The organism is Corynebacterium haematomassiliense, from assembly GCF_013978595.1.
Classification (GTDB): Bacteria; Actinomycetota; Actinomycetes; order Mycobacteriales; family Mycobacteriaceae; genus Corynebacterium; species Corynebacterium lehmanniae.
The window spans coordinates 1,710,590-1,941,275 of sequence record NZ_JACDTZ010000001.1; the positions used below are offsets into that span (position 1 = coordinate 1,710,590).

184 protein-coding genes, 3 tRNA genes and 4 pseudogenes (2 of these 191 cut by a window edge) are annotated in these 230,686 nt (G+C 64.8%); 87 read left to right on the forward strand and 104 right to left on the reverse strand.

What is annotated here, in order from left to right; translation table 11 throughout:
• Nucleotides 1-264: the 3' portion of a hypothetical protein gene (locus H0193_RS12225; RefSeq protein WP_202032106.1), read on the forward strand. It extends 213 nt beyond the left edge of the window; the window shows 264 of its 477 coding nt (coding positions 214-477); its start codon lies off the left edge, out of view; it ends in the stop codon at nucleotides 262-264.
• On the opposite strand, the pseudogene H0193_RS08105 reads toward H0193_RS12225, so the two are convergent.
• Nucleotides 251-499, reverse strand: a pseudogene (locus H0193_RS08105) (integrase core domain-containing protein); the annotation flags it as partial. The gene H0193_RS12225 and the pseudogene H0193_RS08105 overlap by 14 nt on opposite strands.
• Nucleotides 500-673: 174 nt before the next feature.
• Here H0193_RS08105 and H0193_RS08110 point away from each other — a divergent pair.
• Complete coding sequence (locus H0193_RS08110; protein WP_181889334.1) at nucleotides 674-1,072, forward strand: SHOCT domain-containing protein; 399 nt, start codon at nucleotides 674-676, stop codon at nucleotides 1,070-1,072.
• A 345-nt stretch (nucleotides 1,073-1,417) separates the two neighbouring features.
• Here the strand turns inward: H0193_RS08110 and H0193_RS08115 are convergent, their stop codons facing one another.
• Entirely contained in the window at nucleotides 1,418-1,702 is a 285-nt protein-coding gene (locus tag H0193_RS08115; protein ID WP_070472274.1) for a hypothetical protein, read from the reverse strand.
• Between the two features lie 54 nt (nucleotides 1,703-1,756).
• Between H0193_RS08115 and H0193_RS08120 the strand changes: the two genes are divergently transcribed.
• Nucleotides 1,757-2,695 carry an acrylyl-CoA reductase family protein gene (locus H0193_RS08120; protein WP_181889335.1) on the forward strand — a complete coding sequence of 313 codons (939 nt, stop codon included), beginning with the start codon at nucleotides 1,757-1,759 and terminating at the stop codon, nucleotides 2,693-2,695.
• On the opposite strand, the gene H0193_RS08125 is transcribed toward H0193_RS08120, so the two are convergent.
• Both H0193_RS08125 and leuS read right to left on the reverse strand, forming a co-directional pair.
• A complete protein-coding gene (locus tag H0193_RS08125) occupies nucleotides 2,685-3,707 on the reverse strand; it encodes a hypothetical protein (protein ID WP_181889336.1) in 1,023 nt (340 codons plus the stop codon). The genes H0193_RS08120 and H0193_RS08125 overlap by 11 nt on opposite strands.
• A 400-nt stretch (nucleotides 3,708-4,107) precedes the next feature.
• Nucleotides 4,108-6,936: a leucine--tRNA ligase gene (gene leuS / locus H0193_RS08130; protein ID WP_181889337.1), complete on the reverse strand. Its 2,829-nt coding sequence runs from the start codon at nucleotides 6,934-6,936 to the stop codon at nucleotides 4,108-4,110.
• 341 nt (nucleotides 6,937-7,277) lie between these two features.
• Here leuS and H0193_RS08135 point away from each other — a divergent pair, with 341 nt between their 5' ends.
• A complete protein-coding gene (locus H0193_RS08135; protein WP_236883437.1) occupies nucleotides 7,278-7,694 on the forward strand; it encodes a DUF488 domain-containing protein in 417 nt (138 codons plus the stop codon).
• Nucleotides 7,695-7,698: 4 nt separating this feature from the next.
• On the opposite strand, the gene H0193_RS08140 is transcribed toward H0193_RS08135, so the two are convergent.
• A complete protein-coding gene (locus H0193_RS08140) occupies nucleotides 7,699-9,018 on the reverse strand; it encodes an amino acid permease (RefSeq protein WP_181889339.1) in 1,320 nt (439 codons plus the stop codon).
• Between the two features lie 171 nt (nucleotides 9,019-9,189).
• Here H0193_RS08140 and H0193_RS08145 point away from each other — a divergent pair, with 171 nt between their 5' ends.
• Nucleotides 9,190-9,642, forward strand: coding sequence for a hypothetical protein (locus H0193_RS08145; protein ID WP_181889340.1), 453 nt, complete (start codon nucleotides 9,190-9,192; stop codon nucleotides 9,640-9,642).
• Nucleotides 9,643-9,709: 67 nt separating this feature from the next.
• On the opposite strand, the gene H0193_RS08150 is transcribed toward H0193_RS08145, so the two are convergent.
• The 4 genes from H0193_RS08150 to H0193_RS08165 all read right to left on the reverse strand — a co-directional run bounded on the left by H0193_RS08150 (nucleotide 9,710) and on the right by H0193_RS08165 (nucleotide 15,097).
• Complete coding sequence (locus H0193_RS08150; RefSeq protein WP_181889341.1) at nucleotides 9,710-10,747, reverse strand: histidinol-phosphate transaminase; 1,038 nt, start codon at nucleotides 10,745-10,747, stop codon at nucleotides 9,710-9,712.
• Nucleotides 10,748-10,760: 13 nt separating this feature from the next.
• The gene (locus tag H0193_RS08155; RefSeq protein WP_181889342.1) at nucleotides 10,761-12,152 is read right to left on the reverse strand and encodes an aromatic amino acid transport family protein; all 1,392 of its coding nucleotides are present in this window, start codon (nucleotides 12,150-12,152) and stop codon (nucleotides 10,761-10,763) included.
• A gap of 64 nt (nucleotides 12,153-12,216) precedes the next feature.
• On the reverse strand, nucleotides 12,217-13,476 hold the full coding sequence (locus tag H0193_RS08160) for a M20 family metallo-hydrolase (RefSeq protein ID WP_181889343.1): 1,260 nt from the start codon (nucleotides 13,474-13,476) through the stop codon (nucleotides 12,217-12,219).
• 16 nt (nucleotides 13,477-13,492) lie between these two features.
• Nucleotides 13,493-15,097: an amidohydrolase gene (locus tag H0193_RS08165; protein WP_181889344.1), complete on the reverse strand. Its 1,605-nt coding sequence runs from the start codon at nucleotides 15,095-15,097 to the stop codon at nucleotides 13,493-13,495.
• 123 nt (nucleotides 15,098-15,220) lie between these two features.
• Here H0193_RS08165 and H0193_RS08170 point away from each other — a divergent pair, with 123 nt between their 5' ends.
• Nucleotides 15,221-16,396 carry a helix-turn-helix domain-containing protein gene (locus H0193_RS08170; protein WP_181889345.1) on the forward strand — a complete coding sequence of 392 codons (1,176 nt, stop codon included), beginning with the start codon at nucleotides 15,221-15,223 and terminating at the stop codon, nucleotides 16,394-16,396.
• On the opposite strand, the gene H0193_RS08175 is transcribed toward H0193_RS08170, so the two are convergent.
• The 4 genes from H0193_RS08175 to gabT form a co-directional block, all read right to left on the reverse strand.
• Nucleotides 16,356-17,993, reverse strand: coding sequence for a thiamine pyrophosphate-dependent enzyme (locus tag H0193_RS08175; RefSeq protein WP_181889346.1), 1,638 nt, complete (start codon nucleotides 17,991-17,993; stop codon nucleotides 16,356-16,358). The genes H0193_RS08170 and H0193_RS08175 overlap by 41 nt on opposite strands.
• 160 nt (nucleotides 17,994-18,153) lie before the next feature.
• Nucleotides 18,154-19,524: an aldehyde dehydrogenase family protein gene (locus tag H0193_RS08180; RefSeq protein WP_181889347.1), complete on the reverse strand. Its 1,371-nt coding sequence runs from the start codon at nucleotides 19,522-19,524 to the stop codon at nucleotides 18,154-18,156.
• 19 nt (nucleotides 19,525-19,543) lie between these two features.
• A complete protein-coding gene (locus H0193_RS08185; protein ID WP_181889348.1) occupies nucleotides 19,544-20,932 on the reverse strand; it encodes an NAD-dependent succinate-semialdehyde dehydrogenase in 1,389 nt (462 codons plus the stop codon).
• Nucleotides 20,933-22,246: a 4-aminobutyrate--2-oxoglutarate transaminase gene (gene gabT, locus H0193_RS08190; protein WP_181889349.1), complete on the reverse strand. Its 1,314-nt coding sequence runs from the start codon at nucleotides 22,244-22,246 to the stop codon at nucleotides 20,933-20,935. It lies immediately after the preceding gene.
• A 127-nt stretch (nucleotides 22,247-22,373) separates the two neighbouring features.
• Here gabT and H0193_RS08195 point away from each other — a divergent pair, with 127 nt between their 5' ends.
• Nucleotides 22,374-23,813, forward strand: a complete 1,440-nt coding sequence (locus H0193_RS08195) for a PucR family transcriptional regulator (RefSeq protein WP_181889350.1) — start codon at nucleotides 22,374-22,376, stop codon at nucleotides 23,811-23,813.
• 9 nt (nucleotides 23,814-23,822) lie between these two features.
• On the opposite strand, the gene H0193_RS08200 is transcribed toward H0193_RS08195, so the two are convergent.
• The 6 genes from H0193_RS08200 to H0193_RS08225 all read right to left on the reverse strand — a co-directional run bounded on the left by H0193_RS08200 (nucleotide 23,823) and on the right by H0193_RS08225 (nucleotide 36,105).
• Entirely contained in the window at nucleotides 23,823-26,129 is a 2,307-nt protein-coding gene (locus tag H0193_RS08200) for a LamG-like jellyroll fold domain-containing protein (protein WP_181889351.1), read from the reverse strand.
• A gap of 252 nt (nucleotides 26,130-26,381) precedes the next feature.
• On the reverse strand, nucleotides 26,382-28,118 hold the full coding sequence (locus H0193_RS08205; protein ID WP_181889352.1) for an RNA-binding domain-containing protein: 1,737 nt from the start codon (nucleotides 28,116-28,118) through the stop codon (nucleotides 26,382-26,384).
• A 491-nt stretch (nucleotides 28,119-28,609) separates the two neighbouring features.
• Complete coding sequence (locus H0193_RS08210; RefSeq protein WP_181889353.1) at nucleotides 28,610-28,867, reverse strand: hypothetical protein; 258 nt, start codon at nucleotides 28,865-28,867, stop codon at nucleotides 28,610-28,612.
• Between the two features lie 18 nt (nucleotides 28,868-28,885).
• A complete protein-coding gene (locus H0193_RS08215) occupies nucleotides 28,886-30,196 on the reverse strand; it encodes an inorganic phosphate transporter (RefSeq protein ID WP_181889354.1) in 1,311 nt (436 codons plus the stop codon).
• Between the two features lie 85 nt (nucleotides 30,197-30,281).
• Nucleotides 30,282-31,643, reverse strand: coding sequence for an aromatic amino acid transport family protein (locus tag H0193_RS08220; RefSeq protein ID WP_181889355.1), 1,362 nt, complete (start codon nucleotides 31,641-31,643; stop codon nucleotides 30,282-30,284).
• Nucleotides 31,644-31,857: 214 nt separating this feature from the next.
• On the reverse strand, nucleotides 31,858-36,105 hold the full coding sequence (locus H0193_RS08225; RefSeq protein ID WP_181889356.1) for a trypsin-like serine protease: 4,248 nt from the start codon (nucleotides 36,103-36,105) through the stop codon (nucleotides 31,858-31,860).
• Between the two features lie 303 nt (nucleotides 36,106-36,408).
• Here H0193_RS08225 and H0193_RS08230 point away from each other — a divergent pair, with 303 nt between their 5' ends.
• The gene (locus tag H0193_RS08230) at nucleotides 36,409-38,250 is read left to right on the forward strand and encodes a CAP domain-containing protein (RefSeq protein ID WP_181889357.1); all 1,842 of its coding nucleotides are present in this window, start codon (nucleotides 36,409-36,411) and stop codon (nucleotides 38,248-38,250) included.
• A gap of 4 nt (nucleotides 38,251-38,254) precedes the next feature.
• Here H0193_RS08230 and H0193_RS08235 read toward each other — a convergent pair whose 3' ends face one another.
• The 6 genes from H0193_RS08235 to H0193_RS08260 form a co-directional block, all read right to left on the reverse strand.
• Entirely contained in the window at nucleotides 38,255-39,424 is a 1,170-nt protein-coding gene (locus H0193_RS08235) for a Fic family protein (protein ID WP_181889358.1), read from the reverse strand.
• Nucleotides 39,425-39,483: 59 nt separating this feature from the next.
• Nucleotides 39,484-39,744 (reverse strand): helix-turn-helix transcriptional regulator, encoded by a 261-nt coding sequence (locus H0193_RS08240; protein WP_181889359.1) that lies wholly within the window; start codon nucleotides 39,742-39,744, stop codon nucleotides 39,484-39,486.
• 21 nt (nucleotides 39,745-39,765) lie between these two features.
• Nucleotides 39,766-40,410, reverse strand: a complete 645-nt coding sequence (locus tag H0193_RS08245) for a hypothetical protein (RefSeq protein WP_181889360.1) — start codon at nucleotides 40,408-40,410, stop codon at nucleotides 39,766-39,768.
• Between the two features lie 319 nt (nucleotides 40,411-40,729).
• Complete coding sequence (locus tag H0193_RS08250) at nucleotides 40,730-40,954, reverse strand: helix-turn-helix domain-containing protein (RefSeq protein WP_269952705.1); 225 nt, start codon at nucleotides 40,952-40,954, stop codon at nucleotides 40,730-40,732.
• A 223-nt stretch (nucleotides 40,955-41,177) separates the two neighbouring features.
• Nucleotides 41,178-41,564, reverse strand: coding sequence for a hypothetical protein (locus H0193_RS08255; protein WP_034996604.1), 387 nt, complete (start codon nucleotides 41,562-41,564; stop codon nucleotides 41,178-41,180).
• Between the two features lie 53 nt (nucleotides 41,565-41,617).
• Nucleotides 41,618-41,818, reverse strand: a complete 201-nt coding sequence (locus tag H0193_RS08260; protein ID WP_181889361.1) for a hypothetical protein — start codon at nucleotides 41,816-41,818, stop codon at nucleotides 41,618-41,620.
• A 67-nt stretch (nucleotides 41,819-41,885) separates the two neighbouring features.
• Between H0193_RS08260 and H0193_RS08265 the strand changes: the two genes are divergently transcribed.
• Nucleotides 41,886-42,713 carry a GIY-YIG nuclease family protein gene (locus H0193_RS08265; RefSeq protein ID WP_181889362.1) on the forward strand — a complete coding sequence of 276 codons (828 nt, stop codon included), beginning with the start codon at nucleotides 41,886-41,888 and terminating at the stop codon, nucleotides 42,711-42,713.
• A gap of 40 nt (nucleotides 42,714-42,753) precedes the next feature.
• On the opposite strand, the gene H0193_RS12535 is transcribed toward H0193_RS08265, so the two are convergent.
• From H0193_RS12535 to H0193_RS08280, 3 genes are all read right to left on the reverse strand, one after another.
• Nucleotides 42,754-44,055, reverse strand: coding sequence for a 3'-5' exonuclease (locus tag H0193_RS12535; RefSeq protein WP_338026627.1), 1,302 nt, complete (start codon nucleotides 44,053-44,055; stop codon nucleotides 42,754-42,756).
• A gap of 56 nt (nucleotides 44,056-44,111) precedes the next feature.
• Nucleotides 44,112-45,206: a hypothetical protein gene (locus tag H0193_RS08275; protein ID WP_181889363.1), complete on the reverse strand. Its 1,095-nt coding sequence runs from the start codon at nucleotides 45,204-45,206 to the stop codon at nucleotides 44,112-44,114.
• 66 nt (nucleotides 45,207-45,272) lie between these two features.
• Entirely contained in the window at nucleotides 45,273-45,980 is a 708-nt protein-coding gene (locus H0193_RS08280; RefSeq protein ID WP_181889364.1) for a DEAD/DEAH box helicase, read from the reverse strand.
• Between the two features lie 150 nt (nucleotides 45,981-46,130).
• Here H0193_RS08280 and H0193_RS08285 point away from each other — a divergent pair, with 150 nt between their 5' ends.
• Nucleotides 46,131-47,015 carry a hypothetical protein gene (locus tag H0193_RS08285; protein WP_181889365.1) on the forward strand — a complete coding sequence of 295 codons (885 nt, stop codon included), beginning with the start codon at nucleotides 46,131-46,133 and terminating at the stop codon, nucleotides 47,013-47,015.
• A 960-nt stretch (nucleotides 47,016-47,975) separates the two neighbouring features.
• Here the strand turns inward: H0193_RS08285 and H0193_RS08290 are convergent.
• The 10 genes from H0193_RS08290 to H0193_RS08335 form a co-directional block, all read right to left on the reverse strand.
• Nucleotides 47,976-48,743, reverse strand: coding sequence for an ATP-binding protein (locus H0193_RS08290; RefSeq protein ID WP_070771239.1), 768 nt, complete (start codon nucleotides 48,741-48,743; stop codon nucleotides 47,976-47,978).
• Nucleotides 48,744-48,746: 3 nt separating this feature from the next.
• Nucleotides 48,747-50,387, reverse strand: a complete 1,641-nt coding sequence (gene istA / locus H0193_RS08295; protein WP_181889366.1) for an IS21 family transposase — start codon at nucleotides 50,385-50,387, stop codon at nucleotides 48,747-48,749.
• A gap of 101 nt (nucleotides 50,388-50,488) precedes the next feature.
• Complete coding sequence (locus tag H0193_RS08300) at nucleotides 50,489-50,917, reverse strand: ImmA/IrrE family metallo-endopeptidase (RefSeq protein WP_338026628.1); 429 nt, start codon at nucleotides 50,915-50,917, stop codon at nucleotides 50,489-50,491.
• A 378-nt stretch (nucleotides 50,918-51,295) separates the two neighbouring features.
• Nucleotides 51,296-51,631 (reverse strand): type II toxin-antitoxin system HicB family antitoxin, encoded by a 336-nt coding sequence (locus H0193_RS08305; protein ID WP_181889368.1) that lies wholly within the window; start codon nucleotides 51,629-51,631, stop codon nucleotides 51,296-51,298.
• A 3-nt stretch (nucleotides 51,632-51,634) separates the two neighbouring features.
• Nucleotides 51,635-51,886, reverse strand: a complete 252-nt coding sequence (locus H0193_RS08310; protein ID WP_181889369.1) for a toxin HicA — start codon at nucleotides 51,884-51,886, stop codon at nucleotides 51,635-51,637.
• A 26-nt stretch (nucleotides 51,887-51,912) separates the two neighbouring features.
• The gene (locus H0193_RS08315) at nucleotides 51,913-53,055 is read right to left on the reverse strand and encodes a DUF3322 domain-containing protein (RefSeq protein WP_181889370.1); all 1,143 of its coding nucleotides are present in this window, start codon (nucleotides 53,053-53,055) and stop codon (nucleotides 51,913-51,915) included.
• Nucleotides 53,042-56,329, reverse strand: coding sequence for an ATP-binding protein (locus H0193_RS08320; protein WP_181889371.1), 3,288 nt, complete (start codon nucleotides 56,327-56,329; stop codon nucleotides 53,042-53,044). The genes H0193_RS08315 and H0193_RS08320 overlap by 14 nt, the downstream gene beginning before the upstream one ends.
• Entirely contained in the window at nucleotides 56,326-56,925 is a 600-nt protein-coding gene (locus H0193_RS08325; RefSeq protein ID WP_070843844.1) for a DUF4194 domain-containing protein, read from the reverse strand. Before H0193_RS08325 ends, H0193_RS08320 begins: the two co-directional genes overlap by 4 nt.
• A complete protein-coding gene (locus tag H0193_RS08330) occupies nucleotides 56,922-58,388 on the reverse strand; it encodes a DUF3375 domain-containing protein (protein ID WP_181889372.1) in 1,467 nt (488 codons plus the stop codon). The genes H0193_RS08325 and H0193_RS08330 overlap by 4 nt, the downstream gene beginning before the upstream one ends.
• A 341-nt stretch (nucleotides 58,389-58,729) precedes the next feature.
• On the reverse strand, nucleotides 58,730-60,169 hold the full coding sequence (locus H0193_RS08335; protein WP_181889373.1) for a PIN domain-containing protein: 1,440 nt from the start codon (nucleotides 60,167-60,169) through the stop codon (nucleotides 58,730-58,732).
• A 103-nt stretch (nucleotides 60,170-60,272) separates the two neighbouring features.
• Here H0193_RS08335 and H0193_RS08340 point away from each other — a divergent pair, with 103 nt between their 5' ends.
• The 4 genes from H0193_RS08340 (at nucleotide 60,273) to H0193_RS08355 (ending at nucleotide 62,392) form a co-directional block, all read left to right on the forward strand.
• Nucleotides 60,273-60,740 carry a hypothetical protein gene (locus H0193_RS08340; RefSeq protein WP_181889374.1) on the forward strand — a complete coding sequence of 156 codons (468 nt, stop codon included), beginning with the start codon at nucleotides 60,273-60,275 and terminating at the stop codon, nucleotides 60,738-60,740.
• A gap of 156 nt (nucleotides 60,741-60,896) precedes the next feature.
• Entirely contained in the window at nucleotides 60,897-61,253 is a 357-nt protein-coding gene (locus tag H0193_RS08345; RefSeq protein ID WP_181889375.1) for a hypothetical protein, read from the forward strand.
• 144 nt (nucleotides 61,254-61,397) lie between these two features.
• Nucleotides 61,398-61,814 carry a membrane protein insertase YidC gene (locus tag H0193_RS08350; protein WP_181889376.1) on the forward strand — a complete coding sequence of 139 codons (417 nt, stop codon included), beginning with the start codon at nucleotides 61,398-61,400 and terminating at the stop codon, nucleotides 61,812-61,814.
• A gap of 173 nt (nucleotides 61,815-61,987) precedes the next feature.
• Nucleotides 61,988-62,392, forward strand: coding sequence for a hypothetical protein (locus H0193_RS08355; RefSeq protein WP_181889377.1), 405 nt, complete (start codon nucleotides 61,988-61,990; stop codon nucleotides 62,390-62,392).
• A gap of 64 nt (nucleotides 62,393-62,456) precedes the next feature.
• Here H0193_RS08355 and H0193_RS08360 read toward each other — a convergent pair whose 3' ends face one another.
• The 3 genes from H0193_RS08360 to H0193_RS08370 all read right to left on the reverse strand — a co-directional run bounded on the left by H0193_RS08360 (nucleotide 62,457) and on the right by H0193_RS08370 (nucleotide 66,382).
• Nucleotides 62,457-63,164 (reverse strand): hypothetical protein, encoded by a 708-nt coding sequence (locus H0193_RS08360; RefSeq protein WP_181889378.1) that lies wholly within the window; start codon nucleotides 63,162-63,164, stop codon nucleotides 62,457-62,459.
• A gap of 68 nt (nucleotides 63,165-63,232) precedes the next feature.
• A complete protein-coding gene (locus H0193_RS08365) occupies nucleotides 63,233-64,927 on the reverse strand; it encodes an ATP-binding protein (protein ID WP_181889379.1) in 1,695 nt (564 codons plus the stop codon).
• A 222-nt stretch (nucleotides 64,928-65,149) separates the two neighbouring features.
• Nucleotides 65,150-66,382 carry a dicarboxylate/amino acid:cation symporter gene (locus tag H0193_RS08370; RefSeq protein WP_181889380.1) on the reverse strand — a complete coding sequence of 411 codons (1,233 nt, stop codon included), beginning with the start codon at nucleotides 66,380-66,382 and terminating at the stop codon, nucleotides 65,150-65,152.
• Nucleotides 66,383-66,469: 87 nt separating this feature from the next.
• Between H0193_RS08370 and H0193_RS08375 the strand changes: the two genes are divergently transcribed.
• From H0193_RS08375 to H0193_RS08430, 12 genes are all read left to right on the forward strand, one after another.
• A complete protein-coding gene (locus H0193_RS08375) occupies nucleotides 66,470-66,919 on the forward strand; it encodes an SdpI family protein (protein WP_236883438.1) in 450 nt (149 codons plus the stop codon).
• A gap of 6 nt (nucleotides 66,920-66,925) precedes the next feature.
• Nucleotides 66,926-67,135 (forward strand): winged helix-turn-helix domain-containing protein, encoded by a 210-nt coding sequence (locus tag H0193_RS08380; protein WP_181889381.1) that lies wholly within the window; start codon nucleotides 66,926-66,928, stop codon nucleotides 67,133-67,135.
• A gap of 185 nt (nucleotides 67,136-67,320) precedes the next feature.
• Entirely contained in the window at nucleotides 67,321-68,823 is a 1,503-nt protein-coding gene (locus H0193_RS08385) for an anthranilate synthase component 1 (RefSeq protein WP_181889382.1), read from the forward strand.
• Nucleotides 68,820-69,431: a glutamine amidotransferase-related protein gene (locus H0193_RS08390; protein WP_181889383.1), complete on the forward strand. Its 612-nt coding sequence runs from the start codon at nucleotides 68,820-68,822 to the stop codon at nucleotides 69,429-69,431. Before H0193_RS08385 ends, H0193_RS08390 begins: the two co-directional genes overlap by 4 nt.
• A complete protein-coding gene (trpD, locus tag H0193_RS08395) occupies nucleotides 69,424-70,443 on the forward strand; it encodes an anthranilate phosphoribosyltransferase (RefSeq protein WP_181889384.1) in 1,020 nt (339 codons plus the stop codon). The genes H0193_RS08390 and trpD overlap by 8 nt, the downstream gene beginning before the upstream one ends.
• Nucleotides 70,436-71,797 (forward strand): bifunctional indole-3-glycerol-phosphate synthase TrpC/phosphoribosylanthranilate isomerase TrpF, encoded by a 1,362-nt coding sequence (gene trpCF / locus H0193_RS08400; protein WP_269952749.1) that lies wholly within the window; start codon nucleotides 70,436-70,438, stop codon nucleotides 71,795-71,797. The genes trpD and trpCF overlap by 8 nt, the downstream gene beginning before the upstream one ends.
• Nucleotides 71,798-71,808: 11 nt before the next feature.
• On the forward strand, nucleotides 71,809-73,005 hold the full coding sequence (trpB, locus tag H0193_RS08405; RefSeq protein ID WP_181889386.1) for a tryptophan synthase subunit beta: 1,197 nt from the start codon (nucleotides 71,809-71,811) through the stop codon (nucleotides 73,003-73,005).
• Entirely contained in the window at nucleotides 73,006-73,821 is an 816-nt protein-coding gene (gene trpA, locus H0193_RS08410) for a tryptophan synthase subunit alpha (protein ID WP_181889387.1), read from the forward strand.
• Nucleotides 73,818-74,183 carry a Rieske (2Fe-2S) protein gene (locus tag H0193_RS08415; protein WP_181889388.1) on the forward strand — a complete coding sequence of 122 codons (366 nt, stop codon included), beginning with the start codon at nucleotides 73,818-73,820 and terminating at the stop codon, nucleotides 74,181-74,183. Before trpA ends, H0193_RS08415 begins: the two co-directional genes overlap by 4 nt.
• Nucleotides 74,184-75,125 carry a bile acid:sodium symporter family protein gene (locus H0193_RS08420; RefSeq protein WP_181889389.1) on the forward strand — a complete coding sequence of 314 codons (942 nt, stop codon included), beginning with the start codon at nucleotides 74,184-74,186 and terminating at the stop codon, nucleotides 75,123-75,125.
• Nucleotides 75,126-75,134: 9 nt separating this feature from the next.
• The gene (locus H0193_RS08425; RefSeq protein WP_070475434.1) at nucleotides 75,135-75,437 is read left to right on the forward strand and encodes a hypothetical protein; all 303 of its coding nucleotides are present in this window, start codon (nucleotides 75,135-75,137) and stop codon (nucleotides 75,435-75,437) included.
• Nucleotides 75,438-75,745: 308 nt separating this feature from the next.
• Nucleotides 75,746-77,005 (forward strand): HNH endonuclease signature motif containing protein, encoded by a 1,260-nt coding sequence (locus tag H0193_RS08430; protein WP_181889390.1) that lies wholly within the window; start codon nucleotides 75,746-75,748, stop codon nucleotides 77,003-77,005.
• A 6-nt stretch (nucleotides 77,006-77,011) separates the two neighbouring features.
• Here H0193_RS08430 and H0193_RS08435 read toward each other — a convergent pair whose 3' ends face one another.
• The 5 genes from H0193_RS08435 to H0193_RS08455 all read right to left on the reverse strand — a co-directional run bounded on the left by H0193_RS08435 (nucleotide 77,012) and on the right by H0193_RS08455 (nucleotide 80,683).
• The gene (locus H0193_RS08435; RefSeq protein ID WP_181889391.1) at nucleotides 77,012-77,440 is read right to left on the reverse strand and encodes a hypothetical protein; all 429 of its coding nucleotides are present in this window, start codon (nucleotides 77,438-77,440) and stop codon (nucleotides 77,012-77,014) included.
• 169 nt (nucleotides 77,441-77,609) lie between these two features.
• Complete coding sequence (locus H0193_RS08440; RefSeq protein WP_181889392.1) at nucleotides 77,610-77,957, reverse strand: branched-chain amino acid transporter permease; 348 nt, start codon at nucleotides 77,955-77,957, stop codon at nucleotides 77,610-77,612.
• On the reverse strand, nucleotides 77,954-78,664 hold the full coding sequence (locus tag H0193_RS08445) for an AzlC family ABC transporter permease (protein ID WP_338026629.1): 711 nt from the start codon (nucleotides 78,662-78,664) through the stop codon (nucleotides 77,954-77,956). The genes H0193_RS08440 and H0193_RS08445 overlap by 4 nt, the downstream gene beginning before the upstream one ends.
• Nucleotides 78,664-79,269 (reverse strand): YqgE/AlgH family protein, encoded by a 606-nt coding sequence (locus H0193_RS08450; RefSeq protein WP_181889393.1) that lies wholly within the window; start codon nucleotides 79,267-79,269, stop codon nucleotides 78,664-78,666. Before H0193_RS08450 ends, H0193_RS08445 begins: the two co-directional genes overlap by 1 nt.
• Complete coding sequence (locus tag H0193_RS08455; RefSeq protein WP_392399147.1) at nucleotides 79,262-80,683, reverse strand: CCA tRNA nucleotidyltransferase; 1,422 nt, start codon at nucleotides 80,681-80,683, stop codon at nucleotides 79,262-79,264. The genes H0193_RS08450 and H0193_RS08455 overlap by 8 nt, the downstream gene beginning before the upstream one ends.
• A gap of 132 nt (nucleotides 80,684-80,815) precedes the next feature.
• Here H0193_RS08455 and H0193_RS08460 point away from each other — a divergent pair, with 132 nt between their 5' ends.
• The 7 genes from H0193_RS08460 to H0193_RS08490 all read left to right on the forward strand — a co-directional run bounded on the left by H0193_RS08460 (nucleotide 80,816) and on the right by H0193_RS08490 (nucleotide 90,479).
• Nucleotides 80,816-81,547 (forward strand): NUDIX hydrolase, encoded by a 732-nt coding sequence (locus H0193_RS08460; protein WP_202032107.1) that lies wholly within the window; start codon nucleotides 80,816-80,818, stop codon nucleotides 81,545-81,547.
• Nucleotides 81,544-83,961 carry a DUF6049 family protein gene (locus H0193_RS08465; RefSeq protein WP_181889394.1) on the forward strand — a complete coding sequence of 806 codons (2,418 nt, stop codon included), beginning with the start codon at nucleotides 81,544-81,546 and terminating at the stop codon, nucleotides 83,959-83,961. The genes H0193_RS08460 and H0193_RS08465 overlap by 4 nt, the downstream gene beginning before the upstream one ends.
• Complete coding sequence (murJ, locus tag H0193_RS08470) at nucleotides 83,958-87,275, forward strand: murein biosynthesis integral membrane protein MurJ (protein ID WP_338026630.1); 3,318 nt, start codon at nucleotides 83,958-83,960, stop codon at nucleotides 87,273-87,275. Before H0193_RS08465 ends, murJ begins: the two co-directional genes overlap by 4 nt.
• Nucleotides 87,276-87,347: 72 nt before the next feature.
• Complete coding sequence (locus H0193_RS08475; protein WP_181889395.1) at nucleotides 87,348-87,911, forward strand: RNA polymerase sigma factor; 564 nt, start codon at nucleotides 87,348-87,350, stop codon at nucleotides 87,909-87,911.
• 11 nt (nucleotides 87,912-87,922) lie between these two features.
• A complete protein-coding gene (gene trxB, locus H0193_RS08480; protein ID WP_181889396.1) occupies nucleotides 87,923-88,924 on the forward strand; it encodes a thioredoxin-disulfide reductase in 1,002 nt (333 codons plus the stop codon).
• Between the two features lie 9 nt (nucleotides 88,925-88,933).
• The gene (gene trxA / locus H0193_RS08485; protein WP_181889397.1) at nucleotides 88,934-89,257 is read left to right on the forward strand and encodes a thioredoxin; all 324 of its coding nucleotides are present in this window, start codon (nucleotides 88,934-88,936) and stop codon (nucleotides 89,255-89,257) included.
• A 43-nt stretch (nucleotides 89,258-89,300) separates the two neighbouring features.
• Nucleotides 89,301-90,479: an N-acetylmuramoyl-L-alanine amidase gene (locus H0193_RS08490; protein ID WP_181889398.1), complete on the forward strand. Its 1,179-nt coding sequence runs from the start codon at nucleotides 89,301-89,303 to the stop codon at nucleotides 90,477-90,479.
• Here the strand turns inward: H0193_RS08490 and H0193_RS08495 are convergent, their stop codons facing one another.
• The 7 genes from H0193_RS08495 to rpmH all read right to left on the reverse strand — a co-directional run bounded on the left by H0193_RS08495 (nucleotide 90,480) and on the right by rpmH (nucleotide 94,941).
• A complete protein-coding gene (locus H0193_RS08495) occupies nucleotides 90,480-91,517 on the reverse strand; it encodes a ParB/RepB/Spo0J family partition protein (RefSeq protein ID WP_181889399.1) in 1,038 nt (345 codons plus the stop codon).
• Between the two features lie 3 nt (nucleotides 91,518-91,520).
• The gene (locus H0193_RS08500; RefSeq protein WP_181889400.1) at nucleotides 91,521-92,456 is read right to left on the reverse strand and encodes a ParA family protein; all 936 of its coding nucleotides are present in this window, start codon (nucleotides 92,454-92,456) and stop codon (nucleotides 91,521-91,523) included.
• Nucleotides 92,457-93,089 (reverse strand): 16S rRNA (guanine(527)-N(7))-methyltransferase RsmG, encoded by a 633-nt coding sequence (rsmG, locus tag H0193_RS08505; RefSeq protein ID WP_181889401.1) that lies wholly within the window; start codon nucleotides 93,087-93,089, stop codon nucleotides 92,457-92,459.
• A gap of 82 nt (nucleotides 93,090-93,171) precedes the next feature.
• Nucleotides 93,172-94,137, reverse strand: a complete 966-nt coding sequence (gene yidC / locus H0193_RS08510) for a membrane protein insertase YidC (protein WP_181889402.1) — start codon at nucleotides 94,135-94,137, stop codon at nucleotides 93,172-93,174.
• Between the two features lie 9 nt (nucleotides 94,138-94,146).
• Nucleotides 94,147-94,434, reverse strand: a complete 288-nt coding sequence (gene yidD, locus H0193_RS08515; RefSeq protein ID WP_181889403.1) for a membrane protein insertion efficiency factor YidD — start codon at nucleotides 94,432-94,434, stop codon at nucleotides 94,147-94,149.
• Nucleotides 94,434-94,790, reverse strand: a complete 357-nt coding sequence (rnpA, locus tag H0193_RS08520; protein WP_181889404.1) for a ribonuclease P protein component — start codon at nucleotides 94,788-94,790, stop codon at nucleotides 94,434-94,436. The genes yidD and rnpA overlap by 1 nt, the downstream gene beginning before the upstream one ends.
• 13 nt (nucleotides 94,791-94,803) lie before the next feature.
• Nucleotides 94,804-94,941, reverse strand: a complete 138-nt coding sequence (gene rpmH, locus H0193_RS08525) for a 50S ribosomal protein L34 (RefSeq protein ID WP_034996682.1) — start codon at nucleotides 94,939-94,941, stop codon at nucleotides 94,804-94,806.
• Nucleotides 94,942-95,710: 769 nt separating this feature from the next.
• On the opposite strand from rpmH, the gene dnaA reads away from it, so the two are divergent.
• The 7 genes and pseudogenes from dnaA to gyrB all read left to right on the forward strand — a co-directional run bounded on the left by dnaA (nucleotide 95,711) and on the right by gyrB (nucleotide 104,820).
• A complete protein-coding gene (gene dnaA / locus H0193_RS08530; protein WP_181889405.1) occupies nucleotides 95,711-97,273 on the forward strand; it encodes a chromosomal replication initiator protein DnaA in 1,563 nt (520 codons plus the stop codon).
• A 329-nt stretch (nucleotides 97,274-97,602) separates the two neighbouring features.
• Nucleotides 97,603-97,833, forward strand: a pseudogene (locus H0193_RS12385) (transposase); the annotation flags it as partial.
• 105 nt (nucleotides 97,834-97,938) lie between these two features.
• Nucleotides 97,939-99,051: an IS30 family transposase gene (locus H0193_RS08535; protein WP_236883564.1), complete on the forward strand. Its 1,113-nt coding sequence runs from the start codon at nucleotides 97,939-97,941 to the stop codon at nucleotides 99,049-99,051.
• Nucleotides 99,052-99,624: 573 nt separating this feature from the next.
• Complete coding sequence (dnaN, locus tag H0193_RS08540) at nucleotides 99,625-100,809, forward strand: DNA polymerase III subunit beta (protein WP_181889407.1); 1,185 nt, start codon at nucleotides 99,625-99,627, stop codon at nucleotides 100,807-100,809.
• A 3-nt stretch (nucleotides 100,810-100,812) separates the two neighbouring features.
• A complete protein-coding gene (gene recF, locus H0193_RS08545; RefSeq protein ID WP_181889408.1) occupies nucleotides 100,813-101,994 on the forward strand; it encodes a DNA replication/repair protein RecF in 1,182 nt (393 codons plus the stop codon).
• The gene (locus H0193_RS08550; RefSeq protein ID WP_181889409.1) at nucleotides 101,978-102,574 is read left to right on the forward strand and encodes a DciA family protein; all 597 of its coding nucleotides are present in this window, start codon (nucleotides 101,978-101,980) and stop codon (nucleotides 102,572-102,574) included. Before recF ends, H0193_RS08550 begins: the two co-directional genes overlap by 17 nt.
• Before the next feature lie 146 nt (nucleotides 102,575-102,720).
• Nucleotides 102,721-104,820: a DNA topoisomerase (ATP-hydrolyzing) subunit B gene (gyrB, locus tag H0193_RS08555; RefSeq protein ID WP_181889410.1), complete on the forward strand. Its 2,100-nt coding sequence runs from the start codon at nucleotides 102,721-102,723 to the stop codon at nucleotides 104,818-104,820.
• 63 nt (nucleotides 104,821-104,883) lie between these two features.
• Here the strand turns inward: gyrB and H0193_RS08560 are convergent, their stop codons facing one another.
• Both H0193_RS08560 and H0193_RS08565 read right to left on the reverse strand, forming a co-directional pair.
• Complete coding sequence (locus H0193_RS08560; protein WP_181889411.1) at nucleotides 104,884-105,318, reverse strand: DUF6918 family protein; 435 nt, start codon at nucleotides 105,316-105,318, stop codon at nucleotides 104,884-104,886.
• Nucleotides 105,319-105,477: 159 nt separating this feature from the next.
• Nucleotides 105,478-105,894, reverse strand: coding sequence for a hypothetical protein (locus H0193_RS08565; protein ID WP_181889412.1), 417 nt, complete (start codon nucleotides 105,892-105,894; stop codon nucleotides 105,478-105,480).
• Nucleotides 105,895-106,084: 190 nt separating this feature from the next.
• Here H0193_RS08565 and H0193_RS08570 point away from each other — a divergent pair, with 190 nt between their 5' ends.
• Nucleotides 106,085-107,053 carry a hypothetical protein gene (locus tag H0193_RS08570; RefSeq protein ID WP_181889413.1) on the forward strand — a complete coding sequence of 323 codons (969 nt, stop codon included), beginning with the start codon at nucleotides 106,085-106,087 and terminating at the stop codon, nucleotides 107,051-107,053.
• Nucleotides 107,054-107,137: 84 nt separating this feature from the next.
• Here H0193_RS08570 and H0193_RS08575 read toward each other — a convergent pair whose 3' ends face one another.
• On the reverse strand, nucleotides 107,138-107,401 hold the full coding sequence (locus H0193_RS08575; RefSeq protein WP_181889414.1) for a TetR family transcriptional regulator: 264 nt from the start codon (nucleotides 107,399-107,401) through the stop codon (nucleotides 107,138-107,140).
• On the reverse strand, nucleotides 107,398-107,610 hold the full coding sequence (locus H0193_RS08580; protein ID WP_181889415.1) for a CopG family transcriptional regulator: 213 nt from the start codon (nucleotides 107,608-107,610) through the stop codon (nucleotides 107,398-107,400). Before H0193_RS08580 ends, H0193_RS08575 begins: the two co-directional genes overlap by 4 nt.
• Before the next feature lie 60 nt (nucleotides 107,611-107,670).
• Here H0193_RS08580 and gyrA point away from each other — a divergent pair, with 60 nt between their 5' ends.
• Complete coding sequence (gyrA, locus tag H0193_RS08585; RefSeq protein ID WP_181889416.1) at nucleotides 107,671-110,223, forward strand: DNA gyrase subunit A; 2,553 nt, start codon at nucleotides 107,671-107,673, stop codon at nucleotides 110,221-110,223.
• 3 nt (nucleotides 110,224-110,226) lie between these two features.
• Nucleotides 110,227-110,571: a DUF3566 domain-containing protein gene (locus H0193_RS08590; RefSeq protein ID WP_181889417.1), complete on the forward strand. Its 345-nt coding sequence runs from the start codon at nucleotides 110,227-110,229 to the stop codon at nucleotides 110,569-110,571.
• Nucleotides 110,572-110,825: 254 nt separating this feature from the next.
• On the opposite strand, the gene H0193_RS08595 is transcribed toward H0193_RS08590, so the two are convergent.
• Nucleotides 110,826-111,950, reverse strand: coding sequence for a zinc-dependent metalloprotease (locus H0193_RS08595; protein WP_181889418.1), 1,125 nt, complete (start codon nucleotides 111,948-111,950; stop codon nucleotides 110,826-110,828).
• Between the two features lie 391 nt (nucleotides 111,951-112,341).
• Here H0193_RS08595 and H0193_RS08600 point away from each other — a divergent pair.
• The 7 genes from H0193_RS08600 (at nucleotide 112,342) to H0193_RS08630 (ending at nucleotide 126,340) form a co-directional block, all read left to right on the forward strand.
• A tRNA-Ile gene (locus H0193_RS08600) sits at nucleotides 112,342-112,415 on the forward strand.
• 18 nt (nucleotides 112,416-112,433) lie between these two features.
• Nucleotides 112,434-112,506: transfer RNA gene (locus H0193_RS08605), tRNA-Ala, on the forward strand.
• Between the two features lie 149 nt (nucleotides 112,507-112,655).
• Nucleotides 112,656-114,374 (forward strand): ATP-binding protein, encoded by a 1,719-nt coding sequence (locus H0193_RS08610; RefSeq protein ID WP_181889419.1) that lies wholly within the window; start codon nucleotides 112,656-112,658, stop codon nucleotides 114,372-114,374.
• Nucleotides 114,375-114,493: 119 nt separating this feature from the next.
• The gene (locus H0193_RS08615) at nucleotides 114,494-115,333 is read left to right on the forward strand and encodes a phytoene/squalene synthase family protein (RefSeq protein WP_338026631.1); all 840 of its coding nucleotides are present in this window, start codon (nucleotides 114,494-114,496) and stop codon (nucleotides 115,331-115,333) included.
• Nucleotides 115,330-116,859 (forward strand): phytoene desaturase family protein, encoded by a 1,530-nt coding sequence (gene crtI / locus H0193_RS08620; protein WP_181889420.1) that lies wholly within the window; start codon nucleotides 115,330-115,332, stop codon nucleotides 116,857-116,859. Before H0193_RS08615 ends, crtI begins: the two co-directional genes overlap by 4 nt.
• Nucleotides 116,860-117,124: 265 nt before the next feature.
• Nucleotides 117,125-121,531 (forward strand): hypothetical protein, encoded by a 4,407-nt coding sequence (locus H0193_RS08625; RefSeq protein WP_181889421.1) that lies wholly within the window; start codon nucleotides 117,125-117,127, stop codon nucleotides 121,529-121,531.
• Between the two features lie 324 nt (nucleotides 121,532-121,855).
• Nucleotides 121,856-126,340 (forward strand): hypothetical protein, encoded by a 4,485-nt coding sequence (locus tag H0193_RS08630; RefSeq protein WP_181889422.1) that lies wholly within the window; start codon nucleotides 121,856-121,858, stop codon nucleotides 126,338-126,340.
• 53 nt (nucleotides 126,341-126,393) lie between these two features.
• Here H0193_RS08630 and H0193_RS08635 read toward each other — a convergent pair whose 3' ends face one another.
• Genes H0193_RS08635 through H0193_RS08645 form a run of 3 tightly spaced genes read right to left on the reverse strand, consistent with a single transcriptional unit; the run spans nucleotide 126,394 to nucleotide 128,719 of the window.
• Nucleotides 126,394-127,908 (reverse strand): cutinase family protein, encoded by a 1,515-nt coding sequence (locus H0193_RS08635; RefSeq protein ID WP_181889423.1) that lies wholly within the window; start codon nucleotides 127,906-127,908, stop codon nucleotides 126,394-126,396.
• Nucleotides 127,909-127,910: 2 nt separating this feature from the next.
• Nucleotides 127,911-128,348, reverse strand: a complete 438-nt coding sequence (locus H0193_RS08640) for a hypothetical protein (protein WP_181889424.1) — start codon at nucleotides 128,346-128,348, stop codon at nucleotides 127,911-127,913.
• A gap of 53 nt (nucleotides 128,349-128,401) precedes the next feature.
• On the reverse strand, nucleotides 128,402-128,719 hold the full coding sequence (locus H0193_RS08645) for a hypothetical protein (RefSeq protein ID WP_181889425.1): 318 nt from the start codon (nucleotides 128,717-128,719) through the stop codon (nucleotides 128,402-128,404).
• Between the two features lie 62 nt (nucleotides 128,720-128,781).
• On the opposite strand from H0193_RS08645, the gene H0193_RS08650 reads away from it, so the two are divergent.
• Nucleotides 128,782-128,964 (forward strand): hypothetical protein, encoded by a 183-nt coding sequence (locus H0193_RS08650; protein ID WP_181889426.1) that lies wholly within the window; start codon nucleotides 128,782-128,784, stop codon nucleotides 128,962-128,964.
• Between the two features lies 1 nt (nucleotide 128,965).
• Here H0193_RS08650 and H0193_RS08655 read toward each other — a convergent pair whose 3' ends face one another.
• Nucleotides 128,966-129,736, reverse strand: a complete 771-nt coding sequence (locus tag H0193_RS08655) for a hypothetical protein (RefSeq protein WP_181889427.1) — start codon at nucleotides 129,734-129,736, stop codon at nucleotides 128,966-128,968.
• A gap of 303 nt (nucleotides 129,737-130,039) precedes the next feature.
• Here H0193_RS08655 and H0193_RS08660 point away from each other — a divergent pair, with 303 nt between their 5' ends.
• The 7 genes from H0193_RS08660 to H0193_RS08690 all read left to right on the forward strand — a co-directional run bounded on the left by H0193_RS08660 (nucleotide 130,040) and on the right by H0193_RS08690 (nucleotide 138,291).
• Nucleotides 130,040-130,990 (forward strand): methylenetetrahydrofolate reductase, encoded by a 951-nt coding sequence (locus H0193_RS08660; RefSeq protein WP_181889428.1) that lies wholly within the window; start codon nucleotides 130,040-130,042, stop codon nucleotides 130,988-130,990.
• The gene (gene metE / locus H0193_RS08665) at nucleotides 130,987-133,245 is read left to right on the forward strand and encodes a 5-methyltetrahydropteroyltriglutamate--homocysteine S-methyltransferase (protein ID WP_181889429.1); all 2,259 of its coding nucleotides are present in this window, start codon (nucleotides 130,987-130,989) and stop codon (nucleotides 133,243-133,245) included. The genes H0193_RS08660 and metE overlap by 4 nt, the downstream gene beginning before the upstream one ends.
• 240 nt (nucleotides 133,246-133,485) lie before the next feature.
• Complete coding sequence (locus H0193_RS08670; protein ID WP_181889430.1) at nucleotides 133,486-134,451, forward strand: DUF559 domain-containing protein; 966 nt, start codon at nucleotides 133,486-133,488, stop codon at nucleotides 134,449-134,451.
• Between the two features lie 154 nt (nucleotides 134,452-134,605).
• Complete coding sequence (locus H0193_RS08675; protein WP_181889431.1) at nucleotides 134,606-135,127, forward strand: peptidylprolyl isomerase; 522 nt, start codon at nucleotides 134,606-134,608, stop codon at nucleotides 135,125-135,127.
• 72 nt (nucleotides 135,128-135,199) lie between these two features.
• A complete protein-coding gene (locus H0193_RS08680) occupies nucleotides 135,200-135,868 on the forward strand; it encodes a rhomboid family intramembrane serine protease (protein WP_181889432.1) in 669 nt (222 codons plus the stop codon).
• A 577-nt stretch (nucleotides 135,869-136,445) separates the two neighbouring features.
• A complete protein-coding gene (locus tag H0193_RS08685) occupies nucleotides 136,446-136,652 on the forward strand; it encodes a hypothetical protein (RefSeq protein WP_181889433.1) in 207 nt (68 codons plus the stop codon).
• 73 nt (nucleotides 136,653-136,725) lie between these two features.
• The gene (locus H0193_RS08690) at nucleotides 136,726-138,291 is read left to right on the forward strand and encodes a catalase (protein ID WP_181889434.1); all 1,566 of its coding nucleotides are present in this window, start codon (nucleotides 136,726-136,728) and stop codon (nucleotides 138,289-138,291) included.
• Between the two features lie 70 nt (nucleotides 138,292-138,361).
• Here the strand turns inward: H0193_RS08690 and H0193_RS08695 are convergent, their stop codons facing one another.
• The 9 genes from H0193_RS08695 to H0193_RS08735 all read right to left on the reverse strand — a co-directional run bounded on the left by H0193_RS08695 (nucleotide 138,362) and on the right by H0193_RS08735 (nucleotide 149,590).
• Nucleotides 138,362-139,771, reverse strand: coding sequence for a hypothetical protein (locus H0193_RS08695; RefSeq protein ID WP_181889435.1), 1,410 nt, complete (start codon nucleotides 139,769-139,771; stop codon nucleotides 138,362-138,364).
• 390 nt (nucleotides 139,772-140,161) lie between these two features.
• Nucleotides 140,162-140,437, reverse strand: coding sequence for a cell division protein CrgA (gene crgA / locus H0193_RS08700; protein WP_181889436.1), 276 nt, complete (start codon nucleotides 140,435-140,437; stop codon nucleotides 140,162-140,164).
• 48 nt (nucleotides 140,438-140,485) lie between these two features.
• Complete coding sequence (pknB, locus tag H0193_RS08705; RefSeq protein ID WP_181889437.1) at nucleotides 140,486-142,582, reverse strand: Stk1 family PASTA domain-containing Ser/Thr kinase; 2,097 nt, start codon at nucleotides 142,580-142,582, stop codon at nucleotides 140,486-140,488.
• Complete coding sequence (locus tag H0193_RS08710; RefSeq protein ID WP_181889438.1) at nucleotides 142,583-144,082, reverse strand: serine/threonine-protein kinase; 1,500 nt, start codon at nucleotides 144,080-144,082, stop codon at nucleotides 142,583-142,585.
• Nucleotides 144,083-145,537: a penicillin-binding transpeptidase domain-containing protein gene (locus tag H0193_RS08715; RefSeq protein ID WP_181889439.1), complete on the reverse strand. Its 1,455-nt coding sequence runs from the start codon at nucleotides 145,535-145,537 to the stop codon at nucleotides 144,083-144,085.
• Nucleotides 145,534-146,886: an FtsW/RodA/SpoVE family cell cycle protein gene (locus H0193_RS08720; protein WP_181889440.1), complete on the reverse strand. Its 1,353-nt coding sequence runs from the start codon at nucleotides 146,884-146,886 to the stop codon at nucleotides 145,534-145,536. Before H0193_RS08720 ends, H0193_RS08715 begins: the two co-directional genes overlap by 4 nt.
• Nucleotides 146,883-148,238, reverse strand: a complete 1,356-nt coding sequence (locus tag H0193_RS08725) for a protein phosphatase 2C domain-containing protein (RefSeq protein WP_181889441.1) — start codon at nucleotides 148,236-148,238, stop codon at nucleotides 146,883-146,885. Before H0193_RS08725 ends, H0193_RS08720 begins: the two co-directional genes overlap by 4 nt.
• A complete protein-coding gene (locus H0193_RS08730) occupies nucleotides 148,235-148,684 on the reverse strand; it encodes an FHA domain-containing protein FhaB/FipA (RefSeq protein ID WP_181889442.1) in 450 nt (149 codons plus the stop codon). Before H0193_RS08730 ends, H0193_RS08725 begins: the two co-directional genes overlap by 4 nt.
• Nucleotides 148,685-148,696: 12 nt before the next feature.
• A complete protein-coding gene (locus H0193_RS08735; protein ID WP_181889443.1) occupies nucleotides 148,697-149,590 on the reverse strand; it encodes a DUF3662 and FHA domain-containing protein in 894 nt (297 codons plus the stop codon).
• A 179-nt stretch (nucleotides 149,591-149,769) separates the two neighbouring features.
• On the opposite strand from H0193_RS08735, the gene H0193_RS08740 reads away from it, so the two are divergent.
• Nucleotides 149,770-149,853, forward strand: a tRNA-Leu gene (locus H0193_RS08740).
• 213 nt (nucleotides 149,854-150,066) lie between these two features.
• Here H0193_RS08740 and H0193_RS08745 read toward each other — a convergent pair.
• The 5 genes and pseudogenes from H0193_RS08745 to H0193_RS08765 all read right to left on the reverse strand — a co-directional run.
• Entirely contained in the window at nucleotides 150,067-150,834 is a 768-nt protein-coding gene (locus tag H0193_RS08745; RefSeq protein ID WP_181889444.1) for an ATP-binding protein, read from the reverse strand.
• Complete coding sequence (gene istA, locus H0193_RS08750; RefSeq protein ID WP_476728532.1) at nucleotides 150,831-152,261, reverse strand: IS21 family transposase; 1,431 nt, start codon at nucleotides 152,259-152,261, stop codon at nucleotides 150,831-150,833. The genes H0193_RS08745 and istA (H0193_RS08750) overlap by 4 nt, the downstream gene beginning before the upstream one ends.
• Before the next feature lie 22 nt (nucleotides 152,262-152,283).
• Nucleotides 152,284-153,633 (reverse strand): IS256 family transposase, encoded by a 1,350-nt coding sequence (locus H0193_RS08755; RefSeq protein WP_181889445.1) that lies wholly within the window; start codon nucleotides 153,631-153,633, stop codon nucleotides 152,284-152,286.
• Nucleotides 153,634-153,663: 30 nt separating this feature from the next.
• Nucleotides 153,664-153,924, reverse strand: coding sequence for a helix-turn-helix domain-containing protein (locus H0193_RS08760; protein WP_236883441.1), 261 nt, complete (start codon nucleotides 153,922-153,924; stop codon nucleotides 153,664-153,666).
• A 152-nt stretch (nucleotides 153,925-154,076) separates the two neighbouring features.
• Nucleotides 154,077-154,287 (reverse strand): annotated as a pseudogene (locus H0193_RS08765) (IS256 family transposase); the annotation flags it as partial.
• A 1,209-nt stretch (nucleotides 154,288-155,496) separates the two neighbouring features.
• Between H0193_RS08765 and H0193_RS12590 the strand changes: the two are divergent.
• The 6 genes and pseudogenes from H0193_RS12590 to H0193_RS08790 all read left to right on the forward strand — a co-directional run.
• Nucleotides 155,497-156,744: pseudogene (locus H0193_RS12590) on the forward strand (DUF6923 family protein); the annotation flags it as partial.
• 300 nt (nucleotides 156,745-157,044) lie between these two features.
• A complete protein-coding gene (locus tag H0193_RS08770; RefSeq protein WP_181889446.1) occupies nucleotides 157,045-164,889 on the forward strand; it encodes a hypothetical protein in 7,845 nt (2,614 codons plus the stop codon).
• Between the two features lie 378 nt (nucleotides 164,890-165,267).
• A complete protein-coding gene (locus tag H0193_RS08775) occupies nucleotides 165,268-165,819 on the forward strand; it encodes an LURP-one-related family protein (protein ID WP_181889447.1) in 552 nt (183 codons plus the stop codon).
• 502 nt (nucleotides 165,820-166,321) lie between these two features.
• The gene (locus H0193_RS08780; RefSeq protein ID WP_181889448.1) at nucleotides 166,322-167,584 is read left to right on the forward strand and encodes a zinc metalloprotease; all 1,263 of its coding nucleotides are present in this window, start codon (nucleotides 166,322-166,324) and stop codon (nucleotides 167,582-167,584) included.
• A gap of 67 nt (nucleotides 167,585-167,651) precedes the next feature.
• Complete coding sequence (locus H0193_RS08785) at nucleotides 167,652-169,004, forward strand: MFS transporter (protein ID WP_181889449.1); 1,353 nt, start codon at nucleotides 167,652-167,654, stop codon at nucleotides 169,002-169,004.
• A complete protein-coding gene (locus H0193_RS08790; RefSeq protein WP_181889450.1) occupies nucleotides 168,997-170,190 on the forward strand; it encodes a copper oxidase in 1,194 nt (397 codons plus the stop codon). Before H0193_RS08785 ends, H0193_RS08790 begins: the two co-directional genes overlap by 8 nt.
• On the opposite strand, the gene H0193_RS08795 is transcribed toward H0193_RS08790, so the two are convergent.
• Nucleotides 170,171-170,554, reverse strand: a complete 384-nt coding sequence (locus H0193_RS08795) for a cupredoxin domain-containing protein (RefSeq protein ID WP_181889451.1) — start codon at nucleotides 170,552-170,554, stop codon at nucleotides 170,171-170,173. The two genes, H0193_RS08790 and H0193_RS08795, sit on opposite strands and share 20 nt — an antisense overlap.
• 130 nt (nucleotides 170,555-170,684) lie before the next feature.
• Here H0193_RS08795 and H0193_RS08800 point away from each other — a divergent pair, with 130 nt between their 5' ends.
• The 5 genes from H0193_RS08800 to H0193_RS08820 are packed head-to-tail and all read left to right on the forward strand — an operon-like array spanning nucleotide 170,685 to nucleotide 177,950.
• On the forward strand, nucleotides 170,685-172,709 hold the full coding sequence (locus H0193_RS08800) for a hypothetical protein (RefSeq protein WP_181889452.1): 2,025 nt from the start codon (nucleotides 170,685-170,687) through the stop codon (nucleotides 172,707-172,709).
• A gap of 31 nt (nucleotides 172,710-172,740) precedes the next feature.
• Nucleotides 172,741-173,343 carry a nucleotide exchange factor GrpE gene (gene grpE / locus H0193_RS08805; protein WP_181889453.1) on the forward strand — a complete coding sequence of 201 codons (603 nt, stop codon included), beginning with the start codon at nucleotides 172,741-172,743 and terminating at the stop codon, nucleotides 173,341-173,343.
• A gap of 30 nt (nucleotides 173,344-173,373) precedes the next feature.
• A complete protein-coding gene (locus H0193_RS08810; protein ID WP_181889454.1) occupies nucleotides 173,374-174,996 on the forward strand; it encodes an Hsp70 family protein in 1,623 nt (540 codons plus the stop codon).
• A 3-nt stretch (nucleotides 174,997-174,999) separates the two neighbouring features.
• Entirely contained in the window at nucleotides 175,000-177,189 is a 2,190-nt protein-coding gene (locus tag H0193_RS08815; protein WP_181889455.1) for a hypothetical protein, read from the forward strand.
• A 53-nt stretch (nucleotides 177,190-177,242) separates the two neighbouring features.
• A complete protein-coding gene (locus H0193_RS08820; protein ID WP_181889456.1) occupies nucleotides 177,243-177,950 on the forward strand; it encodes a hypothetical protein in 708 nt (235 codons plus the stop codon).
• Here the strand turns inward: H0193_RS08820 and H0193_RS08825 are convergent.
• From H0193_RS08825 to H0193_RS08865, 9 genes are read right to left on the reverse strand one after another with little or no spacing between them, the layout of a single operon-like run.
• Complete coding sequence (locus tag H0193_RS08825) at nucleotides 177,947-178,258, reverse strand: hypothetical protein (protein ID WP_063938663.1); 312 nt, start codon at nucleotides 178,256-178,258, stop codon at nucleotides 177,947-177,949. The two genes, H0193_RS08820 and H0193_RS08825, sit on opposite strands and share 4 nt — an antisense overlap.
• Before the next feature lie 20 nt (nucleotides 178,259-178,278).
• On the reverse strand, nucleotides 178,279-179,355 hold the full coding sequence (locus H0193_RS08830; RefSeq protein ID WP_181889457.1) for a hypothetical protein: 1,077 nt from the start codon (nucleotides 179,353-179,355) through the stop codon (nucleotides 178,279-178,281).
• A gap of 9 nt (nucleotides 179,356-179,364) precedes the next feature.
• Entirely contained in the window at nucleotides 179,365-180,333 is a 969-nt protein-coding gene (locus H0193_RS08835) for a hypothetical protein (RefSeq protein WP_181889458.1), read from the reverse strand.
• A 3-nt stretch (nucleotides 180,334-180,336) separates the two neighbouring features.
• On the reverse strand, nucleotides 180,337-181,947 hold the full coding sequence (locus tag H0193_RS08840) for a GAP1-N2 domain-containing protein (RefSeq protein WP_181889459.1): 1,611 nt from the start codon (nucleotides 181,945-181,947) through the stop codon (nucleotides 180,337-180,339).
• 7 nt (nucleotides 181,948-181,954) lie between these two features.
• Entirely contained in the window at nucleotides 181,955-184,123 is a 2,169-nt protein-coding gene (locus H0193_RS08845; RefSeq protein WP_181889460.1) for a SaeA-related protein, read from the reverse strand.
• A complete protein-coding gene (locus H0193_RS08850) occupies nucleotides 184,123-186,723 on the reverse strand; it encodes a hypothetical protein (RefSeq protein WP_181889461.1) in 2,601 nt (866 codons plus the stop codon). The genes H0193_RS08845 and H0193_RS08850 overlap by 1 nt, the downstream gene beginning before the upstream one ends.
• A gap of 18 nt (nucleotides 186,724-186,741) precedes the next feature.
• Nucleotides 186,742-190,443 (reverse strand): tubulin-like doman-containing protein, encoded by a 3,702-nt coding sequence (locus tag H0193_RS08855; RefSeq protein WP_181889462.1) that lies wholly within the window; start codon nucleotides 190,441-190,443, stop codon nucleotides 186,742-186,744.
• Nucleotides 190,444-190,470: 27 nt separating this feature from the next.
• Nucleotides 190,471-193,023 carry a vWA domain-containing protein gene (locus H0193_RS08860; protein ID WP_181889463.1) on the reverse strand — a complete coding sequence of 851 codons (2,553 nt, stop codon included), beginning with the start codon at nucleotides 193,021-193,023 and terminating at the stop codon, nucleotides 190,471-190,473.
• A gap of 18 nt (nucleotides 193,024-193,041) precedes the next feature.
• A complete protein-coding gene (locus tag H0193_RS08865; protein WP_181889464.1) occupies nucleotides 193,042-193,458 on the reverse strand; it encodes a hypothetical protein in 417 nt (138 codons plus the stop codon).
• Between the two features lie 220 nt (nucleotides 193,459-193,678).
• On the opposite strand from H0193_RS08865, the gene H0193_RS08870 reads away from it, so the two are divergent.
• The gene (locus H0193_RS08870) at nucleotides 193,679-194,365 is read left to right on the forward strand and encodes a helix-turn-helix transcriptional regulator (RefSeq protein ID WP_181889465.1); all 687 of its coding nucleotides are present in this window, start codon (nucleotides 193,679-193,681) and stop codon (nucleotides 194,363-194,365) included.
• On the opposite strand, the gene H0193_RS08875 is transcribed toward H0193_RS08870, so the two are convergent.
• Nucleotides 194,362-195,534 carry a globin domain-containing protein gene (locus H0193_RS08875; RefSeq protein WP_181889466.1) on the reverse strand — a complete coding sequence of 391 codons (1,173 nt, stop codon included), beginning with the start codon at nucleotides 195,532-195,534 and terminating at the stop codon, nucleotides 194,362-194,364. The two genes, H0193_RS08870 and H0193_RS08875, sit on opposite strands and share 4 nt — an antisense overlap.
• 57 nt (nucleotides 195,535-195,591) lie before the next feature.
• On the opposite strand from H0193_RS08875, the gene H0193_RS08880 reads away from it, so the two are divergent.
• Together H0193_RS08880 and H0193_RS08885 are read left to right on the forward strand one after the other, a co-directional pair.
• Entirely contained in the window at nucleotides 195,592-197,223 is a 1,632-nt protein-coding gene (locus H0193_RS08880) for a glutaminase (protein ID WP_181889467.1), read from the forward strand.
• Nucleotides 197,224-197,287: 64 nt separating this feature from the next.
• Nucleotides 197,288-198,445 carry an alpha-amylase family protein gene (locus tag H0193_RS08885; protein ID WP_181889468.1) on the forward strand — a complete coding sequence of 386 codons (1,158 nt, stop codon included), beginning with the start codon at nucleotides 197,288-197,290 and terminating at the stop codon, nucleotides 198,443-198,445.
• On the opposite strand, the gene H0193_RS08890 is transcribed toward H0193_RS08885, so the two are convergent.
• From H0193_RS08890 to H0193_RS08900, 3 genes are all read right to left on the reverse strand, one after another.
• On the reverse strand, nucleotides 198,424-198,999 hold the full coding sequence (locus tag H0193_RS08890) for a hypothetical protein (protein WP_181889469.1): 576 nt from the start codon (nucleotides 198,997-198,999) through the stop codon (nucleotides 198,424-198,426). The genes H0193_RS08885 and H0193_RS08890 overlap by 22 nt on opposite strands.
• A 185-nt stretch (nucleotides 199,000-199,184) precedes the next feature.
• Nucleotides 199,185-199,712, reverse strand: coding sequence for an excalibur calcium-binding domain-containing protein (locus H0193_RS08895; RefSeq protein WP_181889470.1), 528 nt, complete (start codon nucleotides 199,710-199,712; stop codon nucleotides 199,185-199,187).
• 35 nt (nucleotides 199,713-199,747) lie between these two features.
• On the reverse strand, nucleotides 199,748-201,058 hold the full coding sequence (locus H0193_RS08900) for a M20/M25/M40 family metallo-hydrolase (RefSeq protein WP_181889471.1): 1,311 nt from the start codon (nucleotides 201,056-201,058) through the stop codon (nucleotides 199,748-199,750).
• 41 nt (nucleotides 201,059-201,099) lie between these two features.
• Between H0193_RS08900 and H0193_RS08905 the strand changes: the two genes are divergently transcribed.
• Both H0193_RS08905 and amn read left to right on the forward strand, forming a co-directional pair.
• Nucleotides 201,100-201,687, forward strand: a complete 588-nt coding sequence (locus H0193_RS08905) for a TetR/AcrR family transcriptional regulator (protein ID WP_181889472.1) — start codon at nucleotides 201,100-201,102, stop codon at nucleotides 201,685-201,687.
• A 9-nt stretch (nucleotides 201,688-201,696) separates the two neighbouring features.
• Nucleotides 201,697-203,055, forward strand: coding sequence for an AMP nucleosidase (gene amn, locus H0193_RS08910; protein WP_181889473.1), 1,359 nt, complete (start codon nucleotides 201,697-201,699; stop codon nucleotides 203,053-203,055).
• Nucleotides 203,056-203,058: 3 nt separating this feature from the next.
• On the opposite strand, the gene H0193_RS08915 is transcribed toward amn, so the two are convergent.
• Nucleotides 203,059-204,288, reverse strand: a complete 1,230-nt coding sequence (locus H0193_RS08915; protein ID WP_181889474.1) for a dicarboxylate/amino acid:cation symporter — start codon at nucleotides 204,286-204,288, stop codon at nucleotides 203,059-203,061.
• 136 nt (nucleotides 204,289-204,424) lie between these two features.
• Here H0193_RS08915 and H0193_RS08920 point away from each other — a divergent pair, with 136 nt between their 5' ends.
• The 3 genes from H0193_RS08920 to H0193_RS08930 are packed head-to-tail and all read left to right on the forward strand — an operon-like array spanning nucleotide 204,425 to nucleotide 207,256.
• Nucleotides 204,425-205,357 carry a Sir2 family NAD-dependent protein deacetylase gene (locus tag H0193_RS08920; RefSeq protein WP_181889475.1) on the forward strand — a complete coding sequence of 311 codons (933 nt, stop codon included), beginning with the start codon at nucleotides 204,425-204,427 and terminating at the stop codon, nucleotides 205,355-205,357.
• Nucleotides 205,354-206,439 carry a glycosyltransferase 87 family protein gene (locus H0193_RS08925; protein ID WP_181889476.1) on the forward strand — a complete coding sequence of 362 codons (1,086 nt, stop codon included), beginning with the start codon at nucleotides 205,354-205,356 and terminating at the stop codon, nucleotides 206,437-206,439. The genes H0193_RS08920 and H0193_RS08925 overlap by 4 nt, the downstream gene beginning before the upstream one ends.
• Nucleotides 206,366-207,256, forward strand: coding sequence for a CAP domain-containing protein (locus H0193_RS08930; protein WP_181889477.1), 891 nt, complete (start codon nucleotides 206,366-206,368; stop codon nucleotides 207,254-207,256). The genes H0193_RS08925 and H0193_RS08930 overlap by 74 nt, the downstream gene beginning before the upstream one ends.
• On the opposite strand, the gene H0193_RS08935 is transcribed toward H0193_RS08930, so the two are convergent.
• Nucleotides 207,191-207,979: a serine hydrolase gene (locus H0193_RS08935; protein ID WP_181889478.1), complete on the reverse strand. Its 789-nt coding sequence runs from the start codon at nucleotides 207,977-207,979 to the stop codon at nucleotides 207,191-207,193. The genes H0193_RS08930 and H0193_RS08935 overlap by 66 nt on opposite strands.
• A complete protein-coding gene (locus tag H0193_RS08940; RefSeq protein WP_181889479.1) occupies nucleotides 207,980-209,035 on the reverse strand; it encodes an ROK family protein in 1,056 nt (351 codons plus the stop codon).
• Nucleotides 209,036-209,101: 66 nt separating this feature from the next.
• On the opposite strand from H0193_RS08940, the gene H0193_RS08945 reads away from it, so the two are divergent.
• Entirely contained in the window at nucleotides 209,102-210,745 is a 1,644-nt protein-coding gene (locus H0193_RS08945) for a DUF885 domain-containing protein (RefSeq protein ID WP_181889480.1), read from the forward strand.
• Here H0193_RS08945 and H0193_RS08950 read toward each other — a convergent pair.
• Nucleotides 210,742-211,719, reverse strand: coding sequence for an AbrB family transcriptional regulator (locus H0193_RS08950; protein WP_181889481.1), 978 nt, complete (start codon nucleotides 211,717-211,719; stop codon nucleotides 210,742-210,744). The two genes, H0193_RS08945 and H0193_RS08950, sit on opposite strands and share 4 nt — an antisense overlap.
• Nucleotides 211,720-211,737: 18 nt before the next feature.
• Between H0193_RS08950 and H0193_RS08955 the strand changes: the two genes are divergently transcribed.
• Nucleotides 211,738-212,484, forward strand: coding sequence for a TSUP family transporter (locus H0193_RS08955; RefSeq protein WP_181889482.1), 747 nt, complete (start codon nucleotides 211,738-211,740; stop codon nucleotides 212,482-212,484).
• On the opposite strand, the gene H0193_RS08960 is transcribed toward H0193_RS08955, so the two are convergent.
• A complete protein-coding gene (locus H0193_RS08960; protein WP_181889483.1) occupies nucleotides 212,470-213,921 on the reverse strand; it encodes an amino acid permease in 1,452 nt (483 codons plus the stop codon). The two genes, H0193_RS08955 and H0193_RS08960, sit on opposite strands and share 15 nt — an antisense overlap.
• 88 nt (nucleotides 213,922-214,009) lie before the next feature.
• On the opposite strand from H0193_RS08960, the gene H0193_RS08965 reads away from it, so the two are divergent.
• Nucleotides 214,010-214,654 carry a Rib/alpha-like domain-containing protein gene (locus H0193_RS08965; RefSeq protein WP_181889484.1) on the forward strand — a complete coding sequence of 215 codons (645 nt, stop codon included), beginning with the start codon at nucleotides 214,010-214,012 and terminating at the stop codon, nucleotides 214,652-214,654.
• On the opposite strand, the gene H0193_RS08970 is transcribed toward H0193_RS08965, so the two are convergent.
• Nucleotides 214,635-216,737, reverse strand: a complete 2,103-nt coding sequence (locus tag H0193_RS08970) for an ATP-dependent RNA helicase (RefSeq protein WP_181889485.1) — start codon at nucleotides 216,735-216,737, stop codon at nucleotides 214,635-214,637. The genes H0193_RS08965 and H0193_RS08970 overlap by 20 nt on opposite strands.
• 25 nt (nucleotides 216,738-216,762) lie before the next feature.
• On the opposite strand from H0193_RS08970, the gene thpR reads away from it, so the two are divergent.
• On the forward strand, nucleotides 216,763-217,305 hold the full coding sequence (thpR, locus tag H0193_RS08975; RefSeq protein WP_181889486.1) for an RNA 2',3'-cyclic phosphodiesterase: 543 nt from the start codon (nucleotides 216,763-216,765) through the stop codon (nucleotides 217,303-217,305).
• Here thpR and H0193_RS08980 read toward each other — a convergent pair.
• Nucleotides 217,302-218,627: an HNH endonuclease signature motif containing protein gene (locus H0193_RS08980; RefSeq protein ID WP_181889487.1), complete on the reverse strand. Its 1,326-nt coding sequence runs from the start codon at nucleotides 218,625-218,627 to the stop codon at nucleotides 217,302-217,304. The genes thpR and H0193_RS08980 overlap by 4 nt on opposite strands.
• Before the next feature lie 232 nt (nucleotides 218,628-218,859).
• Here H0193_RS08980 and H0193_RS08985 point away from each other — a divergent pair, with 232 nt between their 5' ends.
• The 3 genes from H0193_RS08985 to H0193_RS08995 are packed head-to-tail and all read left to right on the forward strand — an operon-like array spanning nucleotide 218,860 to nucleotide 220,762.
• Nucleotides 218,860-219,486 (forward strand): alpha-ketoglutarate-dependent dioxygenase AlkB, encoded by a 627-nt coding sequence (locus tag H0193_RS08985; protein WP_338026635.1) that lies wholly within the window; start codon nucleotides 218,860-218,862, stop codon nucleotides 219,484-219,486.
• Nucleotides 219,483-220,055, forward strand: coding sequence for a LysE family translocator (locus H0193_RS08990; protein WP_181889489.1), 573 nt, complete (start codon nucleotides 219,483-219,485; stop codon nucleotides 220,053-220,055). Before H0193_RS08985 ends, H0193_RS08990 begins: the two co-directional genes overlap by 4 nt.
• Nucleotides 220,052-220,762 (forward strand): SDR family oxidoreductase, encoded by a 711-nt coding sequence (locus tag H0193_RS08995; protein WP_181889490.1) that lies wholly within the window; start codon nucleotides 220,052-220,054, stop codon nucleotides 220,760-220,762. Before H0193_RS08990 ends, H0193_RS08995 begins: the two co-directional genes overlap by 4 nt.
• Here H0193_RS08995 and H0193_RS09000 read toward each other — a convergent pair.
• Nucleotides 220,759-221,376 carry a CapA family protein gene (locus H0193_RS09000; protein WP_181889491.1) on the reverse strand — a complete coding sequence of 206 codons (618 nt, stop codon included), beginning with the start codon at nucleotides 221,374-221,376 and terminating at the stop codon, nucleotides 220,759-220,761. The two genes, H0193_RS08995 and H0193_RS09000, sit on opposite strands and share 4 nt — an antisense overlap.
• Nucleotides 221,312-221,752 carry a CapA family protein gene (locus H0193_RS09005; RefSeq protein WP_181889492.1) on the reverse strand — a complete coding sequence of 147 codons (441 nt, stop codon included), beginning with the start codon at nucleotides 221,750-221,752 and terminating at the stop codon, nucleotides 221,312-221,314. The genes H0193_RS09000 and H0193_RS09005 overlap by 65 nt, the downstream gene beginning before the upstream one ends.
• Nucleotides 221,753-221,769: 17 nt before the next feature.
• Between H0193_RS09005 and H0193_RS09010 the strand changes: the two genes are divergently transcribed.
• Both H0193_RS09010 and H0193_RS09015 read left to right on the forward strand, forming a co-directional pair.
• Nucleotides 221,770-222,057 (forward strand): RNA-binding S4 domain-containing protein, encoded by a 288-nt coding sequence (locus tag H0193_RS09010; RefSeq protein WP_202032108.1) that lies wholly within the window; start codon nucleotides 221,770-221,772, stop codon nucleotides 222,055-222,057.
• Nucleotides 222,057-222,740 (forward strand): VOC family protein, encoded by a 684-nt coding sequence (locus tag H0193_RS09015; protein ID WP_181889493.1) that lies wholly within the window; start codon nucleotides 222,057-222,059, stop codon nucleotides 222,738-222,740. The genes H0193_RS09010 and H0193_RS09015 overlap by 1 nt, the downstream gene beginning before the upstream one ends.
• Here the strand turns inward: H0193_RS09015 and H0193_RS09020 are convergent.
• The 5 genes in view from H0193_RS09020 to H0193_RS09040 are tightly spaced (at most 19 nt apart) and all read right to left on the reverse strand, a layout consistent with a single transcriptional unit that may run on beyond the window.
• Nucleotides 222,737-223,384, reverse strand: coding sequence for a hypothetical protein (locus tag H0193_RS09020; protein ID WP_181889494.1), 648 nt, complete (start codon nucleotides 223,382-223,384; stop codon nucleotides 222,737-222,739). The genes H0193_RS09015 and H0193_RS09020 overlap by 4 nt on opposite strands.
• Nucleotides 223,378-225,258 carry a M13 family metallopeptidase gene (locus H0193_RS09025; protein WP_181889495.1) on the reverse strand — a complete coding sequence of 627 codons (1,881 nt, stop codon included), beginning with the start codon at nucleotides 225,256-225,258 and terminating at the stop codon, nucleotides 223,378-223,380. The genes H0193_RS09020 and H0193_RS09025 overlap by 7 nt, the downstream gene beginning before the upstream one ends.
• A complete protein-coding gene (locus H0193_RS09030) occupies nucleotides 225,251-226,111 on the reverse strand; it encodes a cutinase family protein (protein ID WP_181889496.1) in 861 nt (286 codons plus the stop codon). The genes H0193_RS09025 and H0193_RS09030 overlap by 8 nt, the downstream gene beginning before the upstream one ends.
• 19 nt (nucleotides 226,112-226,130) lie before the next feature.
• A complete protein-coding gene (locus H0193_RS09035; protein WP_338026636.1) occupies nucleotides 226,131-229,328 on the reverse strand; it encodes an arabinosyltransferase domain-containing protein in 3,198 nt (1,065 codons plus the stop codon).
• A gap of 10 nt (nucleotides 229,329-229,338) precedes the next feature.
• A protein-coding gene (locus tag H0193_RS09040; protein ID WP_181889498.1) for an arabinofuranosyltransferase crosses the window boundary here: on the reverse strand, nucleotides 229,339-230,686 show its 3' portion. Its footprint extends 482 nt past the window's final position; only the last 1,348 of its 1,830 coding nucleotides appear in the window; its start codon lies beyond the right edge, outside the window; the stop codon is at nucleotides 229,339-229,341.

Here is a 230,686-nt window from a genome sequence, read left to right on the forward strand (position 1 = left end):
CTCGACGCGAACTACCTCCGGCAGGAGCAGGCGTATCGCGCGCTCTACGACGCGGTGGCAAATGGAACTCGCGATGTACCGCTCTTCTCCTTGGATGTTGCGCACGCTTCCGATCCGACTCCTGAGCCCGTTACCCGATGGGAACGCACCTTGGCGCGGCTCCACTGCTGGATCCCTCGCGGGCGCGTGTGGGCTTCATGGTCGATTGCACCCTTCTACGGGGTCCTTCTCCTGGTCGGCATGGCGATCTTCATGGCTGCCTAGCAGTTGACTTGGCCTCAATGCCCGTCAATCGTGAGAAGGGTGGCTGGTTGCCGCAGGCGGTGTGGGGGCGGTGGTGGTTGTAGTAGTGGAGCCAGCCGTCGAGCTCTCCGCGGCGCTCGGCCTCGGAGGTGTAGCAGCGTGCGTAGGCCCAGCCATCGGCCAGGGTGCGGTGGAAGCGTTCGATCTTCCCGTTGGTCTGGGGTCTGTAGGGCCGGGTCCGCTTGTGTTTGATGTTCTTCACCAGCCCAACCCGGTCAGCGTGTCGCAACCCGGCTACCACACTTGGTGAGGAAGAGCTGCTAAAGTGGTTCGGCGATGGCCCGAGCACGTCCTTGTTCCTAACCGTCGTGCGCTGGGGTCCGCGTGGACCGCTCGGCCAGCGTCCATCCAGTCAGGAGGCAGTCAGCAGATGTTCGACGACAACGGCTCATTCCTACTCGCCATGTTCGAGTTCTTCATCTTCTTCGCATGGCTCATGTCCCTGTGGTGGATCTTCGGAGATCTCTTCCGCAGCAAGGACCTCGGCGGCTTCGCGAAGGCGCTGTGGGTGGTGTTCATCATCGTGCTGCCGTTCATCGGAATGCTCGCGTACCTGCTTGTTCGAGGTCGGGGGATGACCGACCGCGCGGTCGAGGCGCGCCAGGAGCTCCAGCAGCGGCAGGATGAGTACATCAAGTCCGTCGCCGGCGGCTCCGCCGGATCGAGCCCGACCGATGAGATCGCCTCGGCGAAGGCCCTTCTCGACTCGGGAGCGATTACCCAGCAGGAGTTCGACCAGATCAAGGCAAGGGCGCTCTCCTCGGTCTGACCCTGGTCCGCTCCCTCGCCAGCCGCAGCGTCGCGGTCCGAGGGCGACCATCCGGCGCGGCCTTGTCGCGGGGCGAATTCGCGGTTCGCCGGACGCTGGCCAGCTTGGCTCCTAGGCTCCGGGTGCCGCGCCGCCATCGAGGGGGCGCCACCTGACCTTGGGGGTCACTCGATGGCTCTGGTTGTGCACCGGTTCACAGCGTAAGGTCGCGCCCGCCACCCGCGGCGCCGCTTGGTCCAAGTGTGCCGGCCCGCCGCATACCTTGCAATGCAGCTTTCACTTCCGAGTGGAAGTGGTCGTGGATTGCCACATAGACAAGCCAGGCATACTCGCCTCCCGCGTGCACTACAGCGCCGCGCCAGCTGGCCGCGCCGTGTCGCGCGACTCGAAGATGGGATCCGCGAAACTGCGGTGCCGTTCGAAGATGCCCTGGTCGAATCTCTTCTGAATGTAGGTGGCTAATGCGAGCTCCTCTTGGGCGTGTGAAACCGCCTCCCGCAGGTAGTTGACCTGCGTATCTGGATCGTCGACTCGCGTTGCACATCGGTACGCCGCGGCAGTTCGCGGGGGAAGTTTGTCAGATCCGTTGAGCGTCTTCAGCACCCTAGTCGTCGGCCGCACGGAAACCATGACACCAGATTAAACTGTCCGCAGACATCAGCCTGTGCGCCTATGCTGGCGGCCATGAATCGCAGCTTGATTGTCACTGAAAATGGACCGGAGATCATAGAGCCGCAAGCGGCGTTCGCGGGTGAGGGCGACACCCTGATCAACGTGAGCCACTCGTCGGTGAACTACAAGGACGCGATGGCGCTGTCCGGCAACCGCGGCATCCTGCGCGAACTGCCGACGGTGCCGGGCATCGACGCGGTGGGCACCCTCGAGGACGGCACGCTGGTCACCGTCAACGGCCGCGGCATCGGTGAGCGCCGCCACGGCGGCTACACCCCGCAGATGCGTATCGACGCTAAAGACATCACCCGCGTGCCCGAGCGCTTCTCCGCGTTCGAGGCGGCCGCGATCGGCACCGCGGGCTACACCGCAGCACTTTCGGTCGCAGGTCTGGAGCGCGTCGCGCTTTCGCCTCTCGACGGCCCCGTGCTCGTCACCGGCGCCACCGGCGGCGTCGGATCTATCGCGGTGCAGCTCCTGGCGGCGCGGGGGTATGAGGTGTGGGCGTTGACGGGGCGCGTCGATAAGCATGGCGCCTGGCTGAAGGAGCTCGGCGCCGCTGAGGTTGTGGACCGCGCCGAGTTCGCCGAGGCCGGCAAGCCGCTGCAGAAGGCTCGCCTGGCCGGCGTGGTGGACACCGTCGGCTCCCCCGTTTTGGCCAACGCGCTGTCGCAGCTGCAGTGGGGCGGCGTGGCCACCGCCTGCGGCATGGCCGCCGGCAACGACCTGCCCGCCAGCGTCCTGCCGTTCATCCTGCGCGGGGTGCAGCTGGTGGGCATCAACTCCGTCGACGCGCCGAACAAGCTTCGCGACGAGGCGTGGTCGCTCCTCGACGAATCCGTAGACACCAACGCCATCCGCACCGAAGAAGTCGGATTGGACGGCGTTAAAGAAGTTGGGCGTTCGCTGCTCGATGGTGGGTGGAGCGGACGCGCCGTCGTTACGCTGTAGCTTCCTTGGGCACCGGACCGCCGGAGATCTGGCGGTACGCGTGCGCCGCGGCGAGCATGGTGCCGGGCATCGTGACAATCAGGCCGACGAAGAACAGCGCCGCACCAACGATGTTGATCAACCCGGCGAGCACCACGAAGCCCAGGATCTTCAGGTAATTCGACGCGCCAGCCTTGAACCCGGCGGAAATAGCGTTGCCGAACGAGCCGTTATTATCCGCCGCGTACCACGCCTGGAACGTGAAAAACGGCAGCACCAGCAGGCCAATCACACCCGTGACGGCCAACGCGCCCAGAATCGGGCGGACGATGTTCCACATCTCCTCCGGGGTGAGGTTTTCCAGGTTATCCGGCAGCGTGGACGGGTCGATGGTGGTCAGCGCGCCGAACGCGAGCACCATGAGCAGGATCATGGAGACGATAAAGGCCAGCACGCCGAGCAGCGCCGTCACGCCCAGCGTCTTGCCGTACGCCGGCGCCTTCGCCTCGTTGTACGTGAACTGCTTCACCAGCGTCTGCTGCAACGCCACGCCAACCATCCACGGCGCGAGCAGCAGCATGCCGATCGAGCCGATGGCTGCACCCGCGCCCGGCAAGAACTGGCCCAGCACCGCGAGCACCGTGCAGGCCACGCCCAGCGGGATCCACAGCTTGGCGTTGGCGAACAGCGCCTTGCCGCCCCAGCTCAGCGCCTCCATGACCTCGAGCTTGCCGGTGCCCTTCACGTGGAACCAGCCGTTCGACGCCGGGTCGTTGATCGGGTGCGGGGACACGCCGTCGCCGGGGGCGTTGTCAGTGAGCTGCTGGCCGTGGAAGCGCAACGCGGAGGCGCCGGCCATCGACGCCGCCGAGTTCACCTCGAACGCGTCGTAGGTGCTTTCGGTGTTCGGGCTGCTGTAGGCCGGGTAGTCGCCGGCCCGGTCGCCGGTGTCGCCGGTGCCGTTTTCCGGGTGGCTGCCTTCCGGGTGCTCCGGGTACGGCTCGTACCCGCCGCCGTTATAAGGGGTGGACATGCACTCATCCTTCGTGATCGTGGGTTCCGTTCACTTGGGACTTTATCAGTCACACCAGTCACAGACCCGGGCGGCAGGCGGGGCCGGGCCGGCCGGGCTCCTGACACATCACGGCAGCCGTTTGCGCCGACCTGGGGGTTTGCGGGCCGCCTGACAGATTCGGCCGCGATGTGTCGGGAGGGGTCGCGGGGCAGGGCCCGGCCCGCCCGACTTTCGCCGCCCGGGCAAATTCATTCACCGCGCGATGAATAGATCACTCTCGTGGGCGTAGCGACCTGGGGAAAATGAACAATTCAACCACTCAAAAAGGGATTTGTTCACCGAGGAGGCCCCGGCGGGTGAATAAATTGGGGTCGGGCGGGCCGGGGCCGGGCGGCCCCCGCCCCAAAGCCCAAGCCCCCTACTTCACCACCAGGTTGACCATGCGGCCCGGGATGGCGATCACCTTCACCACGTTCTTGCCGGCCACCAGGTCGGCGACGCGCTCGTCGGCAAGTGCTGCGGCCTCGAGGTCGTCCTTGGAGGCGTCGGTGGCGACGTCGATGTGCGCCTTGACCTTGCCGTTGATTTGGACGGGCACTTCCACGGTGTCGTCGACAAGCCATTGCTCCTCGAACTCCGGGAACGGCTCGAACGTGATGGTCTCGGAGTGGCCCAGCACCGACCAGAGCTCTTCGGCGATGTGGGGTGCGAGCGGCGAGACCATCTGCACCAGCGGCTCGACGGCGGCACGCGGCGCACCGTTCGGGTAGGTCTTGGTCAGGTAGTTGACGTACTCGATGAGCTTGGCGGCGACGGTGTTGTCGCGCAGGTGCTCGTAGTCATCGCGCACGCCGGCGATAGTGCGGTGCAGGGCCTTGGAGTCCTCGTCCGTGAGCGCGGTGTCCACGACCGACGTCTCACCGGTGGCCTCGTCGACGGCCAGGCGCCACAGGCGCTGCAGGAAGCGGTGCGCGCCGACGACGTCCTTGGTCGCCCACGGGCGGGAGGTGTCCAAAGGCCCCATGGACATCTCGTAGACGCGCAGCGTGTCGGCGCCGTACTCTTCCACCACATCATCGGGCGCGACGGAGTTCTTCAGGGACTTGCCCATCTTGCCGTACTCGCGGTTGACCTCTTCGCCCTGGTAGAAGAACTTGCCGTCCTTTTCCTCCACCTCGGCGGCCGGCACGTACACGCCGCGCGAGTCGGTGTAGGCGTAGGCCTGGATGTAGCCCTGGTTGAACAGGCGGCGGTACGGCTCCTGGGAGGTGACAAAGCCCAGGTCAAACAGCACCTTGTGCCAGAAGCGGGCGTAGAGCAGGTGCAGCACCGCGTGCTCCACGCCGCCGACGTAGAGGTCCACGCCGCCCGGGTCGCCTTCGCCGTGCGCGTCGGGGCGCGGGCCCGTCCAGTAGCGCTCGTTCTCGATGTCCACCAGCGCGTCGGCGTTGGTCGGGTCGATGTAGCGCAGCTGGTACCAGGAGGAACCGGCCCACTGCGGCATCACGTTGGTGTCGCGCCAGTACTTCTGCTTGCCGTGGCCCAGGTCCAGCTCGACCTCGACCCAGTCGGTGGCCTTAGCCAGCGGCGGGGCGGGCTCGGAGTCGGCGTCGTCGGGGTCGAAGGCGATGGGGTTGTAGTCCTCCACCTCCGGCAGCTCCACCGGCAGCATGTCCTCGGGCAGCCCGTGCGCCTGGCCGTTCTCGTCGTACACAATCGGGAACGGCTCGCCCCAGTAGCGCTGGCGCGCGAACAGCCAGTCGCGCAGCTTGTACTGGATCTTCTCGGAACCCCTCTGCCTATCGACGAGCCAAAGGATCGCCCGCTCAATAGCCTCACCCTTGCCCAGGCCGTTGAGATCCAGGCCGTCCTCGTTCGCGGAGTTGATGTGCTCCGCGTCGCCGGTGAACGCCGCCTCGGAGACATCGCCGTCCAGCACCGGGGTGATGGGCAGGCCGAAGACGGTAGCGAACTCGTAGTCGCGATCGTCGTGCGCCGGCACCGCCATGATGGCGCCGGTGCCGTAGCCGGTGAGGACGTAGTCGGCGATGAAGATCGGCACCTCTTCGCCGCTGACCGGGTTCACGGCATACGAGCCGAGGAACACGCCGGTCTTTTCCTTGTTCTCCTGGCGCTCCACGTCAGACTTCGCGGCGATCGAGCGCAGGTAGGCATCGACTGCCTCGCGCGGGGTGTCGGTGCCGCCGGTCCAGCGGCTGTCCACGTCGGAAGGGTAGGAGGCGGTGACCAGCTCGTCGACAAGCGGATGCTCCGGCGCAAGCACCACGTAGGACGCGCCGAAAAGGGTGTCCGGGCGGGTGGTGAAGACCGTGATGTCGCCGGCGGGGGAGGCGAAATGCACGTCCGCGCCGCGGGAACGGCCGATCCAGTTGCGCTGCATGCTCTTGACCTTTTCCGGCCACTCGAGCAGGTCAAGGTCGTCGAGCAGGCGGTCCGAGTAGTCGGTGATGCGCATCATCCACTGGCGCAGGCGCTTGCGGAAGACCGGGTAGTTGCCGCGCTCCGAGCGGCCCTCGGCGGTGACCTCCTCGTTCGCCAGCACCGTGCCCAGGCCCGGGCACCAATTGACCATAGAGTCGGAGAGGTAGACGAGGCGGAACTCGTCGATAGCCTTGTGCTTCTCCTCCGTGGTCAGGTCGCGGAAGTTGCGGCCGTCCTTCGTCTGACGCGCGCCGGACATGAGGTCCTTGACCAGGTCCTCGATCGGGCGGGCCTTCTGCAGGTCCTCGTCGAACCAGGCGTTGTAAATCTGCAGGAAGATCCACTGCGTCCACTTGTAAAACTCCGGATCCGTGGTGGCCACGGAACGGCGCGGGTCGTGGCCGAGACCCAGCATGGCCAGCTGGCGGCGCATGTTCGCGATGTTCGCCTCGGTGGTCACGCGCGGGTGCGTGCCCGTCTGGATGGCGTACTGCTCCGCGGGCAGGCCGAAGGCATCGTAGCCCAGCGTGTGCAGCACGTTCTTGCCCAGCATGCGGTTGTAGCGCGCGTAGACGTCCGTGGCGATGTAGCTCAGCGGGTGGCCCACGTGCAGGCCCGCGCCAGAGGGGTAGGGGAACATGTCCTGGACGTTGAGCTTGTCTGTGGGCAGCTCCTCGCCGGTGGCAAGGTCGCCGACCGGGTTCGGGGCATAAAACGTCTGGTTGTCGCGCCAGTACGCCTGCCACTTCTGCTCGATGGTGTTGGCCAGCTCGGCCGTATAGCGGTGCGGGGTCGCCTCAGTCATGGTTATGCAGTGTAGTTAAGGGCGTTTGGATGCAGGCGCCCGGCGCGGGGCCCGGGGCGGAGCAGGTTCTGGGTGGGCTCTCGGTGGGGGCGGGTTCTAGGTGGTTTTGTACGAATCGACAATTAAGACGAGCGTCCAGATTTAACACCGCAGGTAGCGAGCTTATGCACTGTTTCGCATGTAAACTTTTACAAAATCACAGTTCCTGCCGCTCGAGTTCCGACAGTCTCGACCCACTTTTCGTTGGCAATTACCAATAGTTGGTCCACCCGAAATTGTCCGCAATGCGGAGTCCGCAACCGCGCCAACGTACCGCGAGCCGCACCGCTATGGTCGCAAACATGCAGCTCTACACCATCGGTTACAGCAAGAAGACCGCGGAGGAATTCTTCAGCATTCTCCGGGACAATGGCGTGAAGCAGGTCGTGGATATCCGGCGGCACAACACAAACCAGCTCGCCGGCTTTACCAAGGAGTCGGATTTGCCGTGGTTCCTCGACACCATCGCGGGCATCGGCTACTCCCACGAGCTAGCACTCGCGCCCAGCGAGGACCTCATGCGCGCGTACCGCAAGGAGGGCTTGCCGTTCGACGAGTTTGCGAAGCAGTTGCGCGCCGAATATGCCAAGCGCACAATGCCCAAGCTTATCGACGGCTCCGCCTTCCTCTGCTCAGAGCCCGACCCCGGAGTTTGCCACCGCTCCGTGGCGGCGGAGTACCTCGCCGAGCACGGCGACTTCGAAGTCGTGCACCTCTAGGTGATTACCCCGCGAACATCTGCCAGATGGCCACGCCCATGATCACCACGCCCAGCACGAACACGAACCAGGTTTCGGGTTTGTTGGCGTAGCGCTGGTAGTCCTTGGCGTAGCGGAATAGCAGCATCGGCACGATGTACACCAGGAAGGTGATGAACACGCCGCCGACCACGGAGATGAGGTCCAGGATCGAAGGGTTGAGGATGCCGGCGATCACCGTGGTGACAAAAATGAAGACGTAGATGCCCCAGCGCAGCTTCTTCGGGTCCATACGCTCAGCGACGCCAGGGGCCACGGCACGCACCAGGTACGTGGTGCCTTCCTCGGCGCCCATGACGTGGCCGAAGTAGGACGACGCAATCGCGCAGAGGGCAACGATCGGGGAGAGGATCGCCAGGAACGGCGTGTGGGTCTCGTTGGCCAGGTAGGACAGCACGGGGATGTTCTGCTCACGGGCGGCGTCCATGCCGTCGGCGCCCAGCGCCAGGGTGCAGGACCACACGAAAAACATGGTGAACACCACCAGCAGGCCGGTGGTGATGAGCTCGGTCTTCGCCACGGCCTTCTTGGTGGACTCCAGGTCATCCGGGTACTTCTTCTGCACGTCCAGAGCGAACTGGGACATCGCCGGCATGTGGTTGAAGGAGAACACGAACACCGGCAGGATCAGCAGCATCGCCTTCCAGAACGGCACGTCGGACTCGTAGGAGCGGAAGCTGGCCAGGTCCCACTGGGGGATGAGGTAGAACGACACCGCGGCCAGCGCGATGATCAGGGGGTAGACCAGCAGGTTCGCAAAGGCCAGGGTGGCCTTCTTGCCCAAGGCGTAGGCGCCGGTGAGCACGCCGACGCACAGGATGGCCATGAGCCAGCGCGGTACCTCGGGGCCGTGGAGCTGATTGACCACGAAGCTGTCCATCGTGTTGGTGATACTCACGCCATAGATGAGCACGATGGGGTAGATGGACAGCCAGTACATCAGGCCCGTCATCAGGCCGCGGTTGCGGCCGGCGAGCGCGGTGACCACCTGCAGCACGTCCAGGCCCTTGACCGGGGAAGCGGCCACGATGCGGGCGTAGGTGCGGTGCGAGAAGAACACCATCGGGCCGATGAACAGGGTGATCAGCAGTAGGGGGACGAAGCCGAAACTGCCGGCGTCGATAGGGAGGAACAGGATGCCGGCGCCGACAGCGGTGCCGAACAGGGTGATAGCCCAGGACAGGGTGCCGCCGTCGGGGACGGCGCCGGACCGGTTTTCCTCTACCTGCCGTTTGTCGGCGACGGTGAGGTGGTCCAAATTGAACTCTTTGCCCGCTGTGGTCAAAGGTACTCCTTAAGATGTGAGTGGTTTAAGCCACACGGAATCATAAAACACCACGACTCGCAGCAATAACTGGGGAGACCACGGGTGTACACCACGGCCTCTTGCGGACAGCCGTCTCGGCGCAGGATATATTGACTATTGTTGTTTCCCGCCCCTGAACAGGAGTTTCCCATGAAGAAGTTCACCGCCGCTGCGGTTGCCGCCACGATGGCCGTTTCCCTGGCGGCCGGCCCCGCAGACGCCGCGTCCAACACCATGGCCGGCAGCAAGAACACTCCGGTGTGCAAGCTTGAGCTCGACGGCATCGGCTCCAAGAGCGTCACCCAGGAAATCGTGGCGGAGAAGGGGATCGAGGGCGTGGAGCTGAACAAGCTCACCGGCATCCAGCGCACCGCCGCGGCCGTCGGCGAGGCATTCGGTTCCACCGACACCGCGGCGCAGCAGAAGGCGAACAACGCCCAGGCTGTACAGGCGTGCCTGGACGGCGAGGACTACAAGTCCGAGCCGCTGGAGGCGGGCATCAAGGGCGGCATCATCGCCACTGTTGTGCTCGCGGTGCTCGGCCTAATCGCGAACTTCGCGCTGCAGTCCGGCGCAATCCAGCTGCCGAAGCTCGGCCGCTAATACGTGGTGTAGAAGACGCTGGTCATAGCGCTATTTTACGGCAGGAACGGGCGAACAGCAGGCTGTCTTACGTGCTAACAGGCAGTCCCGCGCGCCGCCATGCGGTAAGGAACTGATCAGTCTCTGCCTCGTCGGTAATGCTCACGCGCGCTCCCGAATCTGGGTAGCTGCGGATGATGATGCCCTCGGCACTGATCTTCTGCTCAATCTCAGCGCCGTTCACGCCTGGAATCCAGACGAAGTTTCCGTGAGAACGCTGTACGCCGAGCTCCTCAGAGACCCGGTCGCGCTGGGCTTGAGTCTCTTTAACTCGCACCATGAGTTCATCATGCGCCTCCAGCGACGCGACGGCTGCAAGCTCCGAAAGTTCGGTGACAGTGAGCGGAAGCGCAACTAGACCGAGCGAGCGAATCAGCTCCGGGTTGCCGAAGCCGTAGCCGACACGCAACCCCGCCAAACCGTAGGCCTTAGAGAAGGTACGCGCACCGATAAGGTTTGGATACTTCGCGATTTCCTCGACGCCGTCCGGAGTGTCCTTGGCATCGTTGAACTCGTAATACGCCTCATCCAACACCACCACGATGTCTTCCGGAACCCGCCGCATGAATTCAGTGAACTCGTCTTTGGTGATGGTCAGGCCGGTGGGGTTATTCGGGTTGCAAATGATGATGAGGCGGGTGCGGTCTGTGATTGCGTCTGCAACCGCATCCAAATCAATCGCCTCATCCTCGCCGAGTGGGACCTGGACCGGGGTGGCCCCGCCGACGCGAGCGTAGAGCGGGTATGCCTCGAAGCTGCGCCAGGGAAAGAGGACCTCATCGCCTGCCGCACACGTCATCAGTACGGCCTGCTGGATCACCGCCGACGCCCCGGGCGCGACCGCAACCTGCTCTTCCGATAGACCTAGGCGATCAGCCAACGCCTTTCGCAACACCGGCGAGCCGGAGATGGGGTACCGGTTCGCCCGCAACGCCGATTCACGGATCGCTTCTAGCGCGGTAGGCAGGGGCCCGAAGTTCGCCTCGTTGGCGGACAACTTCAATTTTGTTTCGTCGGACTTTCCGGGCTTGTAGTCCGGGAAGAGGGAAAGATCTGCACGAAGCACAAGCGGTCCTTTCTTAGAACATTTGCCAGATAGTCACGCCCATGATGATCAATCCCATGATGAGGACGAAAATCGTGTCTGGACGGCGAGCGTAATGCTTGAACGCGGTGGCCTTGTTAAACAGCAGGTTGGGCACGATGTAGACGAGGAAGGCGACGAAGATGCCGCCGACCGCGGAAATCAGCGTCAGAATCGACGGGTTGAGCACTGCCACCAGAACCGTAGTCACGAACACGAAGACGTAGATGCACCAGCGCAACGCCTGCGGGTTAATCCTGTCCGCTACGCTCGGAGCCGCCACGCGGATGAGGTAGGACGTTCCTTCCTCGGTGCCCAGCATGTGGCCGAAGTAGGAAGATGCGATCGCGCAGATGGCGATCACCGGGCTGATCACCGCCATGAACGGGGTGTTGGTGACATTGGCGAAGTAGGACAGGATCGGGATGTTCTGCGCGCGGGCCTCATCCATGCCCTCCGCACCGAGGGTGAGCGAGCAGGACCACACGAAGAACATGGTGAAGAACACGAGCATGATCGCGGTGATCAGCTCAATCTTGGACACTTCGCGCTCGGTGGCCGCGACGTCGCCCTTCTTCTTCTTTTGCACGTCGAGGGCGAACTGGGACAGCGCCGCCATGTGGCTGAAGGAGAACACCATCACCGGCAGAAGCAGCAGCATGGACTTCCACAGCGGAGTGCCAGATTCGTACTCCATGAAGCCGGCGAGGTCCCATTTAGGAATGAGGTAGATGGACACCGCGGCGAGGGCGATGATGAGGGGGTAGACAAGGATGTTGGCCAGCCACAGGGTTGCTTTCTTGCCCAGGGCGAACGCACCCGTCATCAGGCCCACGCAAATCGTGGCGAGCACGACACGGTTCACGTGCGGCCCGTTGAGTTGGTTGACGATCATGCTGTCCACCGTGTTGGTGATGGAGATGCCGTAGATCAGCACCGTCGGGTAGATGGCGAGCCAGTAGAGGATGGCTGTAGCCAGGCCGCGCTTGCGCCCGGTTAAGGCTGTGACGACCTGCAAGACATCCAGCCCTTTTTCCGGGGACGCGGACACAATGCGCGCATACGTGCGGTGGGAGAAAAACACGAGCGGCAGGACAAGGAACGTGGCGAAAAGTAGCGGCCAGAAGCCGAAACTTCCGGCATCAATGGGCAAGAACAGAATGCCGGCGCCGACAGCGGTGCCGAACAGTGTGATGGCCCAGGACAAGAAGTTTCCGTCTGGTACGTCACCGGCCCGGTTTTCTTTGATCACCTCAGCGTCAGCCGCTGAGAGCTGGTCCATCTGGAACTCGGCGCGGGACTGCGCGATGTGTTCGTCGCTGTGCAGCTCAGGCAGACCGCCATGTATCTTTTCGCCGGAAGAAGACCGGCTAAACGTAGTGGACATAAGTGTGGATCCTTTTCGTAGGGGCTATTGCCATCTGAATTGGTTGGTTTGAATCAGGTGAGCATCAGCGTTCATCGGGTGCGAGCTTGCCAACCGCCAACTCTTCGACCACCCGGGTAAGCAAAGCCAGTCCGGTGAGGCAGTCTTCATCCGTGGTGTACTCGGCCTCGTTGTGGGAAATGCCGTCGACGCTGGGGATGAACAGCATGACGGTGGGGTAGTGCTCCTTCATGTTCGTTGAGTCGTGGCCCGCCACCGTGAAGATCTCTTGGTGGGACAGTCCGAGTTCCTCTGCGCACGTGCGCGCCAGCTCTACGCCGGCCTCGGGGTAGGGGTTGAGCGCCCATTCGTGTGTGAGCTCGAGGTCGACATCGACCTTTGCCTCGTCGGAGGCGGCGGCAACGATCTCGTCCACACGCGCCCGCGCCTTCTCCAGCACCTGCGCGGAAGGGGAGCGCAGGTCGACGTTGAAGCGGACCTCGCGCGCGATGGTCACCGGCGAGTTGGGCTCCAGCGTGAGCTGCGAGACCGACGCCTGCAGCTGCCCTTCCTCAAACTCTTCTGTCAGGCGGCGCACGCCGGCAATCACCAACGAGGCGCCGAACAGGGCATCGCGGCGGTCCCGCATCATGGTGGATCCAGTGTGGCCCTGCTCGCCGCGAACTGTGGCGGCGAACTTGCTTGCGCCCCAGGTGGCGGTGACCAGGCCGATTTGGTTGCCGTTATCTTCCAGCTCCCGGCCTTGCTCGACGTGGATTTCGGCGTAGGTGGCTACCTTTGGGGCGTCGATAAGCGGCGCCCACTTCGCCGCATCAATGGCCTCGCCCGCTGTAACTCCCTGCAGGTCTGTGGCTTCACGCGCCACCCCGAGGTCGAGGAAGCCGGTGAAGACTGAGCTGCCCATCATCGACGGGGCGAAGCGGGAGCCTTCCTCGTTGAACCAATTCACCACCGCGAGGTTGAACCGGGGTGTCAGCTCGCCGCTTTTCGCTTTCGCGGCCACACGCGCGGCGGCGTGGGCACCGGCGAGCACGCCGTACGCGCCATCGAAGCGTCCTGCGAGTGGCTGCGAATCCAGGTGCGAGCCAACAGCGACGTAAGGGGCGCCCGGCACCAGCTCAAACAGGCCGTACTGGTTGCCAATCTCGTCGAAGCCGACTTCCGCGCCGAAACCCTCGAGCACGCCGGTGAACCAGGCGCGGTTTTTCACGTCGCCCTCGCTTGCGGCCTGGCGCTCCACGCCGCCGCCGGGGGTTGCGCCGTTCTTGCTCATCGCCGCGAAATCCGAGAGGAACCGCTCATCTGTTGGCTGAATGGTCTGCATTGTGTTCAAGTCCTTCCTAAAAGCTGCCGTGGACGAGTTGCCCGCCCAGCACAGTGGCCTCAACGGGGATGTCGCCGATCTGGCTGGCCGGCACTTCGGCTGGATCGGCTCCCAGGACCACAAGATCTGCGAGCTGGCCAGGCGCAATCTGCCCCTTTTTCCCAGCCCAGCCTGTCGCCGCGGCGGATCCCGCGGTGTAGGCGTACAGCGCCTCGTCGACGGTGATCCGGTCCTCCGGCCCGTACTCTTTGCCCGCGGCCGTGGTGCGTTCGACAAAGCTCTGCACCACGGCGAGCGGGGTGCCCGTGGCCACTGGCCTGTCGGAGCTGCCCGGCAGCACCACGCCGCGCTGGAGCAGCCGCTTCGCCGGGTAGGAAAGTGCTGCCCGTTCGGCGCCGATCGCCTCTGCCATCGCGTCTCCGAATTCCGCGATGAAGCGCGGCTGTGGCACGAGCACGACTCCGGTCTTGGCCATGCGCTCGATTTGGTCGTTCCGCACCACTCCGCCGTGCTCGATGCGGTGCGGGACCGTGCGGGGCCCATGCTTATCGACGGCTTCGCTGATCACGTCCAGCGCAAAATCCACCGCTTTGTCTCCGATCGCGTGCAATGCCAGCGACCACCCGCCGGCCGCTGCCGCGAGCGCACGCGAACGCATCGTTTCGGTGTCGCCTTGGAAGTACCCGGCGTGGCAGCAGCAGGCGTAGTCCTCGGTCATGGCCGCTGTCTTTCCCAGCAAGGATCCGTCGGTGAAAATCTTCACTGGCCCGATCTGCAGCAGATCGTCTCCAAGTCCAGTGCGGATGCCGGCGTCGAGGCCGTGCACCTCCGGGTCGCCCTCGTGGCCGTCGATGCCGTGCAGCGCGTCGAGAGTGATCATCGCCTGCGTACGCACGTGGAGCTTTCCCATCTCGCGCGCCCGCTGGTAGAAGCCGAACTCCTGGGGGCTGTGTCCGATCCAGCCGCCTGCGACGCCTGCGTCCGTCACCGAGGTGATGCCCTCGCCGAGGTAGTGCCGCCCGGCGCGGTCAAGCGCGTCGGTGATGTTGCTTTCGCTTTCCGGCTGCAGCACATCGTTGATCGGGCGCATGGCGTTTTCGTCCAGCAACCCAGTGGCGTTGCCGGTGTCGTCCACGACCACTTCTCCGCCTTCTATCTGCGGCGGGTTCGCCGGATCGATTCCGGCTCGGCGCAGCGCCTCGCTGTTGACCGTGTATGCGTGCCCGGAATTGTGCTTGATCAACAGCGGTTTGCCCGCGGTTGCGTGATCGAAGTCGGCGATCGGCACCGGCCCGTCTGTGAGCAGGTTCGGATTGAATCCGCTGGCTACGACCCAGTCGCCAGTGCTTCCCGTCCGCAGTGCCGCCAGCACGTCGCCACGCGTGCGCGCGCCACCGAGGTTGATTTCCCGCAGTGTCTGGCCGAACCACACGCTGTGCGCGTGGGCGTCGTTGAACCCCGGGATGACGGTGCGGCCGCGTGCATCGATCACCGTGTCGCCGGGCGCTGGCTCGCTGTCCACCTCCAGGATGCGGCCGAAGCCCATGCGTATCGACGTCGCGGTGCCGCCCGCCCCGTCCATAGTTTTTGCGCGCGCGTTGATGATGGTGGTTGCGTTCATAAGCCCGCCTCCTCCGTGCAGCTCTAAATTGTGTCCCCTGACACTATTGGGTAACCGCCGTGATCGGCACCTCTTTGCGGACATCTGGCACATCTCATAACCCGCGCTTGTAACGTTGTGCACATGCACACTGATTCGACGGACGGCTGGAACGACATTGTCCAGCAGGTTCGTGAGGACTTACCCGAGCTCGTCGATGCTTTCCTCGAGCAGTTCCACGACTTGGGCTACTACCGCGAGGACATCGTGGACGACGCCGAGCTCCGCTCGACAGCCTCCAGCATCCTGGGGCTTTTCCTGGTGCAGCTCGAATACGGGATGGATGAAGACTCACTCGCAGCGCACGCCCGCCAGCTGGGCACCAAACGAGCGCACCAGGGCGTGCGCCTGTCCGCGCTGGTAGATGCCATCCAGATCGACTTCACTGTGTTGTGGGACCACTTCCGCGCAACGGTTTCCCCGGAACAGCTGCCTGTGCTGGTGGAGCACGTGGCGGACATTCAGAAGCTGGTGTCGCGCTACACGGTGCATATCCGCGGCGCGTATGCGGCCGAGCAGGCGCGGGCGCGGCACGACGCCCGTTTCGCCCACGCCCGCCACATTGAGCGGCTCTTTTCCGCCGAGCATTTGGGGGAGCAGGCCATGGGGGCCATCTCCAGGGCACTGGGGATTGCGGAGGGCACCGCCATCGACCTCGTGGTGTTCCACCCCAGCGAGTGGGCCCCGGCCCAAACCGTGCTGGAGCCTCTCGCCGCCCGCGGGGAAATCTTCGGCCACGGATACCACGGCCTGTACGCGGCCTTCTTTCCCGCCAGCACACAAGCCCAGGATTTCATCCGGGATCACACAGACCACCTCGGTGCGGTGACGTTCAACCAGCTCCCAAACTTGGCGGCGGTGCGAGCCGCTGTGCGTGCGAGCGTGAGCATGTTCGACGCCGCGGAAAACCCCGGCCGCCTCATCCCTGTGCAGGACGTGGCCTGGGCGTTAGCGGCGCAGCAGATCCGCCCGTTGCTTCCTGTGCAGCTTCACGCTGCGCACGCCGGGGTGGTGGAGCTGCGCAAGAGTGCGCCGGATGTGGTGGATACCGTGGAGGCGTACCTGAAAAGTGGATCCACCAAAGATGTGGCAGCGCTGCTGCACTGCCACCGGAACACGGTGGTCAACCGCCTGCAGTCCTTCAAGGCGCACACCGGCCTGGACGTCACCGTCCCGTCGCAGGCGGCGCTCGCGCTGGCCTCGCTACCGTGGAAGGGCGCTATTCCGGCAGCCCCAGCTCCTGCGCCACAATCACATTGACGATGGCGGGCACGCGCTCCTCGCGCACCTTCCGCAGTGCCCGCTCGATGGCACCGGCGGCCTGGTCGTCTGCAGTGACCAGCTCGCCATGGCCGCCAAACGCTTTCGCCACCTCGGCAAAATCCGGATTGACCATCTGGGTTCCGCTCACCCTGCCCGGGAAGTACTTCTCCTGGTGCCCGCGGATAGTGGAGTACTGGCCGTTGGTCACCGTCACCGCCAGGAACGCGGTGCCCTCCTGCACTGCGGTGGCGAACTCCTGGCCGTTCATCAGGTATTCGCCGTCGCCGGCGATCGTAACAACGGTGCGTTCCGGGAACTCCAGCGCGGCGGCAACCGCCGCAGGCACCGAGTACCCCATGGAGCCGTTGCGCATGCCCAGCTGGGAGGGGAACTGCTCGGTGCGCAGGAAACGCTGGGCCCAGATGCAGTGGTCGCCGGCGCCGAAGGTGTAGATCCCGTCGTTGCCAACCTGCTCCTGAAGCTGCCGGAACACCTCCTCAAGGTGGGCGGTGCCTTCAGGTGCTTTACGCCAGGTATCCGGCTGGCTGATCGCGGCAAAGTCGAGGTGCGCCTGGTGCGCGGCGGCGTAGCGCTGCTCGTCCGCCACCGGCACGTCCAATGTGGCCAGCGCGTCCACGAACTCCGCTGGCGAGGCCACGATGTGTTCGGTCACCGCGCCGGAGTGGCCGCGCAGCGCTGTGTCCATCAGTGCGATGATGTTCACCGCGTCCGGGCTTTGGCGCAGGGTGTAACCGTCCGTCGGGACGTCGGTAAGCGCCGCGCCTACCTGCACCAACACATCGGCGTCGTCCAACAGGCGCGCGACGTTCTCGTCGCGGCCGTAGCCCAGCCAACCGGCGTTGGCGGCAGCGGAAAACGCGATGCGGTCCGTTGCGCGCCAGTCGTGCACCACCGGAATGTTGTGGGCGTCCGCGAACTCGGCGAGTTTGCGCGAGGTCTCCTGGTCCCACCCGGGGCCACCTGCGTAGATCAGCGGCCGTTTCGCGGAAGCAAGCTGCTTTTCGACGGCGTCCCGTTGCCCCTGCGACGCCCCTCCCCGCGACACCGGGCGGGGAGGATACACAGTGCCTTCGAACTCTTCGTAGAGCACATCTTCCGGCAGACCGACCACTACCGGTCCGGGGCGGCCGGTGGAAGCCTGGAAGAACGCGTCGGCCACGACGCGGGATGCGGAAGACGGGTCGTCCAAAACGAACACCTGCTTGGCCTGCGTCCCAAACCACGCCTTCGGGTCGAACTCCTGGAAGGACTCGCGGTCCCGGTCCGAAAACGGGATCAGTCCGACAAACAGCACCATCGGGGTGCAGTCCTGCCATGCCGCATGAATGGCCACGAAAGCGTTGGACGCACCCGGGCCGCGGGTGACCATGGCAACGCCGGGCTTGCCCGTCGCCTTGCCCTGGGCTTCCGCCATGTAGGCGGCGCCGCCTTCCTGCCGGCAAACCACTGTGTCGATGGAAGAATCGTGCAGCCCGTCCAGCACCGGGAGGAAGCTTTCCCCAGGGACGATGAACGTGCGCTCGACGCCCTGCGCCTCCAGCGCGTTCACGATTTCCTTGCCGACATGGACCATGCGGGTGCCACCTTTCTCAATCGGTTATGCCTCCTCGGGAGCGTTTCCCCGAGCGTATTTGAGACGCCGCAGCCAAAAATGTGGTTGCGGAGATCCCGTGCGAAACGTCAACGGCTATGTCAGGAGCGTATGCAAATGCACACTCACCCAGCACCGCCGTCTACTCGGCCACGTAGTAGAGCTGCTTGTTCACAAACTCATCCATGCCCACCGGGCCGAGTTCGCGGCCGTAGCCCGATTGCTTCACGCCGCCGAAGGGCAACTCAACCCCCTCGCCGGCGGGAGTGTTCACGTTGGCCATCCCAACCTCCAGACGGTCTGCGACGGCCTTTGCCCGGTCCTCGTCCGTGGAGAACACCGCACCACCGAGCCCGTATAGGGAGTCGTTTGCAAGGGCGACGGCTTCCTCGTCCGAGGAGACCTTGTACACCTCGGCGACGGGGCCGAAGAATTCCGCGTAGAAGGGCTCAGACCCCCGGGGGATGTCCGTGATTACAGCGGGGGAGACGTACGCGCCGGACTCGCTGAGCTCTCCGCCGACCCGCAGGTTGGCGCCGGCGGCAACGGCCTCGTCGAGCTGCTGGCGCAGCCCCTCTGCCGCGCCTCGCGACGACAGCGGGCAATACGTGCCCTCTTCCACCTTGTCCCAGGTCGTCGGCCGCATCGCCTTTGCCAGCTCTACCAGCTCAGCCACGAACTCGTCGTAAATATGCTCCATCACAATCATGCGCTTGTTGGAATTGCACGCTTGGCCGGTGTTGATCATTCGGGTGGTGAAGGCCAGCTTCGCCGCCGCGGCCACATCGTCCGTATCCAGCAAGATGTAGGGGTCTGTGCCGCCAAGTTCCAGCACGACTTTCTTCAGCTTCTCGCCGGCTTGAGCCGCGACGGCCGCGCCGGCACGCCCGGAGCCAGTAAGAGAAATCCCCTGGATACGCCTATCCGCGATAATGTCCGAGACCTGTTCATGCGAGGCAAAGACGTTGACGTACACGCCGTCGGGGATCCCGGCCTCGCGCGTGAGTTCCTCGAATCGCAGTGCGCTGCGCGGGCAGATCTCCGCGTGCTTGAGCACGATGGTGTTGCCCAACATCAGGTTCGGGCCCACAAAGCGTGCGACCTGGTAGTAAGGAAAGTTCCACGGCATGATGCCTAGCAAGGGTCCGAGGGGCAAGCGGCGCATCACCGCTGTGCCGCCTTCGGTTGGTAGCTGCTGTTCCGCCGCGAATTTCTCGCCGTTGTCTGCGTAATAGTCGATGATATCGGCGGAAAACTCGATCTCCGCCACCATCTCCTGCAACGGCTTGCCCATCTCTGTGCACGACACTTCTGCGAGCTCGCGGCTGTTGCCGCGGAGAAGCTCCGCGAGCGTTTTCAAGCGCTCCGCACGGTAGCTGTACGGTTGCGCGGACCAGCCGGCAAAAGCGGCGGCGCTCGCTGCGATCGCGTCCTGGACCTGCTGATCAGTAGCGCCAGTGAAGGTCTCCACGACTTCGCCGGTAGCCGGGTTGGTTACTGCGTATTGGGACATGGTTGTGATTCCTTTCTGGTTACAGCGCCAGGTACTTCACGTTGAGATACTCGTCGATGCCTTCGGCGCCGCCCTCCCGGCCGAAGCCGGATTGCTTGATACCACCGAAGGGGGCCGCGGCGTCCGAGATGGCGCCGCGGTTGATGCCCACCATGCCGGCCTTGAGCTCTTCGGCGAGACGGTGGCAGGTATGCACGTTCTCGCTGAATCCATACGCCGCCAGCCCGAACTCGGTGTCGTTGGCGGCAGCGATGCCCTCGTTGAGGTCGGCGAAGGTGGTCACGGTGGCCACCGGACCGAAGATCTCTTGGCGCAGGATGGGGGCGTCCGCAGGGACGTCGATGAGGACGGTGGCCGGGTAGAAATAGCCCTTGCCTTCGGGGACCTCGCCGCCGGTGGTGACGGTGGCTCCGGCCGCAACCGCCTTATCGACGAGCTCCGCTATCCCGTCGCGCTGCTTCGCGGTGATCATCGGGCCGAGCGTGACGCCGTCGTCAAGGCCGTTGCCCATAGTCACCTCCGACATGCGCTGGGTGAGGCGCTCGGTGAACTCCCCGGCCAGAGACTCGTGGACGATAAAGCGGTTCGCCGCAATGCAGGCCTCGCCGCCGTTGCGCATCTTCGCCTGCATGGCGCACTCCACAACGAGATCCAGGTCCGCGTCCTCGCAGACCACAAACGGCGCGTTGCCGCCGAGCTCCATCGAGGTGCGCAGCAGATTGTCTGCAGACTGCTTGACCAGGATCTTGCCCACTGCGGTGGAGCCGGTGAAGGTGATCTTGCGCAAGCGCTCATCCGCCATCAGGGTCTCCGACAAGCCGGCGGAGTCGGTGGTGGTGAGAATCTGCACCAGGTCCTTCGGGCCGCCTGCCTCCGCAACCGCCTCGCCGATGACGTCTGCGACAAGCAACATTGTCAGCGGGGTCTCTGCGGCGGGCTTGACCACGATTGGGCACCCCGCCGCCATCGCCGGGGCGATCTTGCGGGTGGCCATGGCCAGCGGGAAGTTCCAGGGCGTAATCGCCAGCACGGGGCCAACCGGGACGCGCGTGACCGCAATGTCGCCGTTTCCCGCGGGTGCTCGGCCGAGGCGGCCGGGGATGCGCACCGCCTCTTCCGCAAACCAACGGAAGTACTCGGCACCGTAAGCAACCTCGCCCTTGGCTTCCGCCAGCGGTTTGCCCATCTCCTTGGTCATCGTGCGCGCGAACTCGTCGGTGCGCGCGGTGATCTTCTCGTACACAGCGCGCAGCACCTCAGCGCGTCCTCGCGGCGAGAACTCCGCCCACGCCCGCTGCGCTTCAACCGCACGGCCGAGAGCCGCAAGCCACTCGTCCTTGCCTGTGTCCGGTACTTGGGCGATGACGTCCTCGGTGGCGGGGTTCAATACGTCGAACTGTTTCGCCATTTACGCCACACGCTCCTTAATCGCGCCAGCGAGGATCTCCAGCCCCTCAACAAGTAGGTTCTCGGGGATCACCAGCGACGGCAGCAACCTGATCACGTTGCCGTCCATACCGCAGGTGAGAATCAGCACCCCCTGCTCCTTGCATGCGGAGGCAACGTCTGCGGTGGCCGCGCCGTCCTCAAGCTCCAGCGCGATCATCGCGCCACGGCCGCGCAGCTCCCGCACTCCGTCGAGCTCCGCCAAGGGTTCTAGGTGTGTGCGCACGATTTTCTCGATCTCGCGTGCGCGGCCCGGCAGGTCGTGCGTTTCCATCTCCTCGATGGCGGCCAAGGCGGCGGCACAGGCAACGGGGTTGCCACCGTAGGTGCCGCCAAGCGCGCCGGGAATGGGGGCATCGATGATTTCGGCGCGGCCCGTGACACCGGACAGCGGCAGGCCGCCGGCGATTCCCTTGGCCGTGGTGATCACGTCCGGCACCACGCCCTCGTGGTTGACGGAGAACCACTCGCCGGTGCGGGCGAATCCGGCCTGGATCTCATCGGCGACGAAGACGACGTCGTTGTCGCGGCACCACTGCGCAATCGCCGGCAAGAACCCTTCCGCGGGGACGATGAAGCCTCCCTCGCCCTGAATCGGCTCGATGACCACGCAGGCGAGGTTTTCTGCGCCGACCTCCTGCTCGATGGTTTTGATTGCGCGGTCGGCGGCTTCTTGGCCCGTCAGGCCGTCGCGAAGCGGGTAGGAGCCCGGCACCCGGTGGACGTCAGAAGCGAAGGGGCCGAATTTGGTCTTGTACGGCTTGTTCTTCGCCGTCATGGCCATGGTGAGGTTGGTGCGTCCGTGGTAGCCGCGGTCGAACACCACTACCGCTGGTTTTCCGGTGTAGGAACGCGCCACCTTCACAGCGTTTTCCACCGCCTCTGCTCCGGAGTTGAGCAGGAAGGACTTCTTGGCAAAGTCGCCCGGGGTGAGCTCGTTGAGCTTCTCACACACGGCGACGTAGGACTCGTACGGCGAGACCATGAACGAGGTGTGGGTGAACTTCCCTGCCGCGTCTGCAACCGCCGCAGCAACCTTCTCGTTGGACGCGCCGACCGAGGTCACGGCGATGCCAGAGGCGAAGTCGATGAACGCATTGCCGTCCGCGTCCACGAGCACTCCACCGTCACCCTCGACCACATAGCCAGGCAGCCCGGGGGAGAGGGCGCGCGCCACAGCACTCTGGCGGCGAGCGTCCAAATCCTTGCTCTTTGGCCCCATCCCGTCGGTGCTCACGCGGCGTTCTTGGGGGAGGTGGTACTTCAGATCCTGCATGCTGTGCTCCTTGTCTCCTTGCAACCATCGTTTCAACGTGTTGCAGCACAGTATGGGGACTCGGTGTGACCGGCGCCATGTACAGTGTGGCGATATTGCATCGACGTGATGTACGGAATGGAGCCCAATGGATCTGACCTTCACCTGGCTCACGCACAAACCAGAGCTGGCATTGCGCCAAGTTGTCGCCCCCTCTACCAGCGGCTTCGCGCTTGCGCAGACGAACGAACTCGAGGACGCCACCGAGTTCATCCAACCCGATTCGCTTGTGCTCACCGTGGGCATCGCCTTCAAGGACAACCAATCGGACCTGGGGCGCTACATCGACCACCTGGCGGACGCCGGGGCCGTGGCGATCGGCTTCGGCACCGGCCTGACGTTTACCACCATCCCCGAGCAGGTGGTCACCACGGCCCGGCGGCGCGGCATCGGACTGTTCGAGGTGCCGCGCCACATTCCGTTCATTTCGATCCTGACGGCGATCCACCAGGAGCAGCGCCGCCGCGCCCAACTTGAGCAGCAACGCCTCATCGACGACCAGGAACGCCTCACCCGCGCCGCCATCCCAGGCTCGTTGGACATGCTGGTCAGCACGGCTGCTGAGCTGCTGGATGCCAGCGTGCGCATCAACGGGCCCGGCGCGGCGCCGGTGGCCGCCGCCGAGTCCGCCGGGTACACACGCGCCGTGGACGAGGGCGCGCGCCTGCGCAGCTCAACGCACCGCCTGGTGTCGGGGCCGAAGCGCCCGTACTCGCTGGAGGTTGCCTCGGCGCAGCGTCCCCCTGCCGCGCTGCTGCGCCACTGCGCTGGTCTGGCAGACATGCTGCTGGCACGCCCCGCGGAGCTGCGCGCGGCACGCAACGAGCTCAACGCTTTCGCACTTTCGGCACGCTTCGGACTCGGCGACGGGTCCACGCTGCTGCCCCGGGGCTTCGACACGCCTATCGACGACTCCGGTCTCACCCGCCCAGCCGTCATCACCGCCGATAGAACGCGTGCACTCGAACAGGCGCGCAACGCACTAGATACTGCGGCCGACGCACAAGGGCACTTTCTGTACGCGGCGCCCCTCGACCGGCTGAGCATGGTAGTGCTGGTCCACCCCGACCAAGACGGCGCGGACTTTCTCGCCGCTCTCGGCGCCACCGCTCAGCGCGTGCGCGTCGCCGTCAGCCGCCCGCTGCCTGCGGCAGATCTCGATGCAGCCCACATCCGTGCGTTGAAATCGCGGTGCGGGGTGCTCGCACTCGGCGACAGTTCTCTTCCCGGTTCTTCGCGCGCGAGCTGGCTGACCGAACCCGCGGTGGCGGAGGCTCTGCGAGCACAACGCAAGGAACTACTCGGCGTGCTTGAGACGGAGGACGCCGAGCGCCACACCGACTACGCCAGAACTCTGACCGTGTTCTTGCAGCACGGCGGGCAACTGGCCCAGACCGCAGAGGCGCTAGGCATCCACCGGCACACCGCCCGCTCCCGCATTGCACGGATCCAGGAGCTGTGCGGCATTGACCTTGCTGATCCAGCGACGTTCGCGGAGGCGTTCTTCGCCGCAACCAGCGAGGTCTAGGCCGCAAACCTACATCTGAGGCAGGAACGGGCGCAGCTGGTCCACAATCCACTGGAGCGTTCCGCCCGCGCCGGCGAGCACCGCCACGAGCAGGCCGAGCACGCCCACCAGCACGCCGCCGGCGAAGGCGCCGACGCTGCTGCCCACGTTGGAGGAGCCGTCGCTGGAGGAGCTGTCGTCGGTAGGCTGCGGCTCGGCGGTGACAGTGGTCGGCACGGCCACGGTCGTGGTCGCGGTAGTCGGCGTGCCTGACACAGTGCTGGTGACGGTGGTCGGCACGGCCACGGTGGTCGTCACCGGAGCAGGCGCGGACGAAGGCGCAGCGGAAGAGGGAGCAGCGGTGGTGGTCGGCGCCGGGGCCTTGCCGCGGGCGGTCAGCCACTGGTCCGGGCCGATCGGGTGGTCCACCATGCGGATTTCGCCGATGTTGCCGAACCAGCCGTCGACCTTGTCGTTATCCCAGGCGGAGGTGCCCAGCAGCCACTTGTCGCCGTTGCCGCCCATGCCCAGCGGGCCGTAGCCGTCGCGCAGGATCGGGGAGCCGTCGACGTACATGGTCACGGACTTATCGGCCGGGTCGTTGACCACGGCGATGTGCATCCACTTGCCCTTCGGCACCTCGTGGGTCCAGTTGGAGAAGCCCTCGCCGTTTTCGCCGTAGGAGTACCACCGCAGTTCGCGCAGGCTGGACACGCCGAGCATCTGGATCGGGTCGCCGTCCTCGTCCTCGGGGTGGGTGATGGTGCCGGAGGCGTCGCGGATCAGGGCGTTGGACCACTTGTTGTTGTCGGCGTTCCAGTCCTCGTCGAGTTTGAGGAACGCCTCCATGGTGTAGCCGTCCTTGAACTCCTCCGAGTTGATGTCCGCGCCGGTGGCGGTTTCGAACCAGGCGGTGGAGTGCTTGAACTTCGGGTCCTTCCAGCGCAGGGAGCCGCGGTCCGCGGACAGCGGGTGCTTGTCGTCGGAGAAGGTCACCGCGTCTGCGCCCGCCGCGATGCGGTGGCGTGCGCGGGTCATGTCGTCGCCGTTTGCGACGTCGGGGATGACGGCGCCGGCGGGGGCAGCTTCGCCGTCGTTAAGCAAAGTGCCCTCGACCTTCGTCTGGCCGGGGCGCCAGTGCACGACGGTGCCGTCCACGTACGCGTAGTCCTGCTCGTTTTTCGGCTCGTCCTTTTCGGTGACCTCGTAGGCCTTGTAGCCGTCGGTGATGGTCTGCTTCAGCGCCTCGTTGTAGTCCGGGTCGTTGGCGTCGCCGGCCGTGAAGTCCGGCGCGAACGCCTTGAAGCGCTCCGCGAAGTCCAGATCGATGGTGTAGGAATCGCCCTCGCCCTCCATGATCAAGTGGTCGAAGGAGGTGAGCTGCTCGTACTTCTTGGACTTCACCCACGGCGAGTACGCGAGCATCTCCAGCTGGTTGTTGGTCAGGTCGAACTGCAGCTGACCCATCAGACCGTTACCGCCCAGGTAGGCCATCTGGTAGTCCTGCAGGATGTTGATCACGTCGTGGCCGGCATCGTTCTTCTCCACGTGGTAGCCCGCGCCGTGGTGGTGGCCGGCGATGGTGAGGAAGATCTGGTCGTTTTTACGGATCAGCTTGTCCCAGAGGTGCTCGCCGTACTCCTTGGTGAAGTAGGTGGAGCCATCACCGTTGATACCCGAGATCTCGTGCGTGGTGAGGATCACGGGCAGCTCCGGGTGCTTATCGATGACCTGCTGCGCCCACTCCAGCGTTTCATCGTTGGCGCGGAAACCGAGCGCGAGCACCAGGTACTTCTGCCCCTCGGCTTCGAAGATGTGGTACTCCGAGTCGACGCTCTGGCCCGGGAAGGCGTAGCCGTCGCCGCCGTTGTGGATCTCCGTGGAGGCGGTGCGGCCCATGTAGGTGGAGTTCTTCTTCGCGCGCTCCTCCGGGAAGTACTCGGTGAACGCGGATTTCCCGTCGAACATGGTCAGGTCGTGGTTGCCCGGCAGCACGGAGTAGTTCACTCCGGCGTCCTCGAGCTTTTTCATCGCGCGGTCCGCGATGTCCCAGCTGGCGCGGTCTTCCGGCTGGTCCACCACGTCGCCCAGGTGGGTGACAAACTGTGTGCCGAGCTTCTTGTGGTTTTCCGCCAGGAACTCGGTCTGCACATCGAACGGGTTGGTGCCGTAGCGGTCGCCGAAGATGTCGCCGGCGGCCTCGGTGCCGTAACGGGCGTAGAACTGGGTGTCCGGCATGACGCCGAGGGTGAAGCGGGAGGCGAGATCCTCCGCGTTGGCGACAGGAACTGGGGTGAGCAGGGCAAGGGCGGTGATTGCGGCTACGTGCTTGCGCATGGCGGTCCTTCGTTTCAGGCAGTTGCGGTTGAGCAGTTAGAAACGTAGCGCCCTCAGGTTTCGCTGAGGTGAAATTCAGGTGAAACTTAAGCTTATCGACGTTCAGCTCCGCCCTGCCGCCGTTTCCCGCCGTTTCCCCAGGGATTCTTTTCGGGACCGTTCTTCGGTTCCGAAAGATATAGGAAAGATATGGGGGGCGGTTTTTACTATTTTACCTGGTCAGCGAATTGTTCCGATATCTTTCTATATCTTTCACGCCCGGATCCAGCGGGTGCCGCGCCCACGCGGGGGACCTTCAGGGTCAATCTGTGCGCGACCAAGGCTGCGCAGGTGGCGGAGAATCCGCCCCGCCTCGGCGACGCTGACGCCGGTTTGGTCTGCGATATCGGCGGACCGGAGCGATTCGCCGTCGACAAGCTTTGCTTCTATCCACTCTTGGATGCTCACCGTTGCTAGGTCGCCTGCCCGCCCGCGCCCGAGCAGCTTGCGCGCTTCGCCGCTGAGCGTCCACTCGCTGGCGTCCGCTACCGAATCGAGTAGTCCAAGCTCGACGAGCACGCCCATGAGTTCTTCCACCTCGAGGGCAGTGAGCTGCGTTTTGTGGGCTGCAGTTGCCGCAGTGATCAGAGGCGCGGAATTGAGGTGCCAAAGCACGATCAGCGTTGCGACGCTGCCAATAACCGCCTCGCCGTAGAGTTCCGACAGTTTCCTGAGCCCCTTGATAAAGGTCGTGTCGGGCTGCTGCGCGGCCAGGACCACCTGGACATGGGACCCGGTGGCAAAAACCTCCGGGACGTTTCGCCCAGTGCGGATCATCGTGGCCCACATGCGGTCGAAACCGCGCGAGCTTTCCTCCGCCAGACCGAGCGTCCGCATCGCCGCCATGAGCCGGTTGTTCCTCGGAACAGATGTGGTGGTCAGCAGCTTATCCACCGACACTCCCGGCGGCAGGGGACCGGGCGAGGTGATCTTTAGCGTGCGGTAGGTCTGCTCAACCACAACCGGGCCGGGCAGCCGCCAATCGCGGTGAATGAACGCGTTGGAAACCACCTCATCTACAGCCTGCTCAGGGAAGCGGCTGATGGCGATCTCTTCACCGCCGTCGAACTGCACCCGTTCGATCTCCCTGTCCCCATTTTCCGCAATCAGGCGCCGCAGGCGGGGCAACGCCAGCAAAACTGGATCCGAAATCAGCGTGGCCTTCGGGTCTTCCCCCGGGATACTGCGCCACAGGTGCCGGACTACAACGTCTGTGGGGTCAGGATCGGCGAGGAGAATCTCAGCCGCCTGCTTGAGCTGGCCGTCATCGCGCACCAGACCAAGTTCGCGCAGCAGCCCGGTCGTTGTTTGCGGAACCGCGGCCTCAGAACCGCGCGCCCTTCTGTGCTCGCGGAGCATCCTCCGCGCCTCTTCAATCACAGCCAACGGCAGATCGTCCACGGAAATGTCCGCGGGGCCGTTCGAATAATCGGGATTGCGCCGGGCCTCGTCGATCGAGCGGCGCATTTCCTCAGTCATCGGCTGGCAGGAAAACTGGGCATCTGCCGTACGACGTTTCGCAGCACCGTCACCCCGGGTGTAGAGCGCCCGCGCCTCCGGCACATGGATAACCAGAAGCCTCGCTCCCCACGCTCGTACTGGCGTGATCTGCACATTCATGTTTGGCTTCGTGCCGTTGAATATCTTCTGAGCGAGCTTTTCTTCGTCCATCTGCGTACCGGTGAATGCGGCCTCGCCCGTGGCTTTATCCGCCACTCCCACAACAATGTGGCCGGTCGCAGCTTCACTGTTAGCCATGCAGATGGCTTCATTCAACAGCTTCTCGACGAGCTTCGCCTTCGCCCCCTTTTCCCCCTCCCGGGAGGCAGGATCCTCCTTGAACTCCAGGATGAGCGACTCCTGCGAGTCCGCCGTCGCCCCACCATGGATCGCCTCGAGAGCATCGCGGACGTGAGGGGCAAGATCATCCCAGGCAGACTCCGTAACCATGCCGCTGATTATACATTTCCCCAGGGAATTCTTTTTGGGACCATTTTTCGACCACGAAAGATATAGGAAAGATATGGCGCGGTGGATACAGGTCAAAATCTACCGTTTCCGCTGTTCAGCGAATTGTTCCGATATCTTTTCTATATCTTTCCGCACGCGAAAACCCGGGCCCGCCCCACAAGAGGGGATCGGGCCCGGGCTGTCACGACGCTGCTTTAGGAACGCGCGTCGACGTGCGGGAGCACGGCCAGCGGTGAGAGATCCGTCAGAGACGCGATGCCACGCTCCTCGTCGCGGAACCATGCGCGGACGTTGTTGATGAAGCCCTTCATGGCTCACCTCCTTTCGTTACCAGGGGAAGGTTGTTAACCTTCCGTTCACTTCGCGGTAACTCTAGGTTCGCGCAAATAGTTTGTCAACACCAACGATTGGCGCGCGTCCACGAAAAGGGCCCTGGCACGTGCCAGGGCCCTTCGGAAACTAGGGATGAGCTAGAGGAACGGGTACGGATCCCACCCGGTGAAGTACTCGATGCGCTCGCGGGCGATAAGCAGGATCGCGGCGATAACGGCAACGAACACGATGGCCAGGAAGATCCATCCCAGCACGCGGCGGCCGCCTTGCGGAGCGGAGCCGTCGCTAGCGGGAGAGAGGAAGTGGATGCTCAGGGCGTACAGGGCCGGCAGTCCGGCGCCGAGCAGGATGCCGACGGCGACAACGGAAAAAAGCGATTTCAGCAGTTCAAGCATGCGGGTTGTCCTTTCCGGCTAGCCGCGCGGGTGGTGGTCGTGGGTGGCTGCGGTGGACCCCGGCGCGCGCAGGCCGACGGAGGTGTCCACGAAGTCTGCGGGCTCGCCAGAGTCGCGGTGGGGCAGTTCGCTTTCAGACGCCCCTCCGGTGGTCTGCGCCGGCGAGTTGGAGTCGCCGTCCCAGTCGTCGTTGACGTTGTCCTTGTGCACCGGCTTCTGCGATGCCTGCCAGAACATGTAGCCGCCGCCGATGAGGATGATCAGCGCCAGGGCGACGCCGCCCCACACGAGGTCGCCGCCGAGCTCAGCGGCCCAGTGGCCAATCCACCAGGTGATGAAGGACACCAGCGCCGCAATGGGCAGGGTGGTGATCCAAGCCAGAGCCATGCGGCCGGCCACACCCCAGCGGACTTCGCCCTTCGGGCCGGTCAGGCCGGAGCCGAGGATGGAGCCGGTGGCCACGTGGGTGGTGGACAGCGCCATACCCAAGTGCGAGGAAGTAAGGATGATGGCGGCGGAAGACGTCTCAGCGGCCATGCCCTGCGGCGGGTGGATCTCCACCAGGCCCTTGCCCAGGGTGCGGATCACGCGGAAGCCGCCGGAGTAGGTGCCGATAGCAATCGCCAGCGCACATGCCAGCTGGATCCAGAACGGCATGGGGTGGTCGGAGCCGAACTGGCCTGCCGCCACCATGGCCAGGAAGATCACGCCCATGGTCTTCTGCGCGTCGGAGGTGCCGTGCGCCAGCGCCACCAGGGAGGCGGTGCCGATCTGGCCCCAGCGGAAGTAGTTGTCGCGGTGGTCCTTTTCCGCATTGGCGGTCAGTTTGTAGACCAGCCAGGTACCGATCGCGGCGATGAGGCCAGCAACAAACGGGGCGAACAGGGCGGGGACGATGATTTTGTCCAGCACGCCCTGCCATACCACGCCGTCGAAGCCGATGGCGGCGATGGCCGCGCCGATCAGGCCGCCGAACAGCGCGTGCGAGGAAGAGGACGGGATGCCGAACAGCCAGGTAAACAAGTTCCACATGATGCCGCCGGCCAGGCCGGCGAACACCACGAGGAGAAGGCGCTCGGAGTCAACTGTGTCGTTGAGGTCGAACAGATCGAGCTTCACAATGCCGCCCGCGACCGTCTTGGCCACGGCGACGGAAAGGAACGCGCCGATCAGGTTGAGTATGCCGGCGAGCGCCACAGCCACCTTGGGCTTGAGCGCGCCGGTGGCGATGGAGGTGGCCATCGCGTTGGCAGTGTCATGGAAACCGTTAGTGAAGTCGAAGAACAAAGCGACGACAATGATTAGTACGAGGAGAATTGTGATACTCACGCGGGAGATTATGCGCCTGTGCGGGCACAACCGAAACACTCGGAAGACAATGTTCGCGCAAAGTTCACCTACACGTCACCGGCACCTATCCGACGATGATGTTGCGCACCGCCACGCCCATGATCACTAGGCCCACCACCAGCACAAAGATGGTGTCCGGGCGGCGGGCGTAGTGCTTGAACGCCGTGGCCTTGTGAAACAGCAGCGCCGGCATGATGTACACCAAAAACGCCACGAACACGCCGCCGACCACGGAGATCATGTCCAGGATCGAGGGGTTCAACACGGCGACGATCACTGCGGTGACAAACACGAAGATGTTGACTGTGAGGCGAAGCGTGGACGTCGAAAAGCGAGCTGCGAAGTTCGGCGCCACACTGCGCAGCAGGTACGCGGTGCCCTCCTCCGTGCCGAGCAGGTGGCCGAAGTAGGAGGTGATGATCGCGCAGATGGCGATGATGGGGCTGATCCACGCCATAAACGGCGCGTGCGTCTCGTTGGCCAGGTACGACAGCACCGGCACGTTCTGCTCGCGCGCGGCGTCCATGCCGTCGGCGCCCAGGGCGAGGGCGCAGGACCAGACGAAGAACATGGTGAAGGTGACCAGCATGATCGCGGTGACCAGCTCCACCTTGGACACTTCGCGCTCCGTGGCAGCGACGTCTCCGTCCGTCTTCTTCTGCACGTCCAGCGCGAACTGGCTCAGCGCCGCCATGTGGCTGAAGGAAAACACCAGCACTGGCAGGATCAACAGGAGGCCCTGCCACACCGGGTAGGAGGACTCGTAGGAGCGGAAGCTGGCAAAATCCCAGCTCGGGATCAGGTACAGCGACACCGCCGCCAGCGCGATGATCAGCGGATACACCAGCACGTTGGCCAGCCACAGGGTGAGTTTCTTGCCGAAGGCGTACGCGCCCGTCATCAACCCCGCCGACGCCGTAGCCAGCACCCAGCGGCTCACCTCCGGCCCGCCGAGCTGGTTCACGATGAAGCTGTCCAGCGTGTTGGTGATGGAAATGGCGTAGATCAGCACCGTGGGATAGATGCCCAGCCAGTACACCAGCGCCGAGGCGAACCCGCGCTTGCGGCCGGTCAGCGCCGTGATCACCTGCAGCACGTCCAGCCCCTTCACCGGGGAGGCGGAGACGATGCGCGCGTAGGTGCGGTGGGAGAAAAACACCATCGGGCCGATCAAAAGCGTGGCAATCACCAGCGGCCAAAACCCGAAACTGCCTGCGTTGATGGGCAGGAACAGAATGCCAGCGCCCACGCCGGTGCCGAACAGCGTGATCACCCAGCGCATGAACGAACCGTCGGGTTCGTCGCCCTCGCGCTGCTCCTTGATCTGCTCGATGTCCGCGTCCGAGAGGTTCTCGCGGTCGAACTCTTGGCGCGAGAGCTCGAGGTGCTCGTCGCTGTGTTGCTCAGGTAGCTGGGCGTTAGTCATGGTGATCTAGATTACTCGCGGTGCCTTTGGGGCCGGTGTTTTGCATTCGCTTATCGACGACCCTCCGGTTGTGCCCGATGTCGCAGCAGCGGCGGCGCGATTCCCGGCGCGGCCGCGCCAGCAGCGCCGGCGATCCCGCAGATGGTGAAAGGCCAATGGTGAGAATTCGAAAATTTTCGCGGATTCACCATCCTCCATTCACCATCTGTGCGGTTTACCGTTTGAGAGGGAGGATCTGCGGTACCGGCGGCAGGCCGAACTGGGTCGTGTCCACCACCTGGGTGGCCAGGAAGCCGAGACCGACCAGCACCAGCGGGATCAGGATCGCCGCGATGATGCCGCCGGTGGAGCTGCCGTTCGCCGAACCGTCGTTGCCATTTCCTGCCTCCGGCTCGCTAACGTGACTGTCCTCCGCCGGGGCGACGTTGCTCTTAGCCGGGGTCATTCGGGTGGTCGAGGCCGTTTCTGTCCGCGGGGTTGCAGCAGTCGGCTCCGCAACGGAAGTCGTGGACGGCACGGTCGTCGTCAGGGTCGCAGGCACGGGCTGCTCAGAGGACGGCGCCGGTGATGTGGTGGAGGCAGGCGACGGAGAAGGCGCCTCGGTCGGGACCGGAGTGGGCTTGGGGGTCGGCTTCGGCGCTGGCTTCTTCGGGAAGGGCACCGTCATGCCGTCCAGGTTCTCAACGTTGAAGAAGTTGGCCGGGACCTGCTGGTAGTAGGTTTCGTTGCGGTCGTGGGCATCCGCCACCGCACGGAAGTTGGTGGCGGGGTTGCCGCGGGTGATCATGTCGATGCGGGCGCCGGTGTGGAAACCGTCAACCTCACCCGCGTACACAGCAAGGAAGCCCTTGCCGGGGATCCAGACCGGGGCGCCAATGGTGCGCGGGTCGGCGTGATCGGCAGAGTCAGTGAGGCCGTCCGAGAGCACGACCGCGGAACCGTCCTGGCCGAGGTAGGTGCCGCAGCGCTCGCCGGACGCGGTGGAGACGCAGACCTCATCGCCGGGGTTGGCGTCGGACCACTCAACGACGTCATCGCCGGTAACGCCGTTGGAGCCGGGCTGCACGAACGGGGTATCCAGCTCGACGTAGGCGAACTTGTTGCGCGTCGTCGTGTCAGCGGCGGGGACGGTCAGCTGGCCCAGGGGCTCGCCGAACTCGGAGTACAGGGTGTCGCCGGAGGGGGCGCAGTCGGGGGAGGTGAACAGCACGTCGTCCTGGATCAGGGAGATGCTGCAGCGGGGGTCACCGGAGGCGTCGTAAAGCAGATCGCCCTGGTTGATGCGTGGGTGGCGTTCGAAGGGGACCTCGCCGCCGTAGTGGTTGGGGCTCCAGAAGTTGGCGGATGCGCGCTGGTAGAAGCGCACGCCGAGCTCGTGGGCGCGCTTGACCGCGGCGGCGGAATCGGTCGGCGCCTCGGAAGTGAGCATGTCGATGCGGGTGGCCTCACCGCCCGCGCCGGAGACGCCGACGAAACCCTTCTGCGGGTTCCACAGCGCCGCACCGGGCTGGGCGGGCACGGGTGCGTCGTGGATGATCTGGGCGCCGTCGAGGCCGAAGAACGTGCCGCAACCTGCGTCGGAACACAGCTCGTCGCCGGGCTGCAACTCGTCCCACGCGGCGTGCTCGAGGTGGGTGTTGGCGCCCGGCTCCATGCGGCGGCCGGTCACCGCAATAATGCCTGGCGACGTCCTCTCCGTCGCCGCAGCCGGCACCTCCAGGTCACCCACGTACTCGCCGGCGGCGGTGAAGAACCCGTCGGACTGGCAGTTCGCCGAGACGTAGAGGTGCTCATCTTCGACGCGGCCGATGATGCAGGTGGGGGCACCGGAGGCGTCGTAAAGCAAGGTGCCCTCATCGAGCTTGCGGGAGGGGAAGGGGACCACCGCGCCTTCGCCGCCGGCCCTGGACCAGAAGTTGGCGTCATTGTGGGCGAAGAACTGCTCGCCTTTGCGGCGCGCCTCGCGGATCTGCTCGGTGTTGGGGCTGGCCCAGCCGTCATCGATCATGTCCGTGCGGGAACCGATGCCGTCGCGGTGGTAGACGCCCGCCAGGCCCTTGCCCTTGACGTGCAGGCCCGCGCCGGGGAGCACGCCAGGGAGGTCGTCGACGAGGACGAGCTTGGAGCCGTCGTAGCCCGCGAACTCGGTGCAGGCGTCGCCGGCGCAGACCTCGTCGCCCGGGGTCAGGTCCGTCCAGGGGATGAGGGCGGTGGTGGAGTTGTCGCCGGCAGACATGAAGTTACCGGTCACGGGGATAGTAGCAACCTGGTCGCTCACGGTTGAGGGCTTTTCTAGCTGGCCGACCAAATCGCCGAGACGGGTAAACACGTCCCATCCACACTCCGAGGAGACGACGAGATGCCCGTCTTCCACACTCGTGATCTCGCAGATCGCGTCACCGTACCAGTCGTACAGCGTCTCGCCCGCCTTAAACGTGCGCTCTGGGAATGGGACCGGCTGCGTCGGCTGCAGCTCCGCATCCACGAACATTGCAGGAGTCTTCTGGTAGTAGGGCTCATCCAGGTCGTAGGCGAGGGCTACCTCCGCAGCGTGGGAGAACTCCCGGCCTTGTACGAAGGTCATGTCGATGCGCATGCCACGGCCCCACTGATCCCTGCTGCCGGTGTAGACGCCGGCAAAGCCCTTCCCAGGGATCCACAGCGGGCCACCCGGAATGGCAAAGTCACCTTCGAAGGGACGCTCGAGCACCAAACGTGGGCCGTCGAAGCCCAGGAGCGTGGTGCACGCCTCCTCCCCGCTGGTCTTACCGGTGGTGCAAATCGGGTCTCCCGGAGCAAGCTCATCCCACGGGACGATACGGTCCGCGCCGGGCAGGTTCTCGCCCTCTCCCCAGTAGGAATCCACCAGCGTGGTGGTCGCGGTGCGGTGGTTTTGGTATGCCCCACCTTCGACCACCGCAACCTCTCGGCCCAACACCGTGTAGAGGTACTTGTGCCCGCAGTCAGTTGCGAAGTAGAGGCGATTGTCGTCGACGTAACCGACCCGACAGACCGGTTTCCCATCAGCGTTGTAGAGGAAATCGCCCTGCTTGATTACTTGCGCTGGCACCGGGATCGCCTCGCCCCGCAGCCCCAGAAGCGTGCGGTACACCGCAAAGATGGAGTAGTACGGAACGCCAAGTTCAAACGAGCGAAGCACGCCCTTCATATCAAGCGAGATTCGGTTGTTGTTGTCGGTTTCGGCGTAGGGGTAGGACGCAGACGCGGCAGTTTCGTCTTTCGCTCCACCCGAAAAGATGCCGACGAGCCCGCTGCCGTCTTTCGCCCACACAGGCCCGCCAGAGTCTCCAGGTTTGCCTACAACGCTGTCGGTCATGACGATGTCGGCCCCATCAACACCCCTGACCTCGCCACACCGGATGCGGGGTTTCGTGGTCTGCCCGTAGGCGCACACCTCAAGGCCGGGTGTGATGTCTTCATACGGCACAACGGAGTCGCCGGAGAAGGTGTTCTCACCGAGCTTCACCCACGGGCTGTCCACGGTGATGTACCCGTGGTCGTTGCGGATCTTCGTGCGATCATCCTCCGGCAGCGTCTCGTCTTCCTGGTATTTCGTGTGGAAGGTGCCTATACGCTCCAGAGGCCGGAAATCGTCGTTCCCCAGCCAGATTTCGTCCCCTTCGGAACCACAGTGGCCGGCCGAGTAGACCACGCCATCTGCAAGGAAGCCGGCCGTGCAGCGCCCCTTGCCCACGTTGATAATCGGCATACCCTGGTCAACTGCAGCCGGCCCGGGAAACACAACCTGCTCGCCGACCCCGGCTGCCGGGGAAAACTCCCGCACCTCTGCGTGCTGCGCATCGCCGTACCGCGCTTCAATGTAGGCGGGATCTACCGCATGCGGGCTCTCTACGATGCGGTCCGGACGGGTGATCAAGGAGTAGCCGCCCATCTCCCCAGTGAAGAGTCCCGCAAGACTTCTGCCGTTGGCCAGGACGGGCTCGCCCAACACCGGCGATGCTGCAGCGATGTCGTTGTCCGCCACAACGGTGCCGCCGTCAAAGCCGTAGTTCCAGCTCACCGCGAGCGAACCATCAGGCGCCTGCCGGGACAGCAAGACCGCCCCGCGCACCGCGTCGAACTCATCCAGCTCGTACTCGTTGTCCCCCTCGGCCACGTCCATGTCCAGCTTGATCCAGCCGAAGTCGTTGCGCCGCGTCTCGGGGTCATAGAGGGTTTCGAAGCTGCCCAGGTAGTTGTTATCGATGTCGCGGAACAGGTCGCCGTCGGAACCGCATTGTCCGGCGGTGAAAGCGTAGCCGTCGCGAAGCCAGCCGACCGCACACTCCTGACCATTGGAGACGTTGTAAATCAGATCGCCCTGATTCAGGTCCGCTACCGGGGCCGCCTCGGCAGCGGGTGCGGGCACTTGGCTTATCTGCGCAACCACGGCCACCGCCGTCAGCGCAGCAAGGGAACGAGAGGAAACACGAACGGACATAGACAGACCTTCGCTCTTAGTAGTGATGACAAGTTGAGATTACTTCGGCTTTCACGTGTCCCCAAGCGGTCTTGCAGGTTTTGGCCAGCTTCTTAGCAAGTCCTTACCTCCGTTGCCCCCGCGCTACCCCCCCGGGGGGTTCCGGCGCTTCCGCCCGCCTCTTCGTCTGCGCGTCCGTTCCAGTAGACATCGGGGTGAGGGTTCCGCAACTGCGGAACCTCCTCAACACCTACTCGAGGGTTCAGCCGCCTCCGACCACCCGTTCCGCTGTCGAAGCCCCAGCGCAGCCCTATAGTTCTGACTATGTCACGTTCCCGCATCGCGCCCGCCGCGCTGGCCTGCGCCCTCGCCGTCAGCACCGTTCATCTCCCCGCCGCCGAGGCGCAGTCCTCCGGCAGCTCCACCAGGACCGTCAACCAGCAGGGCTTCGACGAAGCCACCGCGAAGTGGCAGCCGCTTTTCGACGCCGCATCCGCCGCCCTCACCAAAGCCGAGCAGGACTCGAAGGCTGCGCAGTCCCAGCGCGACTCCGCCCGCGCCGAGCTGGCAAAGGCAGACGCCCAGGTGGAGTCCGCACGAAGCGAGGTGGAGCTCCTGAAGGGGCGGCTGGAGCGGGCGGACGTGGAGGGGCGTCAGCTTGATGTCGATAAGGCGCAGCGCGCATTGGAAGCCGCGCGTGCCGCGCACGAGGCCAAGGCGGGGGAGCTAGCGCGAGCGGAGGAGGCGGCACGCGAGCGGGCGGAGGATACCGCGAAGGCGCAGGCCAACGTGGACGAAAAGGCGACTGCGGCGCGCGGCGTCCGGGAGGAGTTGGACGCGCTGGAGGCGAAGCAGCACGCCGCCGCGAACGCCCTCGCAGACGTTGATGCGCGCGAGGCCGCGGGCGCGGACTACACCCAGGAGGACTGGGAGCGGCTGGTCGCGGACGCGGTTGTGGAGATCACCAACGAGTACCGCGCGCGCCACGGCATGCACCCGCTGGTGAGCCACGACGTTTTCAACGACAACGCCCGCGACTGGAGCGGCGTGCTAGCCGCCGACGTGAACCGTGGCATGGATCCGAAGAACGTGCTGCGCCACGCCAAGTTCGAGGACTACGGCTTCAGCGGCGAGAACGCCACGTACGATTGGCTCGGCTGGCCCAGCGTGAGGCCGGCAACCGCCACGCGCGCGGATTGGGCGCACCTTGCCGAGGACTTCTTCACCTCCTGGCGCAACTCCACCAGGCACAACCGGGGCATGCTCGCCTCCGGCATCACCGGCATCGGCGTGGGCGTGCGCACCGCAGCCGACGGCACGGCGTTTGCCATCATGCAGTTTTACGAGCTGGGCACCCCGGACGGCGACTACATGCTCGGCCCGGACGCCGGTTCGAGGAAGGCGAAGGCCAGCGGCAAGGGCTTCTACGTCTCTACCGGCGCGCGCGAGACGCTCGGCATCGCGCCGCTGACCGTGGACCTCAACGACCGCAGGGACGCCAACCCCAGCTACGGCGACTTCAACCGCCGCGCCCTCGAATCGGTGTCCGAATCGGCACCGCGCGCACTGGCTGTGCAGGTTTCCCACGACTACGCGGCGGAGCGCGCGGAGCACGTCGAGGCCAAGCGCACGCTGGATGCGCAGGTGGCGGCGCAGACCGAGCGCGACACCGCCGCGCAGGAGGCCCTCGCCATTGCGCGCAGGCAGCTTAACGACGCAAGCTCCGCCCAGCACACCGCCGAAGCGCGACGCGACCGCCTGTCGGAGGAGGCCGCCGCACTTTCCGGCAACGTCACCGCCTCCCAGGCAGCCCTCGACGCCGCCGCCGAGGAGCTGGAGTGGGCGAAGTCGGTGGACCGCGAGAAGCTCGAAGCTGATATCGCCGCAGCTGAGGAGCGTCTCGCCGAGGCGGAGCAGGCAGCGGAGGATGCGTACCTGAGCTACGGCAACACGCAGCAGGCCTTGGACGAGGCGGAGGACGAGGTTGCCGAAGCCAAAGCTGAGGTCGCGCGCGTGACCGCGCAGCGCCCGACGCTGACGCAGTACACCACCACCGAAACCAACACTGCGGCGGTCGTGCTTGGTGTGCTGGCCGCGCTGGCGGTCGTGGGCATCGGCGTGGTGGCGTTGGCGCCGCGCCTCGGCATCGAGCTGCCCTGGCAGTAGCGGTTCAGCCCCGGCGGCCGGCGGCGTCGGCGAACTCGTCGAGCAACGCGAGCACGTCGGGGGAGCGCCACCCGCGCTGGCGTTTATCCAACTGCGCGGAGATGACGAGGCCGTCGTCTTCCAGCCTGTCCAGAGCATTTCGAGCCGTCTCCGCTGACACGCCAAACTCCGCGGACACCGCAGCAGTGGTCAACACGGGCCGTTGCAGCAGCAGGTCGAGCACCCGCCAGGCCAGCGCGTCGGCGCGGGCGGTGAGCTGCTCGTTCCACTCCGCACGAACGGCACCAAGCTCCGCTGCCAGCCAGGATCCGCGCTCGGCGGCATCGATGGCGGCACGGGCGAACAGCTGCACGATCCGGTCCACATCGCCGCCGCGGTAGGCATCGAGCGTAGCGAAGTACCCCGTTGTGTCGGTGAGGAGGCTGGCGGAGAGGGGGAGGGCGGAGCTCGTCGTTAAGCTACGCTCCCGCAACACCACATGCACAAGCGCACGGCCCGTGCGGCTGTTGCCGTCGGCGAACGGGTGGATCGTCTCAAACTGCGCGTGCGCGATCGCCGCCTGGGCGAGCGCCGGGAGGTCATCGCGCGCCATGAACTCGCCAAGATCCGCCATCAGCTCCCCAAGATGGCGCTGGTGGGGCGGCACGAACATCGCCCCGGCGGGGGAGTAGTCGCTGCCGCCGATCCACACCTGAGCGTTACGCAGCACGCCCGCGATCTCTGGAGCGGAATCCGTAAGCAGGATCCGGTGCATCTCCACGATGCCATCCACGCTCGCGCGGGCCCGCTCCACCGCGGCCTCCATCTGACGAGTGTTCGCCGCAATCAGCGCCGCATTTCCCCGCCCGCGGCCAGTGACCTCCGCCTCCAGCACCTTGCGAGCCGACGACGTGAGCTGCTCAATGCGACTAGACGCGGCCGACTCACTGCGAAGCAGCAGCGGGGTAAACGGCACGACCCGGTGCGCGTCCGTCGTATCGAACCGCACGGCCGCGACCGTCGCCTGTTCCACCAGCGCACGCGTCTCCTCAGCGAGCGCGAGCTGCTGGTTCGCAATCTTCGGGACCACTGCGGCCTCATACTCGCGCGGCATCCTCTTCGCCGCCCGCCGCGGGTACGAATCGGGCGCGGGCGACCACGGGAGCGTCTCAGTTTCCACCCGCGGCCAGTTCATACGAGGGAGACTACCAAACTTACGCCGTTATCTTTGGTGGTTGCCCACGAACACCAAACTTATCGACGGCTAAAGCGCTCCCACACCCGGTACGTGTCCTGCAGATTGAGCCACAGCTCTGTCGAGGTACCAAGCGCTGCCCCGGCCAGCTCGGCGGATTCCCGCGTCAGCTCCCGCTCGCCCGAGATGAGCTCTTCAACAAAGCGCGTCGACCGTCCCATGATCGCGGCGAAATCTGCTTCGCTCCAACCACGTTCTTCTAGTTCCTCCGCGAGGAAGTCTCCCGCCGGGAACGCTTCGGCCAAGGGTTGAATAGCCATTGTTCACTGACGATACCGCCGCTACGCGGGCCGCGTCCCCCAACTGCGGAACCGGTGCCGGTCTACCACCTCCTCCACGGCATACACCATGTCCCGAAGGGCACCGTACCCCGCGAGCTTCGCCTCCAGGTCCACGATCAATTGCAGGCCATCGACCCACATCTCCATAACCACGCGCGGTTCCGCCGTCCCCGGCGCGAACAGCGGCAGCGGGAAGTACGCTGAGCCGGAGTCTTTACCGATTTCGCTGCCATCCACCTCGCTGCATTTGTAGTTTAGGCCTATCTCCGCCAGGCCGTCGCCAGCCAATTCAGCGCTAGGTTCTGGGAACTCTACCTCCCGGATTTCCACCCGCATCGCGCGATCCGCTTCGCCTGCGTGGGAGAGAGGTTTCGGCAGCACGCTGGAGATGGTGTCGCAAAGCGGCCCCATCATGTCCAGACGGCCGGCGTCGGCGCATTCCCGGGCGAAGATCGCGAGCCCGTATACGCCTGCAAACCGCGGTTCCCGCGCGAGCGCCTCCCCGCTGATCTCCACCATCAACCTGGCCGCCGAACCCGCTGATTCGACGGTTGTCGCTTGCCGCATCAGCAGCAGCGGCAAGCCAGCCATCAAGGCGATGCCTGCGAGGTGCTCAGCCACCTCACCTGCTTCCGGCTGCTTCATACTGACCGTCCGACACTTTGTGGCCGCCCGATTTAGTCCGGCAACAACCGCTTGCCCAAGCTCCCGCCCGGAAGCGTCAATCTCACCGAAACGGTTCGCAACAATTACCCGGCCCCCAACGTGCGTTCCCGCCGCCTTGGCCCCAATTTTCCAAGTTTTCATCCCCATGCCCAGCAGCCTACGTCGCACCCGGCGCAAGCACAGCCCCTCACGTGCTCATTTCAGTGGACATCCGCCTATCGACGCACCAAAGGTTTCCCCCAGAAACAGTTGGTGCGCACCCAGTTGTCCGCAATGCGGAGTCCGCAAGGGGCGACGCTCAAAATCGCCCCAACTCGTCAGCTCTATGCACGACGGGTTCAAGGTCGTACCCGAGCACGGCAAGAACGTCGATCACCTTGCCAAGCTCGGCCGTCGGCTTACCGTACTCCAGCTCCCGAAGGAACCGGTCCGACACGTCGGCAAGCTCGGCGACCTCCAGTCGGGTCAGCCTCCGCTCCTTACGCTGGGCGCGCACAAAGCTGCCGAGTGCCTCTATGTCCACGTGTCACGTCTCCTCGCTGACCGTATGCTGTTACGGAACGTTCGCACCGAATCTGTTCCTATAGGCCGTGAGGCTAGCGCAAAACAGCGCATTTCGGTGCGTTCGATCCGACTTGGAGGCACGCTCCTTCAATTTCAGATCGACACGTTCGTTCCGCCGAGGGCAAGCTGGCAGGGTGGTCTCGGCCGCATACACGCAGCGATCTGCCTATCTTCGCACCGGCTTAGCCCAGCGGCGCGTAGCCAAAGTCACCGCGCTGCACCTGACTGCGGGCATTCGGGTCGAAGGTTGCGCACAGGGCTGCCGCCACGTAGCGCACACCGCCTGCCGGCGAAGAGGAGCCGACGCGCTCGGCGCAGTTCTCCAGGGCTGGCAGGCCGATACTCTCCCCGGGCGAAGTCATGGAGAAGAAGGACGCGGCCATCATGGTGTTGCCATCGGCGCGCACGTATTCCGAAGAGCCCTTAATAGCTTGCCAAGCAATCGCCCCGACGGGATCGGTGCGGAACTGGTCCCGCTCAGTTGGGGTCAGCTCGGCGTTAGCAGCAGGCGCGGACAGTGTTGTGATGAGTAGTGCTGCTGTTGCAGCAAGGAGAGGAAACTTTTTCATAGGAACACTCTATCTCCCACGCCACAGTTTTCCTCGGCATTGCCGACCCCGGCTTAACTGATGGCGCTGCGCAACTGTCGAATCTCGGCAGGCCCCACACGGCGCAATGCGGAGTCGGCACGGGATGACGCATCGACGACCTCCACCACCTCAAGCTGAGTCAGCCTGAGTTTCGGATTACGCTCAACCGTATGGGTTCCCCGAAAACGCTGCAGCTTTTCATGATGGGACGGCACTGCCGCCGGGCCGATCAAGGCCTCGATTAGAAATTGGGTCGGCCGAGTCTATTCAATCCCGCGCACCGAGCTCAATTCGGAGGAGTTGCGCCGCCGCCCTGAGCTCAACCACCCGGCGGTGTACTTTCTGGTGGGCACAAACCCGGAGACGGATAAGCCACGGATCTACATTGGGCAGACCGCACCACGGCAGAACGGGGTAGCGTTCGCCCGCGCCGCCGAGCACGCGCGCAGTGAAGACAAGGACTTCTTCAACCGCATCATCTACGTAGTTGTTGTGGATGACTCCTGGGGTGCCACCGAGATCACCTTCCTGGAAAACGCGTTCCACCAGCGCGCTATCAGAGCAGACCGATATGAGGTAGCGAACGGCAACACCCCGTCCGCCGGCAGTGTCAGCGAGGAGACGCAGGCAGAGCTCGACGAGTTCATCGAGAACACCAACCTGATCATCAGCGCATTGGGCATCTCCGCGTTTCAACCGAAGGCGACCGCGGGGAAGTCGTCGGCTGTGCACTCCTCAGGCACAACCCTGAATCAACAAGCAAAAGAGGAAGAACCGACGTTTGAACTCACCGTTCCACGGCATGGAGTACAGGGCCTGGGCCAACGCACCGCAGACGGCTTTTTAGTGCTGGCAGGTTCGACGCTCCGGAAAGAGCTTCTGCCCAGCGCCGCGCGAGGTGTCCACGCAACCCGGGACCGCTATGCGGACCAGATTCAAAACGGCACGTTGCTCTCAGATCTCGAATTCACAAGCCCATCGGCTGCTGCATCGTTTCTCGTCGGCGGTGCTGCGAATGGGCGAAGGCTTTGGCACCTCCAAGAGGAGCCAACCACCACGCTGGCGGATTGGGAGGACCGCGAAGGCGACGAGGCAGACCACCAGGCAGCGCAGCCCGAAACGCCCTAACCCTCCGGCAGCAGCTCCGACCGCTCGCCGACTGTGGTCACTACCAGCGCGTCGCGGGCGCGGGAGGCCGCCACGTACAGCGCGAGCGCTCACGTTGCAGGGCGGCGCGGGCGTCTTCCTCGGACAGGTTCTTCAGGCGGAAGCGCAGCGGCATGATCTCCTTGCCCACGCCCATGAGGATCACGTGGGTGGACTCCATGCCTTTGGCGCCGTGCATGGTCATCACGCTGACCTGCTCGTGGGAGGCCAGCTCCGCATTCTTGGTCTGCACGGCGTCGATGCCGTGGTCGGCAAGACCGGAAACCACGCGGGAGAGCTGCCCGCGGGTGCGGCACATCACCCCGACTCGCGCTTCCTTGTTCACCCCCTCCGCGGCCGAACGCTCGGCCTCCCCAAGCCAGCCGTTGATCAACGCAGCCGCAACGGCGAATTCCTCGTCCTCGGACGCCGCGGTCACGATCATCGGCGCCGGGCCGGTACGCGCGGAGCGGTAGTGCTCAACCGAGCCGGTCTTACCTTCGCCGTCCAAGAACTCCATGTCGCCGCCGACCAGAATGCGCAGCGCGTAGTCCAGGTTCTCTTTGGTGGTTCGGTAATTCAGCGTGAGCCGTCGAGAAGCGCGGCCGCGAGTAGAAATGCCAAAGTGCGACAGCGTCAGCGGGTTGCCGTAGATGCGCTGGTGAGAGTCCTCGGCGATGAAAATGTCGTTCGGACCCGACGCAACGCATGCCCGCAAGAACCGCCAGTGCCCAGCGTTGAAGTCCTGTGCCTCGTCCACCACAACGTGGTTGAACTCGCGCTGGCCATCGCGCTCCACACGCACGTTGAGCATCTCCGCGCCCACGGCGGACATGGTGGGCCAGAACAGCTGGCCGTCGATGGCCTGGGTCTGCATGATCGCGGCAGGTGCGCGCGCTGCCCGAACTCCAGCACCGCGTCCAGTTCCAGGCGCTGCAGCTCCGCACGGGTGGCTTCGCTCCGGGCGTTCTCGTCCGCGTCCTTGGACCAGAACGGCACGAACGTGGGCGCGTCCGCGATCTTCGGCGGCAGCAGCTCGAAACGCGCGCGCGGCGGTGTCCTCGGCGGCGTCCGCGCGCTCCAGGATCCGCAGCGGCATCTGGGCGACCGCAACATCCTCGTCCCCGACGACGCTGCGCATGAGCGTACGAATCCCGAACCCCCTCGACCGCGACTGCACGAACCCCGCCCGGTGCGCCGCGTTCTGCACCGAGTCCGCGAACACGAGCGTTTTCTTCTCCTCCTGAGCCAGCTGCGGCATGCCGAAGAGGTTGGACAGCCCCACCGAGAGCAGCGTGGCCACGCGCGAACCGATGTAGCGCACCGCGTCCGACTCCCCGCAGTTCGGGCACACCTGCTCACGCGCGTAGTCCGCCGCGTTCAGCCCCGCGTACTGAGCACGGGCACCGAGCGCCCCTCTGCGCGATCCTCATCGCTCGGCTCGGTGGTGCTCAGCGTGCGCGTGGACGTGTGGAACCACATCAGCGCGCGTTTGCCGTCCTCGCCATCGAACGCGCCCGGCTCCATGCCTTCGGCCACGGCGCGCCGGTACTCGTTCGTTGCATCGATGAGTGGCCGCGGGAGCTCAGGCTTATCGACGCTCGCCTTCCGGATCTCCCCACCATTGAGCACCACCGCATCGGTGCCCGGCTCATGCGCCGTCATCCACCCAGCGCGGCCGCACTCGCGGCAGTAAATGGCGGGCAGCCACACCGCGGAGTCCTCCGCGCCGATGTGTCCGTCGTCGGCAAACCGGAACACCTGGCCGTCCTCGGTCGGGGTGACGGCGCGCTCGATACGGGAGACCTCGCGCACCCACAGGTGCGTCTCCACACCGGGCAGGCGCTTGCCACAAAACCCGTACGCCTCGCCGGCGAGCGCGCGCAGGTGCGCCACCGCGGTGAGCAGGTGGGTGACGAACTCCCGCGCGGTGTCCTCGCCCAAGCTGCGTAGCACGATCGGGTCGAACATCTCCTCCGGCAGCGTCTTCGCGTCCTCGCCCTCGTGCTTGATCAGGGGGTTGGCGTTCCCGGCGCCGCCCAGCAGCGCCTGCGTAATCGGGTGCACCGAGTACACCGCGATCGTTGCGTCGAGGTCCGCGCCCGCATCCACACCCCACAGCTGCGTGCGGAAGATGTCCAGCACCACGTCCGCGTGACCGCGTCCGGAGGTGTCGTCCACGACCGCGTCCACGATCCCGCGCAGCTCATCAATATCCGGCGGCAGGGGAGTGGTGCTACGCCCATAGGTCTGCGCGATCTCCTCAGTCCACTCGGTGTATGTGAGTGTCTTCTCGCTCACCATCGCGTCCGGCGTGAACGCTTCGCCGAAGATGGTGCCCGCGAACTCGAGCACCTTCGAGCGGTCGTCGTCACCGCCGAGCGTTGCGAACGTTGCCACCGGAGTGACGCGACCCAGCGGGTTCGACGCGTACTCGCCCAGGAACCCCTCGGGCTGGTGCTCCTTCAGCTTCAACCCGAGGCGGCACAGCAGCTGCGCGACGTCGGTGCCCTGCGCGCCGTCGTACGTGTGGAACTCATCCTACACCAGGTACTGCAGCGATGTCGCAGACTTGCGCCAGATCTCCCGGTCCTCCGGGCGAAGGAGCAGCTGGTCCAGCATCTTGTAGTTGGTGAGCAGGATGTCCGGAGGGTTGAGGCGAATCTCTTCGCGATCATTGATCAGCGACTGCGCCGTCACCTTCTTCACACTGCCCCTGGCTTCACCGGTGTAGATGCCGGCCGTGGCACCTGCCAACGCCGGTTCATTGGCGATCAGCTTGGCCAGACGATCCGCCTGATCATTGGCGAGCGCGTTCATCAGGTACAGCAACAGCGCCTTCACACCGGTATGGCCCTCCGCACGGGCACTCGCCGCATGGTCCAGGACCGGGTAGAGGAAGGATTCCGTCTTACCTGAGCCGGTACCCGTGATCACCAGCGTGGGATCCGGGCGACGCTCCCCGTGCTCGTCCCGGCTGCGCAACCTGCGGAACGCCTCCGCCTGGTGGTGGTACGGCGTGAACCACGACGGCATCCAGTCCAGGATCCCGTCCCACCCAATCGCCCGCGCGTAGGGGAGGCGCACCCGCACATACGGCCCGTGGAACATGCCGCGCTCCGTGTCATCCAGGAACGCCTTCAAGGCGTTGGACGTCTCCGGGTTCCTCAGCGAGAACGCGGAAGCCAGGTACTCGGAGACACCGCCTAAGACGTGCTCGGATGCGTGGACGGGGATAAGGGACGACACAGGGGAGAGCTTATCGGTGACAACGTCATCTGGTTGTGAGTTGGGCGCCAGGGCATTGCGGGATTTATACCGACCAAGAATGTGCTGCCGAGTCCGATGAAACGGGCTAATCTAGGGGCTGCCTTGCTGTAATCGTATCGAAGGAATCAAATGGATGCTCAGTCTCTTTACCGGGTGGACCGACGTACCAATCTAAGCGAAGAGGACTACGTCGACGCCGTAGACGCACTTGATCTCGATCCCGATACTTGGTCGCAACGGTACATGGAGGATCAAAACTCCGACACCGATTTTCCGACATGGGCCGCGATCATCTATGAACGCATTCGTAACTACGGCCCACGCCTGTCCTGGGACTACATCGACGAATGGTGGGAGCGATTCGCGGTGGACCGAAACACGGAAGTGTCGTTCCCGGAATGGCTCCTCGACATCTACGAACGAATCCGCAACTACGGCCCACGCCTGTCCTGGGACTACATCGACGAATGGTGGGAGCGATTCGCGGTGGACCGAAACACGGAAGTGTCGTTCCCGGAATGGCTCCTCGACATCTACGAACGAATCCGCAACTACGGCCCACGCCTGTCCTGGGACTACATCGACGAATGGTGGAGCCGATACACCGAAGAAACCAAAACGGAACTTTCGTTCCCGGAATGGCTCCTCGACATCTACGAACGAATCCGCAACTACGGCCCACGCCTGTCCTGGGACTACATCGACGAATGGTGGAGCCGATACACCGAAGAAACCAAAACGGAACTTTCGTTCCCAGAATGGCTCCTCGACATCTACGAACGAATCCGCAACTACGGCCCACGCCTGTCCTGGGACTACATCGACGAATGGTGGAGCCGATACCAGAGGGATCGATTTACCGATGACCCGTTCAACGAATGGCTCCTCGACATCTACAACCGCATCCGCGATTACGGACCAAGACTATCTTGGGACCAGATTGATGAAGTGTGGGAGCAGTATGTCAGCAGCTTCTCTGAAAACTCTTTTGTTGATTTCGCGTTAGATAGATAGCTCTGCAAGGCTTCCCGAATCAGGTCCATTTAGACTGGTCAATCCTGCCTGAGTGAGCAAACGCCCGTAGATCTTATATGCTCCAGGAAGGCCGGCGCGTGGACGCGCGAAGAGTGGCGAGATAGTCCCGCTTGGCCGGGGATTTCTCGTTGTTGGTGTCTGTGATTTTGACTGCCAAGTAGATCAGCTCAACTCGCTAGTAGAGGTTTGATATTTTGCTCCGCACGATGTCTTACGACGCGTCCGGAGCCCCCGCTGGCTCAGGGACAATACCCTAGATCGCTCTCGTCGTCACAGGTCCCAGCACTTCCGAAACGGACTCGTTTATCTCAACATTCTGACGCTCTGCCGAGTCGTAACGGGGACGAATACCAAGTCCTTCAAGGCGGTTGACGACACGTTGGATCTGTTCCTCCGGGTCAGGTAGAAATCGGATTCGACGATGCGAATAATCACCCAGCCGAGGCGCACCAACTCTCGCTGTCTCGCTTGGTCTGCAATCGCGAATTCTTCACTCGGTGTCTTGGAAAGCGAGGCATAGCTACTGCACCCAGGTAGCGTTCCGCATCTCTTTCCGTGATCTGCCCATGGCTCCAGGCGCGGGTAACCGTGCCATAGAATCGGCCGCCGACGCGCGAGCGTACCAATACGTGAAACGGAGGAGCGCCACCGTTTTCGCGCGGTTCAGAGCGGCTTGCTTTGACCAGTTCGATCACGCCTGAAGCCTCTTCGCGTGAGGTGAAGCCCAGCTCAACTAGCCGCCAGAGCATCGCTTCCCGGCTCAGACCGAAACGTTGCGAAAGCCGGTTAACGGAATCCAGCGAGTCTGCGTCGGTGAAAAATCGCTCCACTGCCTCCGCCGGAGTGTTTAGACCACGTGTTTAGTAACGGTGTGGTGAGTATCGGGTAACGCCCGGGTGAGTATCGAGTAACACCCGGGCGTTTTGGGGTTTGGCGGGGTTATTGGGTCAGTCGCATGTTGGTGCCTTCGAGTGTGATGATTTCGGCGCCGGCGACGAGTCGGTTGAGGATGGATTCGGCGATGACGGCATCGGGGATGGATTTGTACCACTCGTCGGGTGTGAACTGGGATGTCACGATGGTGGATCCGCGGGGTTCGCGTTCTGCGAGGATATTGAGCAGTTGGTGTGCGGTAGCGGCATCGATTGGGGTGGTCAGGAAGTCGTCGAGGACTAACACGTCTGTGTTGTGTAGGTCTTCGAGGAATGTGATGCGGGCTGGGTCGTCGTGTTTGAGCACGGCGAGGTGGTTGGCGAGTGTGTCGGTGCGGAAAAAGCGCGCGGAGTAGTCGTTTCGGCACGCCGCGGTAAGCAGTGCTTGGGCGAGGTAGGTTTTGCCGACGGAGGATTTGCCCAGGATGACAATGTTTTGTGCGCTTTGGCACCATTGGCAGTGAGCGAGTCGGGTGATTTGCTCTTTGTTGATGGTGCGGCCGGGCGTGTAGGTGATGTCTTCGATACAAGCATCGGGATTTGGCGATCGGGATGCTTTGAGCAGTTTGTTGACTCGCCTCTCACGCTTGGCCGCTACCTCTTTGTCGAGTGCGTAGAGCACCTTGTCGGAGAAGCTCCAGTCGTCGAAGGCGGGATCGGCGGCGATGTCGATGACGCTTTGTCCGAAGGCGGTCATGCGCAGGTCGGTAAAGATCGGCAGGACTGATTCGTCGAGGAAGCGGGCGGATGATGATGCTGGTTGCGGGTGGGGCATGGGTTATGCAGATCCTTTCTTGGTGAGGTTTTCGAGGCTGAACTGGGCAGCACCACCGAGGTAGGCGCCGCGGGTGTCACGCGCTGTCGGGGCAGGCGCACCGTCAGCGGGTCTGCCAGTTGGTTGACCGATTGGTACATCGGTGCCTGTGGGTCGTGTGGAGGTGTCTTTGCGCACGGCGGCCATCATGTTTTTCACCGCGGTATACGACACAGCACGCCTGGCGCCGTCGGTGGACACCAAACGTCTGCAGGCTTCTTCGAGGATTGGCTTGTTGGCGTGTTTGCCCATGTTGAGCACGTTGCGGCACGCTTGGTACGCCTGGGCAGGGATCGCTTTGGCTTCGATGAGCTCGGCAATCACCTGGCGTGTGGCCGGCCCGATCTTGGCGGCTTCGCGCAGGAAGTACTCGCTTGTCCATAACCCACGGGTGTCACCTATGTTCGCCGGGATGTGGTCGGTGTCGGTGACATACACCCCGCGGGCACGTGCGCGTTGGTGGGTGGCCACACGCTGCCCGGCGTCGAAGACGGCGAGACTGTCACCGGTGATGCGCACATCCACGGTGCGGCCCACCAGCTGGTTAGGTACCGAGTAATGCGCGTTGTGCACTCTGATGTGGAAATTGGGCGCGACTTTGGCGCGTTTCCATTCGGTACGCTGCCACGGTGTTTCAGGCAGCGCGGTGAGCACGTCGCGTTCGAACTGATCGAACAATGCGCGTCTGCTCGTCGCATTGCCGCGAAACGGCGTGGCAGCGTTAATCCCATCGACCAGGGCGGTGATTTTTGCGTTGAGCTCGTCTATCCCAACGCACTGGTGGCCATCGAGTGCGTGGATGACGTTTTGGGTGACGATCTTGACTGCGGCTTCGACGCTGGCCTTGTCTTTGGGTCGTTTCGCCCGAGCCGGCAACGCGGCGGTGTTGTAGTGCTCCAAAAACTCCTCGTAGGTGGAGTTGACCCGACGATTTTTGTCCGCGGCACTAATCGCGTTCGAGGCTGTCGAGGCATTATCCGGCACGATGACCTCGGCAACCCCGCCGAAGTACTCAAACGCGCGGATATGAGCTGCAAGCCACGCGTCCTGGCGCTCATCCGCGCACGCGCAGGCGAACACCATCCCCGAATACGGCAGCGAGGCGACAAAGATACTGACCTTCGATCCTTGTCCGCCGGTGGGGTCAAACAACCGCATCTTTGTGCCTGCCCAGTCCACCTGCATCGTATGGCCCGGGGCATGGGTGATCCTGGCGGTCAGCCCAGCTGCATCAACGTGTTGGGCCACAAGCTGGCGAAACCGCTCGTAGCTGTAATACCGCTGGCCTGGGTCCGCAGGCTGTGCGGTGTAGCGACCCCACAACACCTGCAGGGTCGCCTTGTTGCGCCCGGTGCGTGCCTTGGCGACAGCGTCGAAATCGATCGGGACGAAATCGCCCTGAGCATGGCTGCGCCCGTCGACGAACCAGTCCACCAGCTCATGATCCGCAACCCCACGAAGTTGCTCACGGGTTGTGATGTTGTGTTCCACCAGCGCATCGCGTGCTTTTTGCACGGTGGTGTGCGAGCACCGCAAACTCGAACAGATTTGGCGGACAGACCAGCCTTTGAGCACTTGATCCATTACCGCCCGGTAGTCAGTCACAGTCAGACTCCTCTGGTAACGCCGCGTGCCCTGAAGTCACGCGGTCACCAGAATCCTCCCCCGGACTGTTACTGGATGCTCACCAATGCGTTACTCGATACTCACCACGGTGTTACTAGATACGACCGCGCAACAGCCGGAGCGATAACCGCAGCCGCGAACCTGTTGCACCAACGCCCGACGCCCGCATGTTCAGAGTGATCAGAAATACCGGTGCGCCCAACAACAACGTGGCCCAATTCGTGGGCCAAGCTGAACAACTGGGCAGTTTTGGCATCCGCGGTGTTAACAAACACCAAGACGTAACCGCCGTCTTCGATTGTGAAGCCTCGGAACTCGCCGACGCTGAGCCTTCTCGAAGTTGTGTTCCCGGCAATCGAGTTTCTCGCCACCAGGATTCCGTCTTCCTCCATGGCCGCAGCGAGTTCGGCTACGTTGTCGCTTCCCGGGAGTGCCTCTCTCGATACCAAGAAGTTCCCTGGTTCGCTCTGCCGTTTCAGCCGGATCCTGCTCGATCGTGGCCGAGGCATACATCTTCGGTGGGGCGATACCCTCTTCAGCAGCGAAATCGGCGTACCAAGCGAGCCTGCTCTGACTCGAACGGATAGTCTCCCGCAAGTTGGCACTCACGGTGCCCACCGCCTTGTTTCCGACGGTCCAAAAATCCGTCACACCTACTCGTTCGCCCGACGGCTCGTCCAATAGCAATCGGCCAAATGGAATGTGGGCGAGCTTCGCGAGTTCCCTCGCCTGCTTCAGCGTTGGGCGAGTCTCACCCGAGTGCCACTGTGGAAGCTTGGGGAATCGCTTCTCCAATTCAGCTTCCGGCAGGCCAGTGCTATCCAGCGCCCACGCAAGCATGTGAGGCTGGATATTGACCCGGACAACGCTCATCCCGAAGTTCCCGTTTACGCGTTCGCGAGCTTCTGCGTCACCCAAGCGTTCAAGGACACGCCCTCCCGCGCGGCATCCATGGCAAGACGGCGGTGGAGGGAGCTGCTGACACGCACGTTGAACCGTCCGGAAAAATCGCGCTGACCGAATGGTTGGGGGATAGGTTCCCCGGTTTGCTGCATGTCTGCGATTACCTCAGCGACAAGCTTCCGAAGTCCAGCACTTGACCGCTGGGCATCCTCATCGAGCCAGCTCAAGGACGGGAACTCGGCAACGGTGGACACGTACTCACCGTCCTCCTCAGACCAGAAGGTTTGGTAAGTGTACTTATCCGACAAGCGTTCAGTCATCGTCTACTCCTGCTCTTCTAGCTTCTTCACCGCTGCCAGCACCTGTTTGACCTGGTACGGCTTCGCCTTTCCGCGGCGGTTCTGGATATTGACGCGCGGATCGCCAACCCAGGGTGTCTTGTATGTGTCGTGATCTCCGCCGCTGTTGGGCCGCTTCTCAAAGAAGTGGTCGCACACCTTGCGGAGATCGGCGTAACGAATGTTGTTGCCGGAACGCTGCATCGCGTCCAGGATCTTTTGGATATCGTCCCCCATGGGAACCATCAGTACCACACATAGTACTACTCCGCAGTGGGAGCACAAGGCCCCCACACCGCCGCAAACTCCGGTATCGCCAACGCCCACTCCAAGGACACGCGCTCCTGCTCCAATCGCTTCGCACCGGAGGCGACCAGGAACCGGCGGGCGCGGTCCTCGTCGTCGGTGAGGTGGGGGAGCACCCGAGTTGTGTCGCCGGGGTCGGCCACGGCGAGGTGCAGGAAGCGCTCCACCGTCTCCACATCCATGGCCACGCTGACGACGGGGACGGGGGCGCCGTCGGCAGCCAGGCGGGTGCGCAGCGCGTTCAGGATGGCGTAGCCGTCCGCATCCGCGTCGCCCCAGTACAGCACCCGGCGCGCCCCGCGCACCCACGGCAGCTCTGGAAGCGCGCCTGCGGTGTACCCGGATCCCCACACCAGCACCGCGCCCGAGCCTTCGGGAGCCTGGGGCAGCGCCAGGAACGTCTCCTTGTTCTCCACCACGATCACCAACAGACCCTCCGGCAAATCCAACGACCCGAACGGCACGGCCACGTCAACCAACCCTGGCGCGGGCGCAAGCGCGCCGTCCAAGAACCGCACGCGCACCATCCTGTCGCCCTCAGCCAAGCCCAGGTCAGACACCCCGAGCAGGCGTTGCAGCAGCCCCCGGTGGGCGGCGATCCACTTGGTGTCCAGCCCTTCGATCGGTACGGCGCGGGCGCGCAGACCCGAGGAAGGTTTCACGTGAAACCATCGCAGAGCGAGGCACAGGCGGGTGAAGTCGTCGTCCGACAACGCCAGCCACGCCGACCACGAGCGCGCCGCCCGCTCCCGGAACTCCGGCCAATCCGGGAACAGCTCAACCAACACCGCAAACCGCTCGCGGGCCAGCGCAACCTCCCCGGCGCGCCCCGCCACCTCCGCCACCCGGTCCCACCCGGTCAGCGTCACGCGCACGGGCACGTCCTGTTTGCCCAGGCCCGCCCAGGACCGGGTGGCCCATTCCACCTCCTCGGCGGGCTCCCAGGCCTGCCAGGCGCGGACGAACTCGCGGGCACCGGCCTCGTCGGCAAGCACCTGCGCGCGTGTTGGGGGATGCAAAGGAACGGAGACGGCCGAAGGTTCGTCTAGAAGCAAAAGCTCCATGTTGAACTTCACGGGCAGCTGGTCAGGCAGGCGCATGGGTATCAATGAACTCGAAGGTGGAACGCGCGACGGGGTCTTCGGTGTAGTGGACCACGATGGTGCCGTCGACGTAAGGGGAGAGGGTCTTGATTAGCTTCATCGGCGTGGCCAGCACCATGTGGAAGCCGAAGCTTTCAAACACGTCCATCGCGGTGCGGGTGAACACGGGGTCGGCGCGGTCGAAGGCCTCGTCGAGCACCACGGTGGCGTAGCGGGGCACGTCCGCGTCCACGCCCGCCAGGCGGTAACGCAGCGCCGCGGCGAGGCAGAAGAACACGAGCTTCTGCGCCTGGCCGCCGGACAAGGACGCGGAATCCACGTGCGTGTTGTGCACCGTGCCGTCGGCGTCCACCTCGTTGCCCACGAACTTCACATGCCTGCGGGTGTCCAGCACGACGGTGCGCCAACTGCGGTCCGCGCGCTCGGAGGAGCCGAGGCGGTCCATGATCTTGGCCAGGCGGTGGTAGCGCTCGATGGCGGTCTTCTCGTCCGCCTCGCTCAGGCTGCCGGCGGTCGCCTCGCGCAAGTCCTGCAGGAAGTCGCGCACGACGCGGTCGCGGTTGTCGCGGACCTCAATCTGCAGGTAGCGCCCCTCGGTGTAGGGGGAGCGACGCAGCGACGCGTTGATGGGGCCCAAGTTGGTCTCAATGTCGCCCTTCGCGCGCTGCAGCTCCTTGTAAATCGTGTTCAGGTGCATCACGGACTGGCCGTTGAGCAGGTCCAGGAAGCGGCCGCGGAACTCCGGCAGGCGGTCCGAGCGCAGCATCTCCAGCCGCGCGATGGCCTCGCCGGCGAAATCGGCCGTGGCCTGCAGCTCCGCGGACTCCGCCGACCACTGGGACTTGTAGTTGGACAGGAGGTTCACGACGGCGTTGCTGGACTCCGTGATCGTCTTCGCCGCCTGCTTCGCCTGCGCATCCAGCTGCGCGGTGACCTTGAAGGCGCTGTCGCTTAAATTCTCCGGGGTCAGGCGGCGCGTGGTGGCCGCAAGCATCGCCTCGAGCTGCTCCGCCAACGAAGGCTCAACGTCCACGTGCTCCGACTCGATCCGCTTCAGCCGCGCCTGGTCGTCCTGCAGCGCCCGCTTGGCCACGGCGAGCTCGTCGCGCACCTCGCGCAACTCCTGCTCGGTGGCCTTCAGCGTTTCAGCCGCCTCACGCCACGCCCGCTCCAGCTCCTTGGCCTCGGGGGAGGAGGTCAGCCGCTCAAGCTCCGCGCGCAGGCCAGCCAACTGCTCTTCGACGCTCGCGGTGTCCACGCTGGCCCACTCCATGCCGGCAATATCCCGAGCCTTAGCAACGTCGCTGGCCAGCGCCTCTTGCTTGCGCTGCACCTCCGCCAGGCGGTTGCCCGCCGCCGTGGTTGCGCGTTTCGCCTCCGCCAGCTCCGCGCGCAGCGCCTCCACCTTTGCGTGGTTGGATGAGCCGAGGCGGTAGTTGCGCCGCTCGCCCAGACGCAGCCGGTCGTTCTTCACGTACCGGGCGGAGCCGGTCTTATCGGCCGGGTTGCGCTCCAACCCGTCGATGGTGGCCGCGCGCTGGTCTTGCCGCTCCAGCTCGTCCACGGTGCGTACCAGGGCGTAGTCGAAGGTGCTGGCCAGCATGCGCATCAGCCACGGGCGCATCGGGTGCTCCACCACGCGCACCTTATGAAACAGGCTGAGCGGGTTCCTCGGCCCGCGCGGCACTTCCACGCCCTCGGGCACGGTGCGGTACTCGAGCCGCATCCCGAGGTGCCGCCCGTTGACCCAGCTGCTCACCTCGCGCTCGCGCTCCGCCGGCACCAAAAGGGTCGCGGCAAACCCGCCGAGCAGGCGCTGGATCACGGGTTCCCACTCGGCCTGCTCGGGCAGCACGTCGATAAGCTCGCCCACATACGGCAGCTCGCGCACCGTCAGCCCGGTATCCGCGCACAGCTGCGCGCGCACCTCCACGTAGCGCTGGTCAATGTTGGAGGAGCGGTTGCCTAACGACGCCAACTCCGCCCCCACCGACGCCTCCGCGCCAGCAAGCCTCTCGTGTTCGCTTCGGGCCTTGAACCACTCTTCGCGCAGGCGTTCTTCCTGCTCCGGCGCGGCCGCCAGCTCCGCCGATGCCTGGGCCTTCAGCTCCGCGAAGCGCTCGGTATCCAACGCCCCGTCCAGCTGCACCAGGGCCGCCAGTTCGCGCAGCTTCGCGCTCCGTACAGAAAGTTGGTGTTCCTCGCGGGCGATGTTGCGCTCGATCTCGCCCAGGCTCTGCCCGGCCACCTGCTCCCGCTGCACCGCGGCGCGCTGCACCGCCTCCTGCTGGACTTCCTTCCTCGCAGAAAGGGATTGCGCCTGCACTTCGAGGGCGGCGAGTTGGGCGGAGCTGACGTCGATACGCTCGCGCAGCTGCTTCGCCTCAATCGCGCGCCGCACGTTGGGCAGGGCGGCAGACAGCGCCGCGGTGTTCTCCTGTGTCGCCTGCGCATTCTTGAGTTTGGTGTTCAGCCCCGGCAGGGGAGCGAGCGTCTCAATCTGCTGGTGCACGTCCTCGAGCCGCTCGTACGCCTGGCGCAGGTCCTCATGCGTGGCCACGGCGTCCTCCGCAACCTGGAACGTGCCCGGTACGTCCAGCATGTAGTTGCGGAACAGCTCGTCCATGCTGGACAGGGACTTCGCGGACTGCGTGCGGTGCAGCAGCATCTGCGCTTCCTCGCTGCCGATGCCCAGCTTGGAACGGAAGCGGTTGGCAAACACGGAGTACTGCTCCGTGAACGTCACGCCGGCGGTCTTGTACTTCGCCTCCAGCTTGCGTTTGTCCAGGGAGTTCTGCAGCAGCGGCACAAACCCGTCCACGTCCACCTCGCTGGGGAAGATGCCGTAGAGCGTTTTCACCTGCGCTTCCTGCTGCTGGCCCGCGTTTAAGCGGTAGATCGCGGCGAGCGTGAGCACCTCGCTGCCGGCGCGGTAGGTCAGCGCGACGATGCTGGCGGTCGCCCCGGAGCGCAGGTACTGGCTGCGGATCTCGCCGGTGGCCGGGTCCTCGCTGCGCCGCCACGCGCCGCGGATGTAGGACACGCGGCTGCGCCCCTTGTCGCGTCCCGTTTCCTGCTGCGCCGCGGCGTTGAAACGCAGTTTCCCGGGAGGGACGAGCACGGCGGAAAAGGCGTCGATAAGCGTTGACTTGCCCGAGCCGGACGCGCCGGTGATCAAAAACCCGCGCTCGCCGACCGGGATGTCGTAGTAGCCGTCGAACGTGCCCCAGTTGACCAGCTGCACGCGCGCCAGACGGAATTGTGCTGTCACTGCTTATCCCCTTCCTGGGCCAGGCGCAGGTACTCCTCGCGCAGCGCGTGGACGGTGTCCGCGTCGAAGATGTGGCGCAGCACGGGGGAGACCTCCCAGCGGCCCTCGGTCTCCGTGTCGGTGAGCAGGCTGTACTTGCGGATGGTGTTCACCGCCGCGGTGAACCGCTTCTTAAACCCGGACTCGTCCCGGTTGTCCACCGCGCGGACGTAACTGATGGCGCCGTACAGCTCGTCTTCGCCCACCACGACGCGCTCGCCCGGGGTGGACATGCCCAGCTCGTGGCGCAGCTGCAGCAAAATCGCGGTTTGCAGGTGCGTCAGCGCCTCCGTGCGCAGCACCGGCGGCACCTTCACGTCCTCGTTGTCCGGGCGGACGTGGCGCGTGAAAGCGATGCCGGCGTCCTCGTCCACCACCAGCTCCAAGAACACGTCGTGCAGCCGCGAGCGCAGCGCCTCCGTGTCGGTGGTGATGGCGTGCCACGTCTCCTTCTTCCGGTCAGCGGTGATCAGCGGGCCTTTGAGCAGGTCCACCAGTGCGCGCCGGGTTTCCTCGGACAGGGTGCCTGTGTCGCCCGTCCACAGCGGTTCCGTCATTGCATCTCCTTTACTGCTGCCGGGTCGAAGTGCCACCGCGGGACCGTCGCTAAGCGAATGCTCCCATCCTCTTCCTCAAAGCGCACCTCTTCGCTGCCGTCCTGGCGCACCCCGTGCTTGAGGGCCAGGTACACAAGGCCCACCACCGACCCCAGGCCCTGGGTGGCGGGGTGGCGCTCGAGCACCTTGCCTATCGACGCTCCTCCGGCCCGCCCAACCGTCTCACCCACCGCCGCAATCAGCTCCTCCAAATCGATCTCGCTTTCACGTACCGCCTGGTAGAGCGCCTCCGCGTCGCCCTTTCCGGGCTCGAACGCCTCCACCTCGGTGGTGATGACCTCCGCGCCGGGGTCTGCGAGCTTGATCTGCGCCACCGAGGCGATCTGCATGCCGATGCGCTGCAAGGGGGTGTCCATCTTGTGCGTGGCCGAAAGTTCCTCGCGCTCCGCGGCGTCGGCGGCGAGCTTGCGGGTGTCGCGCAACAGCTCGATCATGCGGCGGTCCTCGGCGAACTGCTCGCTGGCCACGTAGTTGCGCAGGTTGCGGGCCAGTCGCGTCATCATGCGGTTGACCTCGTAGCCGGCGTCCTCCATGTCGCGGAACAGGGTACGGAATTGCGCGCGCTCTTCTGCCGTCATCGCCGCGTTGTCGGCGCGCTCGAGCACCTGCCCGATCCACGTGTCCAGCCACGCGCCGCGCTCCGGGTCCACCACCAGCGAGTAAAACGCGTTGAAGCTCCTGCCCGCGTCGGATTCGCCGATCAGGTCCACGCCGGCGAAGATCTCGTCCAGCACGTCGCCTCTCGAGCCCTCCGGATCCAGCAGCTGCCGGCGCAACTGCGAATTCAGCGCTTCCAGCTCGTGGCGCACGCGCGCGAAGTCGCCGGGGATCGCGCTCGCCTGGCCCAGGATGTCGCCCACCCGTTCGCGCACGGTGGCGGGGGAGGGCAGCTCGAACTCACCGCGCTCCACCTGCGCAATCTCCGCCTCGATGCGCTCACGTTCAGCCTCGAGGTGCTTCAGGCGCGAGTCAATGTCCGGGTCGGTGTCCCGCGCGAGCGCTTGGAGGGCATTGCTTATCGACGCCACCCGGCTCGCCGTCACCGCCGACCTCGGCGCACTGACCCTGTCCATCATGTGCAGGGCGGTGAGCGCTTGCTCGCTGGGCTCGAGCGTCTCGCCCGTTTCCTTGGTGCCGGACTTGCGCACCAGCCACCCGGCCTTCACCCAGTCGTTGCAGTACGCCTGGGGTGTTTTCGGCAGCTCGAAGGTGCCGCGCAGCACGGCAAAGTCGTCCGCCATGAGCTGGTAGAGCTGCTCCGCCGGCCTCGCCTCAGCGCCGCGCGGGAAGTGCTCCGCCACGACCGCCAGCAGCACCGGGGCGTTGTCCGCGTGCAACAGGCGGATCGCCGCCGACTGCTCCTTCTCACGCTTGTACGTCAGCGCCCGGGCCTGAATGGTCATGCCGGCTATCATCCCATAACCCCCTCCCACCTGCACCGAGAAACTTTTTCGCTCTACATGTAGACACACTGGGGGCGATAGTCTATATTCGCTTTTGGGCCCCTCCGCCCACGGTCCATCCCCCCGAGACCGGTTGAGCACTCACCCACCCCCCCATTTAGAGTGCGAGCAGGCGGAGGGGTTTCCGCTTGCCCAAAAACTTTCGCACCCACACAAATGGAGTGGCCCGCCACCTCGTGTTCTTAGGTGGCGGGCCGCGCTTCGAATTTCTCCGTGTCTAAGTATAAACACGGATTGATTAAAGGAAAGTTCAAATTCAAAAAGTGTGTTAAATCACACCTTTAGAAGCTGGAGCTGCCGCCCCCGGCGCTGAATCCCGAGGAAGACACGGAGCTGCTGCTCGAGGATGCCGCCTGATCCGCCTTCACGTTGGACTCGTGCCAGGCTTGCATGTGCACGTACGGGACGTACCCGCCGTACCAGAACCCGGATTCGTAGACCGCCGGCGCGGTGAGCTTCTCGCGCTGCTTGACGTCGCTGAACTGCTTCTTCCTCACCTGGTCCAGGATCACGCGGTAATCGCCGAGCACGCGCACGAAGTCGTCCACGTAGGTGGGGGAGGAGGGGTTGGCGTCCAGCGCCTCGATGCGCTGCATGAGCAGGTCCAGCTCCTGGCGCAGCCCGCTATCTTTCACCTCGCTGCGGGCGCGAAGCACGTCCTCGCGGATTGTGCTCAGGTCCGCCCGGCGCGTGGCCGGATCGCCGTGCTCGACACCGAATAGGCGGTCGATGTTGTCCTCGGCGTTGGAGACGTGGTCCACGGACTCGGCGGCGTCCGCAAGCTGTTTGCGGTGCTTGTACACGTCCTTGTCGTCGTCCATGTTGATCGTGCTCAGCCCCTGCGCGCCGTGCACCAGCTCGTTCATGCCCAGGAAGCGGTCGCGCACCTCGGCCCACTGGCGGCGCAGCGTCTCGTCCGCAAACGCCGAGGACAGCGAGTTCGCCCGCACGTCCACCTCGTCCAGGCGGCCTGCGAGGCGGGTGTACTCGTGGGTGACAAGCTCGTAGTCCTCGCGGGCTTTCGCAATTGCCTTACGACGATTGCTCCGCACCGCCACCACACCCGCACCAACCGCGGTAGCAGCGCCGAACCCGCCCATGCCAGCGCCGACGATCGCTCCGCCTCGGTCATTTTTCGCGTCGTTGAACTTCCGGTCCGAAAGCCCGTCCGCGTCCATGGCCAAGTTCGCCGTGCGGAACAGGCCGGATGGGATGTTGCCTTCCTTCACGCCGGGTTTCATGGCATCCAGCAGGGATTCGCGATACGAGTCGTCGTCAAGCATGAGCTCTTGCGTGACATCGTCGCCTCCGTAGATGAACGCCTGGCGCGGATCCAGGCCAACGCCCACAATGAGCACGCCGTCGGCGGGGCGGCCGTTTTCACCCTTGGACTGGTCGATCAGCTCGGGGTACTGCGAGCGCAGCAGCTCCTCAACGTCGTCGAGGATGTTCTCGTGGTTGGTTTTGAACACCATGTAGTGGAAATCCGTGACCACGTCGGCCGCGTTGATGTTGGCGGTGTCGCGCTGCAGGCGCTGCTCGTCCTCGGGGGTGAGGACGTCCTGCGGGTCGTCGATAGTCGCGCTCGGCGCACCGGCTGCCTGGACGGTGTAGTGGTCGCGCTCCGGGACGTCGATGGCGTTGTAGACGGCACCCGCGCCACCAAGGCCCACAAGTGTGGCGACGCCAAAGATAGCGGCAATCTCTTTCATCATTCCCATGTGTTCAGGGTAACCCCGTGTAACGCAATGTGACTGGTGGGCGATACGCTCTTTACACGTGTCAGATCACTGGCAGGTACCCGATTTACTTAAGGAGATTGCCATGAAGCGCATCGCCACCGCTGCCGTCGCAGCAACCCTGTCCCTGTCCGCACTGTCCGCCACGGCATTCGCAGCCGACGCTGACACCACCCCGGCCAAGGAGAACCAGGGCAGCTCCGCCCAGGCTGAGGGCGACCAGGCTGGCGAGAAGGTCGGCTCCTCCGAGGTGTACAAGAAGTGCAAGGAGGAGAAGAAGGCCGAGTCCGAGAAGGGCAAGGAAGCCACCGCTGGTAAGGCCGCCACCGGCAAGGACGGCGACAAGGCCGAGCCGGGCAAGGAGAAAGGCTCCACCAACGCCACCGGTGAGTGCATCCAGCAGCTCATCGACAACCCGGACACCAAGCCCGGCATCCTGGGCCTGCTGATCGGCGTCCCGGTTGCCCTCATCGCCCTGATCGGCGCAGCAGCAGCGTTCTCCGGCGCTATCCCGGGCTTCTCCCTCCCGGCCCTGCCGGGCCTGCCGATGTAATTCGGCTCGCCTGAGCTTCTTACGGTCCGCTCCCATCGTGGGGCGGGCCGTTTGTCATATCTCGGTTTGGACACATTCTGCTGAGTTGCCCTGCAGCACTTCATGGATACGTGTTCTTCTTGCTCAAGGTAACCCAACCAACACAAGGAGAACCCCATGAAGCGCATCGCCATCGCGACTCTCGCAGCAACCATGCCCCTGTCTGTCCTGGCCTCGCCGGCACATGCGGCGGAGGACGAGAAGACGTCGTCTGAGGTCTACCAGCACTGCCGTGGTCTGGTGGGCTCCGCTAATGAGAAGGAGAAGGAAGAACTGCGACAGAACGGCGGCTCCTCCAATCCGGACGCCGTGTGCATCAAGAGCATGCTCAACAGCCCGAACTACCGCGGCGGTGTCATCGCTGTCTTGGTCGGTGTCCCGCTCGCCCTTGTGGCGCTACTTGGCGCAGCATCCGCGGCTTCAGGCATGGTCCCGGGCGTTTCCCTCCCGAATATGCCGAAGCTGCCGGTATAGGGGCCCTTCTGTCTGTCCCGTCCCTGCTGGGGTGGTGCCCCTTTTTGTCTCATTTTGAAAACGATTCGCCGAATCGGTTGAAAGCGTCTTTTAGACATGTGTTAACTCTTTGACAGGTAACCAAACCTACACAAGGAGAACACTATGAAGCGCATCACGTCCGCTGCTCTCGCAGCAACCATGTCCGTGTCCGTCCTCGCTGCACCGGCGTTCGCCGCTGAAGGCGACGAGAAGATGGGTTCCTCCGAGTGGTACCAGAAGTGCCTTAAGGAGCAGAAAGAGATCCAGCAGGAGATCGACAAAGCCCGAACTCCAGAAGAGAAGGAGCGTCTCGAGAAGGCTGTTAACAAAGTCTACGAAGAAGCGGGCATCGGCAGCTCCACCGATTCCGGTGTCTGCATCAAGGGCCTGACCCACGAGGACAGCGAGTATCGCTCCTCCGCCCTGGGCGTCCTGATCGGCGTGCCGCTCGCCCTCGTTGCTCTGCTCGGCGCGGCAGCGGCGTTCTCCGGCTCCATCCCGGGCGTTTCCCTCCCGGCGATCCCGGGCCTGCCGATGTAAATCGCGCCCCCAAATAACCCGGTTCCTGCAGCGCAGGGACCGGGTTATTGTTCTGCTACGAAGCAGTACGTCAGTTCCCCCTCCGCTCACAAGCGTTTCGCAGACAGGCTCCGTAGAAAGTTTGTGATCCGGGCGAGACACCCCGGGATAAATCCGACACGAGAAGGAGAATTATGTCTGCAAACACTCGTATTGCCGCATCGGCTACCGCACTCGTGCTGGCTGCCGCCGGCCTCACCGCCTGCAACGACAGCGACGGTGACACCGACACCACCAAGGAGGTCAGCTCCTCTAGCGCCGCCACCTCCGGCGGTTCTTCCTCCGGCAGCTCCAAGTCTGGCTCCTCTGCAGGCGGTTCCTCCGCGGGTGGCTCGGTTTCTGACGGTTCCGCGGGCGGCTCCATGTCCGGCGGCTCTTCCGCGGGCGGTTCGTCCGTTGGCGGCTCCGGCGACACCGGCCTAGGCGGCGCCGAGATGACCGATTCGCCGCTCGGCGGCGCCGAGGTCTCCGACTCCCCGTTGGGCGGGGCAGAGGCTCCGGAGCAGGTTGATCCGCTGAGCCCGCAGATGACGCCGTAAGCGCGGCACCCTAAAAGGCACCGGCCCGGAGTTTCCCTTCCTCCGCGCCGGTGCTTTTTCGTATCTAGAACGGCTCCTGCACCGCGCGAGTGATCACCACGGCGTCGGCGTCGATGCGCTCGTGCAACTGCCTATCGACGTCCTCCGGTCCATCCGACGTCAACAACCACCCCGCCCACGCCTCCTTGCCGGGGGAGAAGTACCCGTCGCCCTTGCCGATGATGTTCAGCGTGGCATCGCGAAGCCACAGGGGACCGACCAGCCCCGCGTGCTCCGTACCCTCCAACGGGGCCACGTATGGCTGGTAGGCGACGGCGTTGAGGTCGGCCACGGTGTCGTCGAAAAGCTTCTGCGCAAGCAGCATGTGCTCGGGTGAGCCGAGGTAGACGATGGTGGTGAGCGACAAGGTGCCGTGCGGCTCGTCGCGGAGCGTGAGGTCGGTCAGGCCGCCGAGGCTGGCGGGGAGGTGCGTCGGCGCGTCGTGGTCCTCGAAGAAGAATTTCTCGAAGGCGTTGTCGCGGTTGGTGGTGGCGAAGTCCACGAGCGCGTTGAGCTCGTACAGCCGCATCTGGTCCGGGGCGGGCAAGTTGTCGTAGGCCGCCTGGCAGCGCAGGTCCCAGAGGGTGAACTCGTCCTCGATGGGGTGCGGGCGAGGGGAGACCGCCGAAATGACAGCGCCGCTCGTTTCGATGCGCTCGCGGTAGAGCTCGTACGCCTCCTCGAGGTCGCGCTCGTGGGCCACGAAGTGGGTGGTGACGATCTCGAAGGGCATGCGCAAGAGGGTAGTCGATTGCGCCGGGAGCGGGGTGGTGCGGGAGCCGACGATGTTTCACGTGAAACCTAGTCGGGAAGGCGGTACTTTCGGTTCCTGCTCGTCGGTGGCGCGGTAGGGACAATTTCCTCGGCGTCAACCAGGTTTCGGAGCCTGGGGCGCAAGGAATTTACACTCACTCCGAGATGGTCCGCGATATCGCGTGCTGCAGCTTCCCCAACTTCCGTGAGATAGGAAATCAGCTTTCGATCGGCTTCGTCGACTTCAGGTTCGCCAACCGCAAGGACGAAAGTGTCGCTGGAACTACCCGCCCTGAGCAGATTGCGATCGGCCAAGTCACCCAGCAGATCACGTGCATCATCACTGTCGAGCCCGATATGTTCCCGCAACTCCTTGACCGACACACCACCGAGCCCTTGAGCGATAGCCAGGGCGATCTGCTCCTGTCGCGTACTTCCTGGCGCCACGGAGGCCAGCCATTGCGAAACCTCCGGATTGAGAATTCCGAAGCGATACAAGGTGACGGTGAACTCACCAATCCTCGCATCGAATTGTGGCTGAGGCAGGCCGTAGCGTTCCATGCCCTTACGCATTCGTTGGATGCCGCTCCCTTGATTCTCCGCCACACGCATCGACCCTGAAGGAGTGGGCAGGTTGCTAAGAAGATTGGCGAGCGATGGGTTACGGCTGACCGAACGATTTTCATCGATGTTGTCCACCGTCCGGTCACTCCATAAACCACCCGGACTGTTTACCTCAACTCGATCGGGGTACACATCCACCTGGACTTGGCGACCTTGAACTTGGGGGCTGTAGTCCCTGTGCATCACCGCATTCACAATCGCCTCGCGTAACGCGATCTCGGGAATCTCGGGCTCGTCGACCATGGTCGATCCCACTTCCACTGAACGTGTTCGAAGGTTGCGCATTACCGCCTTAATTGCGTCCTCCACCGCGAGCGGCAGGGGACCGTCGCAATGGGCTCGATCCACAAACCTGGTTTCCGAGACGGACTTCTCTGGTGAAGGGTGCACAGCCACGTCGATAAACAGCTGCGGGAAAAATTGTTGAGGGTAGCGTCCGAGAGCTAAGGCGCCAGCCAGAGTTGGGAGGCCAGCCCCGTCAAGTACGTGGAGACGTTCCAAGACTTCAGCGTCACTGGTCGTCCCAAGACGGATACGAGAACCGCGTTTCTCCAGCGATTCAATTAGGCCCCTCCATGCCTGCCCATCTAAGTCGTCGAGGCCAGCCTCACTGATGGGTGAGAGTTCCGAGAGGTCTGGCGTGTACAGCGTCGTGAGCTGAAACACCTCGTAGCTAGACAGTCTCTGGTCCCCATCCAAAACCCTCTTGTACGCGCCATCCCGCAGGCCTTGAGCTGTGACATAGCAGGGCATCTGCTGGCCCAATTGTGCGTCACCCCGCATCGGATGGACCCAAACTAGGATCACCGGAGAACCATCGACCTCGTCAGTCTCAATGTCGAAACGGGGGATGGGTGTCACAGGAGGCTTCTCTTGCCCCTGGCGCAGCGCACTTATGAGTTGGTCGTTCATGCGGGCAGGATCAAACCCCGGCGCCGGACTGAAGCTACCGTCACGTTGATTTTCCTGGATACCGAGAAGAATTACTCCGCCTTTGGTGTTGGCAAAAGAGCTCACCGCTTTCCAAAACGCGGTATCGAGTTTCCCCGTTCCAGACTTCGCCTCGATACAGTGATCATCGTTCCGTTGCCGTCGCAACCGGGCCATGATGTCATCCATGCGCTGACTCATACCCTCACTTTAGCCCTACCCTTACAGTGAGGCCCCGGTTCTCCGTCTCTTTTTACAGTGAGGGCCCATTTTCCCCTCACTTTTTACAGTGACGCCGTCTCTTTTTACAGTGAGGACCCTCCCAATACAGTGACAGCCCATAGTTTCACGTGAAACACGGGCAGAAGAAAACCGCCCCGGAGGGCGGTTCAGCGCGGCAGCAGGGGACTGCTACACGGCGGTGGAGCCGGATGCGGGGGCGACCGAAGGCTCGTCGATAGGCGACTGCTTGTGCAGCTTGCCCGACGCGAACTTATTCACGATCAGCGCGACCGCGCCGTCGCCCGTGACGTTGGCGGCGGTGCCGAAGGAATCGACGACGATGTAGGACGCGATCATGAGCGAGAGCATCGAATCGTCGAAGCCGAGGTTGGACTGCAGCAGGCCCGCGGCCGCCATGATGGCGCCGCCCGGCACACCCGGGGCCGCGATCATCATGATGCCCAGCAGGAGGATGAAGCCGAAGATCTGACCGCCCGAGATGTCCAGGCTGGCCATGTAGACGATGGACAGGGCGTAGAGCATGATCTTCATCATCGAGCCGGACAGCTGGATCGTCGCGCACAGCGGGACCACGAAGCCGGCGACGTCCTCGTCCACGTTGTTCTTCAGCGTGGACTCGTAGGTGACCGGGATGGTCGCCGCCGACGATGAGGTGCCAAGCGCGGTGAAGTACGCCGGCAGCATGTTCTTCAGTGCCTTGAACGGGTTCACGCCCGCAACCACACCGGCCACGAGGTACTGCAGCAGCACGACGACCAGGGTCATAACCACGGACAGCAGCAGCACCACACCCATGGCGGCCATGGTGTCGCCGAAGTTCTCGTTCATGCCCAGGCCCAGGAAGGTGCCGAAGATGTACAGCGGAAGCAGCGGGATCACGAAGGTGACCACGACCTTGAGCACGACGTCGTTGAGCTCCTCCAGCACGTTGTAGAGGTTGTCGGACTTCACTGCGGTCATGGCCAGGCCCACCACGAACGCGAGCAGCAGCGAGGACATAATCGCCAGCGGCGGCGGCATCTCCACGGTGAAGTAGGGGGTCAGGCCGCCCTCGTCGGGGTCAGCCACGTTGGTGATCAGGTCCTTGCCCGACAACAGCTTCGGGTACAGCGCGCTACCGGTGCCCCAGGCGATCAGGCCGGAGATGACGGTGGAGCTGAACGCCACGCCCGCGGTGATGCCCAGCCACTTGCCGGCGCCGCGGCCCAGGCCCGCAATCGCGGGCGCGATGAGCGCGAAGATCAGCACCGGCACGAAGAAGCCGAGGAAGTTGGAGAACAGGCCGTTGAAGGTGATGAAGACACGGGCGAGCCAGTCCGGGAAGAACAGGCTGCACAGGAACCCGAGAATGATGGCGACAACTACCCAGAAGAGTAGCGACCCTAAGAGCTTACTTTTCATGTGTCCAGAGTAGCCGGTAATTATACAGCACAGTGCATTTTTGGGCGCTTTTCTTTCGCTTCTGCCACCGCCGTATGCTTGGAAGCCATGAGCCCGTTTGAAAATATGAGCACTCTCAACGTCGTTGTCGGCATCATCTTCATCCTGCTGACCCTGCTTCTGCTCATCCCCGGCGCGCTCGCCGCCGGAGGCAAGCTGCCGGGCAACAAGTGGTTCGGCCTCCACGTCCCGGCGGTGCGCAAAGACCGCGCGATCTGGGACCAGGCGCACAAGGTCGCTGGCCCGTTTTGGGTGCTGGCGGGCGTGGCGCTGGCGTTCGGCGCCGCGTTTTCCTTCATCGCGTCCGGCTGGATGTGGCTGCTGCCGGCGGTGGCGCTGGTGGCGGCCGTCGTCGCGGCGTCGCTCGGCGGCAACTTCGGCGCGCGTGCGGCCGCGGCCGTGGAGCAGGCGCGGGAGCAGCAGGCGGAGGAGCCCAAGCCCGCGGTGAGCATTGATGCTTTACGACGAGCCGCCGGCCACGCCGACGACCAGAAGTAGGTGCCCATGACTTGGCAAGAAGCGATCCTGGATGTGTTGCGCGAGGCGGGGGAGCCGATGGCGTACAAAGACATCGCCGCCGAGATCGTCCGCCGCGCCCTGGTGGACGCCCCGCACACGAACCCGGAGGTTGCCACCCACGCCGCCATTACCGGCCTGAAAGTGGACGGCCTAGTCGCCGCCGCCCCGCGCGGCCAATATCGCTTGCCTGAATAAATATCCCGGCGGAATTTCGGTTCCGCTATAGTTGTCCCTTGTGACGTACACGACTTCTTTCAACTGGTGGTGGCTCGCCTAACTGGCGCGCCACCTACGAAGTCACGGCCCGCCAGCTTGCACCCCAAGCGCCGCGGGCCTTTTTTCACCCTCGGTGCGACGAATACGACAGAACCGAGGACCACATGCACTACACCCACCGCGAGGTGCGCTACCACGAGGACGTGGCCAGCCTCTTCGCCCACATCGGCGGACTCGACGCGGACGATTCCGTGCTGCTCGAGTCCGCCGACATCACCACCCGCAACGGCCTGCAGTCCGTGGCGGTGCTGCGCGCGTCGGTGCGCGTGACCTGCACCGGCAACCGCGTTGAGGTTCAGCCACTCACCCCGTCGGGCAAGGTCATCGCCGCGGATCTGGGCCTGGAGGACTACCGGGTGGGGGAGGGCGTCTACGAGTTCCCCGCCTCCCACGCCGCGGACGAGCGCGAGCGCCTCACCGCCCCGTCCACCGCCGACGTGCTCCGCGCGCTGACCACCCGCGCAGGCTACGGCAACGAGGACTTCCCCTTCCTCGCCGGCGGCTTCGCCTACGACTACCTGGGCACGTTCGAGGAGCTGCCCGCCGTGGAGGCAGGCCCGAACACCTACCCGGACTTCCAGTTCGTCCTCGCCGAGGTGCTCCTGCGCGTCAACCACGAGACGTCCACGGCCTACCTCGCGGGTGTGGACGCCGCGGGTGAAGGCATCGACCTCGAGCCGCTCGCATCGCTTATCGACGGCCCCGTGCCCGCCTATCAGCCTTCCACTGGGGCGGCGGAGCGTGCCGTCGTCAAGGCGACTGTGTCCGACGCCGAGTTCCGCGCGCACGTGGAGGGGCTCAAAGAGCACATCGCGGACGGGGACATCTACCAGGTGGTGCCGGCGCGCGCGTTCACCGCGGAGTGCGCGGACGCGTTCGGGGCGTACCGCAGGCTGCGCGAGTCCAACCCTTCGCCGTACATGTTTTACCTGCGCGGACCCGGCTACGAGCTGTTCGGCGCCTCGCCGGAATCCAACCTGAAGTTCGACCACACCACCCGCCAGGTGGAGCTGTACCCGATCGCCGGCACCCGCCCGCGCGGGCTCAACCCGGACGGGACGGTCAACCACGAACTGGACACCCGCATGGAGCTTGAGCTGCGCACCGACGCCAAGGAGGTCGCCGAGCACACCATGCTGGTGGACCTGGCCCGCAACGACATGGCCCGCGTGGCCGAGCCGCGCACCCGGCGTGTGCGGGAGCTGCTGCAGGTGGACCGCTACTCCCGCGTGATGCACCTGGTCAGCCGTGTCACCGCGACGCTAGCTGAAGACCTGGACGCGCTGGACGCGTACCGCGCCTGCATGAACATGGGCACGCTCACCGGTGCCCCGAAGCTGCGCGCCACCGAGCTGCTGCGCGGGGTGGAGGGCACGCGCCGCGGCTCCTACGGCGGGGCGGTGGGCTACCTGCACGGAAGCGGCGACTTCGACACCTGCATTGTCATCCGCTCCGCGTTCGTGGCCGACGGCGTGGCCACGGTGCAGGCTGGCGCGGGCGTAGTGCGCGATTCCATCCCGCAGACGGAGGCGGACGAGACCCTGCACAAGGCCTACGCGGTGCTCCAGGCACTCGCCGCGGGCCGCGAACTGGAGGTGCACAAATGATCGTTTTGCTGGATAACCAGGACTCTTTCGTTTACAACCTCGTCGACGCGCTCGCCGGCTTCGACACCGTGGTCTACCGCAACACCGTTTCCGCCGACACGGTGCTGGGCGCGGACCCGGAGCTCATAGTGCTCTCGCCCGGCCCCGGCTACCCCGCGGACTCCGGCTGCATGATGGAGGTCATCGAGCGCGCGCAAGGCCGCATCCCCATCCTCGGCATTTGCCTGGGTTACCAGGCGCTCATCGAGCACTTCGGCGGCCGCGTCCAACCATGCGGCCCCGAGCACGGCACCTCGGTGCCCATGCGACTCACCGCTTCGCACTCGCTTTTCGACGGTCTCACGGTCGGCGGCGCCCCCGGCCAACCCGGCCTGGACGTGCCGGTTGCCCGCTACCACTCCCTGGGCGCCACAGACGCGCCTGCAGGGATCACGCCGCTGGCCTGGACGGACAACCAGATCGGCGAGGTGATCATGGCCGCCGAGACTGACGACGGCTACTCCATCGGCTTCCAGTTCCACCCCGAATCCATCCTCACCCCCGCGGGCCCGCAGCTGCTGGAGCGCTGCGTTGCCCAACTCGTACAGAAAGGACGCGACAATGGCTGAGCACGTAGAGATTTTCCGACGCTTCATCAACAACCCCGAGCCCACCCTGGAGGAGGCTGTTGAGGCGTTCACCCCGCTGACCGTCGGCGACTACGACGACGTCCACATCGCGGCGCTTCTGGCCACCATCCGTACCCGCGGCGAGACCTTCGCCGACATCGCGGGCGCGGCCAAGGCGTTCCTTGCCGCGGGCCGCCCGTTCCCGGTGACGGGGGAGGGGATCATGGACACCGCGGGCACCGGCGGCGACGGCGCGAACACCATCAACATCACCACCGCCGCCTCCCTCGTCGCGGCCGCCGGCGGGGTGAAGATGATCAAGTGCGGCAATCGCTCGGTGTCCTCCAAGTCCGGCTCGGCCGACGTGCTGGAGGCGCTGAACATCCCGCTGGATCTGGATCCTGATCGCGCGGTGCGCCAGTTCGAGTCCTCGAACTTCACCTTCCTGTTCGCCCCGGCGTACAATCCTGCTATCGCCTTCGTGCAGCCGGTGCGTAAAAAACTCGGCGTGAGCACGCTTTTTAACACGATGGGCCCATTATTGAGTCCCGCACGACCGGAGTTCCAAATTATGGGTATCGCAAACCCTGGGTTGGGACCAACTATTGCGGAGACCATGAAAACGCTCGGGCGATCCCGCGCGCTCGTCGTCCACGGCGCCGGCACCGACGAGATCGCGGTCCACGGCAACACCCTCGTCTGGGAGCTCAAGGACGGCGAGATCTCGCACTATACGGTGGCGCCGGCGGAGCTTGGCGTCGATAAGCATACGCTCGAGGACCTCCGCGGGGGCGACGGCGAGGAGAACGCCGCGGCCATGCGCGCGACGTTTGCGGGGGAGGGGCCGGCCGCGCACCGCGACGCCGTGGCCGTGAACGCCGGCGCGATGTTCTACCTCTACGGCATGGCGGACTCGCTCGCCGAGGGCACCGCGCATGCGAAGCAATTGCTTGCCGACGGCTCCGTGTCCCAGTGGCTGCGCACTCACGAGGAGGCGGACTACAGTGGCTAGAATTTTGACTGAAATTGTGGCGAACCGTAAACGTCACATTGACGGAATACGTGAGCGTGTGGGTCACGTTAGTTTCGACACGTTACGGTATTCCGAGCGGTCGCTATACGATGCCCTGGCCGCCCCCGGCACCTCCTACATCATGGAGTGCAAGTCCGCCTCGCCCTCGCTCGGCACCATCCGCGAGGACTACAAGCCGGGGGAGATCGCGAGCGTGTACTCGCGCTACGCCTCGGCGATCTCCGTGCTGTGCGAGCCCGACTACTTCGGCGGGGACTACGACCACCTCGCCACCGTCGCCGCCACCACGCACCTGCCGGTGCTGTGCAAGGACTTCATCGTCGACGAGGTGCAGATCTACGCCGCCCGCTACTTCGGAGCGGACGCGGTGCTGCTGATGCTGTCGGTGCTGTCCGACGAGGAGTACGCGCACCTCGCGTCCGTTGCGGAGTCTTTGCGCATGGACGTGCTCACTGAGGTCATCGACGAGGACGAGGCGGCACGGGCCTCGCGGTTGGGCGCGAAGATCTTCGGCGTGAACCACCGCAACCTGCACGACCTATCCATCGACCTCGACCGCTCCGCGCGCCTGGCCGCGCTCGCGCCGGACGGGGCAGTGGTGGTTGCCGAGTCCGGCATCCGCGACGCCGCGACCGTCCGTAGGCTCGGCGGGCACTCCGACGGATTCCTCGTCGGCTCGCAGCTGACCTCCCAGCCGGACATCGACCGCGCCTGCCGCGAACTGGTCTACGGGCCGAACAAGGTCTGCGGCCTGCGCTCGGCATCCGCGGCCCAGACAGCGAAGGCGGCGGGCGCGGTGTACGGCGGCCTAATCTTCGAGGAGGCCTCTCCGCGCAATGTTTCACGTGAAACGGCCGCAGAGATCATCGCCGCGGAGCCGGGCCTGGACTACGTTGCGGTGTCGCGCCGCACCGAAGGCTACGACGAACTGGTCCAGCCCGGCATCACCGCCGTACAGGTCCACGCCCCGTACCAGGGCTCGCTCGAGGCGGAGCGCGCGTTGATCGAGCGCGTCCGCGGCGAGCTCGACGTCCAGGTGTGGCGCGCTGTCGACATGACGGGGCCAAACGATGCGGCGGGGGTGGCGGAGCTCGTCGACAAGCTAGTGCTCGATTCCGGCGCCGGCGGGACGGGGGAGCGGTTCGACTGGTCCCGCATCCCCACCACCGGTGCGCTGCTCGCCGGTGGGCTGACGCCCGACAACCTCGCCGACGCGCTGCGCACCGGCTGCACCGGCCTCGACCTCAACTCCGGCTTCGAAGACCCCCGCGGACACAAGGACGCCGCCGCATTGCGACGCGGCTTCGCCACCATCCGCGACTTCCACAATTAAGGACTGACACAATGACCCTGCTCCCTGCCTACTACGGCGAGTTCGGCGGACAGTTCGTCCCCGAATCGCTCATCCCGGCGCTCGACCAGCTCGAGCAAGCCTTCGTCGACGCGTTCAACGACGACGCGTTCATGGACGAGTACCGTAGCCTGCTCCGCGATTACCTCGGCCGGCCCACCCCGCTGACCGAGTGCCGCAACCTGCCCCTCGAGGGCAACGCGCGCATCTTCCTCAAGCGCGAGGACCTCGTCCACGGCGGCGCGCACAAAACCAACCAGGTGATCGGCCAGGCGCTCCTTGCGAAACAGATGGGGAAGACCCGCATCATCGCGGAGACCGGCGCGGGCCAGCACGGCACCGCCACCGCGCTCGCCTGCGCGCTACTCGGCCTGAACTGCGTGATCTACATGGGCAAAACCGACATGGAACGCCAAGCGCCGAACGTGTACCGCATGCGCCTGATGGGCGCCGAGGTCGTCGGTGTGGAATCCGGCGCGGGCACTCTGAAGGACGCGGTGAACGAGGCGCTGCGCGACTGGACCGCCACCTTCCACGAGTCCCACTATCTCCTCGGCACCGCCGCCGGGCCGCACCCGTTCCCGAAGATTGTCAAGGAGTTCCACCGCGTCATCTCCACCGAGGCCCGCGCCCAGATCCTCGAGCGAACCGGGCGCCTGCCGGACGTGGTGGTCGCCTGCGTCGGCGGCGGCTCCAACGCGATCGGCACCTTCGCGGACTTCATCGACGACACCAGCGTCGAGCTCGTCGGCGCCGAGCCCGGGGGAAAGGGGTTCGGCCTCGGCGCCCACGGCGCGGCCATCGCCCAGGGCACGACCGGACTGCTCCACGGCACGTACTCGTACCTGATGTGCGACGGCGACGGCCAGGTGGAGGAGTCCTACTCCATCTCCGCCGGCCTGGACTACCCCGGCGTGGGCCCGGAGCACGCCCACCTGGCCAAGTCCGGCCGCGCTTCCTACGTGCCCGTCACCGACGACGAGGCCCTCGACGCCTTCCAGGCCCTGTCCCGCCACGAGGGCATCATCCCCGCGCTCGAGTCCTCCCACGCGCTCGCGTACGCGCTCAAGCGCGCCGCCGAGCACCCGTCCGACGCCGAGCCGCTGCACATCCTGGTCACCCTGTCCGGCCGCGGCGACAAAGACATCGCCCACGTGCGAGCAACGCTCGAAGATAGAGAGGAGAAGTAAATGAGCCGCTACGAGAAACTCTTCGCCACCGGCAAAGGCGCGTTCGTGCCCTTCATCATGCTCTCGGACCCGAACCCGGAGGACGCGGTGGAGATCGTTTCCGCCGTCGTCGACGCCGGCGCCGACGCCGTCGAGCTCGGCGTGCCGTTCTCCGACCCCGTCGCGGACGGCCCAGCTATTCAGGGAGCGCATGTGAGGGCGTTGGAGGGCGGAGCGACCGTCGATAAGGCGCTCGCGCAAATCCGCACCATCCGCGAGCGCTACCCGGACCTGCCCATCGGCATGCTGGTGTACGGCAACGTCGCGCACGCGCGCGGCCTCGAACGCTTCTACCGCGAGTTCAAGGAGGCGGGTGCAGACAGCGTTTTGCTTCCCGACGTCCCCGTGCGCGAGTCCGCCCCCTTCAGCGCAGCCGCCACCGCGGCCGGCATCGACCCGATCTACATCGCCCCGGCAAAGGCGTCGGAAGCCACGCTCGAGGCGGTGGCCGCGAACTCGCGCGGCTACATCTACGCCATCTCCCGCGACGGGGTGACCGGCGCGGACAAGGAGGCGACGGTGGAGGGCCTGCGCGAGGTCGTCGATAATGTGCGCAAGTTCGGCGGGCCGCCGGTGCTGCTGGGCTTCGGCATCTCGAAGACGGAGCACGTGCGCGACGCGATCGCCGCGGGGGCCGCGGGCGCAATCACCGGCTCGTCGATCACCAACATCATCTACAAGTACATCGACGGCAACCGCGTGACCGATATGGACGCGCTGAAAACCGAGCTGACCGAGTACGTCCGGGCCATGAAGGGCGCTACGATCACACCATGACCTGTTCACGACGCATGTTCCTGCTCGGCACCGCAACCACGTTTGCCGGTGCGTTCCTCGCCGCCTGCGGAGAAGCGGCCCCCGAAGAAGTTGCCAAGACCGACGTGCCCGTCGGCTCCGCGGTGATCCTGGACAAGTTCATCATCGCCCAGCCCACCGCCGGCACCTACGTCGCCTACTCCAGCGTGTGCCCGCACCAGCAGAAGAAGATCACCAAGGTTGAGGGCGACACCGTCAAGTGCACCGCCCACGGTTCGGTGTTCAGCATCGCCGACGGCGCCCGCGTCTCCGGCCCGGCTGTCACCGGCATGCGCGAAGTACCCGTGACCGACGCCGGCGACAAAGTCTCGGTTGCCGAGTAGATGACAAAGCTCGACCCGCTTCTCATCGGCATCGTTCTCGCGGCGGCGCTCGCGTTCGTCCTGCCCGCCCAGGGCGCGTTCGCGGACGGGTTCGCCGTCGCGGTGAAGCTGGGGATCGCGCTGCTGTTCTTCCTCTACGGCGCGCGCCTGTCCACCCAGGAGGCGCTGAAGGGCCTGACCAACTGGCGCCTGCACGCGCTGATCCTGGCGTTCACGTTTGTCATCTATCCAGTGATCGGCCTCCTCGCGCGGCCCACCACGGCATTCATGTCCGAGGAACTGTACCAGGGCCTGCTGTTCATGTCGCTGGTGCCGTCCACCGTGCAGTCCTCGGTGGCGCTCACCGGCGTGGCACGGGGCAACGTCTCGGGCGCGGTGGTGGCGGCGTCGGTGTCCTCGCTCATCGGCGTGGTGGCCACGCCGCTTTTGGTGATGTGGCTGATGGGCGCCGGCGACGGGGTATCCGTGGACGCGTCCGTATTCGGCGACATCGCCCTGCAGCTGCTCCTGCCGTTCATCCTTGGCCAGCTCGCGCACAACTTCGTCCCGCGGGTGGGGGAGCTGGCCAAGTCGAAGGCGACCAAGCTCGTGGACCGCGGCTCCATCTGGATGGTGGTCTACTCCGCGTTCTCACGTGGCGTCGTCTCCGGCGTCTGGTCCAACGTCTCCGCGTGGGAGATCGTGTTCCTCACCGTGTTTTCGTGCGTGCTGGTCGTCGCTATGCTGTGGCTCACCCGTATCGTCCCGGAGGCGCTACGCTTCCCGCGCGAGGACCGCGTCGCCATCCAGATGTGCGGCACCCAGAAGTCACTCGCGACCGGCCTGCCCATGGCCACCGTCATCTTCGGCGGCGCCTCGCTCGGCGTGCTGATCATCCCGCTGATGATCTACCACATGTCCCAACTGGTCATCTGCTCCGCGTACGCGTCCCGAATTTCCTAGGAGTTTCACGTGAAACATTTCGTCCGCATCCACTACAACGTCCCCGAACTCGGCGGCGAGCTACTCAACATCGCCGAGCTCGAGGAGATCTCCGCCCACGAATGCACCATGATCCGCATGATCGAACTCGACCCCGCCGAGACCATCACCGGAATCTACGTTGACGGCCGCGTCATCGGCCAGGCAAACCAGCCCATGGGCACCGTCCCACACCCGCGCACCTACGATTCCATGGAGGGCATCACCGCCACCCACCTCAGCGAGGAGGAGTTCGAGGGCCTCTGGTCAGAGGCTCAAGCAAAGTTGCAATAGCCTATCGACGAACCTCCGGCCCGCCCCGCCACCGGCGCGGGCCTTTTCGTTGGTGGACCCCAATAGTTGGTGGTGTCGGAGTTGTCCGCAATGCGGAGTTGCGGAGTGGCCTGAGGGGCGGGCATGGGCGGAGCTGACGTCGATAAGCAATAGCCAATAGTTGGTGAGCCCCCACTTGTCCGCAATGCGGAGTTGCCGACAAGTTATAGCAATCGCTATAAACCGCATTACCGCAGGTCAGAGAAATGTCGGGGGCGAGTTTTATAATGTCCGCAATCGAACTCGCATTCGCCTCAAGGGGGCCCGAAATGACCGCCGCAGTCGCCACAGAATCCAACCCACTCGCCATCGCATTAAGCCAGCAAATTGAAGACTCTCACCGCGCAATGACGCAGAGCAAAGCGGAGCTGTTGTCCGCAATTCAAACGTTTGATGAACTCGCACTTGCTATCGAATGTGGCTCCACGACCACCGCGCACTTCCTCATGCGCCGCCTGGGCGTGTCATCCTCAACCGCCCACGAGTACGTCAGCGTCGCGCATCGCCTGCGTCCCTTCCGTTACCTGCACAAACACTTCACCGCCGCTGCGCTGAGCTACTCGGTGGTGCGGTTGCTTCTGAAGTACATGACTACCGAAAACGAGCGTGAGCTGGTCGATCTCGCCCTCGGGATGGGTTTCCACGAGCTCGAATGCGCGCTGGCGGGGAAAAAGCCGCAGGACGGGAAGGGCGAGGATAGCCCGCAGTGCTACCTGAGCCTGCACAAGCGCGATAACGGCGATATCGCGTTCCACGGCAAAATGAATGCAGCGGACGGTGCCGCGTTCATCGCAGCATTGAAGATCGGCGAAATCGCGTACTGCAACCTCGACGAGGTGCTCGAGGACCTAGACCCCGAGGTCAACGAGGAAATCAACATTGCCCTCGAGCGCGCCGAAGAGGTGGAGGAGAACCGACCCGCGCGGAAGACGGTCTCCGGCTACGGGCTGCCCATCGGGCGCATGCTGCTGCGGGCGCTCATGGGCATCGTCCACATGGCACGCACGACGCCGCGCAGCACCCTGACCACGCCGGGTGCGCACGTGAACATTCTGGCCACTCCGGACGGGCGCGGGTATATGCCCAACAACGTGGGCGCGCCGTCGAAAGCTATCGCAAGCTTGCTGGCAAATGCGGACATACGCCTATCGACGGTCAACTCCAACGGCCTCGTCATCAACACCGGACGCAAACAGCGCCTGGCCACAAACGGGCAGGTCAACGCGCTACTGGCGATGTGGGGCGGGCAGTGCGCGGCACCGGGGTGCACGCACACGCGCTTCATCGAGATCCACCACATCGAGGACTGGGCCAGCGGGGGCCTGACCGACCTGGAGAACCTCCTGCCGCTGTGCTCCGCCTGCCACTCCCTGGTTACGGAGGGGTATCTGCAGACGCTGAAGGAACACTCAGACATCCACTTCGTCTACCGCGACGGGACGCGTTTCGTCTCCACGAACTACTCCCTGCCGCGGCGCGACGACATCAGGCGAACCATGGAGGAGTGCAACTGGTCCTTCAACGACTAGCGAGGCTTAGAAGAACTGCTCAACGGCCGGTACACCCGGGACACCCGGGATCTTGCCCGCTGCGGCAGCGGCGGCGCCAACGAGTGCCAAGACGCCTGCGGCGATGCCGGAGCCGACGAGGATGTCGTAGGTGGTGCCGAGCTTGTAGCCACGTGCGACGTCGTTCTTCAGGGAGGAGGTGGCGCTCTTCGGCACCAGGTTCTTCTCGGAGGAGCTCTTGTACGGGCCGGAGTAGCCAGTACCAGGGTTCAGACGCTCACGGGCCTCGGCCTTCACCTTGGCGCCAGCGAGGTGCGTATCGGTGACGTCGGAGGGGCGATTCGGGCTCACGATTTCGGAAAGGTCCTTCTGGTTACCTTCCTCAGCCTGTGCCGGGACGGCCGCCAGGGACAATGCGGTGGTTGCGGCGAGGGCAGCTGCGGTGATGCGCTTCATTGGAAACTCCTTTGTGCGAATCTGACGTTAAATCACCCGGGATCGGGGTGGCGCAAGTAAAACACACGTTTCCGCAGGTATTCAAGCTCGTTGGGCGATGTAACGCAGAGGCGTCCAGTGACGATATACAAGGCCCCGAGACGCAAAAACTCCCCTCCCTAGCAGGGGACTAGAAAGCGACGTTCACCAACACCATGTACAGCGCAGTGCCGGCGAAGATCGACAGGTCGGCGCGGCGCTTCCACCAGTGCAGAAGCAGGGTGGCCGCGAGGGCGATGAGCGCGGAGGCGAGGTTGGTGGGGGAGCCGGCGTAGCCGACGAGGGTGTAGGCGACCAGCACTGTCATCACGCCGACGGGCATGAGCACGGCGAGGAAGTCGATGAACGGGCTGCCTTTGAGCACACGCAGCATGGAGAAGGGGAGTGCGCGCAGCAGCACGGTGACGATGCCGACGGGGATAAGCACCGCGGCCACCATGCCGAGGGTGACGCCGTCGGGAAGTCCGTAGTTACTCATGGCAGCTGCCAGGTAAGCCGGTCGTCGACGCGCGGGGCCCAGAAGCGCAGCACGAGGACGAGGAAGTAGGACACGAGCGCCACGAGGATCACCTGGCCGGGCAGCACGACGGCCGCCGCCAAAGCGAGGCCGCCGGCGATCAGGGGCGCGGACAGGTCGCGGCTGGCTTGGAACGCCTCGAACGCCAGCACGGCGAACAGCGCGGTCAAGGCGAAGTCGAAGCCTTCCACGCCCGCGGGGATCACCGCGCCGGCCAAAGCACCGACGATGCCGGAGGCCACCCACGCGATCTGGCAGACCACGGTGATCGTCATCAAGCGAGTGCCCGAGGGGCGGTCGCGCAGGGTGGAGGTGATGGCGTAGACCTCGTCGGTGAGCGCGTAGGTGGCGTACGCGGATGGCACACCGCGGCGGATCTCCGAACGCGGGTACGTCAGCCCGTAGAACAGGTGGCGGAAGTTCACCATGAAGCCGGTGATCGCGCTGGTCACGGGGCCGACGCCAGTGAGGACCATGTCGATAGCCAGAAACTCCATGGACCCCGCGTAGATCACGGTGGAGAAGATCGGGGTCCACCACCACGCGAAGCCGGATTGAGTCATGAGCAGGCCGAACGCCAGCCCGAGCGGCACCAACCCGAGGGCGACCAGCCAGGTGTCGCGAAGCCCCAGCCGAATCTCCGTCGATGTTTCACGTGAAACGGCCACTAGTTGTCCTCGACGTTCGCGGGGAAGGTAGCGAACAGGGGCAAAGGCATTGCTTGCCGACGCATCACGTCACCCCACAGATCCGCACCCGCGGGAGCGACGACGTCGCTGGGCAGGGCGGGGGTGACAAACCAGTCGCCGCGCAGGATCTCGTCGTCGAGCTGCCCCGGCGCCCACTCGGCGTAGCCGGCGAAGATGCGGATGCCGTCGAGAAGCTCGCTCACCTCGAGGGGAGAGGCGTTCAGGTCCACGAGCACGAGGCGGTTGGCTAGGCGGTTGAGGTAGGGGTTCTCGGGTGCGCCGGCCGCGGTCACGCCAAGGCCCACCGCGGACTCGGGGCTGACCGGCCCGCCGATGTGCACGGCCTGCGGCTTGGCGGCCAGCTCGGCCCAGCCCGCCTCCATCACGTTGGCGACGGCGACCTCACTGCGGCGGTTGAGCACCACGCCGAGGGTGTGGTCCGCGTCGTGCTCGAGCACCAGCACCACGGTGCGGGCGAACTCGGGGGAGAACATGCCGGGGGCGGAAACGAGCAGCATGCCCGGCTCAGGCTCCACGCGTTCGAGCGCGTTGAACAGGCGGTCTGCGTAGAAATACTCAGGCATTTTCCCTCTCCCACCAGGCTTTCAGCTCGGCGACGGCTTCGTCGTGGTCCAGCTCGCCGCGCTCGAGGCGCAGCTCCTTGAGATACTTCCACGCCTTGCCCACCTCCGGGCCGGGTTTGAGCCCGAGGATCTGCATGATCTCGTTGCCGTCCAGGTCCGGGCGCACGCGCGCGAGGTCCTCCTTGGCGGCGATGTCGGCGATGCGCTCCTCCAGGTGGTCGTAGGTGCGCTGCAGGCGCGCGGCTTTCTTGGCGTTGCGGGTGGTGGAGTCGGCGCGGACGAGTTTGTGCAGCTTGGGCAGCAGTTCGCCGGCGTCGGTGACGTAGCGGCGCACGGCGGAGTCTGTCCACTGGCCCTCGCCGAAGCCGTGGAAGCGCATGTGCAGGAACACCAGCTGGCCCACGTCCGAAATGACGTGCTTCGGGTACTTCAGGGCCTTCAGGCGCTTGCGGGTCATCTTCGCGCCGACCACCTCGTGGTGGTGGAAGGTCACGCCGCCGCCCTCCTTGGGCGCGCGGGTGGCGGGTTTGCCGATGTCGTGCATCAGCGCCGCCCAGCGCAGCTTCAGGTCCGGGCCCTCGTCCTCCAGTTCGGTGGCCTGGCGCAGCACGGTCAGGGAGTGGCGGTAGACGTCCTTGTGCTGCATGTGCTCGTCGGTCTCCAGCTGCAGCGCGGGAATCTCGGGCAAAATATACGAAGCCACGCCGGTGGACACCAGCAGGTCGATGCCCTCCCAGGGACGGGCGCCGAGCATGAGTTTGTCCAGCTCAGCCTGCACGCGCTCGGCGGTAATCCGCCCGATCTCGCCGGCCATGTCGCACATCGCGTCGAATACCCGGTCCGCCACGGTAAAGCCCAGCTGGGAGACGAAGCGGGCGGCGCGAAGCATGCGCAAGGGATCGTCGCGGAACGACACCTCGGGTTCCTGCGGGGTGTCTAGGACCTGCTCCACAAGGTCGCTCAACCCGTCGACGGGGTCGTGGAAGGTGGGGGAGAGGCGGAGCTCGTCGTTAAGCGAAAGCTCAATGGCCATGGCGTTGCAGGCGAAGTCGCGGCGCACGAGGTCGCCCTCGAGTGTGTCGCCGAAGGTGACCTCGGGGTTGCGCGTCACGCCGTCGTAGAGGTCGGAGCGGAACGTGGTGATTTCGACGGTTTCGCCGTGGCGGATGGCGGAGACGGTGCCGAACTCGATGCCGGTGTCCCACACTTTTTCGCCCCACTCGTCCAGGATCTCCTGGATCACCTCGGGGCGCGCGGAGGTGGTGAAGTCGAGGTCGTGCACCCCGCGGCCGAGCATCGCGTCGCGCACCGAGCCGCCGACCATATATAAGGTCTCGCCGCGGCCGGAAAACAGTTGCGCGAGGGGCTCAAGCAGAGCAGCATGCTTGGCGACGACATCCTGCGCCCGCGCCATCAGCGCAGGGGCGGCCAAGGGGTCGGTCGGGTCTGGCATATCGAAGAGCTTCTGCGTCACCCGGGACACGATACCCGCCACCCCCGCGCGGGAAGTACCACAACCGGCCGAAAGACCGATAGCATGACACGAATGAGTGACAACCAGCGCCCGGTTCCGGGGCCCTCCAACGGCAAGGGGGGCTCCGGCGGCGGTAAGCGCCGGCCGCGGCGCCGGCGCGGGGGCAAACCCGCCGAGCAGCAACAGCAGCAGGGAGACAAGCCGAAGCGGAAGCGGAATAACCGCCGCGGGAAAAACTCCCGCGGCGGGCGCAAGCAGCACAATCGCCGCAGGTCGCAGTACCAGCAGCACGACTCGTCGATAGAGACGCGCGACGAGACCTCGGCCGGCGGCCTGGTGGTCTCCGGCATGGCCGAGGCCGTGGGCAAGGACGGCAAGGTGGACATGAGCCGCATCTACGTCGCGCTCATCGGGCGCCTGGACCGCCGCGGGCGGCTGCTGTGGTCCATGCCGAAGGGCCACGTGGAAAACGGCGAGCACCAGTGGGTCACCGCCGAGCGCGAGGTGTGGGAGGAAACCGGGATCACCGGCGAGGCCTTCGACACCCTGGGCACGATCGACTACTGGTTCGTCTCCGACGGGGTACGCATCCACAAGACGGTGCACCACAACCTGCTGCGCTACGTCGACGGCGTGTTCAACGACGAGGACCCGGAGGTCACCGAGGTGGCGTGGGTGCCCATGAGCGACCTGATGGAGCACCTCGCCTACGCCGATGAGCGCAAGCTCGCCCGCATCGCGTACGACCGGATGCCGGATCTGGCCAGGAAGGAAAAGAAGGCCGGAAGGGCAACTCCGCGATGAACCGGTACGCCGCGCTGGCTGCCGTCGTGCTCGCCGCCCCCGCCGTGCCGCTGGCGCCGGACAACCCGGAGGTGACGGAGCAGTGGGCGAACCTGACCGTGCGCCCGTCCGAGGGCGAGCAGGCGAGCGTGGAGGTCGTTGAGGCCCCGCGCGCCATCTCCGCGCACGATCCGTTTCACGTGAAACTTCGCGTGACCAACCACTCCGACGAGACGCTCGAGGGCCTCAGCGTGGTCCCGCGCCGCGCCTCGGCGGTGGCATCTGTCATGGAGCAGCGCTACGCCACCATCGCTGGCCCGCAGGAGTATCAGGTGGTGGGGGACGCGCGTGACGTCGATAGGCAATTGGCCCCCGGCGACTCGCTGGAGATCGAGATGGACCTGGGCCTCGACCTGCCGGATGTGGGCACGTACCCCATCATGCTGCAGCTTCTCGACGCCTCCGGTGCCCCCCTCGACACCGACCGCTTCCATATGGGTGTCAGAGGCGTGCGCGACAACATCCGGGCCGCGGAGCTGACCGCGCTGTACCCGGTGACCGCACCCGTGGACATCCTGCCCGGCGAGACCGGCGAGGCGCCCGAGACGCAGCCGTTGGTGCTGGCGAACGACTCGCTGGCCGGCCAACTCGCGCCCGAGGGGCGGCTGAGCAAGCTGGTGGACCAGTACATCGAGGCCGCGCAGACGCCCGAGGTCGGCTACGCCACCTGTGTAGCGCTGGACCCCGCGCTGCTAGACACCGTGGACCGCATGCAGCACGGCTACACCGTCGACGACGAACGCCCCGCCGTGGTGGAAGAGCCGAAGCGCCTGCGCGACTCCTGGGGAGGTGAAGTCGCCCCCGACGGCGAACCCGGCGCCGGCGCGGACGACGCGAAGGTGTGGCTGGACAAGGTGCGCCACATCGCCGCCACCGGCTGCGTGGTGTCCCTGCCGTGGGCGAACGCGGACCTGAACGCCGTGGCGCGCACCGGCGATAAGTGGCTCATGCGCGAGGCCGTGGAGCGCGGGCCGTTCGTGCTGCAGCGCGTGCTGGGCACCGCCGGCACGCTCAACACCGTGGTCACCGGCACGGGCTACGTCGAGGACGGCACCGCGCCCGCGTTGGGTTGGGCGGACCACTCGCGCTCCACCGTCAGGGACGAAGGCATGCAGGCCGCATGGGAGCGCGCGGAGGCGGCAGGCGTGCAGGAGGAGCACGACGGGTCCGAAAGCGCCCTCGAGCGCGCCGACATGGCGGACCTCGCCGGGGCCGCCGCACCCGCCCCGCAGCAGCCCGTGCGCGTGCTCAGCGCCGCCCCGGGCAGAGACACCGGCTGGATCGCGCCGGGCGTGATGACGGTGGGCTACCAGTCCTCCCTGGCCACCGTGCTGGCCGCCACCGGCGTGGACCCCGAAACCACCGGCTTTTCAGAGGAGAACCTGCGCTACAACTACGCCGTGGACTCCAAGGCCGCCCGCGACACCAACGCCGCCGCCGCGGTGCGCCTGGCCGCCCAGTCCGCCTGGGTGGCGGGGGATGCCGAGGAGCACCCGGATCCGATCCTGGTCAACCCGCCGGCGAACTGGGACGCGGACACCGCCGCCGCCGTGCTGGGCACCGTGGCGGAGCTGGTCACCGGCGCGGGCGCGCACCCCATGGCGTTCGGTGCCTACCTGGACGCGCCGGTGGATGCCGCGCCGGCGGGCGAGCCGGCGGAGCACACGGACCCCACCGCGTTCACCGACGCGGAGGTGCTGCAGGTGACGCAGCAGGCCGGGTTCATCAACGACCTGACCGGGCTGATGGTGCCGGATTCCAGCATCGCGCTCACGCGCTACGGGTTTACCCTGCCGCTGCGCCGGGACCTGCTGCAGGCGCTGTCCATCGGCCAGCGCCGTGCAATGTCGCGCTACAGCGACGCGGTCCAGGCCACCAGCGAGCGCCTCGGCGCCTCGCGCGCCGCGTTGGGCGACCTTCGCTCGGCAGTGGACCTGATCCCGCCCGGCAACGTCTACACACGCACCTCAAACTCCAGCCCGCTTCTCATCGTGGCCCGCAACGGGCTGCCGCTGCCGGTGGAGACCTCCATCAACTTCTCCGGGCCAGCGGACGCCCGCCTGCACGTGCCAGACGTGCTGCGCATCCCGGCTCGCGGGTCGGTCACCGTGCAAATGACTGCGGATTTGCCCGAAACCTCCCGCAGCACCGACCTGAACCTGTACCTGGCCAGCACAAACGGGCAGCCGATCTCCCAGCCGGTGGACATCGCCGTGCGCACCACCCGGTTCACGGTGGGCCGCTGGCTCGCCGTGGCGGCGCTGATGCTGGCCGCGATGCTGGTGGTGATCGCGGTGCGCGGCGCGCGGGGCAGCCCGCCTTCCGGACGCGAACGGGAACGAGCCACACAACGTAAGAATCGGAGAACCAAGTGACGGAACAGGGACTGCGCCGGCGCATTGTCGCCCCAGCGCCGCCAGCGCCGGTGCCGGCACCGCGCGAAACCAAGCCGGCGCGCGAAGAGCTCGAGGACGGCGCGCCGGATAAGTCGCTGCTGACCACCAGCCCCAAGGGCGAGACCATCGCGCCGCCGGAGACCGCCGACACGGTAGCGGCTGGCGCGGCGGGCACGGCGGCGGTCGCTGTCGCCGAGCCCCAGGCAGCCGAGGAGGAGCAGCCCGCCGAGGGCGGGGAGAAGGTCGTGCGCGCCACCGGCTCCATGGCCGTGGCCACCCTGATCTCGCGCATCACCGGGTTCATCCGCACCGTGCTCATCGGCGCGGCCCTCGGCGAGGTTGTGGCGGCGTCCTTCAACACCGCCAACACCCTTCCCAACCTGATCACGGAGATCGTGCTCGGCTCCGTGCTCACCGCCCTGGTGGTGCCGGTGCTGGTGCGCGCGGAGAAGGAAGACGCCGACAACGGCGCGGCGTTCATCCGCCGCCTGTTCACGCTCACCCTGACGCTGATGACGGTGGTCACGGTCGTCGCCGTGGCGGCCGCGCCGCTGTTGACCAGGATGATGATGGACGAGGACTCGCAGGGCAACCTCGTCCAAACCACCTCGTTCGCGTATCTGGTGCTGCCGCAGATCTTCTTCTACGGCATGTTCTCCCTGTTCATGGCCATCCTGAACACGAAGGAGCACTTCCGGCCCGGCGCCTGGGCCCCGGTGGCGAACAACATCGTCTCCATCGGCGTGCTCGTGGCGTATATGGCGCTGCCGGGGCAGCTGAACCCGGCCGCGCCGACGTCGATAAGCAATCCGCACGTGCTCCTGCTGGGGCTTGGCACCACGGCTGGTGTGGTGGTGCAGTGCCTGATCATGCTGCCCGCGTTGCGCAAGCTGGGCATTGACCTGCGGCCGCTGTGGGGCATCGACGAGCGCCTGAAGCAGTTCGGCGGCATGGCGCTGGCGATCATCACCTACGTGGCGATCAGCCAGTTCGGCTACGTCATTACCTCCCGCATCGCGTTCAACGCGGACGCGGCGGCGCAATTCATCTACCAGCAGCACTGGATGCTGCTGCAGATGCCGTACGGCATCATCGGCGTCACGCTGCTCACCGCGATCATGCCGCGCATGTCCCGCAACGCCGCAGACGGCGACGACGCCGCCGTGGTGGCGGACCTGACCATGGGCACGAAGCTGACGTTCATCGCGCTGATCCCCATCATCATCTTCATGACGGCGCTGGGCCCCGACATCGCCCACGCCCTGTTCGCCTACGGCTCGTTCAGCCCACGGGCCGCGCACCTGCTCGGCATGACCATCTCCGCGTCCTCGTTCACCCTGATCCCGTACGCGCTGGTGATGCTGCACCTGCGCGTGTTCTACGCCCGCGAGGAAGCGTGGACGCCCACGTTTATCATCGCCGGCATCACCGGCACGAAGATCCTGCTGTCCGCCCTCGCGCCGTACATCGCGCAAGACCCCAGCCACGTGGTGGTGCTGCTCGGCGCGGCCAACGGCTTCGGCTTCGTCGCCGGCGCGCTCATCGGCGCGCTGCTTCTGCGCCGCAAGCTGGGCACCCTGCGCGCCGGCGACGTGCTGCGCACCTCCATCTGGGCGGTGGCAGCGGCACTCGTGGGTGTTGCGGTGATCTTCGGTGTGCGCTGGCTGCTTCGCGACGTCGCCGGCCTGCACCTGCCCGAGGCCCTCGGACGCGTCATCGGTGCCCCCAGCTTGGGCAACCTCATCGAGGTGGTCATGCTCGGCCTGCTGTTTTTGGTGGTCACCGGCCTGGTGCTGTCGCGCTCCAAGCTGCCCGAGGTGCAGAACCTCGGCCGCGCGCTGCAGCGCATCCCGGGCTTGAGCCGCTTCATCCGCCCGGACGAGGACCGCGCGCTCGAGGTGGGCGAGGCGGACCCGCGGGACGTGTCCAACCAGTTCCTCGCCGCCGACACCTTCAACGCCTCCCCGGTGCCGCCGCCGATGTCCGCCGGTGTGGTCCGCGGTCCGCGCCTGGTGCCGGGCGCGGGGGTGTCCGACGGGCGCTTCCGCCTGATCCGCGACCACGGCGCTAGCACCGGCGCGCGCTTCTGGCAGGCGCGCGAAGTGGCCAGCGGCAGAGATGTGGCGCTGACGTTCGTGGATACCACCGGCGCCGCCCCGATGGCCCCGGCCACCCCGCGCGAGGCGGCGCTGAAGGCCGCCGGCGTGGCGCGGCGCACCCGCAAGATGGCCAAGCTGCACCTGCCCGCGGTGGCCGAGAACATTGAGATCCTGTCCTACCGCTCCGGCGCCCTGGTGGTGGCGGACTGGGTGGAGGGCTCTTCGGTCAAGGCCGTGGCGGAATCCGGCCAGACGCTGCACACCGAAGCCGTGGCAAACGCGCTGGCACCGCTAGCCGGCGCGATGGCGGCGGCGCACGAGGCGGACGTGCCGCTGGGCCTGGACAACCGCCAGCAGCTGCGCATCGACCACGAGGGGCACGTCCGCCTGGCGTTCCCGGTGGTGCTGCCGGAGGCCACCCCGGCCACAGACGCGGAGTCCTTCGCCTCGGCGCTGACGCTGCTGACCAGCAACGTCAGCTCCGACGACCTGGACGACGTCACCGCCCGCACCCGCGCGCTCGTGGACGCGGACGCCGTGGACCAGGCCGCCTTCCGCGACATCGAACGCGCCCTCTACGCAGCGGCGAACCTGCCGGTGCCCAACGAGGACGCGCCGACGGACGAGATCCCGGTGGTGGAAATCTATGAACCTGTCGAGCCGGTGGCCGAGCACGTGGAGGACCCGGACGAGCTGCGCGGCGGCTTCGGCGGACGCACCATGGGTCCGGTGACCATCGGCCTGCTCACCTTCGCCGCCGTCATCGCGGCGGTGCTGGTGGGCGTGCTCACCACCTACCTGGTGGACTTCGTCTCCGGCGAGAACGTGGTGGACCGCCCGTCGGCCGCGCCCACCACCACAACGCGCGACGCCGGCATGCCGGTGGTCATCGGCCCGCTGGACATGGAGGTCCTGGACGACAGCTCCGTGCAGTTCACCCCCGAGGACGGCTCGACGTTCACGCTGGAGCAGGTGCTTATCGACGCCTCCGGTTCCGCCAACTACACCCTCTACGGCGTGCCGGCAGAGCAGGAGACCGCGCACCCGCCCGTGATCGCGGAAGGCAAGCTGCGCGGCGGCCAGATCAGCGCCGACGTGGAGACCACCGAACCGCTGTTGCGCGTGGTGCTGAAGGTGGACGGCGAGGCGGATGTGAAGAACGTCTCGTTGGTGGGCCACGTGGTTGTCCACTGAAATGCGCACCCGGCCCTAGTCAGGGGGACTAGGGCCGGGGCATAGTGGGGGCAACTGAAATTTGGGGGGACAATGGACTACATCAACGACCGGCAGCTGGTGGCGAACTACCTGGGAGGGGACCGGCAGGCCTTCACGCTCATCGTGCGGCGGCACCGCAAGCGCATGTACTTCGCCGCCCGCAACTTCGCGCGCAACGAGCAGGACGCGCAGGACATCGTCCAGGACGCCCTGTTCAAGGCGGCGCGCAGCCTGCACACCTACCGCGGGGAGGCGAAGCTGTCCACGTGGCTGCACCGCATGACCATCAACGCGGCGATAGACCACCAGCGCAAGGACGGCCGCGCCGGCGCCCAGTACAGCCTGGACGACAACGACCACGTGGACATCGACGCGAACAAGTACCTCGCCTACAACCCCATGGAGAACATGGAGCGCACCATGGCCATGCGCCAGGCCCTGGCGGTGCTGCCGCAGGCGCAGCGCAAAGCACTGTGGCTCATCGATGTCGCGGGCATGAGCGTCGGCGACGCCGCGGCCGAACTCGGGGTGCAGCCGGGCACCGTGAAGTCGCGCCGCTACCGGGCGCGAGAGGCCGTCGCCGCGGCGATAGGGGAGGCGGCGCCGGCGCGCTAAGATCTGCAACCATGACTTCCCCCGGCTTCAACTTTGTCACCCCGCAGACCGATGCGGCACCCGCGCCCGCAGCCGCTACCACCAGCACCGACGAGGTACACGACCTGATCATCGTCGGCTCCGGCCCATCCGGCTACACCGCCGCCCTCTACGCCGCCCGCGCGGAGCTGAAGCCGCTCGTGTTCGAGGGCTACGAGTACGGCGGCGAGCTGATGAACACCACCGAGGTGGAGAACTTCCCCGGCTTCGAAGACGGCATCATGGGCCCGGACCTCATGGCCAACATGCGCGCCCAGGCGGAGAAGTTCGGCGCGGACCTGCGCCAGGAGATGGTGGACTCCGTGGACTTCTCCGGCGACATCAAGAAGGTCGTGGTGGACGGCGAAGTCTTCCAGGCCCGCGCCGTCATCCTCGCCACCGGCGCCGCCCCGCGCCACCTGGGCATCCCGGGGGAAGCGGAGCTGACCGGCCGCGGCGTGTCCACCTGCGCGACCTGCGACGGCTTCTTCTTCAAGGACCAGCACATCGCCGTCGTCGGCGGCGGCGACTCCGCCATGGAGGAGGCCACCTTCCTGACCAAGTTCGGCTCCAAGGTCACCCTGATCCACCGCTCGGAGAACTTCCGCGCCTCCAAGATCATGCTCGAGCGCGCCCGCGAGAACGACAAGATCGAGTTCCTCACCGACACCGTGGTGGACTCCGTGGCGGAGGCGGACGGCAAGGTCGGCGGGCTGAATATCCGCAACACCGTCACCGGCGAGGAAAGCGTGCTGGACGCCACCGCACTGTTCGTCGCCATCGGCCACGACCCGCGCTCCGCGTTCCTGGACGGCCAGGTCGCCGTTGACGAGGGGGGTTACGTTGAGGTGGCGGAGCCGTCGACAAGCACGAGCGTTCAAGGCGTGTTCGCATGCGGCGACCTGGTGGACAAGACCTACCGCCAAGCCATCACCGCCGCTGGCGCCGGCTGCCGCGCCGCGCTGGACGCACAGCACTACCTGGCGGCGCTGTAGACTGTCCGCATGAACGCACCAGTTGATGTGACCCAAACAACCTTCAAAAACGAGGTCATCGAGGCGGACACCCCGGTGCTCGTGGACTTCTGGGCGGAGTGGTGCGGGCCGTGCCGCAAGCTCTCCCCGCTGCTCGACGAGATCGCCCAGGAGATGGACGGCCAAGTCAAGGTAGCCAAGGTCAACGTGGACAACGAGCGCGCGCTCGGCGCCATGTTCCAGGTCATGTCCATCCCCGCCGTCATGCTGTTCAAGGACGGCAAAAAGGTCGACGAGTTCGTCGGCGTGCGCCCGAAATCCGAGATCGTTTCCAAGATTCAGGCGCAGCTCTAGCGGCGCGTAGACTGACCCTGTCCATCCAACTAGAAAGGCCCGCATGCAAGACATTTTGCGCGTTGGCGACTCCAGCACACGGGTCGCCGAGGTCCGGATGTCCTTAGCCCGCCTGGGCCTGATAGACGGCTACGAGGGCGACATCGACTCCACCCGGCGCTTCTCCGAGAGCGAGATGCTTTACGACGACATCCTGTGCGAAGCCGTCAAAGCCTTCCAACAATCCCGCGGCATCGTGCCCACCGGGACCATCGACTCGGCGACGCTGCGGGAACTGCGCGAGGCGTCCTACACCCTCGGCGCGCGCGTGCTGAGCTACAAGCCCGGCCAGGAAATGGTCGGCGACGACGTCGGGCAGCTGCAGTCCCAGCTGCACGAGCTGGGCTTTTACCCGCACCGGGTGGACGGCCGCTTCGGGCCGCGCACCTACGAGTCGCTGATGAACTACCAGCTCAACTCCGGGCTGGAGGACGACGGCGTGTGCGGCCCCGACACCCTCCACGCCCTGTCGCTTCTTGGCCGCCGCATCACCGGCGGGTCCGCGCAGGCCATCCGCGAGCGTGAGACCGTGCGCCAGGCCGGCCCGAACCTGACCGGCAAGCGCGTGGTCATCGACCCGGACCTCGGCGGCGCCGACCGCGGCCTGGTCGTCGACGGCCCGTACGGCCCCATCACGGAGGAGGAGATCCTCTGGGATTTGGCCCAGCGCATCGAGGGCCGCATGGTCGCCGCCGGCATGGAAACCATCCTGTCGCGCCCCCGCGGCGACAACCCCTCCAACAAGCAGCGCGCCGACCTGGCCAACGGCTTCAAGGCGGACCTGCTTATCTCCCTGCGCCTGGACTCCTACCAGAACGAGAAGGCCAACGGCGTGGCCACCTTCTACTTCGGCTCCGAGAAGGGCAGCTCCTCGCTGACCGGGGAGACGCTATCCGGCTACATCCAGCGCGAGGTCGCCGCCCGCACCCAGCTGCAGAACTGCCGCAACCACGCCCGCACCTGGGAGATGCTGCGCATGACCCGGATGCCGTCGGTGGAGCTGGTGGCCGGCTACCTGACCAACCCGGGGGACCTAGCCGTGCTCACCGACCCCAACGAGCGCGACGCCATCGCCGAAGCGGTCGTGGTGGCCGTCAAGCGCCTCTACCTGCTCGACCACGACAACCGGCCCACCGGCACATACTCCTTCAAGGAGCTGCTGCGGGAGGAAAAGCACGCCTAGCTAGTCGGTGCCCTGGATGAGCCCCATGATGCGCTCGAAGTCGTCCTTGTCGCCGAACTCCACCACGATCTTGCCCTTGCGCTTGCCCATGGTCACCGACACCTTGGTGTCCCAGATGTCCGCGAGCGAGTCGGCGGCGCGGGTGAGGTACTCCGGCTGCGGGGCGGGCTGACGCTTCGGCTTGTCCGGCACCTTGCCGCCTGCATTGATCAGGGACACGGCCTCTTCCGTCGCGCGGACGGACAGACCCTCGGCGACAATGCGGTCGGCGAGCTGGGCTTGGGCGTCGGCGGTGCCGTCGCCAAGCTTGATGCCCAGCAGCGCACGCGCGTGACCTGCAGAAAGCACGCCGGCGGCGACGCGGCGCTGCACGCCCACCGGCAGGTTGAGCAGGCGGATCGCGTTAGTGATCACGGGGCGCGAGCGGCCCAGGCGGTCCGCGAGCTGCTCCTGGGTCACGCCGAATTCGTCGAGAAGCTGCTGATAGGCGGCGGCCTCTTCGAGCGGGTTGAGCTGCACGCGGTGGATGTTTTCCAACAGCGCGTCACGCAGCATGTCCTCGTCGGAGGTTTCGCGCACGATGGCCGGGATGTGCTTCAGGCCGGCCTTGGAGGAGGCGCGCCAGCGGCGCTCGCCCATGATCAGCTCGAAGCCCTCGGGCGTGTCGCGCACGACGATGGGCTGCAGCAGGCCGAACTCGCGGATGGAGTGGACCAGCTCAGCCAGCTCGTCCTCGTCGAAGACCTGGCGCGGCTGCTTCGGGTTGGGGATGATCTGGCCGACCGGGATCTCCTGGTAGCGCGCGCCCACCGGCACGGGCTGGATCACCTTGTCGCGCTTGGCGGACACTGTCGGGGCGCCCTGGACTTTCTTTTTGGGGGCGCCCTTTGGTGCGTCGTCAGGCAATTGCTTGCCGAAGATCACGTCGGAGGCGCCCCCGCCGATGCCCGGGGTCTTGCCGTTTTTGTCGATGTCCGACGGCGCCGACGGGATGAGCGCCGCCAGTCCGCGGCCGAGGCCGCCCTTGCGTTCTGCCATTGATTACTCCTCCTCGAGCTGGTTGTAGACCTCGGGGCTCACGCCGATTGGGCCGGTGGTGGGGTGCGGCTGGTAGTCGCCGCGGGTGGCCAGCTCCTTCGCCGCGTCAAAGTAGGCCAGGGCGCCGCGGGATCCGGGGTCGTAGTCGATGACGGTCTGGCCGTAGCCGGGCGCCTCGGAGACCTTCACGGAACGGGGGATGACGTTGTTCAGCACCACTTGGCCGAACTGGCCGCGCACCTCGTCCGCAACGTCGGCGGCCAGGCGGGTGCGGGCGTCGTACATGGTCAGCACGATCGCGGAGATGTGCAGGTTGTTGTTCAGGTGCTCGCGGATCATGCCGATGTTGCCCAGCAGCTGGCCCACGCCCTCGAGCGCGTAGTACTCGCACTGGATCGGGATGAGCACCTCGTCCACCGCGGTCATCGCGTTGATGGTCAAAAGCCCGAGCGACGGCGGGCAGTCGATGAACACGTAGTCGAAGGCGTGCTCGTCCAAAAAGCCGCGGCGGATCTGGTCGTGCAGGCGGTACTCGCGCCGCACCATGGACACCAGCTCGATCTCCGCGCCGGCCAGGTCGATGGTGGCGGGGATGCAGAACAGGTTCGGGTTGTCCGGGTGCGGCTGCACGGCGTCGGAGGCCTCGGCCTCGCCGATGAGCAGCTCGTAGCTCGACGTGGTGCCGGAGGTGTGCTCCGCACCCAGCGCGGTCGACGCGTTGCCCTGCGGGTCCAGGTCGATCACCAACACTTTCAGGCCCTGCTTGCTCAGCCCGGCCGCCAGATTCACGCTGGTGGTGGTCTTGCCCACGCCGCCCTTCTGGTTGGCCACGGTGATCACGCGCGGCTGGTCCGGCTTCGGCAGCGCTTCGCTTCTCGACGTCACCCGCGCCGCGCGCATCGCCGCCTCCATCACAGGAGTCTCGTCGTAGTTTTCCATCTACGCCCCCTTCTTTCTGCGCTGGATACGGATCAACGTGGTGGGCTGCTCCAGCACGGACTCGCCCACAGTGAAGATCTCCGCCTCAACGCCGCCGGCCTTCGCAATGGCCTTCGCGTCGCGCTCGAGTTCCTCCGCCACGGATTCGCCCTTCATCGCAATCATGTGCCCGCCGCCCTGCAGCAGCGGAATGGACCACCCGGCGAGCTTACCCAGCGGGGCGACGGCGCGGGAGGTGACGGCGTCGAAAGCCGCCTTGGGCTGCTCCTCGGCGCGCCCGCGCACCACGGTCACGTTGTCCAGGCCCAGTTCGGAAACGACCTCGCCCAGGTATGTGGAGCGCTTCAGCAACGGCTCAATCAACGTGATGGAAAGGTCCGGCCGCGCGATCGCCAGCGGGATACCGGGAAGGCCGGCGCCTGAGCCGATGTCCGCCACCTTCAGACCAGGCTCGAACGCCTCCGCGATCACTGCGCAGTTGAGGATGTGGCGCTCCCACAAACGCTCCACCTCTTTGGGCCCGATGAAGCCGCGCTCGGCGGCCGTGGTGGCCAAAGAGCGGTGGTAGGCCTCGGCCAATCCGAGGCGTTCTCCGAAAACTTGGGCTGCGGCTGCAGGGGAGGTATCCGACATGCACAACACTGTAGTCGGCCCGCCGACATGAAAAAGTCCCGGCCGAAAACGGGCCGGGACTTGTTCGTCGATAAGCAGAAAGTTACTTACCTTGCTTCCGCTGCTTCTTGGTGCGGCGGTCCTTGGTGCGCGCGCCCGGGGCGGGGGCGGTGGTGCGCTTGAGCTCCACCTTGCGCGCCTCCTCGGCGGCCTCTTCTTTGTCCATCTTGTTGTTCAGCCACATGGTCTGGAAGAACGTCCACAGGTTGTTGGTGAGCATGTAGAACAGCAGGCCGATGTGCCAGATCACGCCGGTGGCAAGAATCATGACGGGGAAGAACCACATCATCATCTTGTTCATCAGACCCATCTGGGACTGCATCATCTCGGCCATCTCGCCCTGCGGCTTCGGGCCCTTGCCGGCGGCCTTGCGGGCCTCCTGGCGCTTGACCATGAGGCGGGCGTTGAGGTGCGTGAACGCCGCACACAGCAGAACCAGCGGCAGGCACACGGCGATGATCTGCGCGCGGGTCAGATCCGCGTTGCCGAACGCGGCGAAGGCCTCCTGCGGCATGGACATGTACGCGGACAGCGGCACGCCGAAGAAGTCCGCGTCCAGGAAGGACTGCACGTCTTCCACCGGGAAGGCGTAGTTCGCGGTGGAGCGGTTCTCCTCCACGGACATGCCCAGCTCACTGGTGCGGTTGAAGGAGCGCAGCACGTGCAACAGGCCGATGAAGATGGGCAGCTGCACGATCGGCACGATGCAGGACGACAGCGGGTTCGTACCGTTTTCGCGGTAAAGCTTCTGCGTCTCTTCGGCGATCTTCTGCTGGTCGCCCTTGTACTTCTCGCGGATTTCCTGCATCCGCGGCTGCATCTCCTGCATTTTGCGCGTGGAGCGCATCTGGTTGACCATCGGCTTGAGCAGCAGCAGGCGCACCGTGCAGGTGAGCAGGACGATGGCCAAGATCCAGGAGATGCCCGAATCCTTGGGGATGACAAAGCCGAGAACCTCGTGCCAGAACCTCAGCACCCAGGAAATCGGCCAATAGATGAAATTCAGCACGTTTCGGTGTTACTCCTCACTCATTTCAATGCTGCCCGGCACTGGGTCGTAGCCGCCGGGGTGCCAGGGCCCGCATTTGCACAGCCTGGCCGCGGCCATTGCGCCGCCGCGCACCGCTCCGTGGCGTGACACGGCTTCGAGCGCATACGCACTGCATACTGGCATAAAACGGCACGTCCCGCCCATCTTAAGGGGTGAGATGTACTTTTGGTAACCGCGAATCAGCCCCACCAGCAGTTTCGCCGCAGGCCCCTTCGCGGCGGGAATTTCGCCGCCGGCGAAGTTGAAGTAGGCCATTATCGCTTCTTTTGCGCTTTGTCCAGGGCTTTTTCCAGATCGCGCGCGAGCTCGTCGGTCGTTGCGGCTGCGGCGGGCGGGAGGGCGCGGATCACCACATCGACAGAGCGCTCAAGCTTATCGACGAGCTCCCGCTCCACCACCACATGCCGCAACTTCCTCGACACGGCATGGCGCGTCACGGCGTTGCCCACCTGCTTGGACACCACCAGCCCGAAGCGCGGCCCGCCCTGGATGACGGGGTCTTTCCGGTGGTGCACATGCACCATTAACGTGCGAGACCCCGCGCGCACACCCTTCCTCATCGCAACTTTGAAGTCTGCGGAGGAAGAAAGTTTGTGCGGGCGGGGTAACACGCTCGGGTTGAAACTATGCCGTCAGCTTTGCGCGGCCCTTCTTGCGGCGCGCGGAAACGATGGCGCGGCCAGCGCGGGTCTGCATGCGGGCACGGAAGCCGTGCTTGCGTGCGCGGCGACGGTTGTTCGGCTGGAAAGTCCGCTTAGACACGGTGGACTCCTTGTGCAGTCGTGAACAGCCGGCGGCTCGTCAAAGCCTCCCGGGGAAGTGGCCGTTCCAGAGTTGAAACGTTGCGTTGAGATTGCGGCTCGGCTCCAGAGGTGGAGCGCAGTTCGCGTGCAGCGCCTTCGCCAGCTCGCCTTGATTCAAGCGGCCCGGTGCCCGGCGGGGGCGGTGCTCTCAGATGTACGCCGGTGCAACCGACGTAAAGACGGGGTTAAGACTACGCGAATTTGTGCTCCCCGGCCAAATCAACACGCGCACTTTTTTCCAGGGGCAATCGGGTACCCCCGTAATTACAACAATGTGTTTTTTCGCAGGTGGGGCGGGAAATCCTCCCCGCACCCTGCGAGAGGGCTGGCAGTATGTGGACAGCTGTTCGACGCGGCGGTTTATCCACAAAAACCGGCCCTGGCGAAGTTTCGACAGCCCAAGGTCGGAGCGGGTAACAATAAAGCAATCACCACAATCGCACAGCCCGGGGATGCACAGGGCTGTGGATAACTGTGAAGTACCGGTTGAGACTTTCGCCAAAAACGCGTTGTTTGCGCAGGTCACGGCGGTGTAAATCTTCACACACAGTTATCCACAGGCCGCGCGGACCTTGTGGACAACCCTCGCTGCTAAAGTATCCACACCTGTGGATAACACTGTGGAACAGCAGGTGGCAGCGCGCCGAGCGGGCGAGCGAAGTTGTGGATTGCACAGTGAAATCCGGTGAATTACACCGAATGTAGACAGGAACAGACTGGAGACGACGTTGGCGGACCAACACCTCGAGGACCTGTGGCGCGGCGTCGTCGACGAGCTGCTGCGCCTCTCGGAGCAGGCCACCTCGTCCGTACCCACGCTGACCCCCCAGCAGCGCGCATACCTGCGGCTGATGAAGCCGGTCGTGCTTGTCGACGGCTACGCCCTACTCTCCGCACCCCACCAAGCCGCCAAAAATGTCATTGAGGAGTCACTGGCTCCCCACATCACGGCACTGCTGTCCTCCCACACCGGCCAGCCCTACGCCCTGGCCGTCTCCGTCGCCGCACCTGAACCGGAGCCGGAGCCCGAACCTGTTCAGCAGCCGGCGCCGACGCCGGAACCCAGCTGGCAGCCCACCCAATCCCACGTTGAAGCGCCGGCGGCGGGGGAGCAGATCCCCATGGGCCTGGACGAATTGGCGCAGATGCATGCTGCACAGGTGGCGGGGCGCCGTCGAGAAGCAAATGCGCACCCCACCGTGGACCGCCGCATCCCCCGCGAGAAGCCCGCGCACGACCCCGACCGCGAAGCCAGCCTGAACCCGAAGTACACCTTTGAAAACTTCGTCATCGGCTCGTCCAACCGCTTCGCCAACGGCGCCGCCGTCGCCGTCGCCGAAAACCCCGCCAAGGCCTACAACCCCCTGTTCATCTGGGGCGGCTCCGGCCTGGGCAAAACCCACCTCCTGCACGCCGCCGGCAACTACGCACGCGTGCTGCAGCCGGGACTGCGCATCAAATACGTCTCCTCCGAGGAATTCACCAACGACTACATCAACTCCGTGCGCGATGACCGCCAAGAATCCTTCAAGCGGCGCTACCGCAACCTGGACATCCTGATGGTCGACGACATCCAGTTCCTCGAAGGCAAAGAAGGCACCCAGGAAGAGTTCTTCCACACCTTCAACGCCCTGCACCAGGCAAACAAGCAGATCATCCTGTCTTCCGACCGGCCGCCGAAGCAGCTGACCACGCTCGAAGACCGGTTGAGGACGCGCTTCGAAGGCGGCCTGATCACCGACGTGCAGCCGCCGGACCTGGAAACCCGCATCGCCATCCTGATGAAGAAGGCGGCAGCCGACGGCACCCAGGTCGACCACTCCGTGCTGGAGCTCATTGCCTCCCAGTTCGAGTCCTCCATCCGCGAGCTCGAGGGCGCGCTGATCCGCGTGTCGGCCTACTCGTCGCTGATCAACGAGCCGATCACCATGGAAGTCGCCCAGGTCGCACTGCGCGACATCCTTCCCGACGAAGGCGACGTCAACATCACCGCCGACGCCATTAAGGACGCCGCCGCGGAGTACTTCCAGGTCTCCCTGGACCAGCTCGTCGGCGCCGGAAAGACCAGGCAGGTCGCCCACGCGCGCCAGATCGCCATGTATCTGTGCCGCGAATTGACCGAACTGTCCCTGCCCAAGATCGGCGACGAGTTCGGCGGCAAGGACCACACCACCGTCATGTACGCCGACCGCAAGATCCGCAAGGAGATGACGGAAAACCGCGGCACCTACGACGAGATCCAGGAGCTCACGCAGGTGATCAAGAACCGCGCCCGCACCCGCACGCGGTAGTTCGTGCTTTAGGCGGCGGACCCACTCCCATCTCCACAGACCCTGGGAGCCAAAGCCTGGGAATGCGCGGAGTTGTCAGTGGGTGAATGCGCCACCTCGACTTGGAGGTTGTTGTGGCTGGCCGTTGGACTCCGAAGGATGTGAAGGCTGCTTCTGTGGCGCGGCTTGTTGCAGGCGATGATGTCGGCGAGATTGCTCGTGATGCCGGAGTGGCAGAGGCCACGGTTTATGAATGGGTCAAGCAAGCTGGCGCGCTTTCGCCGAAGATGGCGTTGGCGCGTGCACGCGACCAACTTATCGGCGATGCGGTGGCGTTGGTGATGTCAGGGATGTCGGTACCGGATGTGGCTGCGACGTTGGGCACGTCACCAGGGGTGTTGTACCCGAGGTTGGCGAAAGTCGGTGTGCTGACCGAACTGCAGAAAAAGCCGCGCATCACCCCGCAGCAAAAGGAAGACGCGGTCGCACGGGTGTTGGATGGTGAGCCGGTGAAACGCGTTGCTGATGCATATGGCATGTCGACTAATTCGGTGTATCGCTGGGTGCAGCAAGCACGCCAGGAGAAAGCGGGCGGAAACCGTGATGGGGTGCAGCCGGCCAACACGCCGGAGGCTTGCACGGTAAAACCACCTGCGCACAGCAAAGTTGATTCCGTGCCAGCACCAATGAAAACACAGGCAGGTAGCGCGCCTGCCGACCATGCCGAGGACCGTGTGAACGTCGGCCGCGGGGTCCAACTGTCGTTTGAAGACCGCCTGACGATCCAACATGGGTGCAGCCAGGGATTGTCAGCCAGACAGATCGCCACACTTCTGGGGCGCCACCACAGCGTGATCAGCCGGGAGATTGCCCGCAACGGATGGGAAATCATCGACGATGACAGCGGTGAGGTCAAGGTGTTCTACAACGCCCGGTGTGCCCATACGGGTGCTCAGGCGCGTGCGTGCCGGCCGAAGGTGCGCAAGCTTGATGACAACCCGGTGCTTCGCGCTGTGGTGGTGGAATGTCTTGCCCGCCGGTGGTCACCCGGGCGCATCAGTGTGTGGCTTCAGCATGCTTTCGCCGATGATGAAAGCATGCGTATTTCCCACGAAGCGATCTACAGCGCCTTATACATCCAGGGCAAAGGCAGCCTGCGCGCCGAGCTTGAAGCGGTGATGAAGACCCAAGATGTGCTCATCCGCGGCGGGAAACGCCGAAAAACCCGGCCCCGCAATGCAGGTCTGCTCACCGGCAAGCCGTGGATCAAAGGTGCTGAAATCACCAAGCGCAGCCCAGAAGCCGACGACCGGGCAATCCCCGGGCACTGGGAAGGCGATCTTGTCATCGGCAAAGGCGGCAAAAGCGCGCTGATCACCCTAGTTGAGCGCACCAGCCGCTACACCCTGCTTGGACATCTGCCCACCGAACACACATCGATGACAGTGATTAAAACGATCCAGCAGATGGTCAAAGACCTCAACGCCGAACAGCTCAAGACCATCACCTGGGACCAAGGCGTGGAAATGGCTGAAACCGCACGTGTGCGCATCAAAGACGGCTGCGAGGTGTACTTTTGCGACCCGCACTCGCCGTGGCAGCGGCCCACCAACGAAAACACCAACGGTGAGATCCGCCGCCGGTTCTACAAGAAAGGCACCGACTTCGCCGAAGTAACCCCCGAGCACGTCGCCTGGGTACAAAACGAACTCAACGACACACCACGACAAGTCCTCGGCGGAGCAACACCACGTGAAATACTCGAGCAAATATTCAAACGTGGCGCATTAACCGCTTGATCCCGCCCGCGAAAATCGCACGATCCCAGGCTGTGGATCCCAGGGTCTGTCGTTGTGCTGCCTGGTGAGGGGCACCGGTAAACCACTTCCGTACCACTCTCCACAGCCCTATCCACATCTGTGTAATTACACCGATGTAGTTTGGCCAAGTGGATCACAGTGTAACCGGAGTCACACACCCGGAAGCTGGGGACAGAATGTGCATAACTGGTGGAAGAACGCGGTTCCGTTTGTGTAATTTCAAAGACCGCGAAAATCTATCCACAGGGGTCCCGACTTATCCACAAGTTATCCACAGCCCAAATCACACAGGTGACACGCCGTGCGACCGGCGCAAAACCAGTCCAATCCACAGTTTCCCCAACACCTACTGTTGTTCCCCTCTTTACTTCTTGTAATTCAATCTGGAGAAAGAGAGGGTGTGCAATCTCCGGCCCGGCCCTGAATGGCGGCGGTGATCCGGGAGGTGGGCCGTCGATAGGCGGAGTGCGCGCAGGCGAATCACAAATGTAGAGTGGTGTCCGATCTGGCTCTGCCCAAAATGCCAAGAATGCCTAAGGAGACTGCGCTGTCATGGACAACAATGTGTCGTTTCGCGTCCATAAGGATGAGCTCGCGGACGCCGCGGCGTGGGTCGCGCGCAGCCTGCCCACCAAGTCGACGCAGCCGGTGCTGCGTGCGGTTGTGATTACGGCCGACGACAACGGCCTGGAGTTCGCGGGCTTCGACTACGAGGTCTCCACCCGCGTGCGCATCGGCGCCGAGGTGAACGAGCCGGGCCGCGTCGCGGTCGCCGGCAAGCTGCTGGCGGACATCGTGGGCACCATGCCGAACGACGCCATCGAGGTCTCCACCGACTCCAAGGTGATGACGCTGAAGGCGCGTTCCTCCCGCTTCGAACTGCCGCTGATCGCGCTGGACGATTACCCGCAGCTGCCGCACCTGCCCGAGGTCACGGGCCGCATCTCCCCGGCGGCGCTCACAGGCGCGGTGACCCAGGTGGCTTCCGCCGCCGGCCGCGACGACACGCTGCCGATGCTCACCGGCATCCACATGGAGATCGACGGCGAGAATGTCACCCTCACCGCCACGGACCGCTTCCGCCTTGCGCAGCGCCACCTGACCTGGGAGCCGACCAGCCCGGACGTGAAGGCCGACCTGCTCGTCCCGGCGAAGACGCTGCTGGACAACGCGCGCACGCTGGACACGTCCATCGACGATCCGGTGGAGCTCGCCGCGGGCGCGGCCGACAACATCGGCGGCGACGGCCTGTTCGGCCTGCACACCGGCAACCGCGAAACCACCACCCGCATGCTGGATGCGGATTTCCCGAACGTCGCGCCGCTGCTGCCGAAGACGCACACGGCGATCGCCTCGGTGGAAGTCGCGCCGCTGCTGGAGTCCATCCGCCGCGTGAGCCTGGTCGCGGACCGCAACGCCCAGCTGCGCATGCACTTCAAGGAGGGCGAGCTCACGCTCTTCTCCTCCGGCGCGGATTCGGGCGCGGCCCAGGAGACGCTGCAGGCCGCGTTCACCGGCGTGGATGAGCTGCTCATCGCGTTCAACGCGGGCTATCTTCGCGACGGCCTGTCGGTCATCGGCACCGACCGCGTCGTGTTCGGCTTCACGGAGGCCTCCCGCCCGGCGATCATGATCCCGCAGCCGGAGGAGCTGCCGGAGCGCGGCGAGGACGGCACGTTCCCGACCCCGGACACGCACTTCACTTACCTGCTCATGCCGGTTCGCCTGCCGGGCTAGCCCATGCACGTCCGCGAGCTCGATCTGCGTGATTTCCGCTCGTGGCCCGAGCTGAATCTCAAGCTTGAGCCGGGCGTGACCGTTTTCGCGGGCCGCAACGGCCACGGCAAAACCAACATTGTGGAGGCGGTCCACTATTCGTCGAAGCTGTCGAGCCATCGCGTATCGACGGATGCTCCGCTGATCCACGCCGGCGCCGAAAACGCACGCGTGTCCGCCACCACCGTCAACGACGGCCGGGCGCTGACCACGCACCTGCTGATCAAGGCGCACGGCGCGAACCAGGCCCAGATCAACCGCACCCGGCTAAAGTCCGCCCGCGAGCTGTTGGGCGTGCTGCGGGTGGTGATGTTCTCCCCGGAGGATCTGCGCCTGATCACGGGCGAGCCGGCGGAGCGCCGCAAGTTCCTGGACGACCTCGCGGCACTCAGAACACCCCGCCTCGGCGGCGCCCGCGCGGACTACGAGAAGGTGCTACGGCAGCGAAACGCGCTGCTGAAGAGCTCGAACATGGCGCTGCGGCGCGGCTACCAGGACGAGGACGGCGCCAGCGCGCTTTCCACCCTGGACGTGTGGGACGGCCAGCTCGCCGCACTTGGCGCGCAGGTGGTGGCGGGAAGGCTCAGCCTCGTCGACGAGCTCGCCGAGCGCATCACCGAGGCCTACCAGTCCGTCGCCCCGGAGTCGCGCCCCGCGTCGGTGGCGTACAGCTCCACGCTCGACCGGGCGGTGACCGAGCTCAACGGCGGGCCGACACGGGACCCGGCGGTGTTCGAGGCCGCCATGCTCGCTGAGCTGGGGCGTCGCCGCAGGGACGAGATCGACCGCGGCGCCACCCTCGTGGGTCCCCACCGCGACGACCTGGCGCTCATGCTCGGCGACCAACCCGCGAAGGGCTACGCCTCCCACGGCGAAACCTGGTCCTACGCGCTGGCGCTGCACCTCGCCGAATACCAGCTTTTGGCCAGCGACGGCACCGACCCGGTGCTGATCCTCGACGACGTCTTCGCCGAGCTCGACGCCAAGCGTCGCGAGCGCCTCGTGCACGTCGCCGCCGACGCGGAGCAGGTGCTGGTCACCGCCGCGGTGGGCGACGACCTGCCCGGCAACCTCGACGACGCCGTCGCCGCGCGCTACGCCGTGACCATGCAGGACGGGGTGAGCGCCAGTGAGCGATCTGATTAAGCGCAGCTTCGACACAGTCCGCGCCACCGCGCGCAAACGCGGCCGCCCCCTGCCGGACCTCTCCCGCCAGGGCACCAGCACCATCCCCAGGCGCAATAAGCCATCGCTTCACGACGGACCAAAGGCGGGCATCACGGTGCCGGGATTAGACGTGCCGGAGGATCGTCGTAAAGCAAATGTGCGGGGCATCCCCACGGGCCTGGACGGGCGCGCATTGCCGCGCAGCTACAGAGTTTCCTCCTTTTCCAACCTGCTGGGCACTGAAATCCGCAAGCGCGACTGGACCGAGAAGATGGCGCACGGCTGGGTCATGGGGCACTGGGCCGAGCTGGTGGGCGAGAAGATCGGCCAGCACACGCGCGTGGAGATGATCAAGGGCGGCGAAGTGCACGTCAGCTGCGACTCCACCGCCTGGGCCACGCAGATGAAGTACATGCAGCGCGAAGTGCTCGCGGCGATTGCGGCGAAGGTCGGTCCGGACGTGGTGACCAAGCTGCACGTGTACGGGCCGAAGACGAAGAGCTGGCGCTACGGGCCCCTGCACGTGAAGGGCCGCGGCCCGCGAGACACGTACGGGTAGGGGTGGGCGAAAAACGCGCGTGAAACGCCCTCTCGCGCGTTGGACACCTCCCCGTTATGGCCCCCTCACCGTGTAATATGGGACAGGTTCAACGGGCCTGAATTACACATTCGGCCCACATTCACGCATGGAGGAGCTTCCCGAAAGTGGCAGAGCAGCAACCCCATTACGACGCGTCATCGATCACCATCCTCGAAGGCCTCGAGGCGGTGCGCAAGCGCCCGGGCATGTACATCGGCTCGACCGGTGTGCGCGGCCTGCACCACCTGGTGTGGGAGGTCGTGGACAACTCGGTCGATGAGGCGATGGCGGGCTACGCCGACCGCGTCGACGTCACCCTGCTGGAGGACGGCGGCGTCGAGGTCGTGGACAACGGCCGCGGCATCCCGGTGGAGATGCACCCGTCCGGCGCCCCGACGGTGCAGGTGGTCATGACCCAGCTGCACGCCGGCGGCAAGTTCGACTCGGAGTCCTACGCGGTCTCCGGCGGCCTGCACGGTGTGGGTATTTCCGTGGTCAACGCGCTATCCACCCGCGTCGAGGCGGACATCAAGCGCGACGGCAAGCACTGGTACCAGAAGTTTGAGATGGCCGTGCCGGAGAAGCTGGAAGAGGGCGGCAACGCCCGCGGCACCGGCACCACCATCCGGTTCTGGCCGGACGCGGAGATCTTCGAGACCGTCGATTTCAACTACGACACCATCTCGCGCCGCCTGCAGGAGATGGCCTTCCTGAACAAGGGCCTGACCATCACGCTGACGGACCAGCGCGTCACGGACGAGGAGTTGGAGCTCGAGGCGATCGCTGAGGAGGGCGACACCGCAGCGGCTATCGACGGCGACTCGTTCGACGACACCACCGAGACCGTCGACGCGTCCGAGGTGGACCAGGACGGCGACGGCGACACGGTGGAGCCGGGCGACGAAGTCGCGCCGGACGTGAAGAAGAAGCGCGAGAAGAAGGTCACCTTCTACTACCCGGACGGCCTGGTCGACTACGTCAAGCACCTGAACAAGTCGAAGACGGCCATCCACCCGACCATCATCGGCTTCGACCAGAAGGGCGACGGCCTGGAGGCCGAGGTGGCGATGCAGTGGAACGGCTCCTTCAAGGAGTCCGTGCACACCTTCGCCAACACGATTAACACCCACGAGGGCGGCACCCACGAGGAGGGCTTCCGCGCCGCGCTGACCAGCTTGATGAACCGCTACGCGCGCGACCACAAGCTGCTCAAGGACAAGGAGCCCAACCTTACTGGCGACGACTGCCGCGAGGGCCTCGCCGCCGTCGTCTCCGTGCGCGTGGCCGACCCGCAGTTTGAGGGCCAGACTAAGACCAAGCTGGGCAACACCGAGGTCAAGGGCTTTGTCCAGCGCGCGGTGAACGAGAACATCTCTGACTGGTTCGACGCCAATCCAGCCGAGGCCAAGGTCATCGTGAACAAGGCGGTGTCTTCCTCCCAGGCCCGCCAGGCGGCCCGCAAGGCCCGCGACCTGGTGCGCCGCAAGTCCGCCACCGACCTGGGCGGCCTGCCGGGCAAGCTCGCGGACTGCCGTTCCAAGGACCCGTCCAAGTCCGAGCTGTTCATCGTGGAGGGCGACTCTGCAGGCGGCTCCGCCAAGGGCGGCCGCGACTCCATGCACCAGGCGATCCTTCCGCTGCGCGGCAAGATCCTGAACGTGGAGAAGGCCCGCATGGACCGCGTGCTGAAGAACGCCGAGGTCCAGGCCATCATCACCGCGCTGGGCACGGGCATTAACGACGAGTTCGACATCGCCAAGCTGCGCTACCACAAGATCGTGCTCATGGCCGATGCGGATGTGGACGGCCAGCACATCGCCACCCTGCTCTTGACCCTGCTGTTCCGATTCATGCCGGAGCTGGTGGAAAACGGCCACGTCTACCTGGCTAACCCGCCGCTGTACAAGCTGAAGTGGGGCAAGGGCGAGCCGGGCTACGCCTTCTCCGACCGCGAGCGCGACGCGCTGCTGGCGGAGGGCCTGGAGGCCGGCCGCAAGATCAACACCGACGACGGCATCCAGCGCTACAAGGGCCTCGGCGAGATGAACGCCAAGGAGCTGTGGGAGACCACGCTCGACCCGGAGACCCGCATTCTGCGCCGCGTGGATATCGAGGACGCCCAACGCGCCGACGAGCTGTTCTCCATCCTCATGGGGGACGACGTTGCGGCCCGCCGCAGCTTCATCACCCGCAAGGCCAAGGACGTGCGCTTCCTGGACGTGTAAGCGCCCAAAAAATCAACGCCCCGGCGAATGGTTTCGCTGGGGCGTTGGCGACTTTAGACGTCGTTAAGCAAAACGCTCCACGATCTCGCCGAGCTGCGGCAACGACGGCCCCACGATCTTCGCGGCCTTGCCGCGCAGGGTCGAGTACACCTTCTTGATGGCGCCGGGCATGGAATCCGCCTGCTTGTCGCCTGCGTCGAGCATTGCCTTGACGACGTCATCCTCACGGCCCGCCAAGAACTGGCCGAAGTCCTGCTCGCCACTGTTCTTGTAATCGGACCAGTGCGGGTTCAGCTCGTCCACGATCTGCGGGAGGAACTTGTTCACGCCCTTGGAGATTGCGTCGGCGTCGGCCTTCTTGCCCGCGGCGACGGCGGACTTCAGGGCCATGCCGGTGAGGCCGGACTGGCGGGCAACGGTGTCGTCGACCAGGGAGGTGATCTCCTGGACGACCTGGGGGCGCTTGGCTGCGTCGAGCAGCTGGGAAAGATCAGTCATGCCGGCCAGTTTAACGGGAAAAACGGCCGGTGCGGGACCGGCCGTTTTCGGTTGCAGCTCTTCCACCGCAGCACCTCTCTTGCCACATTAGTCACATGGCTCTCATGGGTTCACTGCAACCACAACGGGCACAACCGTAACACAGGCTATGTGGCGGAGCTAACGCTGGGGGAGGTACTGGTCCGCGTAGGACTGCACAAACGCCGTGATCTCCTTCGCAGGAATCAGGCGGTTGCCTTCCGACGAACCCGGCACCTGCGTCAGATTAAACTGCTCCGCCAGGTTGTCCACCGCCTCGCGCGCCTGCGGCACAAAATCCACGATGAGCTGCACAGTCACCGCCGTCGCGGCCAGCGCGATCGCCAGCGAAATCGGCGCCGAACCCGTGTAGGACCCCTCCAGCGGGCGCTTCTCGGGCGCGGTCACGTCCTTGTCGTAGTCCGGGTAGTAGTTCGGCTTGGACGAACCCTTCGAACTCGTCGAGGACAGCTGCGAAATGGCGGTGTCCTGCGCAAACGCAGGGGAGGGGGCGGCGAGCAGGGCGGCGGCCGCCAGCGCCGCGACAGTTTTCTTCATGGAGAACATGTTAGGCGGTGGGGGTTCGTACGGGCCTTGTACCGGGGGATTTTTGTAAAACTCGTCCGTTCTCCGGGCGGTCAGGTACATAATGCCTGGTCGGGGGAGGGTCGCTCGCCGACTTTTGCAAAACTGGCGAAAACTTTCCCCATCCAGGGATCCAAACCGCCATTTTCACCGTCCAAAAGGCATGGGCCTTTACAACGGTATGAACATCACATTTGGGCACGCGATCATGCGGGACCCTCTGCCTGGGATGCCGACACACCCCGTCAACCAGCATTTTTCCGTGCCAACAGACATGCTCATTCCGGGCCCCATTGCCACAGCGGCAGCGTTTTCCCATCCCAGGCGCGTGGTCTACCGTGTGCCTGCGAGTTGCCGCGCCGCCGCGCACGCACTGTCTCACCCGGGGACAACGCTCTCCGGTTTCGGGGCGCTGGCGCTGTACGGCCTTCCAACCTTGGTTGATACGTGCGACACCGTTCTGATCAACCCCAAGGTCGGCCGAAAAGTCCTGGGCACCAGCACAAGGCCGGGGATGGTTCGCGGCAGCCCCAAACCCCAAGACGTTTGGCGGGTGTTCTTCAACGGCGAGGTGGTGCAGCTGGCCACACCCCCTTTGGCGACTATCCAGGCGCTGAAGGCGATCCGCCGTGGTGAAGCTGTGTGGGAGGTCGAAACGGTCGAGGACGACCCTGTCTTTGTCAGGGCCGTGCAGCTCGTGGACGGCGTCCGTCGGTTTCTTGCCATCTCTCCAGAGTCGCTGATTCTTGCAGGCCACAAGCTTATCGACGACCGATGGTTAGCCTCCGTCATCAGCACCTCAAGCGCCCTGGCAGACTCCCCGAAAGAAACAGAGATGCGCCTGATACTGAAGAGGCTCGCGGACAAACACGGCCTCACTTTCCGGGAGCAGTTGCCGGTACGCCGAGGAAACAGGCTTGTCACCACCCTGGACGCCGTACTTCTGGAGCCCCGCTATGGGTTCATGTACGACGGCATCCACCATTGGACAAAGCAGCAGCGGGTCAAGGATGCCGAGATCAACATCGAACTCCAGTTGTTGCAGATCCGTCCGCTGCGCTTCGCCACCGGCACGCTGTGTTCAATCCCGGCGGTGACGGAAGACCTACTTCGGCGGGACGGCTTCATCTGATTGTGTAAAACTCGGCGAAGCGCCTAGGCGCGACCTGCAGGTATCGACATCGGCGCACCCCGATCGGCCGACTTTTACAAATCCTCACTCAGCCCAGCGCCGGTACACCTCGCCGGCGACGTCCGAGAATCCGGTGTTGGACCCGGACAGAGGCTCGAGTGCCCGGATGGTCTCGGCCAGCGCCGCAGCGGCCGCCTCCACCGAGTCGAACACCGGCACGCCGTGGAGCCGGGCGCCAGGCACCGCGGCGCAGGCCGCCAGGGAGGCAAACGAACGGACGTGGCAGCCGTGGAAGGCGCAGTACTCGTCGGCGACGGCCAAGAGCTGCTCGCCGGAAAAACCCCTCATGACCGGGCCTGACGGATCCGGGATTCCATACTGGCGTAGGAGGGGACGAGGGTGCGGGCGAGGTCGGTGACGTGGGCGTCGTCAAGCAATCGCGATGCTGCGGTGACCACCGCACGGCGCGCGGCCTCCTGCTTCGAGCACCCCCATGCGGACGCGAGTAACACGAGCGCCTTGTCCTCGTCTGCGGTCAAGCGGAGCGTCATAGCCATACCACTTTGATACCACGTCGCAACCGGGAGAACCCGGAGAAGCCCGCTAGACTCATTCACATGGCTGATGACACCACTGGCGGTTTGGACCGCATTCAACCAATCGACATCAACGAGGAGATGCAGACCAGCTACATCGATTACGCCATGAGCGTGATCGTGGGCCGCGCGCTCCCCGAGGTGCGCGACGGCATGAAGCCGGTGCACCGCCGCGTGATCTACGCGATGTACGACGCCGGTTTCCGCCCCGAGCGCTCCTACGTCAAGAGCGTGAAGGCCGTCGGCGAGACCATGAGTAACTACCACCCGCACGGCGACATCGCCATCTACGACACCCTGGTGCGCATGGCGCAGCCGTGGGCGATGCGCTACCCGCTCGTGGACGGCCAGGGCAACTTCGGCTCGCCGGGCAACGACGGCCCGGCCGCCATGCGTTACACGGAGTGCAAGCTCACCCCGATCGCCATGGAGATGGTCCGCGACATCCGCGAAAACTCCGTGGACTTCGCCCCCAACTTCGACTCCAAGACCCAGGAGCCGACCGTCCTGCCGTCGCGCGTGCCGAACCTTTTGATGAACGGCTCCAACGGCATCGCCGTCGGCATGGCCACCAACATCCCGCCGCACAACCTGAACGAGCTGGCGGAGGCGATCTACTGGATCCTGGACAACCACGACGCCGAGGAGAAGGAAACCCTCGACGCCGTGATGGAGCGCGTGAAGGGACCGGACTTCCCCACGGCAGGGCTGATCGTGGGCGACCAGGGCATCAAGGACGCCTACACCACCGGCCGCGGCTCCATCCGCATGCGCGGCGTGACCGAGATCGAGGAGATTGGCAACCGCCAGGTCATCACGATCACCGAGCTGCCCTACCAGGTCAACCCGGACAACTTCATCCACAACATCGCCGAGCAGGTCACCGCCGGCAAGATGGTGGGCATCTCCAAGATTGAGGACGAGTCCTCCGACCGCGTGGGCATGCGCATCGTCGTCACGCTGAAGCGCGACGCTGTGCCGCGCGTGGTGCTGAACAACCTGTACAAGCACTCGGCGCTGGAGACGAACTTCTCCGCCAACATGCTCAGCATTGTCGACGGCGTCCCGCGCACCCTGCGCCTGGACCAGATGCTGCGCTTCTACGTCAAGCACCAGATCGAAGTCATCGTCCGCCGCACCCAGTACCGCCTGGACGAGGCCGAAAAGCGCGCCCACATCCTCCGTGGCCTGGTTAAGGCGCTGGACATGCTGGACGAGGTCATCGCCCTGATCCGCCGCTCGCCGACCGTGGACGACGCCCGCCAGGGCCTGATCAACCTGCTCGACGTCGACGAGATCCAGGCCAACGAGATCCTGGCTATGCAGCTGCGCCGCCTGGCGGCCCTGGAGCGCCAGAAGATCATCGACGACCTGGCCGCCATCGAAGAACAGATCGCGGACTACAAGGACATCCTGGCCAAGCCGGAGCGCCAGCGTGCAATTGTCGGCGACGAGCTCAAGGAGATCGTCGATAAGTATGGCGATGAGCGCCGCACCCGCATCGTCGCCGCCACCGGCGACGTCACCGAAGAAGACCTCATCGCCCGCGAAAACGTGGTGGTCACCATCACCTCCACCGGCTACGCCAAGCGCACCAAGGTCGACGCCTACAAGAGCCAGAAGCGCGGCGGCAAGGGCGTGCGCGGCGCCGAGCTGAAGCAGGACGACGTGGTGAAGAACTTCTTCATCTGCTCCACCCACGACTGGATCCTGTTCTTCACCAACTTCGGCCGCGTCTACCGCCTCAAGGCCTACGAGCTGCCGGAGGCGGGCCGCACCGCCCGCGGCCAGCACGTGGCCAACCTGCTGGAGTTCCAGCCGGAGGAGAAGATCGCCCAGATCATCCAGATCCAGACCTACGAGGACGCCCCGTACCTGGTCCTGGCCACCCGCGACGGCCGCGTGAAGAAGTCCCGCCTCACCGACTACGAGTCCGCTCGCTCCGCCGGCCTGATCGCCATCAACCTCAACGAAGGCGACGCGCTCATCGGCGCCTCCCTTGTCGGCGAGGACGACGACCTGCTGCTGGTGTCCGAACAGGGCCAGTCCATCCGCTTCTCCGCCGACGACGAGCAGCTGCGCCCGATGGGCCGCGCCACCGCCGGCGTGAAAGGCATGCGCTTCAAGGGCGACGACCAGCTGCTCGCCATGACCGTGGCCAAGGACGGCGAATACCTGCTCGTGGCCACCTCCGGCGGCTACGGCAAGCGCACCGCCATCGAGGAGTACAACGCGCAGGGCCGCGGCGGCATGGGCGTGATGACCTTCAAGTACAGCCCGAAGCGCGGCAAACTCATCGGCGCGCTCTCTGTCGCGGAGGACGACCAGATCTTCGCCATCACCTCCGCCGGCGGCGTGATCCGCACCGAGGTCGACCAGATCCGCCCGTCCTCGCGCGCGACCATGGGCGTGCGCCTGGTGGACCTCGCCGACGGCGTCGAGCTGCTCGCCATCGACCGCAACGTCGAGGACGAAGGCGAGGAGGAAGCCACCGCAGTCGCCACCGGGCAGAAGACCCTCGAGCAAGCGCTTAGCGACGACAGCTCCGCCAGCGCAGGCGAGGACAAGGAGTAGCCCGTGGCCGTCCGCAAAGTGACCGTGCGCCACATCGGCGCTGGCTCCACCTTCAAAGTGGCAACGCTGCTGGCCTTTCTGGGCTTCATCGCCTGGATGGCCGCCTGCCTGCTGGTCTACTACGGGCTGGAGCGCGCCGGGGTGGTGGATTCAGTGAATTCGCTGATCGGAGGCGTCGGCGGCGACCAGGTGGTGGACATGAAACTGGCCATGTCCGCCGCGGGCCTGTTCGGCCTGGTGGGCTTCCTGTTCCAGGTGATCATGGCCCCGCTGACGGTGATCATGTACAACGCCATCGCGGACCTGGTCGGCGGCATCAACTTCACCATGTCCAACCGGGCGAAGTAGGGGCTGGTCTCCGGGGCGGGCCCCTCAAAACCCCATGTCGATACCTCGATGTCGATAGTTCCTGGTCACAGGTTTGAGCCCTGTTCCGGCGGCTTTTCGTCGAAAGGCCCTGACCTGCAACTATCGACCTCAAGGTATCGACTTCGCCATTCCCGCCTTCATCGCTCGCGGACTCCGCATTGCGGACAACCCCGGCGACCCCAACTATTGGCCAGCACCCACGAAAAAAGCCCCGGCGGAACCGGGGCGTTGGGCTAGAAGGGGAGCAGGCCGTTCATGGCGGCGAAACCTGCACCCGCGATGCCCAGGACGGCCAGGGCCGCAACCACGGAGCCGACGATCGCGGCGACGTTCACGTCTGCGGCCTTGGCCGGAGCGGCCTCGGCGGGCGAGTCTTTAGCGGGCGTGGCCGTGGCCGCCTGAGAAGCCTGCGCCTGTGAAGCCGCAACCGCCGGCGCTGCGCCGTGGGAGACGGTGCGGGCGCCGAGCTCGAGGGCGTCGTGGCCGATGCGCGGGGTGTCCAGGACCAGGGAGTCCCAGTCGGCGGGCACCTCGACGGGCCCGTTGGGGCCTTCGGCGGTGTAGCCCTCCTCGGAGTAGTTGAAGTGGGTGAACTCGTGGTCGTAGTTCATCACGGAGAGGTATTCTGCCGGGGTGGCCTGGGTGCGCGGCAGCTTGCGGGTGATGTCCGCGGATCCGTTGTGGCGCAGGCCGAGGGTGTGGCCGAACTCGTGGAGGATGGCGTTGCGGAGCTGCTCGTCGGTGTCGATCTGGTCGTTGTTGGCCACGAAGAAGGCGCTGTCGCCGACGAGGGCGACGCCGGTGGTGTAGTCGCCGCGGTCGATCTGGTCGCCGATGATGCCCAGGCGGAAGGCGTTGGAGCGGTCGCCGAGGTAGGTGTCGATGTCCTGGAGCAGGCGCACGCCGGTGATCTGGTCGGCGAAGTAGTACTGCGAGTAGGCCACGGTCTCGCCGCCGTGGAACTCGGTGTAGTTGGGGATGTTGGTGTAGGTCTCGCCGGCGTCGATGTGGAGGGCGATGCCGTGGTCGTCGAAAAGCTTGACGATGTCCAGCAGCGCCTCCGCGGACGGCGCGAAGGACTTGCCGTTGTGCTCTTCCATCCAGTTGAGCTGGATGAACAGGTCGGGCCGGTTGGGGTCGACGCCCCAGTCGGGGAGGGCGAGCTCGGTGCCGTCGTGAAGCACGACGCCCTCGGTTTCCCAGTCGTCGGGGAGGCCGTCGTTGTCGGAGTCGATGGCGTATTCGGCTTCCTCGAGGTCAACGAGTGCGGAGGCATCCGCGGCTGCGGCCGGCTGGAGGCCGGTGAAGGCGAGTGCTGCTGCAAGTGCGGCGGCGAGGGCCTTGGTCTGTGCGCGCATCTCGTTGCTCCATTTTGCGTTGTGGTGGACATGGGCTGCTTCGATGTCCATGATTTTATGCAAGGAGTTTGCGCAGGTAAACCGGGGTAAGATCGTTCAACACTTGGTTCGGATTGTTCAACGTTTGCGGGCCCGCACGGGCGCGGATTGTTCACCAATCAGCCCCTGCCAAAGCACCCCCCGAACCGGAGAACAACCCGCTCACCAGCAAAGACGCACAAAACCCCAGGACAGCCCGGATTGTTCACCATTTTCCGCCGCTCCTACCCCCGCCTGTTACCCCTGCTTACCGGGAGGGTGGAACGTCGATAAGCAAATGCCTCTTTTATGGGCCGTACGCTGGCGATTTGGAGCTGTTATGGGTGCTCTGTAATATTCCTATTCGTTCCAAGGGCCTATAGCTCAGTCGGTTAGAGCGCATCGCTGATAACGATGAGGTCGCAAGTTCGATTCTTGCTAGGCCCACGGTACCCTTGGGTACGCGGGGCATTAGCTCAGTTGGTAGAGCACCTGCTTTGCAAGCAGGATGTCAGGAGTTCGATTCTCCTATGCTCCACAGATTGCTCCCTCCGGTTGCGGAGGGAGCTTTTTGCTTTGCGACGGTTGCTCCGTGGCAGCACTTTCACACTTTCCGCCCTCATACTGCGAATCAAACTGTGAAACCGCAGGTAGACAAAGTGCGAAAGTGAGAATACACTCACAACCATGACTTGGACTGAGGGGCAGTTGCGCGAGACGCTCTCCCAGTTGCGTGCGTTTGGAGATGACACCACGCTGGTTGAGTGCAAAACCGCAGGTGGGGGAGTCCCAGAAAGCATTGGGGAAACGCTGTGCGCGTTTGCCAACATGCCGCAATCGGGCGCAATTCTCCTCGGGGTGAGCGAGCGCAGGGGCTTTGAGGTCACCGGGGTTGACCACCCAGCGCAGATGGAAAAGAAGGTGACCAGCGTGAACCGGGCGGCGGTCAAACCCGCGCCACAGTTGGAGTTCACGCACCTGTCCTTGGAGGGGAAGAACGTGGTGGTCGTTGAAGTCACGCCACTGTTGCCCTCCGAGAAGCCTGCGAACTACGACGGCAAACCGTATCTGCGGCAGGCAGACGGCGATTACGTGATGAACTCCAACGACCTGAAGATGCTGGAGCTCTCGGCGCTGGCCGAAAGGCAGCAGTCGCACTTCGATTTCGAGTCCGTGCCGGGAACTGATGCTGGAGTCCTGGACAATGAGGTGCTCACGGGGTTTTTGAAGGCTGTGCGGGGCTCTCGCTCTCGCATCTCCAAAATCGACGACGATGCTCAGCTGCTGCAGGTCACCAACGTCACCGACAGTGAGGGCAACGTCCGCTTCGGCGGCCTGTACGCACTGGGGTACTTGCCACAGTCTGTTGAGCCGGCACTCGGCGCCACGGCTGCGGTGCGCCTTTCCCGCGGTGAGGGCGTGGGCCGGAACAGGAATCTCACAGAGATAGAAGGGCCTTTGCCGGTGATGCTGACGGAGGCTATGGAGTGGATTCGGCAGAATTCAGACACCGTCAGCCGGTACACGAGCAGCGGGCACCTGGTGGACGAACCAGAGTTTCCTCCCAGTGCGATCCGCGAGGTGTTGGCGAATGCCCTGGTGCACCGGGACTTGGGTCCTTCGGTGGATGTGGGCAAGAAGGTTGAAATTCGCATCACGGAGCGGATGCTCATCGTGGTCAGCCCGGGTGGGCTGCGCGGACTGTCTGTGTCACAGCTAGAGAGCCCCGCTCTGACAAAATCGCCGGTGAACAAGAGGCTGTACGAGATAGCGCGCTACCTCCGAACAGAAGATGGTGAGCGCGTCATCGAAGGCGAGGGCGGCGGCATCCAGGAAATCTTGGCTGCGACGCGGGAAGCTCGCCTGCCAAAGCCGCGTTTCATTGACAACGGCGTGGAGTTCAAAGTGCTCTTCCCACGCGGTTCGCGTTTCACGGAAGAGCAAAACTCCTGGCTGGAAGGGTTGCAAAGCATTGGCGAACATTTCACGCCGACAGAAGAGGATTTGCTTGTAGAGCTGCAGAATCATGGAGCCGCCTCTTTCCAAGCAATAACGCAGCGCTACTCGCCACTTGGAGCGCAGTCCTGCAGAAACATGCTGCGAAAACTTGTAGGCGCTGGCGCCATCGTGGAGTCGGACGGGGTGTTCTCCTTGCCCGGGCAGTCCACGGGACAGCACCGGGAGCTCGCCGATCCGACCGACAGTCTCGCCGCACTTGGAAAGAATGTTCCTGCTGTTTACGAGGCGATTCCGCCCGCCGGCGCTGTCACACTCAAGGAACTCCAGGCCACCACGGGGTTGTCGCCGGCGCAGTTGCGTTACGCGTTGGAGCCTTTGTTAGAACACGCCCATGTGGTCATGCTCGGTGGCCAGGGGCAGCGTAGTACTACCTATCGGCGCACGTAATTCACACGTTCCGTCCCCACACTACGAATCAAACTTCGAAACCGCAGGTAGACAAAGTGCGAAAGTGAGAATCCGTGTGCGACCAATCCCGTTGCACCCCCACGGTAAGCTGCCAAGGCGTGAACACCTACCTCTCCCGCTTCGACGCCATGGCGGACAAGGCGGCGGCGCAGGTGATCGCGCAGTATTCCACGAGTTTTTCCCTGGCGGTGCGCACGCTGCCGAAGCCGGAGCGCACCCACATCCGGAACCTGTACGCGGTGGTGCGCATCGCAGACGAGATCGTGGACGGCACCACCACCCAGGCCAACGAGTGCCCGGAAACCGCACTCGACCTGTATGAGGAGCAGGTGCTGCACGCCCCGGCCCACCGCTTCCAAACGGATCCGGTGCTGCATGCGTGGGCTCGCACCTACCGCGAGTGCCACCTGAATCCCGAGCATATACAGGCCTTTTTCGCCTCCATGCGCGCGGATCTGACGCAGACGGAATTTACTCCGCAACAGCTGGATACCTATATATATGGCAGCGCTGAGGTGATCGGCCTGATGTGCCTGGACATTTTCTTGCGCGGCCGCGACACCCCGCACCGCCGCGAGCTGGAGGAGGGCGCCCGCGCGCTCGGCAGCGCGTTTCAGAAGGTCAACTTCCTGCGCGACCTCGGGGAGGACAGCCGCGCACTCGGCCGCGCGTACTTTAACGCCCCGCTTGACGACGATCTAAAGTCCTCCCTCACCAGCCAAATCGCCGACGAACTCGACCGCGCCCACACGGTCATCCCGCTGCTGCCGCCAGCGGCCCGCGGGGGAGTGGCTGCCGCCGAGGCGCTGTTTCGGGAGCTCAACGCCCGCATCGCCGCCACCCCGGCAGCCGAGCTGCAGACCACCCGCGTCCGCGTGCCCAACCACCTCAAAGTAGCGCTCACAGCAAAAGCGCTCGCGAATTCGAGGAAGCCATGAACGAGCAACCGAAGTCAGCCATCGTGATCGGCGCCGGCGTGGCCGGCATGGCCACTGCCGCGCTGCTCGCCCGGGAGGGCATCGACACCACCGTGGTGGAGAAGCTGCCCATCCACGGCGGCCGCGCCGGCAACGAGACCATCGACGGGTTCCGTTTCGACACCGGCCCGAGCTGGTACCTCATGCCGGACGCGTTCGAGCACTTCTTCGGGCTTTTCGGCAAGCGCACCGAGGACCTTCTCAACCTGAAGCCGCTCGTCCCCGCGTACCGCCTCTTCCCGGAGACCGGCGAGCCCATCGACGTCCACTCCGGCCGCGACAACGCCGCCAAGCTCTTCGAGCAGCTCGAACCCGGCGCCGGTGCGAAGCTGCTGGAATACCTGGACAGCGCAGAGGAAACCTACGACCTGGCCATTCAGAACTTCCTGTACACCAACTTCCGCTCGTTCGAGCCCCTGAAGCGCATCCGCGGCCAGTACGCCCGCCTCGCGCGCTACCTCACCGAACCCTTGGACAGGTTCGTGGCCAAGCGCTTCACGGACACGCGCCTGCGCCAGATGCTCACGTACCCGTCGGTGTTCCTCTCCTCGCACCCGAGCCGCACGCCAAGCATGTATCACCTGCTCAGCCACACCGACCTGACCCAGGGCGTGCTGTATCCGCAGGGCGGTTTCGCCGCGGTCATGGACGCGCTCTACGCGCTCGCCGTCGAACACGGCGCGCGGTTCCGTTTCAACTCCGAGGTCGCGGCCATCGAGGACAGGGGCGTAATGCTTATCGACGGCCAAAGGCTCCCCGCCGACCTCACCATCTCCGCCGCGGACCTCCACCACACCGAAACCCGCCTGCTGCCGAAGAGTAAGCGCACCTACGACGAGTCTTGGTTCGCCCCGCGCGACCCCGGCCTGGGCACGGTGCTGGTCATGCTGGGCGTCGAAGGCGAAATCCCGGGGCTGGCCCACCACAACTTCCTGTTCAGCGACGACTGGTCCGACGACTTCGATGCTGTATTTAATGGACCGGTTGCTAGCCGCCCACTGGGCGCGTCGCAGTCCATCTACGTGTCCAAGCCGTCGGCGACGGATCCGTCTGTGGCGCCTGCCGGCCACGAGAACCTGTTCGTGCTGGTGCCGGTGCCCGCGGATCCGTCGGTGGGCCACGGCGACATGTACCGCGGCGAAGCCTCGGAGCAGGTGCAGCGGATCGCGGACGCGGCGATCGAGCAGATTGCGTCACGGTGTGGGGTTGCGGGGCTGGGCCGGAGGATCGTCGTAAAGCAAACGCTCGGGCCTGCGGACTTTGCCGAGCGCTACAACGCCTGGTCCGGCGGGTCCATCGGGCCCGCGCACACGCTGCGGCAGTCCGCGTTCTTGCGCGGGTCCAACACAAGCCGGAAGGTGGAGTCGCTGATGTACGCTGGAGCGACCACGACGCCGGGGGTGGGCGTGCCCATGTGTTTGATTTCCGCTGAGAATGTGCTCAAGCGGGTCCGCGGCGACAGAAGTTCGGGCCCGCTGGACCGCTGACCGTCGGTTTGTTGAACAATTGCGGGTTTTGTGGTGAAGATCACTCGATTTTTTTGTGTGGAAAAGTTGGACAAAGGTCGAGGTCAGCGGGGTGGAGTTATGAGTTTTGTCTTAATATCTGGACTTTTATGGCTTTCAGTGGGGTTAAGGACTTCTTTTCGTCGGTTCATTGCGATTGAATAGGGGTCTGTCAGTTTTGGGGTCCGTGTTCAGGAACTCTCCAGGCTGCTTCGAATATCTCCCTAGACGTTGAAGGACTATGACGTTGCATAACGCAAACCTGAAAAAGCGCATCATGGCCCCCCTGGTCTCCGGTGCAGTTGCATTCGGTGGTGCAGCCGTTGTCGCTCCCGCCGCAGACGCAGACTCGCGTATTACTAGCCAGTACTCCGCCCTCGACTCCTCCGTTGAGCAGGTCGCTGTCGACTACAACCTGAAGCAGGAGTGGAACCGGGACTCGGGCCAGTACTGGACCCCGCTCGGCCCGGGCTGGTGCATCGACCGCCACCTCGATGTCCCGCGCACCAACACTGCATATGAGGTGCGCAAGCTCGACGGCACCTCCGGCTTCTACGGCTTTAACGGCGACATGGGTGGCAACCTCAAGATCGACGAGGACATTGAGCGCGCCGCCATTAACCTGACCAAGCTCATGCTCACGGACGTGAAGCAGGGCAAGAACGCCGACGCAATGTCCAAGAACGTGGCACTGCAGGCGCTGCTGTCCAACAACAAGGAGACCCTGAACCTCCTGCGCGGCTGGGTTGCCGGTTCCCGCAACGTCCAGGTTCCGGGCGTGAAGCCGATCTCCGCGCAGCAGTTCCTGCAGTGGACCGGCTTCGAGGTGCGCAAGAGCTACTTCGAGCAGAGCGGCCAGGCCAACTACTACCTGGCTCTGGACGACGCTGCTTCTTCCCGCCTGAACGTGAAGGATGGCGAGTACGTCACCATCCTGCTGCCGCGTTCCTACAACGTGTACGAGGACCTGTCCAAGGAGCCGACCAACCAGCGCATCATCACCATTGCGCAGCCGGGCCTCGAGGGCTTCGAGCCGGGCGTCAAGGAAGGCCAGACGGTCAAGACCGAGTGGGTGACCGCACCGGCCACGACCAAGACTGTCACCGAGCGCCCGACCGTGACCAAGACGGTTGAGGTCGGCTCCCCGGACTACATCAAGGAAGAAACCGTCCAGCCGACGGTGACCAAGACGCAGTACGTCCAGCCGGTGCAGGAAGAGATCGCCACCGTCACCCAGGCGGAGAAGACGGTCACCACCACCCGCCGCCCGGAGGTCTCCACCGTCACTGAGACCAAGAAGGAGTCCGCACCGGACGTCACCATCACCAAGACCGCCCCGGCCCGGACCGTGACCCAGACCGTCGTGGGCGAGCCGGAGTACGTCACCGAGACCAAGACCGTCACCCCGACGACCACCGTCACCGGCGCGAAGCAGACCGAGTACGCCACCCGCACCCTTGAGCCGAAGGTTGAGACGGTTACGGAGACCAAGCCGGCCGTGACCTCCACCGCTACCGTCACCGCTGCGCCGGAGACGAAGTACGTGGCTACCACTGTCACCAGCACCCAGCGCGAAGAGAAGACCACCACCAAGGAGGTCGAGCGCTACTTCCGCCACTACGACTACGCCTTCGACTTCCGCACCGGCGAGAAGACCGAGGAGATCGAGGTCAAGAACCTCGGCTCCTGGGACATCGACTTCGTCGACGATTCCAACGGCCTGGTCGAGGTGACCAAGGAGGTCCGCGAGGACGGCACCGCCATCCTCAAGATCACCCCGAAGAAGGAAGGCCGCGGCAAGGTTCGCATCGTTGTCGTGGACAACGAGGGCAACCGCCACGAGTACGTCATCGACGTGGTCAACGATTCCACCACCGTGGAGACCACCGGCGAGGTCACCGTGAACAACCACTACTTCAACGTGGGCGTTTCCGGTGTGAACCAGAACATCGACATCCCGGCAGGCTGGGACTACGAGATCGTCGAGGGCAAGGGCCTGGTCACCACCGAGGAGAAGGACGGCAAGCTCAACGTCAAGATCAACGACGGCGTGCTCAAGGGCAACGTCAAGATCGAGGTGTTTGAGAAGAACGACAAGGGCGAGAAGACGGGCAACAAGAACGTCTACGAGTTCAACATCGACGCCACCTCCGACAAGTACACGCAGACCCGCGTTATCGGTAACGCCAACTCCTACAAGCTGGAGATTGAAAACGTTGAGAACAAGCCGGAGATTGTCTCCGGCGAGGACCTCATCGAGTCCATCGAGAAGCGCGACGGCTTCTGGATCATCACCCCGAAGCCGAACGCCGAGGGCAAGGTTGTGCTCAAGGCTGTGGACGCCGAGGGCAAGTCTCACACCTACACCCTGGACATCAAGCCGGGCGTCAACGTCCTGGTCGACGTTGAGACCCACCTCATCGAAGAAGGCACGGATGTCGACGTCAAGACCTCCGGCGACGGCTGGAAGCTGATCCAGACCGGCGGCAACGAAGACAACTGGGACATCAAGCCGACCGATAACGGCTTTAAGATCCACAACGAAAACAACGGCACCGGCATCTTTAACCTGTACGCTCCGGACGAGAACGCCAAGGACGGCCGCATCTTGGTCGGCGTCTACACCATCGTGGCGAAGCCGAAGGATGCCACCGAGTACGAGGTTCCGAAGTTCACGCAGGATATCGTCGACCGCAACACCGCCGAATTCAAGCCGGGTAACGAGGGCAACACCTTCGAAATCATTGAGGGCAAGGACAACGCCACCCTGATCAAGACTGAGGACGGCAAGTTCCGCGTAATGCCGAACCCGGGCTTCGTTGGCGAGATTGTCGTCGCTGAGAAGTCACCGAACGGCAAGACCATCGCCGAGTGGACCCTCAACGTCACCAAGGGTGACGTTCAGGAACGCACCTTGGAAGCTGAGTCCAAGGATGAGCTCAACATCTCGGTGAAGAACCAGCGCATTGTCAAGGGCGAGCACCTCATTGACCGCATTGAGGACGGCAAGGTCTACTTCAAGGAAGGCGCTGAGGGCCAGGTCATCATTGAGAACCTGAACTCCCGCGATCTGCCGTTCCAGCGTTGGATCATCGATGTCACTCCTTCGACCCCGCGCGAGGAGAACATCACCCTCAACCCGACCTCTAAGCTGACCCTCACCATTCCTGAGGGTTCCGAGTATGAAGTCACCGACGAGTCCCTGGTTGACGTGAAGAAGGATGGCAACACCATCATCGTCACGCCGAAGGACGGCGCTGAGCGCAAGACCCAGCTCAAGGTCAAGAACGACCGTGGCGTCTACGTCATCTACAACATCGATGTTGTTCCGGGCGAAAACGGCAAGGGCGGCAGCTCCGAGTCCCGCGAGCAGAACTTCAAGCTCACCGAGGACGGCAGCTTCACCATCACCCGCATCAACAAGAACGAGATTCGCGTTGATGAGGGCGAGGAGTACGTCAACGTCAAGATCGACGAGAGGACCGGTAAGTGGATCCTGACTCCGAAGGGCAAGGACTCCATCGGCAAGACCGTCACCGTCGTCGAGGTGGACAAGAACGACAAGGTGGTCAAGCGCCACACGATCGAGATCGTGGAGCAGCCGACCCCGCTGAAGTTCGTTGAGGAGCGCGTTGTCTACAAGCGCGACTTCAACGACAAGATCATCCCGGGCAAGGGCAACACTCTGCACGTGGTCCGCGGCAAGGACCTGATCACCAACGCGGCGCCGGACTCGAAGGGTCAGCTGTTCATCCAGCCGACTGAGAACAAGTCTGGTTCCATCCTTGTCGAGGAGCGTGATTCCGAGGGCAACCCGGTCCGCCTCGTCGAGATGGAGATCCCGGGTACGGCTGAGGGTCTTACCCCGCCGGACGTCAACGCTAATGGTTCCCGCGACAAGGGCTTTGACATCAACGTCAAGGGTGGCGAGAACTCGGTCGAAGTCTACGTCTGCTACAACGATGATTGCTCCAAGAAGAAGCGCCTTGAGCCGGGCAAGGAGATTGAGGTCTCCGAGGGTGGCAAGCTGCATGTCCTGCCGGGTGCTCACCTGGACGGCGGCGTCAAGCTCATGGTGGTTCCGGTTGAGAACGGCAAGCTCAACGACAAGGAAAAGGTGATCATCAACATCACCCAGCAGAACACGACGGTCCAGGAGAAGGGCTCCTCCAGCGAGCTTGACGGCAAGTGCATTGCTTCCCTGGTTGGCCTGTCCGCTCCGCTGCTGCTGGCTATCCCGGTCGGCATCCTGTCTCAGGTCCAGATCCCGGGCCTGGAGGGTGTCTCCGCGCAGATCAACGGCGCTATCCAGGATGCGAACAACCGCATCCAGCAGGGCCTGGGCATCTACAACGAGGATCGTGCGCAGCGCGCCGCTGACCTCCAGGGTGCGTTCCAGGGCGTGAACACCGAGCAGCTCGGCATGGCTGCCGGCGCTCTTGGCGCGATCACTGTCGGCCTGCTCATCGTCGACCAGGTCCTGCGTGCCTGCGGCAAGGAGGAAGTGACCTCCTCCTACCAGCTTGGTAAGGCAACTGACAGCGAGTTCCTGATGTACGGCTCCTCTGGCAAGCCGTCCCAGGCTGAGGCTGATAAGGGCGAGGGCGAAAGCTCTTCCTCTTCCTCCTCTGAGAAGCAGGATTCTTCCAAGTAAGAACCGCCTTTAACCTGTGAAACCCGGTGCCAGTACGGCACCGGGTTTTCGGCGTTTCAATGCCGGTTTGTTGAACAATTGCGGGTTTTGTGGTGAAGATCACTCGATTTTTTTGTGTGGAAAAGTTGGACAAAGGTCGAGGTCAGCGGGGTGGAGTTATGAGTTTTGTCTTAATATCTGGACTTTTATGGCTTTCAGTGGGGTTAAGGACTTCTTTTCGTCGGTTCATTGCGATTGAATAGGGGTCTGTCAGTTTTGGGGTCCGTGTTCAGGAACTCTCCAGGCTGCTTCGAATATCTCCCTAGACGTTGAAGGACTATGACGTTGCATAACGCAAACCTGAAAAAGCGCATCATGACCGCAATGGTCACTGGTGTTATGGCTACGGGCGCGGTCGTATCCGCTCCGCTCGCAGAGGCCGCAAACGAGAACACTTCCAGCCAGCAGATCGTTGGTGCTTACGAGAAGCTCAGCGGCGCGGATCTGGCCCGCTACGACCAGATGCTGAAGCAGGCCCCGAAGGACGACCAGTCCATCGACCTGCTGCCGTCCAGCGCTGGCCCGGGCTGGTGCATCGACTGGGGTCTCGGTAACCCGTGGGATACCGGCAACTACCAGGTCCGCAAGCTCACCGGTGCTTCCGGTCGTGTCGGCAACGGCGATGCCATTAGCGAGGATGTCCGTATCGCGGCCATCAACGTGGTGAAGGAACTGCAGAAGGACTACAAGGCCTACGCAAACGGCGATCAGTCCAAGGCTGGCGCCATTTTGACCAAGAACGGCATTCTGCGCGCGCTGCTGTCCAACCAGCTGGGTTACCTGAACCAGGCTCGCGAGGATGTCGTCAACGGCAAGGTGAGCCAGTCCGCGTTTGAGAACCTGACCGGTTTCCGCATTTTGCACCACCAGGCACCGAAGGGTCAGCCGAGCTACTACCTGTCCAAGCTCCCCCGCCACGACGAGATTGCAAAGACTGTGAAGCCGGGCGAGTACGTCACCGTCCTGGTGCCGCTCGAGTACGACTACAACATCGTGCCGCGTAAGTCCTTCCAGCGTCTGATTCCGGTCCCGCAGCCGGGTCTGGATCCGAACCCGCCGAAGACCCCGCCGAGCATCGTGGAGACGATCCCCACCACGCCCGAGGTGACCACCACGGTGACCCGCCCGCAGGAGATCACCACCACGAAGACTCTGCCGAACACGACCTACACCACGACGCGGACCAAACCGGCCACTACCGTGACCGAGCGCTCCACGCTGCCGACGGCGTACACCACCGTGAGCACCCGTGAGGTACCAGGCAAGGTTGTCACTACGACCGTCACCCCGGAGCCGCACGTCACCACCGTCAACGAGACCGACTCCAACCCGCCGAAGTTTGTCACCAAGACTGTAACCCCGGAGCCGCACGTCACCACCGTGACTGAGCCGGGCAATTCTGAGGTTGTCACCGAAACTGTCACCGACACCCCGGTTGTCACCACCAAGCCGGGCGAGGTTGTCACCGAGACCGTCACCACGCAGCCGGTCACCACCGTCACCTCCACCAACACGGCAAAGACCGAGACGGTTACCAGCACCGTGAAGCAGCCGGAGACCACCGTGACCACCACGGTCACCGACGTGGAGAAGTACTACGTTGAGAAGTACTACGAGCGTGTGAAGGAAGTTTCGGAGTACTACTACTTCGCAGGTTTCACCTACGGTGAGAAGTCCAAGGTCATTGAGCTGCCGGAGAAGATCGGCAACAAGTGGTCCTTCGAGATCATCAAGGGCTCCGACATCGTCATCGTCGAGCGTTCCGAGGACGGCAAGCTCGTCATTACCCCGCGCGAAGACTTCGAGGGCGAGGGCGAGGTCGAAATCCTCATCACCGATGAGCAGGGCAACCAGCACATCTACCGCATCAAGGTCACCGACACCGTTGCGGTCAAGGATTCCCTGAACGTCAATGTGAACAACTACTTCTACACCCTGAACGCCGGTAGCGAGGACCGCGTCACCACCATCCCGTGGAAGCCGGGCGAGGAGATCGACTGGGGCCTGGGCTACGACGAGAACGGCAAGCTCATCAAGCCGAAGCACGGTGAGGTTGATGTTCTCGAGGACGAGGAAAAGGGCACCCTCACCGTCAAGGCTGGCGAGGACTACACCGGCCCCGTCATCGTGCGTATCACCGAGGACAGTGGCGAGGTTCGCGAGAACATCGTGACCGTGGAGAACAAAACCTCCAAGTTCGATGTCACCCGCGAGATCCTGAACACCTCCACCGCGAAGATCGAGTACCGCGGTGGCGACTACAAGATCCTGGGCGACGGCGACAAGAAGGTCACCATCGAGCGTGACGGCGACGTCTGGGTTGTTACCCCAAAGGAGAATGCAACTGGCGACGTTGAGATCGTCTTCACTGACGAGAACGGCTTCGAGTACAAGTACACCCTGAAGCTGATCGAGGATAAGAACGCTGGCCCGACTATTTACAACCGCGAGCTGGAGTACAAGTCCGAGAAGCCGGAAACCCTTGAGATCGAGTACGTCAAGGACTACACCGCAGAAATCGTCGCGGGCGATGACGTGGCGAAGCTCGAGAAGAAGGGTGACAAGTGGATCGTCACCCCGACCAATGAGAAGGGTGGCCAGGTCACCGTCCACGTCAAGGACGAGAACGGCCGTCTTGCAGCTGTCTGGATCATCGACGTTTCTAAGCGTGAGGTCGAGGAGCTGGAGAACCAGGAGATCGAGCGTACGGTCAGGGACCGTGCGACCGTTGAGATCACCCGTGGCTCCAAGGAGTTCAACTGGCTGGTCGTCGAAGAGGGCGGCGAGTATCTCACCGAGGGTACTGACGGCTCGAAGCTCGGCGACAAGGATAATCTCAAGCTGAAGTTCAAGCCGGTTCCGGAAGGCGAGACCCGCACCGTGAAGGTTGTGGAGTACGTCAAGGGCAAGGTCGACCAGACTGACGCCGATGGCAACCCGCTCTTGGACGAAAATGGCAAAAAGCTGCCGCAGGTCGAAGGCGATCTGCCGATCAAGACCTACACCTACACCGTCGAGCCGTCCCCGGTCCGCGAGATGAACTACACCATCACCGCGGACAACGAGCTGAAGCTCTACGGCACCAAGTTCCAGGTTGCCGAGGGCAAGGACCTGCTGGCTGAGCAGCCGGCGAAGGACGCTTCCGAGATCAAGGTGACCCCGAAGCGCGACGCCAAGGGCACCCTTGTCATCGAGAACGTCTCCGAGGACGGCTACGTCTTCGAGCGCTACACCTTCGAGATCACCCCGGGCCGCAGCGCTGAGGTGACCCCGGAGAACACCACCATGGGCTGGAACGCCGAGGCGACCATCGCGTCTGAGGACGGCGAGAAGGTTGAGGTCCTCAAGGGCGAGGAGTTCGTGGACGTCAAGCGCGACGGCGACAAGCTCATCGTCACCGGCAAGGAGAAGGCTGGCAAGGCTCTGATCCAGGTCAGCGACAAGCGTGGCGCGTACGCGCAGTACGAGATCACCCTGGTCGAGCCGAAGCGCAGCGGTCTGTACACCTACAAGATCTCCACCTCCACTGAGTTCCAGGCGACCCTGGTCAACGAGGAGAACAGCTTCCGTGTGGTCAAGGGCGCTGACGCGTTCGAGGCTCCGGAGGAGAGGAACGGCCAGTGGGTCCTGCGTCCGAAGGCTGACAAGGTTGGCGAGACCGGCATTGTCGCCGAGTTCAACAAGAACGGCCAGGAGATCAACCGCTACAAGCTGGAGATCGTCGAGTCCAAGACCACCGGCGCACGTCAGCAGACCGACTTCCTCATCGAGGGCGACGCCAAGGAGCTGAAGAAGCTGGACGAGGGCAACAAGGTTGTCGTCGTCAGCGGCAACGACCTGGTTGACCTCAAGGACAACGGCGGCTCCGTCGAGCTGACCGCGAAGAAGGGCTCCGCCAACAAGGTGGTCCGCGTCGAGGAGCGCAACTCCAACGGCGACCTGGTCCGCGTCGTCTCCTACGGCATCTACCCGGAGGGCACCCGCACCGCCGAGGGCAATGTGATCAGCGAGAACCACGACCTGCCGGTGATTGACACCAGCATCAAGAACAACTCCCCGGTTGATGTCACCTTCCCGGACAACGTGAACGACATCATCTTTACCAAGGGCAAGGAGTACTTCGAAGAGGTCAAGAAGACCGACGAGGGCGTCACCCTGGTCCCGCGCAAGGATCTGAAGCCGGGCACCTACAAGGCGACCTACCTCCTGGTCGGCCCGGATGGACAGTCCTACGGCGAGCGCGAGATCGAGATCACCGTCAACGTTGAGAACAACACCCGCACCGAGCAGAAGGGCTCCTCTGGCGAGCTCGACGGCAAGTGCATCGCCGGCATCGTGGGCCTGACCGCTCCGCTGCTGCTGGCTATCCCGCTGGGCATCCTGTCCCAGGTCCAGATCCCGGGCCTGGAGGGCGTCTCCGCGCAGATCAACGGCGCTATCCAGGATGCGAACAACCGCATCCAGCAGGGCCTGGGCATCTACAACGAGGACCGCGCACAGCGCGCAGCTGGCATCCAGGGCGCGTTCTCCATCGAGAATCCGGAGCAGCTCGGCATGGCAGCTGGCGCCCTGGGCGCCATCTCCCTGGGTCTGCTGGCAGTCGACGGCGTCATGCGCGCCTGCGGTGCGGAGGAGTACACCTCCTCCTACATGATCGGCAAGGCCACCGGCAGCGAGACGCTGATGAACGGTTCCTCCGGCAAGTCGGACAACAAGTCCACCGACAAGGCTGAGGGCGAGGCTGAAGGCTCCTCCGACAAGGAGAAGTAAGCCCCCGAAGAGCTAATGCCCACCAGGTCCACCCTGGTGGGCATTTCTCTTGCCTACTTCCCGGCAACCCCCTCGACCACCTCGCCGAGCCAGCCCAGCGCGTAGTCGTAGCCGGTGCGCCCCTCCACCGAGTACCCGCCGGGGATGTCGGTGTAGCCCAGCTTGTAGTACGACATGTGCCGCGGCCCGAAGTCGCCCGCCAGCTTCGCGGATGCCACCAGGTTGGCGTTGGCGGGGTGGTCGTAGGCGGCGCGCAGCCCCGCGGCATCCACTGCCTGAGCACTCAGCTTTGCGACGAGCTCCCGCACCACCACCTGCCTCCCCTCCGTACCCGTGGGCGTGCGGGGAACCACGCCGAAGCGCTCCAACCACCAGTACATCTGCTCCGCAGCCTGGATCGCGCGGAACACCTCGAGCATGGCGTCGAACCAGGCGGCGGCTGGCGAGTCACCAAGCGCGCCGCGCAGCCCATTCAATCCCTGGAGCATCCACTGCCAGGTCACGCCCTCCTTCGCCAGCTCCGGCGCCGCAGCCGCGAGAGCGATGGCGGCTTGCTGCTCTACAGGCGTGGGGCTCGCGGCACTCGCGTGGCGCCCGGCGGCGGAGAGGATCAGGTGGAGTTCGTAGAGGATTTGGGGGGCCACGGTGGCGTCGAGAAGCGAAAGCCCCGATTCTTTGACTGCCTCGCGCGGGGGCATGCCGCTAGCCCGCAGCTGCTGGAAGCGCGCCACGTGCATACCGGTGAAGGCGTTGAAGGGGCCGAGCAACACGTCGCGCGCGGCCACGTCCGCGACCGCGCGCAGAACGGAATCCGGGTCCGTCGCGCACGCCATGTCAGCGCCGTTGCACAGGGAGAGCACCTTGCCCTCAAGTCCGTTAAAGCTGGCGCTGCGGGTGCCGGCCAGGCCGACGCGGGTGGGCTCGAGGGTGGTGCCGCCGGTCTGGACCGTCTCAAAGTTTGCGCCCCGCACGCCCTTCGGTGCGGCCGCGTAAAGGCGCGATTTGCGCGCGGACTCGGCGGGTTCGCGCACGGGGGCGCGGGCGGGGTCGGCGAACAGCAGCACCGCGGCGATGTCGTCAGCGCCCACCCCGCGCACGCGCCCGGCAGCGGCCTCCGCGGCGGCGTCGCCGATCAGGTGCGCGCCCTGCGAGTAGCCGATGAGGATGAAGCGGGTGCCGGGGCAGTGCCGGGCCACCGTCTCCATCTCCAGGGTGGCCACGTCGCGGCCGTAGCGCACGGACTCGCCGTAGGTGGCGGCCTCCGTGCCCTCCAGGCCGTTGCCGGCGCTGCCCAGCGCGCTGAACCTGCCCAGCGAGGCCGGGTACTTCACGGTGTGGGTGGACACGGTGCGGGCGCCGAAGCGGCGTTGGAGGTCGTCGGCGGGGGAGGACGCGTCGTCGAAAAGCGTCTCGCGCGCGGACGGATCCCAAGAATGCGAAAACCCCGTGCCAGCCGCCTGGATGACGTGCACGGGGTGGCAGCGCAGCCTCACCGCCTCCGCCTTCGGCGCGGCCACCGCCGCCGGGATCAGCGCGGCGGCGAGCGTGAGGGCGAGGGCGCGCTTCACGGCTACTTACGCGGCAGGGCAGCCAGCGCGAGGCCGATGCCCACGAGCCAGGAGTCCTTCGCAATGGCAAGGCCTGCGCTGGACGGGCGGATGCCGTCGTCCTCGGTGTACTGGTCGCCGCCGAAGTACATGGTGAGCAGGCCAGCGCCGAACGCGGTCAAGCCCAGGCCGGCGAGGCGGTTCGGGATCAGCGGGCACAGAAGCGCCGCACCCAGGGCGGTTTCGGCGGAGGCGAGGCCGGTGGCGAACGTCTCGGCGTCGACCTGGCCGAGCTGCGGGATGCCGTCGGTGGCCATGTCGCGCAGGCCCTCGGCGCCTTCCTTGTCCACCTGGAACTTGCCCAGGCCGGAGTTCAGGATCAGGGCGCCGGTGGGGATGCGCAGCGCCGCAGACGGCAGACGCAGGTTGATCTTGTCCTTGTTGGATTTCTTGAAAAACATGGGTGGGGTCCTTCGATCTATCGGGGAAATGTTGTGCCCCGCCCATGGTAGGGCTAAACCGTCAGCTCGGGGTGGAGATCCTTCATCCGCCAGGTTCGGCGGGCGTACAGAGCCGCGCACGAGATGGCTACGGACATCGCGCCGACGAACAGCAGCACGGTCACGGCGGTCCACATGCGCGGGTCGTACGACTGTGTGCCAAACAGTGCGTAGCGCACCAAATCCACCGAGTAGTGGGCATCGCCACCCTCTACCGTCACTTTCCCACCCGCGCCGCGCTCTACGACGCCTGCGCGATCGTCTTCCTCGAACGCATCGAAGCACTCCTCGACGACACTCTCGACGGCTTCGAGGACAACCCCGTCGAGCACTTCGAATCCTTCGTCTGGGCGCTCGTCGAATCGGGCGTGGGCATCCTCGCCGCGACGTCTTCATGGGCAAGGTGCAATTGCTTATCGACGCCGCCGCCCCCCACGGCATCATCGCCCCCGGCCAGTCACCCATGCAGCTGGCAACCGAGCTCGTCGTGGCGACGCGGCCGCTCGCCGACATTCTCCCGGACGTGCGCGACCGCCTGGTGCGCCACCTCATGGCGGGCTGGCGCACCACGGCGTGATTTAGTCCTCGCGCAGCTCGTGGCGGCCACCGTCGATGTCGTCCTCCGCGGAGTGCTGGGGGTCGGTGGCCTTGCGCTGGTCGTCCGCCAGGGTGTCCAGGGTGGTCAGGCCCTCCCCGCCGAGGTCCTGGGAGCTGGTGGCGTCGGTAAGCAGCTGCTCCTCACTCGGCTCATTCGGGAACACGCCGCCCTCAACGCCCTCCTCACGACGGGTGCGATCCCGGTCGTCCTCCGTGCGCGTCGAGTACACGATGGTGGAGGAACCGCGCGTATCCGTCTCCGTGCGGGTCGGCGCCGGGCGGTACGTCTTCGCCGGCTCATCCTCGCCCGCGAGCTTGTCCTTGAGGAAGAACTCCCAGGCCGCCCACGCGCCGCCCGCGAGCGCCGCGGTGGCCAGGGTGGTGCCGATGACCTTGCCAACGCCGCCCTTCTTCTTTTTCTTCGCGCTCTTCTTTGCGTTCTTCGCGTGCTTCTCCAGGAACTCCTGGCGCTCCTTGCGGCTCGGGGCGGCGGCCTCGAACTGCTTGCGGCGGCGGTCCAGGCGGTCGTGCGCGTCACGAGTGATCTCGCCGGCCTGCGCGCGGGCGGTGCCGTAGAGCTCCTCCAGCTCGTCGATGTCGAACTTGTCGTGGATATCGTCCAGCTTGCCGTCCTTCAGGTTGTCCAGCAGGGACTGGTAGATGTCGCGCTCGCGCTTATCGTTCTGGTCGCGCAGGTACTTCCACGCCTGGTTGGCAAAAGCGGCGGCGAAGCCGATGTTCTTCAGGTTCACGGGTGTCTCCTTGTGTTGCGTTTGAAAGTTTCGGGTGGTTACGCGGCCCAGGGTAGCGAAATCCGCGGGGCTCGCCGTTTTCCGCCGCCGCGCCACCCACACGCGTACCAAGCGTTACGCAAAAGTGAACAGCTTGGTCCATTTTGCGCGATTAACATTCACGCCAAATAACCGCGTGCGCAGCGGAAACGCCGCCCAAAACCGGTAGCGCATTGTGGCGGTTACGTGGCGTCAATAAGTTTCAAGGCACCGTTTAACCACGGTGCAACGAAACACATCAATCCAGCCGAGAAAGGTCCTGCCATGTTCGAAGCCTCTCCTTCGACCAGGCTTTCCGCCTCGGCACCGCTGGACCGCGAGGGCGCGCCGCTGATCCGCCGCCCCCGCCCGAAACGCCAGCGCACCGCCTTAAGCTTCGAGATCATCCCGCCGCGCCCCACGGACGACGCGGAGAAGATCGAGCAGCTCATCGCGGGCCTGGCCGAGTACAAGCCGGACTACGTCTCCGTGACCAGCTCGCGCCGCAGCGAGTGGCTGGAGGGCACCGCCGCTGTGATCTCCCGCATCGCGGAGACCACCGACCTGCGTCCCATCGCGCATCTCGCCTGCACTGCGGGCACGCGCGATGAGATGGCGGAGTGGGTGCGGGTGCTTATCGACGCCGGCGTCCGCGGGTTCCTCGCCCTGCGCGGGGACCTGCCGGAAACCGGCCTGCCGGCAGACCACCTCCAGCACGCCACGGATCTGCTCAACCTGATCCAGGACGTGCAGGAGGAAGAGGCGTTCCGCCTCGCCGCCGGCAAGCTCGCGCTTTCCGTGGCCTGCTACCCCAAGGGCCACGCGGAGTCGCGCAACTTCGACCACGACCTGGACGTGCTGCTAGCCAAGCAGCGCCTGGGCGCGGATTTCGCCATCACCCAGCTGTTCTTCGAGGCCCAGGATTTCCTGGAGTTCGTCGAGGTGGCGCGGCTGGCGGGTGTGCGTATCCCGCTCATCCCTGGCATCATGCCGATGACCTCGCTGAAAAGGGTCCGACGCATGGGGGAATTGTCGGGGCTGGAGGTGCCGGTAGGCGTCGAGAAGCAATTGCTCGAAGCTGACGACGAGTACGAGGCCGGCATGCAGCTCACCGCCAACCTGGCGCGCGAGATTTTGGATGCCGGCGCGGGCGGGCTCCACGTGTACACGCACAACAACCTGGACGTCACGCGGGACTTTCTGGACCGCATCGGAATAGATAAAGGACAACAATGACCACCTTCCCCAAGGCCACCATCGAGGGCTACCCCCGCATCGGCGCGAACCGCGAGCTCAAGCGCGCGCTGGAGAGCTACTGGGCGGGCCGCATCGACGCTGAGACGTTCCGCTCCACCGCACGCGCCCTGCGCGTGAACAACTACAACCACCTGCGCGACCTCGGCCTGACCGAGGATTACGCCATCCCGGCGGACGTCGCGCTCTACGACCAGGTGCTCGACACCGCTCTGACCGTGGGCCTCGTGCCGGGCGGCGTTGACCTGGACGAGGAGTTCGCGCTCGCCCGCGGCAACGACACCCGCGTGCCGCTGGAGATGACCAAGTGGTTCGACACGAACTACCACTACCTCGTGCCGGAGATCGAGGCTGGCCAGGAGATCAAGGCGGTGCCGGAGCGCATCCTGCGCATCGTGGAGGAGGCCGCCGAGGCCGGCCACAAGGTCCGCCCGTTCCTGGTCGGCCCGGTCACGCTGATCGCGCTGTCCAAGCCGGCGGAGTGGTCGCTGCTGCCGTCGCTGGTTGAGGCGTACGCCGAGGTCTTCGCTGCGCTGAAGGAAGCCGGCGTGGAGTGGGTCCAGATCGCCGAGCCCGCCGTGGTGGCCGACCTGTCCACCCCGGACGCGGAGATCGCGCAGCACCTGCGTTCCGCTTGGTCTGCTTTGCTGGGCCGCGAGACCCGCCCGAACGTGTACCTGACCACCCCGTACGGTTCCGCCCGCGAGGCCCTGCCGGTCCTGGGCGAGCTGGGCGTGGAGGCGCTGCACGTGGACCTGTCCCCGTGGACGCTTGAGGCCGACGCCGGCTACCCGGAGCGCGTGCGCGCCGCCGTGCCTGACTCCACCCACCTGGTGGCAGGACTTATCGACGGCCGCAACGTCTGGACCGCCAACCTGCGCGAGCGCACCGACGTGCTCAACTCCCTCGGCCGCGGCGCCGACGCCGTGTCCGTGTCCACCTCCACCTCCCTGCAGCACGTGCCGCACACCCTGAAGGCCGAGCGCAACATCCCGGTCGAGGTCGCCCCGTGGCTGGCGTTCGCCGACGAGAAGCTCGCCGAGATCCAGGCGCTTGTCGCAGGTGAGGAGGGCGCCAAGGAGGCGTTCGCGCAGTCTGACCGCGCCGTGCGCACCCGCGCCGAGTCCACCACCATCCACAACAAGGCCGTCGTGGACCGTGTGGCGGCCCTGCCGGAGGGCGCCGTCAAGCGCGAGCCGGCGTTCAAGGAGCGCAACAAGGTCCAGCGCGAGGAGCTCGGCCTGCCGACGCTGCCGATCACCACAATCGGCTCCTTCCCGCAGACCACCGAGATCCGCAAGGCCCGCGCGGACCACCGCGAGGGCACCCTCTCCGACGCCGAGTACAACGAGGCGCTGAAGGCCGAGATCAAGCAGGTCATCGAGCTGCAGGAGGAGATTGGCCTGGACGTCCTCGTCCACGGCGAGGCGGAGCGCAACGACATGGTGCAGTACTTCGCCGAGCTTCTCGACGGCTTCGTGGTCACCGAAAACGGCTGGGTCCAGTCGTACGGCTCCCGCTGCACCCGTCCGCCGATCGTGGTCGGCGACGTCTCCCGCCCGGAGGCCATGTCTGTGGAGTGGTCGGCCTACGCCCAGTCGCTTTCCGACAAGCCGGTCAAGGGCATGCTCACCGGCCCGGTGACCATCCTGGCCTGGTCGTTTAAGCGCGACGACGTGCCGCTTTCCGTCTCCGCGGACCAGATCGGCGTCGCCCTCGCCGACGAAGTCGCGGACCTGGAGAAGGCCGGCATCAAGGTCATCCAGATCGACGAGCCGGCCCTGCGCGAGCTGCTCCCGCTGCGCCAGGACGACCGCGCCGCCTACCTGGAGTGGGCCCAGCGCGCGTTCCGCCTGGTCTCCTTGGAGGCGCAGCCTTCGACGCAGATCCACACGCACCTGTGCTACTCCGAGTTCGGCCAGATCATCGACGCCGTCGCAGGCCTCGACGCTGACGTCACCTCCATCGAGGCAGCCCGTTCCAAGATGGAGCTGCTCGAGGACATCGACGAGACCTTCCACTCCGAGATCGGCCCCGGCGTGTGGGACATCCACTCCCCGCGCGTGCCTTCGGCCGAGGAGATCGCCGGCCTGCTGCGCGCCGCTCTGAACCACGTGCCCACCGAGCGCCTCTGGGTCAACCCGGACTGCGGCCTGAAGACCCGCGGCTACAAGGAGGTCGAACCCTCCCTGCGCAACCTGGTCGCCGCGCGCGACGAGGTCGTCGAAGGGCTCTAGGCTCGGCTCTAGCGCGCCGGGCGGGGCGGAGCTGACGTCGTAAAGCAGTAGGCCCCGCCGCGCCCGCCCCCCCGCCCTGCTCGCCCCTGCCTTTGCCCCGCGAAAGTCGAGTACGGGAGGTCGAGTACGCCCTCTATTTGGGCCGGACTCGACCTCCCGTACTCGACTTTTGGCGGGGCCCTTTCGTTCTCGCCAGTAGCCATGTACTCTGAGCGAAACAAACAAACATCGGGGGGAAATATGGACAGGAGAAAGCTAGCGCAGCTGCTGGTCAGACCGGGGGAGTCGGACCGTCAAACGTGCATCAAGTTATCCGCGAACAAATTCATCGCCCAGGCAGAATGGTCGCGGCTGAAGCACCACGAGCGGGAGTTTCTCAGCAGCTATGCCGTCGGCGCCGCGAGCCGGAAAGCGGTGCTGGTGGGGCGCTCCGCCGCAGTCGTGCACGGCCTGTGGACGCTGCCCGCCCCAAACGCGCCCGTCCTGCTGGCCATCCCAGGACAAAAACCGCCCGCCAGGGCAAGCTGGCCGGAAGGGGTCGAGTACCGCAGCCTGCGCATCCCCGAAGAGGATGTGGTGGCCATCGAGTGCGCGACGCCTGGCGACGTCCTCCGGTTAACCAGCCCCGTCCGCACAGCCGTCGACGTCGCGCGCCTGCACGGGGTGAGGGCAGGAGCCGTCGCGATGGATTCCCTGTTTGTGGGCAAGCCACCGCTGGAGCAGGAACGCATCCAGGCCGAACTCCACGCGACGATCAAGCGTCTGGCCGGCAAGAAGGGGATCGGGCGGGCACGGCAGGCGTTGCGCTGGTCGTCCACCAAGTCCGAATCGCCGTACGAGTCCCTCCTGCGCGTGATCCTGCGGGAACGCGACATCATCGTCCGCGAGCAGATGTGGATTGGCCGTTACGTGCGCCCGGACCTGCTGTGGGGGCAGGTGGCGATCGAGATCGACGGGCTGGTCAAGACGGCGAAGAAAGACGAGGAGTTGGCGAAGAAGGTGTCGCGGGACCAGCTCCTGCGTGAAAACTGGTTGCGGAAGCAGATCTACGAGGTCGCCCGCTTCGAGCCGTCGGAGATTCTCCGGGACGAGGAGGCCTGCGTCCGGGAGATCCTGGAGCTCAAGGCCCGCTCCGGTCTCCTCGGCGAGCCGAAAGTACCGGCCACGGTGTTCAGACCGGTGCACGGGGAACACTGGCGGAGGTAGGGGCGCTATACGCCGCCGAAAGTCGAGCGGCGGAGGTCGAGTACGGCACCGAAACCGGGCGTACTCGACCTCCCGGACTCGACCTTTAGGGCCGTGAGCCCAACCCCGCACCCGCCCGCACCCCGCGCGCCGGAACCCGCGTACCCTAGAGCGCATGACTCAGAAGACTCAGACCATGACTCTGCACACGAATCACGGCGACATCGTGATCGACCTGTTCGGCAACCACGCGCCGAAGACGGTCGAGACGATTACGGGCCTGGCACAGGGCACCACCGATTACTCCGCCAAGAACGTCAAGGGCACCACCGAGGGCCCGTTCTACGACGGCGCGATTTTCCACCGCATCATCCCGGGGTTCATGATCCAGGGCGGCGACCCGACCGGCACCGGCACCGGCGGCCCGGGCTTCCAGTTCGCCGACGAGTTCCACCCGGAGCTGCAGTTCGACCGCCCGTACCTGCTGGCCATGGCTAACGCCGGCCCGGGCACGAACGGTTCCCAGTTCTTCATCACCGTCGACGCGACCCCGTGGCTGAACAACCGCCACACCATCTTCGGCGAGGTCACCGACGAGGCGTCGAAGAAGGTCGTCGACGAGATCGCGAACGTGAAGACCGGCCGCATGGACCGCCCGGTCGAGGACGTCGTGATCGAGTCCATCGACATCGCGTAAGCCAAACAAGCCAAAGCGCCACACGCGCCGCGCCCCCGCCACCGTGCGGGGGCTTTTTCGTACCCTGATCCCATGCCCACTCTCCGCAACCTGCCCCGCACCGCCCCCGCCACCACGGCGATTACGGCGATCTGCACGCTCGTCTTCCTGGTCGCCGCGCTCCAGGCCCGTTCGGTCACGGACGTGGTGTGGGATTCGCCGGTGGGCACCCACACCATCCTGTACGGCCCCGAGGTCTACGGCGCGGGCTACCTCCGCGCGCTCACGGCCGGCTTCATGCACTTGGACATCACGCACCTCTTCCTCAACATGTTCATGCTGGTCCTGGTGGGTGCGGAGGTGGAGCGCTTCCTTGGCTCTGGCCCGTTTGTGGTGGCGTGGGTCGCGGGGGTCCTTTGGGCGTCGGCAAGTGTGCTCGCATTTAGCTTCACGACGCCCACCGCCGGCGCTTCCGGCGCCCTCTACATGCTGATGGCGCTTCTGATCGCCATTGCTTTTCGACGTTCCACGGACCTGCGCGCGCCACTCGCCCTGGTGGCTGTGAACGTGGCGTACACGCTGCTCAGCCCGGGTGTGTCGCTGTGGGGGCACCTCGGCGGCCTGGCGGCGGGGGCGGTGATGGCGTGGCCGTTGACCTCGGAAAACGTGCGCACCCGCTGGATCACAGCGGGGGTCGCGGCCGCGGCGGCGTGCGTGGCCATCTGGGCGCTGACGATTCCGTCGACGGTGCCGGTGTACTAGGGACGGCGCTCAAAGGGGAGGGCTAGATCTGCCAGACGGTGCGGGGTAGTCTTTCTCTCGCAGAGCCGCGGAGGATCGTGGGCGTCTAGCCTCCCTCTCGGACGATTGATTGAGACCCTAGCCAGCGAAAGCCCGGCTAGGGTCTTCTTTTTGGGTTTACACGCGGGCTGAGTGATCAAGCTCTACCAGATCGCCGCCGCAAACCGAGAATTTACAGTCCGAAAGGAAGGCGGAAATTCCCGAACCATATATTTTCCTGAAACGCCGAGGTCAAGCCCCAGAAATCGCCGATTCCAGACACACTTTTTGACCTTTAACCAGACCTTTCAAGTTATCCACAGCGGTTGTCCACAGTGTGGATAACTACACGCGTGTAACTCGTCGAACGACACGTCGAACAGCGAAAATGACACGCCGAAGGAACGTGGCGTTTTCGAAAGCAAACCAGCACATTCCACTGCCCTGTGGAGTTGTGCACAGAGTTATCCACAGGTGTGGATAGATATCGTTCGAACAACGGCGAGTTGGTGTCTGAGCCGTTGGCTAGGGTCGAGTGAGTGAAAGGAAGGTGAGTCTGATGAAGCTTCAGGTGCGCCGCTTTACCAATACGGAGCTGCGAGAGCGTCGACGCAGCTTGCGTGCACAGTTGGCGGAATCCTTGGGAATGGAGGAGCCAACTGATGATGCGTTGAAAGAGCTGGCCTGGTCCGGTGGTTTCACCTATGACCAGCGGGACGTTTACGACGAATTGCGCAGGGTGGAGTCACTTCTCGGGGAGCGGTAGTCGTGGAAACTCGCGCGCTCGTGAAAATGCCTAGGGTGGGGACGTACGCAACCAACGATCCAAGGAGTGAGCAATGGCTGATCAGAGCAAGGCGGATGAGATCGTCTCCAGGGGCGAGCGCCCCGCGGGCAAGGGCCGCACCACTGAGCTGGGCGGGCAGCCGGTCGCCTCGGAGCACATTTCGGTCACTCAGGGGCGTCAGGGAGCGAATGTGCTTAACGACGTCCACATGATGGAGAAGCTCGCCCACTTCAACAGGGAGAACGTGCCCGAGCGCATCCCGCACGCGAAGGGCCACGGCGCGTTCGGCGAGCTGCACATCACGGAGGACGTGTCCAAGTACACGAAGGCGAAGCTGTTCCAGCCGGGCACCGTCACCCCGATGGCGGCGCGTTTTTCCACCGTGGCGGGCGAGGCTGGTTCCCCGGATACGTGGCGCGACGTGCACGGTTTCGCGCTGCGTTTTTACACGGAGGACGGCAACTACGACATCGTGGGCAACAACACCCCGACGTTCTTCCTGCGCGACGGCATTAAGTTCCCGGATTTCATCCACTCCCAGAAGCGCCAGCCTAACTCGGGCCTGCGCGATGACGAGATGCAGTGGGATTTCTGGACGCGCACGCCGGAGTCCGCGCACCAGGTGACCTACCTGATGGGCGACCGTGGCACCCCGAAGACGTCGCGCCACCAGGACGGTTTCGGCTCCCACACGTTCCAGTGGATCAACGAGGAGGGCACTCCGGTGTGGGTGAAGTACCACTTCAAGACCCGCCAGGGCTGGGAGTGCTTCACCGATGAGGAGGCCACCGAGAAGGCCGGCACCGACCCGGACTTCCAGCGCGCGGATCTGTTCAACGCCATCGCGGACGGCGACTACCCGATTTGGGACGTCAAGGTGCAGATCATGCCGTTCGAGGAGGCGAAGGATTACCGCTTCAACCCGTTCGACCTGACCAAGACGTGGTCGCAGAAGGATTACCCGCTGATCCCGGTGGGCTACTTCGTGCTCAACCGCAACCCGAAGAACTACCACGCGCAGATTGAGCAGCTCGCGCTCGATCCGGCCAATCTGGTGCCGGGTGTGGGCCTGTCGCCGGACCGCATGCTGCAGGCCCGCGTGTTCGCGTACTCGGACCAGCAGCGCCACCGCATCGGTGCGAACTACAAGGATCTGCCGGTCAACCGCCCGCTCAACGACGTGAACACCTACTCCGAGCGTGGCAACATGGCCTACTTCTTCAACGAGGAGAACGAGCCGAACTACGTGCCCAACCGCACCGAGAAGGGCGCCGGCTACCTGGACAACAACGAGGATTCCTCCTCCAACTTCACCGACTACGGCCAGGCGGAGAACCTCTACGTCAACCCGGATCCGGAGGGCACCGACCTGGTGCGCGAGGCGTACGTCAAGCACGCCGAGGACGACGATTTCGGCCAGGCTGGCACGCTCTACCGCGACGTGTTCGACGACGCGGAGAAGGAGCGTTTCGTCCACAACATCACCAACAAGATGATGGCGATTAAGCACAAGGACGTCGAGGAGCGCGTGTACGAGTACTGGGGCAAGGTCGACGCTGACCTGGAGACAAAGGTCCGCGAGTCTTTCGCCAAGAAGCGCGCTGAGCAGGACAACTAGTCCCCGCACATAAAAAAGCCCGTTGAGTCCGCAACAGACTCAACGGGCTTTCGCGCTATTCAGCAGTGTTTTAGAACACGCCGCGGATCTTCTTGCCGAAGTCGGAGACGGTCACGTCGCGGGAGTCCACGTCCTGGTCGTTGTAGAACGAGGTGTCCTCGGACAGACGGCCGGTCTGGGTGACCTTCATGTAGTTGTACAGGCGGCCTTCCTTGGTCTTGCCGTCGCCGAAGGAGAATGCGCCCAGCAGCATCTCGTCGCCGGCGAGGATCGGGTTGGACAGGGTGACCTCGAAGGTGCGGATGCCGCGGTCGAAGTCGTAGCCCAGGTCGCGGATGTGGGTGCCGTTGTACTGGGTGGTGGTGATCAGGCGGTCAACGCCCTCCGGGCCTGCCTCGGTGCCGACCTCGACGCGGAAGGTCAGGGCCGGGAATTCGCCCCAGTAGCGCTTCGCGCCGGTGTTCTTCACGCGCAGTGCGACGGAGCCAGCGGCGCCCGGCACCTTCCAGGAGGAGGTGGTGAAGTACGGCTGGAGGTCCAGGTCGCGCTGGGCATCTGCCTGCTTATCGACGACTTCGTTGACCTCGTCAGCAGCCTTTTCCTCGACCTCGGTGATGACCTCTGCGCCTTCGTTCGCGATGTCGTTGTTGGTCACGTCGGTGGCTTCGTCGTTGTCGACCACGGTGACGTCGTCAAGGTTTGCGCCCGTCTCGATCTTCTTGACGTCCTCGTTGTACGCCGGGTTGGGGTTCTCCACGGTGTCGGTGACCTGTGCGCCCTTGTTCGGCGCCCAGGAGCCGGCCGGGGTGGAGTAGTTCTTGACGCGGACCTCGTTCTTGATCGGCATGTTGGCGATCCACGCGGTCGGGGTTGCCCAGGTGCCGTTCGGGCGGCAGCGCTGCTGGGTGCCGGTCATGGTGATGGTGCGGAAGCCGTAGGTTGCTTCGCCGGTGTTGCCGGCCGGCACGTCGTACGGGCCGATCTTCTGGCCGACGGACCAGGACAGGGAGCCGGATACGTCCCAGCCCAGGGACTTGGCCAGGGAGTAGCCGATGTTGCCCTGCAGGCCGTCCTTCGAGCCGGAGCCGCCGAGCGTCAGGGTCTCGGTCTTGGAGCCGTTGACGGAGGCAGAGATGGTCTGGGTGCGGGACAGGTCCTGGGACAGCGGGATGGAGCTGTCGGACAGGTTGGTGGTGGAGATGGTGCCCACCGGCAGGAAGTTGTCCTTCACCTTGTACACGATGGTGCGGTAGTCCTCGGTGGAGTTGCACACCGGGCGCGGGTTGAGGATGTTCGCCTTCAGGTGGTCCGAGCCGCGGTAGGTGTGGATGATCGGCAGCGCGGAGTTGGTTGCCGGGGTCTCCGGGTAGGACTCTTCGAAGGTCTGGGCGGTGGCGGTGATACCGGAGCCTGCGATTGCGACAGCGGCGACGGCTGCGATCGCGGCCTTGGCGGCACCAGCGATGCGGAATGCGCGCATTGGCGTTCCTTTCGGGGAAACAATTGTGGGATTTTTCTAGGGGCGGGCTCTTCAGGCTGTCAGCGAGGAGCTCTCATATAACACCTAGTCACTTGCCAAGGAAGAGTCATAATATTGTTGAACAATCCACCCAATCCGGGGTCAAACTAAAGTAATTGACATGTCGCGAAAGCCAGCTCACCAGTATTAATACTGTTATTTGTGGGTAAAACCCCGGCGCAATCTATCGCGCTATTTAAATACAGTGATGTGTCGCATAAATCGGCTTCTCAGGTCCCTCTAGGAATGCGTTCAGCCTCGAACCCCCGCCAAAGCAAAAATCGGATTGCGGCAAATATTTGCCACAATCCGATTTCACACAACCCCCAACTCAAAACCCCCGAAGAAGAACTACCGCCAACCCATCGTCATCAGCAGACCAAGGATCATCCCAGAAAACCCGATGGCGTAGTTCCACGGCCCGAGCTGCCCGAGCCACGCAAGCTGGTCGCCAGCGAGGTAGTAGAGGATCAGCCAGGCCAGGCCGAAGATCATCAGCCCGAACATGATCACCTTGTACCAGACTGGGGTGCCGCCGGTGTTGACCTTCACCGGCGTGCGCGTGGTGCCGGCGGAGGTGCTGCTAGCTGGGCGGATGGGGTCTTTGGTTACTTTTGCTTTAGGCATGTGCGCTCCCTTGGTGTGTGCGGGCCAATGCGTCGTGCTTATCGACGTCTAAAGCCCGAGCCCGCGCTGCACATTCCGCAGCGCGTTGTTCGCGTTCTGGGGTTGAACTGTATCAGCCTGCGGCGCGGCCGCGTTATTCTGCGGGATGAGTTTGCCAGCGTCGAACTTCCACAGGTTGTAGCCGATGGCTTGGTCCTTGCGGATGGTTTCGCCGGCGGCGACTTCCTGGTGGCCGATCAGGCCGTCGTCCACAAGCGCGCCGGTGGGCACCGTCGGGCCGGGTACGAAGCGGCCGTTCCAGCCGGCGTCGCGGAGCGCCTTCTCGGCTTCCTCGGGGCTTTGGCGGGTGATTTCCGGCATGTTCATGAGCATGCCGTTGGACACGCGCAGCTCGATGGTGGTGCCGGATTCCACGTCGGTGTTTTCACCGGCGACGGCGAGCACCTGGCCCTCCGGTTTCTGCGAGTCCACGCTGGTGACGGTGGAGCGCAGCTGCAGGGAGGACAGGGTGGCGGTGGCCTGCTCGACGTTCAGCCCAACCAGGGACGGCACCTGCACCATCTCCGGCCCGGAGGAGACGGTGATGGCGATGCGCGAGCCCTTGGCAATCTGGGTGCCGCCGGCGGGCTGCTGGGACAGGATGATGCCTTCGTCGATGTTGGCGCTGGATTCGCGGCGCACGTTGGGGTTGAGCTCCAGCCCGGCCTTCTTCAGCTCTTCGATGGCTTCTTCGGCGGTCAGGTTGGTCACGTCCGGCACGTCGGTCATTTCCTTGCCGGAGGAGACGGTCAGGGTGATCTGGGTGCCGCGCTTGAGCTCGGAGCCGGCGGCGGGGTTGGTGGAGATCACGTTGCCGCGTTTGATGTCGGGGCTGGGTTCTTCCATGACGGAGACGGCGAAGCCGAGGTGTTCGAGTTCGCGGACGGCGTCGTTGCGCGGCATGTCCGCGAGTTCGGGCACGGGGACCATTTCCTCTTGGGTGATGGCCGGGTCGTTGTTGTCCTTGTTCACGGAGAAGTAGTCGTAGACGAACCAGCACACCGCGGCGGCGAGCAACAGGCCCAGCAGCGCGGAAAGCCACTTCAGCCAGTTGGAGGAGGTTTTTTCGTTGGCGGCGCGGTGGTCCGCGTAGCGCGTGTGCCCGGAGGAGGCGGCAGATGCTTCTCGACGCACCACAGGTTCGCGCACCACATCCCCAACCACGGCGGTGTGGTCCTGGGACGGCGGGTACTGCGCGTCGATGGCGTGGGAGCCGGCGTCTTCCTCCGCGGCGGCGAGGTGGTTGCGGGCGGCGGTGGTGACGTTGCCGCGCTCCAAAAGCGCGAGGTCCGCGCCCATTTCGTCGGCGGTCTGGTACCGGTCGGCGGGGTGTTTCGCCATCGCGGTGAGGATGACGGAGTCGACGTTGACGGCTTCGTTGTCCGACAGCGGCGCGTTGATGCGCTCGGACGGCGGCACCGGGTCTTCCTGGACGTGCTGGTAGGCCACGGCGAAGGGGGATTCGCCCTCGAAGGGCGGCACGCCGGTGACGGCTTCGTACATCACGCAGCCGAGCGCGTAGATGTCGCTGCGCGCGTCGGCGGCCTTGCCGCGGGCCTGCTCGGGGGAGAGGTACTGCGCGGTGCCGATGACGGCGGAGGTTTGTGTCATCGCGGAGGTGGAATCATCCAGCGCACGCGCGATGCCGAAGTCCATGACCTTCACGGCACCGGTGTTGGTGACCATGATGTTGGCGGGCTTGATGTCGCGGTGGATGATGCCTGCGTCGTGGCTGGCCTGCAGTGCCCGGGTGACCGGCAGCAGCAGCTTCGCGGCGCGCTCCGGGCTCAGGGGCCCTTCGTTGCGCACGATGTCGCGCAGGTTCATGCCGTGGACGAGCTCCATGACAATGTAGGGCACGTCCACGCCGGAGGTTTCCACGGAGCCGGTGTCGTAGACCGAGACGATGTTGGGGTGGTTCAGGCGCGCCGAGTTTTGCGCTTCGCGGCGGAAGCGTTCGCGGAAGTTTTCGTCGCGCGCCATGTCGATCTTCAGCATCTTCACGGCAACTTCGCGCCCGAGGGACACGTCGGTGGCGGCATACACGTCCGACATGCCGCCGGTGCCGATGATGTCGCCGAGTTCGTACCGGTCCGCGATGAGCATTTACCTGCCACCTCCGAGCAAGCTATCAAGGTTGGGCAATTCTACCGCAGGGGCCGGTGAGTTCGTGACCTCGGGCTGATTGCCTATCGACGGCTCACCTGCCGGCGCCCCACCCTGCTGCGTCGGAGTCGCCGCGGACGGCTGCTCCGGCGCGGAAGTTCCGGGGGCGGGCGGCTCGGCGGACGGCTCCGCCGGGGCCGGTGCGTTGTCGGCCTCGGACTCCTCGAAGCGCAGGGTGCCCGGGTTGCGCGGCTCCGTGATGGTGGTGCGCTCGCGCTCGGTGGTGGTCTCGGTGACCGGATCCTCCGTGTCTGCCTCTTCCTCCGGCGTCGGGGTGGTCGCGCTCATGGTGGGCCGCGGGGTGGTGGGGGTGCCGCCGCCGGTGAAGCGGTCGAACACGCCCTCGGTGTACGCCCAGGCGGCGCCGCCGGCCAGAAGCGCGAGCAGCAAGATCGCGGAGATGACCGGGCCTGCCTTAGACGACTTCTTGTCCGCTTCGTGTTCGCGCGGCGCTGGTGTCGCCGCGGACGGCGGGTAGGCGCCCTCGGGGCGGGAGGTGCGTTCCTCGGCGACGCTGGCCAGCATCTGGGTGGACGCGGTCGCGGACGGCTCGGTGGCCACGACCTGGGTGTGGCCGCCGGGCTGGGCGGGACGCAGGCCCTGGCGGACCTGGGAGATGGCCAGCTGGAACTCGTTGCCGTCGCGGAAGCGCTGGCCGGGGTCCTTGCGCAGGGCGATCTCGATGAGCTCGCGCGCCGGGGCCGAGACAGAAATGGGCAGCGCGGGCGGCTCGGCGGAGACGTGCGCCAGCGCCACGGAGACCGACGAGTCGCCGGTAAACGGGCGCTTGCCGGAGAGCAGCTCGTAGCCCACCACGCCGAGCGAGTAGACGTCGGACGCCGCGGTGACCTTCATACCCTGGGCCTGCTCGGGGGAGACGTACTGGGCGGTGCCCACCACCATGCCGGTGCGGGTCAGGGGCACGGCCGCGGCGGCTTTGGCGATGCCGAAGTCCGTGATCTTCACCTGCCCGTGCTGGGTGAGCATGAGGTTGCCCGGCTTGATGTCGCGGTGCACCAGCCCCATGCGGTGGATCACGGCCAGGCCGTGGGCGGCCTGCTCCAGGACGTCGAGAGCCAGCGCCTCATCCAGCTGGCCCTCGCGGGCGATGAGGTCCGCCAGCGACTCGCCGCGGATGTACTCCATGATGATGTAGCAGACGGTGAAGCCCGCGTCGGTGTCTGCTTCGCGGTAATCGTAGGTGGCCACAACGTTGTCGGAGTTGATGCCCTGGGCACTCAGCGCCTCGTTGCGGAAGCGGGCGAGGAACTCCGCGTTGGAGCTGAACTCGGGCCGCAGCACCTTGATGGCCACCTCGCGTTCGTTGGCCAAGTCGTCTGCCAGCCACACGGTGGACATGCCGCCGTGGCCGATGATCCACTGCAGCTGGTAGCCGTCGCCGACGAGCTGTTGCAGGTCCTCGCGGTTTTCGGTGTTCATCTACTGTGCTCCTTCCACGGGTGCGGGGGCGGCGGGTGCTGCGCGCAATACGGCGCGTCCGATTGGTCCGGCGACTTGGCCGCCGTAGGCTGCCTCGCCCATGTTGCCACCGTTTTTCACCACCACGGCAACGGCGACGTCCTTGGCCGGGTCGAAGGCGACGTACCACACGTGCGGGGCGGCGCCTTCGGCGTGCTCGGCCGTGCCGGTCTTGGAGGCGAATCCGTTGCCGTCGTAGCCGAAGGTCCACCGCTCGGACGCGAACATCAAGTCCGTGATCGTCGCGGCTTCCTCTTCCGTTACGGCCTCGTTGAGTTCCACCGGCTCGGTTTCGTGCAGGACCTTGCCGTCGGCGTTGCGCACTTGCCGCACCACGTGCGGTTCCATGCGCTTGCCCTTATTTGCGATGGTCGCAGACATCATCGCCGCCTGCAGCGCGGTCATGGTCACGTCGCGCTGACCGATGGTGGACTGCGCCAGCTCGGCGCCGCCGGGCAGATCGCCCAGCGAGCCGGCGGCATTCGGCAGGCCCAGGTTGTAGCGCTCGCCCACGCCGAAGCGGGCGGCGGCGTCGCGCAGCGCATCCGGGCCCATGGCGAGGCCCATCTGCACGAACGCGGTGTTGCAGGACAGGGCGAACGCGGTGCGCAGCGGCACCTGCCCGCCGCCGGCGCAGGGCTGGCCGCCGTCGTTGGTCAGCGGGATGTTGTCCGTGCCCGGCAGGATCGTCTGCGCCTCGCCGGTCAGCGGCGACTCCGGCGTGAAGCCGTTTCGCAGACCCGCGGCGGTGGTGATGATCTTGAAGATCGAGCCCGGCGGCAGCTGCTCCTGCGCCGCGTGGTTCAGCAGCGGGTTCGCCGGGTTGCCGGTGGCCTCGGCCCAGGCGCCCTCGGCGGTCGCTGGGTTGGCGATGCCGTTGGGGTCGTAGCTGGGGGTCGAGGCCATGGAGAGCACCTCGCCTGTCGACGGCCTCACGGCCACCACCGCACCATCAAAACCCGGCTTGGCCAGCTGGTCGTACGAGAAGGCCTGCAGGTTCGGGTCCAGCGTCAGGTCGACGGTGTCGCCCTTCTTGCCGTCCTCGAGCCCGGTGCGCAGGAAGCGCGAGGCGGTGCCGGAGTCGCCGGTGAGGTCGCCGTTGTGGGTGGCCTCCAGCTGGGAGGTGCCGAACTGGTCGGAGACAAACCCCACGATCGGCGCGAACGACCACGGCATGTTGGGGTAGGTGCGCTGGTAGAAGCCGGTCTCTTCGTCGCGGTGGCTCTGCGCCAGCACGGTCCCGCCCGTGACGATGTCGCCGCGATTGGTGCGCTTGAGGTCCATGAGGATGCGCGAGTTGTGCTGGTTCTGCGCGTACTCGTCTTCGCGCATTCCCTGCACCACGGTGAAGTTGACCAACAGCGCCGCGATCATCAGCAGCGCGACCACGGCGCCGTAGCGGATGGACTTGTTCATCGTGCACCCACCATCTCAGGGCGCGCGGTGCCCGCGGCGACGGCGTCGTAGTCCGCGGGGCGGTTCGCGCTGTTGGAGATGCGCAGCAGCAGGCCGAGCAGGATGTAGTTGGCCATCACGGACGAGCCGCCGGCGGACATGAACGGCGTGGTCAGGCCCGTCATGGGCATCATCGCGGACACGCCACCGGCGACCACGAAGATCTGGATCACGATCGTCAGCGCCAACCCGGATGCGAGCAGCTTGCCGTAGGAGTCGCGCGCCTGCATGGCGGTGCGGAACCCGCGGGTGATAAACACCGCGAACAGGCACAGCACCGCCGCGATGCCCACAAACCCCAGCTCCTCGCCGATGGCGGCGAGGATGTAGTCGGAGTGCGCCACGGGCACCAGCTCCGGGTGGCCGTAGCCCAAGCCGGTGCCGGTGATGCCGCCCCAGCTCAGGCCGATCAGCGCGTTGGCGGGCTGGTTGCCAATGCCGTCGAAGTCCGCGAACGGGTCGATGAAGTTGGACACGCGCTCCTGGATCTTGGAGCTGACCTGGTAGACGGCGTAGCCGCCGACGGCCACCAGGCCGACGCCGATGAACAGCCAGGAGGCGCGGCTGGTGGCGAAGTAGACCATGCCCAGCACGGTGGCGAACAGCAACAGCGCCGGGCCGAAGTCGTTGGAGATGCCCATGATCAAAATGGCGATGGCCCACACCATGAGGATCGGCGCGAGGTCGCGCAGGCGGGGGAAGGTCATGCCCAAGAAGCGCTTGCCGGCGACGGTGAACAGGGCGCGCTTCTGGGCCAGCAGCTGGGCGAAGAAGATCAACAGCAGGATCTTGGAAAACTCGCCGGGCTGGATGGAAAACGGCCCGAGCCACAGCCAGATGCGCGCTTCCTCATACCCCGGGGGCTGCGGCCACACCAGCGGCAGGGCCAACAGAATCAGGCCAACCAGGCCCAGCAGGTAGGAGTAGCGCGACAGGGACTTGTGGTCGCGGATGACAATGAGCGTGAGCACCATCAGCCCCACGCCGACTAAGGACCACAGCATCTGGCGCTCCGCCAGCGGCCCGTAGCCGGGGCGTTCTGCCAGGTCAAGGCGGTAGATCACCACCAGGCCCACGGCGTTGAGCAGCGCCACCACGGGCAGCATCACCTGGTCCGCGTGCGGTGCCAAGAACGCGATGGCTACGTGTGCGATGGCGTAGACGCCCATGAACCCGCCGATGATGTAGAGCATCTCGGTGGACAGGGTGCGCCCTTGGCTCGTCTCTAAGCCAAAGAGCATGAGGGCTAGCAGGCCTGTGGTGAACAGCAGGAGGAGCAGCTCGCGGCTGCGGGATACTAGGCGGCTCATCGCACCTCCCGGCACTTGCCCTCGTCGGCGCTCTTCTTGTCCGTGCAGGCCGGCAGCGCCTGGTCCGCCAACTCATTCAGCTTGGCTAATACGTCGTCGTAGGAGCCGGTGACGTCTTCGACCTCGCGCTTGTCCTTGGGCAGGTCGGAGGTGGTGAAGATGCTGCAATCGCCCGGCTTGCTGTCCTTGGAAATCACGCGCAGGTCGCCCTTGGTGTTCAGGCAGGCGCGCTGGATGTCCTCGGTTTTGGTGTCCGCGAACAGGTTGTCGCGTGTGGTGTGCTGCACCACAAACTCGCCGGAGTCCTGCACCTTCAGCGCGTACTCGTCGGTGGCGCGGGACTGCGACCACATCACGCCCGCCACCGCGAGCACCAGCAGGAGCACTAGCGTTGCGACGACCCAAGGCCACACCGACGACGGCTGCTTCTTCCCAGCGCCGCTAGTGTGGCCCTCCTCGTCGTCGGAAGCATCCGCGTCTTGAAGTTTTGCCCGGTTGTGGTCCGGGGTGATGGTCTCGGACTTGCGCAACAGCGCTGCGGCGCGGGAGGCGGCGGAGTCCGGGTGGGAGGACTCGTAGCCCGGGTCCAGCGCACCGGCCTTGACCGCGGCGCGGTTCTCGCGGGCGTTGTTCTCGGTGGCCTCAACGACCTCCGCCACCACCACGGTGACGTTGTCCGGCCCGCCGGAGCGCAGCGCCAGCTCGATCAGGCGGTTCGCCGCCATTTCCGGGGTGCCGTCGCCGAGCGCGAGCTGGATGGTCTGCTGGGTCACCGGGTCGCTCAACCCGTCGGAGCACAACAGCACGCGGTCGCCCGGCTGGACCTGGATCAGCTCCAGGTGCGGCTCCACGTCCCGGCCGGTGTACGCCTTCAAAATCAGGGACTTCTGCGGGTGCGAGGAGACGTCCTCGGGCGCGAGTTTGCCGTCGTTGACCAGCGACTGGACGAAGGTGTCGTCGACGGTGAGCTGCCGCAGTTCGCCGTCGTGAAGCAAATAGCCCCTGGAATCGCCCACGTGGATCAGGCCGAGCTCGCGGCCGTTGAACATCGTCGCGGTCAGGGTGGTGCCCATGCCGGCCTGCTCGGGGTGCTCGGCCACGGACGCCTCGATGGAGGCGTTGCCGTCCTCGGCCGCCGCGCCCAAAAGAGCGAGCATGTCCGCGTCCTCGGGGTCGCGGTCCAGGTGCTCGAGGTGCTCGACCATGAGCTGGCTGGCCACCTCGCCGGCGGCGTGGCCGCCCATGCCGTCCGCAAGCACCAGCAGGTGCGGGCCTGCGTAGGCGGAGTCCTCGTTGTTGCCGCGGACCAGGCCCCGGTCGGACACGGCCACGAAATCTAATGCGAGCTTCACGGCATCAGCCTCACAATCGTGCGTCCCATCTTCATGTCCGTGCCCACGGTCACCCGCTCAGGCTGATCAATGCGCACCCCGTTGACGAAGGTGCCGTTGCGCGAATCCAGGTCCTCCACGAACCAGTCGCTGCCCCTGCGGAACAGGCGCGCGTGGCGCGAGGAGGCGAAGTCGTCGCCCAGCTGGAAATCGTTGTCTCCCGCTCTGCCGACAGTCAAGTCTTCTAAGCTGGCAATTTCCATGTGGGAGCCTTGCAGCGGCCCCTCAACTACCGCAAGGGTGCGGGCTTTCTCCCTGGGGGCGGGGGCGGAGGCACTTGCTTGACGACGCACCGCGCCACCCGCCGACACCACATCCTTCCTCTGCGTCCACATCACCAGGAAAATGAACACCCAGAGCAAGGCCAGAAGGCCGAAGCGGGCGCTGAGGATCATGGTCGAGTCCATGGCAAACCCTTCTTACGGGCGGAAGTATTCGGTGCTGGGGTGCGCCACCGAGTCGGTGAACTCCGGCTGGTTGGCGCTGGCCTGCGGCTGGTCCTCGCCGCCGATGATGCGGACCTCAATGCTGGAATGCCCCAGCGTGATCACGTCGCCGTCTGCCAGCATCCAGTTTTCCACCGGCTCGTCGTTGACCGTCGTGCCGTTGGTGGACTGCAAATCCACCAGCACCGCCACCTGGCCGTCCCAGGTGATCTCCGCGTGCTGGCGGGAAACCCCGGTGTCCGGCAGGCGGAAGTCCGAATCGTTGGAGCGGCCCAGGATGTTGGAGCCCTCGTGGACCAGGTACGTGCGCGACGAGCCGTCCTGAAGCAGCAGGCTCACCGTGGTTGCCTCAGTGTTGGCAACAGCCTGGGGGTCCTGCGGCTGGTTGGCGTTAGGTTCGGACATTGCATCCTCCTTCAATTGCGAGCGCGAGGCCTTGCGCTTCTTCGGCTCCGCCACAATGGCGTCGAAGCCGCTGACCACATCCGGCATGGTGTCGATGTAGCTAGACACCCGGAGCTGGCCAGTGCGCAGACCCGACTCCTCCGCGATACGCACAACAACAGGGCCATCCAAAAACCATTGTTTGTTGCGCACGTAGCGCATGAGTTGATCGGCGAGGTCCACAGGAAGATCGCGGTTCTGCGACAGGTTCTCCAAGTCCTTCGAAGACACACCCACCGCGTACACGTTCGGGGCGACGTACTCGTCCTTATCCGTGACCACCAGCGAGTCCTGGGCTTCCTGCTTGACCAGCTCCTCAATTTCTTCAGGCACAACCTTGCCGCCGAACAGCGCCGCCATGGAATTGTCCAAGCCGCGCTGCAGAGAACTGTCCAGCTTTGCCAGCCTGTCCATCACTGCCATTTCCTGCGCACCTCCTTTCTTCACATCAGAATTTAAGTAACCCGGACAGTATAGGTGCCGCACCCGACACCACCTATCCGCGCAGCGTGTCGGCCCCGTTGCAGACGCGGGATAAAAGGCGGTGTGCGCTGGCGATTTGTAGTTTTTGTGAGCTGCGTTCTATATTAATCAAGTCGCCCGCCCGGGTGGCGGAATTGGCAGACGCGCTGGCTTCAGGTGCCAGTGTTCGCAAGAACGTGGGGGTTCAAGTCCCCCCCCGGGCACAAATAAGTCTCGAGACATCGTTCCTACGGTGTCTCGAGATTTTTCTTTTTCTGGTTCGGGCTGGGGCGATTTGTGGGGTTAAACGACAAAAAGTGTGTCTGGCTCGGCGTGTCGTGGGTGTTTAGAAGATCGGAATGGTAGCGGTGTGGTGAGTTTGTGGTAGCGCTTGAGTGGGGATCCGGTAGCGGTCCCTGCTCAGGCGTTTTGTGGGGTTACTGGTTAGTTTCCAGTCTCATGTTTGGTCCTTCGAGGGTGATGATTTCGGCGCCAGCGACGAGTCGGTTGAGGATGGATTCGGCGATGACGGCGTCCGGGATGGATCTGTACCAGTCTTGCGGGGTGAACTGTGAGGTCACGATTGTTGATCGGTTGCCTTCTCGTTCGGAGAGAATGTTGAAGAGCAGGTGTGCGGTGGTGGCATCGACTGGGGTGGTGAGGAAGTCGTCGAGGACTAACACGTCGACGTTGATCAGCTCGCGGGTGAGTTTGAGCCGGGCTGGGTCGTCGAGTGGCATCACTGCGAAGTGCGCGGCAAGCATGTCGGTGCGGTAGAACCTGGCGGAGTAGTCGTTGCGGCATGCTGCGGTGATCAGTGCTTGGGCGAGGTAGGTCTTGCCGACTGAGGATTTGCCCAAGATGACAATGTTTTGGCCCAGGTGGCACCATTGTCCGTGAGCGAGTCGGCTGACTTGTTCTGGGTTGATGTTGCGGTCAGGTGCGTAGACGACGTCTTCGAGGCAGGCATCGGGGTTTGGCGATCGTGATGCCTTGAGCAGTTTGTTGATGCGGCGTTCGCGTCTGGCCGCGACTTCTTTGTCGAGTGCGTAGAGCACCTTTTGGGAGAAGGTCCACGTGTCGAAGGCTGGGTCGTTGGCGATGTCGATGACGCTTTTGCCGAAGGCTGTCATGCGCATCGCTGTGAAGTCCGCGAGGACGGATTCGTCGAGGAAACGCTCTTGAGGCGGGGTCGGTGGGGTCATGGCGTTGTGGTTCCTTTCTTGATGAGGTTGTCCAGACTGAACTGTGCTGCGCCACCGAGGTAGGCGCCGCTGGTGTCGCGTGTGGCAGCGGCGGGTGCGTGGGCCCGATGCCCAGGTGTGGCCGGTGCCGGTTGGTCGAAGCCGTGTGGTCGGGTTGCGGCTTCTTTGCGTACGGCGGCCATCATGTTTTTGACCGCGGTGTAGGACACCGCCCGGCGGGTCCCGTCGGAGGAGACCAAGCGCTTACATGCTTCTTCCAACACGAGCTTGTTGGCGTGTTTGCCCATTGACAGCACGTTTCGGCACGATTGGTACGCCTGGGCCGGGATTGCTTTCGCCGCGATCATTTCCTCGATGACGGTGCGTGTCGCCGGCCCGATCTTTTGGGCTTCGCGCAGGAAGTAATCGCTCGTCCACAGTCCCTGGGTGTGATCCATATTCGCCGGGATGTGGTCGGCATCGGTGACATACGCCCCGCGGGTGTGGGCAAGCGTGTGGGTTGTAACGGCACGGCCACCATCGAAGACCGTGAGCACTTGCCCGGTGATGCGCACATCGACAGTGCGGCCAACGAGCTGGTGCGGCACGGAGTACCGCACGCTAGCTACGGTGATGTGGAAATCTGGGGCGATCTTGGCGCGTTTCCACTCGGTGCGCTGCCACGGGGTATCGGGAAGTGCTGTCAACAGGTGCCTTTCATGCGCATCGAAAATGTCTTTGCGGCTTGACTGCTGGTGACGAAACGGTACCGCCTGGTTGATCTGGCCAATCAGCTGTTTAATACGCGTGTTGAGCTCGTCAAGGTCGACGCACTGGTGGCCATCGAGTGCGTGGATGACCTTGTGGGTGACGATCTTGACTGCGGCTTCGACATTCGCTTTGTCTTTCGGCCGTTTCGCCCTCGTGGGCAGTGCTGCGGTGTTGTAATGCTCCAAAAACTGCTCGTAGGTGTCGTTGACCTTGCGGTTTCGATCCGCCGCGCTGATCGCGTTCGACGCAGTCGAGGCATTATCCGGCACCACAACCTCAGGCACGCCCCCGAAGTAGGCGAACGCGTGGTGGTGGGCATCAAGCCAGGAATGCTGGCGCTCATCCGGACATGCGAGGGCAAAAATCATCCCGGAATACGGCATTGAGGCGACAAACACGCTGACCTTCACCCCCGGTGCGCCATAAGGGTCTAACAGGCGCATCTTGGTGCCTGCCCAATCCACCTGCATGGTGTGCCCCGGTGTGTGGGTGATGCGTGCGGTCAAACCGGCCGCATCGACATGAGACGCCACCAACTGGCGAAACCGGTCGTAGCTGTAATGGAGCTGGCCGGGTAAAGCAGGTGTGGTGGTGTAGCGCGCCCACAGCACTTGCAGTGTCTGCTTGTTACGCCCCGTGCGGGCTTTGACCACCGCATCAAAATGAGAGTGTCCGATTCTTTGTGTGCGGGGGTTTGGTTTACAAGTAGTCCGCGAATCGGTCGGGGTAAGCCACGGCTAGTTGGTTGATGGCTTGTTTCCACCCGGTGGCTGTCGCTCCTTCAATATAGCCGTTGCACTCAACGTCGCGCTTTGCTTTCTTCGCTCGCTGCGCAGCGCGCTTGTCTTCGATGTTGCAAATCATCAGCCAAAGCGTCTTCAGCGCCGCAGTATCGTTCGGGAACTGGCCCCTGTTGCGGGTAGCTTTACGCAGTTCAGCGTTGAGCGACTCGATCGAATTGGTGGTGTAGAGCACCCGGCGTGCCGCCGGCGGGAACTGCAGGAACGGCACGAACCGCTCCCAGGCGTCGCGCCAGACTTTGACCGACTGCGGGTATTTCCGGCCGAGTTCACTGGCCTCGAACGCATCCAAGCTGGCACGTGCGGTGTCCTCGTTGGCGGCCGTGTAGACCTCACGCAGCGCCCGGGAGACAGATTTGCGGTCCTGGTAGGACACCCACCGGTTCGCAGCCCGAATCAGGTGCACAATGCAGGTTTGCACCATGGAATTCGGCCAGGTTGCCTCCACGGCTTCCGGCAGGCCTTTGAGCCCGTCGCAGCACACGATGAACACGTCCTGGACACCACGGTTGGCCAGGTCCGCGCACACCGATGCCCAGAATGCAGCGCCTTCATTTTCCGCGATCCACAATCCCAGGATGTGCTTGATGCCGTCCATGTCGACACCAACCGCCATGTAGCAGGACTTGTTGACCACGCGGTGGCCGTCACGGATCTTGACGCGTAGCGCGTCGAGGAAGATCACCGGGTAAAACTCGTCAAGCTGGCGGTTTTGCCAGATCATGACCTCGTCTAACACCGCATCGGTAATGGTGCTGATCGTATCCGGGCTCATATCCACCCCGAGCGTGGTCGCGAGATGGTGCTGAATATCACGCACGGTCATCCCGCCGGCGTACAGCGAGACGATCATGTCATCGAGCTCAGTCAGTCGGCGTGCACCCTTGGGCACCATCTTCGGAGCAAACGTGCCGGCACGATCCCTGGGCACAGTCACTTCCACTGCGCCGTAGCCAGAATTGACGGTCTTGGTATACGACCCGTTGCGGTGATTGCTGCTCTGCGCGGTTTCCACCTGGGCTTTGGTCTTGCGGTCAGAATGGCCGTAGCCCAAATGCGCATCCATCTCCGCCTGTAGACCAGCGTTGATCGATGCCTGCAGTAGGCCTTTGACCAGCTCGCTGGCATCATCAGCGGAGGTCGACAGCTCGCTTATCAAGCTGGCAAGCTCAGGATTTTCCATCAGCTTCTCGCTGATCTCGTTGACCTTTGCCGGGTCATGGTTTTTCTTCGGTGACACCGTAGTCATTATCGGTGAAACTCCTTCTAGATCAGAGCCTCACACACAAACTTCCTGACACCCTCCATCAAAATCGATAGGGACGAAATCGCCCTGGCCGGTACTGCGCCCATCTACGAATAACTCGTCGAGCTCATCATCCGTCAACGCCAAAACCTGGTCGACGGTGCGAATCCCAAGGGATCGAAGCACCTGATTCGACCGGGAAATCGTGCGGTGCGAGCACCCGAGCTGTTGTTCAATCTGGCGGTACGAACGCTGCTGCACAAGCAGCTTCATCACCGCCCGGTAATCCGTCATCAGCGGACTCCTTCCGGTAACCGGCTACACCCCTGTGGTGCAACCACCCGAAAGCATCACCCGCCACCGCCAACCCCGCTACCGGAAACCCACTAAACCGCTACCCGAAAGTCACCACACCGCTACCAACTAGCCGGTCGCAACAGTGGGGGTTAGATTTGGCCTTTTTGGATGCCGATTGAGTGGGTGTAGTCGGTGTCGATAGCGTTGTCGTAGAGGGCTGGTCGTCCTGTTTCGTGGTCGGCTTGGTCGTCGGTGTGGGCTAGGGGGCACTTTGTCGAGCTGGCCCCAGTCGGGCTGCCTAGCGATTTCTACTGGATAGTTATGCAGCTCCGGCTCGAGGCAAAGCCTCCAATCTGGAAGCGTCCTGGGTTTGATTCCAATCGTTTTTCAGAGCGTGATCAGAATCATGCCGATGAAGTTCGGCGATGCTCTCAAGGGCATTGTGCTTCGTTTGGCGGACAACCTCATAGCGAAGGGCGCTCAGCGCTGGGTGCGGCGGTAGGGAGCGGTGAAAAGCTCAGCCTTGCACTGAGCACGCTCAACGATTAGTTGAAATCGAATGGGGCGATGTCCGATGTCGAGGCTGGCACCGGAAAGTCAGCGGTCCGAGGAAATGAGGCCTTTGCGATGAGAAATACGGGGCAAAGCTGGGTCGATTTTGCGCCAAAGCTCGGGGTCTACCCAAGTTAGACCTTCTGAGAGGGTCAGGTTTTTAGGGACGCAGGGTCACTACTTCGATCTGTAAATGTCTCGCGGCTAATGGGTTCGGGGAACGCGCCTAGAAAATAGCCTGATCCTGAGTTTAACCTTAGACCCGAAAAAGTATACAGCGGTGAAACTAACCAGAATGTAGGGTAAAAACATCCTGCCTACTTTTGTAGAATTGAGAGGTTCGCGGCTATGACAAGGCGAAATAACAGATATATCGGTAGAAGAGTGTTGGCTGCGTTTTCCACCGTAGGAATCGTAGTAGGTGCTGAAACAGTAGTATCGCCCATCGACGTAAGTACTGGAATAGAGCCAGCTTGGGCAAATGCACAAACTAATCCGCGATCTTCAAGCTTCGGCATAATTGATGACGATATAGTTCGGATTAACTTGTTCAATGCGACAGGGTCCCCGATAACTGGAAACAGGTTTATTGTTAACCTTGGCGATTCAAGACTCACAGATCCTGTCTCCCAGTTAAGTTTCACCGCCGCGGTAGTCGGCCACGGCAGAACAACCCCGTACACTGTAACCGGTGTCAGCAAGGTAGACGAGAGCTCAGTTTCTTTCCAGTTCTCTTCGAACGTGACAATTGCTGCTGATGATACATTGCAGCTCACAGCTACTACGCCTAGCCCGGAACTAGATGACAGGAATGCAAGTGGCTCGTGGGATGCGACCTATGCGCCGGAATTGACTTTGGACGCGGTCGATGGGCCGCGTGATCCTCTAAAGCTGACGGAGAACCAGGGGCGTTGTGCACTTGAGGTGTCTCGAAATGCGGGGGTGAGCACGTGGATCGCGGAAAGCTACTATCAGTCGAGTGATGTCGCCCCGAACGGTGTTGGGCCTCGCAACACAATGCGTAATCACACTGTCTTGCAGTACAGGGTAGACGGAACTCAGGGCGCGGAGGCATTCAAACCCATCAGTTCCTCGAAGTGGGTCTATAACGGGCTGGCATATAACCCGGCGGACGGCTACCTATATGCCGTTTCTCAAGATCGACCACTTAACGACGGTGATCAATCTGGGCTAAACAACAATCCAAAGGATCCCAAATACCCAGCTGGATACCTACTACGCATCAGTCCTGAGACTGGTGGCGTAGCGAAGTTGGGCAAGATTGCACCTGCGGGGGATGCCGGTTCGTTTAGTAAGGATATCAACTCTGGTATCACCAACGGTGCATTCGACCGCGCAGGGAATTACATTTTCTCGAACAACTCGGTAAATGGGTCTGGTGACATTTACACTATTAAGTTTGAAGGGGGGAGTGGTACAGAGCTTTCCCTACCGGTGACCTCTCCAGACGATACGCAAATCCAAGCGGTCCGGCGCCAGCATGATCCGCTTATAAATGCTAACGACTGGGCGTACTACTTCGAAACCCGGTCTGAAGACGGCCGGACGTATATCGAAACACCGAGAGACAAGAGCTTTATATGGTCGCTTAACTCGAGCGATGGGCGCGTCTACCTGCACAGAACTGACGTTTCAACTGGTAACGTGCTTAAGCTCGATGTAACGGGAATCTCGACACCCACCGGCCAAAAGTTAGAGCCGGGCGTCACCTACGGCAACGCGTGGACGTACTCGAATGGAAACTTGGGATTTAGTGCTAATCAGAAAAATCTCGCTTATCAGCTATCGATTCAGGACCCCTTCGGCACACATCCTCGAGTAGGTCTGATATCCGTCGAGCAGGTGCCCACGTCCTATAACAACGATGCCACCTCAAACGCGTTCACCGTAGCCGAGTTTGAGAAGGCTGGTGTTGATCTCGGGGTTGAGAAAACGCTCGAAATGGTCGACGGGCATCCAAAATGGACCATCAAGGTAACAAATAACTCTCCCTGTGCGTCGTCGGGATTCACAGTACGAGATCTCATTTCAGGCGATCTTTCGAACGTAAAAGTTTCGACTGAAGATTCGGGGTGGACTCAAAGCACTGCGGAACGCGGCGACAGCCTCAACTGGGTACATGGTCCTCTTGGAGCTGAACAGTCGACATCTCTGGTCGTGGAGGCCGATGTCGCTGACGGAAAGTGTGCTATTAACAAGGTTTCCGTAATCGGAAATGAGCCTGATCCTGTCTCGGAAAACGATGTCGCTGCCGCTGGTGACTGTGATCCTGCGCTGTCTATCAAGAAGTACATCAATGGCAAGGATGCTCAAGATGCTGACAGGGATAATTGGCCAGAGATTTTCCCCGGCGACACTGTGAACATCAAGTATGTGGTCAAGAACACGGGTAGTGGCGAAGTCACGGGTATCAAACTGGAAGATATCGTTGACAAAGGTGAGAACCCGTCGAAAATTCAGGACCTCATCAAAAAAGAACTAGAAAAGGTCAAAATATTCTCTCTGGAAGGCAGCCAGGAGACAGAGATCCCGATCAATTTTAGGATGCCCGAGAGCATCGGTTCCGACACGTATGAGCACCGGAATTATGCCAAGGCCGCAGGTGTTTTCGACCCGAACGCGCAGGATTTCCCGACGTTTAATGGCGGCGACGATGAGGTGGGTTTTGACCCGTTCCCGCAAACCCTCCCAGCCCGAAAGGTCGAATCCGAACCAGATGAAGCGAACGCGTACTTCCGTCCGACACCGCCCGTCGTTGAGAACCCGCAGTTCTCGGTTGAGAAGCTGAGCAACCAGTCTGCCATCAACCTGGAGCGCAACCAGGACGGCAAGTACGCCTACACGGCGGAGTACACCATCATCGTCAGGAATGATGGCAAGGGCGACGGCGAGCACGCAGCCATCTACGACGTGCCGCTGCGCGGTGTCGGCTTCGAGCTGGACTCTGTGCAGGTCGATGGCCAGGACGCGCAGCTGCAGAACGGCCGCTACAAGATCGCTGACAGCGCAGCTCTCGCAGCTGGCGAGTCCAAGACGTTCACCGTCACCGTCTCCGGCACCATCTCCGACGCCGCGGCGGGCAACCTGCCGGCTGCGTACGGCCAGTGCGACGCCACCGGCGCGGACGCCACGAAGAACTCCGGCCTGCTCAACGTGGTCAACATGGACGGCGATTCGGACGGTCCGGACAACAACATTGTCTGTACGCCGGTTGAACTGCGTCGTCTGAACATCGAGAAGCGCATTGATGGCCGTGAGGAAGCCATCGTGAAGCCGAACGAGCCGATGGACATCTGGTACCGAGTCCGTAACACCGGCAACGTCACGCTCCACGACGTGAAGCTGTCGGACAACGTCCAGGAAAACAACGACGCGCTGCAGCAAGAGATCACCAAGCAGCTCAACGGCCAGGACACCTTCGATCTCGAGCCGGGCGAGATCCGCGACGTGCACATCTCGGTTAAGGCTCCGGAGGGCGAGCACGTCAACGAGGCTCGCGCCGACGTCCCGCCGACCACGATCCCACCGGTGACGCTCCCGCACACCACGGTCCCGGGCAAGCCGGTGCCGTCCACCGCCGTGTCCACCACGGCGAAGGCGAAGTCGCCGAAGATCACCATCAAGAAGTACGTTAACGGCTACGACGACGGCACCGCCGTCACACCGGGCGAGGATATGGAGATCCTCTACCGCGTGGTAAACGAGGGCAGCATGCCTGTCGACGGCATCCGCGTCGTCGACCAGGTCACCCAGGCCACCGATAAGCAGGGCCTGCAGGCAGCCATCAACGCCGAGCTGGCAAAGGAGCCGGCGTTCAAGCTGGAGCCGGGCGGCGTGAAGGAGATCCGCATTACGGTGCCGGCGCCGGCAGGCGGGCACGTGAACGAGGCTGTCGCCACCGCGCCGGTGACCGTGCCGGGCACCACGGTGCCGCCGGTGACGGTCCCGCCGATCACGAAGCCGAGCACCACCATCCCGGGCTCTACCGTGCCGGGCACCACCGTTCCGTCCACCGTGGTCACCGTGACCGCGCCGCCGGATGAGGGCCGCTCGGAGTCGCCGCAGCTGGAGATCACCAAGTACATCAACGGCCGCGACGAGGGCGATGTCCTCGCGGCGGACGCCGAGACGATGGAGATCACCTACCGCGTGCGCAACACTGGCGTCGGTGAGGTCAAGGGCATCACCATCGCCGACGAGGTCACCGAGGGCGCGGAAATCCCGGACCTGGCAGACAAACTCGCTGCTGTCGAGCCGTTCCACCTCGCGCCGGGCGCGTTCAAGGACATCACCATCGAGGTGACCGCGCCAAAGGGCGGCCACGTCAACGTGGCTAAGCCGGTCGTGCCGCCGGTGACCGTTCCGGCCACGACCATCCCGGGCACCACGAACCCGAACACGACCATCCCGCCGACCACGGTCCCGGAGCGCGAGGTGACTCCGACGACAACGCCGTCCGATGATGCGCGTTCGAACGTCGTGAAGCTGGAGCTGCTCAAGGACATCTGGAGCAACGACACCAACGACTGGAAGACCGCCGACAACGTCGACGAGGCTTCCGACGCCGCTGTGGTCGACGCTAACGGCAAGATGCGCATCCGCTACACGGTGAAGAACACCGGCTCCCTGCCGGTGTCCGGCATCGGCATCGTCGACGAGGTCACCGAGCTGACCAAGGGCACCGACGCGGACAAGCAGGCGCTCACCGACGCGATCAACGCCGAGCTGGAGAAGTACGGCAAGGACTTCACCCTGCAGCCGGGCAAGTCCCGCGCAGTGGAGATCACCGTGGACGCGCCGAAGCAGCGCCACATCAACGTGGCAAAGGTGACCGCACCGCCGGTAACCACGCTGCCGGGCTCCACCATCCCGGGCACCACGGTGATGACCACCACCAACGGCTCCACCGTCCCGGTGACCACTGTGACCCCGCGTGTGGTTGAGCCGTCCACCGTCACCCCGAACACCCCGTCCAACACCGCGCACGCGACGCCGACCTCCTCCACAACTCCGGTTGTTCCGGAGCCTGTGAACCCGCAGTTCTCGGTGGAGAAGCTCGGCAACCAGGCCGGCATCGAGCTGAAGCGCAACGAGGACGGCCAGTACGGATACTCCGCCGAGTACACCATCCGTGTGCGCAACACCGGCCCGATTGCCGGTGAGCACGCGAAGGTGTGGGACGTGCCAGTCCGCGGCGTTGGCTTCGACATCGACTCCGTCACCGTCGACGGCACTGAGGTCAAGCCGGAAAACAGCCGTTACCTCATCAGTGAGGAAGCTGAGCTCGCCGTCGGTGAATACAAGGACTTCCAGGTCGTGGTCAACGGCACCGTCTCCGATCAGGCCGCGAACGCGCTGCCGGCAGCCGTCGGCCAGTGTGACGCCGTCACCACGCAGAACCCGGGCGCGGGCTCCGGCCTGGTCAACACCATCGAGATGGAAGGTGACTCGGACGGCCGCGAGAACAACATCGTCTGTGAGCCGGTTGAGCTGCGCCGCCTGAACATTGAAAAGCGCATCGACGGCCGCGAGAACGCCCCGGTCACCCCGGGCGATGAGATGGAGATCTGGTACCGCGTCCGCAACACCGGCAACGTGACCCTGTCCGGTATCACGCTGGCGGACCAGATCAAGGAGGACAACCCGGACCTCCAGAAGGAGATCGACGCCGCGATCGCCAAGATCGAGGCCTTCGACCTCGCGCCGGGCGAAGTCAAGGACATCACGTTCCCGGTCACCGCCCACGCTGGCGAGCACACCAACGAGGTGCGCGCCCAGGTGCCGGAAACCACTATTCCGGGTACGACCCGTCCGGAGACCTCCATCCCGGAGACCACCGTCCCGCCGGTGACCGTCCCGGGCACCACCAACCCGGAGACCACGGTGCCGGGCACCACCATCCCGGGCTCGACCGTCCCGGCGACGACCATCCCGGGCACCACCGTGCCGGGCCGTTCGGTCCCGCCGACCACGGTCACTGCCACCGCGCACGCGGGCTCCCCGTCGCTGGCCATCAAGAAGTACATCAACGGCTACGACAACGGCACCCAGGTCGCGCCGGGCGAGGACATGGAGATCCTCTACCGCGTCTCCAACACGGGCTCCGTGCGTATCGACGGCATCCGCCTCGCCGACGAAGTCACCGAGGCCGCCGACGAGAACACCTCCAAGGCGCTGCAGCGCGACATCGACGCCAAGCTCAACGGCATCGACCAGTTCGCGCTGGAGCCGGGCGAGGTCCGCGAGTTCCGCATCACGGTGCCGGCGCCGGCTGGCGGCCACGTGAACGTCGCTAAGCCGATCGTGCCTCCGGTGACCGTGCCGGGCACCACGATCCCGGGCACGACGAACCCGAACACCACCATCCCTGCCTCCACCGTGCCGTCGACCGTGGTCACCGTGACCACCCCGTCGGACGATGCCCGCTCGGATTCGCCGATCCTGGACATCAAGAAGTACATCAACAACCTCGACGACGGCGACATCGTCAACCCGGGCGACGACATGGTGATCACCTACCGTGTCTTCAACAAGGGCAACGTCGACGCCAAGGGCGTGACCGTCGCCGACGAGGTCACCGAGGGCTCCGACGAGACCAAGACGGATCTGACCAAGCAGATCGAGGCCGAGCTGGCCAAGGTCGAGCCGTTCGACGTCCCGGCCGGCGGATTCCACGACGTGGAAATCACGGTCAAGGCGCCGGCAGGCGGCCACGTGAACGTCGCAAAGCCGAACGTTCCGCCGGTGACCGTGCCCGCGACCACGATCCCGGGCACGACGAACCCGCGCACCACGATCCCGGAGACCACCGTCCCTGAGCGCGTGGTCACGCAGACGACCACCCCGTCCGACGACGCCCGCTCCGACTCCCTCAAGCTGGAAATCCTCAAGGACATCTTCAGCCTGAAGGACAACACGTGGCACGCCGCGGATACCGAGGACGACGCCGCTGTTGTGGACGCCAACGGCCAGATGCGCGTGCGCTACACGGTCACCAACACCGGTTCCGTCACGCTGGGCGGCATCGACATCGTCGACAACGTCACCCGTCTGGACGGGGGCGACCAGCAGGCGCTCACCGACGCGCTCAACGCCGCGCTCGAGGCAGAGGGCCGCGGCTTCACCCTGAAGCCGGGCGAGAAGAAGGTCGTCGAAATTACTGTCGACGCACCGAAGGGCTACCACGTCAACGAGGCCATCGCGACGGCCCCGGCGGTGCCCACCACCCAGACGCAGGTCTCCTCGGTACCGGGCACCACCGACGCCACGACGACGGTGCCGGGCTCGCTGACCACCACCGTGGTCACCACCGAGAAGACGCCGAACGTGCCGACGAACACCGCACAGGCAACGCCGACCACCTCGGCGACCACCCCGGTGCCGCCGCCGGTCACGGAGACGACGACTGCGCCGGCGCCTGAGCGGCCGCAGTTTGCCGTCGAGAAGCTTGGCGCCCGTGCGGGCAACGTTGCGCTGACCCGCAACGACGAGGGCACCTACGACTACTCCAACGAGTACGTCATCCGCGTGCGCAACTCCGGCCTGGTCAACGGCGAGCACGCCACCATCTGGGATGTGCCGCTGCGCGGCGCCGGCTTCACGGTCACCGAGGTGGCCGTCGATGAGAAGGCTGTGGCAGTGGAGAACGGCCGCTACAAGGTCGCCGACGCTGCAGAGCTGCCGGCCGGCGAATACAAGGACTACAAGGTCACCGTCACCGGCACGCTGGCTGAGGCCGCGGCGAACAACCTGCCGGAGGCTGTCGGCCAGTGCACCGCCGAGGGCGCGAACCCGGGTGCGGATTCCGGCCTGGTCAACGTCGCCAACATGAACGGCGACTCGGACGGCCCGGCGAACAACGTTGTCTGCACTCCGGTTGAGCTGCGCCGCCTGAACATTGAAAAGCGCATCAACGGCCGCGAGGACGCTTCCGTCACTCCGGGCGAGAAGATGGAGATCTGGTACCGCGTCCGCAACACCGGCAACGTGGAACTGAACGACATCGCACTCGCGGATCAGATCCGCGAGGACGACCCGGAGCTGCAGGAGGAGATCAACGCGGAGCTGGCCGAGAAGGCCAAGCCGTTCAACCTCGCGCCGGGCACCTTCCAGGACATCCGCATCGAGGTCACCGCGCCGGAGGGCGAGCACGTCAACGAGGCTCGCGCCGAGGTGCCGGAGACCACGGTTCCGGAATCCACCCGTCCGGGCACCACGATCCCGGGCACGACCGGCCCGTCCACGTCGGTGCCGCCGGTAACCATCCCGGGCACGACACTGCCGGGCACCACCCGTCCGGGCACGACGGTCTCCACCACCGCGCGCGCGAACTCGCCGCTGCTTGAGGTGAAGAAGTTCATCAACGGCCGCGACGAGCACGCCCTAGTCAACGCCGGCGAGGACATGGACATCACCTACCGGGTGACCAACAAGGGCACTCTGCCTATCGACGGCATCCGCCTCACCGACGAGGTGAAGGAAGACAACGCCGAGCTGCAGCAGGCCATCGACGCCCAGCTGGGCAAGGTCGCTCCGTTCGCGCTCGAGCCGGGCGAGTCCATGGACGTGACCGTGACGGTGAAGGCCCCGGCCGGCCGCCACGACAACGTCGCGGGCGTGACCGTGCCGCCGGTGACCATCCCGGCCACCACGATCCCGGGCACCACGAACCCGCACACGACTGTGCCGGGCACCACGGTGCCGTCGACAGTGGTGACCGTGACCGCGCCGCCGGATGACGCCTCCTCCGACTCCCCGCAGCTGGAGATCCTCAAGGAGATCAAGCGCGCGGATGAGGGCGACGACGCATGGCGCGACGCCGAGACCGAGGGCGACGCCCTGCCGATCGGCGAGGGCGAGACGATGGAGCTGCGCTACACGGTGACCAACACCGGTTCCGTGAAGCTGGACGGCGTCGACATCGTGGACAACGTCACCCGCCTGGACGGCGGCGACGCCGACGAGTTCACCGCCGAGATCAACAAGGCGCTGGAGTCTGCAGGCCGCGGCCTGTCCCTGGAGCCGGGCGAGTCCGTGGAGATCGTGATCGAGGTCTCCGCGCCGGCGGGCTACCACGTCAACGAGGCGATCGCGACCGCACCGCCGGTCACCGCCACCGAGACCGTGGTGTCCTCCGTGCCGGGCACGACCAACGAGACGACGACGGTTCCGGGCAGCTTCGTCACCGAGACCACGGTGGTGGAGCGCACCCCGAACACGCCGACGAACAAGGCGCAGTCCACCCCGACCACGGGTGTGGCACCGTGCGACTGCGAGGTCAAGACCACCACGATCATCCCGGCGCCGGTGACCACCACCGTGTCCGGCGAGGTCACCACGGTCACGCCGGACCCGGTCACCTCCGAGGTCACCATCACGGAGACTCCGGAGCCGGTCACCTCTGAGGTCACCACTACGGAGACCCCGGAGCCGATCGTCACCACTGTGGTGCAGACGCAGGATCCGATCACGGTCACTCGCACCACGCCGGTCACCACCGTGCAGACGGTGACGCCGGAGCCGCAGACGGTGGTCACCACCGTTGAGGGTCCGGAAGTGACCACCACGCCGGATGTTCCGGGCCAGGTGGTTGTGGTTGTGGACGACTCCGGCAAGACCGTCACCGAGGTCGCACCGACCCCGGTGGATGGCTACACCCCGCCGGTGACCGCGACGGCAACGTACACGCTGCCGCCGGTGGTCACGGAGACGCTGCCGCAGATCACGGTCACCGAAGTGCCGACCACCCTGGTCACCACCAAGGCCACCGTGGATGAAGGCACCGACATCCTCGGCCGTTGTGTCGCCAACGCGGTGCGCTCGCCGATCCTGTACATGGTGCCGCTGCTGCTGGCGGGCCAGGGGCTGGGAGAGGTCGCTGCCCCGTACGTCAACGCGGTGAACGAGCAGTTCAACCAGATCTCCGCGGAGATCCAGGATGAGATCCGCCGCAAGACGCCGAACTTCGGTTACGGCCGCCGCGGCCAGGAGAACGAGCAGGTCGCCGAGCTGCGCGCGAAGGCCGAGGCCGCGAACCGCATGCTGCAGGAGCTGGCAATGCGTCCGGACGTGCAGCAGTACGGCCAGTGGGCAGCTATCGCCGCCGGCGTGGTTGTCGCGGGCTCCGTCCTCTACGACTGGTGCTCCAACGAGGCCGGCGAGGCGTTCACCGCCATCGGCCCGAAGAAGTCGACCTCCGTCGACGAGGTGCGCGTGGGCGGTTCCTCCCTCGGGGGTGACCGCGTGACGACGGTCGTCCCGCCCGTCACCAACACCCCCGGCCGCGACGAAACCGCCGAGGACGCAGGCGAGGCCGCTGGTGAGGCTGGCTCCGAGGCCGGCTCCGCTGACGGCTCCTCCGCGGGTTCCTCGGAGGGCAGCTCGAACTAACGCTCCTCTGAGCTAGGCGCGAAACCCCGGCAGGCTGGAACCCCAGCCCGCCGGGGTTTTCCGCTGCGCGGCCAGTCGAAAAAGTTTAAGCCCCGGGCGCATGCTTTCGCAGAGGCGACACCGAGGCGTACGGCTCCCTAGTGTACTCGCAACCTCGACGGCAAGGCGTATCTCTCGGAGATGGGAGCGTCTCACCTGTTAGCGACTCGACTGGCGGGCGTCGGGACATACCCCGAGTAACAAACCCCTATTAAGGCCCAAAAATGGCCATACTAGGGAGGGCTTACTAGGGGTTTGTGGAGATGGGGGACAGGGCAGGCAAAACCAGCCGCCAAAACCACCCACCCAGAACCAGCCACGCCCCGTTAGGGTGGTGGTGTGTTTAGGGAACGTGAGATCGTCGTAAGGCAAACGAAGGCCCTGGGCCGCGACACGTTCGCGATCGAGGGCCCGGGCGGGGAGCTGCTGGGCACGGCCAGGCAGACGCTGAAGATGAGCGACCTGGTCAAGGCGTCGCGCGGGGTGGAGGTGTTCGACGCGGCCGGCGCGCACGTGCTGAGCATCGAGGACCCGGTGAACTTCATCCGCGACAAGTACGTCGTGCACCAGGTCAACCCGCCGCTGGAGCTCGCGCGGCTGACGCAGCGGTTCGCCTGGATCGGCGCGAAGTTCGACGTGCAGGTCGCGGGCTTTCCGGACGTGCAGATCCAGGGCCAGGCGTTCCAGCTGAACTACACGCTGACCAGCCAGGGCCGCCCGCTCGCGACCGTGGACGCGGAGTATTCCGGCATGGGGCGGATGCTGATGGGCAAGTCCAGCTACCGCGTGCGCATCGAGCCCGGCCTGGACGAACGCCAGCACGCGGCGGTGATCGGCATCGCGTTGGCCATTGATATGCGCCGCGCGAAGATGCGCAGGAACTCGGGTTAGAGGGGGCTTTTTGCTTTGCGACGGCCCCTTGCCGCCGCATCGGGGGTAAAAACGGGGGTAGTGGGGGTTTCCGGATTGCTGAACAATCTGTGGATCTTTGAACAATCCAGGGAGTTTCGGGGGTTCCTGAGGGAAAACCACCGAATCTGAGAGTGTATGAATTGTATGGTTAACCGGAACATGCAGGTAGATGCGGAATTGCCGGGATCCATGCTGGAAAACACCTTAAGGTGCATAAAATGCGGTGATAGTGGATTGTTCAACCATCCGCGAGCGTTGCCGGATTGATCGTTGAACAATGCTGACGAAACCCCGGACCGCGCCCCCGGATTGATGAACAATCCGCAGGCCAAAACGGGTGGAAACGTTGAACAATCCGGACGGAATGTTCAACGATTTAGGGTATTTTTCAGCCTGGGCCAAAGCGTTTTACCTGCGCATACTCGGTGCATAAACTCATGGATGTAACAAAGAGAAAAACACACACCAAGGAGTCACCGAGATGCGAGCAGCATTCCGAAACACCATCGCCGCAGCAGTTGCCGCCGCCATCGCGGTTTCCGGCGCGAACGTCGCACACGCCCAGCAGGACGTTGAGCTGGCACCGGTGCTGACCAACACCGCCACCCTCGTTGACTCCGACGGCGACGGCCTGCCCGACATCTGGGAAGAGCAAGGCGTCGTCCTCGCAGACGGCACGGAAATCCCCCTGCCGGACTGGGGTGCCGACCCTAACCGCCCGGATGTCTTCCTCCAGCTGAACTGGATGGCCTCCGAATACGACACCCTCGGCTGCGACACGTCTGCTGCCCGCGAGTGCGCAAACGCCAACCGCACCTCTTACGCCCCGTCGACGCAGAGCCTGGATGATTTAGTGGACCTGTTTGCTGACCACGGCATTAGCCTGCACATCGATGCCGGCGAGCACTACACCAACATCCCTAACTACTCCGACGTCCACGGCGGCGAGACGCTGGAGTACCGCGACTCGTACTTCGACCCGAGCAAGTTTGAGGCGTTCCAGCTCATTAACACCATCAACAACCTTGGTGACCGCGCCAACATCTTCCGCCCCGGCGTCCTGGGCGACCGGATGCGCGCCGGCTCCAACGCCACGGGCCTGTCGCTGGTGGGCGACAGCTCCTTCTACGTTGCCAACCCCGGCGGGCGTGCGAACGACGAGCAGGTGCGCAACACCATCCTGCACGAGTTCGGCCACACCCTGGGTCTGCGCCACTGGGGTGCTCAGCAGTACGTCACCGACATCGCTGAAGGCTCCCCGATGCAGGCCGGTTACCAGTCGGTGATGAACTACGACCGCCAGTTCGACTACTTCAACTACTCCGAAAAGCCGTACTTCGCCGACACCCCGGCGGGCAAGGTCCTCGTCCCCGCCGACTGGGACTCCCTGGTACTCGACAACCCGCGTATCGGCGCGTACGCCGAGTCCATCGGTGCCCGCGCAAAGGCTGAGGTCGAGGAGATCGAGCAGCCGGAGGAGGTCGTCGAGGTGGAACAGCCGGAGCCCGTCGAGGTCGCCGAAGAGCACCCCCTGACCGCGCTCGTGCCGGCGGAAGAAATCCCCGCCCAGCCGGGTGAAGTCCCCGCCGAGCAGCCCAAGGCTGAGCAGAAGGTGGAAGCCAAGGCCAAGGCCGAGGCCCCGAAGCAGGCTAACAACCAGATCAACATCGCAGCCATCATCGGCGGCGTCGTCGCAGCCCTGGCAGTCCTCGGCATCGGCGCAGCATTCCTCGCAATGCGCTAAGCCCGCCAACTAAACACAGTGCGTCCCGCAACCGGGGCGCACTTTTTGCGCGCGGTACCATCTGCCCATGACTAAGGCGCAGCGCTGGGGATTTTTCGCGGTGGTCTCGCTCGGGCTGCTCATGATCGGCCTGGACAACTCCATCCTGTACACCGCGCTGCCGGCGCTGGAGCATTCCCTTGACGCCTCCCCGGAGCAGGGCCTGTGGATCATCAACGCCTACCCGCTGGTGCTCGCCGGACTGCTTTTGGGCACCGGCGCGCTGGGCGACAGGGTGGGCCACCGCCTGATGTTCATCGTGGGCCTGGCCATCTTCGGCCTGGCGTCGCTGGGCGCGGCGTTCGCGCCCGGCCCCTTAGAGCTGATCCTGGCGCGCGGCATGCTCGGCATGGGCGCTGCGGTGATGATGCCGGCCACGCTCGCGCTGATCCGCCTGACGTTTCCGGACGAGCGCGAGCGCAACACCGCCATCGGCATCTGGGGCTCGGTGGCGGTGGCGGGCGGCGCGCTCGGACCGGTGGTCGGCGGCGCGCTGATCCAGCATTTCTGGGTCGGCTCCGTCTTCCTCATCAACGTGCCCATCGTCATCGTCGCCCTCGTGCTCACCATCGCGCTCGCACCGGAAAACCTGCCCAACCTAGACAAACAGTGGGACGTGGTCTCCTCGTTCTACGCTCTAGTCGCGCTGTCTGGCCTGACCATGGCCATCAAGCAGGCCGCCAACAGCCCCGCCATCACCCTCGCGGCACTCGCCGCCACCGCCGTCGGTTCCTGGCTGTTCGTGCGCCGCCAAAACCGCCTGGACGACCCGCTGCTCACCTTCGACATCTTCCGCTCCCGCCTGTTCACCGGCGGCGTCCTCGCGGCGGCCGGCGGCATGTTCGTCCTGGCCGGCGCCGAACTCATGACCACGCAGAAGCTGCAGCTTGTCGACGAGCTCACGCCCCTTCACGCCGGCGCCACCGTCGCCGTGATGGCCCTGTCCGCCATCCCGGCCTCCACACTCGGCGGGGCATATCTGCACAAGGTCGGCTTCCTGCCGTTGATCGCCGGCGGGTTCCTCGGCGCGGTAGTGGGGGCGGTGGCGTTGGCGGCCGGATGGACGTCGATAGGCATGGTGCTTCTGGGCCTGTCCGCGGGCTCGGTGATGAGTGTCTCCTCGATCGCGATCATCGGCTCGGCCCCGATGCACCGCTCCGGGATGGCCGCGGGTGTGGAGGAGGTGTCCTACGAGCTGGGCACGCTGGTTACTGTGGCGCTGACGGGGTCGCTGCTGCAGGCGGCGCTGGACCGCGGGGTGGACTACACGGACGCCTACAACGGTGTGATCGGCGTGCTGGCCGCGGGTGCGGCGTGTTTTGCTGCGGCCACCTGGTGGTGTTTCCGCGACAACCCGAAGTCTGGAGGAGTCAATGCCTGACATGAACCCCCGCGCGTGGCACCGCAAAGCCTCGCGCCCGGTGAGCATCTGGATGGCGGTGTTCATCCTCGCCGGCCTTGCGCACCCGTTCATCCCGGACGGGTCGTGGCTGCTCATCCACATTTTCACGCTGGGGATTTTGACCAACTCGATCATGTTGTGGTCCCAAAACCTTACCGAGCGCTTCTTGGGGCACAAGCTTGACGACGCCTCCCGGCCCGCCCAACTTTCCCGCACCTACCTCCTCAACGCCGGCACCGTCGCCGTGCTGGCCGGGCAGCTGATCCGGTGGTACTGGCTGACGTGGGCGGGCGCGCTGGTGGTCGCGGTGGCGCTGGCGTGGCACGCGGCGGTGCTCTTTAAACAGGTGCGCTCGGCGCCGCGCCGTCATGCCGGGGTAATCGGTTTCCTCGCCTCCGCGTGCTGCCTGCCCGTGGGCGCGCTGTTCGGCGCGGCGCTGTCTGCAGGCCTGCCGGGGCAGTGGCACGGTGCGGTGCGCCAGGCCCACATGTTCACCAACGTGGGCGGCTTCGTCGGGTTCGCGGCGATGGGCGCACTGAGCGTGCTGTTCCCGGCGATGTGGCGCACCCGCGGGCAGGACCGCGTCGGCGTGGCGCTCGCGCTGGCCGGCATCGGTGTTGCCGTGGCGGTGGCCGGTTCGCTGCTGCGCCTGCCCGTGGTGGCGGGCGCGGGCACCGTGCTGATCCTGGCGGGCTGGGTGTGGCTCTACCAAGGGTTTGTGGCCAGCGCGCTGACGGTGATGAAGGATCCCCGCGGGCGCGTGACCTACCCGGCGCTGTCCGCACTGTTCGCGGTGACCTGGCTCATCGGCGGGCTGACCTGGTACGCGGTGCGGATGTTCGGCGGGGCAGGGGAGATCCCCACGCTGCCGTTGTTGCTCGGGTTCGCGGGCCAGCTGCTGATTGGCACCATGAGCTACCTCATGCCCACCACCATGGGCGGCGGCCCGGCGGCGGTGAAGGCGGGTCTGCGTGAGCTCAACCGGGCCGCCTACCTGCGCGCCGGGCTGTTCAACGCGGCGCTTCTGGCCTGGCTGGTGGTGGGCAACTCCTATGCCCGCATCGTGCTGTCCTTTATCGCGTTCGGCGTGCTGGCGGCGTTCCTGCCCCTGATGGCGCGCGCGGTGAAGGCCCAGGTGGCGGTGATCAAATCACATCGACCTTAAAGGTCATGCCCATCGTCTTGTGCCCGGCGATGGTGCACCACCCGCGGGTGTCCTTGTTGAACTCCCCGAAGTAGGCCGTGCTGGTCTCGCCGGGGGAGAGCCGGCCGGAGTTGGCCTCCCCGATTTTCAGGTCGTGTTCTTTCTCGCCGTCGTTGACCAGGTTGACCACCAGCTTGGTGCCGCGCGGGACCTCGATCCGGTCGGGGATGTAGCGCATGCGCTCAATGCGCACGTCGGCGGTGACGACATCGTCACCGGTGGGTAGTTCGCCCTCCTGGGACTGCGTGAGCGCGGAGGCGGACGCTACCCCGATAATGCCGGCGGCGACGATCGCCCACGCAGCAGTCTGTATCCGGCGGGTCATGGGCCTCACTCCTTTCCCCTCCACCTTAAGTCACGGGTTGAGAAGCCCCGCTGTTTATGGGCGACACCTGTGGATATGGTGATAGGATTCCCGTGTCTTACCCAGGTTGTCGCAGCGTAGGGAGTAGCAGGTGGCCGACACTTTCGACCCTAACGGTCTAAAGAAGTACCTCAGCAATTCATCGGTGGCGCAAAAATGGAACAAAGTCGTTGCAGCCGTCGCGCAAGACGATGAGGCGGCGGTGGATTCCGCGCTGGTAGATGCCGAAATCCATGAGCTGTTCCAATTCGACACCGTCCCCGCCGGGCGCGAGGTGTTGCAGCAGCGTTTCGACGAGCTCCGCAACGCCACCACCAAACAACTGCGCCACGCCCGCCTGGGCAGCAACGCTGAGGCAGTGCGCGCCGGACTGGAAAAGCTTGCCACGGCGGACACCAACATCAACCCGACCATGTCTAGCGTGTGGCAGCGCTACTTCCACCGACTCACTGCGCACGAGGCTGAAAAGATTGAACGTGTATCCTCTCAGGTGATCGCCTCCGCAGGCGCGGTTGGCGCGGTGGAGGCGCAGGATCTGTACCGACGTCTAGACGGTATGCAGTTGAGCGAATCCGGCAAACAGTCCGTGATTGCCACCCTGCGGGACAACGACGTGCGCGTGGTGGGGGCGCCGGCGCCGGACGTGATGGCGAAAATTGAGCACGCCAACGCGAAAAACATCGTGGCACTGGTACGCCCGCGCCCGTGGCTGAATAACGAGGACCTGGGCTACTCCGCGTTCAAGGCGCAGCCGGAGGGCCAGGCGCCGGTCAAGCGCGCGGAGCTGGAAGACGCGATCTCGTTCTACGACTCGCGCAACCAGCAGGCCAACAAGGACGCCGCGATCAAGCTGCTCAGCCTGTGCGACACGGACGCCCAGCTTCACGACGTCATCCTGGCCTACCACCTGCACAAAGTGAACCAGGCGCGCCTGACATCCTTCCCGGAGCCGGTGGTGGACCAGTTCGTGCTCAACGGCCTAGACAAGGAAGAAGGCCACAAGCTCCTCGGCAGCGGCGGCAGCACCGCAGCCCCGCGCGTGGATGAGGAGGCGGAGCGCCGCGCCTCCGCCCACCTGGGACTGGAGGAGAAGGCGTTCGGCGAGGTCGAGCGCATGATGGAGCGGCGCGAGCTGTACGGCGCTTTCGATCGAATGCACTCTATCGACGGCTGGCAGAACCCGGTCAGCGACCTTGGTAAAAAGGTCTTGCCTGAGATGAGAAATCGACTGTTCCAGCTGAACACCGCAGTGGACAAAGGTCTAGCGGCCGTGAACAATTGGGACCTGCCCACCGCCGAGCGCGAACTGGAAAACGCCACAAACCTCTCCTACGATGCACCGCAGTTGCAGGACCTGCAGCAAAAAATGGTGCAGCTGGTGCACAACCCGCAATACATCGACCGGGAACTCTCCCGCGTGGGCCTGGACCCGGAAGGGGAGCGGGCCGACGACAGCAACGGGGTGAATAGTCCGCCGTTTTGGTCCTACGTGCTCAAGATTATGGGGCCAACCACCGTGGTGGATTACCTCAGGTCCAGCACTCGCGACAAGGGCTTCGGCGATTTCATAGATACTTACCTCGTCATCCTGATTGGTATGGGGCTGCTGTACTGGGTGGCTCGTGTGGGGCTGAAGCGTGGCAAGAAGTGGCCACTCGTTGTGGCGGCAATCGTCGTCTTTATCGCACTGTTCTTCCAGCTCTCCGGCATCGCCATCGCACCGTTCGGCTCCGAGTTCCGGCTCTCCGGCATCGCCGCCGTGGTGTACGCGTTTCGCATTAACAGCTTCCAGGGCCGGCGAAACCCCGCTTCCAACGCCGAGCGAAAGTCGTTCATCTTCCGTGCCCGCGACTACTTTGCCAACCAGGGCCTGACCCCGCAGAGCGGGTTGATCGTGCGCTACATCGGCGACGGCCGAGGCCAGATCATGCTGCCGCCCACCCCGAACAGCGACTTCACCATCAACGGCAAAGTGGAGTTCGCTGGCGACACCCGCACCCCGGAACCGGGCGACCTGTACCTCTTCGACGGCGGCGGCAACATCCAAGCAATAGCGAAGTCCGTCGGCGGCGAAAACTCTCTGCTGACGACTAAACCCAAAGAGCTGACACAGTAACTACAAAGCAGACTTACGGAAGAACCAAACAATGAGCATTCGTCAGTGGGACAATATCGCGGACACACACGTCGCAGACGAAGCCCCGGCCCAACCAGCACCCCCTGAGCCGACAGCACCGGCCGCACCCGAGAACACCAGCACCGAGCTGCGTGAACTTCGCGAGTCTCTGGACGCCCTGCAAGCCATGATGGTGCCCAAGCGCCTCATGCAAGACGTCATGGAAGGCCTCGGCGCGCTGAGCGCCCAGGTGGAAACCCAGCAGGCGGAGCGCGCCCAGCTGCACGGGGATTTGCAAGAGGCGCGCCGGGACCAGGTGGCGTTGCTGCTAAACCCGGGCGTGAAGCGTCTTTTAGCATTGCAGGCGTTTCTCAACGACCTGCCGCAAACCCCGGAGCTCGAACACGCAGGCGAGTTGCTCGTGGATGCGATCGAGGCCTTCGGCTACGAGCCCGTCGAGGCCGATCCGGGCACGGACTTTGACAAGAAAGTGCACAACAGCGTGGGTGTTGAGGAAACTGACGACGAAGCGTTGGACGGCAAAGTGGTCCGCGAAGTCAGCCCCGGCTACATCTACGCCAACGCGAAGCGGGCAGCGTTTCCCGCTCGTGTCGTGGTGCACAAGTACGTTTAGTGGTTGGTTTAGCCAAGGGGAAGGAAGAGCATGGCTGACAATAAGAAAGTCTTTGGCATCGATCTGGGCACCACCTACTCGGCTGTCGCCCACGTGGACGAGTACGGCGTAGCGCAGGTCATTGAAAACGAGGACGGCCAGCCCACCACGCCGTCTGTGGTCTACTTCGAGGACGACAGCAGCTTCGTCGTGGGCCAGGAGGCCAAAAACGGCCAGAAGCTGTACCCGGACGACACGGTCTCTTTGATCAAGCGCAACATGGGCGACCGCATCACCCTGAACTTCCACGGCAACGACTACACCCCGGAATCCATCTCCGCGCTAATCTTGCGCCAGCTGGTTGAGGTGGCGCAGGAGATGGAGGACGAGGACACCAACGCGGTTGTCATCACCGTCCCAGCGTACTTCGGCACTGTGCAGAAGCAGGCCACCAAAGACGCAGGCGAGATTGCAGGCCTGGACGTTCGTGGCATCATTGCTGAGCCGGTGGCCGCAGCCTTGTCCGCAGGCTTCGAGCCGGGCGAGCACCAGACCATCTTCGTCTACGACTTAGGCGGTGGCACCATGGACTGCACTGTCATGGAACTCAACGAAAACGGTGTGGAAGTCCTAGCCACGGACGGCGACCGCAGGCTCGGCGGCGCGGACTGGGACGCGGAGCTTTTAAACATGGTGGCGGCGAAGTTTATGTTGGAGACCGGCCTGACCGAGGACCCCACCTTCGACGACGAGTTTTACCAAGACCTGCTTTCCAACGTGGAGCAGGCGAAGATTTCCCTGTCACGCAAGAAGAAGGCGAAGATCCGCTGCTCCTACCGCAACGAGGCCTCCGCCATGATCGAGGTCACCCGCGAGGAGTTCGAGGAACGCACCCGCGACAAGGTGGAGCAGACCCTGCGCATCGTGGACCGCACTCTGGAGAAGGCCCGAGAGAAGCGCCCGAACCTGGAGATTGAGAAGTACCTGCTGGTCGGCGGTTCCTCGAAGATGCCGATGATCCCGGCGGCGCTGGAGGAGCGCTACGGCTGGGAGCTCACGCCCACCGAATACGACCTTGCCGTGGCCAAGGGTGCAGCGATCTACGGCCAGGGTGAGATGGATTTCGCCGTGGACAACGAGGAGGGTACTGAAAGCACCGACGCCGCCCCGGAGCCGAGCTCGAAGCACTTCGTGCTCGGCGGCAGCGCGGGCGGCGCTGCCACCACCCAGACCATCACCAATGTGCTGCCGAAGTCTGTCGGCGTGCTGTTCTTCGACCCGAAGCGCCAGGAAGAGTACGTCGGCCACATTCTGCACGCGGGCGAGTCTTTGCCTGCCGAGGGCACCACGCAGGCGAGGACGGTGCAGGACGGGACGACATCGCTACGCTTCCGCATCTTCGAGCAGCTGGGCGAGGTGGAGTCCCGCGACCTTGAGGCGAACGAGGAGATCTCGCCCGAGGGTGGCGCGCTGCTGGACAACCTGCCGCACTTGCCCGCGCATTCCGAGGTGAACCTGATCATGTCCGTGGACGCGGACGGCATTGTCACCCTGCAGGGCCACGAGCCGAAGTCCAACCAGTTCTTCCGCCTCGAGGCGCAGGTTTCCGCCCTGGACAAGGAAGAGGTCGCCGCAGCGAAGCAGCAGGTTGGCCTCATGATGCGCGGGGACTAGGGAATGTCGCTGGCCCCCTTCGACCAAAGCCGAATTGCCAGCTACGCCTCCCGCCCCGACATCGCGCGGACGTGGGATGCCATCCAGCGCGCCCAGGGTGGCGAGCTGGAGCGATTGCTCGTCGAGGCCCACCTGGACGACCTGCTCCAAATCACCGCAATGCCTGCCAACTCCGGCGAGGCGGGCGAGCGCGTCCGCGAGGTGACGAACGTGCTGGCCAAGCGCCGCAACCGCCAGTCTTTCGACGCCATCCGCGCAGGCCTCGAGCGCTTGGACCGCGAGGCGATGCAGCTCAACCCCTCCAACCTGTCCTTTTGGGGCTGGTACCTGCCGCTGCAGGCGGAGCAGGCGAAGCAGCGCAACGCCGGGATCGTGGAGGCAATCGTGGCGCACGCGGGTGCCCGTGGCGCGATCACGGACGCTGAGCTGCGCAAACGCCTGACGCGCTACCGCCTCAGCGACGCGGAGCTGGACCAGGTGGCGAACGAGCTCGCCGGTAGCGGCATCCGCGTGGTGGGGGAAGTGCGCAGCGACGTCACCCGTCTGATCGACGCTGCAACCGCGCCCAACCTCGTCGCCCTGTTGCAGCCCAAGGCGTGGCAGGACGGCGCCGAGTACTCGGCCTACGACGCTGCGGTGACCGGCCGCACCCCCGTCACCCTGGCGGACGCGGAGCGCGCCATCGCGTTCTACGACTCCCGCAACGACCAGCGCAACAAAGACGCCGTGGTCAAGGTCGCGGCGGCCGCACAGTCTGACCAGGAGCTTCGCGACCTCGTGCTGGCTTACCACCTGGAGCGAATGACCAGCGAGGAGCACATTCCAGCCGAGGTCGCACGCGGCTTCGTCGACGCGGGCCTCGATCCCGCCGAGGCGACGAAGCTGCAGGGTGGCGGCACTGGTTCGAGCGTCCAGGCTTCTGCGGGCCCCGTTGCCGGTTCCGACCGCGAGCACAAGATCTACCAGGAGATTGAGTCCTTGCTGGAGGAAGGCCAGCTTCGCGCTGCGCTGGTCGAGCATGATCGGGTTGTTGCCGCTGTGGGCAAGCCTAATGGTGACTATGCCAAGGATGTCGTGTTACTTCTCCTTGGAAATACGCGTCGTTTCGAGGATCTTGTCGCTGAGACAAGGAGCCACCTGAAGGAGAAGAACCTTTCTGCGGCACAGGTAAGTCTTCAAGCGGCGGAAAACATTGGGGCGGACAGGCCCGAGATGAGGTCGTTGCGTGAAACCGTCGGACGTGGCATGCGTGCGTTGGAATTCGATCGAGCAGACCAGGATTATTACAGTCCGGCGCTCGACGCAATTAATAACAAGGACCTGTCAAAGGCACGCAACATACTCGAAGTAGCGAAAACCAACGGTGCTCCCTCTACTTCTTTGGGTGGCACAGTCCTTGATTATTATCAGACCGCAAGCAGAGACGCAGCCGAAGCGCACGCGCGGATCCTTGACGGCTTACAGAAGCGCGACTTTTGGCGTGCTTTTGATGGGGTCGAAATGCTGGAAGCAGTCGATCTCACCAGCACTGACTTGGCAGGACTAAGAGGTCGTGTTGACGACTTGGGACGTGATGAAGACGTCATCCGGGATGCGATTTTCGATCAAGGTCTGGGAGAACGCACAGTTGCAGTTCGAGCTCAGGCATTAGCTCCCGCAGAGGCCGGCCCTTTACTCTATTTGTTGACGTTTTTCCCTCTGGGATTGCTGGTAGACCTTTGGCGCACCGAAAACTTCAGCAGTCCACTTGCCCCCGCAATCGCGGCCGTGGGGGTTTGGTTCGTGCAAGCCTTAGTGGCGTGGAATCTTTCTACTCGCGGCATCGCAATATCTATTCTGGCGTTCTTAATTAGTTTGGTGCTTTGGATTGGGCTTGCGCTTGATGGGTTCTACTTCACGGCAATTGCCGCAGTACTCCTATACGCGAGCGGCGCTGCAATGAGAGAGAACCACGATACCGCCAATGAACTGGAAGACTTCGTTGCGGGCCGTGAATCTCTCGTACAACAACTACGCAATGATGGCCTAGCTGGCACCACACTAGAGCTACGAGGAGAATCATTCCGACTGGGTAAATCGGAGGGCCCGGACCTCGACAGCGTCGCGGGCCGGGTAATCGTTCGAAATGCTCAGGGGAAACGAGTAAGCACTATTGACCTTGCCTCCGCCAAGGGACAGGGGGCGCAAAAATGAGAAAGTGGAACGCTTACATTCGAGCGGTTCTCGCTATAGCTATAGCGGCCTGTGTGCTGAATTCAGCCGTCATTTTCGGCAAGGAGGATTTGGAGCAGGGCGGGCCACTCGAGCGAGCAATCTTGAGCGGGGACAATTCCCTTGTGGAATATGGTAATCCTCCATATACACCGTGGGAGCTTGAAAGCGGCGAATTTCGCATCGTGCCGGGCACCGAAGGGATTGCTGCAGATCCGACTTGTGAGGATCGAATCGCCGTTGGCACTCACGTGTCGACGGAAGCTTTTGCTCAACGAGTTAGTCGGATAACCGACTCGGAGAGTCTTGTTATGCCCGAACTGGACGGCATGCTCTCAATAGGCATATTAGCGTCACCAGAGGCGGGGTCCAGTAACCCAATTGGTTCGTACCTCAGCGGGTTAGGTCATGCCTGCAAGGGAGTGGTGATGAACCCTGGCAGTGAAACGCCTTTTACCGGCATAGCTGTGAGCGAGCACGAGTTTGGGACAGTGGCGCACACGGAGGCGGGCGATATAGCCGATTATTACTCCGCTTATGCGGTACCGGGCTACATCGTTCTGGTGTACGGCTTTAATACGTCGCCCGAGTATGTCCGCGAGGTTTCGGCAGCGCAGAGTAAGGCGGTCGAGGAGTCGATTTGGCTCACTCCAGAGGGGCAGACCAGCCCGTGGACCTTTGGAATCGTGAGCTGGCTGCGTCACTTCCTGGGTGACGGGGCGAGCGAAACCGCCTCCGCCTAAACGGCCGGCTCGCCCTCCGCCGGGGCGTCCACGGTGGTGGTCTCGTCCACGATGCTGGTGGCCACCGTCGTCTCGGGGGCCGTGGTGCCCTCCGGGATGTCCGGCACGGTGTTCCACGGGGCGCTGGTCCACAGCCAGATCATGCCGGCGACCACCGCGGCGATAGCCAGGATGATGGTCACAATGCCGGTGATGATCGCGGTGCGGCGCTTCTTCGCCCGGCGCTCGCGCTCAGCCAGCGCCTCCTGCTCGCGCTGGACGTGATCCTGGGAGACCTGCTGCTGCGGGTCAACAAAAGGTGAAGCCATGATTTCAGTCCTTAATCTTCCTAGAACAAGCCGTAGTTGTTGAATACCCGGCGCATCGGGTCGAGTACGCGGAACGGGGCGATGCCGTAGTCGCTGATGGAATCGCCAGAAGGCGGCGCACCTAGCGACGACACCACGTGGCAGTGGTAATTGTGCGGCGGGCCGAGCGGCTGCTCCAGCGCGTTGAACATCTCCTGGGCGCCCAGGCTGTGCAGCATCGAGCGGGTCTCTTCGTGCACGAGCTCGGAATCAGCGCGGTCGAAGGGGCGGGACGCGCCCGAGCCGGCACGCCGGAACGCTGCGCCCAAGTTGTTCATCACCTCAGGCCAGGAGGTGGAACCGGAGCCGGTGGCGGCAAACCCGCCGGTTTCCAGGCGGTCGATCTCCTGCAGGATGTCGAACTTCGCCAGTGTCAAAGAGATGTCCGGACGGGCAGGGCCGAGGACTTCGATGACGTTCTTCAGCACGTCGGCAGGCGAGGCTTCCGAACGCGAATCGGTGGGTACCAACCCCTCCACCAGCGAACGAATCTGGGACACCGCCAGCGGGTCGTACAGGTAGATCACCGAGTCCGCGTGCTGCAAAAAGTCCAGGTGTTCGGACTTGGCGCGGATGTCGCGGGCCTCCAGGTCCTCGCCGGCGATGTCGCGGAACACCACGAAAATTTGCTGCGGGTTGGGCTGGTTAAAGCGCTTCGGGCGGCCCAGGCGGTAGATCAGCGGGCGACGCTGGTAGGCGTCCGGGTTATCAATCGGGGCGGTGGGGCTGAGCACGCGCGGGCGGGACTCGTCGCTGCCGAACAGGGGCACTTCGTAGTTCTCGCGGAAGGAGTTCTCGGTGAACTCGTCCGCCGGGTCGAACGTGCCACCGAAGTTGATGGTCAGCTGCTCCAGGAGCTTGATCGCCATGGCGATGTAGATGCTCTTGCCGGACGTGCGCGCGCCAGCGAGGGCGAACGTGATCACGCCGGAATTCTGCCAGCCGGCGGGCAGCTCGGCGCCGGGCGGGGCGAACTCCGAGTGCTGCTGGTCCGGGTCCATCTGCCGGAAGCTGTACGGGCACTTCGTGGGAATCATGGGGTAATTCGGTTGCGTCATCGTCTTCTCCTAGCTGCGCGCCGTCAGTGCGTTGTACATGGACTCGGTGGCTTTGCGCAGCTGCGTGCCGTCGCCACGCAGCACCTCGCTCACGAATGCGTCGTTGAACTCGGTGTAGGTGACGTTGTCCGGCAGCGGGCCGGCCGGCTCGCGCGTGGCCAGGATGTGCATCGGGCGTGGAAGCTGCGCCAGCTGGCCGGGCAGGTCGTCGGAGACGACCAGCACGGCGTTGGCGGCTGCGAGGCCGTCGGAAATCAGCTGGTCAGTGCTGCGGGTCCAGTCCACCTCGGCGAGCTGGGCGGCGTCCTCAAGCGCGGCCTTGAAGTCCGAGGCGCTGGTGAAGTTCTTCGCCTGGCTGCCTGCAGAGGTGCCCACGATGCGCGTTTCAAACTGCGAGCTGCTGAACAGCCCGGCCACCACCTGCGCGATGGCGTCGCGCTGCTGCTCGGTGAGGTTGCGCTGGAAGGACGCGGAGTGGTCCACAACCACCACCACCTTGCGCGGGCCTTCCTCCTGCGCGGTCGGGACGGCGGACTTCTGCAGCGACTTGGTCACCGAATGCACCGTCGAAGATGCGCCGTCAAGGTGCTCACTGCCGGTCGCCTCTGGGGCGATGATGCGTACGGACGCCCCTTCGGGCTGCAACCGCAGCACCGCAGCATTCGGCTGCTCACCAACCGCCAGCGGCGGCAGAGTGATGCGCTTGCCGGTGTCCTTCGAAACCACCGTGGCGTACACCAACGCGCCGGAGGGGAACCGCTCCTGGCCCTTGGGCGCAACGCTGATCTCGGTGGTGTCGCTCACGTCGCGGACAAGCACCGTGCCCTGGAAAACGCGCATCTTGGCACCCGTCGGTTTCTTTGCCGGGTCCAGGTCCCATGCGCAATCGGGGCGAAACTGCAGCTGCACCTGTAGGTCCAGGCCGTCTTTGGCGAGGTCATGGCCCTCGCCAGGTGCCAGGCTGATCTGTTGGCTCATGACTTAAATATTCCTTTGCTGGTTGTGGGGGTAGTCGGGCAGGGGCTGAGTGGGGCGGCCAAGCACGTTGAAAACGCGCTGCGCCCGCGGGAATTCTTGCGGCCAGCCGGACAACGAGCGGATGCGTGACTGAGCAACCTCATCGGTGGCAAAATCGGCCGGCACCCGCGCTTCTAAGGGCGTGCATCCGGCCTCCTCCTCGAGGGTGAGCAGCGCCTCCAGCACCGACAGCAAGCTCTTCGGCGCTACGCAGCGCACGTGCATCATTAGATCGAGCACGCGTCTCGACGCCTTCTGCAACACCGCCGCATCCGCAAACATCTCGTGGAAGTAGTCAGTGTCCAGGATGTCTGCGGTCGGCATTGCGGGTGCTCTGCGGTTCAGGAGTTTGGGAAACCCGGACGGGTCGTTCAGCACCAGAAGGTAGGAGAACATGTTCTGGTGCACACGTGCCTCGAAGCACTGGCGCTGCAACTCTGGGTGGCGCGGAGCCCAGCCCTGCCGCAACGTATCTGCAAACGCGCGGTTGGGAAGCCCGTTGGCTTGCAGGGTGTAGCGCTCCACGACCTGTAAATCGCCTGCGCTGGCTTCGTTGGTGATCGCCTGCGCGTCGATACGACGCAGGTCCGCCTGGAGGTCGGTGGACTGGCGCAAGATCCCCGCGACCTCATCTGCGAACGGCGCGGCGGCCTGTTCGCTGGGCAGCGGCAGGTCCAACTCCGGGCTGATCAGCCCGCCGAGCTCCTGTTCATCTGTGCCTTCCTCGATGAGCTGTGCGGTGCGTACCGCCCACCACGACTGGGGGCCTTCCGCGGTCGGCTCGGCCGGGTCCACCACGCACCCCGCGAACTGGGCGGGGACTTCGGCGCGCTGGTCCTTCGGCATCGCCACCACCGTGCACACCTCGCCGATGGGAAACGCCTCAAGCTCGGCGGCGCGCAAATAGGTGGAAAACTGCAGCGACGTGGCAGCCTGCTCGCGCGACATGGTGGACGACAGGGCGGCGATCCACCGGGCGGCGTCATCCGTGACGTCCACAAGCAAAATTGCCAAACGTGGCGGTGCGGACAACAGATCCTGGACCCGCAGCAGCACGTCAAGCTTGTCGCGGTCGTCCTCGCCGCCGCTCATGCCGCGCACCATCATCCAGGCGACAAACAGCTCTCCGTACTGGTTCGGCTTCGGCTCCGCCAGCCCCGCGGGCAACGACGAATCATTCACCGCCCGGTGGCCAAACGGCTGCAGCAGGTCGTCCGAGCGGTACCACTGAATCGGGTGCGCCTCGGCCGGTTCGGCGGGGGAGTGGTCGATGACCACGTGCGAAAACACGTTGCCCGGGCGCTTCGTGGCATCACGGCCGGAAGGCATCGCCTGCACGAACACACCGCAGCCACTATCAAGCACATAGTCGCAGCGGCGCGGCAGGTTGTTGATCTCCTGCGCGGAAAGAAAGACGTCAATTTCCTGGGGCGTAACAAGACGAGTAACCGCGTGCTGCTTCGCCATCTCGCGGTCCTTCTGGGACGCATGCTGCGCATCGCCCACCTGCCAGCCGCCACCCGAAGCCGCCTGGAAGGACGAGTACGTCAGGTGCGCCCAACGGTTGTCGGTCATACCCCCATCACTTCCCAAACATCCTCTTGAACAGGCTCTTCTTCTCCGGCTCCGGCTGCGGGGCCGGGGTTGGAGCAGGCTGCGGCTGGTTTTGCGGGAGGAACTCCACCAGGGACAACTTCCTCGGGTGCGGGTCCAGCAGAGCGCGACGCGGCATGTGCTCCGGACGGTGTTCCTGCTGCAGGAACAGGCGGATGAAGTCCTCATGGAACGTGAAACGCTGCCAGAGGGAAGGATCCAGCTTGTACCACTGGGAATTGCCGTTTTCGTCGAAACGCGGCGAGATACTCGTCTCGCCCTCCGACGCACCAACTGGCTGGTTCGGATCCATCCGCATAGTCAGCGACACAAACTGGCCGTCGGACTGGGAAAGCGGCAGGCGGCCGGAACAGTGCACGAGCACGAAGTGCGGGTTGTTCTCTTGGAACGCGTCGTGTGGCTGGTGCGAATGAATCTGCAGGAAAATCTCGCCTCTGTCCAGAGCCAGGTCATAGGAGTATTTCTCCAACCCGGGGTAATCCACCACTGCGGGATCACCGACGATCGCCTTGCCCTCTTGCATCCGCTGCGGGTACAGGGCGAGCGACGCCGCCCCGGCCTGCGTCTGCGTGCGATGCAGGTTTAACGGCAGGTTGCCTGTCTTCTTAAAGTCCTCGGCCGAGATCACCGTCTTGCTTGCGGTGGGCTGGTACTCCGTCTCGTGCGCGCCGTTGGGCTCGCCGATGAACACGTGCACCGAGCTGGCGTGCTTGGGCCAGCCGAAGCTGAGCACCTGCTCGTCCACACGCTCCAGCAGGCGCGGGTTCTCAATCTCACCCACGCGGGTAAACGGCACCGAGTTGCCGATGCGGGCGTGGCCACCGACCACACTCACCGCAGTGATGTGCATCGTGTACCAGTCATCCGGCCACGTCACATCAAACTCGTTTTTATCGGTGCTGGTGCTGTTCACCCACGCCTGCTCCGGCAGGCCGTACTGGTCTAGAAGCTCCAGGTCCAGGGTGCGCTGCTTGTCCGCGCCGTCCTCGATGCGGGACTCGGTGCGGTAAATACGCACCGTCCCGGAAAGCGGCGCCGGCCAGCTCACGTGCACCGTGCGCGGGGAGGTCTGCTCCGTCGTGGCAAAAATATCCTCGAGCTCCGCGCCGACTTCCACGGTAGCTTCTTCGGACAGGGCAGAGCCGACCAGGTTGCCGTCAACAAGCACAAAGCGCTTCGCAGCGATGCGGTAGGTGTAACCGCGCTCCTGCGGCACGAAGCGCACACCGGAACGGTTGCCCTCCTGATTCACCACATTCGCGGAGACATCGAGCTTGCCGCGCGGCTTGATGGAGCGGTACACCTCCACCTTCTCTGTGCCATCCAGCCCGGACCACTGTGCAGAGATGTGGGCGCCATCGTAGACTGGGTTTTTAATCTCCACCGGCTCAATGAAGTAGGTCTGGCCCAGCAGCCGCGGCTGGGTCTGCTTCGCCTCCTCCTCTGTCGCGCCCGTGTGCACCCACACCTGGTAGAAGCGGGCTGCGGTGTATAGCGGCTCGTCATCCACGAACGAGGTGCCCGTGGTGATCTCACGCAGCGCATCCGGGTCCAGAATGTCCGGCCACGGCGTCTCCGAGCTGTATATGCGGTAGATGCGCGCGCCGCCGCGTGGCATGGACCACTGCACGTTCAGCTGCTCACCGTCCTGGGCGACGCGGATTTCGCCGCACGGCTCCTCGCTGTCGATGCTCCAGGGATCAATCTCCACCAGCTGGTCTGCGGTGAAGGAGCGTGCTGCTTGGCGACGCACCTCCGGCCGCTCCGGTTCTGGCTTCGGCTCCTGCTCCGGTTCGGTGCGGCGCGTCGGCTTGGACTTGCGGCGCAGCTTCATCGCGTCGCTGAGCGGCTTCTTCGGCTCCTTCTCCGCGGCGGGAGCGGGCTTGGTGGAGGCGTCGAAGTGCGCTTCGGTAAACGCTTGGCCCGGGCGCAGCTCGCCCGCCTCGTACAGGGAGCGGATGTGGCGCAGCACCGACGCCCACTCAACCAGACCCGGGTAGTTGGAGTCGGTGTCCAGGTCCGGGTTGGTCACGTACTGGGCGAGCTGGATCGGCTCCGGCACCGGACGGTCCGGGAAGCGGGTGCGGGCGTCCGTAGTCCAGTCAAGAAAGATCTGGTAAAGCTCTTTTTTGTTCATTAGAAATCACCGCCCTCGTAGAAGTCAGACAGCTTTTCCTCCGCGTTAGAGGCCGTCGACTGCGCGGCAGTGGGGGCGCTGGAGACGAGCTTGATGTCTTCCAGCGACGCACCCGGGCTGCCGGCGTGCAGGGTGATAGAGCTGCTGCTCAGATCCTGGCCGCGGGCAGATTCCGCGTGCACGGTGGTGTTTTCCACCACGTCGTGCAGGTTCCGGTTCACACCCAGCGGGGTGAGGATGTCCTGGCGGAAGTAGCCCGGGGACTGCAGCTTGTGGCGCGGCTGCAACTTGGCCTTCACCGCGTCGTCTTTACGCAACGCGTCCACGACCTCCGCCCAGGTGCGGGTGGAACGGTCCTGGTTGAGGAAGCTCTCATCCGACACGCGCGATGCCAGGCGCGACAGGCTCGACGGGCTGCCCAACACGTCGTCCAGGTCGATCTGCAGCGGGTTCACCGGGTCGTTGGCGATGTCGCGCGCTGCCTGCTCCAGGGTGGTGCGCAGTTGCTCGGTGAGCCAGCCTTCGTCGAAGAAGCGGCGGCGGTACACGGACGCGGTGTGGTCGATGTCCTGCTTGTCCACCTCAACCTCGCCCAGGTTGATCGCTTCAGGCAGCGCGTTGGTGGGCTGCAGCGTCTGGGTGGCCACGTTGGAGATATCGCCGAACGGCTTCTCTAGCAGCGCACCGTAGAGGTCAGAGACCTTGATGAACTGCGGGTACGCAACCTCGATGCACCGCAGCGCAACCTGCGCCTCCGCAACGGCGCGCTCTGCATTCTCGATCTTTTTTTGCTGGTCCATCCGCAGCTTCTGCGAGCGGATGGAATGCAGCGTGGAAACCAGGATCTGCAGCATGTAGACGATCAGCCACAGGGCAAACCAGATGCCGAACATCCAGCCGTAAGTCTTGCCGGAAGCGTTGTTGAGGTTTTCCACCCACTGCCAACGCGGCGCAGCGTCACCGGAGTTGCCGATCCACCAGGCAATGAGGAACACGGCCAGCGACCAGAACGTCACCCAGCCCAACCAGCGCAAAATGCCGTGCCACGGGGACATCTGGCTCGCCTTGTGCTCCTGCGCTTTTAGGTGTTGGAGCTCCGCCTGCTTCTGGTTGAGAATGGTCTGCTGCTCGTCGTACAGGCCGCGCAAACCAGCGCCGACGTTCGCAGCAAACGAGTGCTGGTGCTTGCGCTGCCAGCGCTCGAAGTTCGCCTTCGCAGTCATGAACTCCGGGTCCGCGGCCTTGGCGTTCAAGTCGCGGTAGACCTCGCGCTGACGCTCAATGTCGTAGGGAGCGACGTTCTCGCTGCCCAGCACTTGACGCACCTTGAGCGTCTCCTGCGGGCCGAATCTCTCGCTCGGGCCCGGGATGGAATCGCTGGGAGACTGCACGATTGTGAGCCCATCCTGCTTCTGCATCGCGTTGGGGCGCTCACCGCTGGCGCGGTACGGCTTCGCGTCCACCAGCCCGGAGGCGATGCCGGCGTAATCGCTCCACAGCGGGCGCAGACCGGCGGTCAGTTCATCGTCGGACTTGTGCACCACGGTGACAGCCCGCTTGCCCTGGTCCTGGGCTACGTCGACGCGACCCACGGTCACGCTCGAATCGTTGCCGTAAATGCTGGACTGCACCGCGGCATCTGCAGAGGCGGCAAGGTCGGAGCCCAGCTCGGACCAGAACTCGCCCATCCTGCCAAACAGGTTCTTTGCCCACTGGCCGAACGCATTGCCCAGCGCCTGACCGCGGGTCTGGCGCTCGTTGCGCTGGACCATGGTCTCGCGCGGCTTGGTCACCAGGTGGTCGCGAGCGTGGGTTTCAATGAACTCCTGTGCCGCGCGCTGCGGCAGCGTGCCTCGCTCCGCGTCGCGGGAGACGTTCACCGGAGTCTTATTCACCACCACCTGCGGCAGGGGAGTGGTGGACAGATCGAAGATGGCGTTTTGCAGCTCCTGCTGGAACTTTTCGCCGGACACGCGCTGGGTGTAGCAGCGCACCAGGCGCGCAGACGAGTTTGGCTCCAGCTGCGCTGCCGGGGCGGCGTCGAAGCCGACCCACAGGCCCGCCAGGCTGGCAATGGAGGTTGCCACCCACAGGGAAAAGGATGGGCCAGCGTTCGTGGAATCGTCCGCATGGAAGATCGTCGCGCCCGAGTCCGGGGACTTCGAATCCTCCGGCGCCACCAGCAGGTTGCGGTAGCCGTTGAAGGTTGGCAGCGACTCCTCGTCGAACGACGCGTTGACCTCCGTGAACATGAGGTTATTGGCGGTGCCTGTGGGAGCCGCGTTGACCGCGTGCAGTCGCTCGGTGACCTCGTTGACGTTCCTGCTAGTGAGCAGGCCAGACTGTTCGCTTTCGCCAATGATGTTGATGCCATGCAGCTGCACCGCAGCGCCCTCTCGCGCACCAACCGCCTGCTCAAGGCGCATCTGCTGCGGTGCTTCACCGCAGCGCACCACCGTGGCCTTCGGGTCGGAGCCGCTCAGAACGTCAACGTCGATCCAGATGAAGTCGCGCAACAGGTTCAGCGCGGCCAGGTCTTCGAGCGCTTGGCGTGCCATGCGAGCGTTCGTGCCGCGCGCCGCAAAAATCGGAAAATCCATGGTGTACCCGCCTGCCTTTTAGAAGCCGCCGAAAATATCGTTGATCTGGCCGTTTGCGGAGCTGGAGCCGCCAGTGTCCTTCGAGTCCAGGAAGTCCAGACCGGTCTCGCCGTACACGGTGTCCTGCTCCGGCGGGCCAGCCTCGTAGGCCTCGCGGACCGCACCGATCAAGTCCTCGGCCATCTTCAGCACGCCGTTCGCGATGTCGATCAAAAGCGGCACACGCATAGCCACGTTGCGGTCGGAGATGTCCGCCAGCTCGCGCTGCGGGCCCCCCGGAGGGGTGGTGGAGGGCAGCCACTTCGTCGGTACCAGCTGCAGGGCGCGCTTGCCTTCCTCCTGCAGCCACGCAATTGCAGCGTCTCGACGTTCCTCCGGCGAAACCTCGGGCCCAGTGCCCTTCACGAGCGTGTGCTTGGTCTGCTCGCCGCCGATGCGGATGCCGTCGAAAAGCCACTTGCGCAACAGGTCGTAGCCGCGCGTAGCGTTGATGGCAGCCGCAGGCTCGCTTTCGGTGGCGTCCCAGTTGCGGCGCAGCGCGCGGTAGGGGTTCAGCGAGGACAGCGCGGGCGACTCGTCCGCCTTCGCCCACGCCATGGGCAGCGACTCCAGGATGGCCGGGAGCCAGTCGTAGTTCGTGCGCATCTTCGACGGCGGAGTGAGCAGCGGAGTATCGAAATCCTCCCAGCTCTGCGTCACCGGGTCGAACACGTGGATGCTATCCTGGCCGGTTGCGCGGTTCTTGTCGCCCGGGAAGATGGTGGTGCCGATCAGGCGGCCCACGTACCAGCCGTTGATCATGGCCTGGCGTTCCTCATTAGTCAGCGGGATCGCCGCGTTGATCGGGCGTGCGCGGCGCAACTGCCAGAAATTCGTGCGCGCATTCGGCAGGGTCAGCTTGTCCCACTGACGCGCCGCGGACGGCAGAATCGAATCGAACACCACCGGCAGGTAGTTCGGGTAAGCCCCGTAAATGCTAATCTCGCGCTGCTCACCGTTGGTTTCCAATGCGCCGCCCAGCGGGTTTTTCGGGTTGGAGTACGCGTTGGGGTAGTCGCGCTCCACGCGCGCCAGGCGGTCCGCCATCGCGCTATCGCCCGCGAACGGCACGGTGGAGAAGTTGAACTTGTATTTCGCGTTCGAGTCGTCTGGATACAGTGCGTGCAGCAAGCTGGAGTTGATCTGTGCCAGCGGCAGCGCCTTCGTCATCGCCTGGGCGAACTTGCCGGCGATATCCTCGCGGCGGGCCGCGCGGGTCGGCTCGTCCGGCGCGTCCAGGATGTAGGAGCGCAGCGAAGTTTCAATGAAGCGGGAGAAGGAGAAACCGGCGCGGCCCACGAACTTGCGGGAGCGGTCCAGCACGTGCTCCGAGCGGATCTTCAGCTCTACCTTGCCGTTGGTCTCATTGCGCAGGTCTGCAGAGTCCGGCACGGATGTCAGTGCGCGCGGCACCCACGGCTGTACCAGGGTGAGCAGGTCACGCGGGGCGTCGTCGGCGTCCGCTTCGGAGCGCCAGTCGCCGGCCACAATCTGGCGGGCGGCTTCCACCAGTGCTTCGTCGAAACGCAGCTGACGGTTCTCGTCCGTGATCACGGATTGGATCACGTCTTCCTCGAACTGGCCGGGGTAGTGCTTCGGCTCCGTGATCATGACCTCGTTGGCCGCGTTGCTGAAGCGGTCCGGCACCACGTCGACCCCTTCGCTCGGCCACATGCGCGGCACGTTTGTTTTCATTTGTGCTACGCCCACGTCCGGGTCGTTGTCCACGCTCAAATCGTGGTTGAGGTTGCTGTGAGCCGCCTGAATCTCCTTGTCGAAGTCCACCAGGAAATAGCGGGCGAAATCCTCCAGCACGTTACCGGCCAGGCGCGCCATGTTGCCCATCGCGATTGACCAGAGCTGTTCGCGCACGCTGCCGTAGATGCGGTCCCGGTAGCCGTCGCCGACGATCTTGCCGCGCTGGCCGCGGATCTCCGCGCCGAGCTGGCCGTCCAGGAACAGCCCCTCAGCCGGCTGGGTCTGACGCAGGCGGGCAGCAGCGTCGGAGACGTGCTGGCGGATGGTCTTGAGCAGCTTGGAGCCGAACGCCACACCGTAGCGGCCGATCTCCTCCGAGAGCACCTCGAGCACCTCGCGCTGCAGCTCATCCGCACCAGCCCATTGGTACACGGCGCGGTAGAGCGGGCCGCTGCCGTTGGTGACACCCTGCACGTCATCTGCCACCAGCTGGCGGTTGCGGTACGCGGTGGACAAGCTGGACTCCACGTCGTTTGCCCACTCCGCGCCCTTGCGGCTTTCCGGAGCCGGGACAATGTTCTTGCTCTTCATCATGTCCACGCGGCTCTGTGCCCACGCCACGGCAGTGTCGCTGAAGCGGTTTGACGCCCACGTGTGGTCTGTCTCCGTGGCGTTGGCTGCGGTCTGGTGCTCGTCCGCCGGCAGCGGCAGCGTGTTGGCCAGGCGGCGCTGGATGTTCTTCCAGGACTTTTCCAGGCGCTGGTCCAACTGATCGTCGTCGGAATCGGCGCTGCCTTCGAACTTGAAACCGCTCTTCAGAGTGTTCACGGCGGAGGAAGCGAGGCGCTGCGCGGCGTACTCGCCATAGCGGTCGCGGCCCATGGCAAGACGTCCGTAGCCGAAGGTGCCCCACGGCGCAGTATTGGAGCGGTCCTCGCTCAGACCCCAGCCGTAGAAGTCCCGGTCGTAGGGCAGGCTGCCAGAGTTGGTGAGTTGATAGGAGACGAAGTTACCCATCATCTTGGTATCCGTGGTCAGGGCGGCCAGGCCGCGGCCGAGCGCGCGGTACACCGTGGAGGAGTCGGCACCGTCAGAGATGGGGACGGCGTTCACACCGGCCGAGATACCCACTGGGAACACGCGGGTAACAAGAGTCTCGTTTAGATTGCCCTGGTAACCCAACGCTTCGTACAGCAGCTCGTCTGACTTCAGACCCGTGCCGAACTGGCTCGCCGCCAGCTCGCCGAACATGGCCAGCGCGTTCGGGCTCGTGCCCCCGAAGGAATCCGCAGAACCCGTGGTCTTGAACACGTCAGGGGTGACCATGAACAGTGCGGAACGGCCCTGGTAGTTGTTCAGGCCCAGGCCGGACAGCAGACGGCATACATCCAGCGCCATCGACGCGCCAGCGCCGCCGGCCATGGAGGAGACCACGAACACGATCGGGTCTGCCGCCTGCTCGCCTTTCGCAGGGCCCTGGCCCATTTCTCTGCGGATCGCGTCCAGCTGGGTGGCGGACCGCGGGCTGTACAGGCGATCCTTCGCCTGCTTGAGCTGGTCTTCCACGTCCGTGAGCTTGTTCAGGATCAGCATGCGACCCACGCTGCGAAACTGGCCCGCACCGGCGTCCACACCGACTTCGATATCTCCCGGGGTCGGAGAGACCCACGTAGCGATGGACCCCAGGGCCCTGTTGCGGCTGAGCTGCACGGACACCGCGCGGTCCACGAAGGAGTAGCTGGAGGAAGCACCGGTGGAAATGTACTGCCCGCCTGCATTCGGCACGTTCGGTACCGGCTCCTTATCCTCAGGCTCGGTGGGCACGTCGATGGAGACGAACTGCCACGCGTCCGGCAGTTTGCGGCCGTTGCCCTCGAACCAGACCGGAGCGTTCTCCGCGAGCGTAGTTTTGATCTGGTCCATCATGTAGGCCAGCGACTTTGCGCCAGATCCGCCACAACCGACAACGAGAACTTTATACATCAGATTGTTTCCTTTGCGTGGTGGGAGTTACTTACCGCTAAACGGACTGTTGCCAGGCCCGAAGGGGGAATTGGTGTTACCGGGACCGAACGGGGAATTGGAACCACCGCCGAAGTTCGGGCCGAAGCCCTGCGGCTGCTCCGGCGCTGCAGGCTCAGACGCTGCAGGCGCCGCCGGTTCCAGCGACTTCAGCTTTTCAATGCGGCTGAGCATCTCGGTGGAGATCTCGCCTTCCAGGAGGGTCTTCTCCTCCTCGCTCATGGGCAGGCGCGGCAGCGCGATGACCTCGTAGCGGTCGCCGCCGAGGCCTGCGACCATCCACTCGCCCTGCACCGCCAGCGGCAGCTTGGCCTTGCCCTTGATGTGGGCGCCGTCGCCACCGCTTACAGACGGCGCAACGTCCGCCACCACCGGCGACGCCGCCAGCGGGTTGGGGTTGCCGTTGCGCACGCTGAACTGGCGGCCGCCAGCGCTGAAGGAGCGGGTCGGCTCCGGGATGGAGTTGGAGTTGACGTCCAGGATGTTGATGTTCGGCTGCGGTGCGCCGTCGTAGGTGAGGCGGCCGTTGTGGTCGTCCACCACCATGCGGTAGTAGCCGAAGCGCTGGCGCGGGATGGTGCTGGTGATCCAGCGGATCGCGTACAGGATCGCAAGCGGGATCAGCAGCGCGCCGAGCAGCGCCAGGATGAAGCCGAGGGCGAAGCCGCCCTTGCTCAGCGGCACGGTGTAGGACCCCTCTACCGGCACCGCCACCGACGTCTCGTCCGCACCGTCCAGGGCAGAGATGCTCAGCGGCACGGAACCGTTGACCAGGCCGTCTGACAGCTCGTTGATAGACAGCGTCACCGGCAGGGTCTTCTCCTCGCCGGCCTGCAACTCAAGGGCGTTGTCCGGGGAGTTGTGGTCCGAGGCCACCTGCACGGTGCCGATATTGTCCGGCAGCTGCTCCGCGGCGACGGTGGAGCCTTCCGGCAGCCACACCTTGCCCGGGCCCTTCACCGGGACCTCCGTGGTCACGGTGGTCTCTTCCGCGTTGTAGGCGATGCCGCCGTTGATCTTGGGCAGGTTCTGCAGGCCCACCGACAGGGCAGAGGCGTTGAGGAACGGGGTGAGCTTGGTGCCCGGCTCACCCTTCGTGGTCACCGCGGTTTCCACCTCGAGGCGGCCGAACGCCGGCAGCTTCGCAATCTTCGCGGCCGGGATCGCCGCTGAGCCGGAGGAAAGATCCAGGTTCTCCTCCAGCACCTGCGGCTCCCCGTTCTCCGGGTGGAAGGTCACGCGCGAATTTGCGGTGCCTTGCATGGGGCGGGGGTTTCCGGAGGCGTCGACAAGCTGCAGCTCAATGTCCTGCTCGTTGTTGCGCTCGACGGTGCCTTCCTCGCCGCCGCCTACGCGCACCGCAAGGCCCGGCTGCAGCTCAGCGACGGTAAACACGTCCTGGCCAGCGGCGTTCGGGTCGATGTCCGCGAACTTCAGGGCCCAATTGCCGGCCCAGGACTGGCCGTCCGCGAGCGTCATGCGCGCGTTGGTCTTCAGCACCGGATCGGTGATGGTTTCCCACTCCACCTCAGCGCCCTGGAGGGTGGCGGAGCCGGACTCGCTCAGCTTCAGCTCCTCGCCGCTCGGAGCGGTAAGGGTGAGCACCGCGTTGTCGCCCAGATCCTCCTGTTCGATTGCGGCGAAGCGTAGCTGGCTGATGGAATCGTCGAGAGCGATGTTGAATGCGTCGTCCGCCTTGGACATCGTGCTCACAGCGTTGCCGGTGGAAAGTGCGCTGTGGAACGCGGCGAACAGGCCGCCGACATTGGAGGCTTCGAAGAACGCACCGTTCGGTGCTGCGGTGCCGCACGGGCCGCCACCCTGGGTCAGGGAGCGGAACAGCGAGAAATCGCTGGGCAGATGGGGCGCGGAAAGGCCAATGCCCACGTTGGTCACTCCGGCGGCGCGGAGGCGGTCCGTCACACCGCCGGGACGGCACAGCTCCTCCTCGGCGCCGTCGCGGCCGTCCGCCGCGGTGAGGTCGCCGTCGGTGAATGTGACCACCATGCGGCACGGGTCCTGGCTGCCGGAGCGGGTCAGGTCCTGGTACGCACCGGACAGGGCGTTGGTGTAGTTGGTGTAGTCCTCGCCCGTGCGTTCTTTGAACGCGGCGATCTCGTCCTTCGCCTTGGAGGCACTGCCACCGTCCAGGTTGATCCACTCGCCGTACTCGCCGGGCAGGGTGGCGCCGGACTTGTAGTCCTGGCCGAAGCCGGCGATGCGCACGTTCACGTCCACGCCGGTGTCTTCCTGGCGAGTGACCAGCTCGTCGATAAAGCTTTGCGCGGCGTCCACGCGGTTGCCCTCAACGTCGGTGCCCGGCTTGTTCTTGTCCACTTGGCCGTCTTTGGCCTCGTACTCCAGGCTGCCGGATTCGTCCATGAGCAGCACGATGTCGAGGGTGTTCTTCTGCGCCAGGCAGGAGCCGAGCTGCGGTAGCGAGCTCTCCTGCGCTGGGGCCTGCGCGGCGGCGCCGAGTATGCTCGTGCCCGCCACCAGGGCTGCGGTGGCCGAGGCGGCCAGGATGCGGTTGATCTGCATAGTTTTACTCCCGCTCTCCTAGAAGTTCTTGCCCACGTACAGGCCAGCGTGGATGGCGGAGAGCAGCACACCCAAGCCAAGCACCACGATGGTGGCCCAGTACAGCGCTTCTTTCCACCCGACGGAGACGAACATGCCGCTCGCGCGGGCGTCGGCGTCACCTTTGAAGTACATGCCGAGTGCGCCGATGCCCAGCACGCCGGCGAGCACCCAGGCAACCAGCGTCAGTGGCAGGTAGGACGAGTCCGTGGCCGTAGTGGAGGAGAGGAACAAAAAGACGGAGAGCACAACGCTGATAACCCCCATGACCAGGCTTGGCACCAGGCGGGCAACGGGAGCGGACGTAATGGCCAGCGCCGTCGTGCCGGCTTCGGGGCCGGTGGGTGCAGGGGGTGCGAAGGGGGACTGTGTGCCGCCGAAAGGTGATTGGGTCATGAGCCGATCTATCTTCTGTAGCTGGTAGGGGGCCTTTAGTCGCTATTACTGTATCGTCTCGCGCGACATCCGTCTCCGAATGCTGTGAAATACCTGGTATTGGCCGGAATTAATGTGTTGTAGCAGCGTATTGAGGTCAGCTTCGTTGTTTCCAAGTTGTCAAGCCTTTAAAGCTGAAATATAATCCTGATGTAACCAAGACACTTCCAGGAGAACGCGTATGGAACGCCCTCACGCGCCCCGTCCCGCCGGTGAATTGCTCAACGCGGTCGGCCACCTCAGCCTAAAGCAGCTCGAGGTGTTTCACGTGATCCAGGAAAACCCGGACGGCATCCAGGTCGCAGAGATCGGCAAAGCCCTGGGCATGCACCCGAACACCGTGCGCGGGCACTTGGAGGAGCTCCTGTCCGCGGGTGTGGTCTCCCGCCGCGTCGCCCCCGGCACCGGCCGCGGCCGCCCCTCGCACATCTACACCGCCCGCGTGGCGCGCACGAACCTGGCCTCCCACTCCATGATCGCCCTGGTGGAGGTGCTGGCCAGCACCCTGGCCGACCAGGACACCGACAGCGCGAAGCGCCTCGGCCGCCAGTGGGCGGAGCGGGTGAACACCCGCCGCCACGACAACCTGCGCGTGGACCTGGACACCGCGGAGCGCCACACATGCCAGACCCTGCGCGAGATGGGCTTCGACCCGGCGCCGCGCCCAGACGCCGCCACCGCCAAGGTGCGCGAGGTGGGGCTCAACGCCTGCCCCTTCATCGCCGAAGTGGGCACCCGCCCCGCCCCAGTGGTGTGCGCACTGCACGAGGGCTTCTTGGACCAGGGCGCCGGCGACGTGAAGGTGCAGCTCATCCCGCACGACCGCCCCGGCCAGTGCGGGGCGCGCCTGACCAAGCAGGAGGGTTAGGCAACCAGCCAGTCGTTCGGGCTGAACAGCTCGTAGTACACGTTGGCCGGGGCCTTGTCGGCGGGCAGCTGCGCGAGGTCGTCGCGCAGCGACTGGAGGAAGCCGGTGCCGCCGCAGAGGTACACATCCGCGCCGGCGACGTCGAGCTCGCCGACGTTGACGCGCTGGTCATCGCCGCGGAAGTAGGTCTTCAGCGCCCCGTCGCCCAGCTTTTCCACCAGCTCGCGGGTTTCCTGCGCCTGCGCCCAGGAGTCCTCGGTGGCGTCGGCGTGGACGTACGTCACGCGGCGGGGATCATTGTTCTGCGCCAGGTGGCGGAGAATGCCGGTCAGGGGAGTAGAGCCGATGCCGGAGGAGATCAGCACGACGGGGCGCTCGCCCGGCTGCAGCACCAGGTCACCCGCGGCCAAGGTGACGTCCACGGTGTCGCCGACGTCGATACGCTCCTGCAAGAAGGAGGAGACCTCGCCGTCTTTCTGCACCGCGATGCGGTAGCGCGACGCGTCGCCTTCGATGATGGAGTACTGGCGCAGCTGCCGTGCGCCGTCGTCGAGCTTGACGCCTATGGACGTGTACTGCCCCGGCCTCGGCTGCGTGAATTCGCCCTCCACGGTGAAGGCGGTCACCGCGCTGGAAAGCTCCGTCTTCTCCACGACCTTGCCGCGGCGGAACACGTCGCCGTCCGTCACGCCGTCGGAGGCGTAGAGGTCCTTCTCGGCCTTGATCAGCACGTCCGCCATGAGCCAGTACACCGCGCTCCAGGCCTCGGCCACCTCGGGCGTGACGGCGTCGCCGAGCACCTCTGCGATCGCGGCCATCAAGTTCTCGTACACGATCTTGTACTGCGCCTCGGTCACGCCGAGGGAGACGTGCTTGTGCGCGATGCGGTTGAGCATGATCACCGGGTCGGGCGCGGAGTCGTCCACAAGATGCGACGCGAACTTCACCACCGAGGCCGCAAGCGCCTTCTGCTGCGCCTGCTGCTTCTGGTTGCCGCGGTTGAACAGGTCGGAGATGAGCTCGGGGTGGGCGGCGAACATCTTGGAGTAGAAGGTGTTCGCGATGGTCTGGATGTTCTCGCCCACCGGCCCGAGCGTCGCCTTGACGGTCTCGGCGTGGGCGTCGGAGAGGTGGGTGTTCTTGGAATCGGGGAGCGTGTCGTTGTACATAAATCCGATTATATCCGGTGTAAATGGCTTCGCAGCGCACACCTCTACACTGGCACCATGCTCTCGTCAGTGACCGAACACCTCCAAGCCATCGTGGACGACGTCCGCGACCAAGACAGCGGCGAACTCGCCGACTACATCGACGTGCTCAAAAACGCCGACCCGGACAAACTCGCCCTGGCCATGTGCACCACCGACGGCCACCTCTACACCGTCGGCGACGCAGACTACGAGTTTTCCATCCAATCCATCTCCAAGCCCTTCGTCTACGCGCTCGCACTGGACATGTACGGCCCCGACGAGGTGCACAAACACGTGGGCGTGGAGCCTTCCGGCGAGGCATTCAATGAGCTTTCGCTTGACGACGACGGCCGCCCCGCCAACCCCCTGATCAACGCCGGCGCCATCACGGTGAACCAACTCATCGGCGGCCCCGACATCCCGGTGGAGCAGCGCAGCGAGAAACTGCGCGACTACTTCTCCCGCCTCGCTGGCCGCGACCTTGCCGTGGACCAGCGCGTGCTCGATTCCGAACTCGACAGCGCCGACCGCAACAAGGCGCTCGCCCACATGCTTCGCGACGGCGGCATGATCACCGACGACGCCCACGACGCCGTGGCCAGCTACATCGCCCAGTGCGCAGTGCTAGTCACCGTCGGCGACCTCGCCGCCATGGCCGCCACCCTGGCCAACGGCGGCACCCAACCCGTCACCGGCGAAAAGGTGCTCTCCACGGAAGCCGCCCGCCTCGCCCAGGCCGTGATGGTCTCCTCCGGCATGTACGACGCCTCCGGCCAGTGGATGGTCAACGTGGGCATCCCCGCCAAGTCCGGTGTAGCCGGCGGGCTGATCGGCACGCTGCCCGGGCAGCTCGGGATCGCGTCGCTAAGCCCCCGCTTGAACAAACAAGGCAACTCCGTGCGCGGCGTGAAAATCTTCCGCGAACTGTCCAGCTCGCTGGGGCTGAACCTGCTGTCCTCCAACTTCTACATCGCGCCGGGCATCAAGTCCGTGCAGCGGCGCGAGGGCGCGGACGTGGTGGAGCTGCAGGGCATGATCAACTTCACCGCCGCCGAGAAGATCCTGCGCGGGCTGGCGCAGCGCCGGCTGCACGGCGATAAGCTGATCTTCGACGTCTCCGGCGTGACCGGCTTCAACAAGGCCGGCCGCGACCTGATCAAGGACGGGCTGATGAAGTACAAGGACGACGGCGTCGAGGTGGCCATCTACGACCCGGACCACACCCTGTCCGACTGGACCTTCGCCGACGGCACCACCGCCCAGGCCATCCGCGACTTCACCGCCTCCTTCTCCGTGCCCGCCACCCGCGAAGAGGTCTACCGCGCGATCACCAAACCCAACAGCTGGTGGGACCAGAAAGCGGAAGGCAACGCCAGCGAGAAGGGCGGCGAGTTCCACGTCGAGGACCGCGACTTCTCCGTGCGCGAAGCCGACGACGGCAAGCGCGTGGTCTGGAACGTCGAACCCACCGACGACAACGACCACGAATGGGACGACACCTCCCTGATCTTCGACATCTCCGAGGACGACGACGGCGAAACCAAGGTCAACTTCACCCACCGCGGCATCCGCCCGCACGACCGCGGCTACGACGAGATCGCCAAAACCTGGAAGGACCGCATCGCCAAGGGCTTGCAGCCTTTGATCAACCGTGCGGAAAATTCGTAGCGTAGGGAGCGGAAAAGTCGACCGATAGCGAACGTTTTCGCAGCTAGGAGGTAGGCTCGGGCGCATGCTGGACCGCACAATCTGGTGGCACGTCTACCCGCTGGCCGCCCTCGGCGCGCCGATCCGCGAGGAGCATGACACCGCCCACCGCCTCCGCACCCTTGAGCCGTGGCTGGACTACCTGGTCGAACTCGGCTGCAACGGGCTGCTCCTCGGCCCCATCTTCGCCTCCGCCACCCACGGCTACGACACCCTCGACCACTTCCGCATCGACCCCCGCCTCGGGGACGAAGAGGACTTCGCTTGGCTTATCGACGAATGCTCCGCCCGCGGCATCCACATCATGTTGGACGGGGTCTTCAACCACGTCGCCCGCACGCACCCGTGGGTTGAGCAGGGGCTTGCCGGCGACACGGACTGGGAGGGCCACGGCGAGCTGGCCGCCCTGCACCATTCGGACCCCGCTGTCCGCGACACCGTGGCGGAGATCATGCTGCACTGGCTGCGTCGCGGCATCGCGGGCTGGCGCCTCGACGTCGCATACGCCGTGCCCGCCGACTTCTGGGCCGACGTGCTTGCGCGGGTCCGTTCGGAGTTCCCCGACGCGATGTTCTTGGGGGAGGTCATTCACGGGGACTATGCGTCGATAGGCAAGGCAGGCTCCCTGGACGCCGTGACCCAGTACGAGCTGTGGAAGGCGACCTGGTCCTCGCTGGTGGACGTGAACTTCTGGGAGCTCGCCCACGCGCTGGAGCGGCATCCTATTGATGTTTTGCCCAACACGTTTGTGGGCAACCACGACGTGGACCGCATCGCCTCCAAGGTGGGGCCGGAGAAAGCCGTCCTGGCCGCGGCGGTGCTGATGACGGTGCCGGGCATGCCGTCGATCTACTACGGCGACGAGCAAGGGTTTACCGGCGTGCGCGGCGAAAGCTGGTCCGCCGACGACGCCGTGCGCCCCGCCCTGCCCGCCTCACCTGCGGAACTGTCGCCTTTAGGGGGCTGGCTATTCACCGAGTATCAGCGGCTGATCGGGGTGCGCCGCCGCAACGCGTGGCTCACCCGCGCGACGGTTCAGGTGCTGGACAAGACCAACGAGACCATCTCGTTTCTGTGCAGCGACGGCGAGCACTCGCTGCAGACCGATATGTGGCTCACGCCCACCCCCGGCGTGCGCATCCACGCCAGCGGGGAAGAGCTCTACAGCTGGATGTTGAAGTAAGCCAGGATCTGCGCCAGCGCCTGCTGGATCATCTTGATGATGTCCGGCAGCTGCAGCGTGGTGATATTCGCCACCGGCACGTCGAAGCTCGGCGCACCCGCCGGGGCGAGGTTGATCCGCTCCGGGAACTGCGGGCGGACGTTCAAGTTCTGGGGGTTCTGGTTGTTCTGCTTCGGCTGCTGGTTCTGTGCTGGCTGGTTCTGCTTCGGCTGCTGCTGGGGCTGCTGCTGGTTCTGCTTCGGCTGGGTGTTCTGGGCCGGCTTCGCGCCGCCTTGGGTGCCCTTGAGGCCGCAGCGGTTCGCGGCTTCGTCGACACGCGAAAGTGCGTCGAGGATCTGCGGGCCGCGACGGTCGAACGCGGCGACCGCGCGGGCCTGGCGGACTTTCTGCTGGTAGTCGGCGTCGTTGGTCCAGTAGCGGGAGGCCTGGTCGCAGGAGATCGGGCCGGACGGCAGCTTGGCCAGGGTGTCGTCGATGGCGTCGGCGCCAGCGGTCGGCGCAAGCGCGACGGTGCCGGCGAGGGTGGCGGTCATTGCAAGGGTGCGGATCTTCATGCAGGCCAGTATGTCACGGATGGGGCAATTGTGACAGGTGGGATTTGCCGTGGGTTATTGACACTTCTGCAAAATTCGGGAGCGTAAGTCAGCGAGCTTTGCGGTTCTGGCTCTGAAAGACGGAACCCCGACCGCATCGACGCAATTTGGGTCTGCGTGTTTGCGAATCGGGGGCGGATTAAAGGCTACTTCGGACGCTTCTCGCAGCCGACTCCGTCGCCGTCCCGATCTAGGTGTGGGCCGTAACCAGCGTCGCCGCGGTGAATCGGGCCACCCAGGTCGTTCCACACTGCGCGACAGTTGGGGTACGTCTTAGCGGCGGGAGCAGGCCGCGGTGCGGGTGCCGGTGCCGGAGCGGGGGCTGGGCGCGGTGCGGGTGCCGGTGCCGGAGCGGGGGCCGGGCGCGGCGCGGGAGCAGGCGCAGACTTCGGTGCTGGGTTGCACGGGATGAGTTTTGGTGCGGGGTTCGGGATGAAGCCCTTCTGCATTGCCCAGCACGCGCCGCCAGCCGCCACTGCGACAAAAGCGAGCGAGCCGACGATAGCGCCCACAATCTCCAGGGTGGACGGTTCATCTTCCCGAGTCTGGGGCTGTGCCTTGGCGGGCGACGTCGTCGTGGCGGTCGTGGGTTCCGCCGCGTGGGTGGCGGGCACGGTCAGTGCCCCGGCAGTGACCGCGATGGCGGCGGTCGTAGCTACGAAGGTCTTCCTCATAAAGCAAGTATTGCACAGTTAATTGCAAGGTTTTACTACGCGCCCACGAAGCGGCGGATCAGGGAGCGGTACGCGCGCACGGTGAGGTCCACGTCCTCCACGGCGACGGATTCGTCGTGGCTGTGCAGCTGGCCCAGCACGGACCCGAGCGTCTCCTCGCGCGCGTGCAGGGCGAACCCGTAGCCGACGCCTCCCTTGCGGCGGGCAAAGCGCAGGTCCGACCCGCCGGCCGCAATGGTGGGCACGACGGGGACGCCGGGGAAGAATTCGTCGAAGGTCTGGCAGATGGCGTCGTAAAGCGGGCCGGAGGTGGGGGAGACTGTGCCGTCCTCGGTGATGAGGTGGGTGATCTCCACCTCGTCGGCGAGCTCGCCCAACGCAGAACGCAACAACGAGTCGATCTCCTCCTGCGTCTGGCCGGGAAGGGGGCGGATGTCCAGCTCCAGCCACGCCTCGGACGGCAGGACGTTGATGCCGTTTCCGGCGCGCAGCACGGTCGGGGAGATGGTCAGGTGGCTCATGGCGTGGGAGTAACTCTCCAGCTGGCCGAAAGCCTCGTAGCCTTCGCCGCGCAACAGCGCCTCCTCGGTCGCGGGGTCGAACTTCCAGGCGCGGACATAGCCTTCCCAGATCTCGTCGGCGCGCACCTCGGGCTCGATCGCGGCGACGCGCCGGGCCACCTCCGCGATCTTCGCCACGGCGAGGTCCCGGCCGTACGGGGCGGAGCCGTGCCCGGCGTCGCCGTGGACGGTCAACCGCCGCTGGCCTGCGCCCTTTTCGCCGACGACGACCGCCAGCGCGTCGGAGCCATCGGCGGCAGGGATGTGGGAGCCGCCTTCCTCGGACAGGCAGTTTTTCCAGGAGAACTTCCCGTGCTCGGCCAGCCACTTTGCGCCGAGCCCGCCGCGGGCCTCCTCGTCGGCGCAGCCCACAAACGTCAGGGAGCCGCGCGGCCGCTCCCCACGAGCAACGTCGCGCACGCACGCCGCCATCGCCGCGGTGATGTAGAGCATGTCGGTGGCGCCGCGGCCGAACACGCGCCCGTCGATAAGCTCGCCCCCAAACGGGGCGGTGGTCCACTTGTCCTCGTCCACGGGCACGACGTCGGTGTGGCCGAGGAGCGTCAGCGGCTCGGCGGAGGGGTCGGTGCCCTCCACGGTGAAGCTGATGGACACGCGTCCAGGGTGCGGCTCATAACGCTCCACTAGTACGTCTGTACCTGCGAAGAAGGCCTCCAACGTGTCGGCGTTAGTTGCCTCCTGTCCAGAATCTGCCGAAAAATAGTTGACGCATCCATTCTGGATGAGGTTCTGCAATAATGCGATGGTGTCATCAGTTAGGCTCATATCACAAAAGCCTAACGTCCAAAGTCTTTGGAGAGTCCAGGATGAACCACGACCTGCCCGGCCGCCGGTCTGACAGCACCGACCCGCGCGCCCTTCGTACCCGCAAGGCACTTGTCGACGCAGTGCTCCGCCTCCTCAACGACCATGAGGTGTCCGACCTCAATGTGTCCCAAATCGTGAAAGAGGCTGGGGTGAGCCGCCAGGTGTTCTACCAGCACTTCGCGGACCGCGACGCGGTGATCCTCGCCGCCGCCATGGACTGGGTGCTGGACGCCTACGAGCACTTCGCGGAGCGATTCAGCATCGACAAAAACTTCGAGGCGTCCGTCGTCGAGCTGGCCAGCGTCGTCGACGGCAAGAACGAGGCCGCCGTGCGCCTGATCGACTCCCCGGTGCACACCGTGTTCGACAACGAGGTGCAGCGCGTCATGAAGGACACGATGCGCGAGCAGCTGCTGCCGCGCTCGAAGGAGTGGGGAGACGCGGACGCAGAGCTCATCGACGACATGTCCCGCGTCTACGTCGCCGGCATGCAACGCCTCATTGAGCAGTGCGTCCGCGAAGGCTGCACCGCGGAGGAAATCGGCCGTCGCGCCGAAGCCGTGCGCCGTGTGCTCATTCGTGAGTAGCCTGGCTGCATGTGTGAGGTACCGGAGGTCGTCGCAAAGCTAAAAGCCCTCTACGAGCAGTCGTGCGAAATCGCGCGCTCGGGGGAGTTCGACCGGTACGGGGAGGTGCGCTACCCCAAACTCACGGTGGAGGTGGAGCAGTGGCGGCCGATCGACCGCTCCGAGCCCTTCGGCTACGTCGACGAGGCCGGCACCTACTCCGCCGTCATCTCGCGCCCGGACCTCATGGAGGGCTACCTCACGGCGCAGCTTGAGGCGCTGACCTCGAACTATCCATGTTCGGTGGATGTCGGGTACTCCGATGTGGCGATCCCGCCCGCCTACATCAAGGGCATGCCGCCTATCGACGAAACCGCGAACCTGCCCCGCCCCACCCTGGATGAGGTGCACGACGCGATTGTCGACGGCCACTGGGACGCGTTCAACGGCGCCGAGAAGCCGTTGTTCCACTTCGGGCCGCAGCGCTTCGACCTCGCGCTGGCCCGGCTGGAGCACTACACCGGCATCGAAGCCGACTCGCTGCAGCGCTTCATCCTGTTCACGAACTACGCCATGCATGTGACCGAGTTTGTGAAGTTCGGGCTGCGCGAGCTGTCTGATCCTGACTCGCGCTACACGCGCCTGGTGCTGCCGAGCGGGGAGACCGTCTCCGACACGGTCGCGCTGGAGGACCTGGAGCTGGGCTCGAAGTTCCAGATGCCGCGCTACGACCTGGTCACCGAAAACGGCGACGGCATCACCATGATCAACATCGGTGTCGGGCCGTCCAACGCCAAGACCATCACCGACTCGCTGGCGGTGCTGCGCCCGGAGGCGTGGATCATGATCGGCCACTGCGCCGGCCTGGACGCCCGCATGCGCATCGGCGACCTGATTCTGGGCAACGCGTACGAGCGCCACGACCACGTTTTGGACGACTACCTGCGCCGCGAGCTGCCCATCCCCGCCGTGCCGGAGATCCAGCGCACCCTGGAAAAGGCGGTGTCCAAGGTCTACGGCTCGGATGCGTCGCTGATGCGCACCGGCACTGTGCTGTCAACGGGCGACCGGAACTGGGAGTGGAAGGACCCGCGCGATTTGTGGGAGTGGCTGCGCGGCTCCACCGCGGCGGCCGTGGACATGGAGTCCTGCACCATCGCCGCGAACGGCTACCGCTACCGCGTTCCTTACGGCACCCTGCTGGCGGTGTCCGACCTGCCGCTGCACGCCGTGCCGAAACTGCCCGCCGGCGCCCAGGCGTTCTACTCCAACTCGAAGGAAGCCCACGTCATGTGCGCCGTGAGGGCCGTGGAGAAGCTCGCGCGGCACCCGGAGAGACTGCGCACCCGCAAGTTGCGCCGCGCGATCGGCGAGGTGCCGTTTAGGTAGGCCCTACCAGCGGGACTCGTCGAGGATCTTCTCGCGCTTCGCCACCACCGTCGCCACGACGGACTGGCCGGTGACGTTGACGGCGGTGCGGCCCATGTCCACGATCGGGTCCACCGCCAGCAGCAGGCCCACGCCGGCGAGCGGCAGGCCCAGGGTGGACAGGGTCAGGGTGAGCATGACGGTCGCGCCGGTGGTGCCGGCGGTGGCCGCGGACCCCAGCACGGACACGATGACGATAAGCACGTAGTCCGAGATGGACAGGTCGATGCCGTAGAACTGCGCCACGAACAGGGCGGCGATGGCGGGGTAGATGGAGGCGCAGCCGTCCATTTTGGTGGTTGCGCCGAGCGGGATGGCAAAGGAGGCGTACTCGCTGGGCACGCCCATGGCTTCCTCGGTGGTGCGCTGGGTTACCGGCATCACGCCCATAGAAGAACGCGTGGCAAAGCCCAGCGTGGTCACGGGCCACACGCGGCGGAAGAACTCCAGCACCGGGATGCGGTGCGCGGCCAGCACAATCGGGTAGAGCACGAAAATCACCAGCGCCAGGCCGATGTAGATGGCCAGCACGAACTTGCCCAGTGAGCCGAGCGCGTCCCAGCCATACGACGCCACCGCGTTGCCGATCAGCGCGGCGGTGCCGATCGGGGCGAGGCGGATGATCCACCACAGCACCTCCTGGACCACCTTGAGCAGGGAACCGGAGAACTCGATGAACGGCTCGGCGGCCTTGCCCACGCGCACCGCGGCGATGCCGAGCAGCAGGGAAACCACCAGGATCTGCAGCACGTTGAACTTCACGGACTCGCCGGAGACACCCAGGCCGAGGATGTTTGCGGGCACCACGGAGTTCAAAAAGCCCATCCACGAGCCTGTCGACGAAGGCTCCGCCGCCGTCGCCGCATCCACCGAGGTGTTCGCGCCGGGCTTGATCACCAGGCCGACGAGGATGCCGATGACCACGGAGAAGAACGCGGTGATGGCGAACCACACCAGGGTCTGCACGGCCAGGCGCGCGGCGTTGGTGACCTGGCGCAGGTTGGCAATCGAGGTGACCACCGCGGTGAACACCAGCGGCGGGATCAGCAGTTTGAGCAGTTTGACGTAGGTGGATCCCACCCAGTCCAGGGTGTCGGCCAGGGGTTGAACGTCCACGGCGATAAACCCGAGGATGAGGCCGATGATCAGGCCGTAGATGACCTGCGCGCCGAAGCTTGTTGCCCACTTAGGCATGAGCGGCTCCTTCTAGACAGAATTGTTCACTTGTGTAGTAAAGACGTGGATAAACTACTCCTTCGGCCTGAAAACGCAAACCGGATATATAGACAACACGGTCTGTTGTGGTGCTAGGGGATACACTTCCGGTTTAATGGAACCCCACTTCGACGACCCCGCAATCGCCATGGCGCACCGCTCCGCCGTGCGCTCCATCGAGCGGGTCGTCACCGAAACCACCCCTCCCACGCCAGACGCAAAAGAGAAAATCCTCGAGCAACTAGGAAACCCGAAAACGCTCATCATCACCGGCGCGGGCATCTCCACCGATTCGGGGATTCCGGATTACCGCAGCAAAAACGGCCGCCTGACCAAGGGCCGCCCGATGACGTTCCAGGAGTTCGCGCATTCGCCGAGACAGGTGCACCGCTACTGGGCCCGCGCATTCGTGGGCATGCGCTACATGCGCCAGGCGCAGCCCAACCGCGCGCATTTCGCGCTCGTCGAGCTGGAACGCGCGGGCCTGATCCGCGGCATCATCACGCAAAACGTTGACGGGCTGCACACCCAGGCCGGCTCCGACAACGTCATTGCGCTGCACGGGGACATGGAGCATGTCGTCTGCCTCGACTGCAAGACGCTGCACGAGCGTTCGCTTATCGACGCCCTCCTCACCGCCGCCAACCCCACCTACTTCGACTCCGTGGAAGTGGAGGGCTCCATGTTGAACCCGGACGGCGACGTGGAGCTCAAACCCGACGACGTCGCCCGTTTCCGCATGATCGCCTGCCCCACGTGCCAAAGCCACCGGCTCAAACCGCATGTGGTGTACTTCGGCGAGGGGGTGCCGAAGAAACGCAGACAGGCTGCAGATGCCTGGCTGCGCGAATCGGAGAGCGTGATCGCGATCGGCACCTCGCTGGCGGTGATGAGCGGCTACAAGTTCATCCTCGACGCGAAAAAGCAGGGCAACCCCACCGCCGTGATCAACGGCGGGCCGGGCCGCGCCGACGCCAAAGTGGATACGCTCTGGCGCGCACAGGTCGCCGACGCGCTCGACGAGATCCTGGACGGGCTCGACCTGTGATCGGCCTCATTTTCCTGCTGGCGTTTGCGATCTGGCGCTACATCGACACCGGGCTGCCCAACGCGTTCACCACCGCCTTCCCCAGCGACCTCAAGGTCTACCTCCTGGGCGGCGAGAAGGTCGCCACACACCAGCCGCTCTACGACGCCGACTTGCTTCCCGGCCTGCCGTTTACCTACCCGCCGTTCGCCGGCGTGGTGTTTTCGTGGCTGACGGAAAGTGAAACCCTCGGGGTGGTGTGGAAGCTACTCTCCGTGCTGGTGGTCCTGCTCGTGGTGCGGGCGTCCACAAGCAAAGATGCCCTCCTGCTCACCGCCGTGTTCGTGCTGTGCCTCTCGCCGGTGCAGGGCACCCTGTTTTTCGGCCAGATCAACCTGCTGCTCATGGGGCTGGTGTGCCTGGATTTCCTGCCGCGCCACAAACTCCCCGGCATCGGCGTCGGGCTCGCCGCGGGCATCAAGCTCACGCCGGCGTTCTTCGTCCTCCTGCTCATCCAGCAGCGCCGCTGGGGCGCGGTGTTTATCGCCGCGTTCACGTTCCTGTGCACCGTCGCCACCGGTTTTTCCGAGGTCACAGACGCGAAAAGCTTTTGGACCGACGCCATTTTCACCACCACCCGCATCGGCGCCGACGACAACCCGGGCGCGCAGTCCATCCGCCAGGTCCTCGCCCGCGCCGGCCACGACGAGCTGTGGCTCTGGCTTATCCTCTGCGCCCTGGTCACCGCCCTTGCGCTTTTAGCTTCTCGACGAGCTCCCGCCCCGCTTGCCGCCTCCTTCATCGGCATGACGGCCTGCCTGGTCAGCCCGTTTTCCTGGTACCACCACTGGGTGTGGGTCCTGCCGATGCTGGCCTACGTCTACAGTCGCTGGGGCGCGATCGTGCTCGCGCTGTTTATGGTGCCGTTCGCCTCGGTGAACATCTCGTTCAGTTTGTTCCACGTCCCGGAGCTGCTGTTCACCCTGGTCCCAGTCGGCTTTATGCTCTGGTACACGCTACGCTCAGGTTATGCGTACCCGTTTACTCGCCGCGACGACCGCGGCCGCCACAGCTCTGACCCTCGCCCCGTTCGCCGCCGCTGACCCGGCACCCGTCACCGGGGTGGAGCTGAACCAGCCCGCCGACCAGGTCATCGCCGTGGAGGCGAAATTCAACCTCACCTCCGACCAAGAAATCGCCATGCGTGAGCTGCGCAAGCTGCGCGGGGACATGTGGGACCGCAACGTGCCTTTCAACGGCACCACCCTGCGCCAGGCCGCCGCCAAGCACGGCCTGACCACCCGCGATGCCTATGTGGGCGCAGCCAAGTACGACGCGGGCCTGTCCCGCATCGCGCTGCAGCGCGGCGCCGAGGCTGCGAAGTTCTTCCGCCACGAGCGCCCGTACAACTCCACCTGCACGAACAACTGCGGCGACATCAAAACCGCCACGTACAAGGGCAAGGCCGCGCCGGGGGAGAACCTGCACTCCACCGCCAGCATGGACAAGGCGATGCAGGGCTGGGGCTACGACGAGGTCAACGACCTCGTCCGGGCGAACGGTCACTTCAACAACAGCAACGGCCACCTGTACAACCTGCTCAACCCGCGCATGCGCTACTACGGGTTCGCCAGCGTGGTCACCGCTGAGGGTGAGGCCAGCGTGACCTCCACCTGCGGCGTCGGCGCCGGCAACGAGGGCATCGAGGGCGAGCAGAACACCGTGCTGCACCGCCCAGCGAACGGGCGCGAAAAGCCCAGCACCACCCCGAAGAAGCTCATCTTCGGCGGTGCCGGCTCGTCCTCCTCACCCAAGGAGATCCTCAGCATCATCGCCACCGTGCTGACGGTGCTGTCAGTGCTGCAGACCCTGTACAAGTTCGTCGAGCCGCAGATCCAGCAGTTTCGCCACCTTGTCTAAGGCGTCCATGGTGTCGTCGTAGCTGCCATCCTCGCTGCGGGCGCCGATGGCCACCCCGTAGCCGTCGAACCAGCCGAACTGGCGGGTGTGCCATGAGCCGTCGGTTTTGTCGTCGGACCAGCCGCCCTTGAACGGCACGGTCTCCAGCGTGCCTAGCCCGTAGGACTGGTCTTCGGCGATGTGGTGCATCTCCATGATCACCGGGTCGTCCTCGTCCTGCTGGCTTAGGTAGTACGCGTAGCGGGCCTGCCCGGGGAAGGACCAGCTCGTGGTGCCGAAGGCTCCTTCCACTTTCACCTGGGAGCCGGACTTGGCAATCTCCTCGCGGACCATTTCTCCGGCCTTTTCGTCGCTGCCCATGCAGTCCCACAGGGCGCGGGCGGAGTCGTTGTCGGACCACTCGATGGAGGCTTCGGTCAGCTCCTCGACGTAGTCCGCGCCGTAGTCGCAGTGCTCCACCGCCGCGCGGGCGATGGGGATCTTGATGGTGGACCAGGCCGGCAGCGCGTAGAGGGAGCCGGATTGCGTCATCTCGGAGCCGTCGAAAAGCGCGACGCCCACCTCAGTGCCCGTTTCCTCCTCGATGGCGGCCACCGCCTCGTCCAGACCCTCGAAGGGGTCGGGCGCGGGCTGGGTGGTCACCTCGGTGTGCAACGGCTCGGCCTCCTCCTGGGCGGCGCAACCGGCCAGGAGCAGCACACAAGCCCAAGCGGCGCGCTTCATCTACGACCCCGCCACCTGGAGAGGCTCGCGCAGCACGTGGTCCAGGGCCACGGCGCGGGCGATGTCGCGCACCACCTCGCGGTGGGTGGGGATCAGGCGCAGCTCCGGGCTGCAGTTCGCCTCCGAGCGCACGGTGCGGGCGAACGGGGCGGAGGCCAGCGGATCGTCGATGAACGCGCTGCCCGCCACCACCACCGTGGCTGGGGAGTAGTTACTGCACAGCCCCGCCACCAGCGCACCCAAGCCGCGGGCGCGGCGGTCCAGCGCGTAGCGGGTGTCCTCACGCGAATCGGTCACCGCGTCCTTGAGCGTGCGGATATTCTCCACGCCGATGGCGTTGATCAGGCCCTGGGTGGTCAGCTCGCCCTGCTCCACCTCGATCGGCTCCACCCCGTCCGGGTGGGAGATGGCGCAGGCGATGGAGTCGTCGGCGAACAGCGCCATCACCGACGGGTTGTTCAGCGAGGCGGCGGACTGCATCTCCGAGCCCACGATCGCGCTGGAGATGGAGGAGACCTCCACCGGCACAGAGAACTGCTCGCGCAGCTGGTCGCCGATGTCCACGCCGTCCCACCCCAGGTTCGGCGCGAAGACTTTGCCGCCCTCGCGCACCGTGCCGGAGGTGGTCACACCCACGGTGCGGATGGGGCGCTCCAGCTTGGTGGTCATCTGGTTCAGCTCCGCCATCATGGACTGGATGAAGTCGTCCTCGCTGACCTTTTTCACGGTGATGTCCATGTCGCGGCACAGTAGCGTACGGCCCTTCAGGTCGAACAGCGCCACGTAGGTGGACTCAGTGCCCACCGCGACGCCCGCGTGCACGCCGGGCATGTCCGCCAGTTCTAGCGGGATGGTGGGCCGCCCGCGCCCCTTCGACTGCGTCAGGTCGTTGCGCTCTGTGACGTAGCCGGCGTCCACCAGCGCGGAAATGGCGCGGGTGACGGTGGGTTGGGACAGCCCGGTTGCCTTCACAAGATCGCTTCTCGACGTCGTTTCTTGCAGCCGTATCAGGTGCAGACACTTGGCTGCCGGTGTGCGTGGACGCGAGAAGATCATATGAATATATTTACCTGGCCCTTGATAGAATTGTCCATTTGGCCAGGTCGGATACAATCGTTCGGCATGACCAACGAACGCTGGCGCGAGCCGTCCCTTTTGGACGCTACCTGTGAGGATTTCGTCTACGACCTCGCGGAGATCAGCCCCACCCTGGCCACCCAAATCGGCATTGACGGCCACGACGGGGAGCTGCAGGACTTTTCCCCGGACTACTGGGGGCGCCTGGCGGACAGGATGCGCGACCTGGTCGCTGACGTGGACGCGCTCAACGACTCCACGGACGCCTCCGACGACGAGGACGACTTCGACGACGTGGACAACCTCACCGCCGCGATCCTGCGCGACCGCATGAGCGCGGAGCTGGAGTTCCACCACCGCGGCGAGCTTCTGTGCCGGCTGAACAACATCGATTCGCCGGTGCAGACCATCCGCGACTCCTTCGCCCTGATGCCGAAGGTGACCGAAGAGGACTTCGACAACATCGCCTCGCGCATGTCCCGCATCCCGAGTGCGTTGGCGGGCTACCGGGAGTCGCTGAGCGAGGCGGCGTCGACAGGCGATGTTGCTTCCCACCGCCAGATCGACGCGGTGATCAACCAGTGCGAGCTGTTGGGCGACACCGAATCCCAGCTGGACCACCTGGGGCTGTCGCCCGATTCGCACGTGGTGGGGCACGCCAAGGAGGCGTTTTTGCAGATGGCGGACTGGCTGTCCACCGAGCTGTCGCCGCAGGCCTCCCACAACGACGGCGTGGGCCGCGAGCGCTACCAGCTGTTCGCGGAGTTCTTCCACGGCCGCGAGGTGGACTTGGACGCCAGCTACGAGTGGGCGCAGGAGGAACTGGCCACGACCGTCGAGGAGCAGCGCGCCATCGCGCACGAGCTCTACGGCGACGTCTCCGTGGCGGGCGCCTACCGCAACCTGAACCAGGACGAGCGCTACATCCTCCACGGCACCGACGCGCTGATCGAGTGGATGTCCGGCATCAACGACAAGGCCGCCGACGCGTTCCACGTGCCGGACGGCCTGCACAAAGTGGAGTGCGACATCGACCGCGCCGGCTCCGGCGGCATCTTCTACACCCCGCCCAGCGACGACATGATCCGCCCCGGCACCATGTGGTGGTCCGTGCCGGAGGGCCAGGAGACGTTCCACACCTGGCAGGAGCTGTCCACCGTCTTCCACGAGGGCATCCCCGGCCACCACCTGCAGCACGGCTACGCCCTGCTCAACCGCAGCGAGCTGAACCTGTGGCGCCGATCCGTGTGCTGGAACTCCGCCCACGGCGAGGGCTGGGCGCTCTACGCCGAGCACCTCATGGAGGACCACGGCTTCTTCGAAGATCCCGGCTACCGTATGGGCCTGCTCGACTCACGACGTCTCCGCCTCGCCCGCGTGATGGTGGACATCGGCGTCCACCTGGGCAAGACCACCCCGGAGGGCACCGGCACCTGGGACGCCCAATACGCCAAGGCCTTCCTGCGCGACAACACCGCCATGCCAGAGGCGAACCTCGCCTTCGAGCTGGACCGCTACATGGGCTGGCCGGGCCAGGCGCCGTCGTACGCCCTGGGCTACAAGGACTGGGTGGACCTGCGCCGCCAGGCGCTCGCCCAGGGAATGAGCGAGCACGAGTTCCACGTCAAGGCGCTCAAGCTCGGCTCCATGCCTATGGACATGCTCACCAACGAGGTGCTGCACCACTAGAGGCGCTTGAGGATTCTGGGCAGCCACCCGGCGAACAGGATCACCATGATCAGCCGGATCACCTGCAGCGCCACCACGGCCGGGCTGGTCGCCAGCACCAGCACGGTCTCCAGCGCGCCGGGGCTGGTGGCGAGGTAGCCCTCGTAGAAGCTCAAGCCCAGCCATTTGGCCATGAGCCACCCCATGCCGGCGCACGCCAGCATCAGCCCGGCGATGTACGCCAGGGTGGCGGGCAGCAGGCGGGAGAACCGGCGCAGCGCGGGCACGTTCAGCCCGCCGCCGCACATCCATCCGATAGCCAAAAAGCCCACGATGGACAGCAGCCGCGGCGGCACGATGGTCACGTCAACCAGCACGCCCACCAGCACCGTCAACGCCATCGGGCCAAACACTGAGGGGTTGGGGAACTTCAACAGCTTGCCCGCGAACACCCCGGCGACAATCAGCGCCGGGACCAGCAGCCACATCCACCAGTAGGGATCCAACTCAGTGCGGGTCACTGAAGTAAACTGCGACGCCACCAGCGGCAACGACACGGACACGATGAGCAGCCTCAGGTACTGGCTGAGGCTGACGTAGCGGATGTCCGCGCCCACGTCGCGCGCGATCGCCGGCATCAGCGACGCCCCGCCGGGCAACAGCGACAGCACGCCTGTTTCCCGTGAAACGCCGTGGTTGGCCAGAATTAGGCCGCCAACAAACCCCATGCCGATCACCACCGCGCCCGCCACCACGCCCGGCAGCAGGTAGGGCAGCGGGTTCATCCCCACCAGCGGCAGCGCCGCAAACACGCCGACAGTGCCGCGGGCGAAGGTGAACAGGTGCTCATTGACGGGCAGGTCTTCCTCCGTCACCAGCGCCACCGACCCGGCCCCCAGAATCCCGGCCAGGATCCACGCTGCCGGAACCCCCAGAAAAGAAAACAGCAGCCCGAGCGCCACCGAGAGAGGTGCAGCGACAAGCCAACGGTTCATGTGGGGCATAGTAGTCCCGTGATCGTTTTCCTCCTCGCCGCGTCCGCGTTCGCCGGCTGGATCGACGCGGTGATCGGCGGCGGCGGGCTCGTGCTCATCCCGGTGCTGATGTCGGCCACGGCGATGCCAGCGGCGTCCGTGCTGGCGACGAACAAGGTCGCGGCGATTTCGGGCACCGCGTCCGCCGCCGCCACCCTCGTGCGCCGCGTCGGGGTGCCGCGCATCACGTGGGTCTACGCGTTCATCGCGGGGGTCGCGGCAGCGCTAGGCGCCAGGGCGGTCTCGCTTATCGACGACTCCGTGGCCACCCCCATCATCCTCATCCTGCTCGTCGGGGTGGGCATCTTCGTGGCGCTGAACCCGAAGTTTGGGCAGGAAGGCGCCGGGGTGTTTTCCGGCAAGCGCCTCGCCCTCGCCGCGCTTGTTGTCGCCGTCATCGGCGGCTATGACGGCGTGTTCGGCCCCGGCACCGGCATGTTCCTCATCATGGCGTTCACCGCCGTGTTCACCCAGGGGTTCGTGCGTTCGGCGGCGAGGGCGAAGGTGGTCAACACCGCCACGAATTTAGGCGCACTGTTCGTGTTCGGGCTCGGCGGCTTCATCAACTGGAAGCTCGCGCTCGCGCTCGCAGTCGCCAACGTCGTGGGTGCGCAGTTGGGTGCGCGGACGGTGCTCAAGGGTGGGTCGACGCTGGTGCGCGTGGCACTCCTTGGGCTCGTCGTCACGCTATGTGCGAAGTTGGGCTGGGAGTTACTCCAAAGTTAGAGACCCGTTGAGCAACCCAAAGATGGCAATCACCGCCGCGACCAGCACCACCGTCACCACGACCCACTCGAAGGCGTTGAAGAGCTTGTCGCCGTGCTTGCGGCGCGTCCAGATGTAGGGCACCAGGCCCGGCACCACGGCAAGGGCGCCGAGCAGCACGTACACCGGGTCCGCGGCGTAGATCAGCCACAGCGAGTACACGGAGCCGATCAGGCCCACGAAGAGGTGCTTGCGGTTGTCGCGGCGGGAAACTTCGGGCCCGGAGTCGTCGAAACGCGTGCCGGCGTGCGGGTGGGTCAGGCCCTTGCCCCTGATTGCCAGCAGCACCAGGTAGATGGAGGAGAAGATGTAGGGCAGCAGGTACATGATGGTGGCCAGCTGCACCATGGCGTTGTAGGACGCGGAGGAGAGGAAGAACACCACCACGAAGAACTGGATCGCCAGCGTCGATAGAAGCTGCGCGCGCACTGGGGAACCGTTTTCGTTGTGGCTGCCCATGGAGTGCGGCAGCAGCCCGTCCTGCGCCATCAGCACGATCGGCTCGGCGCACAGCATCTGCCACGAGACGTACGCGCCCAAAACAGACAGGCACAGGCCGACGGAGATCAGCACGCCGCCCCACGGGCCGACCACTTCCTCGAGCACCGCGCCCATGGAGTTGTCCGGCAGCGCCGCCAGCTCCTCCTGGCTGAGCACGCCGTAGGACAGGGTGGACACCGCCACCAGCAGGCCCAAAACAGAAAGGAAGCCGATGATCGTGGCCTTGCCCACGTCGCTACGCACGCGCGCCTGCTTCGAGTACACCGAGGCGCCCTCGATGCCGATGAACACCCAGACGGTGTAGAGCATGATGCCTTTGAGCTGGTCCGCAAACGGCAGGTTGGAGCCCCAGAAGTCCATGGTGAAGCGGTCCCAGGAGAAGCCGAGGAACGCCACCAGCACAATGAACGCCAGGATGGGCAGCAGTTTTGCCACGGTCGTGACCGCGTTCATCACCGCCGCCTGCCTCAGGCCCCGCGTCAGGCCGAAGAAGATCAGCCAGCTCAGCGCACTCACTGAGATAGCCAGCACCCAGCGGTTGGAAAAGGCCGGGAAGTAGTAGCCGAGGGTGTTGAAGAACAGTGTGGCGTACCCCACCTGGGCCATCACCGAGCCGAGCCAGTAGCCCATGCCGGAGGTAAACCCGATGAAGTCGCCCAGCCCCGCCCGGACGTAGGAGTAGACGCCGGAATCAAGATGCGGTTTCCTCACCGCCAGGATTTGGAAGACGAAGGCGACGGAGAGCATTCCCACGCCCGCGATGGCCCAGCCGGTGAGCATGGCGCCCGGGCTGGCCACGGATCCGATGTTTTGGGGCAGCGCGAAAATGCCGGACCCGATGGTGGATCCGATAATGAGTGAGACCAAGGTCCACACGGAGACAGTGCGCTTTGACATGGCGAGTAACACTACATCAGGAGTTGTCTACTACAATCATCCATTATTCAAAGCCATATAAACATCTACAACTGAGGGAACCGTAGAAATGCGCACCAAACTTATTGCACTCACGAGCGCCATCGCGCTCGCCTGCGCGTCCGTTTCCCCAGCTCAGGCCGAGGATGGGTACGAGCCCACCACCGTGGTTCCGGGGCTGACCGCCACCGTCGAACCCCCGCTGCCGCGCGGCGCGGCGTGGTACGAGGCGGACTCCATGCCTAGCTGGGCGATGATCACACCAGACGGCACCATCCGCCTCGAACCGGGGGAGGACATTACCCCCGGTGTGTACGAGTGGCCGGTGACCGCGACGTTTTCGGACGAGACCACCCAGGTCTTCCCCGTCCACGTCACCGTGGGAACTGAGACCGAGGATGAGGCGTCCCAGGAAGGCGCCGTCATCGACGCGTTTGTCCAGTACGCCCCGGAGGTCTCCCACCGCTGCTCCGCCACCGCCCTCGGCGTCGGCCTGCCGCTGCTGGTGCTGCTGCCGCTCGGGTTCGCGTCCCAGATGAGCATCCCGTTCGTGGCGCGCCAGAACCACCTGCAGCTGCAGGTGGACGGCATTCCGTTCCAGTTAGACGTGAAGCTCCGCGACCTCAACTCCAGGGACGTGGACATGGGCATCGCCGCCATTCTCGCCGCCGCGGGTCTCGCCGGTGCCGGCGCCATCATTTCCCAGTGCCAGTAGGGTCCTCCGGCCACGCGTGCTTGGGGTAGCGGCCCCGCATCTCCTTGCGCACCTGCTGGTACGGCCCTTCCCAGAAGCTATCCAGGTCGTCCGTCACCGCGAGCGGGCGCCCGGCGGGGGAGAGCAGGTGGTACAACACCTTCACGCCCGAGACCGTCTGCCCCCTTTGGCCGAACATGTGCTGCAGCTTCACGCGCTTCACCGGCCTGCCACTGTCGTACTGGTACTCCTTCGGCGCCGCCGCATCCAGCTCCGCCACCTGCTGCCAATCCAGTTGGCGCAGCATCGCCTGCCTCATGTCGCAACTGCCTATCGACGCACCTTCGGCCACCCCACGCACCTCCGGCGAATAATCGCCCTGGCTGACATCCGGCCAACCCAGAGTCTCGTGCAGGAAGTCCAGCCGCTCTTTTAGGTGCTGCTCCTCCTTGGTCAGCGGGAAGCTGGCGAAGTCCACGTCCGTCAGCGCCTCCGCCGCCTCGTCCGGGGTGAGTTTGACCGGCGTGGAGCTGAGCTCGATCGCGCCGATCCTGGCCACCTTCCGGCCCCTGACCTTGCCGTCCTCCAGGTAGGCCACCTTTTCCTCCACCACGCGGTGCTCCGGGAACGCGATCGGCTCCGCCTCGCGGATGACCGCCCCGTTGTGCGTCCGTTGCACCTCCGCGGCCGCGATCCACTCGGCGTTCGAGTTGAACTTCGCCCTTGTGCCGGACGCCAGCTGGTATTCCTCGCCCACCTTCTTGGCTATCCACTGCGGGAAAGCAGACGCGATCACCTCGCCCGGGTCCACCGGGCCCTTGTCTTCCACCAGCCTGCGCAGCCTTTTGGCGTCAGCTTCGCCCGCAAGCCTCGCGACGATCGGCGCCGCCTGGGCTCCCCACTCCAAAAGCGCCGCGCCGAGTCTTGGGTCCAGGGGCAGGCTCGCCAGTTTCTTGCCGAAGTCCGTGATCGTGCCGTTTCGTGTCGCCCCGAGCTGTTCGAGGTTGGTTTCGGCTTCGGTGAGGTCCTTTGGTTCGTCGATAAGCGGTAAGTCCGGCGACCCCCACGCCTTCATGGTCAAAAGCGCGCCGGTGAGGTCCGCGGTGAGGATTTCCGGGGTGATGTCCGGCTGCATTTTCGCGTACTCGTCGCGGGTGAAAACGCGCACGACCTCGCCGGGGCCCTCGCGGCCCGCGCGGCCCGCCCGCTGGTCGGCGCTGGTTTTCGCCTCCGAGACCGTGACCAGGCCCGTCATGCCCCGGTTGTCGCGCTTGGGCACCCTGGACAGCCCGGCGTCCACCACCTTGCGCACACCCGGCACAGTTATCGACGACTCCGCCACCGACGTCGCCACCACCACCCGGTTGTCGCCCCTCAAGGCTTCGTCCTGCTCCTTGCTGGTCTGGCGGCCGTGGAGCGGTCTCGCGTCATCCAGGAACCCGCACACCAGATCCACCTCGCGCACCCCGGGCACGAACACGAGCGTCCGGTGCTCGCTTGTGGTCTGCGCCGCGACGTGACGATAAAACTCCCTCGTCCCCTGAATCCTTTCCGCGTGAGGCGCGTACTGGATGTCCAGCGGGTGCGTCACCGCCTCCGTCGACAGGATCTGCGCGCCCATGTGGTCCGCGAACTTTTTGGCGTCGAGGGTGGCAGACATGGCGGTGAGGTACAGGTCATCGCGCAACAGGGCGACCTCCATGCACATCGCCAGCACCAGGTCGGTGTCCATCTGGCGCTCGTGCACCTCGTCGATGACCACCGCGTTGACGCCCTCGAGGCCGGGGTCCTTGAGCAAGCGGTTGAGCAGCACGCCCGGCGTGACAAATTCGACCAGCTCGCCGTCCTTGTGCTCGCCGCGGATGCTGTAGCCGACTTTGGTGCTGTCGCTCAGCTGCGCGAGCCTGTGTGCCGCGGACCGCACCGCCACCCTCCTGGGGGCCGTGACCAGCGTTTTTCCCACCTTGTTCGCGATCGCCGGCGGCACCAGCGTGGTCTTGCCCGTGCCGGGCGGCGCCTCCACCACCAGCGGGCCTTTGTCCGGCAACTGGTCGATGACGCGCGACACGGGCAAATCCCGTCCGATTTTCGCGAGGTCAAACATGGCAATTAAGGGTAGCGTGTGGGCCATGAGACGCCTCTTCGCAGCGATCGTCCCTCCGGCCGATGTTCGCGAACACCTCATCACCGCCCTGCGGCCCATCCGCGACTTCTCGGGCACAGAAGTGCGCTGGGTCGACCCCGACAACTGGCACATCACGGTCGCCTTCTACGGGTCACAGCCCAACGACGCCGCCGCGGTCACCGACCACCTGGCCCAAGCCACCGCCTTCACCCGGCCCCTGAGGTTGCACCTCCGAGGAGCCGGGTGTTTTGATCGGCGCACCATGTGGATCGGGGTCGGCGGCGACAAGGCGCCGCTGAAAGACCTGATGGCGGATTGCCAGCTCGACCCGGACATGCGCCGCCGCCAGCGCGCGCACCTCACCGTCGCGCGGACAGGCACTCGCACAAGGGATCCATGGCTTCTCGACGACCACGCCCACGCCCTCGCCATCTACACCGGCCCCGAATTCGCGGCCGATGAAGTGCTGCTGCTGGAGTCGCACCTGGGCAAGGGCCGAAGTGGCGGCCCGAAGTACGAGGTGGTGGACAAGTTCTACCTGCGTTAGTGTTCCTCCTCTTCCGGGTCGGGGAATGGGGCGTCAACCGGTTCTTCGGGCAAGGGTTCCACGTACGGCATCTCTGGGGTGAACCCGAACTTCATGCCGTATTCCTGCTCCAGGTCGGCGATTGCGGCGGTGGCCTGTTCGAGGTCCAAGTCCTGGTCGAAAGTGTCCAGGATTTTGTGGCCTTTGGCGAAAAACTCCGCTGCGCGCGCCCGGTTTTTGCGCACGGCGGACATGCTGGACTGCCACCTGGGGCCGTCAGGCGTGAACTGGTCGCGGAGGAGGCCATCTTCCACGGTGACCACGTAGGAACCGTCGGCGAACAGCCAGATGATGTCCCCGGTGTACGGGTCTGGGATGTAGAACGCCGTCCGGTCGGTCTTCATGTTGTGGTGGTGCTGGCACAGGGGGAACAGATTGTCCGCCTCTGTTGGTCCGCCCTCGTCGTACGGGATGCGGTGGTCCAGCTGGCACTGCTCGGCGGGGCGGTTGCACTCCGGGTAGATGCAGGTGCGGTTGCGGGCGTACACGGCGTGGCGCATTCCCTCGCTGGGGACGTAGCCCCGCAGTCGTTTTTGCAGTTCGGCGTCGAGGTCGCGCTCGTCGATGAATGTGTCGGCGATCCAGCGCTCGAAGGCGGTGGCGGCCTCCGGCTCGGTCCAGCCGCAGCCGGGGATGAAGATCGGGTCGCCGTTTCCGCGGTTCTTCGGGCTGTACACGTTCAGCACCGGCGTGATCTCGATGCCGATGGCTTCTCCGGAGAGCAGCTTGATGGCAGCGTCGGAGGTGCTGATGCCGAGTTCGCGCGCAACTTCGGCGACGTTGGCTTGGATCCTCCGGCCGTCCAGTGAGTTGGTGTCCAGCTGCACGATGGCGCGATCGCGGTACTCGTGGACGCCGAACTTCTCTGAGTTGTCCTGCTCGCGCTTTTCTCGTTTGCGCTTGTCGTAGGCGCGGCCTTTGTCCATGCGCTTGATCGCGGCACGGATGCGGTCTGTGACGGTTTTACGCTGGGGAACAGCCTGGTCGTGGCGGGTGGGGGTGAACGTGTTTACCAGGATGCCGTCGATAAGCATGAGTGCTTCCTCGTCCACATCCTCCCCGAGCTCCTCAATCGCGGTGTAGACCGCGGTCAAGTGCCCCACATCCATCAGGCGTGTTTCCTGCTGCAGCTCGCGCAGGCGGGGGAGGTCCTGCAGTGCGGCGTGGCCGAGGATAGCGTTTTTGACAAACCCCTTGTGCCAGCCGGTGGCGAGCTGCAGTTGGGTCACTGTGGCGTCGAAATCCTCGACATCGAAACCGGGGTACGCGTAGTGCCCAAACATGGTCCAATACGTGTCCCGGATGGCCTGGGCACATTCGCTATCCGGGTCGTGTTCTCGCTGGTTACGGAATCTTTTCGGTGCTGTGGTGGCGGTGGTCACGGGCGCCCCTCTCGTCGTGGTACGCTCCACAATATAGAACACACGAACGACTGTCAAGGGGTATGCCAGGGAAAAGATAAAGAAAACCACTTACAAATTCGACAGTGACGGGCCAATGCGCTACATTATTCCCGTGCTCGTCATTCCGCGGCCGCCCGCCCGCATCATCCCTGGTGCGGTCCATTTGCCTGCCTTTTTCACGCCGGCCGAGCAGGAGGAACTGGTCAACCAAGCGCGCGAGCTGGTCAGGAAGGCGGCAGGGACGCCTGTTGCTATGCGACGACCAAAGGTCGGCCACGGCCAAATGGATGCCTGGCTGCTCTCGCTGGGCTGGTTCTGGGCAACGAACCCGTACCGCATGGTCAGGGAGGTCGACGGCCACCCGGTGCCGCAGATCCCGGAGAACTTCCAGGTCATCGCGGATAACGTCATGGCGAAGGCGCGGGAAATAGACCCGCTTGTCGGTCCGACCCCGAGGATCGAGACGGCGCTGGTGAACTTCTACCCGCCGGGTAAGGGCATGGGGCAGCACGTGGACGCGGAGGAAGATTCCGAAAACGCGGTGGTCAGCCTGTCGTTCGGTCAAGACACGATCTTCCGCATCGCAGGGCGCGATACGCTGCTGCTGTCCGGCGACGTTGTAGTCTTTGGCGGGCCGGCCAGGAGGGCGAAACACGGCGTGCTCGGCGCGAGGAAAGGCACGTCCGACCTGCTCGAAGGCCGGCTGAACATCACCATGCGGCAAATGGAGGCGACATGATTGCGCTACTCGGCGTGTGGCTGGCGGCGATCGCGAGCCCCGGCCCGGACCTCGTGCAGATCATCCGCGTGGGGTCAAAGGACCGTAGAGCCGGCGTGATGTGCGCGCTAGGCATCATGCTCGGCAACACCATCTGGATTGTGGCGTCCCTGGCGGGGTTAAGCGCGCTGATCCAGGCATTTCCGCAGGTCCTGTCAGTGCTGCAGATCGTGGGCGGCGCCTACCTGCTGTGGATGGGCATCGGCGCCATCCGCGCCTCCGACCCGGAAATCCCCGCCACGCAACAGGTGCCAAGGCCGCTGCTCACGGGCCTGCTCACCAACCTGTCCAACCCGAAGGCGATCCTCTTCTTCGGCGCCATCTTCGCCCAGTTCGCGCACCTCGGGTGGGTCGCAGCACCGGTCATGGTCGTCACCGGCACCATCTGGTTCGTGGGCTTTGCGCTGGCAGTCCGTGCGATGTCGCGGGTGATCACCAAGTACAGCAAGCTTATCGACGTCATCACGGGCAGCATCTTCATCGCGTTAGCCATCTGGATGCTGTGGGAGGGCCTACACTTCGGCTCATGAGCGAGCAGAAGGTAGCAGTAGTCACTGGCGGATCGGCAGGCATCGGGGAGGCCACCTGCAGGGCGCTGGCCAAGGACGGCTGGAAGGTCGTCGTGGCGGCGCGTCGCCTGGAGAAGTGCCAGCAAATCGCGGACGAAATTGGTGGGGTGGCGATGGAGTTGGACGTGGTGGACCGGGGGAGCGTCGAGAAGCTTGCGGCTCTTGAACGCGTGGACCTGCTGGTCAACAACGCCGGCGGCGCGAAGGAGCTGGACTTTCTGCGCGACGCGGACGACGCGGACTGGGAATGGATGTTCCAGACCAACGTGATGGGCACGATGCGCGTCACCCGCGCGCTGTACACGCAGCTCAAGGCGTCGAAAGGCCTGGTGGTCAACATCGGTTCGGTGGCTGGCACGGACGCGTACAAGGGCGGCTCCGGCTACAACGCGGCCAAGCACGGGCTCCGCGGCGTGACCAGGGCGTTTCGGCGCGAGGAGGCGGAGAACGACATCCGCGTGTGCGAGATCGACCCCGGCCGGGTGAAGACGGACTTCTCACTGAACAGATTCAAAGGCGATGAGGAGCGCGCGAGCAAGGTCTACGAGGGCAAACAGAACCTCACCGCGGACGACATCGCCGAGGCGGTCCGGTGGGTGGCCAGCCTGCCGGCGCACGTGAACATCGACACGATGAGCATCATGCCGGTGGACCAGGCGGAACGCTAGAGGTAGTCCACCACCTCGACGTTCAGGCGCTCGTGCAGGTCCGCCATCCATCTATGAACATCCAGGTACTCGGCGGCCTCCACGAGCGGGATCACGTGGTGGTCGTAGCTGATCGGCGGGCCAACGGTGTAGGTGGGCATGAACCGGGCGCCGCTAAACGTGAACTCGCCAATCCCGCCGACCTTGGTCGGCTCCTCCCACTGGCCGTGCAGGAAGTTGCCGTGGGAGTACCAGACGGGCCCGGCAAACGGCTCCACCACGTGCGGATGCCCGCCGAGCACCAGGTCAGCGCCGGCGTCCAAAGCAGTCGCGGCAGTCTCCTCCTGGAAGTCATTGGGCAGGGGCGCATACTCGTCGCCCATGTGCAGCATCACCACCGCGACGTCGACCTGTGAATCGAGGGCGGCGACTTGGTCGGCCAGGGTGTCGTCGATAAGCGATGCGAAATGCTCCTGCTCAACTGGCAGGCCGTTGGTGCCGTAGGTGAAGCCGAGGAAGCCGACGGTGATGCCGTTGGCCTCGATGATGCGGGGGACGGATTTGTCCTGATCAGAGGCGTAACTGCCGGTGTAGAGCATGCCGCGCTCGCGCATGTTGCCTGTCGACGCCACCACGCCCCCGCCACCCCCTGTCCATCGAGTGGTTCGTGGCGTTGTTGACGATGTCCACGCCTGCTCCGGCGAGTGCATCGATGATCTCAGGCGGGGCGTTGAATTGGGGATACCCGGACAGCCCGAACTCCTCGCCGGCGACCGGGACCTCCATGTTGGCGGTGGTGATGTCCGCGTCCTGCATGTATTCGCTGACCGGCTCGAACATGCGCGAGAAGTCGAAGCCGGTGTCCGTGCGCGCGGTGGTGTACACGTCGGAGTGGACCAGGATGTCGCCGATGGAGCGGATGGTCACGGTGGACTCTTCTTCAACGACCTCGACTTCCTGTACACAGCCAACAAGCAGGAGGGGCAGGGTAAACGCCCAGATTCTTCGCATGCCTTAGACTAACCGCTATGCATATCGACGTGCCCATTTCCGGCGACACGATCAAACTCGGACAATTTCTCAAACTGGCCAACCTCGCCGAATCCGGCGGCCACGCCAAGGAGGCCATCAGCTCCGGCGAGGTCACCGTCAACAACGCGGTGGTCACCTCGCGGGGGCACTCGCTTATCGACGGCGATACCGTCGGCCTTGGCGCAGATTCAGCCACGGTAGTAGTCGACGGCGACGACGGCGACTACTTCGACGAACGCACCGCCAACGACGACTTCGACCCCGAGAAGTGGAGGAACCTGTAATGCCCGCATTCGAAGGCAGGGAAGGCATGCCGTTCTGGCAGGACCTGGTCACCCAGAACCAGCTCAAGTCCACCCACTTCTACTCCCAGCTTCTGGGCTGGGAGATCGTGGACGGCACTGCCCGCAAGGAGGGCCTGCCGGTGGCCGGCATCGTGCCGGCACAGATGGACATGTGGGTGACGTCGTTCATCGGCAGCCCGGAGAACGTGGAGAAGCTGGGCGGCAAGGTGCTCAGCTCGGACGAGACCGTGACCCTGTGCCAGGACCCGGCCGGCGGCCTGTTCGGGCTGAAGGACCCGGAGGAGCGCTTCCTCGCCGCAGGTGAGCCGGGTGTTCCGGTGTGGTACGAGTACTCGGCTCCGAGCATGGACGCCATCGACTTCTACGGAGAGCTCTTCGACTGGGAGATCCGCGAGGAAGACGGCTACTTCATCGCCGTGGAGGACGGCGCGCCGTTCTTGGGCATGTTCGTCGGCGAGCACGCCCAGTGGTTCAGCTACTTCGGCGTGCGCGACGTGGACGCGGCCTGCACACAGGTGGAAAACCTCGGCGGCGGGGTGGAGTTCGGCCCCGAAAATGGCACCGCGGGCGTGCACGACGCCAACGGCGCCCAGTTCTTCCTCGCCGAGGTGGACGAACCCACCTTCGACGAGGTCGACGAAGCCGATTCCGTGCTGGGCTAGAGGGCGTCGGCGGCGTCTGTGACCCGGCGGCGGATCTCCGCCGGCGTGGAGATGAACCCGTCGGCGTGGTACTCGGTGCCCTCGAGGCCAGAGCCTGCCCTGACCTGGATCAACCCGTCCACTGAGGGCTGAGTGGTGGGGAAGGTGACGATGTAGCGGTCTGCCTGCGGCAACTCTGCATCCCCGAGCGCCCACACCACCTCGGCGCCGGTTTCTTTCACTGCCTGAGCAGCATCTGCCACTGAGTCCACGTCCAAGATCGTGGTGCCGGACAGCTCCGCGGCGGCGGCGACGTCCGGGCGCCAGAGCATGTCTTTGGCGTTTGCGGGGCCGTCCCAAAGCGAGACTGCCCACCTGCCGTTCGGCTCCGACGGACGGAACACGACGCCCAGCTCGTGGGGCTCCACCGTGACTCCATCGGCCCACTTTGTCGCTGGCAGGGCGTGGTCGACGGCAGTGCCGAGCATGAGCATCGCCGCGTGGGTGATGCGGTCCGGCAGCAGCGCCAGGTAATTCGGCCCGTCCTCGTAGGTGGCGTGCATGTAGGACGCCAGCTGCTCCAGCTGCAGCTCCGGCGGCATGTCGCGTTTGATGCCGCCGACGTTGAAGTCCGGGTCGCCCTGCTCGTTGATGTGCTCTACCAAATCGTCACCCTGTCCTCGGGGTCGATCCACATCGTGGAGCCCTGCTCCACCTCGAACGCCTCGTAGAACTCGGCGATGTTCGCGGCGATGACGTTGCAGCGGAACTCGTTCGGCGCGTGTGGGTCAATGGCCAAGAGTTGCGCGGCCATCTCCGGGCGTGCCTTGGAGCGCCACACCCGCGCCCACGCCAGAAACAGTCGCTGGAAACCGGTGTACTCAGAGTTTAGGTCGCCGAACTTCTGGGGTTTTTCGTCGTCGATGCCGTTATCCTCCAGGTACTTCTTGTACGCCACCACGGCGATGCCCAGGCCGCCGAGGTCGCCGATGTTCTCGCCGAGGGTGAACTCGCCGTTGACGCCCTTCGTCTTCGTGCCCTCCAGCACGGACGGCACCAGGCCGTTGAACTGGCCGACCAGCTTGGCGGTCAGCTGCTCAAAGTTGGCGCGGTCCTCGTCGGTCCACCAGGAGTTGAGGTTGCCCAGCCCGTCGTAACGCGAGCCCTGGTCGTCGAAGCCGTGGCCGATCTCGTGGCCGATCACCGCGCCGATCGCGCCGAAGTTCTCCGCGGCGTCAGCGTCCGGGTCGAAGAACGGCGGCTGCAGGATCGCGGCGGGGAAGGTGATGTCGTTGACCACCGGGTTGTAAAACGCGTTGACGGTTTGTGGGGATGACACCCACTCCTCCCGGTCGGATGCCTTGCCGATCTTGGACAGCTGGTAGTCGTGCTCGAACGCGGCGCCGCGGCGGACGTTGTCCACCAGATCCTCGCCGAACTCCAGGCCCGCGTAGTTGCGCCACTTCTCCGGGTAGCCGATCTTGGCGTTGAACTGCGCGAGCTTCTCCAGCGCGCGCTGCTTCGTCGGCTCGCTCATCCACTCCAGCTGCTGGATGCGGGAGCGGTAGGCGGCGATCAGGTACTCCACTAGCTCCAGCATCTTCTCCTTGGACGAGGGCGGGAAATGCTTATCGACGTAGCTCCGCCCAATATCCTCGCCTACCAGGCTCTCCGCGAGTCCCACACCACGCTTCCAGCGGTCGCGCTGCTCGGTAGCGCCGCTTAACTTTTTTCCATAAAACTCGAAGTTGGCCTTGCCGATCTCCTCGGAGAGCACGCCGGCGCGGGAGCGCAGGATGTTCCACGCGGCCCACAGCTGCCAGTCCGCCAGTGTTTCCCGGCGCAGCATGCCGTCCAGGTCCTCAGTAAACGACGGCATCATGTTGACGACCTTTCCGGAAAGACCGGAGGCGTCGAGAAGTGTGCGCACCAAAGGCGGCAACTCCTCAAGGTCGGTGGGGTTATAGGTGGCCACCGCGTCGCGCGCCTTGACCACGTCCCAGTGGCTCGCCGCCAGCTGGGTCTCCAGGTTGACGATGCGCTCGGCGGCGATCTCAGGAGTCAGGCCCTGCAGGTACTTCGGCTCGAGGAAGCCGAGCATCTTCGCCACGTGCGCCTTGTAGGCGGCGAGGGTCTCCGCGTGGTCCTCGTCGCGGTAGTAGGCCTCGTCCGGCAGCCCCAGGCCGGACTGGAAGATGTAGGCGACGGAGTTCTCGCCCTGCGAGTCCTTCTCCACCCAGTAGCTCACCGGCCCGCCGACGCCGACGCGCTCCAGCTCGCCCAGGCCGCGGACGAACTCGTCGACGTCCGCGACCTCGATCTTGGCCAGGTCCGGGTCGAGGGAGCTGATGTCGCCGGGGTTGTCCATGAAGGACCTAAACAGGGCGCCGCCCAAACCGGCACCGTCTTCCAAGATCGCCCGGACATCTTCTTCGGATTTGTCGCGCAGCATGTAGAACGCGCCGTCGATGCCGCGGTCAGCGGGGATTTCGTGGGTTTTCGCCCACGTGCCGTTTACAAGCTCAAAGAGGTCATTCATGCCCCAACTCTACCGCCGGAACGGGAATTTGGATGGGGGCTTGGGACTGCTCGATAATCCAGTTGGAAGCCTCGCGCTGCTGCGCCAGGGTGTAGCCGCCGTGGGAGCCGATGTCGGAGAAAATGCCCAGCGACTTCAAACCCATCGCGCGGAACAGCACGTTGAACTCGGCGAGCGGCACGCGGCCGGCCGCCAGGTTGGTGCGCATGGCGGGGGCGACCAGGCCGCGGTGCGATTCCTGCATGGAGCACACCAGGTCGTCGACGCGGCAGATCTCCAGCACGCGCGGGCCGAGCACGCCGTAGCCGCCCGGTAGCGAGCCCAGCGAGCCGCGCGAGTGTGGGGACGTGCCGGCGGAGAGCACCGCGCCGTTGCCGCCCTGGTGCGGGTTGGCAAACAGCGCCACGCCGGAGACGCGCTCCGGCTCGATCGGGCCGCGGCCGTTGGCGATGTCGCTGGTGATGGTGGCGGCGATGTCCGCGCCCAGCGAGTAGCCGGTAAAGCTGAACTTCGCGTCCGGGCACGCGTTAGCCAGCCGGGACACAGTGGATCGTGCGCGCTTGAGCCCGCCCGCCTTGGACTTCTCGTACTCCGTGGTGGCGAACGGGGTGGACCGGTAGGACACCCACAGCGGGTGGATCTCCCCGCCGGTGCCCAGGCGGGTGAGCACGCCGGTCATGAACACGTTGCCGCCGTGCGGCACATAGTCCGGGATGCCCTCTGCCGTGTTGGCGCCGCCCGGCACCGCGACCAGGTAATGCGCGGCGCAGCTCTGCTGGGCCTGGGCCTGAACAGGGGCGGCGACCAGGGAACACAGCAGGGCAGCGGCAGCAGCAATTCTTGGCAGTTTCATAGCGAGGGGATTGTACCTTTTATTCCTCCGGGTCGCGCACCTTCATCGGACCAGGAGTGTACAGGCCCCACCTAGTGTTCTCAGCGATGTCCACCTGCGCCAGCGCCGGTGCCTCGCCTTCGGAGTTGGTGCGGCGCTCGTACTTGGCTACAGAGCCCCAGTCGCGCTGCCAGTCGCCCTTGAGGTAGCCCGGCACCTCGTAGGAGGTGTTCACGGCCTCCACCGGGGCGAGCGAGCCACCGCCGAGGAAGTCCATGAAGCCGGACAGCTTCGCCTTGCCCGGGGCATCCGGCATGATGCGGTACTCCGGGATCTCGTCCACGCCGGCGTGGTGGTAGAAGGGGCGCTGGCAGGGGTACTGGAACGCCACGGTCCAGTCCAAAAGACCCGGGGTCTCGGAGTCGAACATGGTGTTCAGCTCCACCAGCTTCGGGTTGCGCAGCGGGGTCACCGCCACCCAGTCCTTCTCAGCCAGGGAGGTGTCCTTGGCCACCAGGCGCACGACGTCGGCGTCCTCGGGCAGGTCAGCGATGGGATAGCGCAGGTTGCGCCACTGCGGGGTCGGGCCCTGGTCCAGCATCTCCACAGCACCGAGCTTCTGTACGCCGCCATCGGTTTTTCGGCCGTACTGCAGCTCCAGCTCGTTGCCTTCCTGCTCGATGCCGTTGATGTCGTGGTGCTTGATGCGGCCGGCCACGGACGCCACCAGCAGCGGACGCTCCTCGGAAACCTCAGGCAGGTCGAACCAGGAGGTCTCCAGCTCGGCGGACTGCGTCGGCTCGTCCTCGAACGTGCCCAGCACCGGCACACGGGTGTAGTCCAGGCCGAACGGCAGGCGCACCGTCGAGCCGTTCACGCCGCGCATGGAGCGCGGGCGGTTGCCCTGCGTGTTCACGCGGGAGGTGGACTGCGCCTCGTCGGAGCCCGGGTCCACGTCGGCGGTGTCGTCGGACTGCACTTGCTGGTTGCTCGAGTCCGACGTGTCGGCGTTTTCGCTGGCGATAAAGGCGGGCACGCCGTCCGGGTGGAACCCGTGGTTGTCGCCGGAATCTAAGGAGCGGCCGAGCGGGACGCCGTCGATAGGCGAAAGGAATGCGTCGTTGGTGTCCTCCTCCAGCAGCACGTCCGCGCCCTGGGCGCAGCGCTCGCCCGCAAACGTGCGCACGTTGCCCATGCCCACGGAGTAGTCCGGCGCCTGGGAGATGAAGGACTTCACAAACGTCAGGCAGGACAGCGCCACAATCAGCGCCGCCGCCACGGCGATAGGGGCGGACATGACGCCGGCCCAGCGGGAGGCGTCGACAGGCTTCGGCGGGCGCATGGACTGCACCACGCCCACCACAAACACCACGAGTGCGATGGCCAGGACGACGGTGTTGAACTCCACGGCCTTCAGCTGCGGGGTGCGGTCCCACCACGGCACCGCGTAGGAGGACACGTACCACCAGCCGTTCCAGCCCGCCAGCGTGAGGGCCAGCAGGAACAGCACCGCGGCCGTGGCAAAGGAGCGGTTGCGCTTCGACTGCAATGCGATGCGCGAAAGCACCACCGAGCCGTAGGCCGCGATCGCCGCGCCAAGGCCGGCGTAGATGCCGAAGTGGTGCGTCCACTTCGTCGGCGTGAACATGAGGAAGAAGGTGGAAAAACCGATGATCAGCATCATGCGCTGCGCGGTCTTGGTCCTTTCGCCGCCGCGGGCGAACCACCACAGGGTCAGGCCGATGCACATCAGCAGCACGAACATGGGGAAGCGGCGCGCCAGCGAACCGTCCACCGTCTGCTCGAACAGCACGGAGTAGCGGCTCCACTCCTCGAACCAGTGCATCGCGGGGCCCACCTCGGAGCGCACCGCGGTCGCCTCCAGCACAGTCGCCAGCGTCTGGTCCTTGAACACCGGCACCATCACAGCCATGCCGGCGCCCATGAACGGCGCGATCGAAGCGAGCTTTGCCTCTCGACGCCCAATGGTCCCCAACACCCAGGGCAAAGAAATCAGGAACACGCCCACAGCGGCGAGGCCGGTCGGGCCGCACGCCAGGGTCAGCGCCGCCACGACGGTGCCCCACGCGGCGGGGACCAAGCGGTCGGTCTCCATGGCGCGCTCGAACAGCGCCCAGGTGGCCATCAGGCCGAACGCGATGATCGGCTCCGGGCGGGTGCCGTTGTTGTACGGCAGCCAGAACGTCAAAAACACCAGCGCCGCGGTCCAGTGGGCGACGCGCCTGTTTGCAATCTCGGGGCCGAGCTTCGGCAGGATCTCGCGGGAGAGCAGCCACCACGTGCCCAGCCCCGCAAACAGCGCCGGCAGGCGCATCCACGTCGACGCCGTGGTGACCTGCGACATCAACGCCAGCAGGTCGTAGAACGGGGAGCCGAACGGGGCCTCCGGCACGCCGTACCAGCGGTAGTAGTTGGCCATGTAGTCCGTGTTGGCGGCCACGCGCGCCATGGTGAGCAGGAAGCCGTCGTCGGAGGTGTTAGCGCCGAAGATGTGCCAGAAGCCGAGGACGGCGGCCACCAGGCCGTCGAGAGGCTTCAGCCCCTGGCGGCGCAGGCGCGGGGCGGGCTTATCTAGCTTGCGCAGCGCGGCCAGGGAGATCAGGGCGCTGATCAGGCCGAGCACCATCGCCAGCGTCTTGATCAGCGTCGGCTTCGAGGTGAATCGCGAGTTGATGTCGACGTGGGCGGACAGGCCTGCGTCGATAAGCTTTTGCTCATCCTTGAGCTCGGTGTAGATGCCGGTGAGCTGCGGGCGGTAATCCTCCTCGTCGTCCTCCTCGGCGTAATCAGTGCCAGGGATCTCCACGGTGGTTAAGTCGTGCGCGAGGTGGGCCTCGAGCTTCGCATCGTCGGGCAGCTTCTTCACCTGCGCCGGGGTGAGCTGCAGCAGCACCTCGTTCAGGGAGCTGACCACCAGGCCGCCGTCGGGGGAAGTGACAAAGAAGCCGCGGTCGCTGGCCTTCGGGGAACCCTCAGGCAGCGTGCCAAGGAGCAACGACTGGTCCTCGCGGAGCTCGTCGATAGCCGAAAGCGGCACGGTGACATCGAGCTGCTGCGGCGCGAGCGAAATCAGCGGCGCGTTCACGGACGCCACCGAGCCGTTCTGCGGCCACGCCACGGACGATTCCGTCTGCTTGACCGGCAGGAACGGCACGAGCAACAGCAGGACAAACGCGATCAAACCCGCGACAGTCGCGGTGGTCTGGACTCTTTTCACAGCGGACACCTTACTTCCTCACCGCCACAGCGAACGGGCCGAACTGCTCGAGGTCCCAGTCCTGCTCGAAGGCCTCCGGGTTGAAGAACAAGCCCTCGTAGCGCACGTTCGGCTGGCTCGGGTAAATGTCGTGCGCGATGTGGGTCTTCAGCCCGTCCTTGCCGTTGTCACGGAACACGAACGCGACCGGCGGCTCCCACTGCGAATTGTCCACCGCCTCGGTGAACTTCTCCGGATCCTCGTAGGAGAGCTCCGCCCACTGCTTCAGCTCGTCGTTGCGGTGCTCGAACTCGCCCAGCGGGTTGGCGTAGTGGCTGGTGTAAGCGTTAAACGCGTAGAAGGGCTGGAAGGCCATGAAGTTGATCTCGTCGGTGTAGATCACCGCGTCGTTCTTCATGTGGCCGTGCTCTTCGATGAAGTCGGCCATCTCCTGGTAGTAGCGGCCCGCGTCCGGCGGGAAGCGGTCCGCGCGCTCGCCGTTGCCGTCAGTGTCGGCGTAGGCCTGGTCGATGTAGTCCTCGTTTTCCACCGGGATGTTCTGCACCATCTGCAGCGCGCCCACCGCGAGGACCGCGGCGACGGCGGTGGTGTACTTGTTCAGCCCGAACTCGGAGATCGCAATCACGCCGAGGGTGGCAAACAGCGCCACAATCAGCACCTCGAGGCGGAAGCCCAAAAGGGAGGTGCCCAGCAGGGTGACCGCCATCGAGGCCAGCGCCCACAGGTAGCACACGCCTATCGACGCACCAAGGGCCGCCAACTCAGGCTCCTTGATCCTGTAAATCAGGTAGATCAACCCGATCATGGACAAAAGCCCGATCAGCGAGAACGACAGGAACGGCAGCGGGAAGTACGTGCCCTCGATGGGCAGGAAGTGGTTCGCGGTGGACTCCAGCGGCTCGTCGCCGGTGATGACCCGCCAGACGTACGGGCCCCAGGAAACCGCGGCGATGGCCATTGACCCCAGGCCGGTGACCAGCAGGTGCACCAGCGGTTGGACCGAGCGCTTGGTGAAGGTGTAGACGACCGCTAGGACAACTATGGTCAGCGCCGCAATCGCAGTGAACAGCGTGTAGAAGCTGGCGGAAATGCCCAGGTAGATGGCCAGCGCAATGGTGGATGCCCAGGAGCCGTTCACCGCCCGGTACGACAACACGGCCGCGGCCGGCACGAACATGGCCACCACCGCCGCGTAGGGCTCCTCCGGCACCTCCGTGAGCACGACAGCCGTGGTCACGGTAGCGATGGCGAGGGCAGTGGGCAGCGAGCCGGTGAGCCGGCGCCACACCGGGGTGAGCATCGCCGCGGCCGCCGCCAGCGTCGCGATCGCGAACGGCTGGTACACCTCCCAGCCCTCC

What these genes read in the sequence shown, in the direction of transcription:
- H0193_RS08785 (WP_181889449.1), top strand. Translation starts at nt 167,652, where the DNA reads ATGACTAAGGCGCAGCGCTGGGGATTTTTCGCGGTGGTCTCGCTCGGG.
- H0193_RS08560 (WP_181889411.1), bottom strand. Translation starts at nt 105,318, where the DNA reads ATGACTGATCTTTCCCAGCTGCTCGACGCAGCCAAGCGCCCCCAGGTC.
- H0193_RS08490 (WP_181889398.1), top strand. Translation starts at nt 89,301, where the DNA reads ATGCAAGACATTTTGCGCGTTGGCGACTCCAGCACACGGGTCGCCGAG.
- H0193_RS08135 (WP_236883437.1), top strand. Translation starts at nt 7,278, where the DNA reads ATGCAGCTCTACACCATCGGTTACAGCAAGAAGACCGCGGAGGAATTC.
- H0193_RS08675 (WP_181889431.1), top strand. Translation starts at nt 134,606, where the DNA reads ATGACTCAGAAGACTCAGACCATGACTCTGCACACGAATCACGGCGAC.
- H0193_RS08290 (WP_070771239.1), bottom strand. Translation starts at nt 48,743, where the DNA reads ATGCCCCACCCGCAACCAGCATCATCATCCGCCCGCTTCCTCGACGAA.
- H0193_RS08465 (WP_181889394.1), top strand. Translation starts at nt 81,544, where the DNA reads ATGAACCGGTACGCCGCGCTGGCTGCCGTCGTGCTCGCCGCCCCCGCC.
- H0193_RS08745 (WP_181889444.1), bottom strand. Translation starts at nt 150,834, where the DNA reads ATGACCCCACCGACCCCGCCTCAAGAGCGTTTCCTCGACGAATCCGTC.
- H0193_RS08755 (WP_181889445.1), bottom strand. Translation starts at nt 153,633, where the DNA reads ATGACTACGGTGTCACCGAAGAAAAACCATGACCCGGCAAAGGTCAAC.
- H0193_RS08905 (WP_181889472.1), top strand. Translation starts at nt 201,100, where the DNA reads ATGAACCACGACCTGCCCGGCCGCCGGTCTGACAGCACCGACCCGCGC.
- H0193_RS08930 (WP_181889477.1), top strand. Translation starts at nt 206,366, where the DNA reads ATGCGTACCCGTTTACTCGCCGCGACGACCGCGGCCGCCACAGCTCTG.
- H0193_RS08340 (WP_181889374.1), top strand. Translation starts at nt 60,273, where the DNA reads ATGAAGCGCATCGCCACCGCTGCCGTCGCAGCAACCCTGTCCCTGTCC.
- H0193_RS08300 (WP_338026628.1), bottom strand. Translation starts at nt 50,917, where the DNA reads ATGCCTCGGCCACGATCGAGCAGGATCCGGCTGAAACGGCAGAGCGAA.
- gabT (WP_181889349.1), bottom strand. Translation starts at nt 22,246, where the DNA reads ATGCAGGATCTGAAGTACCACCTCCCCCAAGAACGCCGCGTGAGCACC.
- H0193_RS09025 (WP_181889495.1), bottom strand. Translation starts at nt 225,258, where the DNA reads ATGAATGACCTCTTTGAGCTTGTAAACGGCACGTGGGCGAAAACCCAC.
- H0193_RS08780 (WP_181889448.1), top strand. Translation starts at nt 166,322, where the DNA reads ATGCGAGCAGCATTCCGAAACACCATCGCCGCAGCAGTTGCCGCCGCC.
- pknB (WP_181889437.1), bottom strand. Translation starts at nt 142,582, where the DNA reads ATGCTCATCGCGGACCGGTACGAACTCGGCGACATCATCGGCACCGGC.
- H0193_RS08685 (WP_181889433.1), top strand. Translation starts at nt 136,446, where the DNA reads ATGAAGCTTCAGGTGCGCCGCTTTACCAATACGGAGCTGCGAGAGCGT.
- H0193_RS08650 (WP_181889426.1), top strand. Translation starts at nt 128,782, where the DNA reads ATGGGCAAGGTGCAATTGCTTATCGACGCCGCCGCCCCCCACGGCATC.
- H0193_RS08145 (WP_181889340.1), top strand. Translation starts at nt 9,190, where the DNA reads ATGAAGAAGTTCACCGCCGCTGCGGTTGCCGCCACGATGGCCGTTTCC.
- H0193_RS08875 (WP_181889466.1), bottom strand. Translation starts at nt 195,534, where the DNA reads ATGTACAACGACACGCTCCCCGATTCCAAGAACACCCACCTCTCCGAC.
- H0193_RS08285 (WP_181889365.1), top strand. Translation starts at nt 46,131, where the DNA reads ATGGATGCTCAGTCTCTTTACCGGGTGGACCGACGTACCAATCTAAGC.
- H0193_RS08450 (WP_181889393.1), bottom strand. Translation starts at nt 79,269, where the DNA reads ATGCCTGAGTATTTCTACGCAGACCGCCTGTTCAACGCGCTCGAACGC.
- H0193_RS08350 (WP_181889376.1), top strand. Translation starts at nt 61,398, where the DNA reads ATGAAGCGCATCACGTCCGCTGCTCTCGCAGCAACCATGTCCGTGTCC.
- H0193_RS08935 (WP_181889478.1), bottom strand. Translation starts at nt 207,979, where the DNA reads ATGAAGCGCGCCGCTTGGGCTTGTGTGCTGCTCCTGGCCGGTTGCGCC.
- H0193_RS08180 (WP_181889347.1), bottom strand. Translation starts at nt 19,524, where the DNA reads ATGTCCCAATACGCAGTAACCAACCCGGCTACCGGCGAAGTCGTGGAG.
- H0193_RS08310 (WP_181889369.1), bottom strand. Translation starts at nt 51,886, where the DNA reads ATGGGGGACGATATCCAAAAGATCCTGGACGCGATGCAGCGTTCCGGC.
- trxA (WP_181889397.1), top strand. Translation starts at nt 88,934, where the DNA reads ATGAACGCACCAGTTGATGTGACCCAAACAACCTTCAAAAACGAGGTC.
- crtI (WP_181889420.1), top strand. Translation starts at nt 115,330, where the DNA reads ATGAACGAGCAACCGAAGTCAGCCATCGTGATCGGCGCCGGCGTGGCC.
- rsmG (WP_181889401.1), bottom strand. Translation starts at nt 93,089, where the DNA reads ATGTCGGATACCTCCCCTGCAGCCGCAGCCCAAGTTTTCGGAGAACGC.
- H0193_RS08850 (WP_181889461.1), bottom strand. Translation starts at nt 186,723, where the DNA reads ATGGATTTTCCGATTTTTGCGGCGCGCGGCACGAACGCTCGCATGGCA.
- H0193_RS08245 (WP_181889360.1), bottom strand. Translation starts at nt 40,410, where the DNA reads ATGAAGCAGCCGGAAGCAGGTGAGGTGGCTGAGCACCTCGCAGGCATC.
- H0193_RS08335 (WP_181889373.1), bottom strand. Translation starts at nt 60,169, where the DNA reads ATGGGAATGATGAAAGAGATTGCCGCTATCTTTGGCGTCGCCACACTT.
- H0193_RS08420 (WP_181889389.1), top strand. Translation starts at nt 74,184, where the DNA reads ATGACAAAGCTCGACCCGCTTCTCATCGGCATCGTTCTCGCGGCGGCG.
- H0193_RS08945 (WP_181889480.1), top strand. Translation starts at nt 209,102, where the DNA reads ATGACCAACGAACGCTGGCGCGAGCCGTCCCTTTTGGACGCTACCTGT.
- H0193_RS08435 (WP_181889391.1), bottom strand. Translation starts at nt 77,440, where the DNA reads ATGAAGCGCATCACCGCAGCTGCCCTCGCCGCAACCACCGCATTGTCC.
- leuS (WP_181889337.1), bottom strand. Translation starts at nt 6,936, where the DNA reads ATGACTGAGGCGACCCCGCACCGCTATACGGCCGAGCTGGCCAACACC.
- H0193_RS08760 (WP_236883441.1), bottom strand. Translation starts at nt 153,924, where the DNA reads ATGACGGATTACCGGGCGGTGATGAAGCTGCTTGTGCAGCAGCGTTCG.
- H0193_RS08460 (WP_202032107.1), top strand. Translation starts at nt 80,816, where the DNA reads ATGAGTGACAACCAGCGCCCGGTTCCGGGGCCCTCCAACGGCAAGGGG.
- H0193_RS08950 (WP_181889481.1), bottom strand. Translation starts at nt 211,719, where the DNA reads ATGAACCGTTGGCTTGTCGCTGCACCTCTCTCGGTGGCGCTCGGGCTG.
- H0193_RS08185 (WP_181889348.1), bottom strand. Translation starts at nt 20,932, where the DNA reads ATGGCGAAACAGTTCGACGTATTGAACCCCGCCACCGAGGACGTCATC.
- H0193_RS08720 (WP_181889440.1), bottom strand. Translation starts at nt 146,886, where the DNA reads ATGAGCCGCCTAGTATCCCGCAGCCGCGAGCTGCTCCTCCTGCTGTTC.
- H0193_RS08390 (WP_181889383.1), top strand. Translation starts at nt 68,820, where the DNA reads ATGATCGTTTTGCTGGATAACCAGGACTCTTTCGTTTACAACCTCGTC.
- H0193_RS08380 (WP_181889381.1), top strand. Translation starts at nt 66,926, where the DNA reads ATGACTTGGCAAGAAGCGATCCTGGATGTGTTGCGCGAGGCGGGGGAG.
- H0193_RS08115 (WP_070472274.1), bottom strand. Translation starts at nt 1,702, where the DNA reads ATGGTTTCCGTGCGGCCGACGACTAGGGTGCTGAAGACGCTCAACGGA.
- H0193_RS08890 (WP_181889469.1), bottom strand. Translation starts at nt 198,999, where the DNA reads ATGAAGATCCGCACCCTTGCAATGACCGCCACCCTCGCCGGCACCGTC.
- H0193_RS08595 (WP_181889418.1), bottom strand. Translation starts at nt 111,950, where the DNA reads ATGCGCGCACAGACCAAGGCCCTCGCCGCCGCACTTGCAGCAGCACTC.
- trpB (WP_181889386.1), top strand. Translation starts at nt 71,809, where the DNA reads ATGACCCTGCTCCCTGCCTACTACGGCGAGTTCGGCGGACAGTTCGTC.
- crgA (WP_181889436.1), bottom strand. Translation starts at nt 140,437, where the DNA reads ATGCCTAAAGCAAAAGTAACCAAAGACCCCATCCGCCCAGCTAGCAGC.
- H0193_RS08255 (WP_034996604.1), bottom strand. Translation starts at nt 41,564, where the DNA reads ATGAAAAAGTTTCCTCTCCTTGCTGCAACAGCAGCACTACTCATCACA.
- H0193_RS08565 (WP_181889412.1), bottom strand. Translation starts at nt 105,894, where the DNA reads ATGAAGAAAACTGTCGCGGCGCTGGCGGCCGCCGCCCTGCTCGCCGCC.
- H0193_RS08315 (WP_181889370.1), bottom strand. Translation starts at nt 53,055, where the DNA reads ATGCGCCTGCCTGACCAGCTGCCCGTGAAGTTCAACATGGAGCTTTTG.
- H0193_RS08680 (WP_181889432.1), top strand. Translation starts at nt 135,200, where the DNA reads ATGCCCACTCTCCGCAACCTGCCCCGCACCGCCCCCGCCACCACGGCG.
- H0193_RS08365 (WP_181889379.1), bottom strand. Translation starts at nt 64,927, where the DNA reads ATGGATGACATCATGGCCCGGTTGCGACGGCAACGGAACGATGATCAC.
- H0193_RS08835 (WP_181889458.1), bottom strand. Translation starts at nt 180,333, where the DNA reads ATGAGCCAACAGATCAGCCTGGCACCTGGCGAGGGCCATGACCTCGCC.
- H0193_RS08865 (WP_181889464.1), bottom strand. Translation starts at nt 193,458, where the DNA reads ATGACCCAATCACCTTTCGGCGGCACACAGTCCCCCTTCGCACCCCCT.
- H0193_RS08345 (WP_181889375.1), top strand. Translation starts at nt 60,897, where the DNA reads ATGAAGCGCATCGCCATCGCGACTCTCGCAGCAACCATGCCCCTGTCT.
- H0193_RS08205 (WP_181889352.1), bottom strand. Translation starts at nt 28,118, where the DNA reads ATGGTTACGGAGTCTGCCTGGGATGATCTTGCCCCTCACGTCCGCGAT.
- H0193_RS08220 (WP_181889355.1), bottom strand. Translation starts at nt 31,643, where the DNA reads ATGACTAACGCCCAGCTACCTGAGCAACACAGCGACGAGCACCTCGAG.
- H0193_RS08895 (WP_181889470.1), bottom strand. Translation starts at nt 199,712, where the DNA reads ATGAGGAAGACCTTCGTAGCTACGACCGCCGCCATCGCGGTCACTGCC.
- H0193_RS08475 (WP_181889395.1), top strand. Translation starts at nt 87,348, where the DNA reads ATGGACTACATCAACGACCGGCAGCTGGTGGCGAACTACCTGGGAGGG.
- H0193_RS08810 (WP_181889454.1), top strand. Translation starts at nt 173,374, where the DNA reads ATGGCTGACAATAAGAAAGTCTTTGGCATCGATCTGGGCACCACCTAC.
- H0193_RS08165 (WP_181889344.1), bottom strand. Translation starts at nt 15,097, where the DNA reads ATGAACGCAACCACCATCATCAACGCGCGCGCAAAAACTATGGACGGG.
- H0193_RS08440 (WP_181889392.1), bottom strand. Translation starts at nt 77,957, where the DNA reads ATGAGTAACTACGGACTTCCCGACGGCGTCACCCTCGGCATGGTGGCC.
- H0193_RS08670 (WP_181889430.1), top strand. Translation starts at nt 133,486, where the DNA reads ATGGACAGGAGAAAGCTAGCGCAGCTGCTGGTCAGACCGGGGGAGTCG.
- H0193_RS08570 (WP_181889413.1), top strand. Translation starts at nt 106,085, where the DNA reads ATGGGCCTTTACAACGGTATGAACATCACATTTGGGCACGCGATCATG.
- metE (WP_181889429.1), top strand. Translation starts at nt 130,987, where the DNA reads ATGACCACCTTCCCCAAGGCCACCATCGAGGGCTACCCCCGCATCGGC.
- H0193_RS08970 (WP_181889485.1), bottom strand. Translation starts at nt 216,737, where the DNA reads ATGTTTGACCTCGCGAAAATCGGACGGGATTTGCCCGTGTCGCGCGTC.
- amn (WP_181889473.1), top strand. Translation starts at nt 201,697, where the DNA reads ATGTGTGAGGTACCGGAGGTCGTCGCAAAGCTAAAAGCCCTCTACGAG.
- H0193_RS08840 (WP_181889459.1), bottom strand. Translation starts at nt 181,947, where the DNA reads ATGACCGACAACCGTTGGGCGCACCTGACGTACTCGTCCTTCCAGGCG.
- H0193_RS08330 (WP_181889372.1), bottom strand. Translation starts at nt 58,388, where the DNA reads ATGACCATTCAGGCCCGGGCGCTGACGTACAAGCGTGAGAAGGAGCAG.
- H0193_RS08815 (WP_181889455.1), top strand. Translation starts at nt 175,000, where the DNA reads ATGTCGCTGGCCCCCTTCGACCAAAGCCGAATTGCCAGCTACGCCTCC.
- H0193_RS08160 (WP_181889343.1), bottom strand. Translation starts at nt 13,476, where the DNA reads ATGCAGACCATTCAGCCAACAGATGAGCGGTTCCTCTCGGATTTCGCG.
- grpE (WP_181889453.1), top strand. Translation starts at nt 172,741, where the DNA reads ATGAGCATTCGTCAGTGGGACAATATCGCGGACACACACGTCGCAGAC.
- H0193_RS08885 (WP_181889468.1), top strand. Translation starts at nt 197,288, where the DNA reads ATGCTGGACCGCACAATCTGGTGGCACGTCTACCCGCTGGCCGCCCTC.
- H0193_RS09030 (WP_181889496.1), bottom strand. Translation starts at nt 226,111, where the DNA reads ATGAAACTGCCAAGAATTGCTGCTGCCGCTGCCCTGCTGTGTTCCCTG.
- H0193_RS08825 (WP_063938663.1), bottom strand. Translation starts at nt 178,258, where the DNA reads ATGGCTTCACCTTTTGTTGACCCGCAGCAGCAGGTCTCCCAGGATCAC.
- trxB (WP_181889396.1), top strand. Translation starts at nt 87,923, where the DNA reads ATGACTTCCCCCGGCTTCAACTTTGTCACCCCGCAGACCGATGCGGCA.
- H0193_RS09005 (WP_181889492.1), bottom strand. Translation starts at nt 221,752, where the DNA reads ATGCGAAGAATCTGGGCGTTTACCCTGCCCCTCCTGCTTGTTGGCTGT.
- H0193_RS08870 (WP_181889465.1), top strand. Translation starts at nt 193,679, where the DNA reads ATGGAACGCCCTCACGCGCCCCGTCCCGCCGGTGAATTGCTCAACGCG.
- H0193_RS08535 (WP_236883564.1), top strand. Translation starts at nt 97,939, where the DNA reads ATGAAAACACAGGCAGGTAGCGCGCCTGCCGACCATGCCGAGGACCGT.
- H0193_RS08225 (WP_181889356.1), bottom strand. Translation starts at nt 36,105, where the DNA reads ATGTCCGTTCGTGTTTCCTCTCGTTCCCTTGCTGCGCTGACGGCGGTG.
- H0193_RS08415 (WP_181889388.1), top strand. Translation starts at nt 73,818, where the DNA reads ATGACCTGTTCACGACGCATGTTCCTGCTCGGCACCGCAACCACGTTT.
- H0193_RS08170 (WP_181889345.1), top strand. Translation starts at nt 15,221, where the DNA reads ATGCACACTGATTCGACGGACGGCTGGAACGACATTGTCCAGCAGGTT.
- H0193_RS08155 (WP_181889342.1), bottom strand. Translation starts at nt 12,152, where the DNA reads ATGTCCACTACGTTTAGCCGGTCTTCTTCCGGCGAAAAGATACATGGC.
- H0193_RS08980 (WP_181889487.1), bottom strand. Translation starts at nt 218,627, where the DNA reads ATGTTTGGGCACTACGCGTACCCCGGTTTCGATGTCGAGGATTTCGAC.
- H0193_RS08960 (WP_181889483.1), bottom strand. Translation starts at nt 213,921, where the DNA reads ATGTCAAAGCGCACTGTCTCCGTGTGGACCTTGGTCTCACTCATTATC.
- gyrA (WP_181889416.1), top strand. Translation starts at nt 107,671, where the DNA reads ATGGCTGATGACACCACTGGCGGTTTGGACCGCATTCAACCAATCGAC.
- H0193_RS08580 (WP_181889415.1), bottom strand. Translation starts at nt 107,610, where the DNA reads ATGGCTATGACGCTCCGCTTGACCGCAGACGAGGACAAGGCGCTCGTG.
- H0193_RS08940 (WP_181889479.1), bottom strand. Translation starts at nt 209,035, where the DNA reads ATGATCTTCTCGCGTCCACGCACACCGGCAGCCAAGTGTCTGCACCTG.
- H0193_RS08695 (WP_181889435.1), bottom strand. Translation starts at nt 139,771, where the DNA reads ATGCGCGCATTCCGCATCGCTGGTGCCGCCAAGGCCGCGATCGCAGCC.
- H0193_RS08855 (WP_181889462.1), bottom strand. Translation starts at nt 190,443, where the DNA reads ATGTATAAAGTTCTCGTTGTCGGTTGTGGCGGATCTGGCGCAAAGTCG.
- H0193_RS08730 (WP_181889442.1), bottom strand. Translation starts at nt 148,684, where the DNA reads ATGGACTCGACCATGATCCTCAGCGCCCGCTTCGGCCTTCTGGCCTTG.
- H0193_RS09015 (WP_181889493.1), top strand. Translation starts at nt 222,057, where the DNA reads ATGCCCGCATTCGAAGGCAGGGAAGGCATGCCGTTCTGGCAGGACCTG.
- H0193_RS08500 (WP_181889400.1), bottom strand. Translation starts at nt 92,456, where the DNA reads ATGGAAAACTACGACGAGACTCCTGTGATGGAGGCGGCGATGCGCGCG.
- H0193_RS08795 (WP_181889451.1), bottom strand. Translation starts at nt 170,554, where the DNA reads ATGACCCGCCGGATACAGACTGCTGCGTGGGCGATCGTCGCCGCCGGC.
- H0193_RS08830 (WP_181889457.1), bottom strand. Translation starts at nt 179,355, where the DNA reads ATGACGCAACCGAATTACCCCATGATTCCCACGAAGTGCCCGTACAGC.
- H0193_RS08610 (WP_181889419.1), top strand. Translation starts at nt 112,656, where the DNA reads ATGACTTGGACTGAGGGGCAGTTGCGCGAGACGCTCTCCCAGTTGCGT.
- trpA (WP_181889387.1), top strand. Translation starts at nt 73,006, where the DNA reads ATGAGCCGCTACGAGAAACTCTTCGCCACCGGCAAAGGCGCGTTCGTG.
- H0193_RS08915 (WP_181889474.1), bottom strand. Translation starts at nt 204,288, where the DNA reads ATGCCTAAGTGGGCAACAAGCTTCGGCGCGCAGGTCATCTACGGCCTG.
- H0193_RS08845 (WP_181889460.1), bottom strand. Translation starts at nt 184,123, where the DNA reads ATGAACAAAAAAGAGCTTTACCAGATCTTTCTTGACTGGACTACGGAC.
- H0193_RS08920 (WP_181889475.1), top strand. Translation starts at nt 204,425, where the DNA reads ATGGAACCCCACTTCGACGACCCCGCAATCGCCATGGCGCACCGCTCC.
- H0193_RS08735 (WP_181889443.1), bottom strand. Translation starts at nt 149,590, where the DNA reads ATGGCAGTGATGGACAGGCTGGCAAAGCTGGACAGTTCTCTGCAGCGC.
- H0193_RS08355 (WP_181889377.1), top strand. Translation starts at nt 61,988, where the DNA reads ATGTCTGCAAACACTCGTATTGCCGCATCGGCTACCGCACTCGTGCTG.
- H0193_RS08200 (WP_181889351.1), bottom strand. Translation starts at nt 26,129, where the DNA reads ATGCGCAAGCACGTAGCCGCAATCACCGCCCTTGCCCTGCTCACCCCA.
- H0193_RS08240 (WP_181889359.1), bottom strand. Translation starts at nt 39,744, where the DNA reads ATGGCTATTCAACCCTTGGCCGAAGCGTTCCCGGCGGGAGACTTCCTC.
- H0193_RS08495 (WP_181889399.1), bottom strand. Translation starts at nt 91,517, where the DNA reads ATGGCAGAACGCAAGGGCGGCCTCGGCCGCGGACTGGCGGCGCTCATC.
- H0193_RS08305 (WP_181889368.1), bottom strand. Translation starts at nt 51,631, where the DNA reads ATGACTGAACGCTTGTCGGATAAGTACACTTACCAAACCTTCTGGTCT.
- trpD (WP_181889384.1), top strand. Translation starts at nt 69,424, where the DNA reads ATGGCTGAGCACGTAGAGATTTTCCGACGCTTCATCAACAACCCCGAG.
- H0193_RS08990 (WP_181889489.1), top strand. Translation starts at nt 219,483, where the DNA reads ATGATTGCGCTACTCGGCGTGTGGCTGGCGGCGATCGCGAGCCCCGGC.
- H0193_RS08715 (WP_181889439.1), bottom strand. Translation starts at nt 145,537, where the DNA reads ATGAACAAGTCCATCCGCTACGGCGCCGTGGTCGCGCTGCTGATGATC.
- H0193_RS08195 (WP_181889350.1), top strand. Translation starts at nt 22,374, where the DNA reads ATGGATCTGACCTTCACCTGGCTCACGCACAAACCAGAGCTGGCATTG.
- H0193_RS08370 (WP_181889380.1), bottom strand. Translation starts at nt 66,382, where the DNA reads ATGAAAAGTAAGCTCTTAGGGTCGCTACTCTTCTGGGTAGTTGTCGCC.
- H0193_RS08640 (WP_181889424.1), bottom strand. Translation starts at nt 128,348, where the DNA reads ATGTTTTTCAAGAAATCCAACAAGGACAAGATCAACCTGCGTCTGCCG.
- H0193_RS08965 (WP_181889484.1), top strand. Translation starts at nt 214,010, where the DNA reads ATGCGCACCAAACTTATTGCACTCACGAGCGCCATCGCGCTCGCCTGC.
- yidD (WP_181889403.1), bottom strand. Translation starts at nt 94,434, where the DNA reads ATGGCCTACTTCAACTTCGCCGGCGGCGAAATTCCCGCCGCGAAGGGG.
- H0193_RS08880 (WP_181889467.1), top strand. Translation starts at nt 195,592, where the DNA reads ATGCTCTCGTCAGTGACCGAACACCTCCAAGCCATCGTGGACGACGTC.
- H0193_RS08360 (WP_181889378.1), bottom strand. Translation starts at nt 63,164, where the DNA reads ATGCCCTTCGAGATCGTCACCACCCACTTCGTGGCCCACGAGCGCGAC.
- H0193_RS08575 (WP_181889414.1), bottom strand. Translation starts at nt 107,401, where the DNA reads ATGAGGGGTTTTTCCGGCGAGCAGCTCTTGGCCGTCGCCGACGAGTAC.
- H0193_RS09010 (WP_202032108.1), top strand. Translation starts at nt 221,770, where the DNA reads ATGCATATCGACGTGCCCATTTCCGGCGACACGATCAAACTCGGACAA.
- H0193_RS08125 (WP_181889336.1), bottom strand. Translation starts at nt 3,707, where the DNA reads ATGTCCACCCCTTATAACGGCGGCGGGTACGAGCCGTACCCGGAGCAC.
- recF (WP_181889408.1), top strand. Translation starts at nt 100,813, where the DNA reads ATGCACGTCCGCGAGCTCGATCTGCGTGATTTCCGCTCGTGGCCCGAG.
- H0193_RS08860 (WP_181889463.1), bottom strand. Translation starts at nt 193,023, where the DNA reads ATGCAGATCAACCGCATCCTGGCCGCCTCGGCCACCGCAGCCCTGGTG.
- H0193_RS08230 (WP_181889357.1), top strand. Translation starts at nt 36,409, where the DNA reads ATGTCACGTTCCCGCATCGCGCCCGCCGCGCTGGCCTGCGCCCTCGCC.
- H0193_RS08385 (WP_181889382.1), top strand. Translation starts at nt 67,321, where the DNA reads ATGCACTACACCCACCGCGAGGTGCGCTACCACGAGGACGTGGCCAGC.
- H0193_RS08210 (WP_181889353.1), bottom strand. Translation starts at nt 28,867, where the DNA reads ATGCTTGAACTGCTGAAATCGCTTTTTTCCGTTGTCGCCGTCGGCATC.
- H0193_RS08175 (WP_181889346.1), bottom strand. Translation starts at nt 17,993, where the DNA reads ATGGTCCATGTCGGCAAGGAAATCGTGAACGCGCTGGAGGCGCAGGGC.
- thpR (WP_181889486.1), top strand. Translation starts at nt 216,763, where the DNA reads ATGAGACGCCTCTTCGCAGCGATCGTCCCTCCGGCCGATGTTCGCGAA.
- H0193_RS08690 (WP_181889434.1), top strand. Translation starts at nt 136,726, where the DNA reads ATGGCTGATCAGAGCAAGGCGGATGAGATCGTCTCCAGGGGCGAGCGC.
- H0193_RS08710 (WP_181889438.1), bottom strand. Translation starts at nt 144,082, where the DNA reads ATGAACACCGAAAACCGCGAGGACCTGCAACAGCTCGTCGGCGACGGC.
- H0193_RS08120 (WP_181889335.1), top strand. Translation starts at nt 1,757, where the DNA reads ATGAATCGCAGCTTGATTGTCACTGAAAATGGACCGGAGATCATAGAG.
- H0193_RS08770 (WP_181889446.1), top strand. Translation starts at nt 157,045, where the DNA reads ATGCCCGAGAGCATCGGTTCCGACACGTATGAGCACCGGAATTATGCC.
- H0193_RS08790 (WP_181889450.1), top strand. Translation starts at nt 168,997, where the DNA reads ATGCCTGACATGAACCCCCGCGCGTGGCACCGCAAAGCCTCGCGCCCG.
- H0193_RS08235 (WP_181889358.1), bottom strand. Translation starts at nt 39,424, where the DNA reads ATGAACTGGCCGCGGGTGGAAACTGAGACGCTCCCGTGGTCGCCCGCG.
- H0193_RS08375 (WP_236883438.1), top strand. Translation starts at nt 66,470, where the DNA reads ATGAGCCCGTTTGAAAATATGAGCACTCTCAACGTCGTTGTCGGCATC.
- H0193_RS08660 (WP_181889428.1), top strand. Translation starts at nt 130,040, where the DNA reads ATGTTCGAAGCCTCTCCTTCGACCAGGCTTTCCGCCTCGGCACCGCTG.
- H0193_RS08455 (WP_392399147.1), bottom strand. Translation starts at nt 80,683, where the DNA reads ATGGCGCGGGCGCAGGATGTCGTCGCCAAGCATGCTGCTCTGCTTGAG.
- H0193_RS08325 (WP_070843844.1), bottom strand. Translation starts at nt 56,925, where the DNA reads ATGACGGAACCGCTGTGGACGGGCGACACAGGCACCCTGTCCGAGGAA.
- dnaN (WP_181889407.1), top strand. Translation starts at nt 99,625, where the DNA reads ATGGACAACAATGTGTCGTTTCGCGTCCATAAGGATGAGCTCGCGGAC.
- H0193_RS08900 (WP_181889471.1), bottom strand. Translation starts at nt 201,058, where the DNA reads ATGAGCCTAACTGATGACACCATCGCATTATTGCAGAACCTCATCCAG.
- H0193_RS08995 (WP_181889490.1), top strand. Translation starts at nt 220,052, where the DNA reads ATGAGCGAGCAGAAGGTAGCAGTAGTCACTGGCGGATCGGCAGGCATC.
- H0193_RS08430 (WP_181889390.1), top strand. Translation starts at nt 75,746, where the DNA reads ATGACCGCCGCAGTCGCCACAGAATCCAACCCACTCGCCATCGCATTA.
- H0193_RS08110 (WP_181889334.1), top strand. Translation starts at nt 674, where the DNA reads ATGTTCGACGACAACGGCTCATTCCTACTCGCCATGTTCGAGTTCTTC.